Below are 225,911 nucleotides of genomic sequence, written 5' to 3'. Positions count from 1 at the left end.
GCGCCGGTGGAGACCACGTCCGCGATCACATCGGCCACGCCGAGCTTGATGGAGATTTCCACCGCGCCGTCGAGGCGGATGATCTGCGCGGGTGTGATGCCGCGCGCCGCCAGGTAATCCTCCACCAGGTGCGGGTAGGAGGTGGCGATGCGCTTGCCCTCGAGCGCCTCCACGGTCCAGGACTCGCCCTGCGGCGCCGCGAAACGGAAGGTGGAGCCGCCGAAGCCCAGGTCGAGCACCTCGTCCACCTCCGCTCGCGAGTCCGCGGCCAGATCGCGGCCCGTGATGCCGAGCTCGAGGTGGCCCTGCGCGACGTAGATGGCGATGTCCTTGGGCCGCAGGAAGAAGAACTCCACCCCGTTGGCCTCGTCCACCACGTTGAGCGCCTTGGTGGCGCCGCGGCTCTTGTACCCGGCCTCCTTCAAAATGGCCGCCGCCTGCTCCGAGAGGGAGCCCTTGTTCGGTACCGCGATCCTAATCGTGGGCATTGCTTTTCGACGCTCCTAGAGGTACTTGTAAATGTCTTCCGGGCGCAGACCGCGCTTGACCATCATCACCTGGGTCCAGTAGATGAGCTGGCTCATTTCCTCCGCCAGCTCCGCGTCGGACTGGTACTCGGCGGCGATCCACACCTCGCCGGCTTCCTCGATGATCTTCTTGCCGATGAAGTGCTCGCCGCTGTCCAGCGCCTCCACCGTGCCGGAGCCGGCGGGGCGGTCGGTGGCCTTCAAGGTCAGTTCGGCGAAGAGGTCATCGAAATTTTTCACGGTGACACAGCTTAGCCCAGCGCGGGCCCGGGCAGGCGGGTTTCATACGCGGGCCGTGCGGGCGGCGCGGGCTGTGCGGGCGGCGCGCTCGAACCAGCGGTCAACGTCACCGGCGCCCGCGCCCGCGAACTGGGCGGGATCGAAGCGCAGGACGCCCGCCGGCACCTCGTCGGCCAGGCCGAGCACGGCGCAGCCGGCGCCGGCGGCGGCGCTCATCCCGGCCCACGAGTCCTCGACAACCAGGCAGCGCGCCGGGGCGGCGCCCACGCGACGGGCCGCCTCCACGTACATGTCGGTCGCCGGCTTGGGCCGCGCAACCTCGTCGCCGGTGATCGTGTCGGCGAAGAAGCGGCGCCCGATCGCATCGATGCACGTGTCCGCCAGCGCGCGCTCCGTGTTGGTGGTGACCAGCATCGGCGTGCCCCGGTCCGCGAGGGACTCGAGGAGGCCGCCGATGCCGGGGTTGAGCTCGATGCCGCCGGCGAGCAGCTCCCCCATGCGGGCGTACATCCAGGCGCGGTAGCGGTCCTCGTCGCCGGGCACCAGCTCGCGGCCGGCCCACTCGGCGAGAATGCGCAGCGTGCTGCCGAAGCTGCCGCCCACTGTGCGCTCCCGCACCTCGGGCACGAGGGGGCGGCCGAGGAGCTCACCGAGCTGGTAGGTTGCCTCGCCCCACAGCGGCTCGGTGTCGATGAGGGTGCCGTCCATGTCCCAGAACACGGCGGCGGGGCCGGCCGCGCTACTCAAGCTCGGGCAGCTCACGCAGCGCCTCGTCGGTGGCACCGGTGGCCGCGGCGGCGCGGAAGACCAGGGACTCGATGTCTGCCTTCTCCTCCGGCTCGAGCACTGCGTCGGCGTAGGACTGGTTGAACTCGTCCAGCTGCGCGAAGAAGGGCTTCGCCACGGCGGCGAGCTGCTCGCCCTCCGGGTCGTCCCCCAGGGCGTCGAGCGCGTCGAGGAAACGCTCGAGGAGGGTCTTCAGCTGCGGCAGCGCGGCCGGGTCGAAGGGCTCGTCCCAGAGGTCCTTGTCCTCGTCGGAGAGGTAGGAGCCGGTGGCGAACGTCTCCAGGTCTTCGATGAACTCGTCGACGTCGGGCTGGAACTGGGCGCGGATGGAGTTCTCCGGTGCGGTCATGCTGCCCATCTTCCCCGATCTTTACGCGACACGCACGCCGAGCAGGCCCTCGATGGCGGCCGCGAGCAGGCCGTTGTGGTCGCCCTCGGATGCGTCGATAAGCGAAAGCGCGGACGGCGTATCCAGGTCGTTCGCGAGCGCCCGGCGGAGCCGGTCCACGTCCGAGCGCACGCGCTCCTCCCCCGCTTCCCGGGCGAGGTTCAAGCGCCAGGCGGCGAGACGCTGCTCGGCGCGCTCGAGGGCGGCGTCGGAGAAGTCCCGGTCCTGGCGGTAGTGGCCCTCGAAGACGGCGAGGCGGATGGCCGAGGGCTCGTGGCCGGCCTCGGTGAGCTTGTGCACGAAGACGAGGTTGCCGAGGGATTTGGACATCTTCACCCCGTCGAGCGCAATCATGCCGGTGTGCACGTAGTGGCCCGCCATGCGCTCGATGCCGTGGGCGGCCTCGGCGTGCGCGGCCGAGAACTCGTGGTGCGGGAACGCCAGGTCGGAGCCGCCGCCCTGGATGGCGAAGCGGGTGCCCAGGCGGTTGGTGGCGATGGCGGAGCACTCCACGTGCCAGCCCGGCCGGCCCGGGCCCAAGGGGGAATCCCAGGCCGGCTCGCCCTCGCGGTGCCCGCGCCACAGCAGCGCGTCCAGCGGGTCGCGCTTGCCGGGGCGCTCCGGGTCGCCGCCGCGCTCAGCGAAAAAGGCCTCCATGGTGGCGCGGTCCAGGTTCGACTCGTAGCCGAAATGGCGGGTGGCCTCGATGGAGGCGTAGATGTCGCCATGGTCTAGGCGGTAGGCGGCGCCCGCGTCGAGCAGCTGGCCGACCATCTCCACGATCTCGTCCACGGCCTCCATCGCGCCCACGTACTCGCGCGGCGGGATCACGGACAGCGCCTCCATGTCGGATCGGAACAGGTCGATCTGGCTGGTGCCCAGCTCCCGCCAGTCCACCCCGTCGCGCTCCGCGCGCTCGAACAGCGGGTCGTCCACGTCGGTGACGTTCTGCACGTAGTGCACCTGGTGGCCGTTGGCCAGCAGCTGCCGGTAGACGAGGTCGAAGGCGAGGTAGGTCGCGGCGTGGCCGAGGTGGGTCGAGTCGTACGGGGTGATGCCGCAGACGTACATGCCCACGCTGCCCTCCCCGCCTACTTCGCCCCCGCCGCCACGCAGCGAGGTGTCCACGGGCTTGACGGCCTGGTCAGCGGTGTCGTAAAGCGCGAGCGGAACCGGCGCCCCGGAGACGGCGGGAACGAAAGGGTGAGGCCAGGAATGCATGCGGGCCAGCCTAGTACGGCTGCATCACACCGGTGGCCAGCAGCAGCATGACCAGGATGCCCAGCGGGATGCGGTAGGCGGAGAACCACGCAAAGGAGTGGTTGGAGACGAACTTCAAAAGCCACGCGATGGAGATGTAGCCCAGCACGAAGGCGATGCCGGAGCCGACGAGCAGCTGGGCGCCGCTGGCGGCCTGGCCGGCCTGTGGGTCGAAGGCGTCGGGAAGCGAAAAGAGCCCCGACGCGAGCACCGCGGGGATCGCGAGCAGGAAGCTGAAGCGGGTGGCCACCTCGCGGTCGAGGTTGCGCAGCAGGCCGCCGGAGATGGTCCCGCCGGAGCGGGACACGCCCGGGATCAGCGCGAGGCACTGCCACAGGCCCATCACGATGGCGTCGCGCATGGTCAGCTCGTCGAAGCCGCGGGCTTTGGTGCCCCGGCGCTCCGCCGCGATGAAGACGAAGGAGAAAAGGATGAGCACGGCCGCGGTGATCCACAGGTTGCGGAAGTTCTCGCGGATCAGGTCCTTCAGCAGCACGCCCGCCAGGCCCACCGGGATCGTGCCGACGATGACCATCCAGCCCATCCGGTAGTCGAACCCGCGCTTGTGCTTATCGACGATCCCCGCGAACCACCCCGTAAGAATCCGCCAGATGTCCTTGGCAAAGAACACCAACACCGCCAGCTCCGTACCCAGCTGGATCACGGCGGTGAAGCTGGCGCCCGCGTCCTCGCCCCAGAACAGCTCGGAGACGATGCGCAGGTGGCCGGAGGAGGACACCGGCAGGAATTCCGTCAGGCCCTGCACGATGGACAGGACCACGACCTGCGCCCAGGTCATCGAGTTTGCGGCGGCGAGCGCTACTGCTTCATTCACGCCGAGCAACCCTACTCCGCGCGGCGCGGAGGCGGCAGGAGCCCCCGCTGCCCGCGCCGGTTACGTGGAGGCCGGTTACGTGGAGGCCGGTTACGTGGAGGCCGGTTGCTAGGGTTGGGGGCTGTGAAGAGTTCGATAGGTGCGAATCGCGCACGCAGGCACGGTGCGGCCGTCACTGCGCTGCTCACTACCATTGTTCTCACGGCTGGTCTCACGGCGTGCGGCAGCCCCCTCGAACAGGCGGATGAAGCGGCCCTGAACATGGGCAACGCCACCCCGGCGCCGTCCCCCTCCCAGGTGGACCCTGACGGGACGGTCTACCCCTTCGAGAACGTCCGCGACCTGGATACAACCGGGGACCTTATCGGCGTGCGCACCGAGAACGAGCTGTTTGTGGGGACGTTGGATCAGCTCGTGGCAGGCCAGGTCAAACCCCACTCGCTCCCCGGCGAGTGCGGCGATGCCTCCGCGAACGCCGGCGCATTCGTTGTGGCGTGCGGCACCAACGTCCGCATCTTCAGGGCCAACGGCGAGGAGTCGTTCAATACGGAGGCTCCCGTCGATGCCGCAACCATCACATCCAGCGGCGAAGTGGTCGCCGGCAGTGGCAGCGAACGCAAGGTGTGGGTGTACAAGGACAACCAGCTCGAGCGCACCTTCTCGGTGGCGCGCGAAACCGCCCAGATCCAGGCGGTTCCGGTCGAAGGCCAGCCTGATGCGGTGGTGCGCACAAGCAGCTTCGACACCACCATCCAGGACCTGAACTGGCGCGGCGGTAAGCAGGGCGGCACCCTGCGCGCCGGCCTTGGGGTGGGCAAGATCGCCGCGGGCGGAGACGGCCTGGTGCTGGCGGCGGATGCCACCGGCTCCCAGCTCCTCGTCTACACCTCGGACGACATCATCCGCCTCCACCAGATGGCGCCCGTTGAAGAAAGCCCGTGGGATGTGGCGTGGGACGGCCGCGACCGCCTCGCCTGGATCACCTCCACCGCCACCAACACCGCGACCGGTTACGACATATCGCGCGGGGTGCCGCTCGAGCGCGGCCGCCTGCGCACCGTCGCCGACGCGCAGAGCATTGCATCGCTTGCCGACGGCACCCTGGTCATCGCCTCCGCCACCGGCGGCGGCCTCCAAATCATCCGCGCGTCCGACAAGCACCTGCACGAGCTTCCCGAGGAGACGAAGTGACCCCGACCGAGCGGGCCTACCAGGCGGCCCTGAAACTCATGTTCCGCATCCCGCCGGAGCGCATCCACGGCGCGATGAGCGGGGCGCTGCACCTTCTGCACAGCGCCACCCCGGTGAACCGCCTCATGGAGCGCGTGGTGCGGGTCCACGACCCGGCGCTGGAGCAGGAGTGCTTCGGCGTGCGCTTCCCCGCCCCGCTGGGGCTCGCGGCCGGCTTTGATAAGAACGCGACCGCCGTGGACGCGTGGGGGGCGGTGGGCTTCGGCTACGCCGAGCTGGGCACCGTCACCCCGCGCCCGCAGCCCGGCAACCCCGCCCCCCGCCTGTTCCGCCTCCCCGCGGACAAGGCCATCTTGAACCGCATGGGTTTTAACAACGAGGGTGCCATCACCGTGGCGGAGCGCCTGGCCGAGCGAGGCGTCGCAAGCGAGCGACGGGTGGGCGCGTCGGCAGCGTCGGATGTGTATAGGAGACAGATCTTGAACCGCATGGGTTTTAACAACGAGGGTGCCATCACCGTGGCGGAGCGCCTGGCCAAGCGGAAGACCGGCGACATCGTGGGCATCAACATCGGCAAGAATAAGACCGCCGAGGACGCCGTGGCCGACTACCGCGCCGGCGCCACGGTGCTTGGCCCGCGAGCGGATTACCTAGTGGTCAACGTCTCCTCCCCCAACACCCCGGGCCTGCGCGACCTCCAGGCCGTGGAGGAGCTGCGGCCCATCCTGCAGGTGGTGAAGAACTCCGCGGACACGCCGGTACTGGTCAAGATCGCGCCGGACCTGAGCGACGAGGACGTGGACGCCGTGGCCGACCTGGCCGTGGAGCTCGGCCTAGCCGGCATCGTGGCCACCAACACCACCATCTCCCGGGAGGGCCTGCGCACCCCCGCCGACGAGGTGGCCGCGATGGGGGCCGGCGGCGTCTCCGGGGCGCCCGTGGCCAAGCGATCACTCGAGGTGCTCAAGCGCCTGCACGCCCGCGTCGGCGATGAGTTGGTGCTGGTGAGCGTTGGCGGCATCATGACGCCGGAGCAGGCGTGGGAACGCATCACCGCCGGTGCGAGCCTGCTGCAGGGCTACACGCCGTTCATCTACGGCGGGCCGGGCTGGGTGCGCCGCGTGCACGCCGGCATCGCCGCGCAGCTGCGCGCCCACGGCCTGGAGAACATCTCCGAGGCGGTGGGCAGCGGTTTGGAGTGGAAGCGGGTCTAGCTGGCCTGACTGGTCAGCCTAGCTCGCCGCCGAGCGACGGAGCACCGCGGCGCACAGGCCGGCGGTGAGCGCCCAGCCGAGCAGCCAGAACGGGGTGGTCACGGCCAGCTCGGTGGACGGCAGCACCACGCCCAGCCCGATCAGGGCCACCGCCGCCGCCAGCGCCCCCACCTGGCGACGGGATCCGGGCTGCGTTGTGTCGTAGGTGGCGAAGGCGCCCACCAGCACCACGGCGGCGAGCACCGTGAGCACCTGCGGGGTGATGGCAAAGGTGGTGTCGCCGCGCAGCAGGGCGATCACCGCGTACATGGCTAGCGCGAGGGCGACGCCGAGGAAGGCGCCGCCCACGCGGATCTGCACAGGAACCATTCGGCGAAGTGTAGCCGACGGCTGGGTGCCGCAGGCCAGTTCTCGGCAGGCTAGTTCTCGGGCGCGTTCTCGTACCAGCCCCACGTGATGGCGCGGCCGAGCGCGTGGAAGTAGAGGTTGAAGCCGAGCTGGGTGGGGTTGGCAATCTCGTCGGCCGGCAGCTCGGTGTCCACCGCGTGGACCGCGTAGAGGTAGCGGTGCGGGCCGTGGCCGGCCGGCGGGTTGGCGCCGTAGTAGCCCTTCACGCCGGAATCGCCCGCGAGCACAACCGCGCCCACGCCCAAGCCCTCCTCGGAGCCGGCGCCGGAGGGAAGCTCGGTCACGTCGGCCGGGATGTTGAAGGCCGACCAGTGCCAGAAGCCCGAAGCCGTGGGCGCGTCCGGGTCGAAACAGGTCACCGCGTACGTCTTCGTGCCCTCGGGTGCGCCGGACCAGGACAGCTGGGGGCTTACGGCGTTGTCTCCGGCGAGGGCGTCGTCAAGCTTTTGCCCCTCGACGATGTCCTCGGAGGTGAGCTCGAACGGGGGCACGTCCGCCAGCGGGGCGTAGGGGTCGGGGCCCGGGAAACGGTCGGAGACGTAATTCGCAGTCATGCCACATTCCTACCCGAGGCCCGCGCCCCGCCGCCACCGGATGCCGTACGTACGGCGCTGACCTGGCGATTTGGCGGGCACGGGGACCCGCCCTATAGTAACTCGAGTGCCCAGCCGGAAGGCTGAAACACCCAAAGCCCGGGTGGCGGAATGGCAGACGCGCTAGCTTGAGGTGCTAGTGTCCTATTAACGGACGTGGGGGTTCAAGTCCCCCCTCGGGCACAACTGTTCGGCCCCTGTTATCGCAGGGGCCTTTTTGCTTATCGACTTTGCTTATTGACGATCACCGGGGAGGCCGCGTGCCAAAACCAACGCTGCCGCGCCTCGCGGCCGTCGCCGCCGCCCTCGCGCTCGCCGCCGCTGCCTGGTACCTCCTCGATATCCCCCCGCTGTCCGTCCTGCGCGAGTGGTCCGAGCACACCGGCGCGTGGTTCCCCGTGGTGTTCTGGCTGCTCTACGTCGGGGTGACGCAGCTGCCGGTGCCGCGCACCGTGCTCACCGTCTCCGCCGGCATCCTGTTCGGCCCGTGGCGCGGCACCCTGATCGCCATCACCGCCACCACCGTCTCCGCCGTGGTGTCGCTGTGCATCGTGCGCGGGCTCCTGCGGGACTTCATCGAGCCGCGCCTGACCCACCCCGCGGTGGCCCGCGTGAACGCGCGCCTGGAGCAGCGGGGCTGGCTGGCGGTGGCGAGCCTGCGGATGATCGCCGCGGTGCCCTTCTCGGTGATGAACTACGCGTCGGCGCTCACCCGCGTCCCCGTCGCCCCCTTCGCGCTGGCTACGTTCGTGGGCTCGCTGCCGGGCACCGTGGTCACCGTATTCTTCGGCGACACGCTCACCGGTCAGGCGAGCCCCGCCGTCGTGGCTGCCGCGGTGGCGCTGGGCGTGGTGGGCGTGGCGGGCCTGGCCCTCGATACCGCGCTGCCGGTGCGTTCCGGCGAGCCTCAGTAAAGGCCACAGCGTAGACGGCTACACTCCCTGGGCATGATTGGCGTGCATGCGAGGTACCGGGGGCGGGGCAAGCGCCGTGCCGAGGTGGTGGCGCGCTCGGCGGAGGCGCTGGCCACACTGCCCGGGGTCTCCCCCTTCGAGATCCTTTCGGTGGAGGACATACGCACCGACGTGGACAGCCCCGAGCACGCACTCAACTTGGTCATGGCATTGCTTTCCGACGGCAACTGGGCCATCGGTCTCGGCATCGCCACCCACGGCCGCGGCATTTTCGCCGCCACCGATGCGGCCGGCACCCGGCCCGCGCAGGTGAGGGTGGCGGTGGACACCCGCAACCCCGGAACCGCCGCCGAGGACATCGCGGCCGCCTTCGCCTTGCTCGGTCACGTGCTGCACAAGCGCACCCTCGAGGGCAGGGAGGCCACCTCCCTGGTGCGGCGCGGCATGAACCAGAACGAGGCGGCGCGGGAGCTGGGCATTTCCAAACAGGCCATGAGCCAGCGCCTGCAGGCGGCCGGGTGGCAGGCGGAGCAGGCGGGCTGGAAGCTGGCCCTGAACCTGATCACGCGGGCGGAGTCTGACCGCGCCTAACCCGCGCCGAACCCGCGCCGAGGTCGCCCCCACGTCGCGGGCCGCCCCGACGCCTGTCCCTAGCGCTCGTCCGCCTCGAGCTCTAGGCGCCTGCTGGCCAGCTCCGGCTGCGCGGGCTGCGCGGCCTGCACGGGCTGTGCGGCCTGCGCGGCTGGCGGGGTTTGCGTGGGATCCGGCTCGTCAACGTGCTTGTTTGCCACTGCGCGCGCCTCGGCGAGCGCCTGGGCCAGCTCCGGATCGGTGGAGGTGTCGAACCACTTATCCGGGTCGCCCTCCTCGGCCATGTCGCGGGTCTCCTGGTCCACGCGCTGCGCCTCGTAGCGGAACACGCCGTCCTCGTCCTGCTTGGCGAAGGCCTTGGCAAACTGCTCCAGGGAGTCGCCGAACTGGGACGGGATCATCCACATGGTGGCGGCCTCGTTGCCCGCGATCTCCGGCAGCTTGTCCAGGTACTGGTACGCGAGCAGCTCCGGGGTGACGCCGGTGGACTTGATCGCCGCGTTGACCTTCTGAATGGCCCGGGCCTCACCTTGGGCCTCCAGGTACTTCGCGGCGCGCTCGCCCTCGGCCCGCAGGATGCGAGCTTGGCGCTCCGCCTCGGCCGCGAGGATGGCGGCGTGCTTCTCGCCCTCTGCGGAAAGGATGCGCGCCTGCTTCTCGCCCTCGGCGGTCTTGATGTCGGACTCGCGCTTACCCTCGGCGGTGAGGATCATGGCGCGCTTCTCGCGGTCCGCCTTCATCTGCATCTCCATGGACTGCTGGATGGACGGCGGCGGATCAATGGCCTTCAGCTCCACTCGGCTGATCCGTAGGCCCCACTTTGCGGTGGCAGCGTCGAGCTCGCCCCGCAGGCGGCGGTTGATGGTCTCGCGGGAAGTCAGCGTCTCCTCCAGGGTCATGCCGCCGACCACGTCGCGCAGCGTGGCCACGGATATCTGCTCCACGCCAACCAGGTAGTTGTCCACGCCGTAGATGGCTTTGGCCGGGTCATTGATCTGGAAGGTAACCACCGTGTCGATGGCCACCGTTAGGTTGTCCTGGGTGATCACGGCTTGCGGCGGGAAAGACACCACGCGCTCGCGGGTGTCCACGCGGGCGCGGATCCTGTCGATGAATGGGACAAGCAGGGTCAGGCCCCCGCTGGTGGTGCGGGTGTAGCGGCCGAGGCGCTCGATCACGGCGGCCTCGCCCTGCGGGATCATCTTCACCGAGGAGATGACCAGCGCCACCACGAGCGCGAGGATGATGAGGAGAAACACGGGTCAGTCCTTCCAGACGACCGCGACCGGGCCGTCGATATCGGAGACAGTGACGGTGCTGCCGGCCGGGATCACCTCGGCCGGGTCGAGGGCGCGGGCGGACCACAGGGAGCCGTCGAAACGCACCTGCCCCCCGGCCGGGGTGATGTCCTCCACCACCTGGGCGCGGGAGCCGACGAGGGCGCGCGGGGTTTCGTCGTAGACCATGGGCGAGTCCAGCCGGCGGCGCAGGTACGGCCGCAGGAAGAACCAGAAGGCGGCGGACGAGGCGGCGAAGACCGCCACCTCAACCCCCGCCGGCACCCCGGCCAGCGCCACGGCGCTGGTGGTCAGGGCGCCGGCGGCGAGCATGAGCAGCGTCATCTCACCCACCGCGAGCTCCAGGCACGCCAGCACCGCGGCCGCGGCAAACCACACAAGAGCACCCATGCGCCAAAGGGTACACGGGGCAGCCCACGCGGCTAGGGGCCCAGCAGGTCGGCCTTGCTCAGCTCAGGGGTGGTCACGAAATCCACCAGCCGCTCCACCGCGCCGATCAGGGTGGAATCCAGGTCGCGGAAGGTCTCCACCGCCGAGTAGACGCGGTGCCAGCCCTCCTTGGGGTCGGCCCCCCCCGCCCGGCGGCACACGCCCGTCTTCCAGTCCTCCCCGTACGGCACCTCCGGCCAGGCCGCAAGCCCCACGCGCTGCGGCTTTACGGCGGCCCAGATGTCGATGTAGGGGTGGCCGGTGACAAGCACGTGCTCGCCGACGTGCTCCACTAGGCGCGACTCCTTGGTGCCCTCGATCAGGTGGTCCGCCAGCACGCCGATGCGCCGTCCCGGCCCGGGCCCGAACTCGCGCAGCCGCGCCTCGAGGTTGTCCAGGCCCTCGAGGTACTCCACCACCACGCCCTCGACGCGCAGGTCGTGGCCCCACACCTTCTCCACGATCGCGGCGTCGTGGATGCCCTCCACCCAGATGCGCGAGGGCATGGCCACCTTCGCTGGGGCGTTTTCCACGCGGCGGGAACCGGAGTTGGAGTGGGTGGGCGTGCTCGGCACCGGCGCCGTGTAGCGGGTCAAGGGGACGCGCTGGCCCTCCACCAGGAACGCGCCGGGCAAGAGCTTGAACAGGCGCTGGGCGCCGCGGCGGTCCTCCAGGCGCACGAAGTCCCCGTCGTAGGTGCGCTCGAAGCCCACCACCGCGCCCACGAAGTCGTCCCCAACCACCTCCGCGACGATGCCGGGCTCGGCCGGCACCTGCGGGTAGGCGGGGCGCCGTGTGCGGGCGTGGCCCTTGAAGATGTCTCCCCCGTAGCGGTTGTCAAAGCTCATAGTGGGCCCGAGTGTATCGGCTACAATCCGGCCGGTGAGAACGCGCGCCGAAGTCTATTCACCCCTCCAGAACACCGCCGTCTGGCTCGCGGCGTGGCTCTACAACGTGGAGTCCACCGACGAGACGGTGCAGGCGCTCACCGACCTCGGAGGTCCCCACACCTACCAGGGGGAGCCGATCGCGCATTTGCTTCGCGACGTCCGCGTTGAAGCAGACCTCGAAACCCCCGAGCCCACCGTCCGGCTGATCCTCTGGGGCCCGGGCCAGGCGCCGGGGCTGCGCGCCGGCTCCCCCGCCATGGAGGCGCTCACCCCCGCCGGCGCCATCGTGGTCCGCGGCGCGGGTGCGACTTCGCACATCCTGGTGCCCGACTACGGCGAGCGCGGGGTGACGTGGCGCTGGTTCGAGGACGCGGAGCGGCTGCCGGAGCCCGAGTGGCTCTCGCCGGGTGAGGCGGACGCGGCCCTGTCCGCGGCCACGGAGCAGGCGGCGCTGCTGATCGAGGCGACCGGCGGCACCCGCGCCGACCTGCCCAACCCGCGCCTCGCGGTGGGCAGCCTGGCAGACTTCTACGACACCCCCGGCCTGCCCGCCGGCGTCACCCCGCGCGCCGCGAAGCTCTTCGCCCGCGCGGACCGGGTGGCCGCCACCATCGAGACCGTCACGGACCGCCTGGGCGACCATAGCTTCGACCCGCAGCTGTTCGCCCTATGGCGCCACATCCGCTCGGCGCGCATGGCCGGGGTCGCGGATGCGGTGGTGGATTATGGGCGGGAATGGGGGCGTCGATAAGCGAAGGCCCCCGCTTACCTGGCGCAGCACTGGGGCGCGCAGGGGGCGCCGTTGACCGTGCAGCCTTGGACGGTGACGGTGGAGAGCGTCTGGGGCTCGATGCCCTGGGCGACGCACTCGGCGATGTCCACCACCATGGCCGCGAACCGCGGATCGAGGCCAGCGGTGGGTACCCGGTCCAGGCTCACGCCTATCTCGTCGCAGGCCTGCTTGAGCTCGGTGTCCAGGTCCCAGACCACCTCCATGTGGTCCGTGATGAAACCGACGGGCACGCAGATGAGGTGCTCCATGCCGGCGTCGCGGTGCAGCTCGGTGGCGCGGTCCACCACGTCCGGCTCCAGCCACGGGGTGCGCGGGTTGCCGGAGCGGGACTGCCACACCAGCTCGTACTCGCCAACGCCCGCCCGGTCGGCGATGAGGCGCGCCGCCTCCGCCACCTGGCGGGAGTAGAGGTGCCCGTTGCCCGGGCCGCCCGCGGCCTCGTCGGCGGCGGTGGGCACGCTGTGGGCGGTGAAGAGCACCCGCGTGGTGCCCGCTGCGGCTCCCTCCGGGGCTCGGCGGACGGCGTCGGCGAGGCGGTCGGCCATGAGCTCCACAAAGACGGGGTTGCCGTAGAACTGCCACAGCTTGGTGTATTCCACCCCCGGGGTTACCTCGCGCAGGCGGGTGATGTCCTCGTCGTACTGGCGGCACGCAGAGTAGCCACCCCAGGCGCTGGTGGCGAAAACGAGCACGTTCGCGTGGCCGTCCTCGGCGATGCGGCGCGCCGCGTCCTCCGCGAAGGGGTGCCAGTTGCGGTTGCCGAAGTAGACGGGGAGCTCGTGTCCGCGCTGGGCGAGCTCGGCCTCGATGTTGGCGATTAGGTCGCGGTTCTGCTGGTTGATGGGGCTCACGCCGCCGAAGTGGAAGTAGTGCTCCCCCACCTTTGCCAACCGCTCGCGGGGGATGCCGCGGCCGCGGGTGACGTTCTCAAGAAATGGAATAACCTCGTCCTCGCCTTCGGGGCCGCCGAAGGAAAGGACGAGGAGGGCATCGTAGTCAGCTAGGGCCATAGCCCAAGCTTAAAGCAGGCCCAAGCAGGCGGCCTAAAGCAGCCGCACCGCCTTGTCAGACATTCCCGCCCAGCGCACCGGCACCACGGAGACGTTCTGGCCGGCCTGCGGCGCCTCGATCATCATGCCGTCGCCGAGGTAGATGGCCACGTGCTGGCTGCCGCCCGGACCCCAGAAGAGGAGGTCACCGCGCTTCGCCTCGCTCGGATCAACCTGGGTGCCGCGCTGATACTGGTAGCCGGTGTAGTGCGGCAGCGAGATGCCCGCGGCCGAGTAGGCGTACAACACTAGGCCCGAGCAGTCGAAGCCGGAGAGGGATCCGCCGTTGACGCCGGTAGTGGGGCCGTTGGCGTCCCCGCCGCCCCACACGTACGGGGTACCCACCATGGACTGGGCGCGGGCGATCACGGCCTCGACCGACGCGCTGCCAGCCGCCTGCACCGTTTCCTGCACCGCCTCGGTGACGGTGTCCGGGGTGGAGACCTCCGGCAGCAGGCCAAGGAGCGTGTCGGAGATGTCGCCGACCGTGCTGGATGCCTGCGGAAGCGACTCGGCCGGAGAGCCCGCGGCCTCTGCGGCACCCGCGGCACCCGCGGCACCAAGGCCCAGGCCGGTCTGGAACCCGCCCACAAAGGCGCCGATGATCTCGCGGGCGTCGCCCTGGGACAGGCGCCCGCGCGCGGCGTAGGGGTCCGCGAAGGTTGCGTGGGGCGCCTGTGACTCGCCCACCAGCGCCGTTGCCGCGGCGATCGACGCGGCCTGATCCACCACCTCGTCGGTGAACTGGACCTGCGGTTCGGGCTGGGCGTCGGCTTCGGCCGCTTCCGACTGCGGGGCTGCGCCAGTCTGGGCCGTCTGAGCCGTCTGGGCAGTGGCGAGGGCCCGCGCAACCTCCTCGCGGCTCGGCGCCTCCGCTTCGGGGGCGAGCTGTTCCACCTGGCGCTGCACGCGCTCGATGTCCTCCGGATCCACCCGCTCGGGGTCGTAGGGGAGGGAGGGGCGGAGGGGGAGAAGGGTCGGGGGGTAGGCCGGCACGAAGGTGACAGCGGGTGAACGACGGGTCAGCAGGGCGGCGGCGTATGATGAGTATAAGAGCCTGGTCCAGCTGCGCCTTCGCCTCGCTCAGCTGGGCCTGGGCCGCCGCGAGCTCAGACTCGCGCCCGGCAAGCTCCGCTTGCCTGGATTCGAGCAGCTCCCGGGTGCGCTCCTCGGCCCGCTTTGCGTCCTCCTCGGACGCGCTGGCCAGCTGGCTCGCCTCGCGCGCCAGCGACTCCTCGTTCGCGGCCTCGGTACGCGCCCGCTCAACCGATTCAAGGGCCTCTCGCTTTTCGACGCTCCGCTGCCGCAGATAGCCCGCACGATCGAGCGCGTCCTTCTGGCCGTCCTCCCCTGCCAAAGCCCCAACCACGCCAGACTGGGCGGTGCCGCGGTACTGGGCGCGGGTGATGTCCTCGAGCGACTTGCGGGCCTCGGTGACCGCCTCCTCGGCTGCGGCGAGGCGCTCCGCGGCCTCCGAGGACGCGCGCCGGGCCTGTTCCGCCCGCGCCTGGGCGTCACGTAGGTCGACAAAGGCCTGGTTGACGCTCTCCTGCAGGTCGCCGATGCCCAGCTGCAGGGCATCCACGTCGGACTGCGCGTCCGCGACCGCGGAGACCAGGCGAGCCGCGGATCCCGCAGAGGACTGGGCGCCAGCCACCGGCGTGACGAGCGCCGAGGCGATGGTGATGGTGGTCGTGCAGGCGAACGCGCCGAGCCCGACGCGCGCCATGCGCGACCGGGCAGCGCGGGTGCCCTTGAACGGGTGAACCACGTGGGTGCTCCTCACACCGCGCACGCCGGCGACGCCTGCTGGCGGGGGGACGCGGGCGTGACGAATGCCCTCCACCGCCGGCAAGGATGCAGCCTTGATGCGCGGACGAATTGGTGACTACTGATGCGGGCCCGGCAGCCCGGCACCGACCCCGGATCCAACGGCACCGCGCTTCTTCCGGCGCCTGGCGTGCTTCCCCACATGCCCGTGCCGTCCGTGTGCGCGGCTTGACTAGAGCCGCGCTACCCGGTGCTGCTGTATTCCCTTGGGGTCAATGCCGACCCACGAGCCGACAGGGAGACCATACGTCACGTAATCAGTCTGTTGCACAACCTTTACCATCTGTAACACCAGTAAAGCCGCAAACGATGACAATAGATGCCACCCACCTGCGGTAATGACACGCCTCGAAGAAACGTGACGTTGATCACATGTCTTCCAGCACTGTCGTCGGACAAGTTGGAAGGCTTGACTTTAGGGTCTGCGGGCCGCGGCCACGGTGGCCGCCACAACGGCCGCGGCGGCGAGTACGGCGAGGATTCCGGCGAGGCCCCACGGCACGGAAAATCCGTCCGCGGCCACATAGAACTCGCGAACCCCCGCCGCGTAGTCGGGTTGGACCGCCATGGCCGCCTGCCCGCGCTCCACCTGCGCGCGGGTCAGCTCTTCGCTGACAGCGATGGCCAGGTCTGGGGTGCGGACGATCACCGTGTCGAGGCCGGTGGCCAGCTGCAGGTCCTGGGCGGCGTCGCGCAGCTGCGCCGGGCCCGCGGCTGTGGCGTCTACCACCACGACGCCGGCCGATGACCCACCCGGTGCCCGTGCAAGTGCTCCGGCGATATCCGCCTCGAGCGCCGGGTCCGCCGCGGCCGGGTCGCGGAACGCCACCCCGTCCCCGCGCAGCTGCTCGGCAAGGTTGGCCAAGTCGAGGATGGCTGGGTTTTGGGCTGGGGTCACGGTGCCCATGATCGTCGACAAGCAATGCAAAACCGGCGAGTGGCGCGCCGAAGCCAAAAACATTACGTGCGTACTGTTATTATCTGCGTGGAACTGTGGCTGGTCGCTTAGACTTGAGCACTGACCGCCATGGGTCAGTTACCCCAAGAATATTGGTACAACGACGAGAAATGGAGCTCACTATGGCTGAAAGCAAGAACTCCTTCAACGCCAAGAAGACACTCGAGGTCGGCGACAAGTCTTACGACTATTTCGCGCTCGACGCTGTTGAGGGCATGGAGAAGCTTCCCTACTCCCTGAAGGTGCTCGGCGAGAACCTGCTCCGCACCGAGGACGGCAAGAACGTCACCGCGGACCACATCAACGCCATCGCCAACTGGGACCCGTCCGCGGAGCCGTCCGTGGAGATCCAGTTCACCCCGGCCCGCGTCCTCATGCAGGACTTCACCGGCGTGCCCTGCGTGGTGGACCTCGCCACCATGCGCGAGGCCGTGAGCACCCTCGGCGGCAGCCCGGACCAGGTCAACCCGCTGAACCCGGCCGAGATGGTCATTGACCACTCGGTGATCATTGAGGCCTTCGGCTCCGAGAACGCCCTGGACAAGAACGTCGAGATCGAGTACCAGCGCAACGAGGAGCGCTACCAGTTCCTGCGCTGGGGCGCCGAGAACTTCTCCAACTTCCGCGTTGTGCCCCCGGGGACCGGCATCGTCCACCAGGTGAACATCGAGTACCTCTCCCGCGTCGTCTTCGACAACGAGGGCGTTGCCTACCCGGATACCTGCATCGGCACCGACTCCCACACCACCATGGAGAACGGCCTGGGCATCCTCGGCTGGGGCGTCGGCGGCATCGAGGCCGAGGCCGCCATGCTGGGCCAGCCGGTGTCCATGCTCATCCCGCGCGTGGTTGGCTTCAAGCTCACCGGCGAGATCCCGGCCGGCGTGACCGCCACCGACGTGGTGCTCACCATCACCGAGATGCTGCGCCAGCACGGCGTGGTGCAGAAGTTTGTGGAGTTCTACGGCAACGGTGTGAAGGAAATCCCGCTGGCCAACCGCGCCACCATCGGCAACATGAGCCCGGAGTTCGGCTCCACCTGCGCGATCTTCCCGATCGACGAGGAGACCATCAACTACCTCCACCTCACCGGCCGCTCCCAGGAGGACATCGACCGCGTGGAGGCCTACGCCAAGGCGCAGGGCATGTGGCTGGAGCAGGACGCCGCCGAGGCCGAGTACTCCGAGTACCTCGAGCTGGACCTGTCCACCGTGGTGCCGTCCATCGCCGGCCCGAAGCGCCCGCAGGACCGCATCTTGCTTTCCGACGCCAAGGAGACCTTCCGCAACCAGCTGCCGGACTACAACACCGCCGGCGAAGGCACCGCCGAGCCGGTTCGCGCCGACAAGGTTGAGGCCGTCTCCTACAACGAGTCCTGGCCGGCCAACGGCGAGTCTGCGGCCGAGGGCTCCGAGGGCCGCGCCTCCAAGCCGGTCATCGTCGAATCCCCGCAGGGCGGCGAGTACACCCTCGACCACGGCATGGTTGCCATCGCGGCCGTGACCTCCTGCACCAACACCTCCAACCCGTCCGTGATGGTCGGCGCCGCGCTGCTTGCGCGGAAGGCCGCCGAGAAGGGCCTGCGCGCCAAGCCGTGGGTGAAGACCATTATGGCGCCGGGTTCCCAGGTGGTGGACGGCTACTACGAGCGCGCCGACCTGTGGAAGGACCTGGAGGCCGTGGGCTTCTACCTCTCCGGCTTCGGCTGCGCGTCCTGCATCGGTAACTCCGGCCCGCTGCCGGCCGAGGTGTCCGAGGCCATCAACGAGTACGACCTCACCGCCACCGCAGTCCTCTCCGGCAACCGCAACTTCGAGGGCCGCATCTCCCCGGACGTGAAGATGAACTACCTCGCGTCCCCACTCCTGGTCATCGCCTACGCCATCACCGGCACCATGGACTTCGACTTCGAGACCCAGCCGCTGGGCCAGGACCAGGATGGCAACGACGTCTTCCTGAAGGACGTCTGGCCGTCCACCGAGGAGATCGAGGAGACCATCGCCTCCACCATCTCCCGCGAAATGTACGAAGCCGACTACGCCGACGTGTTCAAGGGCGACGAGCAGTGGCAGGGCCTGGACATCCCGCAGGGGCAGACCTTCGACTGGAACGAGGACTCCACCTACATCCGCAAGGCCCCGTACTTCGACGGCATGCCGGAGCAGCCGGAGGCAGTGGAGGACATTCAGGGCGCCCGCGTGCTGGCCAAGCTGGGCGACTCGGTGACCACCGACCACATCTCCCCCGCCTCCTCCATCAAGCCGGGCACCCCGGCGGCGGACTACCTTGACGCCCACGGTGTCGAGCGCCAGGACTACAACTCCTTCGGCTCCCGCCGCGGCAACCACGAGGTGATGGTGCGCGGCACCTTCGCCAACATCCGCCTGCGCAACGAGCTGGTGGACGAGCAGGGCGGCTACACCCGCGACTTCACCCAGGAGGGCGCACCGCAGGCCTTCATCTACGATGCCGCGATGAACTACCAGGAGGCGGGCATCCCGCTCGTGGTCATCGCCGGCAAGGAGTACGGCACCGGCTCGTCGCGCGACTGGGCAGCGAAGGGCACCAACCTGCTGGGCGTGCGCGCCGTGATCGCCGAGTCCTTCGAGCGCATCCACCGCTCGAACCTCATCGGCATGGGCGTGCTCCCGCTGCAGTTCCCGGAGGGTGAGTCCCACGCCTCCCTCGGCCTGGACGGTACGGAGACCTTCACCATCTCCGGCATCACCGACTTCAACGAGGGCGACTCCATCCCCAAGACGGTCCACGTCACCGCCTCCAAGGACGGCGCCGAGGACATCGAGTTCGACGCGGTAGTCCGCGTGGATACGCCGGGTGAGGCTGAGTACTACCGCCACGGCGGCATCCTGCAGTACGTGCTGCGCCAGATGGTGAAGAGCTAGCGCACCCGCGTAGCTCGCCACCTGCGGAGGGGCTGACCAGGGTTTCCACCCCGGGAGGCCCCTCCCCCCCGGGAGGCCCCTCCCCCTTTGTGCCCCGCATACATGCCGCATACCGCCCGCGCATTTCAGCCCGACCCGCCCCCGAGGAGGACACGCCATGCCGATCATCAGCTCCGCCGAACTGCAGCGGCGCCGCCAGGAGATCATTGACGCGGCCAGGCTCTGCTTCGCGCGCTACGGCTTCGAGGGCGCCACGGTGGCCCGGCTCGAGGAGGCCACGGGCAAGACCCGCGGCGCCATCTTCCACCACTTCGGGGACAAGGAGTCGCTGTTCCTGGCCATCGTCAGCGAGGACGCGCAGCGCCAGGCGGAGGTGGTGAGCCGCCAGGGCCTCGTGGAGGTCATGCGGGACATGCTCAATCACCGCGATGAGAACGACTGGTTCATCACCCGCGCGGAGATCATCCGCAAACTGCGCACCGACCCGGAGTTCGAGGAGCGGTGGCGCATGCACCAAGAGGTTTTGGACCAGGCGGTGCTCGAGCGCCTGCGTTCCAACACCGCGCTGCGCGACGACGTCCCCCTCGAGGTGCTGCACACCTACCTGGAAACGGTGCTGGAGGGCTTCATCATGAAGCTCGCGGCCGGGGAGCCGGCGGACCGCCTGGACCGGATGCTGGTGCTGGTGGAGGAGACGATCCGCAAGGGGGCGTCGGCAAGCAAGCTCGAAGGCTCCGGGCAGGCGGATTCTGAAAAATAGACCAAGCGGTATAGAATCTCGCGCATGCCTCAACTGCTCTTCCTCTCCCTCCGCGACGGCGAGATCGGCCCCGCGGTCGCCCGCGCCGAGTACCACGACGTGCTTCAATCGGCGGGGCTGGAGGAGGGCGAGGGGGTGCACCGCATCATCGACGGCCCCCCCGCCGCGATTGGGCCGCTGGACGGCATCGCCGGCGGGATCGCGGGCGGCAGCTCCCTGAACGTCCCCGCCGAGGGCGGGTACAGCGCCTACCAGAAGCACGTGCACGCGCTGCTCGCCGACCTGGTGGAGCGCGACCTGCCGGTATTCTTCGTGTGCTTCGGCCTGTCCTGGCTGGTGCACTACGCCGGCGGTGAGGGCGGCCGCAGCCACCCGGAGGACTCCGGGCCCACCACGGTGTGCGTGACCGAAGAGGGGCGAGCGGATGTCCTGCTCGGCCCAGCGCCCGACACCTTCACGGCGTTAACGGGCCACACCGAGAACCCGGAGACCGTGCCGGGGGCGCTGCAGCTGCTCGCCACCACGCCGGACGGTGCGGTGCAGATCGTGCGCTACCGGGACCGGGTGTGGGCGACGCAGTTCCACGCAGAGATGGACGCCGCGGCCATGCAGACGCGCATGGACTTCTACCACGACTACGGCTACTTCCCAGCCGAGGAGTACGCGCGCATCGTGGCCGACCTGCCCAACCACGACGTTGCCGCCGCGAACGGGCTGGTCCAGTCATTCGCCCGCTACTGCTTCGCGGAGCAGACGAGGCCCGCGTCCCCGGCAGCCTCGAACTGAGCGCCTAGCTGATCTCAGATACCGCCTGCGGCCCCGCCTCGAACTCGAAGGGATTGGCGGCGAAGGGCTCGCCGCGCTCCACAGCCTCCACAATCACGTCGGCTACCAGTTCCCGCGGGGTCTCCGAGCCCTCGCTCGCCCCGCCCTCGAGCTGGCGCAGCCCCTCGGCGGGGTCGTCGGTGAGCATCGTCGGGCCCAGGATCTGGTGGCGCAGCTCCGAGCCCAGCAGGCGGCGGTCCACCGCCTTTTTCGCCTCCACGTACGCGTACCACGACGACCCGTCGTCCTCCACGGAGGCGTCCTTCGCGCCCGCGTAGGAGACGTTGACCAAGAACGGCGCGTACTCGCCCAGCTCCTCCAGCGCGTCGATCATCGCCAGCGCCGCGTCGCGGTCCACCGCGTAGGTCTTCTCTGCGCTGCCGCCGCCCGCGCCCGCGGACCACACCACCACGTCGAAGGGGGTGAGCAGCCGCGCCCAACCCTCCTGGTCCAGCTCGGTCAGGTCCTGAACGATCACGGTCGCCCCCGCCTCGGCGAGCCGCGCCGCGTGCTCGGGGTTGTGCACCAGGGCGCTGACTGCATGATCGCCGCGGAGGAGCTTCGGCACCGTGTGCCGGGAGACGTTCCCGCCCGCGCCGAGTACCAGTACATATGCCATTAACACCATCTCCTTCCGGGAGCATTCGCTTGTCGACGCCCCCTTCCAACGCCACACTACCCATCCACGCCGACACGGCGCCGCGGCGCTAAAGTGCTTTGCTATGCACGCAATCATCACCACCACTGGACACGACCGCGTGGGCATCATCGCCGGCGTGGCCAACGCCGCCGCCGAGCGCGGGCTCAACATCGTCGACGTCTCCCAGACGCTGATGGACGAGTACTTCACCATGATCATGCGCGTCGAACTGCCCAGCGGCCAGGACGGCGGGGTGGACATGGGCGCCCTGCAGGACCACCTCGCGTCGGCGGGCGAGGCGCTGGGCGTGGTGGTGCGGATCCAGTCCGAGGACCTGTTCACCGCGATGAACGAGATCTAGGGGCGCGCAGCATGGCTAAGGAATTCGACGTGCGCTCCCGCAGCATCCTCGACGTGATCCACATGATCGAGGACTACCGCCTGGACATCCGCACGGTGACCATGGGCATCTCCCTGATCGGCTGCACGCGCGCCACGATGGAGGCCACAGCCCAGGCGGTGTACGACCGCGTTACCACCCGAGCCGCGCGGCTGGTGCCGGTGTGCGAGGGCATCGAGCGCGAGCTGGGCATCCCGATCGTGAACAAGCGCATCTCAGTCTCCCCCATCTCGCTCGTCGCGGCGGGGGTGGAGGGCAGCCCGGTGGAGATCGCCCGCGCGCTGGACCGCGCCGCCGCTGAGCTGGGCGTGAACTTCGTGGGCGGCTACTCAGCGCTGGTGGAGAAGGGCGCCACCGAGGCGGACTCCCGCCTCATCGCCTCCATCCCCGAGGCGCTGTCAGTAACGGGCAACGTGTGCGGCTCGGTGAACGTGGCCACCTCGCGCGCCGGCATCAACATGGACGCGGTGGCGCAAATGGGCCGCGTGATCAAGGAGGCCGCGGAGCTCACTGCCGAGGAGTCCTCCATCGCCTGCGCCAAGCTGGTGGTCTTTGCCAACGCCGTGGGCGACAACCCGTTCATGGCCGGCGCGTTCCACGGCATCGAGGAGCCGGACACCGTGGTCTCCGTAGGCGTCTCCGGGCCCGGCGTGGTGGACAACGCCATCGGCTCCCTCGAGGGAGCATCCCTGAACGATGTGGCCGAGGAGATTAAGAAGGCCGCGTTCAAGATCACCCGCGCGGGCCAGCTGGTGGGCACGATGGCCTCCGAGCGGCTCGGGGTGCCCTTCGGCATCGTGGACCTCTCGCTGGCACCTACCGCGGAGATGGGCGACTCGGTGGCGCACATCCTCGAGCGCATGGGCTTGGACCAAGTGGGCACGCACGGCACCACCGCCGCCCTCGCCCTGCTCAACGACGCGGTGAAGAAGGGCGGCATGATGGCCTGCTCCCGCGTCGGCGGCCTGAGCGGCTCCTTCATCCCCGTCTCCGAGGACCAGGGCATGATCGACGCGGTGCGCGCCGGCTCCATCACCATGGACAAGCTGGAGGCGATGACCTCGATCTGCTCCGTAGGCTTCGACATGATCGCCATCCCGGGCGACACCTCCGCCGAGCTGATCGCCGGCATGATCGCGGACGAGGCCGCGATCGGCGTGATGAACCACAAGACCACCGCGGCCCGCCTGATCCCAGTGCCCGGCACCAAGCCCGGCGACGAGGTCAACTTCGGCGGCCTCCTCGGCTACGCCCCCGTGATCCCCGTCAGCGAGGTGGGCAACGCCACCTTCATCCGGCGCGGCGGGTTCATCCCAGCGCCGGTGCACGGGTTCCGCAACTAGCGCTTCTTGCCCACCAGGAAGTAGGCAGCCCAGCCGAACGTGTTCACCGCGCCGATGACCGGTGCCCACAGGAACTTCGGGCCGCGCAGCCGGCGGGAGTCCGTGCGGGCGAGGTCGCGCAGCGCGAAGGCTTTGCCGGCGGCGTCGACGGCGGCAAGGCCGCCCACGAGCTTCTTCTGCCCCTTGTTCAGGGCCTTCCAGCCGTCCTTGAGGGTGCGGGAGAGGGACGAGTTCTTCGAGTTTTTGGACATGGTGCGAGTGTACAGGGGCGTCGACAAGCAGAGGGCAAACAAATGCCCCGAAGCGCGGGGGCACGCTGTACCGTTAAACGAATGACCGCAAAGCGCCCCTTCCTGCTGCTCAGCACACGCCCCGAGGATGCCGCCGCTACCGAGGAGCACAGCTCATTCTGCTCCAAAATGCGCGTGCCGCTCGAGGCCATGGAACAGCGCCGCCTCGAGCAGGGGCCGTTGGGCGAGGTGGACCTGGATAGGTACTCGGGCGTGATCCTCGGCGGAAGCCCGTTCAACAACACCGACGCGGTGAAGAGCGAGCTGCAGCTGCGCGTGGAGCGCGAGATTGGCACGCTGGTGGCGGAGGTCATCGACCGCGACTTCCCCATGATGGGCGCCTGCTACGGCATCGGTGCCGTGGGGACGGCGATCGGGGCGCGCCTGGGCAGCGAGTACGCGGAGGAGGCGGGCATGATCGAGGTGATGCTCACCCCAGATGGGGCCGCCGACCCTCTCCTGCGCGGCCTGCCGGAGTCCTTCCCCACCCTCGTGGGCCACAAGGAGGCGGTGAGCGAGCTGCCCGATAGCGCGACCCTGCTGGTCACGGGCACCGTCTGCCCAACACAGATGTTCCGCGTAAAACAGAACGTGTACGCCACGCAATTCCACCCAGAGCTCACAGCGCAGACCCTCGAGGCCCGCCTGCGTTTGTACTCGCACCTGGGCTACTTCAACCTGGACGTGTTCGAGGACATCCTCGCCACCGCGTACGCCCACGACTACGCCTACAGCAATTCGATTCTGCGCAACTTCGCAGAGCGCTACGCGCAGTTCTAAGTTTGCCGGGGCACTACCACCCCGGCCTGTGCATTTCAGTGCGCATCCGCGCTGCTGCATCTTCCGCCCGCCACTCTTTTCGCGTTACATCATCGCTACCGGCTTTCGAACCATTCGTAGTACGGCCGGAACTAACGCGAAAGGACACCGATGAGCGAGGAATACTCCGACTACCACGGCAGCTACGGCCCCCATGACTATGGTGAGTACGAGTCCGGTTATGCCGTAAACGAAGTGGACGTCATTTTCGAACGCGCGGAAGACGGCATGGAACTCGGGCTTACCGTCCGGGGCCCCGATTACGGCCCCTCCGCAATCTCGCGAATCCTCGAGGCGATCGCGATCCACGACATCAACACCGTCGACCCGCTCCAAGGTATGAAGGAAGTGCTGGAGCAGCACGCAAAATTCGACGATATCCGAGTCTTCCACGGAAACTCCGAAGAACTAACCGGCCTACCTGTCTTCGCTCCCGACGACCACGGGCGCACGCTGCCCCTCACAGGGGAGATCACAGACCGAGTGTGGCACCTCCGAATCGACTACCCCGGCAAGGAGATTGCGATCAAGCATCCCGACGGGCCAGCGGTGCTGCGCGGGCCTTTCGATGCACCCAACGCAAAAGAACTGAGCACCACGTTCTTCACCCGGTTGACACAAGCGCTAGATCGCTTCGCGCCCACAGCTTCGGCCGGAAATGCCTTCATCATCTTCGAACGCGACGGCGCCTCAGCGTCAGGAGTGCGCGTGCACATGCCGCACAACGGGCCGGATGCGCTCAGCTGCGTGATGTCCTGGCTGCGGGACACGGACCGCTCTATCGTTAACAAGCCGGAGCTGGCCACAACCGGGATCATCAAGGCGTGTAACGGCATCGACCCAGTCGTTGTTCCGTTCGAAACCTGTGGCGCACTACTCAACGTTGAGCAGTCTTGCTTCTCCAACGATTGCCCCATCATCGTTGTTGACTGCCCCGGGGGCATGCTGCGTTTGGAGGGGGCCGACGCTTCCGTCCTCGCCGAAGAGAAACTGCACAAAAGCGGAGCGGGCCGCATCCGCAAGGAACTGCACCAGATCTTCCGGGAAAGAGGAATTTCAATGGCCCCCGACTACCACAACCGCTACGGGTGGAAGCGAGGCTACGCGGGCATCAGGCCCGCGCCGTTCTAGGCGGCTCAGGGACGCGTCCCGGAGGATCCCCGGCATCACGCCAGCTCGACGATCTCCATGTACTCGTCGCTCCAGAGATCCTCGTCGCCCTCCGGCATGATGATGACCCGCTCCGGCTCGAGCGCGCGGACCGCGCCCGGATCGTGCGTGACGAGGACGACGGCTCCGGTGTAGGTCTTGAGCGCGTCGAGGACCTGCTCGCGGGACTGCGGGTCGAGGTTGTTGGTGGGTTCGTCGAGAAGCAGCACGTTCGCGCGCGAGGAGACGAGCGTGGCCAGGGCGAGGCGGGTCTTCTCGCCGCCGGAGAGCGTGCCCGCCGGCTGGTCGAGCTTGTCGCCGGAGAACATGAACGCGCCCAGCAGGCCGCGCAGGTCCTGCTGCCCGGCGTCGGGGCACGCCTCGATGGTGTTCTCCCAGACCGTCTTGTCGCCGTCAATGGTGTCGTGCTCCTGGGCGAAGTAACCGATCTTGAGGCCGTGGCCGGTGACCAAGCCGCCCTCCCCGTCGGTGCGCTCCACCCCGGCAAGGAGCTTCAACAGGGTGGTCTTGCCCGCGCCGTTGGTACCCAGCACCACCACGCGCGAGCCCTTGTCGATGGCCAGGTCAACCCCCGCGAACACCTCGAGTGAGCCGTACATCTTGGTCAGCCCCTTGCCGTGGAGCGGGGTCTTGCCGCAGGGCGCGGGCTCCGGGAAGGAGATGGAGGCGAACTTGTCGGCGACGCGCACCTCGTCCAGCTCGCCCATCATGCGTTCGGCGCGGGCCAGCATCTGCTTCGCTGCTGCGGCCTTCGTCGCCTTCGCCCCCAGCTTGGCCGCCTGCTTCTGCAGCGCGGAGGCCTTCTTCTCGGCGTTAGCGCGCTCGCGACGGCGGCGCGCCTCGTCCTCTGCGCGCGCCTTCTGGTAGGTGGTGAAGCCCATGTTGTACACGTCCGCCTCAGCGCGGACGGCGTCGAGGAACCAGACCTTGTTGCACACCGCGTCGAGGAGCTCCACGTCGTGGGAGATCATAAGCAGGCCGCCCTCGTGCTTGGACAGGAAGGTGCGCAGCCACGCGATGGAGTCCGCGTCGAGGTGGTTGGTGGGCTCGTCTAGGAGCAGCGTCGTGGCGGACTTGCCCGAGCCGGAGCGGGAGGCGAAGAGGATCTGGGCCAGCTCCACGCGGCGGCGCTGGCCGCCGGAAAGCGTCTTCAACTGCTGGTCGAGGACGCGCTCGGGCAGGCCCAGGTTGTCGCAGATCTGGGCCGCCTCGGCGTTGGCCTCGTAGCCGCCGAGCGCCTGGTAGCGCTCCTCGAGGCGGGAGTACTTGCGAATGGCCTTGTCGCGCTCCGCGCCGTCGGTGGTCTCCATGATCCGCTGCTGCTTCGCCATAGAGCGCTGGATCTCGTCGAGGCCGCGCGCGGAAAGCACGCGGTCCCGGGCGGTCTGCTCGATGTCGCCCTCCTTGGAGTCCTGCGGGAGGTAGCCGATGTCGCCCGACCGGGCCACCGAACCGCCGTAGGGCTCCGTCTCCCCCGCCAGGATCCGCATCGTGGTGGTTTTGCCCGCGCCGTTGCGGCCTACCAGCCCGATGCGGTCGCCCGGCTGGACCCGGAGGTGCTGCCCGGGGGCGTCGAGAAGCGTGCGTGCACCGACGCGAACCTCGAGATCATTGGTGACAATCACGGGTAGATACCTTACAAGCGAGGTCAAATGGCCTGCGTACTAGCAGGGATCGATGTACTCCGCCACGTTGCCGAGGATCCGGCCGTTACCGCCGTAGGTTGCCTTGGCGCGGCACATCGCCTCGACGTCGCTGCCGTAGTCGATGTAGATGGGGTAGATATTCGCCCCGTCCACCTGTGCCCGCAGCGACGGGCACGCACCCGGCACCGTGAAGTGGACCGGCTTCCCGCTCGGGTGCGCCGCGAGCACCTGCCGGGCAATGTCGGGCATCGCGGCGCCGTTGTTGCCCTCGTCCACCACCGAGTCGAGGATCAGGATCGCCCGCCCGTCGCAAGCGGGGTACGACGCCTCCTCGCCGGCCTCCCCCAGCCCGGCGACCGTGATGACGCCGTCCAGTTGGGCCGCGGCAACGCTAGGAGCTGCGGCCGCAGAAGCCGACGCGGATGCGGTCTCCGAAACCGTCTCGGTCACGGTCTGCGGCGAAGGCGAAGGCGAAGGCGAAGGCGCAGAAGACGCAGAAGGCGCAGAAGACGGCGAGGAGGAAATCGGTGTCGCGCGCACCGGGGGTTCCTCTATTTCGGCCGGGCCGCAGGCGGCTAGAGAAACGGCGCACGCGAGCGTAGCCGCGGTTCCGGCGCAACGTGGGGGAAAGCGCATGGCCTCAGCCTAGCGCTACACCGCAAACCCGAGGGCGCGGAGCTGCTCCCGGCCCTCCTCGGTGATCAGGTGCGGGCCCCACGGCGGCATCCACACCCAGTTGATCTCCACCGCGTCCACCGCCGTGTTCGGCACGACCGCCTGAACGGCCTGGTCCTCGATCACGTCGGTCAGCGGGCAAGCCGGCGACGTCAGGGTCATGTTGACCACGGCCGTCTGCGCGCCGGACTCGGCCTTTTCGATCCAGATGTCGTAGACCAGGCCGAGATCCACCACGTTGATGCCCAGCTCGGGGTCGATCACGTCGTGCAGGTACTCCTCCACGTCGCCGACCAGCTTGAGCTGTTCCTCCGTCTGGGTCGGCCGCGCCGGCTGCTCCGGCTGCGGCGGCCCACCGATTCCTGCTTCGGTCATTTACTTCTCCTTCTCCCTAGAACTCGCGGCGTCCGCAGCCTCCGCGGTGGCGGCCTCGAACGCCTTCCACCCCAGCAGGGCGCACTTCACGCGCGCGGGGAATTTGGCCACGCCGGCGAACGCCACGCCGTCGCCGATTTGCTCCGCGTCGCCTTCGAGCTGGCCGCGCGACGTGACCATCTCCTCGAAGGCCTGCAGCTTCTTGTAGGCGGCGCCCACGGATTGCCCGATTAGCTCCTCCGCCATCACGGAGGTGGATGCCTGGGAAATCGAGCAGCCCTCGGCCGCGTAGGACACGTCCTCGACGGTCTCGCCGTCCTCCGAGAGGTGCACGCGCAGCGTGATCTCGTCTCCGCACGACGGGTTCACGTGGTGCACCTCGGCCTCGTACGGCTCGCGCAGCCCCGCGTGCTGCGGGTTTTTGTAGTGGTCCAGGATCACTTCCTGGTACATCGCTTCAAGGTTCATCGCGCGAAAAACTCCTTCGCTTTGCTTATCGACGCAACCAGAGCATCAACCTCGTCCATCGTGTTGTAAAGGTAGAAGCTGGCCCGCGACGTGGCCTGGAGGTCGAGCCCTCGGTGGGCGGGCCAAGCGCAGTGGTGGCCGGTGCGAATGGCTACGCCCTCGCTGTCCAGCACCTGCCCGAGGTCATGCGGGTGCACGCCCTCGACCGTGAACGCGATCGCCCCGCCGCGGCGCTCGGCCGTGAGCGGGCCCGCGATGCGCAGGCCCTCGATCTCCTGCATCCGCTCGAGCGCGTAGGCGGTGAGGCGCTGCTCGTGGGCCTGCACGTTGTCCATCCCGATCTCGCGCAGGAGCCCCACCGCGGCGCCCAGGCCAACCACCTGGGAGGTCATCTGGGTGCCCGCCTCGAAGCGCTGCGGCGCCGGAGCGTAGGTGGAGTGGTCCATGTGCACCACCTCGATCATGGAGCCGCCGGTGAGGAACGGAGGCAGCTGGTCCAGGTGCTTGGAGTACACGGCACCGACGCCGGAGGGGCCGCACATCTTGTGGCCGGAGAACGCGGCGAAGTCCACGTCCAACGCCCCGAAATCCACCGGCATGTGCGGCACCGACTGGCAGGCGTCGAGCACGGTGACCGCGCCCACCGCCTTCGCCCGGCGGACCATCTCCTCCACGTCGGCGTGCGCGCCGGTGACGTTGGACTGGTGGGTGAAGGCGACCACCTTCACCGTCTCGTCCAGCTCGAGGGAATCGAGGTCGATGCGACCGTCGGAGGTCATCGCGTACCACTTCAGGGTCGCGCCGGTGCGGCGGGCCAGCTCCTGCCACGGCACCAGGTTCGCGTGGTGCTCCAGCTCGGTGACCACGATAGTGTCGCCCTCGCGCACCCGCAGGTCGCCCGCGCGATCATCGCCGAGCACGTAGGCCACCAGGTTCAGCGCCTCGGTGGCGTTTTTGGTGAAGGCGATTTGGTCGCCCCGCGCGCCGACGAACGCAGCGATGGTGTCGCGGGCCGTCTCGTAGGCGTCGGTCGCCTCCTCCGCCAGCTGGTAGGAGCCGCGGTGCACGGGCGCGAAGGTGTTCAGCACGAAGTCGCGCTCCGCGTCCCACACCCGCTGCGGGCGCTGGGAGGTTGCGCCCGAGTCCAGGTAGACCAAAGGCTTGCCCCCGCGCACGGTGCGCGAGAGGATCGGGAACTCGGCGCGGATCGCGTCGGTGTCCAGGGTGCCGTCGGAAAGCAAATAGCTCATTAGACGAACTTCTCGTAACCCTCAGCCTCGAGCTGGTCCGCGAGCTCCGCCCCGCCGGTGGTGACAATCTGGCCGTTGGCAAAGACGTGGACGAAGTCCGGGTGCACGTAGTTGAGGATGCGCTTGTAGTGGGTGATCATCAGCACGCCGCCGCCGGTCTCCTCCTGGTAGCGGTTGATGCCCTCAGAGACGATGCGCAGCGCGTCGACGTCGAGGCCGGAGTCGGTCTCGTCCATCACGGCAAACTTCGGCTTCAACAGCGCGAGCTGCATGACCTCGTGGCGCTTCTTCTCCCCGCCCGAGAAGCCCTCGTTGACGGAGCGCTCGGAGAAGGAGGCGTCCATCTGCAGCTGCTCGCGGGCCGCGTTGAGTTCGCCGACCCACTCGCGCAGCTTCGGGGCCTCGCCGCGAACGGAGGTCACGGCGGAGCGCATGAAGTTGGACGAGGACACACCCGGCACCTCGACGGGGTACTGCATGGCCAAGAAGAGGCCCGCGCGGGCGCGCTCGTCGATGTCCATCTCGAGCACGTTCTCGCCGTCGAGCAGCACCTCGCCCTCGGTCACCTCGTAGCGCGGGTGGCCGGCCAGGGTGTAGGCGAGCGTGGACTTGCCGGAGCCGTTCGGGCCCATGATGGCGTGGGTCTCGCCGCCGTTGATGGTGAGGTTGACGCCCTTGAGAATGGGCTTGGCCTCCTGGCCCTCCTCGGTGGGCAGGACGTTGGCGTGCAGGTTCTTGATTTCCAAAGTAGACATTGCGCAGGTTCTTTCTTAGTTGTTGGACAGCTCGAGCTCGCCGGCGACGCGCGCGATCAGCTCGTCGCGCACAGACTCGACCGGGATCTGGTTCAGGACTTCGTTGAAGAAGCCGCGGATGATCAGCCGCGTCGCCTCCCGCTCGGGGATGCCGCGTGACTGGAGGTAGAACAGCTGGTCATCGTCGAAGCGGCCCACCGTCGCGGCGTGGCCGGCCCCGGAAATTTCGCCGGTCTCGATCTCCAAGTTCGGCACTGCGTCCGCCCGGGCGCCGTCCGTGAGCACCAGGTTGCGGTTGGTCTCGTAGGTGTCGGTGCCCTTCGCGTTTGCGCGGATCAACACGTCTCCCACCCAGCAGGTGCGGGCCTCGGGCAGCTCGGAGCCGCGGTCGCCCTGCAGCGCGCCCTTGTACAGCACGTTGGAGCGGCAGTTGGGCACCGAGTGGTCCACCAGCATGCGGTTCTCGATGTACTGCCCGGCGTCGGCGAAGTACACGCCGTCCAGCTCCACGTCCGCGCCCGGCTCGGTGAACGTCACGCGCGGGGTGATGCGCACAACCTCGCCGCCGAACGCGGCCACGGTGTGGTGCAGGCGCGAGTCGCGGTTCACCTTGATGGATTGCTGTCCCAGGTGCACGGCGTCGCGCTCCCACTGGGTGTCAACCACGGCGTTGACGTGGGAGCCCTCGCCGATGTGCCAGTTCAGGTTGTCGGCGTGGGTGCCGGAACCCTCGTAGCGCACCAGCACGGTGGCCTCGGAGTGGCGCCCCGTCTCCACCAGGATGGTGGCGAAGGTGGTCGCGTCGAGGCCCGCACCGGTGATGGTGATGGTGATGGGCTCCTCCAGCACGACATCTGCCGGCACGGAGATGATCGTGGCCGTCTCAGCGGCGCTCCACGCCTGGGCGGCGACGCGGTCCACCGGGCCGCCTGCGACGCGGAGGCGATCGTCGGAAGGCGCCACCTGCTCCACTTCTACCGCCTCGGGGGCGTCGACACGCACCTGCACCTCGGCGACCGGGGCGAACGTGCCATCGTGCAGCCCGCGGAGGCGGCGGAGCGGGATGAAGCGCCAGACCTCGTCGCGGCCGCCCGGAACCGGGAAGTCCGAAACGTCGAAGGACTGGAACACATCGCCCTTGTTGTTGTGGGGCGTGGCGTTGCGTACGGGGTTCACAGTTTCAGTCATCGGTTAGCCCACCGATCCTTCCATTTGCAGTTCGATGAGGCGGTTGAGCTCGAGGGCGTACTCCATCGGCAGCTCCTTGGCAATGGGCTCGACGAAGCCGCGCACGATCATCGCCATGGCCTCCTCCTCCGGGATGCCGCGGGACATGAGGTAGAACAGCTGCTCCTCACTCACCTTGGACACCTTCGCCTCGTGGCCGAGCGTGACCCGGTCATTGCGGATGTCGTTGTACGGGTAGGTGTCGGAGCGGGAGATGTCGTCCACCAACAGCGCGTCGCACTCCACGTTGGACACGGAGTGGTGCGCGTTCGGGTTGACCTGGATCAGGCCGCGGTACGCGGAGCGGCCGCCGCCGCGGGCGACGGACTTGGACACCACCGTGGACGAGGTGTGCGGGGCCAGGTGCACCATCTTCGCGCCGGTGTCCTGGAACTGGCCCTCGCCGGCGAAGGCCACGGAGAGGACCTCGCCGCGGGCGTGCTCGCCGGTCATCCACACGGCCGGGTACTTCATGGTCACCTTGGAACCGATGTTGCCGTCCACCCACTCCATGGTGGCGCCCTCCTCGGCCTTGGCGCGCTTGGTCACCAGGTTGTAGACGTTGTTCGACCAGTTCTGGATGGTGGTGTAGCGGCAGCGGCCGCCCTTCTTCACAATGATCTCCACCACGGCGGAGTGCAGCGAATCCGACTTGTAAATCGGCGCGGTGCAGCCCTCCACGTAGTGCACGTAGGCGTCCTCGTCGACGATGATCAGGGTGCGCTCGAACTGGCCCATGTTCTCGGTGTTGATGCGGAAGTAGGCCTGCAGCGGGATGTCCACGTGCACGCCCTTGGGCACGTAGATGAAGGAGCCGCCGGACCACACGGCAGAGTTCAGGGCGGAGAACTTGTTGTCCCCCGCCGGGATGACGGTGCCGAAGTACTCCTTGAACAGCTCCTCGTGCTCACGCAGCGCAGTGTCGGTGTCGACAAAGATGACGCCCTTGGCCTCGAGGTCCTCGCGGATCTGGTGGTAGACCACCTCGGACTCGTACTGGGCCGCCACGCCGGCCACCAGGCGCTGCTTCTCCGCCTCGGGGATGCCCAGCTTGTCGTACGTGTTCTTAATGTCCTCCGGCAGGTCCTCCCAGCTGGCGGCCTGCTGCTCGGTGGAGCGCACGTAGTACTTGATGTTCTGGAAATCGATGCCGGAAAGGTCCGCGCCCCAGGTGGGCATCGGCTTCTTGTCAAAGATGTCCAGAGCCTTCAGGCGCTGGTTCAGCATCCACTCCGGCTCGCCTTTCTTGGCCGAGATGTCCTTGACCACGTCCTGGTTCAGGCCGCGGCGCGCAGAGGCGCCCGCCGCGTCCGAGTCGTGCCAGCCGTAGTTGTACGCGCCAATGGACTCGATGATCTGGTCATCGTTCATCGGCGTCTCTAGGCCGGGCGCGGGAGTTGCCTTCGTCATAGTCTTTTTCCGCTCCTTTTGGTTTTTGCGTGTGTGTGGAGGTTGTAGTGCTCATCATCCGGGGTGCTCACCGGGCGAAGCCCGCGGCGGGAGCGGGATGTTGGTGGTGCAGACCCCGTGGCCGTCCGCGATCAGCGCGAGCGGCTGCACGTGGCGCCCCACCAGCGCCGAGATGGCCTCGTGCTCCGCCTCGCACAGCTCGGGGTTGGCGGCCGCGGCCGAGGAGATGGGGCAATGGTGCTGGCAGATCTGCACGCCGCCGCCGGCGCTGTCCAGCGTTACGGCGTAGCCGTTTCGCTCCAGCGCCGCGGCCACATCGCGCACCACGTCCTCGGGGGCCCGCTCGGCTCCGTCGTTCACACCGGGGATACCCCCCAGCATCGCCTCGACGCGCTGCCGTGCGAACTCGCCCACCGCGTCGCTGCCGCCCAGCCGACGCACCATGTCGAGCGCGCCCACCGCGATGTCCTCGTAGCTCTCACCGAACTGGCTGCGCCCGAGGTCCGTGAGGCGGTAGTGCTTGGCGGGGCGTCCCCGCGATGCCTCCTCGCCCGCAACCTGGTTGGGCCGGCAAGTTTCCACCAGGGATTCCTCGAGGAGGATGTCCAGGTGGCGGCGCACCCCGGCGGGGGAAATTCCCAGCTCCTCGGCGATATCGGCCGCGGCGACCGGTCCGCGCTTGAGCATCTGCGCCATCACCGCGTGCCGGGTGTCCCCGCCGACGCTGCGTTTGCGTTCCGCCATCGCTTCACCTCCAACCGGGCTCGGATTCTCCGCTCGCCTTTTCACAACACTAGTGTGCGTTAATTCATTTCGCCCCTCAGGGTCACCTTGCCTCGGGGCTGGAGCTTTTGCTTGCCGACGCCCCCGTACACTGTGATCCCGTGAGAATCGGGCAGAGCCGGCGGAGCGCGCGCCTGGTGCGCGCGAAGGCGACGCTGCACTCGTGGCGCGGGGCGCTGCGCACCCTCGGCGCGCCTCACGCCGTCCCCTACGCCGTGCCCTACTCCTGGCTGCGCTGGCTCGGCGCGGTCGGCCCCGTGCTCATCGGGGTCGGCGGCCTCGGCGCCGGCGCCCTGCCGGTGGTGAGCAACCCGTGGTTCGCGTTCCCGGGCGGGGCGCTGATGGGCAGGATGCTGCAGACCTCCACCGCCGTGGTGTTTGTGGGCGTGGGCATGCTGGTGGCCGCCTGGCTGCTGATGGCCCCGCATGTGGGGGCGTTCGGGGGGCGGGCGTCGATAAGCAAACGCTCCCTCATGCGCACCTACCTGGTGTGGATCGCACCGATCGTGTGCACCGCGCCGATGTTCACCCAGGACATCTACTCCTACTTCGCGCAAGGCTCGATCCTGCGCCAGGGCATGGACCCGTACGCGGCCGGGCCGGTGGAGATCCTGGGGCCGGACCACCCGCTGGCGCGCTCCGTGCCGTTTATCTGGGCGCACTCCCCCAGCCCGTACGGGCCCGTCGCGCTGGGCGTGAACGCCGCAATCTCCGGGCTGACGGGCGACGCGGTACTGCCCGGCGTGATCGCCCACCGCCTATTGGGCATTGCGGCGCTGCTCGCGGGCGCGTGGGCCACCACCCGCCTCGCGCGGCGCTGCCGGGTGGAGCCGGTGACCGCGCTGTGGATGGGCGTTGTCAACCCGCTGGCCATCCTGCATCTGGTGGCCGGGATCCACAACGAGGCGCTGATGCTGGGTCTGATCCTCGTGGGCATGGAACTTGGCATGCGCGGCGTGGACCACGTGACCGGCTCCCGACGTGGCGCGGCGTGGGCGCTGCTGGCCGCCTCGGGTGTGCTGCTGTCCTGCGCCGGGCTGGTGAAGGTGACGGGCTTCGTGGCACTCGGCTTCACGGGCATGGCGCTGGCGCGGGCGTGGCAGCCGCGGCTGGGCCACGTCACGTCGATCCTGGCGGCCGGCGCGGTGCAGTCCGCGCTGCTGGCGGCCACCACGGTGGCGGCATCCGTGGCCAGCGGTGCCGGCTTCGGCTGGCTACACAGCCAGGGCGGCGCCGCGCAGATCCGCAGCATCTACTCGCTGACCACCAACGTGGGCGTGGCCGCCGGCTGGGCCGGCATGCGCCTCGGCATCGGCGACCACACCGACGCCATGCTGTCCGTCACCCGCGGGGCCGGCGTGGCGGTGGCGTTCGTGTTCATCGTGCGGATGCTGTGGGAAACGTACGCCGGCAACATCCACCCGGTTGGCGGCCTCGGTGTGGCCTCGATGGTGCTGGTGGTGCTCTTCCCCGTGATCCAGCCGTGGTACTGCCTCTGGGCCATCCTGCCGCTGGCCGCATGGATACGCCGCCGTCCCATGCGCACCGCCGTGGTTGCCATCTCAGCGCTGTTCTCCTTCGTGGTACTGCCCCGCGGGCTGGCGCTGCCGTCGGAGACGGTGGCCAGCATCTACACCTCCGCGCTGCTCGCGCTCGCGGTGTTGGCGCTGGTGGCGTGGGCGGGATTCCGCTCGCGGGCGCGCAGGATTACACTACCCAGCCATGGATAAAGCGCTGGTTGTTGATTCCGTGGTGAAGCGGTTCGGCACCACCACCGCGGTGGACGGAATGACGTTCAGCGCCGAGCGCGGCGAGATCCTCGCGCTCCTCGGCCCCAACGGCGCGGGCAAGTCGACCACGCTGGACATGTGCGAGGGCTTCCAGCGGCCCACCTCCGGGTCGATCCGCGTCCTCGGCATCGACCCCGCCACCCGGCCCCAGCAGGTGCGCGACCGCATCGGCATCATGCTGCAGGGGGGCGGCTCGTACTCGGGCGTCTCCGTGCGGGAGATGCTGCGCCTCGCCGCCTCCTATAACGTCAACCCGCACGACCCGGACTGGCTGATCGAGCTGCTCGGCCTCGAGGGGGTCGCTTCCACCAGGTATCGGAGGCTCTCCGGCGGCCAGCAGCAGCGCCTCTCCCTCGCGCTCGCGCTGATCGGCCGCCCCGAGCTGGTGTTTCTTGACGAGCCGACGGCCGGCCTGGACACCCAGTCACGCAACGCGGTGTGGGACATCGTCAACGCCCTGCGCAGCGACGGCGTGACCGTGATTCTTACTACCCACCTGATGGACGAGGCGGAGACGCTGGCGGACAAGGTGGTCATTGTGGACCGCGGCCGCGTGATCCGCCAGGGCACGCCCGCCGAGTTGACGGAGCACGATGATTTCCCGGCCATCACCGTGGACACCGCCTCCCGCTTCGAGCCGGAGGCGCTTGCACGGGCATTGTCGCTTTTCGACGTCACCGTTGAAGAAACCCGCCCCGACCACTACCGCATCACCGGAAGCGCCACCCCCGAGGTGATCGCCGCCCTGGCCGCCGAGGCCGCCCGCCAGGACGTGTCCATCCGCGAGCTCAGCGTGGCGCACCGCACGCTTGAGGACGTGTTCCTCGACACCACCGGCCGACACCTAAGGAGCTGATCCCGAGTGCACACGCATCGGCAATTCGAGCCGGGCCTGTTCGAACCCGCGCCGCAGCGGGCGCCGTTTTCCCGCATGGCCGCCGCCCAGGGCCGCATCGAGGCGAAACTAATGCTGCGGCACGGCGAGCAGCTACTGGTCAACCTCGTGGTTCCCGCGGCCCTCTTGATTGCCGCCGCGGTGGTGCCCGTCTTCGGAGACCTCGGCTTCAACGAGCTCGTGCCCATGGTCTTCGCCGTGGCTGCCGCCTCCGCCGGGTTCACCGGCCAGGCCATCGCGCTGGCCTTCGACCGCCGCTACGGCGCGCTGAAGCGCACCGGCGCCTCCGGCGTGCCGGCGTGGGTAATCATCGCCGGCAAGATCATCGGCGTGCTGGCCATGGTGGCGGTGCAGGTGGTGGTACTGGGCGCCCTCGCGGCCTTCCTGGGCTGGCGCGTGAGCCTCAGCGGCGCGCTTCTGGGTCTCATCACCCTGCTGGTGGGCGTGGCCGTGTTCACATCGCTCGGCCTGCTCATGGGCGGGACACTGTCCTCGGAGATGGTGCTGGCGCTGGCGAACCTGCTGTGGCTGGTGCTGATGGGCGTGGTGGGCTGGGTGGCCTACTCGGGTGATATTGCCCACGCCGGGTGGTTCAACGCTGTGCCCACGGTTGCGCTCGCCGGCGCGCTCACCCAGGCCATGCAGGGCGGTTTCGACGCGCCCGCATGGATCTCGCTACTCGCCTGGGCGGCGGCCGGGGTGGCGGCAGCCGCGCGCTGGTTCCGTTTCGACGGCTAGGGCGGATACACTACCGCACAGCTAAAGACCGCAACCGGATAAGGAACCGCCGTGAGCACGACTTCCGTCGACGCCGCACCCGCACCCCGCCCCGCCGAGGGCGGCAACCGCTTCACCCGGCCGTGGCGCGACCCGTCCATCTCCTTCCAGCGCGCCCTCGCGCTAGTCCTGCTGATCTGCCAGGGCGGCATCACCGTCACCGGCGCCATCGTGCGCGTCACCGGCTCCGGCCTGGGCTGCGACACTTGGCCGCTGTGCCACGAGGGTTCGCTGGTGCCCGTGCAGGGCGTCACGCCGTGGGTGCACCAGCTCATCGAGTTCGGCAACCGCCTCCTCGCATTCGTTGTTGCCGCCGCGGCCGCCGCCGTGCTGGTGGCCGTCATCCGCGCCCGCCGCTCCCCCGGCATCAAGACGCTCGCCTGGATTTCCCTGCTCGGCGTGGTGCTGCAGGCGGTGATCGGCGGTATCTCCGTGCGCCTGGACCTGCAGTGGTGGTCCGTGGCCATCCACTTCCTGCCGTCCATGGTTCTGGTCTGGGTTGCCGGCGTGCTGTACATGCGCATCGCGGAGACGGACGGCGCGGAGCCCACCGAGCGCTACGCCGCGTCCATCCGCGCCATGGTGGTGGCAGCCGCCGTGGCCCTGTGCTTCGTGCTGGTCACCGGCACCATGGTCACGGGCTCCGGCCCCCACTCCGGCGACTCCGGCGTGGGCATGGACGGCCGCCTGAACATGGACACGGAGATGCTGGCCTACGTCCACGCCGCGTGCATGTACGTGTACCTCATCTGCACCCTGGTGGCCGTCTACCAGCTGCGGCGCACCAACGCCCCGAAGGACGCGTACAAGACGGGCCTGACGCTCATCGCCCTCATTGTCATCCAGTGGGCCATCGGCGTGACCCAGTTCCGCCTCGGCGTGCCGCGCTGGACCATCCCCGCCCATATCGCCATGAGCTCGGCCGTGGTGGCCTTCTCCGCCATCCTCTACGCGCACGGGAAGCGCAGGTTGCCTACGCTGAAGTGACATGAAGGCAATAATCGTCGCCGAGCACGGCGGTCCCGAGGTTCTGCAGTTCACCGACACTCCGGCGCCGGAGCCCTCGAAGGAGCAGTTGCTTATCGACGTCTCCTTTGCCGGCGTCAACTTCATCGACACCTACTACCGCTCCGGCGCCTACCCCGTCAACCTCCCCTACATCCCAGGCTCGGAGGGCTGCGGCCGCGTCGCGCACGATCCGCAGGGCCTCATCGCCGAGGGCACCCTCGTGGCCTGGCACGACGCGCCCGGCTCGTACGCCGAACAGGTCGTGGTGGACCGCAACCGGGTGGTGTCCGTCCCGGAGGGCGTGGACGAGCGCGCCGCCGCCTCCATGCTGCTCCAAGGCATGACCGCCCACTACCTCACCGAGTCCGTGCACCCCGTCACCGCCGACACCTCGCTGGTGGTCACCGCGGGCGCCGGCGGCGTGGGGCTGATGCTCACCCAGATGGCCGCCGCCAAGGGCGCGCGCATCTACTCCCTGGTTTCCACGGAAGACAAGGCGGCGCTAGCACGCGAGGCCGGCGCCACCGAGGCGTTCATCTACGGCGGCGATGCCGGCGAGCTCGCCCAGCGGATCCGCGACGCCAACGGCGGCGCCGGCGTGGACGTGGTCTACGACGGCGTGGGGCGCGACACCTTCGACCTGGCGCTCTCCGTCTGCCGCCCCCGCGGCCTGGTGTGCTCCTTCGGCTCGGCTTCGGGCGACGTGACAGGCGTGGACCTGCAGCGCCTGAACCGGGCGGGCTCGCTCTATGTCACGCGGCCGAAGCTCAACGACTACGTCGCCACCGACGACGAGTTCCGCCTCCGCGCCCAGGCCGTCGCCCGCGCGGTAGAGGACGGCACCCTGCGCATCGACGTCTCGCGCGTGTACCCCCTGGCCGACGCGGCGCAGGCGCACGCCGACCTGCAGTCCCGTGCGACGACGGGCTCCGTGGTCCTCGGCATCGCGTAGAGGCCGTGGCGCGGCGCAGAGAACCGGGCATGCTCGACCCCGGAACCAGAACTCGAAAGTAGCAGCTCGTTATTTCCCCCCAGAGCGGCCTTAACGAGCCGCTACTTTCGAGTTCTGGAGAAGTGGCGGGGTTGCTCAGAACACGGTGGGCAGCCCCAGCACCGCGTCCACCGACAGCCCGAGGAAGAGCGCGGCCAGGTAGTTGTTGGAGAGGATGAACAGCTTCAGCGGCTTCACGTCCGCGCCGGCCTTGATGCCGTTGTGCAACCGGGTGGCCATGACCAGGAAGACAGCGCCGGAGGCGAGCGCCACCACCAGGTAAATCCAGGACGCAGCGGGAACGAGCAGCAGCGAGGTGGCCACCGTGAGCCAGGAGTAGATGAGGATCTGGCGGGTGGTCTCGGAGGCACTCGCCACCACCGGCAGCATCGGTACGTTCGCGCGGGCGTAGTCGTCCTTGTACTTCATGGCCAGCGCCCAGGTGTGCGGGGGCGTCCAGAAGAAGATGATCATGAACATCACGATCGCCTGCCACCAATTGCCCGCGGATCCGTCTGCGGCGTTGTCGCGGATGACGGCCCAGCCCACCAGCACCGGCATGCAGCCCGCAGCCCCGCCCCAGATGACGTTCTGCCAGGTGCGGCGCTTCAGCCACTTGGTGTAGACGAAGATGTAGAAGAAGTTGGTCAGGACGATGAAGCCGGCGGCCAGCCACGAGTTGCACAGCAGGCCGAGCCAGAGCACGGACGCCACCAACAGAATCCAGGCGAACACGGCCGCCTTCTGCTTGGTCACGCGGTGACGGACCAGGGGGCGGGCGCGGGTGCGGCCCATCTTCTGGTCAATGTCGTAGTCCGCCACCATGTTGAAGGTGTTCGCGGCGCCCGCGCCCATCCAGCCGCCGAACAGCGTGGCCAGGATCAGCCAGAGATGCACCTCGCCGCGGTCCGCTTGGAGCATCGCGGGGATCGCGGCGACGAGAAGCAGCTCGATGACCCTCGGCTTCGTCAACGCGAAATACGCCTTGATGGTCTCCAACACGTCTCCTTCTCAGTAGCTCCCCCACTGGCGCCGGCATCATTCCTAAGTTTGATACCTCCGCACGATGTTAGCCCCGCACCCGTCCTTGGCCGAATCGGGCGCGCCGAGCGGACGGCCCGCGTTGTGCGGGGGCAGTGCACCCGTCCCCCGCGTCGACCCGCCACTGTAAGCTTTTGCGGGTACGCACGCGGGCGCCCGCGCACCTGCCGGCGCCGCTCTTCAGACGCGAAGTGAGGTAACCCGTGACCCAGCCGACGCTGCCCCCTGAACTCGAGGCGATGACCGTCCGCAACTACCCGGACGATTGGACCGAGACCGACACGCGGGCCGTAGACACCGCCCGCGTGCTGGCCGCGGATGCCGTGGAGAACTGCGGCTCGGGCCACCCGGGCACCGCGATGTCGCTCGCGCCCCTGGCCTACACCCTCTTCCAGCGCGTGATGGATGTGGACCCAAACGATAAGGACTGGGTGGGCCGAGACCGTTTCGTACTTTCGAACGGCCACTCCTCCCTGACCCAGTACGTGCAGCTCTACCTTGGCGGCTTTGGTTTGGAGATGGAGGACCTGAAGCAGCTGCGCACCTGGGCCTCCAAGACCCCGGGCCACCCGGAGTACAACCACACGGACCACATCGAGATCCCCCCCGGCCCGCTCGGCCAGGGGCTCGCGTCCGCGGTGGGCATGGCCATGGCGGCCCGCCGCGAGCGCGGCCTGTTCGACCCGGAGACCCCGGCCGGCGAGAGCCCGTTTGACCACTACATTTACGTCGTCGCCGGCGACGGCTGCCTGCAGGAGGGCGTGACCTCCGAGGCATCCTCCCTGGCCGGCACCCAGCGCCTGGGCAACCTCATCCTCTTCTGGGACGACAACCGCATCTCCATCGAGGACGACACCCAGATCGCCTTCACCGAGGACGTGCTGGCCCGCTACGAGGCCTACGGCTGGCAGACTTTGACCGTTGAGTCGGGCGAGGACGTCGCCGCCATCGAGGCGGCCGTTGAGCAGGCGAAGGCGGAGACCGCGAAGCCGACCATCATCCGCGTGAAGACCGTGATCGGCTACCCGGCCCCCACCATGATGAACACCGGCGCCGTGCACGGTGCGGCCCTCGGCGCGGAGGAGATCGCCCGGGTGAAGGAGGTGCTCGGCTTCGACACCGCCACCGCCTTCCCGATGGAGGACGAGGTGATCGCCCACACTAGGAAGCTGGCGGAGCGCGGCGCGGCAAAGCACGCGGCGTGGGACACCAAGTTCGACGCGTGGGCGGAAGCCAACCCGGAACGCAAGGCGCTGTTCGACCGCCTCGCCGGCCGCGAGCTGCCCGAGGGGTGGGGCGGGGGTGAGTTGGCGTTCCCCACCTGGGAGCCGGACGCGAAGGGCATCGCCACCCGCAAGGCCTCGGAGGCGGCAATTCAGGTGGCGGCCAAGGCGCTGCCGGAGCTGTGGGGCGGCTCGGCTGACCTTGCGGGCTCCAATAACACCCTGATCAAGGGCGCCGAGTCTTTTGGCCCGGCCGAAATCTCCACCGGCATGTTCACGGCCAACCCCTACGGCCGCAACCTGCACTTCGGCATCCGCGAGCACGCCATGGGCTCCATCATGAACGGCATCGCCCTGCACGGCCCTACCCGCGTCTACGGCGGCACCTTCCTCATCTTCTCCGAGTACCTCTACCCGGCCATCCGCGTCGCGGCGCTGTCCGGCATCGACGGCTACTACGTGTTCACGCACGACTCGATCGGCCTCGGCGAGGACGGCCCCACCCACCAGCCGGTGGAGACGCTGACCGCGCTGCGCGCCATCCCGGATCTAGCCATCCTGCGCCCGGCGGACGCGAACGAGACGTCCGCAGCGTGGAAGGCCGCTCTCGAGGCCAAGGAGCAGCCCAAGGCGCTTGCCCTGTCCCGCCAGAACCTGCCGGTGCTCGAGGGCACCAAGGAAAAGGCTTTTGAGGGCGTGGCCCGCGGCGCCTACGTGTTGGTGGAGGAGTCAGGCGAAGCGCCGGAGCTGATCATCATGGCCACCGGTTCCGAGGTGCAGTACGCGGTCGAGGCCGCCGCCGAGCTCGAGCGCGACGGCGTGTCCACCCGCGTTGTCTCCGTGCCGTGCATGGAGTGGTTCATGGAGCAGGACGACGCCTACATCGACGCGGTCCTGCCGCGCGAGGTCCGCGCGCGCGTCTCGGTCGAGGCCGGCGTGTCCATGCCGTGGTTCCGCTTCCTCGGCGAGCACGGCCGCGCCGTGTCGCTGGAGCACTTCGGTGCCTCCGCGCCGGGTTCGGAGCTCTTCGAGCGCTTCGGCTTCACCACGGCTAACGTGCTGCGGGCAGCCCGCGAGTCCCTCGCGGCGGCCCGCGACAACCGCCCCGCCAGCATCAGCGAGCGCATCGGCGACACCGAAGCTGAGCCGACCCGCGGCGACGGCCGCTAACCCCCACCCCTTACACCTTGAAGGAAAGAGACACTCAAGTGACCGCCATCGATGACCTCCGCGCAGCCGGCACCTCCACGTGGCTCGACGACCTCTCCCGGGACCGGATCACCACCGGCAACCTCGAGGAGGTCAAGGCCGCGAAGTCGATTGTCGGCGTCACCACCAACCCCGCCATCTTTGCCAACGCCATGTCCGCCGGCGTGGCGTACGACGAGCAGCTGACCGAGCTGCGCGCGGCCAGCTCCGCGGCTGATGCCGCGGTCTACGCCATGAGCGTGAAAGATGTCCAGGACGCGTGCGACCTCTTCGCCGACACCTTCCGCGATTCGGACGGGGCCGACGGCCGCGTCTCCATCGAGGTGGATCCCCGCTTCGCCGCCGACGAGGACAAGACCGTCGCGCAGGCCGCCGAGCTGCACAAGCTGGTGGACCGCGAGAACGTGATGATTAAGATCCCGGCCACCGACGAGTCCCTGCCCGCCATCACCGCGTCGCTGGCCGAGGGCATCTCCGTCAACGTCACGCTGATCTTCTCAGTGGATCGCTACCGCCAGGTGATCGAGGCGTACAAGGAGGGCATCCGCCAGGCGGCGGGGCGCGGCAAGGACGTGTCCCGCATCCACTCGGTGGCCTCCTTCTTCGTTTCTCGCATGGATACGGAGGTGGACAACCGTCTCCAAGCAATCGGTTCCGACGAGGCGCTGAGGCTGCGTGGCAAGGCCGGCATCGCCAACGCCCGGCTGGCCTACCAGCTGTTCCTGGACGAGTTCGCGGATATGAGCGACCTGCCGGCCGGCGCGCGCAAGCAGCACCCCCTGTGGGCGTCCACGGGCGTGAAGAACCCGGACTACCCGGCCACCATGTACGTCACCGAGCTCGCGGGCCCCGACACGGTCAACACCATGCCCGAGGCTACGATCGACGCCGTGCTCGACCAGGGCGGGGTGCGCGGCGACACGCTGACCGGCACCGCCGAAGAGTCGCAGCGTGTGTTCGACGAGCTCGAGGCGGTGGGCATCGACATCGCCGACGTGGTCGCGGTACTGGAGCGCGAGGGCGTGGAGAAGTTCGTGGATGCCTGGCAGGAGCTGCTCGACTCCATGGCTGCTAAGCTCGCCACACGTGACTGACCTGCGCGAGCAGCGCGCGAACCCGCTGCGCACCCCCGAAGACAAGCGGCTGCCCCAGATCGCCGGCCCCTCCGGCATGGTGATCTTCGGCGTCACCGGAGACCTCGCGCGCAAGAAGCTGCTGCCCGCGGTCTACGACCTCGCGAACCGGGGCCTGCTGCCGGGCGGGTTTACCCTCGTCGGGTTTGGGCGCCGCGACTGGTCCAAGTCGGACTTCCAGGCCTACGTGCGCAAGGCCGTCGACGAGGGCTCGCGCACCCCGTTCCACGATAACGTGTGGGAGCGCCTGGCTGAGGGCCTGGAATTCGTGCGCGGCAACTTCGACGACGACGCGGCGTTTGACACCCTCGCGGACACCCTGCGCCGCGCCGACCGTGAGCGCGGCACCGACGGCAACTGGGCTTATTACCTTTCCGTGCCACCGGAGCACTTCTCCAGCGTGGTTCACCAGCTCGACCGCAGCGGCATGGCCTCGCCTGGCGACGCATCCCAGTGGCGCCGCGTGATCATCGAAAAACCGTTTGGGCACGATCTCGAGTCCGCGCGCGAGCTCAACGAGGTGGTGGGCGCCGTTTTCGACGAGCGCTCCGTCTTCCGCATCGACCACTACCTGGGCAAGGAAACGGTACAAAACATCCTCGCCCTGCGGTTTTCCAACCAGATGTTCGAGCCGGTGTGGAACTCCCACTACATCGACCACGTGCAGATCACCATGGCCGAGGACATCGGCCTCGGCGGTCGCGCCAGCTACTACGACGGCATCGGCGCGGCCCGGGACGTGATCCAGAACCACCTGATCCAGCTGCTCGCGCTGGTGGCCATGGAGGAGCCCACCTCCTTCTCCCCCGCCCAGTTGCGGGCGGAGAAGCTAAAGGTGCTGCGGGCGACCTCCGCCGTGGGGCCCTTCGGCAAAACCACGGCCCGCGGCCAGTACACGGCCGGCTGGCAGGGCTCCCGCGAGGTGGTGGGGCTGCGCGAGGAGGAGGGCTTTGACCCGGAGTCCACCACCGAGACGTTCGCGGCCTGCACCCTGCAGATCGAGTCGCGCCGCTGGGCGGGCGTGCCGTTCTACCTGCGCACCGGCAAGCGCCTGGGCCGCCGAGTGACGGAGATCGCGCTGGTGTTCAAAGAACCGCCCTACCAGCCCTTCTCCAAGGGCCAGACCGACCTTTTGACCAACAACGCCGTGGTGATCCGCGTGCAGCCCGACGAGGGAGTGCTGATGCGCTTCGGCTCCAAGGTGCCCGGCGCCGGCATGGAGCTGCGCGACGTGAACATGGACTTCCACTACTCTGAGGCGTTCACGGAGCAGTCGCCGGAGGCGTACGAGCGCCTCATCCTCGACGCGCTGCTGGACGAGTCGAGCCTGTTCCCCACCAACTCCGAGGTGGAGCGCAGCTGGCAGATCCTCGATCCGGTGCTCAACTACTGGGCCGGCCAGGGCAAGCCGGAGGACTACCCGGCCGGCACGTGGGGCCCGCCGTCGGCGGACCGCATGCTCTCCAAGGACGGCCGCGCGTGGCGGCGCCCGTAGCTACCCCGCCGTAGACATACCGCGAGAAAGGTTCCCCGCGTGATCATCGACCTCCCCAACACGAACACCTCGGCCGTCGCCCGGGCGCTCGCCTCCGCCCGCGAGAACTACTCGCTGGCCACCGGGCGCGTGCTCACTCTCCTCGTCGCGGTGGACGGCGAGGACGAGGGCAGCATCGACGCCACCCTGTCCACGCTGCGCAGCGCCTCCTTCGAGCACCCCGCCCGCGTGCTGGTGCTCATCTCGGGCGACCCGCAGGCGGAGGCGCGCCTGGACGCGGAGCTGCTGGTGGCGGCGGATGCCGGGGCCTCCGAGGTGGTGGTCATGCGCCTGCGGGGACCGCTGACCGCCAACCTGGATTCGGTGGTCACCCCGCTCCTGCTGCCGGACACGCCGGTGGTGGCCTGCTGGCCGCAGCTCGCGCCCGCCCACCCGGCCCGCGAGCAGCTCGGCCGCATCGCCCAGCGCCGCATCACCAACGCCCGCCGCGACCCGGCGGCTCCCCCGCTGAGTGAGCTGGGCTACGAGCCCGGCGACTCGGACATGATGTGGTCCCTCATCACCCCGTGGCGCGGGATCGTCGCCTCCGCCCTGGACCGCTACCCCGGCCGGACCGTCACTGGCGCCGAAATCTCCGGTGCGGCGGGCGATGCAAGCGTGGACCTCGCAGCCGGCTGGCTCGCCTCCAGCCTCGGCGTGGACGTCGCGCGCGGCACCGCCGCGGCCGCGGCGGGCTTCCCCATCGCCCACCTCGCCCTCCACTGCGACGGGGGCGACATCGAGGTGTCTGTCCAGGGCGGCCACACCGTAAAGATCTCGGTGCCGGGGCGCGCCGACTCGTTCGTGGCCATGGGCGAGCGCTCCGATGCCGAGTGCCTCGCCGAGGACCTGCGCCACCTCGGCCCCGACGCCACGTACGGGCGAGCCCTCGCCGGCCTCGCCCGCGTCCACCAGAAGGAGCAGTAGAATGCGCATCGAACGGTTTGCAGAGCTCGATTTGCTTATCGACGCCTCCGCAACACTCCTCACCGAACACCTCGCGGCAATCCACCGGGACCCCGCCGGCGGGGCGCACGGCGACGGCGTAGCCCGCATCGTGCTCACCGGTGGCACCGCCGGCATCGCGCTGCTGCGGGCCCTCGCGGACCGGCCGATCGATTGGGCCCGCACCCACGTCTTCTTCGGCGACGAGCGCAACGTGGAAGTCTCCCACCCCGACTCCAACGAGGGCCAGGCGCGCGAGGCGCTGCTTGACCGCGTGGAGATCCCGGAGGCGAACATCCACGGCTACGGCCTCGACGGCGGCGACATGGCCGCCGCGTGCGTCGCCTACGAGGACGCCCTTGTCCGCCACGCGCCGCGCGGCTTCGACGTGCACCTGCTGGGCATGGGCGGCGAAGGCCACATCAACTCGCTGTTTCCGCACACCCCCGCCCTGGCTGAGCGTGAGCGCCTCGTAGTGCCCGTGGAGGACTCGCCGAAGCCGCCGCCGCAGCGCGCCACGCTGACGCTGCCGGCGGTTGCGCTCGCGGCGGAGGTGTGGTTCCTCGTCTCCGGCGCGGAGAAGGCCGAGGCCGCGGCCCACCTCGTCGCCGGGGCCGACGCGGGCGAGTGGCCCGCCGCGGGCGCCCGGGGCGCGCGCGAGACGGTGCTCTTCGTCACGGAGGATGCGGCGTCGCGGCTCTAGGGAGCGTCGAAAAGCCGCGCCCCCTCGCCGAGGGAGCGCGGCTTACTTTCTGCGGGTGCCTAGGCGGCCGGCGCGAAGGACTGCATTAGGTTCAGGCCGATGATGCAGGCGACCCAGATCACGGCCAGGATCACCGTGACGCGGTCGAGGTTCTTCTCCACCGTGGTCGAGCCGGAGAGGTTGGCCTGCACGCCGCCGCCGAAGAGGCTGGACAGGCCGCCGCCCTTGCCCTTGTGCAGGAGGACGAAGATCACCATCAGGATCGACGTGATCACGAGGATGATCTCGAGCGCGAGCTGCATAAAGCAGAACCTTCTTTCTCAGGCGGGCGTTGCTAACCCGCCAAATATTACACCATGGGCGCCGGCGCGCGGGCACCGGCGCGTCCGGCTACCGAACCGCGTTGGCGGCCGCCGCAGCCAGTTTGGCAAACTCCTGGCCGTCCAGCGAGGCGCCGCCGACCAGGCCGCCGTCCACGTCCGGCTCGGTGATTATCTCCGCCACCGTCTCGGTCTTCACGGAGCCGCCGTAGAGGATCCGGATCGCGTCCGCCGTCTCTTCCCCGGCGAGCTCACGGACCAGGCCGCGGATAGCGTGGCACACCTCCTGCGCGTCCGCCGCCGAGGCCACCTTGCCGGTGCCAATCGCCCACACCGGCTCGTAGGCGATTACGGTGCGGCCGAGCTCGTCGGCGCTCAGCCCCGCCAGCGACTCGCGGGTCTGCTCCACCACGTAGTCGACGTGGGTGCCGGCCTCGCGCACGTCGAGCGGCTCGCCGACGCACACGATCGGGCTGATGCCGTGCGCGAGCGCCTGCTTCGCCTTCGCCGCCACCAACTCGTTGGTCTCACCGTGGTACTCGCGTCGCTCCGAGTGGCCCACAACCACCCAGGTGCAGCCCAGCTTCTCTAGCATGGCCGCGGAGATCTCGCCGGTGTATGCACCGTTGTCGTGCGCGGAGACGTCCTGCGCGCCGTAGGTGATGGAGAGCTTATCGCCCTCCACCAGGGTTTGGACGGACCGGAGGTCGGTGAACGGCACGGTGAGGGCGATGTCCACGTACTCGTAGCCGTCCTTGGGAAAGGCGAAGGCCAGCCTCTGGGCCTGGGAAATCGCCTCGAGGTGGTCGAGGTTCATCTTCCAGTTACCCGCAATCAGCGGGGTTCGCGGGGTGCGTGCCATGGGTGCATCCACTCCTTTATGCTCGGGTGCTCGGTTGCTGGGGTGCTCGGGTATGTGCTTGGCAAGTGCGGTCCGCGCCTAGGCGGTGAGGACCGTTACGCCCGGTAGGTCCTTGCCCTCGATGAGTTCGAGGGAGGCGCCACCGCCGGTGGAGATGTGGGAGAAGCCGCCCTCATCCAGGCCGAGGGTGCGCACCGCCGCCGCGGAGTCGCCGCCGCCCACCACGGTGAAGGAGCCGTTGTCCGCGGTCGCGGCGATCATCGCCTCGGCGACCGCCTTGGTGCCGTCGGCGAAGTTCGGGAACTCGAACACGCCCATCGGTCCGTTCCAGAAGACGGTCTTGGAGTCCGCGATGGCCGACGCGTACTGCTTGGAGGTCTCCGGCCCGATGTCCAGGCCCATCCATCCCTCGGGGATCTCGTCTAGGCCCACCACCCGCTTCTCCGCGTCCTTGTCAAACTCCGGCGCGGCCGCGATGTCCACCGGCAAGAGCAGCTTGTCCCCGAAGCGCTCGATGAGCTCCTTGCAGGTGTCCACCATGTCCTCCTGCAGGAGGGACTTCTGCACGTTGTGGCCCTGGGCGGCGAGGAAGGTGAAGCACATGCCGCCGCCGATGATCACGCGATCGGCCTTCTCCGCCAGCGCCTCGATCACGCCCAGCTTGTCGGAAACCTTGGAACCGCCCAGCACCACCACGTACGGGTGCTCGGGCGCGTCCTTGACCTTGCCCAGGGTCTCCACCTCTTTCTCCACCAGGTAGCCGGCGTAGGCGGGCAGCTGCTTCGCCACGTCGTACACGGACGCCTGCGCGCGGTGGACCACACCGAAGCCGTCGGACACAAACGCGCCGTCGTCGGCGGCCAGGGCGGCGAGCTCGGCCGCGAACTCGGCGCGCGCTGCCTCGTCCTTTGAGGTCTCACGGGCGTCGAAGCGCACATTCTCCACCAGCATGATCTCGCCCTCGGTTAGGCCGTTGGCCCGCTCGTGCGCATCCTCGCCGGAAACGTCGCCCGCGAGCGCCACGAACTGGCCGAGGCGCTCGGACAGGGCCTCCGCCACCGGGGCCAGCGAGTACTTGCTGTTCACCTCGCCCTTTGGGCGCCCGAGGTGGGCCATGACGATCACCTTGGCGCCGCCGTCGATAAGCGCTTGCAACGTGGGCAGGGACGCGTCGATGCGCCCGGCGTCGGTGATGTTGCCGTCATCGTCCAACGGCACGTTGAAATCGGAACGGACGAGGATGTGGCGGCCGTCCACGCCCTCGTCGAGCAGCTGCTGCAGGGTCTTCGTTGCCATGGCGTCTCCTTCGCGTTTGGAAACGGGCCCGCGGCAGCGGCGCCGCGGGCCCGGGGTATGGGTTGGGTTAGAGGTTATCCGCAACGTGCTTGGTCATGCGCACGTACTGGGAGGTGTAGGACCACTCGTTGTCGTACCACGAGATGACCTTGACCAGGTTGCCGTCGATCACGCGGGTCATGCCGGCGTCGAAGATCGCGCCGTGGGAGTTGCCGATGATGTCGGAGGAGACGATCGGGTCCTCGGTGTACTCCAGCGCGGTGCCCAGGACCTCGTCCTGCACGGCGTTCTTCACGGCGGCGTTGACCTCGTCCACGGTCACGTCCTTGTTCAGCTCAACCGTCAGGTCGGTGGCGGAACCGGTGATCGTGGGCACGCGCATGGCAAAGCCGTCGAGCTTGCCCTCGAGCTGCGGCAGCACCAGCGACACGGCCTTCGCCGCGCCGGTAGTGGTGGGCACGATGTTCTGGGCGGCGGCGCGGGCGCGGCGCAGGTCCTTGTGCGGGGCGTCCTGGAGGCGCTGGTCGCCGGTGTAGGCGTGGATGGTGGTCATCAGGCCCGACTTGATACCGAAAGCCTCGTCCAGCACCTTGGCCACCGGGGCCAGCGAGTTGGTGGTGCAGGACGCGGCGGAAATGACGTTCTCGCTGCCCGTGTAGTCGAGGTGGTTCACGCCCCACACGTAGGTACCGTCCACGTGCTTGCCCGGTGCGGAGATGATGACCTTCTTCGCGCCCGCGTCCAAGTGCGCCTTCGCGTCGTTGCCGTCGGTGAAGCGGCCGGTGCAGTCGAGCACGATGTCCACGCCCGCGTCACCCCACGCGAGGTTGGCGGGGTCCTTCTCCTCGGTGACCTCGATGCGGCGGCCGTCCACGGAGATGGAGGTCTCGTCGGAGGTCACCTCGTGACCGAGCTGGCCGTACGCGGTGTCGTACTTCAGCAGGTGGGCAAGCGTTTCGTTGTCGGTGAGGTCATTGATTTTCACAACCTCGAGCTCACCCTGGTACTCCTCCAGGATGATGCGGAATGCCGAGCGACCGATGCGTCCAAATCCGTTGATGCCGATGCGGGTAGTCACGTCTAGTCTCCTTCTCGTCTACTGGTGCTTTCGGGGCCCAGTGTAGCGAGGCAGCCCACACAGCGCAGAGGCCGTTTTCGTGGAGCTCCCCACCTCACTCCTGCCCGTCCCCGCCTTCCGCGAGGGCGGCGTGGGTGTCCTCGATGCCGAGCTCCGCGGCGCGCTTGTCCGCCAGCGAGAGGAGGCGGCGGATCCGGCCCGCCACCGCGTCCTTGGTCATCTGCGGGTCCGCCAGCCTGCCCAGCTCCTCCAGCGAGGCGTGGCGGTGCTCAACGCGCAGGAACCCGGCCTCCGCCAGGTGCTCGGGCACCTCGTCGCCAAGGATCTCCAGCGCCCGCTCCACCCGCAGCGCGGCGCTGGCCGCCGCCTGGGCGGACCGTCGCGTGTTGGCGTCGTCGAACGTGGCCAGGCGCTGCCCCGGCTTCGCCCCGTACTGCTTGGACTCGCGCTTCTCGTCCCACTCGATGCGGGCGCGCGGCGCACCCATGCGGGAAAGCAGGATGCCAACTGTCTCCCCGTCGCGGATATACACCCGCTCGGTCCCGCGCGTCTCGCGGGTCTTCGCGGCCACACTCAGGCGGCGCGCAAGGCCAACCAGGGCCAGGGCGGCCTCCTCGCCGGGGCACGCGACCTCCAGCGAGGCGGTGCGGCTCGGCTCCGTGAGGCTGCCGCGGGCGAGGAAGGCGCCGCGCCACGCCGCTTCCACCACGGCCGCCGGGCCCGAGATGACCTGGCGGGGCATCCCCACCACGGCGTGGCCGGACGGGGTGACCAACCTCAGCTTGCGGATGACATCTTCCGCACCCTTGGCCACGACCACCTGGTAGCGCGTCTCCCGGCTCGCGCTGCCCGGCTCGATCACCTGGAGCGACGGGGGCACGTGGGTGATCTCCTCCACGAGCTCGACTAGCCATTCGGCCACCCTCCGCTCTGCGAAGTCGCAGGTGATGGTCACGCCCCGCGGGGTCGGCTCGATGACGCCGGCGAAGCGGATCATGGCGGTCGCCTCGGCCGCCCGCGCTTCCGCGCTCGGGCGCCGCGCGTCAAGCAACTCGTCCTTCACCTTCGCCGTCAGCGCCACCCTCGGTCCTTCCTTCGCGCACGATCCGTGTCCCGGGGCTGCGGCCGCCGGTTTGGGAGACAGTTTATCGTGAGCGTCGAAAAGCAAGCAGCGCGGCCGCAAGCTTCTCCGGGGAGTGCAGGTTCGACCCGCCGTCCGGGGACGTGGCGCGCACGTCAGCGAACTCGACGGTGGCGCCTACGCCCGCCGCGGCGCGCTCGAGGTTGCGGCGCTCGCCGTCGGTGATGCGGCGCGAGTTATCCGCCAGGAAGTAGTCCACGCGCAGCTCCGGGGCGTGCTGGCCCAGCACGTGGATGTGGCGCTCGGTGGTGAACCCGTGCGTCTCCCCCGTCTCCGGGGAGAGGTTGAGAATCACGGCGACCTGCGCCGGCGTCTCGTTGAGCGCGGCAACGATCTCGGGCATGAGCACGTGTGGGATCACCGAGGAGAACCACGAGCCCGGGCCGATGGTGACCAGGTCAGCCCCCAGGATGGCGGCCACGGCCTCGCCCGAGACCTCAGGCTCCCCGGGAAGCAGGCGCACGCGCCGCACCTCGCCCGGCGTCGTTGCCACCGCCACCTGCCCGCGCACGGAGCGCAGCACGCGCGGGTCATCGTCCAGGCCCGCTACGTCCGCCTCGATCTCCAACGGCTGCGGGCTGACCGGGATCACGCGGCCCACCGAGCCCGTCCAGCGCGCAACCGTGTCGAGCGCGCCCTGCATGTCCCCGCTCTCCTCAGCCAGGCCCGCCAGCAGCAGGTTTCCCACCGCATGCCCCGCCATCGCGCCGTTGCCGCCGAAGCGGTGCTGCAGGGTGGTCCGCCACAGCTCGCCCTCCGGAGAGTCCGCGGTGAGCGAGGCAAGCGCCATGCGCAGGTCCCCCGGGGGAACGATGTCGAGCTCGCGGCGCAGGCGCCCGGAGGAGCCGCCGTCATCGGCGACGGTGACCACCGCGTTGATAAAGCTGGCGCCCGCGACGCGCGCCGCCTGCAGCGTCTGGTAGAGGCCGTGGCCCCCGCCGAGGCTGGTCACAACGGGGCCGGTGGGTGTGGTGGGCTCGGTACGGCTCACGGGAAACCGCCTTTCTCATGCTGGGTGCGCGCCGCCGAGGCGCGAGGGGTGTTAGGAGCGCTCCAGGTCGCGGTGCAGGACGGTCACCTCGATGTTGCCTGGCTCGCGCAGGCGGCGGCCCAGCTCCTCCGCGATCGCCACCGAGCGATGGTGCCCGCCCGTGCAGCCGATGCCCACGGTGATGAAGTCCTTGCCCTCGTGGCGGTAGCCGCCGAGCGTGCCGCCTAAGAGGTTGACCACGTTGTCCACGAACTGCTCCGCCCCCGGCCGCGAGAGCACGTAATCAGACACGGGGCGGTCCACGCCCCGGAAGTCGCGCAGCTCCTCCACCCAGTACGGGTTCGGCAGGAAACGCACGTCGAGCACGAGATCCGCGTCGCGCGGTGAGCCGTGTTTGAATCCGAAGGACTCGATGGTGACGTGCTGGCGGTTGGCCGGCAGCTCGCCCACGGAGGCCTCCACCGCGCGGCGCAGGTCGTGCACCGACAGGTTCGACGTGTCGATGATCACGTCCGCCGTCATGCGCACCGGCTGCAGCTCTTCGCGCTCGCGTAAGATGCCGTCGGCAAGCGTCTGCGTACTCTGCAGCGGATGGGTCCTGCGCACGGAGTCGAAGCGGCGGATGAGCACGTCGTCGCGCGCCTCGAGGTAGAGGATGAACGGGTCGATGCCGCTGGCGCGGATCTGCTCCAGCACATCCGGCAGGGACGCGTTGAAGGCGTGGGCAGCGCGCACATCCGTGACCACGGCGAGTCGGTCTACCGGGCAGTCCTCCGCCGCCGCCATCTCCACCAGCTCGAGCGCGAGCCGCGGCGGCAGGTTCTGGGAGACGAAGTAGCCCTTGTCCTCGAACACCTTCGCGGCCGTGGACAGCCCGCCGCCGGAAAGGCCGGTGATGATGACGGGCCGGATCGTGCCGGGGGCGCCGGCGGCGTGGTCCAGTGGTTGCGCGTGCATGTGCGTCATCCTAACGAACCGCGCGCGGCGGCGGCACCCCCTCGCGCCGCCCTAATCTTCGGCGTGCAGGTGGTCGTACACCGTCTGCGCGAGCTTCGGGCCAACGCCCTTGACCTCCTGGATCTCCTCCACCGAGGCGGCCTTGATCTTCTTCACGCTGCCGAAGTGCTTCACTAGGTCGGTGCGGCGGGCGGGGCCGAGCCCGGGCACCGAGTCCAGCGCCGAGGCCCGCATCCGCTTTGAGCGCTGCTGGCGGTGGTAGGTGATGGCGAAGCGGTGCGCCTCGTCGCGGATCTGCTGCAGGAGGTACATGCCCTCCGAGTTGCGCGGGAGGATCACCGGCTCGTCGTCATCCGGCACCCACACCTCCTCGAGCCGCTTGGCCAGGCCTATGAGCTGCACGTCCACAATGCCGAGCTCGTCGAACACCGCCTGGGCTGCCGTGACCTGCGGCTTGCCGCCGTCCACGATGAACAGCTGCGGCGGGTACGCGAAGCGCTTGTTGCCGGTGGTTTCCACGTCCGCGGCTTCGTCGGCGAACATCATCTCGTCCGCCTCCTCGTCCGGGTTGGCCAGCTTGTCCTCGTTGTAGCGCTTGAAGCGCCGGCGCGTGATCTCGGCGATCGAGCCCACGTCGTCGGAACGGCCGTCGCCGGCGGCCTCCTTGACGCGGTAGCGGCGGTAGTCGTTCTTCTTGGGCAGGCCGTCCTCGAAGACCACCAGCGACGCCACCACATCGGTGCCCTGGATGTGGGAGATGTCGGTGCATTCGATGCGCAGCGGCGCCTCGTCCATGCCGAGGGCGTCCTGGATATCCTGCAGCGCCTGGGAGCGGGCGGTGAGGTCGCCCACCCGCTTGAGCTTGTGCTGGTGCAGCGCCTCCTTGGCGTTTTTGCTCACCGTCTCCATCAGCGCGCGCTTGTCGCCGCGCTGCGGCACGCGTATGTCCACCTGCGCCCCCTTGAGCTGGGTGAGCAGCTCGGTGACGTCGGAAAGCTCTGCGGGCAGCGTCTCCACGAGGATCTCGCGCGGCACCGGCACCGCCGGGCGCACCCGCGCGCGGGACTCCTGGTCCACGCCGCGGCGACGCACCTTGGATTCCCGCAGCCGGGCGTCCTCCTGCTCCTCCTGCTGCACGCGCTCCACGGCGTCGGAGTAGTACTGCACCAGGAAGTTCTGCATGAGCGTCGGCAGGGCGGGATCAGCCTGGCCCTCCTCCAAGCGCTCGGCGCTGCCCGGTTCGTCACCTGTCTTCTCCACCACCCAGCCGCGCTGGGAGCGGATGCGCCCATCGCGAACGTTGAAGATCTGCACGGCGGCCTCGAGCTCGTCGGTGGCGAAGGCGATCACGTCCGCGTCGGTGTCGGATGCCAGCACTACCGTCTGGCGTTCCATCACCTTGTTCACTGCGCCGAGGTCGTCGCGCAGCCGGGCCGCCTTTTCAAACTCGAGGTTATCGGCGGCCTCGTTCATCTGCTGCGTGATGCCGCGCACCAGCGGGTCGGAGCGCCCGGACATGAAGCCCATGAAGCCCTCCACGATCTCGTCGTACTCGCTCTCCGTGACCCGGCCGATGCAGGGGGCGGAGCACTTGTCTATGTAGCCGAGGAGGCAGGGGCGGCCGAGCTGCTCGTGGCGGTTGAACACGCCGTTTGAGCAGGTGCGGATGGGGAACACCCGGGTAAGCAGGTCGAGGGTCTCGCGCACCGCCCACGCGTGGGAGTACGGGCCGAAGTAGCGAACGCCCTTGCGCTTCGGGCCGCGGTAGAAGAAGGCGCGCGGGTACCGCTCCTTCACGCTCACCGCGAGCATCGGGTACGTCTTGTCGTCCCGGTACATCACGTTGAACCAGGGGTCGAAGCGCTTGATCCACGTGTACTCGAGCTGCAGCGCCTCCACCTCGCTGGAGACCACCGTCCACTCCACCGACGCGGCGGTGAACACCATCTGGCGGGTGCGCGGGTGCAGCGTGGCCGGCGGCTGGAAGTAGTTGTTCAGGCGGGCACGCAGGTTCTTCGCCTTGCCCACGTAGACGACGCGGCCGTTCGGGTCGCGGAACTTGTAGACGCCCGGCTCCGTGGGGATGGTGCCGGGCGCCGGGCGGTAATCCTTGGGGTTAGCCACGGGGTGCTGTGAGCTCCTAGCTGGGTTGGGGGATCCTAATCCTCGGGCATGTACTTCGCCTCGAGGTCGCGGAACTGGTCCACGGCCTCAAGGGCCCGCTCCTTGTCGCCGACGTGGATGGCCCACAGCGGCACGTACTCGAACTCCGGGAGCTCCAGGCGGGCGGTGCGGGAACCCTTGGGAAAGCTCAGGCCGTAGATGAGCACCCACGGGTAAAAGCGGGTGCCAATGAAGTTGGTCACCTGCACCCCGTCCTCGTTCGCGCGCACCCGCGGGCGGGTCAGCATCACCCAGGACACCGCGGAGATGAGCAGGCCCACGCCGATGAAGGCGAATTTGTCGATGCCGGTGATGGTCACGCCGGTGAACTCCACGTCCACCACGGCGGCCATGAAGATGTGCACCGCCATAACCACGGCGATCCAGATGAGCGCCACCCGCTTGAGGTGGGGCGAGCGGGCCTCGAACTCCCACGGCTTGGCGGAGGTGGCCGCGAACGGGTCGAGGGCGGTGAGGTAGGCCACCTCGCGGTCGGTGACCTTCCCCCCGGCCGCCCGGTTGTCCTGGTTCTGGTTTTCGCTCACGGTGGGCAAATCCTAGTCCTTCACCGGCAGTGACCGGACCTTGCGCAGCTCAGCGGCGGCGCTCAGGGCCGCGCGGGTGGCGGCGGCGCCCTTGTCTTCCTTCGCGTCCTCGCCGCCTGCGCGCTCGTAGGCCTGGTCCTCCTCCTCAACCGTGAGTACGCCGTTGCCCACCGGGGTCTCCTCGTCCAGGGCGATGCGGGTGAGACCGGCCGTCACCGAGTCGCAGACGTAGTCGAAGTGTGCGGTCTCCCCGCGGATCACGCAGCCGAGGGCCACCACCGCGTCGTAGCGCCTGGCGCAGGACTGGACCACCACCGGCAGCTCCAGCGCGCCGTCGACGTGGTAGATGTCTACCTTCGCGCCGAGCTCCTTCGCGGTGGCCGCGGCGCGCTCGGTGAGCGAGCCGACCACCGGTGCATTCCATCGCGTCGCCACAATGGCGAGCGTCAGCCCTTCGGCCCGTATCGGGTACTCCTCGGGGGCGCCGGTGGAGCTCATTCGATCATCCTCTTTCTGGTTCGGGTGCGCCCGGGCAAGCGGGGCACCGGGCGGATGGTCCCCCTAGTTTAATGGCTTAGTGGCCCGCCCCGGTGTGGCGGTCGTCCCACTCCCCCACCTGCCGCAAGTCATGGCCCATCCGGTCGCGCTTGGTGCGCAGGTACGCGATGTTGTCGTGGGAGGGCACCACCTCCACCCTGGCGCGGCCGAGGACCTGCGGGCCATAGCCGCCCAACGCCTCAACCTTGTGCGGGTTGTTGGACAGCACGGTGAAGGACGCGATGCCCAGGTCGGCGAGGATCTGTCCGGCTACGGAGTACTCGCGGGCGTCGATAGGCAACCCCTGCTCCAAGTTCGCGTCCACGGTGTCGCGGCCCTCGTCCTGGAGGCGGTAGGCCTCGAGCTTGGCAAGCAGGCCGATGCCGCGGCCCTCGTGGCCGCGGATGTAGACCACCACGCCGCGGCCGGCCTCCTGCACGCGGCGCATGGACTCGTGGAGCTGCGGGCCGCAATCGCAGCGACGCGACGCGAACACGTCGCCGGTCAGGCACTCGGAGTGGACACGCACGAGCACGTCCTCGCCGTCCGTCACGTCCCCCACCACAAGGGCGACGTGCTCGGAGCCGTCGACGTCGTTGCGGTAGCCCACCGCGCGGAACTCCCCGTACTCGGTGGGCAGGCGGGTCTCGGTGGCGCGGGTGACCACGCGACGCACCCGACGCAGGTGGTTGACCAGCTGCTCGATGGAGATCATGGGCAGCCCGTGCGCGTCGGCGAAGCGGCGCAGCTCATCAAAGCGCGCCATGTCAGTCGGGTCCTCCTCCGAGACGATCTCGCACAGCGCGCCAACCGGCCGCAGCCCCGCCAGCGCGGCCAGGTCCACGGCAGCCTCGGTGTGGCCGTTGCGGGCCAACACTCCGCCGAGGCGGGCGCGCAGCGGCACCACGTGGCCGGGGCGAGTGAAGTCCGCGGGCGCGGCCTCCGGGTCGGCGAGGCGCCGTATCGTCTCGGCGCGGGAGCGCGCAGAGATGCCCGTGGTGCCGGTGGCGGCGTCGACGGTCACCGCGTAGGCGGTGCCCCGGGCGTCCTCGTTGCGGGCCACCATTGGCGGCAGCTGGAGGCGGGTCGCGTCCCCGTCGCCCATGGACACGCAGATGTAGCCGGAGGTGTGGCGCACCATGAAGGCCACGAGCTCCGGCGTGGCCAGTTCGGCGGCGAAGATCAGGTCGCCCTCGTTCTCGCGGTCCTCGTCGTCGACCACCACCACGGCCCCGCCGCGGGCGATGGCGGCAACCGCATCCTCGACAGAATCCAGGCGCGAGAAATCATCCATGGGCGCCTACCTTAGCCCTGCACCATGTTCTCGACGTACTTGGCCACGATGTCCACCTCGAGGTTCACTACCTCCCCCGGCTCGAGTCGCCCCGCGGTGGTTTCGCGCAGGGTGGTGGGGATAAGCGAGACCTCGAACCAGTCTCCGCCCACCGCGGAGACGGTCAAGGAGGTGCCGTTGACCGCTATGGACCCCTTCTCCACCACGTAGCGCCGGAGCGTGCCGGGCAGGGTGAAGCGGAAGACCTCCCAGTGCTCGGACGGCGTGCGGGAGGAAAGCTCCGCCACCGCGTCCACGTGGCCCTGCACAATGTGCCCGCCGAGGCGCACGCCCGCGGCCAGGGCGCGCTCGAGGTTCACCCGCGTTCCCGCAGCGTACGAGGCGACGCGGGAGCGGTCGATGGTCTCGCGCATCACGTCCGCGGTGAACTCGCCGCCCCCCACCTCGACAACGGTCAGGCACACGCCGTCCACCGCGATGGAGTCGCCGGGCCGCGCGTCGGATGTCACCAGCGGGGCGCGCACGGTGAGCCGGAGGGCGTCTTCGAGGGGCTCAAGCTTGACGACGCTCCCCTGCTCCTCAACCAACCCAGTAAACACCGCACATCACGCCTTCCGTCTCATCTCAAACAACACGTCTTCACCCACCAGCTCCACGCGCGCCGGCGCGAAGCGGCGGGCGTCTGCAATGGTGCCCGCCACCGCCCCGGCGAGCACGCCCCGCCCCGCACCAAGGAACGCCGGAGCGGTGTAGGCCTGCACGAAATCCACCAGGTCCGCCTCCAAAAAGGAGCGCGCGAGCTCGGCACCGCCCTCCACGAGCACGTCGCGCGCGCCGGTGTCCCACAGCTCCCGCAGCGCGGTCTGGGGGTCCGGGTACTGTTCGTAGCCCAGCTCCGCGAGGTTACCGGGCGGCACGGGGCGCGAGCCGATCACCACGCGCCGCGGCTGCGTTGGGTAGGGCGAACCGTCGGGCCGCCGCGCGGTGAGCGAGGGGTTGTCGGCGATCGCGGTGCCGGTGCCCACGATGATCGCGTCGCGCCTCGCGCGGTCCCGGTGCACCCGCTCGCGGGCCACGGGGCCGGTGATCCACTGGCTGGTGCCGTCCGCGGCGGCGGTGAAGCCGTCTGCGGTGGCGGCGTACTTCCAGGTCACCGCTGGGCGGCCTAGGCGCACCGCCGCCAGCCACGGCTCGAGCGCCGCTACTGGCGCAGCGAGGTGGCGTACCGCCACGCCGCGCCCGCGCAGGTATTCGGCGCCGCCCGCGGCCACCGGGTTGGGATCCGCGGCGAGGTACACCACCTCCGCCACGCCCGCGCGCGCGAGCGCCTCGGCGCAGGGGCCGGTGCGGCCGGTGTGGTTGCAGGGCTCGAGCGTCACCACCGCTGTCGCACCGCGGGCCCTCTCGCCCGCGACGGCGAGCGCGGCCGCTTCGGCGTGCGGCCCGCCGGCCGGGTGGGTGCCGGCGGAAGCAATCAGCTCCCCGCCGGGCCCGACAATGGCGCAGCCCACCGGCGGGTTCGGCGAGGTGGTGCCGCGCACCCGCTCGCCTTCTGCGACGGCCGTCCTCAGGGCGTCGACAAGCAAGTGCTCACTGATCCCCCGCTGCCTCCCGCGCGAGCGCGCGCAGGCGCTCCACGGCCTCGGCCGGGTTGGAGGCGCCGAAAACGGCGCTGCCGGCCACGAAAGCGTCCACGCCCGCCTCGGCCGCCTGGGCGATGGTGGCTTCGGCGATGCCGCCGTCGATGCCGATCACGGTGCTCGTGCCCTGCTCGCGGATCGCGTCGCGCAGCCGCATGACCTTCCCCAGCACCTCCGGCATGAACTTCTGGCCGCCAAAGCCCGGCTCCACGCTCATCACCAGCACCTCGTCGAAGTGCTCGAGGTGGTCCAGGTAGGGCTCCACCGCGGTGGCGGGTTTGATGGCGATGCCGGACTGCACGCCCAGCTCGCGGCACCGCTTCGCCGCCGCCACCGGGTCCGCCACGGCCTCAGCGTGGAACACGAGGCGGTCCCCGCCGGCGAGCGCGTACGTCTCAAACCAGCGCTCGGGCTCCTCGATCATCAGGTGCATGTCCAGGAACTGCTCCGTCACGCCGTTGACGGCGCTGGTCACGTCCGGGCCGAACGAGAGGTTAGGCACAAAGTGGCCGTCCATGATGTCCACGTGCAATAGGTCCGCGTTGCCCACCTTCCGCACGTCCTCGCCCAGGGCGGCGTAGTTGGCGGCGAGGATGGACGGCGCAATTTGAATCATGGTGCCCAACCCTAGCTCGCCGGCAGCTTGCGGAGCACGGCGAAGAACATCGCGTCGGTGCCGTGGCGGTGCGGCCACATCTGCACGCTGGGGCCCGCGCCCACGTCCGCCATTGCGCCGACGTACTCGCGCGCGTCGAGCTCCTCGACGCCCCCAAGCGCCTTTTGCTTATCGACGATCCCCCTTGTCTCCCGCACATCCGGACTGCATGTGGAGTACACCACCACCCCGCCTGGGCGGGCGAGCCGCACGGCGGAATCCAGCAGCTCGGCCTGCAGCTGGTTGAGCTCGGCGATGTCCCCCTCGCGCTTCACCCACCGAGCCTCGGGTCGGCGGCGCAGCGCGCCCAGGCCGGAGCACGGCGCGTCCACCAGCACGCGGTCGAAGCTGGCCTCCGGGAAGCCGGGATCGCGCCCGTCCGCCACCTTCACCCGCACCGGCAGGTCGCGGACCGCCCCCCGGATCAGCTCGGCGCGGTGCGGCGCGACCTCCACGGCGTCCACGGTCGCGCCGTCGATGGCGGCCAGGGAGCCCAGCAGGGCAGCCTTACCGCCCGGACCGGCGCACAGGTCCAGCCAGCGGCCTTGATCCGCCTCGACGGGGACCTCGGCGAGCGCGCGGGCGATGAGCTGCGAGCCCTCGTCCTGCACCCCGGCCAGGCCGTCGCGGACCTCCTGCAGCTGGCCCGGGTCGCCCTCCTGGAGGTACACCGCGTACGGGGAGTAGGCGCCCTCCTCCCCGCCGGTGGTCAGGGCCAGCTCCTCCGCGGTGATCTCGCCCGGGCGCGCAACCAGGTGCACGATCGGGCGGGCCGAATCCGCCTCCAGCGCCGCCTCGAGCTCCGCCTCCGCCCGCTCGCCGAGCGCCGCCGCAAAGCTCGCGGCGATCCACTCCGGGTGGGCGTGGCGGAACGCGAGCGCGCCGAGCTCGGTAGGCGGCGCGAGGCGCTCGATCCACGCCTCCGCCGGCGTGCGGGAGATGGATCGCAGCACACCGTTGGCAAAGCCCTTCGCGCGCTCCTGACCCGCCGCCTCCACGAGGCGCACCGACGTGTCCACTGCCGCGTGGTCCTCCACCCGGGTGTAGAGCAGCTGGTACGCGCCGAGGCGCAGCGCAGCGAGCACCTCCGGGGCGATCTGGTCTAGCGGGCGCGACGAGTTCTCGGCGATGACCGCGTCCAGCACGCCGAGGCTGCGCAGCGTGCCGTAGGTCAGCTCGGTGGCGAACGCCGCGTCGCGGCCCTTGATACGCCGCTCCTTCAGGAGACCCGGCAGGGTGAGGTTGGCAAAGGCGCCGTCGCGGCCCACCCGCAGCACCACCTCGAAGGCGGCCTCGCGGGGGGCGTCGCCGATGGACGCCGGGCGGCCCTTCACGCTGTAGCGGCGCTGGGATTTCGGGGCGTTCGAAGCGCTCTGCTGCCCGCTCTGCTGCCCGCGGGGCTGCTCGCGCGGCTGCTCACGCCGGCCCTGCGCCCTGGATCTGAATCCGCCGCTCACTCGAACACCACCCCGTTGACCGTCTTCTCTGCACTATTCTCTTCAGTCTCCGCCGGCTTTAGCCCGCGCGCCCAATCGGCCGCATCCATCTGCTTCTTGCCGGGGGGCTGGATGCGCCCCAGGATCACATCGCCCGAGCCGGTGCCCACGCGCACCTCGCGCTTGCCGGCGCGCACCTCGCCCGGCGCGAGCGGTTCCCCGTCCGGTTCGGCGGGGCTGACTGGGCCGAGCTTGACCCGCTCGCCGCCAAGGGTGGTCCACGCGCCGGGCGCGGGGGTGTAGGCGCGGATGGCGCGGTCGATCTCTACCGCGGGCGCGTCCCAGCGCACCCGCGCCTCCTCGGGCGTGATCTTGGGTGCGTAGGAGCCGTCCTCCGGCTGCGGCTCGGGCTGCGCGCTGCCAGTTTCAAGGTCGTCCATGGTCTCCGCCAAGAGGTCCGCGCCCCGGTGGGCAAGGCGGGTGAGCAGGTCGTCGGCCGTGTCCGCTGGCCCGATCTCCTCGGTGATGCGACCCAGGACGTCGCCGGTGTCCAGGCCCTTGTCGATGCGGAAGGTGGTCGCGCCCGTCACCGTGTCGCCGGCGCGGATGGCCGCCTGCACCGGCGCCGCGCCGCGCCACTGCGGCAGCAGCGAGAAGTGGAGGTTGACCCAGCCGTGGGCGGGGATGCCCAGCATCGACTCGGGTACGAGGTTGCCGTACGCCACCACCGGGATACAGTCGGGCGCGAGTTCGGTGAGGCGCTGCGCGGCGGCGTCGTCAAGCGAAAGGCGCTCTGGCGCGAGCACCTCGATGCCGTGCTCGAGGGCGACCTCTTTCACCGGGGACGGGTGCAGGGTGCGCCCGCGGCCCTTGCGGGCGTCGGGGCGGGTGAGCACCGCCACCACCTCGTGCTCCGATTCGATGAGGCGCCGCAACGCTACGGCGGCGGGTTCGGGCGTGCCGGCGAACACTAGTCGCACAGTAATTCTCTCCTTCACTGTCGGGCGCCTACGGGCGCTGGAACCAGTCCGCGGCGCGGATCGCGGCCATGGCCGCCTTGCGGTCCTGCGGTTCCATCCGTGCAAGGAACAGTACCCCGTCCACGTGGTCGGTTTCGTGCTGGATGCACCGCGCGAGCAGGCCGCTGGCGCGGATCGTCACCGCCCTGCCGTCCGCGTCAGCGCCGCTGGCCAGCACGTCGGCGTGGCGGGGCACCGGGGCGCGGACCCCGGGGATGGACAGGCAGCCCTCCGCGCCGGTCTGTGTTGCCTGGCCCAGCGGGCGCCACACGGGGTTAACCAGCGCGCCGCGCATACCCTGGCAGTCGAAGACGAAGACGCGCCGGGCCACGCCGATCTGGTTGGCCGCTAGCCCCACGCCGCCGGCGGCGGCCATCGTGTCGAACATGTCGCGCACCAGCGACGCAAGCTGGGTATCGAAGCGCGCCACCGGGGCGGCGGCGGAGTTGAGGATCGGGTCTCCGAAATAGCGGAGGGGACGCGTGGCCATGCCGGCCAAGTGTAGTGGGCCGCCTGTGGGCAGCCGGAGTGCTACCCGGCGCTACCCCACGTCCACGGGGTTGACCTGCACCCGTAGCGGGAGCTCCTGCTTGCGCGCTCCGCGCCGCACCAACCCGGCGCGCAGCGCGGCGCCGAGCTGGCTGCGCCCGGCCAGGGGCGAGCGCACCAGCATGCGCTGGGCGGGGCCGAAGCGTGCGCGGTCCCACTCCCCTGGCAAGGCGGCGCCGGGGGGCAGGTCGACCGGACCGAGCAGCTCGGCGTGCTCGGGGAGGTCGGTGTGGGCGAAGAAGTCGTCGAGGGCGGCGCGGGGTGCGTCAACAAGCGCGAGGTGCACAGCGGGCGGGAAGTGCGCATCGCGGCGCTGTTCCAGCTCCAGCGCGGCGAACCCGGGCACGTCCCAGCGGATAAGGTGCTGCACCGCGGGGATGGCCGGGTCCGCGACCACCACCACGTCCCCGCCCGCGCTCATCGGTGCCACGAGGGTCGCCGCGGCCAACCAAGCGGCAAAGGTGTCCTCCACCGCGCGCAAGTCGGGCCGCTGCAGCAGCGCCCACGTGTCCAGCAGGACCGCCGCGCCGTACGCGCCGCCGTGAACCGCGGGCTCGGCGCCGGGCGTGGCCACCACGATGGCCGGCGCGGCGGGCACGGTATCTCGCACCCGCTCGCCCCAGGAGGTGACCACCCGGTGCTTCGGAAACGCCCGCCCCAACTCCTCGGCGGTGCGCTCGGTGCCGAGCACCACCGCCCGGATGCGGTGCGAGCCGCACACGGGGCACACGTGCTTAGGGTCCATCCGCCCGCACCAGCGGCAGGTGGGCGCGGCCGCGTCCCCGCCCGCCGGCAGCCCTAGCGGGCCGTTGCACCAGCGGCACCGGGCCGGCGCCCGGCAATTGCCGCACGCCAGCGCCTGCACGTAGCCGGTGCGGGGCACCTGGAACAGCACCGGCGAGCCCGCCTCCAGCGCTCTAGTCGCCGCGGCGAACGCCGCCGACGGGATACGCGCCTGGCGGGCTCGGGGATCGCGCTCCAGCTCGAAGTCGGAGTCACCCGCGGCGTGGATGTGCGGGGCGCGGGCGCGCAACGCCTCCCGCGGCGCCGTGAGGCTGTGCATCCACCCGGACTCGACCAGTAGCTGAGTCTCGGCGGTGCGCGCGTGGCCGCCGATGATCAGGGAGGCGTGCTCGATCGCAGAGCGGGTGGTGCACACCTCGCGCGCATGGAAGTACGGCGCACGGGGGTCCACCAGGCTGTCGTCCCCGTCGTGCATCACCACCACCAGCCGCAGGTCCCGCAGCGGGGCGAACGCCGCGGAGCGGGTGCCCACCACGATGCGGGCCTGGCCGTGCAGCACTGACAAGTAGCGGGAGTAGCGCGCCTGGGGTCCCTGCGACGCGGTAAGCGTGACCACCTGCTTCGCGGCCACGTGCTCGCGCAGCGCCGCCTCCATCCGGTCCACGTCGCGCTGGTCCGGCACCACGATCAGCGCCGAGGACCCGCCGAGCGCCACCTTCACCGCCAACGCCGCCAGCGCCGCCGCCCAGTCGTCCCCCGGAGCGACCTGCCACGCCGCCCTCGCCAGCTTGCCCGCCAGCACCGCGTCCACGAAGGATTCCCCGTGCTGGTAGGCGCTCCACGCGGAAAGGTCCGGCTCGGCCACCTCGCCCAGCTCCGGCCAGGCGGTTGTGGTGTCCGACTCCTCGGCCTTTGCGTGGCGCGCCGGGATCGCGGCTTTGTAGAGGTCCGGTCTGGATCCGGCGTAGCGCTGCGCGAGTGCGTCGACAAGCAGGCGGAGCTGCTCCGGCGCAACCACCTCCGGTGAGATAACGCGCTCGATATAGCGCAGCTTGCCCCCGTGGGCGGACTCCGAGACGCGCTCGAGCACGATCGCGTCCACCAACCGCCCGGCGAAGCGGACACGCACGCGCACCCCGGGTTGCGCCGCCTCCGAGTCCGCCTCGGTGACCAGGTAGTCAAACGGCCGGTCCAGGTGCGCCGGGCCCAGCATCGGCAGCACGCGGACAACCGGGAGCGCGGCGGCCTGGGCGTTGGACATGGCCGTGGATTCTAGCCCAGCCGCCCCACACGGCCGGGCGGGAGCCGCACGGGTAGCATAGTTTGACGGAAAAGCGCATACTGCCTGCGGACGATCGCGGCATTGCAGCCCACCGCCGCCCACCGCCGACCCTGCGAGGAGCCCCCATGAACCGTGTCGCCGCCGCTACCGCAGCGCTGCTGTGCTCTCTCGTCCTCGCCGCAGGCACCGCCGCGCCCGCCGGTGCCGCGGTGCCTGCGCTGCCCGAGATCCCCGGCGTGGGCGCCAGCTCCAAGCAGGTGCAGCAGTACACCCAGATGAGCTCCGACGCGGCGAACGATGCGTGGCGTCGCGGCTACACCGCGCTGCCGCAGCCGGTGCGCGACGCCGTGCCCCGCGAGATCCGCCCCGCCGAGCCGACCACGGCGCCGCTGCCGCCCGCCGCGCCCCAGCAGCAGCGGGCCTTCGAGCCCACCCCCGCGCCGGACACGTGCGCGAACTGCGTGGCTCTCACCTTCGACGACGGCCCGGTGGGCGACACCTCCCGCCTCTTGGACATCCTCGACCGCATGCACGCCCGCGCCACGTTCTTCGTGGTGGGCACCAACGTCAACGCCAACCCCGCCACGCTGCGCCGCATGCAGGCCGCGGGCCACACCATTGGCAACCACACCTTTAACCACCCGCGCCTGCCGCTGCTTACCGAGGGCGGGATTGGGGCCCAGCTTGACGACGCATCCGGGGCCATCACGCAAGCCACCGGCACCGCCCCGCGCTGGATGCGCCCTCCCTACGGCGAGTACGACGGCCGCGTGGCGGCCGCCGCGGGCGCCCGCGGCATGTCCGTGGCGATCTGGGACGTGGACACCGAGGACTGGCGCTACCGCGACGCGCAGCGTACCTGCCGGGTAGCCGTCGACCAGGCGCGAGCCGGGTCCGTGGTGTTGATGCACGACATCCACCCCGCCACCGTCGACGCCGTGCCCTGCATCATCGACGGCCTCCGCGCGAAGGGCCTGCGCCCAGCCAGCCTCGACGAGCTGATCAAGCAGCCCGCCGCCGGGCACGTTTACACTCGGCGCCCATGAGCGACACGGACCTAGACCGATCCCCGGAACCAGCCCCGGAACCAGCCACCGACCCGGGCGAAGGCAGGGCGCGGGAAGTGCGCGGCGGCTGGCGGCGGGCGACGCCCTACGTGATGCTCGCCGTCTACATCCTCGCGCCGGCTGCGGTCATCCCGCTCGCCGGCGCGCACGCGGTGCCCGCCTCGATCGCCCTCGTCTTCGGCGCGGGCGCGCTGTTCGGGCTTGTCGACGGCCTCACCTTCCGCTTCACCTGGTCCCTGCCGCTGCTGGCCGGTCTCGGCTTCTTCATTGCCAAGCTGCTGTACTTCAATGACGACGCGACCATCTACACCCTCGGCTGCATTCTCGTGGCAGCCGTGGCCGCCTGGGCGGGGAGCGCGATCTCCGGCCGCGGCTCGCGCGGCTTCCCGGAGGTGTAGCCCGTGGAAACGTGGAACCTCACGCACCCCAGCTACGGCCTGATCGAGGTCCGCACCGGCTTCGACCGCGAGTTTCTCGCCGAGGACGGCGAAGGCCCTGCCTGGCCGGGCACGGTGCCGGAGCGGTTTGCCGAGCGCCCCGGCGCGGGTGCGCACCCGGCCGCTGACGCCCCGCTTGTCGCGCGCGCGAAGAGCCGCTGGTCGAACCCGCCGGTGCGCGCCGAAGTGCGCGTGGGCGGCGAGGTGCAGAACCGGTACATGGACCTGGAAAGCGGGCGCATCCCGTTGTTCGGCCCGGGCCCGAAGCCGGAGCTGAAGCCCATGGTGAGCATCGGGGTGGACCGGGCGAAGCCCCACCTGAAACTCACCGTCAGCCCGTTCCGGGAGCTCGTCCACCTGGAGCTGCGGGAGGGCCCCAGCGTGGTGGAGTTCGACCCGCCGGCCGGCTCCCGCGGCGCGAAGCGGCGCGACGTGATGGAATCCAGCGACCTCAGGCGAACCCTCATCCCCATCGCGGAGGGGGTGGGCAAGGGCGGCTGGGCGCTGGCCATCCTCGTGCTCGGGCCGCTGGTTGGGCGCCTGCTCGGCTGGCTGGCAGGTTTCCTCCCGGACTGGCAGCTGCCCGAGTGGCGCCCGCCGCGCGTGGACCTGCCCGTGCCCCAGCTGCCGCACGCGGACCTGCCGCTGCCTACAATTGCCCTGCCCGAGATCCCCGAGTGGGTGGCGCTGCTAGCGGAATACTCAAAGATCTGGGTCCCCGTGGTGGTGGGCATCGCGGCGGGCGTCATCGCGCTGCGCAACCACCGCAAATCCGAGGCTGCGAAGTCTCAGTGGCAGCAGGGCGGCCAGGGTCCGGACCCTAACGATCGGGGCGCCTAGACGCCAGCGGCGGCGCGCAGGTCTTCGACCTTGTTCAGCTGCTCCCAGGGCAGGTCGAGGTCGGTGCGGCCGAAGTGGCCGTAGGTGGCGGTCTGCGCGTAGATCGGGCGCAGCAGGTCCAGCTCGCGGATGATCGCGTCCGGGCGAAGGTCGAAGACCTTCTGCACGGCCTGCTGGATGGACTCGTTGGTCTGGCCCTCGGCCGCGGTGCCGAAGGTCTCCACGTACAGGCCCACCGGGTTGGCGCGGCCGATGGCGTACGCCACCTGCACCTCAACGCGGTCCGCCAGGCCCGCGGCGACGATGTTCTTGGCCACCCAGCGCATGGCGTAGGCCGCGGAACGGTCCACCTTCGACGGGTCCTTGCCGGAGAACGCGCCGCCGCCGTGGCGGGCCATGCCACCGTAGGTGTCCACGATGATCTTGCGGCCGGTGAGCCCGGCGTCGCCCATCGGGCCGCCCACGGTGAAGGAGCCGGACGGGTTGACCAGCAGCTTGGTGGATTCGTTGTAGAGCGCCTCCAGGCCCGCGTCCTCGATCACCCACTCCAGCACGTGCTCGCGCATGGCCGCCTCGAGCGGCTCTCCGGTGAAATGCTCGTCGTGCTGTGTGGAGATCACCACGGTGTCCAGGTGCACCGGGGTCTCGCCGTCGTAGGCGAAGGTGACCTGGGTCTTGCCGTCCGGGCGCAGGCCCTCCACGATGCGCTCGTGGCGCACCTGGGACAGGCGGCGCGAGAGGCGGTGGGCGGTGGCGATGGGCAGCGGCATGTACTCGGGCGTCTCGTTGCTGGCGTAGCCGAACATCAGGCCCTGGTCGCCGGCGCCGGACTGGTCGAGCTCCTCCACCGAGTCGTGCTCGCGCGCCTCCTGCGAGGTGGTCACGCCGGCCGCGATCTCCTCGGACTGCTCGCCGATGGCCACGTTCACGCCGCAGGTCTCGCCGTCGAACCCGACCTGAGAGGAGGTGAACCCAATCTCCACGAGGCGGTCGCGCACGATCTTGGCAATGTTGGAGTACGCCTCGGTGCGCACCTCACCAACAACGTGCACCTGGCCGGTGGTCACCAGCGTCTCCACCGCCACGCGGGACTTCGGGTCCTGGCGCAGCATGTCGTCGAGGATCGCGTCCGAAATCGAGTCGCAGATCTTGTCGGGGTGACCCTCGGTCACGGATTCGCTGGTGAAAAGGCGGTGGAAGGAACCGGTCGATGCCTCAGACGGCTGGATAGCAGACAATGCAGTCTCACACTTTCAACGTGGTGTCGTATTTACTTGAAGTGGCGTCACCGAGGCCTCGGGCGCGTGATCGTCAACTACCGTAGACCAAGCTGTCTAATTTGGCAACGAGCGGCCCAACACACCCTCAGCCGCGTCGAGGATCTGCGCCGCGACCGCGAGCTTGGAGCCGTCCGCCACCTCGGTCTCGGACCCGTCTCGGCCCAGGATCCACCCGCTATTGCGTCGCTCGCCGAACACCCTGCCACCGGCCACGGAGTTCACCATCAGCAGGTCCGCGCCCTTGCGCGCGAGCTTCGCGCGCCCGTACTCAAGCGGGTTGTCCGTCTCCGCGGCGAAGCCGGCGATCACCGCCCGCGTCTGCTGGGCATTGCGCTTTTCGACGACACCTTTGAGAATGTCCGGGTTCTCCACCAGCCGCAGCGTCGAAAGATTCGCGTCGGCCTCGCCCTTCTTCAGCTTCGCGGTGGCCTCCTTCTCCGGCCGGTAGTCCGCCACCGCGGCCGCCATAACTACAATGTCCGCGCTCCCCAGGCGCGCGTCGATCTCCCGCTGCATCTCGCGGGCCGAGCGCACCCGCACGATCTCCGCACCCGCCGGGGTGGGCAGCGCATCCGTGTCCCCCGCGACGATGCTCACGTCCGCGCCGCGCTGCGCCGCGATCTCGCCGAGGGCGAAGCCTTGGCGTCCCGACGAGCGGTTGCCGATATAGCGCACCGGATCGATGTTCTCCTGCGTCCCACCCGCGCTGATCAGCACCCTGCGGCCCTCGAGGCTGCGCCGAATCGGGCCGGTCTCGAGCACCGTGCGGGCGAGATCCGCGATCTGGTCCGGCTCGAGCAGCCGGCCGGGGCCGCTGTCCGCGCCGGTGAGTCGGCCGCTCGCCGGTTCAAGCACCGTGATGCCGCGCGAGCGCAGCGCGGCAACGTTGGCCTGGGTGGCGGGGTTGCGCCACATTTCGGTGTGCATGGCCGGCGCGACAACCACCGGGCAGGTGGCCACCAGCACGGTGGCGGTGAGCAGGTCGTCGGCCCGGCCCACGGCGAGCCGGGCCAGAAGGTCCGCGGTGGCCGGCGCGATGACCACCAGGTCCGCCTCCTGGCCCACGCGCACGTGCTGCACCTCGTCCACGCGGGTGAACACGCCGGTGTCCACCGGGTTGCCGGACAGGGCCTCGAACGTGGCGGCGCCGACGAACTCCAGCGCGTTCGGCGTGGGAACCACCCGCACGTTGGCGCCCGATTCGGTGAAGTTGCGCACCAGGTGGCACGCCTTGTACGCGGCGATGCCGCCGGCGACGCCCACCACGACGTTCAAAGCAGTCATGGTGGCAGAGTCTACGCGCCGCCTGCGCGCCCAACAGGAAACGGCACCGCAGGCCCGCTGGGAGGGCGGGGCTTGAGGTGCCGTCGACAAGCAGAAGCTCCTTACTGGCCTTCCTCGTGCTCGAGGAGGCCGGCCTGGATCTCGCGCAGGGCGATGGAGAGGGGCTTCTCGCCCGGCTCCGGGTTCACCAGCGGGCCGATGAACTCGAAGACACCCTCGTCGGAGTTCTGATAGAAGCTGTTGATCTGGCGAGCGCGCTTGGCCGCGAAGATGACCAGGGCGTACTTGGACGAAACCTTGGTCAGCAGCTCGTCGATCGGGGGCGCGGTGATGCCCTCGGGTGCGTCGTACACCCGCTCCTGCTCGGAGGCGGGGGCATCTGCGCTGGTCTGCGACATATCTTCGGTTACGTTGCTCACTTCAACCTACTCATTTAGAAATTGGTGTTGGATGTACCGGTGAGGATCGCCGCGATGGCGGATACCGCCTGATCAACGTCCTCGTTGACCACCACGGTGTCGAACTCGCTCTGGGCGTCGAGCTCCTCGCGCGCGGTGAGGAGACGGCGCTCGATCACGTCCTGGGTCTCCGTGCCGCGCCCCGTAAGGCGCTCCACGAGCACCTCCCAGGACGGCGGAGCGAGGAAGACGGTGGCTGCCTCCGGCATCAGGCGCTTGATGGCGCGGGCGCCGGCGAGGTCGACCTCCGCCAGCACGGGACGGCCGGCATCCAGCGCCTCGCGCACCGGTCCCGCCGGCGTGCCGGAGCGCTGCAGACCTCCGTGGATGTCGGCCCACTCCAGCATTTCCCCCGCGTCGATGCGCTCCTGGAACGCCTCCGGGGAAACGAAGAAGTAATCCTTCCCCTCCACTTCACCGGGCCGCGGGGCCCGAGTGGTCATGGACACCGAGAAGTACAGGTCGGGGACGCCGGTGACAAGTTTGCGCACCACGGTCGACTTCCCCACCGCAGACGGGCCGGCGAGAACCACCAACCGCCCGCGCGTCGCGCCCTCTGCCACGGGATTAATCCTCGGAAAAGCCGAAGCGCTCCAGCAGAGCGCGACGCTGACGCTCGCCCAGGCCGCGCAGGCGGCGGGTCTGAGCAATCTCGAGCTCGTCCATGATCTCGCGGGCCTTCACCTTGCCGACCTTCGGCATGGCCTCGAGGAGCGCGGAAACCTTGGTCTTGCCCACAATCTCGTCGGTGTCAGCCTTGTCAAGGACGTCCTTCAGGGTCGTCTCGCCGCGCTTGAGCGACGCCTTCAGCTCGGCGCGCTGCTTGCGCGCCTCGGCCGCCTTCTCCAGTGCTGCCTTGCGCTGCTCATCGGTCAACTGTGGAAGTGCCACGGTGTCCTCCAAATGTTTCGATCTACGTTGTTCTGTTCAGTCTCTTCGACCGTCCCCAGCTTGATGCCGCGGCGCTCAGAAAACGCCTGCGGGCATAATTCCACCGCTGCAACTCGCTAGTTTCGGCCAAGTGTAGCACCGCGTCGGCGCTGCCACGCCCGGGCGGCCGCTATTTGGCCACGTCAACGGGACGACGCACCTAAAGTACCAGGGTTTTTCGCGGCCTTGAAATAACCCCCGGCTAATTCCGCTGTTCCCGCAGGTCGCGTAGCCGTTTCCGCAGGTCACTGGCGTCCGGCCCGGCGCTGAGTACGGAGCGGGAGACGCTGGGAATGACGAGGGCGGGCTCGAGCGCCGCGACGCGGTCCGCGTCGGCGAAGGTCGCGCCCTGCGCACCGACGCCCGGCATCAACACCGCGGCGTTGAGCCCGGTGAGCACCGGCGGGTGGGCCACCGTGGCTCCGACCACCACTCCAACGTTGCCCACCTCGCCGAGCGCCGCCGACGCGGCGTTGCGGGCGGCGCACTCGTCCACCATGAACTGCGCGACGCTTCGCTCCCCGTCCCGGCCAAGCGGCGCGGACTGGAACTCCTCGGCCTCCGGGTTCGAGTTCGCGGCCATCACAAACACGCCCTTGCCGTGCGCGGAGGCGAGCTCGATGGCCGGGTCCAGGGAGCCGACGCCGAGGTACGGCGTGACGGTCACGGCGTCCGCCTCCAGCGGGGAGCCGGGCTCGAGCCACGCCTGGGCATACCCGGCCATGGTGGAGCCGATGTCGCCGCGCTTTGCGTCCGCCACGGTTAACGTCCCCGCCTCGCGCAGGGCCGCCAGCACGTCCTCCAGCACGGCGAACCCGCGCGAGCCGAACCGCTCGAAGAACGCCACCTGCGGCTTCACCAGCGCTGCGTCCTCCGCGAACGCCTCCACGCAGGTCATGGCGAAAGTGCGCAGCCCGTCCGCGGTGTCCGGCAGCCCCCACTGCGCAAGCAGGGACGCGTGCGGGTCGATGCCCACGCACAGCCTGCCGCGGGCGCGGCCCGCAGCGACCAGCCTGTCGCCGAAGCCCGCGCGGGGGTAGTTCTGGGAGTTCTGCCCGCCAAGGGTGTGTGCCTGCTTCACCCCGCCCACGTTACCGCCTGCCCGCGCGGAGCCCGGCATACGTAGGCTCGGGGCATCCCGCACACCGCAACCGAGGAGTCCCCCATGAGCGCCACCGGCTTTACCGCATCCCACACCCTGCCCTTTGACCGCGAGCGCGTGTGGCAGTGGCACTCCCGCCCGGGCGCGGTAGTGCGGCTGACCCCGCCCTTCCTGCCGATGCGCCCCGTCTCCCAGGCGCGGTCCCTGCGCGGTGGCACCACCGTGTTCTCCCTGCCGGCCGGCCAGCAGTGGGTGGCCAACCACCAGGTGGACGGCTACGCCCCCGGCGAGCGCTTCGTGGACGAGGCTGCGAACCAGCCGGTGCGGGCCGCGACGAGGTGGCGCCACACCCACACCTTCGAAGACGCGACCTCCGGCGACCAGCCCGCCACCCGCATCACCGACGAGGTGGCCACCACCATCCCCGCCTTCGCGCTGCACCCGGCGTTCGCCTACCGCCAGCACCAGCTGCTCGAAGACCTGCGCTTTATCGCCTCCCTGCCGGAAACCGAGCCCCTCACCATCGCCGTCACCGGCGCCAGCGGCCTGGTGGGCACCCACCTGTGCGCGCAGCTGACCACCGCCGGGCACAACGTCATCGGGCTCACGCGCGGTACGCCGGGCCCGGGCGAGCGCCGGTGGGACCCGGAGGACCCGGCCGCGGACCTCCTCGAGGGCGTGGACGCGGTGGCGCACCTCGCCGGCGAGTCCATCATGGGCCGCTTCACCGACGAGAAGAAGCACAAGATCCGCGATTCCCGCATTGGTCCCACCCGCAAGCTCGCCCGCCTCGCCGCCGAATCCGGGGTGGAGACCTTCGTCTGCGCCTCCGCCGTGGGCTTCTACGGCACCGACGCCGGTGAGCGCCCGCACACCGAGGCGGACGGCCCGGGCGAGGGCTTCCTCGCCGAGGTGTGCGCCGAGTGGGAGGACGCCTCCCGGGCGGAGGGCCTGCGCACCGTGAACATCCGCACCGGCCTCGCGCTCTCGGGCGCCGGCGGCCTGCTGCCCGTCCTGGAGGCCTCCGTCCGCGCGGGCCTCGGCGCCCGCTTCGGCAGCGGCGACTTCTGGATGTCCTGGGTGGCCTTGGATGACTTGACGGATCTGTACGCGCGCTCGCTTATCGACGCATCCGTGAGCGGGCCGATCAACGCCACCGCGCCCAACCCGGTGACCAATGCCGAGATGTCCTCCACCCTCGCCGCCATGCTGCACCGCCCCGACTTCCTGCCCATCCCCACCTTCGGGCCGAAGCTCCTCCTCGGCGCCGAGGGCGCGGAGGAATTGGCACTGGCGGACCAGCGCGTAGTCCCGGCCGAGGCCGAGCACCACGGATGGCGCTTCCGCTACCCCACACTCGAGGCAGCACTGGCCCACGAGCTGGGCAAGGAACAACTGCTGGCAGACCGGTAGGCTTTGAGGGCGTGAGTGAACCAACAACCCAACCCGACGCCGTGGCCCCGGTGACGCCCGAGCGGATCGCCGAGATCTTCACGGAAGAGCAGCTGGAATACCGCCTCGAGGCGGAGACCGGTCTGGTGCGCTCCGGCTTCGTCAACGCCGCGATCGTGGTGCTGACCGACGGCCCGCGCCTCGTCTTCGAGGCCATCTGGCGCGGCGACGTGCCGGCGGAGATGGCCTCGCACCTCCTGTTCGCGGTCAACGAGCACAACCAGACAAACTTCACGCCGACGCTGCGCATGTTCGAGTCGGAGGAGCGCACGCTGGCCGTTTCCGCCATCCGCACCCTCGATGTGGCCAACGGGGCCTCCTTCAACCAGCTCGGCGCGTTCATCGTCAACGCGATCGGCGCCACGCTGCGCGCCTTCGAGTACCTCGAGGTCACCTTCCCCACCCTCGTCACCTGGGAGGACCCGCACGATGAGCACTAACCCCCTGTCCACCGACTCCGCTGGCTCCACCCCGCAGCTGGTCACCGTCGACCGCGTCACGGCCGCGCTCGCGGAGCTGGGTATCGAGGCCGAGGCTGACCGCTCCGGTCGCGCTGCGGCCGCCGAGCTCAGCGGCTTCTCGCTGCTCTTCGTCCTGCTGGACACCGTGCTCATCGCGCGCACCGACACGGAAACCGACCTGCCGGCGGACTCCACCGACGCCGCCATCTACCTGGCCGCCAACCAGGTGAACTCCTCCTACCTCGACGCGCACGCCGTGGTGGTCAACCGCGGCGAGCACCTCGTGGTGCGCACCGAGGCGGAGATCTCGGTGCCCGCCGGTCTCACCGACGAGCAGCTGTCCGCGTCGCTGAAGGCGGCCGTTGACGGCATCGTCGAGTGCCAGGCGGCCATGCGCGCGCTGACCGAACAGCTCGACGAGCTGCGGGAGGATTAGGCCCCGCTACCCGCGCCGCAACTCGTGGCTCAGCGTTTCAAGCTCCGCCCCGCCGGCCATCTCGCGCGTCAGCTCGTCGAGGGTGATCGCGGAGCGTGGGGCGTCGAGCTCTTGGCGCCCGAGCTTCAGGATGGTGAAGTGGTCTCCCACGAGGTATGCGTGGTGCGGGTTGTGGGTGACAAAGACCACCGCCACGCCGCGGTCGCGCGCGGCCGCGATGAAGCGCAGGACCACGCCGGACTGCTTCACACCCAGCGCCGCGGTCGGCTCGTCGAGGATGACCACGCGCGCGCCGAAGTAGACGGCGCGGGCGATGGCAACCACCTGGCGCTGGCCGCCGGAGAGGTTGCCGGCCTCCACCTCAACGTCCGGGATGTCGATGCCCATCTGGGTCAGCTGCTCGGAACAGATGCGCCGCATCTCCGCCCGCTTCAGCACCCCGAAGGCCCCAGTGAGCTCTTGGCCGAGGAAGAAGTTGCGCCACACGCTCAGCTCGTCGACGATAGCGAGGGTCTGGTACACCGTGGCGATCCCCGCGTCGAGGGCGTCGCGGGGGGATGAGAGGGTGGCTTCGGTGCCGTCGATAAGCAACTGCCCCCCGGACGGCGTGTGCAAACCGGCGAGGATCTTGATCAGCGTGGACTTGCCCGCGCCGTTATCCCCGAGCACGCACGTGCACTCGCCCGGGTTGATGGCTAGGTCCACGCCGCGCAGCGCGTCGAAGCCGCCGTAGGACTTGGTCACGCCGCGCAACTGGATAATCGGCTGGGGTGTGGGTTGGGTCATGTCAGCGCCCCTTGGTGAAGTTGGCGAAGGAGGTGTTGGTGAACACCGCGAACAGCAGCATCGCGCCGAGGAAGAACTTGAACCAGTCCGGGTTCCATCCCGCGTAGACGATGCCCTGGTTGGTCATGCCGAAAATCAGCGCGCCGATGGCGGTGCCGACCGCCGTGCCGCGGCCGCCGTTCATGGCGCAGCCGCCGATGACCGCCGCGATGATGTAGAGAAACTCGTTGCCCACGCCTTGGCCCGCCTGGATCGAATCGAAGGCGAAGAGCGTGTGCATGCCCACGAACCAGGCGGCGAAGCCGACCGTCATGAACAGGGCGACCTTGACCCGCCGGACGGGCACGCCCACGGCGCGGGCGGCATCCTCGTCGCCGCCGACCGCGGTGATCCAGTTGCCCCACTTGGTGCGGAAGAGTACGAAGGACGCGGCCGCCACGAAGAGGATCCACCACAGGACCGTCACGCTGATGCGCACCCCGCCGAGCGTGAAAGAGCCGGCGAAGAAGGCGCGCGCCGAGGCGAAGCCCTCCATGTCCGCGATCGACGGCGTGGCCACCTGCCCGGTGACCAGCTTGGTCACCGCCAGGTTCAGGCCCTGCAGCATAAGGAACGCGGCCAGGGTGATGAGGAAGCTGTCGATGCCCGTGCGCGAAACCAGGATGCCGTTGAGCGCGCCGATCCCCAGCGCGATGCCTAAGGAGAGCAGCGCGCCCACCCACGAGTTGAGGTGCAGGTTGTAGTTGAGCATGGTGGCCGCGAGCGCAGCGGTGGTCACCGCCACGCCGGAGGAGAGGTCGAACTCCCCGCCGATCATGAGCAGGCCCACCGCCAGCGCCACGATGCCCAGCGTGGAGCTGGCGTAGAGGATGGTGGCAAAGGCCTCGAAGGAGCGGAAGGCCGGGGCCACCGCGAGGAAGAGCGCGAGGATGGCCAGGAAACCGAGGAGGCTGGCCAGCTCTGGGCGCCTGATCAGCCTGGCCAGGCCGGTGCGGGCGCGGAGGCGGTCGTCGCGTGCGGGTACCACCGCGCTCATCGCAGCCCCGCCTTCGCAGCGTCCTCGATGCGTTCCACGTTGGAGGCGTCGACGAAGCTGGGCCCGGTGTACACGGGCTGGCCGCCGCCGAGGGTCCCGCCGTTGCGCTTGGCCAGCCAGAGCGAGTCCACTGCGAGGTAGCCCTGCAGGTACGGCTGCTGGTCCACCGCCCAGGCCACCCGGCCGTCCGCGATGGCGCCCACCAGCTCCGCGTTCGTGTCGAAGGTGACCACCTCCGCGGCCGCGCCGGACTGCCCCGCGGCCTCCACGGCGCGCATGGCCACTGGCGCCTGGAGCGCGAACACCGTGTCCACGCCCGCGTCCTGCGAGAGCTTCGAGGAGATGGTGGACTGCACCGACGTGAGGTCCTGGCCGTTGACGTACAGCAGCTCCACCGGCCGGCCGAGGCCCTGCTCCACCCCGCGGCAGCGCGCCTCCTGGGAGGAGTTGCCCTGCTCGTGGATCACGCACAGCACCTTCTGCCTGCTCTCCGCCCGCAGGCGCTCCCCCGCGGCCTTGCCGGCCAGCGCCTCGTCCTGGCCGAAGAACCCGGTGAGGCCGTAGTCCGCGTAGCGCGACATGCCGGCGTTCAGCCCAACAACGGGGATGCCCGCGTCGACGGCGCGCTGCGCCGCGGGCCCGACGGCATCCGCGTTGGGCAGGGTCACGGCGATGCCGTCCACACCCGCGTCGACCGCGGAGCGCACCAAGTTGGCCTGGTTGGGCGCCTGCGGGTCCGAGGAGTAGCGCAGCTCGATGTTGTCCTTCTTCGCCGCGTCCTCGGCGCCCTTTCGCACGAGGTCCCAGTAGGTGTCGCCCGGGGCGCCGTGGGTGACCATGGCCACCGTGTAGCGCGGCGTGTCCACCCCATCGCCGCCGGTTTGCCCGCTGCTGTCAGTCCTGGGCGCGCCGCCGGTTGCTGAGCAGCCGGCCAGGAAGGCCACGGCCGCCAGCGCGGACGCTGTGAGAGATCGGGAGAATTTCAGCACCCGTCGAGTGTGCCCCACCCCGGCCCGACCTCGGCCATCGGCGCGTCGCTGTACCGATTAAGTACCGATCCAGTTACGAGTTGGCGATGCGCTCCAGCTCGACCTCCGGGTCAAAGTCCGCCTCCGGCCAGGACAGCCCGAGGGACTCGAGCGCGTCCGCCAGCAGCGTCTTCACCACCGTGCGGCAGTACTTCTTGTTGTCCGACGGCACGCAGTACCACGGCGCCTCGTCCGTGGATGTGCGCGTCATGGCGATCTGGTAGGCGGCCATATACTGGGACCACAGCTTGCGGTCATCCACGTCGGAGGGGTTGTACTTCCAGTGCTTCGCGGGGTTTTCCACGCGCTCCCGTAGGTTCTCGGCCTGGAACTCGCGGGAGATGTGCGGCATGACCTTGATGATCTTGGTGCCGCGCGCCGCGAGCACCGCCTCGAACTCGACGATCGCTCCGTAGCGCCGCTCGATCTCCTCCGGCGGCGCCATCTGCTTCACCCGCTGCACCAGCACGTCCTCGTAGTGCGAGCGGTCGAACACGGCCACCTGCCCGGGCTTGGGCAGGTGCGGCTCGAAGCGCCAGAGGAAGTCGTGCGCCGCCTCCTCCTCAGTCGGCCGGCCGAAGGCCTGCACGTGCACGCCCTGCAGGTCCATGGTCTCGCCGACCACGTGGCGAACAATGCCGCCCTTGCCCGCAGTGTCCATCCCCTGCAGCACCAACAGCACCGAGCCCGCGTCCGCGTTGCCCGCGCGGCCGTTGGCGTACAGCTTCTCCTGGAGCTCGCTCAGCGTGGCATCGAAGTCGTGGTACGCGCCGTCCACGTCCCCGGACAGGCCGGGGGTGGAGGCCGGGTCCACGTCCGCCAACTGGAAGTTCGGCCCCACGCGCAGGGCGCGGGCCTCCGCCACCGTCAGCTTCGCCATCTAGGCGTCCCCGTGGGGCATGTCGCTTGTCGACGCCCCCTCCCCAGCCGCGTCCCCCGGAGCGTCCGGCGACTGCGCTTGAGTGATGCCGTCGAGCATCGCGTGGATATACGGCGGAGCCTGGTTGCCCGAGTACTCGGTTGCCATCTCGAGGGCGTTCGCGATGGCGATGGCCGGGGGTACCTCGTCGTTGAAGAGGATCTCCCAGGTGGCCAGGCGTAGGATCTGCCGGTCCACCGCGGGCAGGCGGTGGAGCTCCCAGTCGCGGTCGAGGAACCGCTCGATGTTGTCGTCGAGGTCGTCCAGCGTCTCCGCCACGCCCTGGATGATCTCCCGGGTGTAGTCGGCAATGGGCGCGACCGCGTTCTGCGGGTCGCGCGCCAGCTCGGCGCGGTCCTCCACGATGGCTACGGGGTCGATGTCCCGCGTCTCCGCCTCAAACAGGATGTCCACAGCGCGGCGGCGCGCACGGTAGCGCGCCCCGTGGCGTTTGTAGTCCGGCATTAGTTGTTCACGCGGGAGAGGTACTCGCCCGTGCGGGTGTCCACCTTGACCACGTTGCCGGTCTCGAGGAACAGCGGTACCTGGATCTCGGCGCCGGTCTCGAGGGTGGCGGGCTTGGTGCCGCCGGTGGAACGGTCGCCCTGCAGGCCCGGTTCGGTGTGCTCGACCCGCAGGTCCACGGAGATCGGCAGCTCGGCGAACAGGGCCTCGCCCTCGTGGAAGGAGACCTGCACGCGCATGTTCTCCAGCAGGAAGCGGCCAGCGTCGCCGAACGCGGCCGGCGGCAGCTCGTACTGCTCGAAGGTCTTGTCGTCCATCACGACGTAGTTGGTGCCGTCGTTGTAGAGGTAGGTCATGTCGCGGCGGTCAACCGTGGCGGTCTCCACCTTCACGCCGGCGTTCCAGGTCTTGTCCACGGTCTTGCCGGAGACGACATCCTTGAGCTTGGTGCGCACGAACGCGGGGCCCTTGCCCGGCTTCACGTGCTGGAACTCGATGATCTGCTGGAGTTTGCCGTCAACCTTCAGCACCAGACCGTTCTTGAAATCGGCGGTAGTTGCCACGGGGGATTCCTTCCCTTGTCAGCTCGGATCTCGCTTGCGCGACTGGACGCGACCGCCCCAGCCCGGGCCCACCCAGGCCGGAGAAGCGATCAAACACGACAATGCTACAGCACAATAAGGTCCTTGGGGAACCGCGTGATCACCCTTGGCGCGCCGGCGGTGATAATCAGCGTGTCCTCGATGCGCACCCCGCCCCGGCCCGGCACGTAGATGCCCGGCTCGATGGTCAGGGTCATGCCCTCGGCCAGCTCGCCGGTCCCGGTTTTGGCCGCGTAGGGCGCCTCGTGCACGTCCAGGCCGATGCCGTGGCCGGTGGAGTGGACGAAGTACTCGCCGAAGCCGGCTTCGGCGATGATGTCGCGGCAGGCCCGGTCGACGTCGACAAGCAATTGCCCCGCGGTGGCTGCCTCGATACCCGCGAGCTGGGCGCGCAGCGTTGCGTCGTAGATTTCGCGCAGGAACTCCTCCGGCTCCCCAATGGCGAACGTGCGGGTCATGTCCGAGTTGAAGCCGAGGCGGTGCATGCCGAAGTCGATGGTGACCAAGTCGCCGCGCTGAAGCACCCGATCCCCCGCCGAGTGGTGCGGCATGGCCGAATTGGGCCCGGAGGCGACGATGGTGTCGAAGCTGGGCCGCTCGGCGCCGAGCACGCGCATCCGGTACTCCAGGTCCGCGGCGATCTCGCGCTCCGTGCGGCCGGCGCGCACCCCGTCCGCCTCCAGCAGCTGCTCGAGCGCCTGCACCGTCAGAGAGGCCGCCTCGGCAAGACGATCCAGCTCCAAGCGGTCCTTGCGCAGGCGGATCTCCTCCACCGCACCGGAGATCGGCACCAGGGTCACGCCCTCCGGGCACGCCGCCTCGAGCTTGGCCAGCTGCGCCACGCTGACGAAGTCCGCCTCGAAGCCCACGCGGTGGCCCTCCGCCACCCGCGAGAGCAGGCCCGTGGCCACCGCACGGGTGATCGAGGCCTCGATGTCCGGAACCTCGGCCGCGATCTGGGTGGTGTAGCGGCCGTCGGTGGCGATCGCCGCGCTGCGGTCCTTCGACACCATAAGCGCACCGTTCGAGCCGGTGAAGCCGGAGAAGTACCGCACGTGGGTGAGGTGGGTCAGCAGCATGTCGTCGATGCGCTGCGCGGCGAGCTCGGAAGCGAGCGTGCGGCGGCGCGTCTCAAAACGGGTGTCAGCGAGCGACATCTGTTCCCCCCTCACTGCGGGCAAAGTGTTCCAGGGCCAAAAGGTAGCCGTCCACGCCCAGGCCGGCGATTACCCCGCGGGCGATCGGCGAGAGGTAGGAGTGAGCCCGAAACGGCTCGCGGGCGTGCACGTTGGAAATGTGAACCTCGATGAAGCCGGCGCCGTCCGCCACCTCGGCAAGGGCGTCGCGCAGGGCCACGGAGGTGTGGGTGAACCCGCCCGGGTTGATGATCACGGGCCAGCCGGCGTCCGCCGCCTCGTGCACCCACTCGATCAGCTCGCCCTCGTGGTTGGACTGGCGAAGCACAACTTCCGCGCCGAGCTCGGCGGCGCGTTCGCGCACCATCTGCTCCACATCGGCGAGGGTGGTGGTGCCGTACACCTCAGGCTGGCGCTTGCCCAGCCGGTTCAGGTTGGGGCCGTTGAGTATCAGAACCTTCACCGCGCGATCTCCTCGTAGGCCGCGCGCATCTCCTCCACCGTCGCGTCCTCCAGCCGCGTGCACGAGCCCAGCCCGTCGAGCACCACGAAACGGATGCGGCCGTCGCGGTTCTTCTTGTCCAGGGTCATGGATTGGTGCAGCTCGTCGAATGCGCCGGCCTCGTACGTGGTGGGCAGCCCCACCGAGGTGAGGATCTCGTGGTGGAGCGCGAGCAGGGAGTCGTCGATAAGCCCGCGCCCCCTGGCCAAGTTGGCGGCGAACATCATGCCGACGGCGACGGCGTTGCCGTGGCGCCACTCGTAGCGCTCGCGGCGCTCGATGGCGTGGCCCAGGGTGTGGCCGTAGTTGAGGATCTCCCGCAGCCCGGCCTCCTTCAGATCCTGGCTGACCACCGACGCCTTGACCGCCACCGAGCGCTCGATGAGCTCCGCCCAGTGCTTGTCCGCCCCGTCGCGGTAAAGCTCCAAGATGCGGGGGTCGGCGATGAAACCGGTCTTGATCAGCTCGGCCGAGCCGGAGACGAGCTCCTCCTCCGGCAGGGTGTACACGCGCTCCAAGTCGATGAACACGGCCGCCGGCTCGTGGAACGCGCCTACCAGGTTCTTGCCGGCTGCGGTGTTGATGCCGGTCTTGCCGCCCACCGCGGCGTCCACCATGGCCAGCAGCGTGGTGGGCACCTGCACCACCTTGATGCCGCGCATCCACGTGGCGGCGACGAAGCCGGCCAAATCCGTCACCGCGCCGCCCCCGAGGCCAATAACCAGGTCTTGGCGGGAGAAGCCGGCGGCACCGAGCTGGTCCCACAGCTGCTCAGCCACGCCGAGGGCCTTGCCGTCCTCGGCGTCCGGCACCACCATGGCGTGCGGCTCGAGCCCGAGTGCCGTCAGGTCCGCCGCGATGCTGCGCGCCACCGCGCCGAGCGGGGGCTGGTGGACGATGGCCACCTTGCGGGCCCCCGTGGACTTGACAAAGCCAGCGACGTCCGAGGTGGCGTCCTGTCCAATGTGGATGGTGTACGGGCTCGGCCCGGTGACTTCGATCGCTGCCATGGGGCTCCTTCCTCAGCTGAGTATCGGGGTGGGAAGCGGGTTTAGGAATCGATAAAGCTGAGCACCTGCGCCACCACTCCCTGCGGCGGGCGGGAGTCGGTGCGCACGCGGTGCTTAGCCACCTCGCGGTAGAACGGCTCTCGCGCGGCGAGCAGGTCCCGGTAGTGCTGCTCCGGGTCCTCGGCGTTGAGCACCGGGCGGGTGGTGTCCCCTGCGGTGCGGCGGATGCCCTCCTCCGGGCTGACATCGATCCACACCACAGTGTGGTTCTGCAGGAGCTTGCGGGTGGACTCGGTCAGCACCGCACCCCCGCCCAGGCTCACCACGCCCCCGGTGGCCAGCGCGCGCGCCACGTACCCGGCCTCGAGCTCGCGGAAACGCTCCTCCCCCAGCTCGGTGTAGATCTCGCCGCAGGGCTTGCCCTCGCCCTGCTCCATCAGCGTGTCCGAGTCCACCAACGGCAGGTTCAGCGCGCTGGCGAGCCGGCGTCCTATCGTGCTCTTCCCGGCGCCGGGCGGTCCTACCAGCACCACCCGCGGCGACGAGCTCACCATCGGGGCCGCATCAGACATCAGCCTCACCCTCTCCTGCCCCGCCGAATGCGAGCCGCTCAGCCACGTACTCGTTGTAGGACGCGATGTTGCGCTTGACCTCTTCCAGGCTGTCGCCGCCGAACTTCTCTGTTACGGCGCGCGCGAGCACGAGCGCAACCATTGCCTCGGCCACCACGCCGCCCGCCGGCACCGCGCACACGTCAGAGCGCTGGTGGATGCCGGTGGCAGCCGCGCCGGAGGCCATATCCACGGTCTGCAACGCGCGGGGCACGGTGGAGATGGGCTTCATCGCGGCGCGAACGCGCAGCTGTTCGCCGTTGGTCATGCCGCCCTCGAGCCCGCCCGCGCGGTTGCTCAGGCGACGCAGGCCGTGCTCGTCCCGCACCATCTCGTCGTGCGCCTCCGAGCCGCGGCGGCGCGCCTCCTCGAAGCCATCGCCCACCTCGACGCCCTTGACGGACTGGATGCCCATGAGCGCCGCGGCCAGCTGCGCGTCAAGGCGGTGCTCGCCGGAGATGTGGGAGCCGAGCCCGATGGGCAGGCCATCCACGATCACCTCGACGACGCCGCCGAGCGTGTCGCCGTCCTTCTTGGCGGCCTCGATCACGCCGATCATCTCCGCCTCAGCGTCCTTGCCGTAGGCGCGCACCGGGGAAGCGTCAATCGCCTCGATGTCCGCGAAACCGGGCAGCGGCCCGGCGTAGGGGGCGGACTCGCCGATGGAGACGACGTGGGAGAAGACTTCCACGCCGAGCGTCTCGCGCAGGAACGAGCGGGCCACCGAGGCGGCGGCCACCCGTGCCGCAGTCTCGCGCGCCGAAGAGCGCTCGAGCACCGGGCGGGCGGAATCGAAGCCGTACTTGACCATGCCGGCGAAGTCCGCGTGCCCCGGACGAGGGCGCGTCAGCTTGGCGCCGCGGCCCGATCCCATCGCCTTGGCCACCTCCGGGTCCTCCATGTCCACGGCCTCCGGGGACATGATGGTGGTCCACTTCGGCCACTCGGTGTTGCCGATCATGATGGCGATCGGACCGCCGATGGTTAGGCCGTGGATCACACCGGAAAGGATGGTCAGCTCGTCCGCCTCGAACTTCATGCGCGCGCCGCGGCCGTAGCCGAGGCGGCGGCGGGCCAGCTGGTGGGCAATCTCGTCCTTGCTCACCGGCACGCCGGCGGGCATGTTCTCAATCAGCGCTACAAGTGCCTGCCCATGGGATTCCCCGGCAGTGGTCCAACGAAGCATGCCAGCATTGTCTCACACCGCGCGCGTGCGTCAGGCCCAGAGGTGCCAAAGCGCCGGCACCATCCACGCGGCGGCGATCATCGCTGGCCCGTGCGCCACCCGCGGTACCCGCAGCAGTAACCCGGCGACGGCGGTAAGCAGGCCGGACAGGGCCACGGCGGCGAGCACCCCGGGCAGCCCGGCGAGGGCGCAGACGGCCACGCCCAGCGGGGCCGCGAGCTTGATGTCCCCGCCGCCGATGCCGCGCCCCAGCAGCAGGTAGCCGGCGGGCCAGACAAGGCCCCACGCGAGCTGCGGGTGGACCGCGCACGCAACCACGGCGCACAGGGCAGCCGGCACGGTGAGGGGGTTGGGAAGGCGGTGGGTGGTGGCGTCGACAAGCGAAAGCCCCACGCTCCACGCGGCGGCGAGCGCCACTCCCCCGATCCCCATGCGGGGAAGCCTAGCGCTGCGCCTCCGCCTCCGCGCGGCGGGCGGCCACGTGCGCGAACAGCGCCGCGCGCATCTCCGCACGGGGTGCCTCCACACCGGTGAACTGCTCGAACTGCGAGTAGGACTGGCCGGCGAGCATGACCAGCCCACCCACGGTGCGGTACCCGTGGGACGCGGCGCGCACCGCGAGCGGGGTGGGCCACGGGTCGTAAATCACGTCCAGCACCGGGGCGTGGGCGAGCGCATTGACGTGCTCCGCGAGCGCCGCCGAGGGCACGGTGGAGATCACCGCGTCCGCCTCGGCGGTGAAGCCCGCAAGGTCAGCGCTGAAGTCCGCGAAGCGCACGTCCACGCCCTCGGTGAGCTCGGCCAGCTCGCCCGAGCGGTCAGAGCGGTTGATCACGGTGACCTGCTCCGCGCCCAGTTCGCGCAGCGCCCAGAGCGCGGGGCGGGCGGTGCCTCCGGCGCCCACCACCACCGCGCGACGCACCGGCTCGCCGCGGGTGAGCTCTGCGAGCGCGGCCTGGAGGCCCTCGCAGTCGGTGTTGTCCGCGCGCCACCCCTGCGCGGTGCGCACCAGGGTGTTCGCGGAGCCGATGGCGCGGGCTCGCCCGGTGGCCTCATCCGCGAACTCGAGCGCCGCGAACTTACAGGGCATGGTCACCGAGAAGCCGCGGAATTCCGGGGCGGCCTCCCCTACCACGCGGGGCAGCTCCTCGGCGGTGCACTCGATGCGGGTGTAGTTCCAGCCGCCCAAACCAGCCGCGGCGTAGCCCGCGTTGTGCAGGACCGGGGAGAGCGAGTGGGCGATCGGCGATCCGAGCACGGCCGCCCGGCCGGTGGCGGGGCTAGCGCTGGGAGTCGAGGATGCCGGAGTCATACGCGCGCTGGGTGTCTTCGAGGTGCTGCTCGAAGGTGTCGTTGAAGACGGTGGTGCCGTCCTTGTTGATGGTGACGAAGAACAGCCAGTTGCCGTCCGCCGGGTGCTCCATCGCCTCGATCGCCTCGAGCGAGGGCGACGCGATCGGCGTCTGCGGCAGGCCGTCCATGGCGTAGGTGTTCCACGGCGTGACCCGCTCGCGGTCCGTCTTGGTGGTGGCCACCTCAACCTGCGGCAGGCCGTAGTTCACGGTGGAGTCGAACTCGAGGCGCATCGGCGCCGCCAGGCGGTTCAGGATCACGCGGGCGACCTTGTCAAACTCGCCCGCCGGAGCCTCGCGCTCCACCAGGGATGCCGCGACCAGCAGCTCGTATGGCGACAGGCCCACGTCCTTGGCGCGGTCCACAATGCCCGTGTCGTTGTACACCTTCGCAGACTTGGTAATCAGGTCGGTGAGGATCTCCTCGGCGCTGGAACCCGGGTCGATGATGTACTCACCCGGCACGATGAGCCCCTCGAGGCGCTTCGCGTCGCCCGCGCGCGCCGCCACCACCTGCTGCGCCCAATCGGGCACCCCGAGCGAGGCCGGATCCGCGTCGGCCGCGATCTTGCTCAGCTTCTCCACGTCCACGCAGTTCGCCGTGTTACTACCCGCGCAGGTGACCTCCTGGATCATGCTGAAGATGCCGGGGCGACCCGGGCCGCCAATGACGTTGACATCCATCAGCGTCGCGCCGCCGTACACCTGCAGCGGGGTGATCTTGTTCGCCGGGTCGAGCAGCGCCGCCACGGCGGACTCGGCGCTCATCTCCCCCTGGAGACGGTAGAAGCCCGGGTGGACGCTGTCAGAGTCCGGGTTGTTGGCCGCCGCGGTCTGGAACGCGCCGTCCGTGGCCACAATGCCGCGCTTCTCCAGCTCGGGGCCGAGCTGGGAGAGCGACGAGCCCTCCGGGATCTCCACGATCTGCTCCTCGCCGTTGCCGGCGCCGGCGAAGTCCGCCGCGGAGTTGTTGCGAGCGATCGCGATCCATGCGATGAGCCCAATGATGAGCAAGATCGAGGCGATCAACACGGCGAGTCGGCGGGTGCGCCCCCGTGCGCTGCGCTGGGTGGTCACGATTCGTTCTCCTTGAGGTCTCTCAGGTGCGTGGTGCGGCCGTCCAACCATGATTGCAGGATCTCCACCGCCGCCGCCTGGTCGATGAACCGGCGGCCGGCGCGCTCACTGGTGCCGGCGGCGCGCATGGCGTTGGCGGCCACAACCGTGGTCAGCCGCTCGTCCGCCATCCGCACGGGCAGGCCGGTGCGGCGGCGGATGCGGAACGCGATCTCTTTGGCGTGCTTGACGCTGGCGGAGCCGTTGCCCTGCAGGTCTCGGGGCAGGCCCACCACCACTTCCACCGCCTCGTACAGCTCGCAGAGCTCCACCAGGCGGTCAATGTCGGCACCGTCCCGGTCCTTGAACCCGGTGACGCGCTTGACGGTTTCCAGCGGCGTGGCCAGCACGGCGTCGCGGTCGGACACAGACACACCGATGCGCACGGTGCCCACGTCGACGCCGATGCGCCTACCGGGCCCCGGGTCCGAAACCCCGGGCGTGTCTGGCTGTACCTTCATGCTCCCCGCTTCTACGGTTGGTGTTCAGGCAGCGGGAGGCTGCCGCACACGTAACGCTATAGCTTGTCGACGCACCCTCGCACCCGAACCCCGGCGTGTCACGTAACCAATTCGTTATGCGACCCGCCCGGGCAGCGCGTGCGGCGGGGGCTAGGGGGCCACGGTGGCGCTGGCTAGGATGTCGCGGATAGCCCCGAGACCTGCGTCGATGCCCTGCGGGTTCGCGCCCGAGCCCTGCGCCAGGTCCGGCTTGCCGCCGCCCTTGCCGTCCACGTACTGGCCGAGCGCCTTGACCAGCTCGCCGGCCTTCACGCCCGCCTGCACCGCCTGCTTGGTGGCGGCCACCGCGAACGCGGCCTTGCCGTTGTCCTCGGAGGCGAGCACCACCACGGCGTTTTGCCCGCCGAGTTTGCCGCGCACGTCGCTAGCCATGGTGCGCAGGTCGCCGGTGCCGATACCGGCAGGCAGGTGCTCCGCCACCAGGGTGAACTCACCGGCCGGCTGCGCCTTGGCCGCCAAGTCCCCCGTCTGGGACAACAGCTGCTGGCGGTGGAGGGTCTCAATCTCCTTCTCCGCGCTGCGCAGGCGCTCGGTCAGCTGCGCGATGCGCTCCGGCAGCTGCTCGGACGGGGTCTTCAGCTCCGTAGCCAGGCCGGATGCAAGCGCCGCCTCCTTGGAGAAGTAGCGGAAGGACTCCATACCCGAGTACGCCTCGATGCGGCGGGCGCCGGAGCCCACGGAGGACTCGCCCAGCACGGCCACCGGGCCGATCTGGGAGGAGTGCGCAACGTGGGTGCCGCCGCACAGCTCGATGGAGAACGGCCCGCCGATCTCCACCACGCGCACTCGGTCCCCGTAGTTCTCGCCGAACAGCGCCATCGCGCCCATCGCCTTCGCCTCCTCCAGGGAGGTCTCGATGGTGTGCACCGCGAAGTCCGCATCCACCGCCTGGTTGGTGATGGTGGCGATCTCCTCCAGCTGCTGCTCCGAGAGCGGTTCGGTGTAGTTGAAGTCGAAGCGCAGGTAGCCGGGCTTGTTCAGGGAGCCGGCCTGCACGGCGGTGGGGCCGAGCACCTGGCGCAGCGCGGCGTGGATGAGGTGGGTGGCGGTGTGCGCCTGGCGGGCGCCGTGACGCCACGCCTCGTCCACCTCGGCCGTGACGGTGGAGCCCAAATCCAGCCCACCGTTTTGCACCGTGGCCTTGTGTACCCACAGCTTCTTGCCGATACGCTGCACGTCGCCCACGTTGAGCACGGTCTCGCCCATAACCAGGCGGCCGCGGTCCGCCATCTGGCCGCCGGCCTCCGCGTACATCGGGGTGACGTCGAGGATGACCTCCACCTCGTCGCCCGCCTTCACCTCGGAGACCTTCTCGCCGCCGCGCACAAGCCCAATCACGGTCGCGTCGTGCTCCAGCTGGTCATAGCCCACGAACTCGGTGGGCTGGTTGTCCACCCACTCTCGGTAGAGGGACTCGTCCCGGTTGCCGATCTTCTTCGCCTTGTTGTCCGCCTTCGCGCGGTTGCGCTGCTCGTCCATCGCGGCGTTGAAGGCATCCATGTCCACGTCCAGGCCCGCCTCCCGCGCCATCTCGAGGGTGAGGTCGATGGGGAAGCCGTACGTGTCGTGCAGCTCAAAGGCTTGATCGCCGGTGATGGTGGTCGCGCCTGTGGCGCGCAGAGTGTCGGCTGTCTCGTCGAAGCGGTGCGTGCCGGACTCCAGGGTGCGGGAGAATGCGCGCTCCTCCGCCAGGGCGACGCGCAGGATGCGGTCGCGGTTGTCGGCGATCTCCGGGAAGGACGGCGTCATCGAGTCCATGATGGTGTTCATCAGCGGCTCCATCACCTCGCCCTGCGCGCCGAGGAGGCGGGCCGAGCGGATGATGCGGCGCAACAGGCGGCGCAGGATGTAGCCGCGGCCCTCGTTGGACGGGGTCACGCCGTCCAGGATGATCATCATCGCGGTGCGGGAGTGGTCCGCAATGACGCGGAAGCGCACGTCATCCGCCGGGTTGCCCGCGTCGTACTGGGTACCGGTAAGCTGCGCGGCCACGTCGATCACGGGTCGCAGCAGATCCGTCTCGTACACGTTGTCCACGCCCTGGAGGATGCAGGCCACGCGCTCCACGCCCAGGCCGGTATCGATGTTCTTGTGCGGCAGTTCGCCGAGGATCTCAAAGCCGCCCTTCTTGTCGCCGGCACCGCGGATGGACTCCATGAACACCAGGTTCCAGATCTCCATGTAACGGTTGTCGTCCGCCAGCGGGCCACCCTCGGCGCCATACTCCGGGCCGCGGTCGTAGTAGATCTCGGAGCAGGGCCCGCAGGGGCCGGGGATGCCCATGGACCAGAAGTTGTCCTCCATCCCCATGCGCTGAATGCGCTCGGCCGGCACACCGATCTCCTGCTCCCAGATCTGCGCCGCCTCGTCGTCCTCGGTGTACACCGTCACCCAGAGGCGCTCCGGGTCGAGGCCCAGGCCGCCGTCCTCCACCGCGCCGGTGAGCAGGGACCACGCGTGCTCGATGGCGCCCTGCTTGAAGTACTGGCCGAAGGAGAAGTTGCCCGCCATCTGGAAGAAGGTGTTGTGGCGGGTGGTGATGCCCACCTCCTCAATGTCCAGGGTGCGCACGCACTTCTGAATGGAGGTGGCCGTGCCGTTCTCGAACGGGGGGGTCTGCTGCCCCAGGAAGTAGGGCTTAAACGGCACCATGCCAGCGTTGACAAACAGCAGCGTCGGGTCATCGAGGATCAGCGACGCGCTCGGCACCTCGGTGTGCCCGGCGGCGACGAAGTGGTTGGTAAAGCGCTCCCGGATCTCATGAGTCTGCACGGTGTCTACGGTCCTTTCACTGGCGATTGCAATCCGTGCACACTTTACCCCCCACGCGCTACGCGCCCCGCACCATCCGCCGCAGCCTGCCCAGGTACTCCTTGATGCGTTTCTCCGCGCCGTGGCCGGTGGGCTGGTAGTAGACGCGGTCCTCCATCCCCTCCGGGATGTAGCGCTGCTCCACCACGCCCCGCGGGTCGTCGTGCGGGTACTTGTAGCCCACCGCATGGCCGAGCTGCTTCGCGCCTTCGTAGTGGCCGTCTCGCAGGTGCGCGGGCACTGGCCCGGCGAAGCCCTCGCGCACGTCCGCCAGCGCCGAGTCGATCGCCTTGATCACCGAGGGCGACTTCGGCGCGGTGGCCAGGTGGATCGTGGCCTGCGCCAGCGGCAGGCGCCCCTCCGGCATACCGATGAACTGCACCGCCTGCGCCGCCGCGGAGGCCGTCTGCAGCGCGGTTGGGTCCGCCATACCGATGTCCTCGGAGGCGTGGATCACCAGCCGCCTAGCAATGAAGCGCGGGTCCTCGCCCGCCTCGATCATCCGCGCCAGGTAGTGCAGCGCCGCGTCCACGTCGGAACCCCGGATGGATTTGATAAAGGCGCTGGTCACGTCGTAGTGCTGGTCCCCGTCGCGGTCGTAGCGCACCACCGCGCGGTTGACGTTGTCGCGCACCGTCTCCAAGGTCACAGTCCCGCCGGCCGGCACCGCCTCCGCGGCCGCCTCCAGGTAGGTCAGCGCCCGCCGTGCGTCGCCGCCGGCGAGGAGGACGAGTTGGTTCAGGGCGTCGTCGGCAAGCGAAATGCTCCCCTTCAGCCCGCGCTCATCCTCCACCGCGCGCTGGAGTACGCCGCGCACGTCGTCCTCGCTGAGCGGCTCGAGCTTGAGCAGCAGCGAGCGCGACAGCAGCGGCGCAACCACGCTGAAGGAGGGGTTTTCCGTGGTCGCAGCCACGAGCAGCACCGTGCGGTTCTCCACCGCGGCCAAAAGCGCATCCTGCTGAGTTTTGGAGAAGCGGTGCACCTCGTCGATGAACAGGACGGTCTTCTCCCCGCGCACCAGGTCGCGCCGCGCGTCGTCGATCACCTGCCGCACCTCTTTTACCCCAGAGCTCAGCGCGGACAGGCCCACAAAGTTCTGCCCCATGGCCTTGGCAATAAGGCTCGCGATGGTGGTCTTGCCCGTGCCGGGCGGACCGTAGAGGATCACGCTCGCCGCGCCGGAACCCTCCACCAGCCGCCGCAGCGGCTTGCCGTCGCTGAGCAGGTGGCGCTGCCCAGCAATCTCGTCCAAACTGCGAGGGCGCATCCTCGCCGCCAGCGGCGCGTCCGCCCCAACGTCGAAGAAGCTCGCACCGCGAGCCGGGGTTTGGGCCTTTTTGCTTGCCGACGCCCCCTCCAAACCATCCCCCGAAAACAAACCTCCCTGCGTCATCGCGCCACCGCTACCCCAGCCGCCCCGCCACGTGCCTGGCGAAATCGGCGATGACCAGATACGCCGGGTCGCTGCCCGTCCCCGCGTACCCCGCCAGCGCGTTGAACGTCTCGCGCAGGTCCTGGCGCACCACGGCCTCCTCCGGCGTGAACGGCCCCTCGCTCGCCGGGCGCAGCACGTCGCCCACCGCCTCGAATTCGGCGTCCTCCACGTCCTCCTCGATGTCCACGCCCGCCGACGCGAACTCGGCAGCCAGGTCTGCGTCGGCGGCCGCGAGCTCGGCAAGTGCGACGGTGTTGAGCACCGACAGGCTGGACAGCGCCCAGCCGATCAGCGCGCCCGTGATCCGCGCATGCAGCGTGTCCTCGTTGTTCAACGCAGGCCACGTCCCGCGCACCTCGCGCAGCCAGGCATCGATGAACGCCTGCGCCGCCACGTCGTTGTACGGACGGGGCGAAATATAGAGCGGGAACCCCGCCACCACAAAGGCGACGTCGAAAGACGCGTCGCGGAAACCCGCCCACTCGTAATCGAGGAACTGCAGCCCCTCAGTGGTGTGGATGACATTGTCCGGCGAGAGGTCAAACGGCGTGAACGCGCGCAATCCGCCGCGTAGCAACCGGTTCTGGATGTTCCCCGCCGTCACCCGCACCTCGTTGGGCACGTCGAGGCCGGCCCGGCTCAGCATCGCTAACCCCAGCCGGATACGGTGCGCAAGGAGCCGGTCCCGCAGCTGCTGCACCTGCTCTGCGCCGGTGCTTTCGCTTGCTTTTTCGCGCGTCAACCGGCGAAAAAGGACCTCGAACTGAGCCTCCTTGCCCGCGGTGCCGGCGTGCATCCGGCCCAGCGCGGTGCCGAGGCTGCGCAGGATCTGCGTGTGTTGGTCCTCGTCCGCTTGTTCCAGCAGCGTAGCCAGCGTGCCGCCGTCGCCCGAGTCCGAGATGATAATGGTGCGGGCCTGAAGGTCGTAGCCCAGCAGCACCGGGCCCGGCCTAATTTCGCTCTGGAGCGACGTGGTGAATTGGTAGGACACCACCTCCCGCAGGAACGCCGCATCCTCGAGCGCGTAGCCGGTCTCGGGCGAGTGTTTGACCACCACGGTTCGGTGTTGCAGGAAGGGGTTGGTGGTCACTCGGGCGCGGTACACCCCGGCGAGCCCGGATCCGCTTAAGCGCGTGGCATCCGTCAGTTTCTGCGACCCGCCGTAGCGGCGGGTGAGGATGTCCTCCGCCGCGGCCAACACCGCGTCCTGCTCCATCAACTCGCTCCTTCGTCGCGCCCTTGCCACATCCCCGCGCCGGGCTGGACGGTGGGCCGGCGGCACCGCTTCAGCCGCCGTCGCCGTAGTTATTGCTCGTTTATTGCTGGGTTATTGCTGGGCCGCGCCGGCCGCTTCCGCCTCGTTGTCCTTCGCCCCGTTGTCGAGGGTGACCTCGTTGCGGCGCGCGCCGTCGGCCTGCTTCTTCGGCTTGAAGTCCACGCCGGTCTCCGCACGCTGCGCCGCCGGGATCGGGGCAGGCGCGTCCGTCAGCGGGTCCACGCCGCCGCCGGACTTCGGGAACGCGATGACGTCGCGGATCGAATCAAAACCGCCGAGCAGGGATACGATGCGGTCCCAGCCGAACGCGATGCCGCCGTGCGGGGGCGCACCGTACTGGAAGGCGTCAAGCAGGAACCCGAACTTCTCCTCGGCTTCCTCGTCAGTGATGCCCATGACCTCGAACACGCGCTTTTGCACGTCGTGCTGGTGGATACGGATGGAGCCGCCGCCGATCTCGTTGCCGTTGCACACGATGTCGTACGCGTACGCCAGCGCCTCGCCCGGGTTCTCCTCGAAGTTGTCCAGGTACTCCGGCTTCGGCGAGGTGAAGGCGTGGTGCACGGCCGTCCACTTGGAGTGGCCCAACGCAACGTCGCCCGAGGCGGTGGCGTCGGCCGCTGGCTCGAAGAGCGGCGCGTCAACAACCCAGGTGAATGCCCAGTCCCCCTCCTTGATCAGGTCCAGCTTGCGGGCAATCTCGCCGCGGGCAGCGCCCAGCAGCGCACGGGACGCCTTGGTCTCGCCCGCCGCGAAGAAGATACAGTCGCCCGGCTCCGCGCCGACGTGCTCAGCGATGCCCGCCTTCTCTTCTTCCGTGATGTTCTTGGCCACGGGGCCGGCCAGCTCGCCGTCTTCCTGCACCAGGATGTAGGCGAGACCCTTTGCACCGCGCTGCTTCGCCCACTCCTGCCAAGCGTCCAGCTGACGACGCGGCTGCGAGGCCCCGCCCTTCATCACCACTGCACCGACGTACTCCGCCTGGAACACGCGGAAGGTGGTGTCCTTGAAATATTCGGTGCATTCCACCAGAGGGATGTCGAAGCGCAGATCCGGCTTATCGGAACCGTACTTCTCCATGGCCTCGCGGTAGGTCATGCGCGGGATCGGCGTGGTGATCTCGTACCCGATCAGCTTCCACAGCGCTACCAGGATCTCCTCGGCGAGCTGGATGATGTCGTCCTGATCCACAAAGGAGGCCTCGACATCCAGCTGGGTGAACTCAGGCTGGCGGTCCGCGCGGAAGTCTTCGTCGCGGTAGCAGCGGGCGATCTGGTAGTAGCGCTCCATGCCAGCCACCATGAGCAGCTGCTTGAACAGCTGGGGGGACTGCGGAAGGGCGTACCAGGAGCCGGGCTTCAAGCGCGCCGGCACGAGGAAGTCTCGAGCACCCTCAGGGGTGGAGCGGGTCAGCGTCGGCGTCTCGATCTCCACAAAATCGTGGTTGTCCAGCACCCGGCGCGCCGCCTGGTTGGCTGCCGCACGCAACCGCATCGCTTGCGCCTGTCGCTCACGGCGCAGGTCCAGATAGCGGTACTTGAGGCGCGTCTCTTCACCGACCTCGCTGGAGGACGCATCCTCGATCTGGAACGGCAGCGCCGCCGCCTTGTTGAGCACCTTGAGATCAGTGGCGTTGACCTCGATCTCACCGGACGCGAGGTTGGGGTTCGCAGAACCCTCCGGGCGGGGCTCGACTACGCCGGTGACCTGCACTACGTACTCGCTGCGGAGGTCGTGGGCGGCCTCAGCCACCTCAGACTCGCGGAACACCACCTGAGCCAGTCCGGAGCGGTCCCGCAGGTCGATGAAGATAACACCACCGTGATCACGCCGGCGGGCGACCCACCCGGTGAGCGTCACGGTCTGTCCGTCGAGTTCTTTGCGGAGATCGCCCGCAAGATGTGTGCGCAGCACGGTAATTCCACGTCCTTCCACGTGAGGGCAAAGTAACGGCCAAAGTCTACCGCGCGCTCCCCACACGTACCCTGGCGGGGCGCTGTGCCTTGACTGCCACGCGCGTATTTCAATCGCGTGTTTCAATACCGCCCGCGCAATCCTCGAGGCATTATGCCGGGCATAGCCTCGGCATCTCTGTACGCGGCATAGTCGCCGCAGCTCTACGCGGGGCGCAGTTGCGGCGCAATGCGCGGCATAATCCTTACGCTATGCGGGGCATAGTCACCGCCGACTCTATGCGCGGCATAGGCACCGCAGCTGTATGCGAGGCAGAGTCGCCGCGGACTCTATGCGAGGCATAGTCGCCGCAGCTGTATGCGAGGCATAGACCTTTCGCTATGCGTGGCATAGACCCCGCGTTATACAGGAGAGTGTCCGATTGTTTGTGTGCGGGGGCTTAGTTTACAAGTAGTCCGCGAATCGGTCGGGGTATGCCACGGCTAGTTGGTTGATGGCTTGTTTCCACCCGGTGGCTTTCGCCCCTTCAATATAGCCGTTGGATTCGGTTACCCGTTTCGCTTTCTTCGCCCGCTGGGCGGCGCGCTTGTCTTCGATGTTGCAAATCATCAACCACAACGTCTTCAACGCCGCGGTATCGTTCGGGAACTGGCCCCGGTTCCGGGTGGCTTTGCGCAACTCAGCATTAAGCGACTCGATCGAGTTCGTGGTGTAGAGCACCCGGCGGGCCGCCGGAGGGAACTGCAGAAACGGCACGAACCGGTCCCACGCGTCGCGCCACACCTTCACCGATTGCGGGTAGCGGCGCCCAAGCTCAGATGCCTCGAACGCGTCTAGGGCGGCACGGGCGGTGTCCTCATTCGGTGCGGTGTAGACCTTCCGCAGCGCTCGGGAGACGGGTTTGCGGTCCTGGTAGGACACCCACCTATTCGCCGCCCGGATCAGGTGCACGATGCAGGTTTGCACCATGGAATTCGGCCACGTCGCTTCGACCGCCTCGGGCAGGCCTTTGAGTCCGTCGCAGCAGACGATGAACACGTCTTGCACCCCACGGTTGGCAAGGTCAGCGCATACGGATGCCCAAAATGCGGCACCTTCGGTATCAGCGATCCACAACCCCAAGATGTGTTTGATGCCGTCCATGTCCACGCCAACGGCCATGTAGCAGGACTTGTTGACCACGCGGTGGCCGTCGCGGATCTTGACTCTAAGTGCGTCGAGGAAGATCACCGGGTAGAACTCATCTAGCTGGCGGTTCTGCCACAGCATCACCTCATCGAGCACCGCGTCGGTGATCGTGCTGATGGTATCCGGGCTCATGTCCACCCCAAGGGTGGTTGCAAGGTGGTGCTGGATGTCGCGCACGGTCATCCCACCCGCGTACAGGGAGATGATCATGTCATCAAGCTCGGTGAGCCTGCGGACACCTTTGGGCACCATCTGCGGGCGAAACGTCCCCGCCCGATCCCTGGGCACGGTCACTTCCAGCGGGCCATAGCCAGAATCCACGGTTTTGGTGTAGGACCCGTTGCGGTGGTTACCACCATCACCGGTATCTACCTGGGCTTTGGCTTTGCGGTCGGAGTGCTCGTAGCCCAAATGGGCGTCCATCTCCGCCTGCAGGCCAGCGTTGATCGATGCCTGCAAAAGCCCCTTCACCAGCTCACTGGCGTCGTCGGTGGAGGTGGAGAGCTCCCCGATGAGCTTTGCGAGCTCGGGGTTATCCATCAGCTTCTCGCTGATCGCGTTGACCCTCGACGGGTCATAGCCTTTCTTCGGTGACACCGTAGTCATTATCGGTGAAACTCCTTTCAGATCAGAGCCTCACACACAAACTTCCTGACACTCTCTTATACAGCGCATAGCCCCCACCGCCCCTATGCGTGGCATAGTCGCCGCAGTTTTACGCGGGGCGCAGTCCCGGCGCTATGCGCGGCATAGCCCCGTCTTTATGCGCGGCATAATCCTTACGTTATGCGCGGCATAATCCCCGCCGTCTCTTTGCGCGGCATAGCCCCGACTCTATGCCGGGCATAATCCCCGCGTTTATACAGCGCGTAGCCCCCACCGTCCCTATGCGCGGCATAGTCGCCGCAGCTTTACGCAGGGCGCAGGCCCGGCGCTATGCGCGGCATAATCCTTACGCTATGCGGGGCATAAACGCCGCAGCTCTACGCGGGGCGCAGTCCTGTCGCTATGCGCGGCATAGCCCCTTCTCTATGCGGGGCATACTCGCCGAAGCTCTACGCGGGGCACAGTCCTGTCGCTATGCGCGGGATAATCCCCGCCAACTCTATGCCGGGCATAAACCCGCCGCCTCAATGCGCGGCATAGCTCCTTCTCTATGCGCGGCATAGCCCCGTCCCTATCCGCGGCATAATCCCCGCCACTACGATGCCGGACCTAGCGTCCAACCGTCCCTATGCGCGGCATAGCCCCGGCGCTATGCGCGGCATAATCCCCGCCGTCCCTATGCCGGGCATAATCCCCGGCGCTATGCGCGGCATAATCCCCGCCAACCCTATGCGCGGCATAATCCCCGCCATCCGCACACAACGCCCGCCGTCAGCAGGCACTGCCCCCACCGCCCACACAAAGCGCGGCACCCCGCACGCACATCAATTCCCTCCGCACACCTGCACCACCCCGCCTAGCCCACACACCGCAGCGCATGTCTCAGACACGGCTGGCAGATGTTTGGCAAAATACCGGGCATGACGTTCAAGGGTAATTACGGCCAAGGCGCGGGCAGGTCCGTGCAAACCAGCTCGGGCGCGGGCGGCGGGGGCGGCGGCTTGGCGCGCGGCGCCGGTGTTGCGCTACCCATCCTCCTGAGTGGCGGCGGCTTCGGCACCGTGCTCGTGGTGCTGGTGCTGCTGTGGCTGTTCGGCGGCCTCGGGGGAGGCGGGCAGCAGCCGGCACCGAACCAGGGCCAGCACCAGACGCAGTCGCAGGGCGGCTACAACCTAGAACACTGTGACCAGGCGGGCGCGCAGAACGAGTACGCGGACTGCCGCGCGGCCGCTACCTTCGAGTCGGTGCACGATATTTGGTCCCACGTTCTGCCGGAGCAGGCGGGTCTGGAGTACCGAGAGCCGAACATGCACTTGTTCCAAAACAGCGTCACCACGGGCTGCGGCCATGCATCCTCCGACACGGGCCCGTTCTACTGCCCGCGCGACGAGACGGCGTACCTGGATGTTTCCTTCTTCGACCAGCTCACCCAGCTGGGCGGCAGCGCGGGCCCGCTGGCCCAAGAGTATGCCACCGCGCACGAGATGGGTCACCACATCCAGAACATCGAGGGCACCCTCGGCTTGAGCGATTACAAGAACCCGGGCGAGGATTCCGCCGCTGTCGCCATCGAGCTGCAGGCGGACTGCTACGCCGGCATTTGGGCGAACTATGCGCAGCGTCAGGACATCCTGGAGCCGGTGACCGACCAGCAGCTCAACGAGGCGATCCAGACCGCCCGCGCGATCGGCGACGACAACATCCAGCGCCGCTCCGGCGGCGACGTGGACCCGGACGCCTGGACCCACGGCTCCTCCGAGGAGCGGAGCCGCGCCTTCATGTCGGGCTACCAAACCGGGAAGATGTCCGCGTGCGACACCTTGAACCGCGGCGTGTACCGGGATTAGAGCATCGCTTGTCGACGCACCCTTGGAAATGAACCACCCCACCCCCACCCGCGCAGTCGAGTTCCTCGCCGCCTTCAACACCATCGAGGCGTTCCTGCGCGAGCAGCTCGGCGCGAAGAAGTCCGATTCCTTTAAGTGGATGACCACCCAGGCGGCTCACCGCGGCATCCTGAGCCGAGAGCAAGCCGACGACCTGAAGGAGTATGCGGAGCTGCGCAACGCGATCAGCCACAGCGAGTACCGGGATTTCAAGCCGATCGCGGAACCGCTGCGGGAGACGGTTGATAACATCGCGCACCTGCGTGACTCGCTGCTGCGGCCGACGCTCGCGCTCGAGGTGGTGGGCCAGGGTGGCAAGGTGGTCACCTTCTCCCCCGATGACCGCGTCCGCGACGCGCTCGCGGCCATCCGCGAGACCGGCCACACCCAGTTCCCTATTTATGAAGGCGGGGCCTGCGTGGGCCTGCTCACCGCCAACTCCATCGTCCGGTGGGTGGCGGAGGGCGACACCGTGGGCACCACCACTATTGACGCAGCCCTCGAGCTGTCGGGCCGCCACGACCAAGCCGTCTTCCTGCCCCGCACTGCCACGGCGGCCGCCGCGGTCGACGCGCTGAGCACCCCGTTCGAAAGCGGCGCGCGGCCGCGGCTGGTCATCATTACCGAGCACGGGAGGGCGGACCAGCGGCCGATCGCCGTGCTCGGCCCCACCGACATCCCCGCGCTCACGCAGGCGATCTAACGCTCCGCGGCGGCCGGGGACCAGCGTGGGGGACCCGCGGTATCATGCGCCCATGCCTCAAAACACGGTGAGCGTCATCGACCTGTTCAGCATCGGCATCGGGCCGTCGTCCTCGCACACGGTCGGCCCCATGCGCGCGGCGCAGGCCCTAATCGAGCGGCTGCCCACGCGCCCGACCACCGTCGCCGTCGAGCTGCGTGGATCGCTCGCGGCCACAGGGGTCGGCCACGGCACGGACAGGGCAGTGCTCCTTGGCCTCGTCGGTTACACGCCTACCACCACCACCGCGGACATCGACCCGAAGCCGGGCGCCCCCATCCCCGCCGAAGGCATCATCAGCGGCCCGGACGGCGAGGTAGCCTACCGGGTCTCCTTCAACCCCGCTCCGGTCTCGGAGCACCCCAACTGCCTCATCTTCGATGCCTGGGACGAGCACGGCAACCAGCTCGCGGAGCACCTGGAGTTCTTCTCGGTGGGCGGCGGCTTCATCCTGGACCGCGAGGGAATGGAGCTACACCGCCACGAGGCGGGTGTGGCCACGGTGCGAGAGGTGGCTAGCGTGCCCTTGCCGTTCGATGACGGCGCGGAGCTCATGCAGCGCTGCGAGGAAACTGGCCTCACTGTCGCGGAGGTGATGCGCGTCAACGAGGAGGCAATTCACGGCGGCGAGCGCCTAGATGCGCACCTGGACGCGGTGTGGGACGTGATGCAGGAGTGCGTCGCGCACGGGCTGAAGACGGAGGGCGTGCTGCCGGGCGGGCTGAACGTGAAGCGCCGCGCAAACCGCCTCCACCGCCTGCTCACAGCGGAGTACGAGGCCTCCACCGCCCGCGGCCTCGATGCCATGGAATGGGTCAACCTCTTCGCGCTCGCCGTGAACGAGGAGAACGCCGCGCACGGCCAGGTGGTCACCGCCCCCACCAACGGCGCTGCCGGCATCATCCCCGCAGTTATGCACTACTGCCGCGACTTCACCGACGGGTTCGACACCTCGCGCGCCCGCGAGTTCCTGCTCACGGCGGGGGCAATCGGGGCCATTATTAAGAACAACGCCTCCATCTCGGGGGCGGAGGTGGGCTGCCAGGGCGAGGTGGGGTCCGCGTCCGCGATGGCGGCGGCGGGCATGTGCGCGATCCTCGGCGGCAGCCCGCAGCAGGTGGAGAACGCCGCCGAGATCGCCCTCGAGCACAACCTCGGGCTCACGTGCGACCCGGTGGGCGGCCTCGTCCAGGTCCCGTGCATCGAGCGCAATGCTATCGGCGCGGTCAAGGCGATCAACGCGGCGCGCTTGGCCAAGTTGGGCGATGGCACGAACATTGTCTCGTTGGACGACGTGATCGAGACCATGGCCTCGACCGGCCGCGACATGATGACCAAGTACAAGGAGACGTCCATGGGCGGCCTCGCGGTGCAGCTCGGCCTGCCCGTGAACATCACGGAGTGCTAGGCGCCCCGCCAGCTACTGCGCCGCAATCGCATCGATCACCGCGGCGGCGTCGAGGGCGACGGCGACCTGGGAGTGGTCAGCGAGGTTCTTCAGCTGCAGCTCCCCGTCCGCCAGTTCGCGCTCGCCGAGCACCAGGGCGAAGCGGGCGCCGGCGCGGTCGGCGCCCTTCATTGCGCCCTTGAGGCCGCGGCCGCCGTACGCCATGTCGGCGGAGACGCCGGCTGCCCGGAGGGCGTCGATAAGCAATGCCATCCGAGCCTGGGCCTCGTCGCCGATGGCCACACCGAAGACGTCGACGCGGGAATCGACCCCGTCGAGGGTGACGCCCTCGGCCTCGAGCGCGAGGACGGTGCGGTCCACACCCAGGCCGAAGCCAATGCCGGAGAGGTCCTGGCCGCCGATCTGCGCCATGAGCCCGTCGTACCGGCCGCCGCCGCCGATGCCGGACTGCGCGCCGAGGCCGTCGTGGACGAACTCGAAGGTGGTCTTGGTGTAGTAGTCCAGGCCGCGCACCATCCGCGGGTTGATCTCGTATGGCACGCCCATCGCGTCGAGGGCGGAGGTGACCTTGTCAAAGTGCGCGCGGCACCCGTCGCAGAGGTGGTCGAGCATGAGCGGCGCGTCGGCGGTCATGGCGCGCACCTCCTCGCGCTTGTCGTCGAGGACGCGCAGCGGGTTAATCTCGGCGCGGCGGCGTGTGTCGCTGTCAAGCGGCAGCGCGAACAGAAATTCCTGGAGCTTCTCGCGGTAGGCCGGGCGGCAGTGCGAATCGCCCAAGCTGGTCAACTCGAGGCGGAAGCCCGTCAGGCCCACCGAGCGGTAGCAGCGATCCGCGAGCGCGATGACCTCGGCGTCCAAGTACGGGTCGTCCACGCCGATGGCCTCCACGCCAACCTGCTGCAGCTGGCGGTAGCGGCCGGCTTGCGGGCGCTCGTAGCGGAAGAACGGGCCATAGTAGTTGAGCTTCACCGGCAGGTACCCGCGGTCCAGGTTGTGCTCGATCACGGCCCGCATCACGCCGGCGGTGCCCTCGGGGCGCAGCGTGACGGAGCGGTCCCCGCGGTCCGCGAAGGTGTACATCTCCTTACTCACCACATCGGTGGACTCGCCCACGCCACGTGCGAAGAGGGCAGTGTCCTCGAACACCGGCAACTCGATGTGCTGGTAGCCGGCGAGGCGTGCCTGGCGGGCAAACTCGTCGCGCACGCGGATAAAGGTGGCCGAGGCCGGCGGCACGTAGTCGGGTACGCCCTTCGGCGCGGACAGCGCCTGAAACTTCTCCGGAAACTTTTCTGGGGCGGGTGCGTCGTGCTGGTTCTTCTGCTCGCTCACAGGGCACGAGTCTAGCGGGCGCGCCGGGGCGCACGTGGCACCGGCTGCTAGGATTTCAGCGTCATAAAACACTGGCACTCGCGCCCCGCGAGAGAAAGAGGTTCGGACCCGGTGGCTACTAACGAGCAGCGCGGCAAAGAAGCACTGTCCAACTTGGAAAAGGAGCTCGCGGCCCGCGACCGCAAGCAGAAGCAGCGCCCGTGGGTCACGGCCGCGGCATCCTTGGCCGTGCTCGGCGCGTTGGGCGGCGGCATCTACTTCGCCGCCAACCAGGGCTCGGACGAGGATGTCACCGCCTCCGAGTCCACGGCGGAGACTTCCGCCCCGGAGACCTCCACCTTCGACGCGGCCGCGTACGAGGCTGTCGCCACCACGCGCGCCACCGCCCTGCCGGCGTCCGTGAGCTGCACCTACAACGAGGACGGCCAGAAGGACCACTTCAAGGGCCTGCCGCCCGCCGAGAACGTCCCCGCCGAGGGCACCGTGGACGTGGAGCTTGCCACCACCGCCGGCCCAATCGGCATGACGCTGGACCGCGCGGTGTCGCCCTGCACCGTCAACGCCATCGAGTTCTTGGCCAAGGACGGCTACTTCAACAACACCGTCTGCCACCGTCTCACCATCTCGGACGGCCTGAAGGTGCTGCAGTGCGGTGACCCGTCGGGCACCGGCTCGGGCGGCCCCGGGTTCCAGTTCCCCAACGAGTTCCCCACCGACGAGGCGCTGGAGAAGGTGGACACCTCCCAGATCCCCGAGGGCGTCAGCGAGGAGGAAAAGGCCATGTACGCCGGCTCGCTCCTGCAGCAGGACCCGAAGCGCTACGAGCGCGGCACCATCGCGATGGCAAACGCCGGCCTGGACACCAACGGGTCGCAGTTCTTCCTTAACTACGGCGATTCGGTCCTGCCCCCGCTGTACACCTACTTCGGCCAGATCAACGAGGAGGGCCTAGCCACCCTGGACAAGATCGCCGACAAGGGCGTCGAGGGAGGCGCCACCGACGGCGCGCCCGCCGAGGAAGTCAAGATTGAGTCTGCGACGGTGGCCTAAGCCGCTAGCAAACCTATTGCGCCCGGCTATGAAGCGCGTTATGCTCGCCTGCGTCAGCGCACGTATTTGAAAAGTTAGGAATTCGCATGCAGTTCCGCAAGGGCCTCATCTCCGCAGCCACCGCAGCTGCCGTCCTCACCTCCGGCGTCTCCGTCGCAACCGCAGACCAGGACAAGCCCACGGTGCGGGCCGAGACCAAGGCCGTCGCCACCAAGGAAGGCTCCTCCGTCAAGGACCTCTCCCCGAAGGAGATTCAGGACTGGATCGCCGTCGTCACCGCCGTGATCGGCCTCATCGGCACCATGTTCGCCTTCGGCCAGAAGTACCTGAAGCCGTAAACCAGATACGCAAAACCGCCCGGGCTCAGCCAGGGCGGTTTTTTGCATGCGCTTATCGACGCCCCCCTCAGCGGCCACTCCCCCCTGCAAGCAGCGGCCCTACTGGGCTTCCACCTAGCGGCTGGAACCCAGGTACGCGAGGGGGCCGAGGATCGCGTGCAGCTGGGGGCCGAAGACGATGGCCAGGATGCTGCCCAGCCCAACCAGGCTCAGGATGCCCAGCACCGCGGCCGCCCCGGCGGAGATCTTCGGCGAAGCGCCACCGCCCTGGCTGGCCGGGCGCTCCTTGCCGCCCTCGATCGCAACCGGCATGGAGATCTCGGTGTCCGCGTTGGTGGTGATGGTGAGCGTCTCGTCCTTGTACACGTCCGCCGGCAGCTCGATGGTGACGGTTGCGCGGCCCTGCTCGCCGTAACCCTTATCCGCGGCGGTAACAGCGTTGTCCACGTCCGCGGTGACGGTGGTGCCGCCAATCTTCACGGTCACGGTCGTCGCCTGCGGCTCGCCCGCGGAGGAGTAGGACAGGGAGCTGAGCTGGATCTCGTTCTTCGCGCCTGCCTTCAGGCCGCCCTCCGGCAGCACCACGCCGACGTCCTTTTGGCCCTTGCGCACCTCAGCCTTGCCGGACTCGAGGTAATCAATGAACGCCTGCAGATCGTTGTAGCCCACGTCGTTGCGGTCGCGGAACTTGCTCTTGTCCAGGAAGTTGTCGCCGCCGTCGAAGAGGAAGGTCGAGCCGGCGACGGTGTAGTCCTTATCCGGGTCGACTTCCTCGCCGTTGATGGTGATGCTGAGGATCCTCTCCCCGCGCGGGGCATCCGGGTTGTAGACGTAGGACACGTTATCGGATAGACCCAGGTCGAGGCGCGGGCGACCTGACGCGGCCGCCTGCTCGTCAGTCTGCCACTGGTTCTCAAGCATGTCCTTGATAGCTGCGCCGGACACCGTTGCCACTGCGATGTTGTTGCCGAACGGCTGTACGGAGAAGGCCTGCTTGTAGGTGACCTCGCCGGCCTCGAGATCATCGCGAACGCCGCCGGCGTTCATGATGCCGAAATCGATCTTCTGGTCCAGGAAGTTCGCGAGCGCGGCCACCGCAGACTGTGCGATCATGTTGTTGGCGGTTGATTCGGTTCCGCGGTTGGTGCCCGGAGCTTCACCCGGATTCGAGCCACGCTTGAAGTCGGCGTTTAGCGTAGCCACCACCTCCTGACCAAGCACATCCGATTCCGCCTTGGCTTGGCGGACAATGTCGGCGACCCGGGCGTCGGGCTCAATTCCGAGCTCCTTAACATCCAGGATGTCGAACTGCTTGGCCTTTAGGTCGACGATTTCACGAGTCTGCTTGTCGTAGGTGAAATCGATGTCCGTCACCACTTTGCCGTACTCGTACGACTGCGCGTAAAACGGCCGAGCAGCTTGGTCCAGATCCCTAATGTGGGAGTCCCCGCCGAACACGAAATCGACGTACTCTCGATCCACCTTGGCCGCGCTTTCTGCCGCGGGATCGTGGATCAGGGCGATGACAACGTCGGCCTCGCCGGACTTCTTGAGCCGCTCCGCCTCCGTGTTGACCTGGTTTGCAGAATCCGTGAAAACGAGGCCCTCAACGTGTGCCGGGCTCGACTTGCTCACCGTGAGGTTGGAGGTCGTACCTACCAGCGCCACCTTGACACCGTCCACCTCAACGATTTCGTACGCCTTCAGCTCACGGGTTTTCTTGTCAGCAAGGAACACGTTTGCCCCAAGCTGCTTATCGTTCGTCCCCGGGACAATCCGGTCCTTCAGGTCCGAGTAACCCTTATCAAACTCGTGGTTGCCCACAGCCGAGCCGGCGGTGCCGATCGCGTTGAGAAACTCCATCGTGTATTTATCTTTGGAGATCGCGGAGATAAACGCGGAACCACCCTGGTTATCACCGGAGGAAGTGACGATGGTGTTGGGATTCTGCCCGCGGAGGTAATTCATAATGCCGGCAATATTTGCGGCACCCATCTCACTCTTCTTCGGATCCGCCTTGCCGGTCTTCTTATCCGCCTGGACGTTCGCCTCCAGGCGGCCGTGGAAGTCGGTGATGTTGGCAACGGAGATCTTCACCTGGTCGGCCTCGGCCGCGCCCGCGAAAGGCACGCCGGTAAGCACGACGGCGGTAGTGGTGGTGGCGGCAATCAGGCTGCCGGCGCGGCGGAACGAGAACATGGTGCGGGCTCCTTCAATAAGGGGGACGGATCACCCTTGTTTGTAACCCGATTCCACGGTGTTTGGCAGGGCGTGTTCCGCACGCACCAATCGCGAACAGCCCCGATAACGCCGTAGCCAATAAAAATTCACCTCCCGTCCACCTTGCGGTCCACGGGAGGTTACCTAACAGGGGCATCCCAGCAGTACCCCAGGGTTTAGGCGGTGACGCGGTAGATGTCAAAGACCCCTTCCACGTTGCGGATCTGGTTCATGATGGATCCGAGCTGCTTGATGTCGGAAACCTCCACGGTTAGGCGCACGGTGGCGATCTGGTCATCGCTCGCCTGGGATGAGAGGGCCAGGATGGGCAGCTTCTGGTCGGAGAGCACGCCGCACATCTCGGCTAGCAGGCCGTGGCGGTCCAGCGCCTCCACCTGGAGGGTCGCGATGGAGGCGCTCCCGTGGCCGGAGGCGTTGGCCCAGGCGACGTCGATAAGCCGCTCCGGCTCATCCCGCAGCTTCGCCGCGTTGGTGCAATCAGCGCGGTGGACGGAGACTCCCCCACCGCGGGTGACAAAGCCGAAAATCTCGTCGCCGGGCACGGGCTGGCAGCACTTGGCCAGCTTGGCCATCACGTCCGGGGAGCCCTGGACGAGGACGCCGGGGCCGTCGTTACGCGATGCGCGGTGCACCAGCTCGGCGATGGGCGCGCGGGATGCCAGCGCATCGACCGCGTCGTCCTCGCTGCCAAACATCTCCACCAGCAGCTTCGACACGTGCTGGGCCGAGACGTTACCCGCGCCAATGGCGGTGTAGAGCGCATCCACGTCCGGGTAGTGCAGCTGGGTGGCCACCCGGCGCATGGACTCGGCGGTGAACAGCCGGTGCATGGGCAGGCCGCCGCGCTGCACCTCTGCGGCCAAAGCGTCGCGGCCGGCCTCCAGGTGCTCCTCGCGGCGCTCCTTGGCAAACCACTGGCGGATCTTCGCTTTCGCGCGCGGCGAGACCACAAAGTCCTGCCAGTCCCGCGACGGCCCGGCGTTCTGGTCCTTGGAGGTGAAGATCTCCACGCGGTCGCCTGATTTCAGCTCGGACTCGAGGGCGACTAGCTTGCCGTTCACCTTCGCGCCGATGCAGCGGTGCCCCACCTCGGTGTGCACGGTGTAGGCGAAGTCCACCGGCGTCGAACCGGCAGGCAGGTTGACCACGTCGCCCTTGGGGGTGAAGACGAAGATCTGCTGGCTGGTCAGGTCGTAGCGCAGGGAGTCAAGGAACTCGTTCGGGTCCGCCGCCTCCTTCTGCCAGTCCAGCAGCTGGCGCATCCACGCCATCTGGTCCACCTCGGCCTGGTCACCCTTGTGGGAGCCCTTGGTCTCCTTGTAGCGCCAGTGCGCCGCCACCCCGAACTCGGCGTTGTAGTGCATCTCGTGCGTGCGCACCTGCACCTCAAGGGGGCGGCCGGTGTCCGTCATCACGGTGGTGTGCAGGGACTGGTACACGCCGAAGCGGGGGTTGGAGATGTAGTCCTTGAACCGCCCCGGCATGGCGGAGTAGATCGCGTGCACAACGCCGATCGCCGCGTAGCAGTCGTGCACCGTGTCCACGAGGACGCGGATGCCCACGAGGTCGAAGATCTCGTCGAACTCGTGGCCGCGCACCACCATCTTCTGGTAGATGGACCAGTAGTGCTTCGGCCGCCCCATCACCTCGGCCTCGATGCCGTTGGCGCGCAGCTCGGCCTTCAGCGTGCCGGTGATCTCGTTCAGCGCGCGGTCGCGCGACGGCGCCCTGTCCGCCACCAGGCGCACGATCTCCTCGTACTTCTTGGGGTACAGGATGGCAAAGGCTAGGTCCTCGAGCTCCCACTTCACGCTGGCCATGCCCAGGCGGTGCGCGAGCGGCGCGATGACGTCGAGGGTTTCGCGAGCCTTCTTCGCCTGTTTCTCCGGCGGCAGGAAGCGCATGGTGCGCATGTTGTGCAGGCGGTCGCCCACCTTGATCACCAGCACGCGCGGGTCCTCGGCCATGGCCACGATCATCTTGCGGATGGTCTCGGCCTCGGCGGCGGCGCCCAGGTCCACCTTCTCCAGCTTGGTCACGCCGTTGACTAAGCGCGCCACCTCGGGCCCGAAGTCCGCCTCAAGCTGCTCCAGGCTGTAATCGGTGTCCTCCACCGTGTCGTGCAACAGCGCCGCCACCACGGTGGTCGTGTCCATGCCCAGCTCGCCGCAGATGGTGGCCACCGCCAGCGGGTGGGTGATGTATGGGTCCCCGGACTTGCGGTAGACGCCCTCGTGGAGCCGCTCCGCCGTTTCGTACGCCCGGTTGAGCAGCTCCACGTCCGCCTTGGGGTGGTACTTGCGGTGGATGGACAGCAGCGGGTCGAGGACGGGGTTGGTCCGTGGCCGCCCGCCGCCGGTCAGTGACCGGGCGAGGCGCGCGGAGACGCTGCGGACGGAGGGCTTGACCGGCTTGTCGTGGGTCATCTGGCGGCGCCTGGTCTAGGACTGGTTCTGGTCGAGTACGACCAGCTTGCCGTCGCCGAGCCTCCCGCGGCCGCCGAGGCCCGGAACCTCGAGCACCACCACGTAGCCCACTACCTCGCCACCGGCGCGCTCAATCAGGTCCGTGGCGGCCACCAGGGTGCCGCCCGTGGCCAGCACGTCGTCCACCAGCACAACCTTCTTGCCCTTGAGGTCGATGCCATTGGCTGGGATCTCCAGCGCCGCGCTGCTGTACTCGGTGGTGTACTCCTGCGTAATCACCGGGGGCGGCAGCTTGCCCTTCTTGCGGATGGCAAGGATGCCCAGCCCCATCTCGTACGCCACCGCGGAGCCCAGGAGGAAGCCGCGCGCGTCGAGGCCGCCGATGATGTCCGCGCCGAGCTCGCGGCTGGCGTCGGCCATCTCCACGATCACCCTGTGCAGCGCCTCCGGGTCCGCCAGTACGGGCGTGAGGTCCTCGAACAGGACCCCCTTCTCCGGAAAGTCCGGCACCCGGCGGATCTTGTCGGCGAGGGCTTCCTTGGCGGTGCTGTACTTGTTCTCGTTCAGGGGCATGGCAGTGCGCATCCTTAGCGTCTCGCAGTTAGGGTTTCTCACCACCGCTGAGCTGCCAGCGGTTCATGTTCCAGCCGATGCCGGACAAACCCGTGTATGGCACTACGTTACCCACGTTGCGGTCAATCGCGAACGTCACGGGTTGCGCCGCGAGCGGCAGGCTCGGCAGGGCATCCCACAAGAACGCCTCTTGGCCCTGCAACGTGCGGAAATCCTGCGACCGGTTGGCGGCGGCCGGGTACTCCACCGATGGGTCCACCGGGCGGAGGACGGCGTCAACGGTGCCGTCGACAAGCACTTGCTCCCCCCACTCGCCGATGGTAGCCCGCGGCAGGTCCGCGAGCGTTGTGCCGCTTGCCGACGCATCCGTCACACGAACACCCGCCGGCTCGCAGCTCACCCGCATGGCCTGAACCATCGCGGCGTAGCGCTCGCTGGGGTGCGAGTAGCCCACGCGCAGCTCCGCGCCGGCGATGGCGCGCGCCGCGTCGATGTCCACGTCGAGCTGGTGCTGCGCCCCGGGTGCGAGGCGCGCCGCCAGCGGGTCCTCGTGCTGCAGCACGTGGAAGGGCGCGGTGGGCACCTCCACCCCGGCGACGCGGGAGGACGCGGCCGCCACTGCGCGCGGGTCGATGCAGCGCGACAGGGCCTTGCGGTGCTCCTCCACCGACCAGAATCCGGTCTCGGGGAACGTGAGCGCCTCGGTGAGCGAGCCCACCACCGTCTGCACGTCCAGGCGGTTGCCCTCGGCATCCGGGTCGAACCAGTCGGGCGTGGTGTCGCGCAGGTCCCCCACCTTCAGCGCGCCGCTGCGGGCGAGCTCGGCGGTGTCGGCGGAACCGGGCCACACCGTCAACTCCGGCTCGCGCGGGGCGTCGCCGTAGTAGTACTCGTTGGCCACCAGCTTCACCTCGCCGTCCGGGCCGACGCTGTCGATCTGGTAGGGCCCGAATGACACCTGCAGGTCCGTGTCCAGCTCGCCCAGGTCAAAGCCGTGGCGCCACACGTCCGCGATGGGGCGCATGAGCGCGGCGTCCTGTGACTGCAGGTTCTGATCGAGCTCCTCGACCGGCATGCCCAGCTTCGCCGCCACTGCGTGCGCCGGCAGCACAGTGCCCGCCTCGAACAGGCCGCGCCAGCGCGCGCCCCTGCCTTGCTTGAAGACGACGGTGAACTCCTTCGCGCCGGGGGTGCACGTGAGGTCCGCGGCGTCGTCGAACAGCGGCTCGTGCGCGCCGAACAGCTCCGGGTTGGTGCCGGCGGTGAAGGCGAGCAGGTAGTCGGAGCACGTGACCGGGGTGCCGTCGGAGAACACCGCCTGGTCCGAGAGCGTGTAGATCACGCGGCGCTCGGTGCCGGGGATCTCCTGCGTCTTCACCAAATCGGTGTTGGGGATGAACTGGCCGTTGGGGCCGGGCACGTACACGCCCGGGTAGAGGGCGCTCGAGAGCGCCTGTGCCTGGGTGGACGCGCCCTCCAGCGAGCCGGCGTTGGTGGTGAGAAGGTCCTGCGACACCTGGTAGACGAACGTGTCCGCGGCGTCCTGCCCCTCCCCGGGGCCAGATTCCGCGGCGCACCCGGAAAGCGCGAGGGCGCCCCCAATTGCGAGGGCGCCCGCCAGCCGTAGCTCTGAGGCCATCTACGGCCTCCATGTGGTCGAGCCGGAGCGGCCCGCGTGCTCCGGACTGACCGGGCGGGATACCGGCCGTGACACAGGGGCGGTGACGGTGCGCTTTGCCCCGACAGCACCCTCCGCTTCTTCTGTGTCCGCCGAGCCGGACTGGGCCTCCGCCCGGTACTGCGCCACCTCCTCGTTGTGGCGCTTGTACTTGCCCTTGCGCTCCACCAGCGACACCAGGAGCGGCGTGGCCAAGAACAGCGAGGAAAACACGCCCTCGATCACGCCGATCAGCTGGATCAGCGCCAAGTCCCGCAGCGTGCCCACGCCCAGCATCCACACGGCAACCACCATCAGCGCGATGATCGGCAGCGCGGAAATCACCGACGTGGAGATGGAGCGCACCACGGTCTGGTTCAGCGCCAAGTTGGCCTCCTCCGCGTAGGTGGAGCGGCGCGAATCCAGCACGCCGGAGGTATTCTCCTTGACCTTGTCAAACACAATCACCGTGTCGTAGATGGAGAAGGTCAGCACGGTGAGCAGGCCGATGATCATCGCCGGGGTGATCTCCAGGCCGAACAGCGCGTAGATACCCATGATCACCACGCCGTCCACCAGCAGGGCGATCATCGCCGCCAGCGCCATCTCGCGCTGCAGGCGCAGCGCGACGTAGATGGCCGCCGCGATGAGGAAGGCGCCCATAGCCAGCAGCATGCGCTTGGTGATGGTGTCGCCCCAAGACTCTGACACCGTCGAGTCACCGATCGCGTCCGCGCTCGGATTCCCCTCGGCGTCCTCGGGCTGGTACTTCTCAAAGATCGCCTGCCGCGCCTGGTCGATCTGCTCCTGCGTCAAGTGCTCGGAGTTGATCTCCAGCGTGCGCGCGTCGCCCGCACCCACGATCTGCGTCAGCTCCGGCGTGACCCCCGTCGCCTCGGTGAAGGTCTCCTCCACTTCTTGGGCCACCAGGTCGCCCGCGGGCATGGCGATCTTGGTGCCGCCCTCGAAGTCGATGCCGAGGTTGAACCCGCGCAGCAGCATCGCCAGCACGGCGGCAACAACCAGACCGGCCGTGATCCCGTACCAGGTCTTGCGCCGGCCCATGAAGTCGATCGCGCCCTCGCGCGAGTAGATGCGCTCGAAGTCAGCCATGTTTACTTCTCCTCCTCGAGTACGGGAGCGTGTTGCTTGTCGACGCTCCCCTGCACGCGCCGGTTCCCCTCACCGACCCGCATCGCCTTGCCCATGCCGTTGACCGCGGGCCTAGACCAGAAGGGCCTCCGCGACGCCAGGATGAGCAGCGGCGCGGTGACCAGGAAGGTGACCAGCAGGTCGAACACGGTGGTCAGGCCCATGGTGAAAGCGAAGCCCTTCACGTCGCCCACCGCCAGGAAGTAGATGATCACGGCGCCGATGAGCGTGACCATGTTGCCCGTGACCACCGTCTCCTTGGCACGGTCCCAGCCCGAGATGGTGGCGGAGCGGAACGTCTTGCCCTTGCGCACCTCGTCCTTGATGCGCTCGTAGATCACCACGAAGGAGTCCGCGGTGGTGCCGATGCCGATAACCAGGCCGGCGATGCCGGACAGATCCAGCGAGTAGCCGATCCACCGGCCGAGCAGCACCAGCGAGCCGTAAACCAGTACACCGGCCGCGGCGAGGGTGAGCAGGGACACGAAGCCGAGCAGGCGGTAGTACGCCAGGACGAAGATGGCCACTAGTACCAGGCCCACCAGGCCCGCGTAGATGCCCGCCTGCATGGACGCGAGGCCGAGCGACGGTGGCACCGTGGTCGCCGTGCCGCCCGGCTCGCCGTTCTCGCCGGCGAAGGACAGCGGCAGCGCGCCGTAGCGCAGGTTGTTGGCCAGGCTCTCGGCCTCCTCCTGCGTGAACTGGCCGGTGATCGAGGTGGCGGAGCCCACCGGGGTCGAGCCCTGGATCACCGGCGCGGAGATCACCTGCGAGTCCAGCGTGATGGCGATCTGCTGGCCAATCATGGCGCTGGTCAGCTGGGCCCAGGTTTGCGAGCCGTTGTGCTCCCCCGCCTGGCTGAATGCGAAGCTGATTTCCATCTGGCTGGTCTGCACGTTGGGACCGCCGGTGATGGGCCGGCTGGTGTCGATCTGCTCGCCGGTCAGACGCGGGCCCTCCGGGTCGGTGACGCCGGCTAGGAGGGGCACTTCGCTGAGCAGCAGTGCCTGGCCTGTGGACGGGTCGCAGGCGACCAGCGGCAGCTTTTCATCGTCGGAGCCTGCCAGCGGGTCCGTCGGCTGGCCGAGACAACGGCCGCTTAGTAGCGCCATGGCGGCAAACTGCTGGGTCGGGTCCGCGGACTGGCGCGTCTCGCGCAGCATCTCGGTGACCTCCTGGCGGCGCTCCGACGCCTCGACCGGGCCGTTGGCCTCGGGCAGCGGCTCCGCGGCAACCTTCGGCGCCTCAATCTTCGGCGCGTTCTCCTCGCCCTCCTGGGGCGCGAAGATCTGGTCGAGCGCGGCCTGCGCCTCGTCCTTGGACACCACGCCGTACTCCACCCACGAGTTCGCCGTGTCCAGCAACACCTGCCCGGCGGCCGCCGGGTCCGCACTCGGCGGCGGCAGCACCGGGCGGAAAAGCAGCTGGGAGGTCTGGCCGATGTTACGCACCTCGGAGGTGTCCTCGCCCGCCGCGGTGATGACGAGGGTGTTGCCGTCCACCACCACGGAGGCGCCGGAGACACCCATGCCGTTTACGCGGTTCTCCAAAATGTTGCGCGCGTCCTGCAGCTGCTCGCGCGTGGGCTCCTCGCCCTGCGGTACAAGGGTGACGCGGGTGCCACCCTGCAGGTCGATGCCCAGCTTCGGCGTCGGGGACTTGTCCCCGGTGAAGAAGACGAGCGAATAGACGCCGACCACGATGAGCGCGAACACCGCGAGCGCCTGGAGCGGCCACCTGCGCGATGCCTTGCTAGATCGCCGAGTGTTGGATGACACCGAGCTTTCTCCTCTATCTCTGCGGATTTACACCGGAACATGCTACGGCATGGCCGCGACATCCCCGCAGCGCGCCCGCCGCTAGGCCTCCAGCGTTTTATCCACCCGCATCACGCCGGGGGCGATCTCCGCGGCGTGCACCCCGCGGGCCGTCCTAAAAGAGCTGGCCCGGCGCCTCCGGCGGCGGTGTCATCCCCAGGTGCTGCCACGCGCTGGCGGTGGCCACACGCCCCCGGCCCGTGCGGGCCATCAAGCCCGCCCGCACCAGGTACGGCTCGCACACCTCCTCCACCGTGCCGGGCTCCTCCCCGACGGCAATGGCGAGCGTGTTCACGCCAACCGGGCCGCCGCCGTGCCCGCGGATGAGCGAATCCAGCACCGCCCGGTCCAGTCGGTCCAAGCCGAGCTCGTCAACGTCGAAAACCGCGAGTGCAGCCCGCGCCGCCGCGAGATCCACGTGGCCGTCGCCGTTCACGTCGGCCCAGTCCCGCACCCGGCGGAGCAGGCGGTTGGCAATGCGGGGCGTGCCGCGCGACCGGGACGCGATCTCCACCGCGGCATCGCTGTCGATGCGCACACCGAGGATTCGCGCGGCGCGGGCCACCACCTTTGTCAGGTCCGCCACGTCGTAGAACTCCATCTGCGCCGTGAAGCCGAAGCGGTCACGCAGCGGGCCGGTGAGCATGCCGGCGCGGGTGGTCGCGCCAACCAGGGTGAAGGGCGGAATCTCCAGCGGAATGGAGGTCGCACCCGGGCCCTTGCCCACAATCACGTCAATGCGGAAATCCTCCATTGCCATGTAGAGCATTTCCTCCGCAGGGCGCGCGATGCGGTGGATCTCGTCGATGAAGAGGACGTCGCCCTCCATCAAATTGGACAGCATGGCGGCCAGATCCCCCGCGCGCTCCAGCGCCGGGCCGGAGGTCATGCGTAGGGATGTACCCAGCTCCTGGGCGATGATCATCGCCATGGTGGTCTTGCCTAGGCCGGGCGGGCCGGAGAGCAGGATGTGATCCGGGGTCACGCCGCGGCGCTTCGCCCCGGCGAGGACTAAGTTGAGCTGCTCGCGCACCTTCGGCTGCCCGATGAACTCGTCGATGGATTTCGGGCGCAGCGTCTTCTCCACGTCGCGCTCTTCCGCCTGCGCTTCGACGCTCACGGCGGAACGCTCCCGGTCATAGCCCGCCGGCAGGGTGAACTCGGTTTTCTCAACGTCGGACACGGCTGCCTACTTCTTCCCCAGCTGGGTCAGCGCGGCGCGCAGGAGCGCGGAGGTGGCCATGTCGGGCGACTCGGCCGCCAGCGCGTCCACCACTGGGCGCGCCACCCGCTCACCGAATCCCAGACCAACGAGCGCCTCCACCACCTGCTCCACCGCGTACGAGCCGCCGGAGGCGGGCGCGGGTGCCGTCTCGGCAGCGCCGGCGGGTGCCGCGGCCAGGCCCTCGAGCTTGTCCTTCAGCTCGAGCACGATGCGGTCCGCCATCTTCTTGCCCACCCCTGGGATAGTCTGCACCGCCTTCGCGTCCCCGGCGGAGATGCGGCTGGCCAACTCCCCCGGATCGAACACCGCCAGCGCCGCCAGCGCGAGCTTCGGCCCCAGCCCGGTCACCGTCTGCAGCTTGTGAAACATGGTGCGCGCGTCGGCGTCGGCGAAGCCGTACAGCGTCACCCCGTCGTCCTTCATCACCATCGAGGTGAGCACCCGCTGCTGCTGGCCGCGGGACAGCCTGCCCAGGGTCGGCGGGGTGGCCAGAAAGCGGTAGCCCACCCCGCCGCACTCGATCACGGCATGGTCTAGGCCGATGGAGATTACCTCGCCGTTCAAGGAGTCGATCATGGTTGGCGTCCTTTCCTATCCCCATGCCCCGGCGTGGGCCGCGGTTTGCGAACGGGCGATCAGCGGCGCGCGCCAGCAGTGGCACACGGCGATAGCAAGCGCGTCCGCCGCGTCAGCTGGCTTCGGAGCTTCGCTCAGGCCCAAGATGCGGGTGATCATGTTGGTCATCTGCTTCTTGTCGGCCCGCCCGTTGCCGGACACCGCCTTCTTCACCTCGGACGGGGTGTACTGGTACACGGGAATCCCCCGCTCGGCGGCGGCGAGCACCATCACGCCGACGGCGTGGGCGGTGTGCATGACCGTGGACACGTTGCCGCGCTCGAAAATTCGCTCCATGGCAACCATGTCCGGGCGGTACTCGTCCATCCAGTCCCCCACCGCCCGCGAGATCCGCTGGAGCCGCTCGGGCAACTCGGCGCTTGACGGGGTGCGCACCACCCCGACCGCCACCGGCAGAATCTGCCTGCCGCGGCCGGCCTGCACCACAGAAAGCCCGCACCGGGTCAGCCCCGGGTCGATGCCCATCACCCGCAAGCCCTCGAGATTCACGCCGCCTCCTTGCACCGTTCTTAACACATATGTTCTACCACATGTGGCCGAGAAGGGGCGTGCGCCGCTAGTCCTCCAGCTGCGCTGCGACCTCGTCCGAGATGCTCATGTTGGTGTACACATTCTGTACGTCGTCGGACTCCTCGAGGGCGTCGATCAGGCGCATCATCTTCTTGGCACCCTCCACGTCCAGCTCTACCTGCACGTCCGCGCGGAACTCCTGCTCCGAGTCCTCCACCTCGATGCCCTCCTCGCCGAGTGCGGAGCGCACCGCAGGCAGGTCGGTGGGCTTGCAGATGATCTCGAACTCCTCGCCCAAGTCGTTCACCTCGTCCGCGCCCGCGTCCAGCACGGCCATTAGCACGTCATCCTCGGTGAGCTCGCCCTTCTGGATGGTCACCACGCCGGTGCGCTCGAACATGTAGCCGACGGAGCCGGACTCGCCCAGGTTGCCGCCATTTTTGGTCATCGCGGTGCGGACTTCAGTCGCGGCACGGTTGCGATTGTCGGTGAGGCACTCGATGAGCACGGCCACGCCGTTGTTCCCGTAGCCCTCGTACATCACCGTCTCCCAGTTGGCACCACCCGCGATCTCTCCCGAGCCGCGCTTGCGGGCGCGCTCGATGTTGTCGCCGGGGACGGAGGCCTTCTTAGCCTTCTTAATCATGTCGTCCAGCGTTGGGTTACCCGCCGGGTCGCCGCCGCCGGTGCGCGCCGCCACCTCAATATCCTTGATCAACTTCGCCCACAGCTTCGAACGCTTCGCGTCGTTCGCGGCCTTCTTGTGCTTGGTGGTAGCCCATTTTGAGTGGCCGGACATCGAGCACCCCTTTCGCTTCTACGACATGTAACAGCACGTCAGTATACGCGGGCCACCAAATTGCCCGCGTTTGCGGTAAAGGGGGCGTCGATAGGCAACTAGCTCCTCATCGGCACCTGCGTCGCGCCCTCGCGCAACTGGCGGGCAAGCCCCTCCTGCACCACGAGCGCGACGAGGGCACCCGAGGCGTCGAAGATGCGGCCCTGCGTCAACGCCCGGCCCGCACCCGCCGACGGCGACGACTGGCGGTAGAGCAACCACCCGTCCACGCGCACCGGGCGGAAGAACCAGATCGCGTGGTCGAGCGAGGCAAGTTGCGCGCCGTAGCCGGGGTGCGCCTCGAGCGAGGAGAACAGCAGCGTCATGTCCGACATGTACGTCAGCGCGGTGGCGTGCAGCGCGTCCGAATCCGGCAACCCACCGCGGAAACGGAACCAGACCGAACGCCCGCTCACCGTCGCCGGCTCGCGGTCGTTCTCGTTTGCGGGCACCACCCGGATGTCCCACTCGCGGAAGTCCTGCTCCGCGCCCGGCACCCCGCTGGGAATCGGGCCGTCGGCTGGGAGCCCCCCGGGCGCGGGGACCGCCGGAAGGACCTCGGCGTGCTCGGGACCCTTGTCGAGGTCGTGGTGAAAGCTCGCCGTCATGGTGTAAAGGAGCGTGTCACCCTGGTGCGCCTCTACCGCGCGGGTGCAAAAGCTACGGCCGTCGCGGATGCGCCGCACCGTGTAGGTGGTGTCCTGCTCCGCGTCGCCGCCCGCCAAGAAATAGCTGTGTAGGGAGTGCACTTGCTTGTCGACGCCCACCGTCCGCGCCGCCGCCGCCAGCGCCTGCGCAGCCAGGTGGCCGCCGAAGGTGCGGACGAACACCTCGGTGTCCATCGCGGGGCCGAGGAAGATGTCTGGCTCCTGGCGGCTTCCGAGCGGTTGGACGTCCAGCACGCGGAGGAGCTCGTAATCCTGCATAGGCCCGCAGGATAGCAACCAGGCGGGGGCGCTACCCGCCAATTGGCAGCTGGCCCAGCGCCGCGAACTCCGGCAGGGCGGCGGTGCCGCCGAGGTGCAGGGTGCGCACGCTGGGGCGCAGCCGCAGGGCGCGGGTGTCGCCCACCGCGTCGTTGTAGAAGCGCAGGGCAAGCATGACGCGGGTGTCGGCGTCGTGAAGCTCGCGCAGCGCGACGGGCGAGGGCGAACCGGCGGCGCCGGCGGCACCGGCGATGAGCGGCGCGAGCCTGGCGCCGAGCTCGGCCTCACGGTCGAGCCGGGAGGCGAGGTCGATGGGGCTCAGGCGCACCTCCTCGGTGGCGCGCGCTAGCGGCGCGAGCTGCGGCACAGTCGCGGCGATCACGGCGCAGCGCCGGTCGAGGGCGGACTGCAGGGCGTCGCGGGAGCGATCGAGCCGGATGTGCAAGCGGTCCAGCCGCCGCGCGGTGTAGAACGCCCAGGTGGCGATGATGGTGAGGCCCACCGCCAGGATCACCCACGCAGCTGTCGGCGCGCTCACTTGGCCACCCGCACCTTCTCGCCGGTGGCCACCGTCTCGTACACCGCGAGGATCTCGGCGGCCACGTTTGACCAGTCGTAGCGGGCGGCCCGGGCGTTGCCGGCTGCGGCGAGGGCTGCGCGGAGGTCGGGGGCGTCGATAAGCAACTGCAACACCTCGGCGAGCGCGGCGCTGTCCCCGGCGGGAAAGAGCATGCCGGCGGGGGTGTCGCTGCCGGCGTCGCACACGGCGGCGAAGGCCTCGAGGTCGCTGGCCACCACCGCGCAGCCGGCGGCCATGGCCTCCACCAGCACGATGCCGAAGGACTCCCCGCCCAGGTTCGGCGCGACGTAGATGTCCGCCCGGCCGAGGATCTGCGCCTTCTCCTCCTCGCTCACGCGGCCCGCGAACTCCACTCCTGGCACGTCTCGCGGGGTTCCCCCACCCATCACGGTCACCTTCGCCGGCCGAGCTAGCTTCTCGACGGCACCCAGCAGCACGTCCAACCCCTTGCGCGGCTCGTCCAACCGGCCGAGGAACACGATCTCCACCTCGCCGCCAGGCTTTAGACCCGCGGCCCGGCGCGCGGCGACGAAGCGGCTGGTGTCGACGCCGTTGGGGATCACCACCGGGTCCGTGCCCACCTGCTCGACCTGCCAGCGGCGGGCGAGCTCGGACACCGCGATGCCGCCGCGGATCTTCTCCAGGTTCACGCGCAGGGCGGGCAGCGCCGCCTTCAGCGCCATGGACGAGGTCGCGGAGGCGTGGTAGGTGGCCACGATCGGGCCCTCGGCGAGGCGGATCGCGGCGAGGGAGTAGCTCGGCGAGTTCGGCTCGTGGACGTGAAGCACGTCGAAGTCGCCCTCCTCGATGAAGGCCCGGGTGATGCGCCGCACCTGCGGGCCGATGGACAAGCGCGCCACGGAGCCGTTGTAGGGCACCGGCACGGCGGCGCCGCCGCGCACGACGTAGCTGGGCAGCGGCGTGTCGGCGGAGGCCGGTCCGAGGACGCGGACCTCGTGCCCTTGGGCGCGCAGCACCTCCGCTAAGTCAAGGATGTGGGCCTGCACCCCGCCCGGCTGGTCGAAGGAGTACGGGCACACCATGCCAATCCGCACGCAGCTCACCCCCGCGCCGCCCCGCGCCGGGGGCGCGCCGGGAAGTCCGCGGGCCATAGGGGCTGCAGCATGTGCCAGTCCGCGGGGTGCGCCGCGATGTTGGTGGCAAACGCGTCCGCCACCCGCTGCACCGTGGGCTGGAGCTCGTCCACCGTAAGCGGCTCGCCCACCTTCAGCCCCCAGCTGGCGCCTTCCGGGCCGCCGGGGTACCACGAGTGGGCCACGATCAGGGCGGCCCCGGTGTCCATGGCCAGCTTGGCGGGGCCGGCCGGGAAGCTGGTCTCCTCGCCGAAGAACGACACCGGCACGCCGTGGTGGCCGAGGTCTCGCTCCCCCAAAAGACACACGATGCCGCCCGCCTCAAGGACCTCCTTCAGCCGCGGGTAGGGCGCGGGCGCTCCCCCGCCGAGCGGCAGCACCTCGAAGCCGAGGGACTGGCGGAACTCCACGAAGGCCTCGTAGAGCACCTCTGGCTTCAGGCGCTCGGCCACCGTGGTGAAGCCGCCGAAGTGATCCACCAGCCACAGGCCCGCGAAGTCCCAATTGCCGGTGTGCGGCAGAGTCAGGACCACGCCCTTGCCTTCGGCCACCGCCGCCTCGAGGTGCTCCACGCCCTCGACCTCGGTGTCCATCTGGGCCCGCAGGGCGTCGGCGTCCGCGACGATGCGCGGCAGGCGGAACGCCTCAAGCCAGTAGCGGGCGTACGAGCGCATCGCGTCGCGCACGAGTGCCCGGGTCACGTTCTCGGCGCCCACCACACGGGTGAGGTTGCGCCGCAGCATTTCCATCCCCGCGCCCCGGCCGGACACGCGGTCCGCGCCCGCGCGGAAGATCGGCCAGGCCACCCGCCACGGCAGGGCGCCAACCACGTTCCAGCCGGCCAGGTAGCCGTACGCGGTCAGCGTCTCCTTCACCGTCTCCTTGCGCACGCCCGCACCTTACCCGCTAGGCCCCCGCCGGGGGCGGCAGGGTGGTGCCGGCACCGGCGTCGCGGGCGGCGAAGCGCAGTCGCTGGACCACGGTGAACAGCGAGCCGAACAGGAGCAGCCAGATAGCCACCTCTACGGCGTGCGGCACGCCGAAGCCCTCTAGGCCCAAGCCCACCAGGGCGATGATGAGACGCTCAGGGCGCTCCACCAGGCCGCCGACCACCTTCAGGCCGCCAGCCTCGGCGCGGGCCTTGATGTAGCTGATCACCTGCGAGAGCACCAGCACCGTCAGGCACGCCGCCACGTGGGCGGGTGCGGCGTCGTCGACGTAGATCAGCCACATGGTGATCGCGCCGAACAGGGCACCGTCGGTGATGCGGTCGCAGCTGGCGTCCAGCGTCGCTCCAAAGGCGGTGCCGCCGCCGCGCAGGCGCGCCATGGTGCCGTCAACCATGTCGAAGGCGCAAAACACGCCGGTGAGTACCGCGGCCGCCACCAGGTGGTCGGCCGGGATGAGCACCACCGCGATCAGGATGGACGCGGCGGTGCCGATCAGCGTGGTCGCGTTGGGTGTCAGACCCGCCTTCAGCAGCGCGCCCGCCACCGGCTCCACGAAGCGGCGCACGGGCTTTCTGCCGTGGACGCTAAGCATCTGCCTCACTCCCCTCCACCTCGCGCCAGCCCTCGGCGAGCAGCGCCCGGGTGTCGCGCAGCAGCTGGGGCAGCACCTTCGTCCCGCCGATCACGGTCATGAAATTCGAGTCCCCCGCCCAGCGCGGCACCACGTGCAGGTGCAGGTGTTCGCTCACGGAGCCGCCGGCGGCCTTACCCAAGTTGAGCCCAACGTTGATGGCCTCGGGCCGCGAGACGCGCTTCAGCGTCCGCACGGCGCGCTTGGCAAACACCATCAGCTCGGCGGTCTCGGCCTCGGTCAGCGCCTCAAGCTCCGCCACCTTGCGGTACGGCACCACCATCAGGTGCCCCGCGTTGTACGGGTACAGGTTGCACACCGCGTACACCGTCTCACCGCGCGCGATCACCAACCCGTCCTCGTCGTCCAGCTTCGGAATCTCGAGGAAGGGGTCGGAGCTTTCGCCGCTTGTCGACGCCGCCTTTGCCACGTACCTGCTCCGGTACGGCGCCCACAGGCGCTGCAGGCGGTCCTCGGTGCCGGCGCCTTGGTCGACGTAGGGCGCGCCTCCGCTAGCGTCGGGAAGCAATTGCTTCCTCGCTCGGCTGCGTGTTGTTCTTCTCGGCGATCCAGGCGGAGATGAGCTCCACGGCCTCGTCCACCGGCACGCCGTTGACCTGGGTGCCGTCGAGGAAGCGGAAGCTCACCGCGTCCCCCTCCACATCGCGGGCGCCGGCAAGCAGCATGAAGGGGACCTTGCCGGTGGTGTGGGTGCGGATCTTCTTCTGCATGCGGTCGTCCGAGTGATCCACCTCGGCGCGGATGCCGCGGGCGCGCAACTTGGCAATCACCGCGTCCAGGTGCGGGGCAAAGTCGTCCGCGACCGGGATGCCCACCACCTGGTGCGGAGCGAGCCACGCCGGGAACGCGCCCGCATAGTGCTCGAGCAGCACGCCGAAGAAGCGCTCGATGGAGCCGAAGAGTGCGCGGTGGATCATCACCGGGCGCTGCTTCGTGCCGTCCGGCGAGGTGTACTGCAGATCGAAGCGCTCGGGCAGGTTGAAGTCCAGCTGCACCGTGGACATCTGCCACGTGCGGCCGATCGCGTCGCGCGCCTGCACCGAGATCTTCGGGCCGTAGAACGCGGCGCCCGCCGGGTCCGGCACCAACTCCAGGCCGGACTTCTCAGCCACGGACTGCAGGATGTTGGTGGAGCGCTCCCAAATTTCGTCGTCGCCGATGTACTTCTCCGGGTCCTTGGTGGAAAGCTCCAGGTAGAAGTCGTCCAGCCCGTAGTCCTGGAGCAGGGAGATGATGAACTCCAGCACGCTGGTCAGCTCCTCCTCGAGCTGGTCTTCGGTGCAGTAGATGTGCGCGTCGTCCTGGGTGAAGCCGCGGGCGCGGGTCAGGCCGTGCACCACGCCGGATTTCTCGTAGCGGTACACCGTGCCGAACTCGAAGAGGCGCAGCGGCAGCTCGCGGTAGGAGCGGCCGCGGGAGTCGAAGATGAGGTTGTGCATCGGGCAGTTCATCGGCTTGACGTAGTAGTCCACCGGCTGCTTGGTCACGTTGCCCTCGTCGTCGACCTCCCCGTCCAGCTTCATGGGCGGGAACATGCCTTCCGCGTACCAGTCCAGGTGTCCAGACTTCTTGAACAGGTCGCCCTTGGTCACGTGCGGGGTGTTCACAAACGAGTAGCCCGCGGCCACGTGGCGCTCGCGGGAGTGCTGCTCCATCACCATGCGCACGATGCCGCCGTCCGGGTGGAAGACCGGCAGGCCGGAGCCGACCTCGTCGGGGAAGGAGAAGAGGTCCATCTCGTTGCCCAGGCGGCGGTGATCGCGCTTCTCCGCCTCCTCGAGCATGGTCATGTACTCGTCCAGCTTCTCCTGGGACTCCCAGGCGGTGCCGTAGATGCGCTGCAGGCCGGCGTTGTTCTGGTCGCCGCGCCAGTACGCCGCCGAGGAGCGAGTGAGCGCGAACGCCGGGATGTACTTGGTGGTGGGGATGTGGGGGCCGCGGCAGAGATCGAACCACTCCACCTCGCCCGAGCGCGGGTTGAGGTTGTCGTAGTAGGTCAGCTCGCCCGCGCCCACCTCGGCGGCCTCGTCGGAGTTCGGGTCCACGTTGCCCTTGTCCTGGATGAGCTCGAGCTTGTACGGCTCGTCCGCGAGGCGCTCCGCAGCTTCTTCTTGGGAGGCGAAGACCCCGCGGGAGAACTTCTGGCCCTGTTTGATGATCTTCTTCATGCGCTTCTCCAGCGCGCGCAGGTCCTCGGGGGTGAACGGCTCGGCCACGTCGAAGTCGTAGTAGAAGCCGTCCGTAATCGCCGGGCCGATACCGAGCTTCGTGCCGGGGAACTCGGCCTGCACCGCCTGGGCCAGCACGTGGGCGCAGGAGTGGCGGATCACCGAGCGGCCGAGCTCGGTGTTCGCTGCCACGGGCATAAACGTGGCCGTCTCCGCCGGCACGTGCGAGAGGTCCTTGAGCTGGCCCTCGGCGTCCTGGACGGCCACCACGGCCTGCTCGCCCTTGTTGGGCAGGTTCAACTCCCGCATGGCGGCGCCGACGGGGGTGCCGGCGGCCACCTCGAAGGGCTCGAACTGCACGGCCTCGGGGCTGGCTACGGATGCTTCAGGGGACATGTGCGCTCCTTTGCGCGTTCGGGGTGCGTCATACCTGGACGCACCCGGACTGACGTGTGCATCGTGCGCCCCGCCGGAATCCGGGGGCGCAACACAGTTGGCGATCCTACCCCTGCCGAATCAGGCCAGCGCGGTCTGCGCCCAGTAGGCGTCGCGCCCCGCGCCGGTGCCGGGCGGCACCCAGTACACCGCCGAGCCGATGTGCGTGGTCCACTCATTGAGCCGGTCCGCCTCGTCTAGGCGACGCTGCACGGGGGTGAACTGTGCATCCGGATCCCTCTGGTACGCGATGAAGATCAGTCCGGCGTTGGACAGCTCCCCCGCCGCCGGATCCGGAGGCAGGTTGTAGTTGTAGGGTCGGCGCTTGAACTTCTGCTCCGGGTGCCCGGCCGGCGCGGCCGCGCGGGCCATGTGCGAGTTGGGGTCGATCACAGGCAGCCCGTACTTATCCGTCGCCCCGAGATCCGCGGGCGTGAACTCGTCGCCGCCGCTTAGGGGGGAGCCGTCGGCAAGCGAACGCCCCACGGACGCCTCCCGGGTGGCACGGTCGAGCTTCTCCCACTCGTCTAAGTGCATTGCTATCCTGCGCACCACTAGCGATGTCGACCCGTCCTCCGCGAACACCTGCTCGCCGTACTCCTCCTCCGAATACGGGTTCACCGTGCCGTCCACCTGGCCGAACAGGTTGCGCGGCGTCTGCCCGGTGGGGATCGCGCCGTAGGCGTTCATGAACCCCTGCTGCACCCACGCCGTATCCACGTAATCCGCGCCGGCGCGCGTCATGTGGCGCATGGCCCAGGCGCACATCACCGGGTCATCGGCGCACATCTGCAGCGCGATGTCGGTTTGCCCCCACTCCGGGCGCAGCTGGTCGCGGCTCATTTCGGGGATCGGGTGCAGCCAAGCCGGCTTGCGCGCGGGCGCAGCCAGCTCGAACACCCGCTCGCCGAGGCCGAGCGTGAAGGTGAGGTTGGCGGGCCACTGGTTCATCTCAGGCTCGAGGCTGCCCACCGGAGGCCGGCCGGCCGCCAGCTCGCGCGCGTCCTCCGTCCACAGGCGCAGCAGGCGGTGCAGGCCCGCCTTGTCCACGCCCTCGCGCAGGTTGAAGCCCACTAGGTTCAGGCTGGCCTGCGTCGGCGTAACAATACCCGCCTGATGCGGCCCGTCGAAAGGGACCACCGCGCCGCGCAGCGGCTGGCTGTCCGGCTCCGAGTTGGAGGGCACACCCGCCGGCGCGTCCGGGTCGCGCCTGCCGCACGCTTGGAGCATGCTTGCCGACGCCACCAAACCCCCCGCCATAAAACCCCGCCGCGTCACCGCCATCGCGCCGGACCGCCTCCCTTCTCTAGTGGTTGTGGTCTGCGTGGTCTGCGTGGTCTGCGTAATCCTCATCGCCCGCGCCCACGGTGCGCACCGACAGGCCGGGGATCTCGATGCGCTCGCCGTCGTCCGTTTCCAGCGTCAGATCCAGCGACGAACCGGCCGGGATTTCCGGCGCGTAGTCCATGATCATCAAGTGGTCGCCCCCGGGCGCCAGCTCGTGCTCGCCGCCCGCGGGAATGGTGATGCCGCCCTCCTTGCGGCGCATCTTCCCGTCGGCCGTCTCGTGGATCTCGTAGCTCGGGTCCCCGTCGAGGCTGTTGAGCGAGGTGGAAAACCCGGTAACGGTGATATCGTGATCGGTCCTGTTGCGCAGCGTGCCGAAGATGGCGGTCATCGAACTGCCCGAGTCGCCGCCCTCGGCGGGCTTCGCCCGCACGTAGCCAAGGGAGAGACGGATGTCGCCCTCGCCCAAGTCCCCGTCGGAACCCGAGCCGGCGTCGGCCGCCGTGGTGGAGTACGCCGGGCTGCCGTCTCCCTCCCGCTCGGAGCAGGCGGTGAGCGCGGCGGGCAGGAGCGAAACTGCCAGGGTGGCGGCGGCGAGGCGGCGCATCTGGGTGGAATGCATGATGTCGGTTCTCCTTACTTGACGGACTTGACCTACTTGACAGGCTTGTCTGGCCCGGCGGCGGGGATCTCGCCCCGGTTCTCCACGTCGCGCAGGCGGCGGTACTTGGCCAGCGCTCCGATGCCCGCGCCGGCCACCACCAGGACACCGAGGACGGAGAGCACGAGCGTCCACGGCGAGGACGTCCCCTCGGTCTCAGACTCCTCCCCCGCCGCCGGGGTTGCGGAGCTGGCTCCGGCGCTGGCCGTGGCCGTTGCAGCCTCGCCCTCCGCGGCCTTGCCGCCCGCGGGCTCGTAGGTGAAGGTGGTCATGCCCTTGGTGGCGTGCCCGTCGGAGGACACGATCTGGAACCCCACGTGGTACTCCCCCGGCTGCGCGTCCAGGTCGGCGGGCAGATCGAGGGTGATGGTGCGGCCGGCAACCTCCGGCTCGCCGGTGTACAGCACCTCGGACTGGCCGCCGTCGCCCACGCGAGACAGCGCCATGGTGTTGAAGCCCTCGCCCGGCTGGCCAGAGAAGTCCAGCTGGAGCTCGGCCGGGAAATCGGCCACGGTGGCGCCGTCCGCGGGGTTGCCGCCCACTACCGCGTCGTGCGCGAGGGCGACGGGGGCAAACGGGGCGGCCGCGATCATAGCGGCGCCGGCAGCGGTGATGAGGCGTGTCCTCGGTGGCGTCTTCAAGCAATGCTCCTTACTCGGCGGCGAAACTCGTTCCCGTAAGCGGTCGGTATCCAAGCGAGAATAGTTCCCGCACCCGCGGAACTGTCCCGGGACAACGCGAAGGCCCCGCCGGCTGGGTGCCAACGGGGCCTGGGTGTGGTGGTCCTAGCTGGGATCGAACCAGCGACCTTTCCGGTGTGAACGGAACGCTCTTCCACTGAGCCATAGGACCGAACAGGGAAGTACTTTACACACCACCCCGGGAAGCGACGAATCGCCAGGTCAGTACCTACAAAGCCGCAGGGCGGCGCGCGCCGGCGCCCACCGAATCACACCGCTGACATTCGCAAGCCACAAACACGCGCATCCCCGGGCTCGAGCGGGTGCCGCACGCTGGCGATTTGGTGTCCATGCGGCGCACAGGTTAATGTTCTTACTCGCACAACGCAGACCGCGCACAGCGCGAGTTTGCGGAGAGCGTGCGGATGTAGCGCAGTTGGTAGCGCATCACCTTGCCAAGGTGAGGGTCGCGAGTTCGAGTCTCGTCATCCGCTCAAAGCCTTGAGACGGCTTCACACCCGCGCGATTAGCTCAGCGGGAGAGCGCTTCCCTGACACGGAAGAGGTCACTGGTTCAATCCCAGTATCGCGCACCGCAAACACGAGTTTGCAACGCGGATGTAGCGCAGTTGGTAGCGCATCACCTTGCCAAGGTGAGGGTCGCGAGTTCGAGTCTCGTCATCCGCTCCAAGTACTTTCCACGTACTTACGGAGTACCGCTCCACGGTGGATTGGTCGAGTGGTTAGGCAACGGTCTGCAAAACCGTGTACACGGGTTCGATTCCCGTATCCACCTCAACTTCATTCCCCTACCGGCATTCCTTTACCGGCGCGATTAGCTCAGCGGGAGAGCGCTTCCCTGACACGGAAGAGGTCACTGGTTCAATCCCAGTATCGCGCACCGCAAACGCGAGTTTGCAACGCGGATGTAGCGCAGTTGGTAGCGCATCACCTTGCCAAGGTGAGGGTCGCGAGTTCGAGTCTCGTCATCCGCTCAACGTGAGCCCACCCCCGGACCGCCAACGAAACGGCGGCCCGGGGATATCCTTTTGCAATGCCTACCAGCGTCGACGCCCTCATCGGCCCCCTCGCCTCCCCCGACACCCCCGAGCTGCGCGCCGTGGCCGTGAACACGCTGTTCGGCGCGTTCGCCCGCCGCGGCACCTCCGCCAGCCTGGGCAACCGCACCGACAGCGCCCTGCTCGCCGGCCTGCGCGAGTGGGCCGACGTGATCCTCGTCGGCGCCGGCACCGTCCATGCCGAGGACTACGGCCCCGCCGCCACCCCCATGGCGGTAGTGAGCCGCTCGCTCGAGGTGGACACCTCGCTCGGCATCTTCGAGGGTGCGCGTGCGCTCATCCTCGCCCCGGAGCTTTCGCTTGCCGACGCCTCCCTGCTCCCGCGCACCCGCACCCTCACCGCCGCCGGCGCCGAGCTGCACGCCACCGGAGGCGGCGAGCCGGAAGAGATCGTGGCCACGCTGCGCAGCCTCGGCTTCAACCGCATCCTCTGCGAGGGCGGCCCGAGCCTCTACGCCGCCATGCTGGGCGCCGGGCTTGTCGACGTCCTGCACCTCACCGTGGACCCGTCCGTGGGGCCTGAGGACGGCCCCTTCGGCCTCGAGCTGGACGCCGACTGCACCCGCCGCTTCGCCCTCGAGAACGCGACGGTCGACGAGGATTCCATGCTCTTCTGCCGCTACCGGCGCGCGCCTGACGGGCGGTGAGCGCCCCGCCGGTACGGTTGATCAGGTGACAGAGCGGGTGACGCAGCGGGCAACAGTGCGGGCAGAGAACCGAAACGAGCGGGCGGCGTGGGGCAACGCGTTCGCGTGGCCCGTCGCCGTCCTCCTGATCGTCCACCGCCTCGCCGTGCTCGCCCGCGCCGGCTCGGTCACCGACGACTTCACCACGGTCTGGTCGGCAGCCCGCAGGTTCGTCGACCGCGTGCCCGTGTACAACGAGGTCTACCACCACGTGGACCCGCACTACCTCTACAACCCAGGCGCCACCCTGCTGCTCTCCCCCTTGGGCTTCCTGCCCAGCGTCGAGGCGGCCCGCCCCTGGTTCATCCTGGCCAATGCGGTGGCCATCATCGCCGCCGTAGCATGGTTGACACGCCTCAGCGGCCGGGAGCTCCGCGAGCCAGCCTTCCCCCTCGCCTTGGCGCTGGCGTTTGCTACCGAGGCGGTAACCAACACCCTGGTGTTTTCCAACATCAACGGGGTGCTGCTCCTGGCGCTCACGGCGTTTATCGCGCTGAGCGTGCATGGGCGAGATCTCGGAGCGGGTTTCGTGCTGGGCCTGGCTATCGTGGTCAAGCCGATGTTCGCGCCGCTGCTCGTGCTGCCCATGATGCGGCGCCGGTGGGCCGCGGTGGCGGCTGGGGTAGCGGTGCCGGTGTCGCTCAACGCGCTAGCGTGGCCGCTCACCCCCGGAGCCGGGGATTACCTGACCAAGCTGGTGCCGTACTTGAAGATCACCCGGGACTACGCCAACTCCTCCCTGTCCGGCCTGGCCGTGTACTTCGGCATGCCCCAGTGGCTCCACGGGGTGCTCTTCGCGCTGTTCGGGGCGGCGGTCGCCGTCGCGGTGCTGGGGCTGGCCGCGTGGCGCGAGCGCGACCCGCTGCTGTGGCTCTCCATGAGCAGCGGGGTGCTGATGGCGGGCGTATGCCTGCTCTCCTCACTCGGTCAGGCGTATTACTCCATGATGCTCTTCCCCGCCCTCTTCACCGCGCTGCGCCCCGCTAGCCCCATGCACACCTGGACAGCGTGGCTCGGCGCAGCCCTGTGTCTTTCGCCGCTGGAGTGGACCACCCCGCAGCACCGCCTCGAGGGACAGTGGCTCACCACCTTCCTCCCAACCGCCGGATGGGCGGTCTTTATCACCGCGGCCGCGTCGTGGGTAGCCTGGACGCTTATCACCGACGTAAAAGAAAGGACGCGGCCATGACCGAGCCGAACACCCCCAGCACCAACACCCCGGGCGCTGACATCGACTTCCGCACCTGGACCGAGGACCAGTGGCGCGAGAAACTGTCCCCCGAGGAGTTTTACGTCCTGCGCCAAGCGGGCACCGAGCCCCCGGGCGTTGGCGAGTACACCGACACCACCACCGAGGGCGTCTACCGCTGCCGGGCCTGCGGGGCGGAGCTGTTCCGCTCAACCGAGAAGTTCGACTCCCACTGCGGCTGGCCGTCCTTCTACACCCCGCTGGCGGGCGATGCCGTGATCGAGCGTGAGGACCGCTCGCACGGCATGGTCCGTACCGAGGTGCTGTGCGCAAACTGCGGCTCCCACCTCGGGCACGTGTTTGCCGGCGAGGGCTACAACACCCCCACCGACCTGCGCTACTGCATCAACTCCATCTCGATGACCCTGGAGCCGGCCGAGCAGTAGCCCCGGCTCGAGACCCGGCTACGGCAGGACGCGGATGATCTCGCCGATGTCCGCCACGCGGCGGCCCGTCTGGAACGGGATCTCCTCGCGCACGTGCAGGCGGGCCTCGGTGTAGCGCATCTTGTGCATGAGCTCCTCCACGCGCGCGAGCGTGGGGGCCTCAAAGGCGAGCATCCACTCGTAGTCGCCCAGCGTGAACGCCTCCACCGTGTTGGCGCGCACGTCCGCGAAATCCCGGGCCGCCATGCCGTGCTCGGCGAGGATGCGGCGGCGCTCCTGCGGCTCCAGCAGGTACCAGTCGTAGGAGCGCACGAACGGGTAGACGGTGATCCAGTCCCCCGGCTCCTCGCCCATGATGAAGCTGGGCAGGTGGGATTTGTTGAACTCGGCCGGGCGGTGCAGGCCGTTGCCGATCCAGCTCAGCTCCACCAGCTGGCCGAAGGCGGTGGTGCGGCGGAAATCCGCGAGCGCCTTCTGGATCTGCTCGAACTCCTCGGCATGCCACCAGATCATGAAGTCCGCGTCCGCCCGGATACCGGTGTTGTCGTAGAAGCCGCGCACCACCACGTCACCCTCGTCGGCGAGGCGGTCGAAGAACGCCTTCGCCTCGGCGATGATCTCGTCGCGCTGGGTGCCCAGCGCCCCCGGGATGGCGCGGAACACCGCGAACTGCAGGTAGCGCTGCACGGAGTTCAGCGCCTCGAAGTCGAGCTTGGCCATGGGAAGAGACCGCCTTTCTCGGAGTCGGGTAGAACGTCGGAAACATCAACCGAAAGTCGGATCCGATTCTACTCCCACCGCCCCGCCCCCGGCACCGGAGTAGCGGACGGCGCGCCTCCCACCCTTGCCGCCCGGCGCTCGATAGCTTGTGAACCTGTGAAGCACTCGGAAACCTCCCCCGCAACGGCCGCGGACCTCGCCGGCGGCACGCCCGGGGACACCACCTCCGCCACGCCCGCCGAGTTCGCGGCCGCGGTGGAGTCGATGCACGCCGCGCGGTTGCGCCCGGAAATCACCCTGGGCACCATCCGCCCGCCGCAGCGCCCGGCACCGTTCAGCCACGCGGTGGGCTTGGAGGTCACGCGCGACGAGGAGGAGCAGACCATCCCGGCGATGGACTCCGAGGGCGACGCGTTTGGCCGCCTCATCCTCCTGCACTCCCCCGACGCGGAGGAGGCCTGGGAAGGATCGATGCGTCTGGTGGCCTACATCCAGGCGGACATGGACGATGCCGTGGCGTCAGACCCGCTGCTGCCGGACGTTGCGTGGCAGTGGCTCAACGAGTCACTGGCGGAGACCGGCGCCGGGTTCACCAACCTGGGCGGCACCGTCACCTCCACCGCATCCGTCCGCTTCGGCGAGATCGGCGGCCCGCCGCGGGCCTACCAGCTGGAGATGCGCGCGTCATGGACCGCGGAGGGCCTCGACCTCGCCCCGCACGTGGAGGCGTTTTCCCAGGTGCTCGCCCTCGTTGCTGGCCTGCCGCCGGAGGGCGTGGCGCAGCTCAAGCGGAGCTGACAACCGCCTGTAAGCTAGTGCCCCGTGCATGAGGACGTGGCGTACGAGCTGGTAGACACCCCCGAGGGATTCGCCCGGGTGGCCGAGGCGCTCGCCGCGGGCAGGGGTCCGCTCGCCATCGACACCGAGCGCGCGTCCGCGTACCGCTACGATGACCGCGCCTTCCTCGTCCAGATCCACCGCCGCGGCGCCGGCACGTTCCTCGTCGCCCCGGAGGGCCACCGGGGGGCCGCGCGCGAGGCGCTCGCGCCCGTGGTCAACGGGGCAGACTGGATCCTCCACGCCGCGAGCGAGGACCTCGCCGCCCTCGCCCTGCTCGGCCTCCACCCGGGCCGGCTCTTCGACACCGAGCTCGCCGCCCGCCTCGCAGGCTTCGAGCGCCCCAATCTCGGCGCGATGGTGGAGCACTTCACCGGCGTGCAGCTGGAGAAGGGCCACGGGCAGGAGGACTGGTCCCTGACCCCGCTGCCGGCGGAGTGGTTGGAGTACGCCGCGCTCGACGTGATCTACCTCAACGACCTTGCCGAAGCGCTCGCGGAGGTGCTCGCCGGGCAGGGGCTTCTCGACGCCGCCGAGGAGGAATTCGCCCACCTCGTGGCGACGCGCAGCGACGCCGCGCCCGCGCAGAAAACGTGGCGGGATGTCAAGGGCATCGCCTCGATCCGCACGCGTGCCGGCCTGCAGCTGGCCCGGGAACTCTGGCAGGCGAGGGACGAGCAGGCGCGCCGGCGCGATGTGTCCCCCAGCCGCGTCCTGCCCACCAGCACGCTTGTGGAGGTGGCCAAGGCGGCCCCGGGCTCGCCGCGGGAGCTGGCCAAGGTGCGCGGCTTCCCCGCCCGCAGGCGAGGCGCGACCGAGGAGTGGTTCGCGCTCATCCAGCGCGCCCTCGCCGCGCCGCAGCGCACCTGGCCGGAGCCCCAGCGCCGGGACCCGGCGGCCCCGCCGAAGAAGTCGGCGTGGGAACGCATGCACCCCGAATCCTGGGCAGTGCTCACGCGCTGCCGGGAGCTCGTCGCCGAGGCGGCCCGCGGGATGGGTGTGCGCCCGGAGGACCTGCTCTCCCCCGCGCTGCTGCGCGAGGAGGTGTGGCGGGCGGCCGGGGAGCTTGACACGGCGGTGTCACCGAGGTGGGGGCACGCGCCCCGGGATACCGACTTCGTGGCGCGCCGCCTCAGCGCCGCCGGGGCGCGGCCGTGGCAGGTGGGCATCGCCGCCCCGCTGATCGCGCGGGCTTATTGGGAGGCGGCGGAAGGGTGATCGTCGGCAAGCGCAAAAGCCCACTGGCGCACCTGCTGCGCGGCTGAGACGGCATCGAGGCCGTACTCCGCCAGGAGCTGCCCGCGCGAGGCGTGGACCGGAAAGATGTCCGGAAAGGCGAGGTGGCGCACCGGCGTGTCTAGGGCGGCGGCGGCGAGCGCCTCGGACACGGCGGAACCGACACCGCCGCGCACCACCCCGTCCTCGTACACCACCACCATGTCCGTCTCCGCGGCTAGGTCGATGATGTCCGGGGACACCGGGATCACCCAGCGCGGGTCCACGACGGTGACGCGGATGCCGTCCGCGGCCACGTCCTCGGCGAGCTCGAGCGCGTACTCGGCGAACGTGCCCACGGCCACCATGAGCACGTCAATGCCCTCGTCGCCCTCCACAGGCTGGGCCTTGCGCAGCACGTCGAGGCCGCGCGCGGTGCGGCCAACCGCCTCGATACCTTCGGAGACCCCGCCCTTGGGGAAGCGCACCACGGTCGGTCCGTCCTCGACAGCGATGGCCTCGCGGAAGAGTTCGCGCAGGCGCTGCGCGTCGCGCGGGGCGGCGATGCGGATGCCTGGGACGATCGAGGAGATCGCCATGTCCCACACGCCGTTGTGGCTGGCACCGTCGGTGCCGGTCACGCCGGCGCGGTCCAGCACCAGGGTGACGGGCTGGCCGATCAGCCCAACGTCCATGAGCAGCTGGTCGAAGGCGCGGTTGAGGAAGGTGGAGTAGATCGCCACCACCGGGTGCAGCCCGCCGAGCGCCAGCCCCGCGGCGGAGGCCACCGCGTGCTGCTCCGCGATACCCACGTCGAAGAAGCGGTCGGGGAACTGCTCGGCGAACGGGGCCAGCCCCGTGGGCCCCGCCATAGCGGCGGTGATAGCGACGATGTCCTCGCGCTCATGGCCCGCCCGCAGCAGCTCCTCGGTGAACACGGATGTCCACCCGGGCGAGGATTTGGCCAGGGCCTCGCCCGTGACCGGGTCGATCGCACCAGTGGAGTGCATCTGGTCCGCCTCGTTGTTCACCGCCGGGGCAAAGCCGTGGCCCTTTTCCGTGGCCACGTGGATGATCAGCGGGCCGGAGTAGCCCTTGGCGTAGGTGAAGGCGTTGAGCAGTGCCTTCATGTCGTGGCCGTCAACGGGGCCGACGTACTTCATGCCCAGCTCGGAGAACATCTCGTTGGGCACCACCTGGTAGCGCACCCCGGCCTTGATGGCGTGGAGCGCCTCGAAGGTGCGCTCGCCCACCCACCCCATGGACTTCAGGGTCTTCTTGCCGGACTCCATCACCTCGTCGTAGACCGGCTGGATGCGGATCTGCGCCAGCTGGTCGCGCAGGCGGGTGAGGTTTTTGGCAAAGCCGCCGATGGTGGGCGAGTACGAGCGGCCGTTGTCATTGACCACGATCACCACGTTGCGGTCCCCCGCCGCGATGTTATTCAGCGCCTCCCAGCACATCCCGCCGGTCAGCGCGCCGTCACCCACCACGGCCACCACGTGGTCATCGCCCTGGCCGCGCAGCTGCTTCGCCTTGGCCAGCCCGTCCGCGTAGGACAGCGAGGCGCTGGCGTGGGATGACTCCGTCCAGTCGTGCGGGGACTCCGCCCGCGAGGTGTAGCCGGACAGGCCACCGCGCTGGCGCAGGGTGTCAAACTGCCCGGCGCGCCCCGTGAGGATCTTGTGCACGTAGGACTGGTGCGAGGTGTCGAAGATGAATGGGTCTTTTGGTGAGTCGAACACCCGGTGGAGCGCCACGGTCAGCTCGACCACGCCGAGGTTGGGGCCGAGGTGGCCGCCCGTTGCGGAGACCTTCTCAATGAGCAGCGCGCGGATCTCGTCCGCGAGTTGCACCAGTTCGTCCTGCGACAGCCGTTTGAGGTCCTCCGGCGAAGCTACGGTGTCTAGCAGTCTCACGGTTGCGTTGCGCTCCTTGGAAAAAGGTTTCGTGCTTCCGGTTAATCTTACACGTGGGGGGCTGCGCCCCGGCCGGCCACCGCTGCGCGGGTTCAGGCGCGGGTGAGTTCGACGATGGTTTCGAAGTGGTGCGTGGCCGGGAATGCGTCGATAAGCAGCATGCGCCCCACGTGGTACCCCTCCCCGCCCCACGCACCCAGGTCGCGCGAGAGCGTGGCTGGGTCGCAGCCGATGTGGATGACGCGCTCGGGGGCGGCGGCCGCAACCGCGCGTACCACTGCCTCGCCCGCGCCGGCGCGCGGCGGGGCCAGCACCACGAGGCCGGGGGCTTCAAGCTTGTCGACGCTCCCTTCAACACGCCCCTGAACCATCTCAACGTCCCAGCCGGCAAGACCCGGCTGCGCGGCCGCGCTCGCCGCCGGGGAGTAGTCCACCGAGATGACGCGCGCGCCGTGCGTGGCCGCCCGGATCGCGGGCACGAAGGCCCCAACCCCGCCGTAGAGGTCCCACGCGGCGCCGCGGGCGTAGTCTCCTGCGCCCCAGCTGGCAATGATGTCGGAGTACACCTGCGGCGCCTGCGCGTGCGCCTGCCAGAACGCGGTGGCGGGGAAGGTGAACTCGTGCTCCCCTTCGGGCCCCGCGATGCGCTCGGTGACGTCGCCGCCGCCCTCGATGGCGGTGGTGATGGTCTCCGCGCGCCGGCCGCGCTGCACGCGGGCCGTCTCCACCACGTGCCGGGTGCCATCCGCGTCCATCACCGCCACTACCTCGCTGCCCGGCGTGAAGCGGGCCTCGCCCACCAGCCCGTCGAGCAGGCCAGCGACCGGCTGGGTGCAGTGCTCGGAGGCTACGACCTCCGCCGAGCGGGCGTGGCGGACCCCGGCGCGTCCGTTCGCGTCGACGCCGAGGCGCACGCGGGTGCGCCAGCCGGTGTGCGGCGCGAGCGAGCGCAGCTCGAGGTCGGTCGCGGGATCGAAGCCGCCGAGCACCCCGGAGCGGCGCGCCAGCGCCCCCAGCTGGCCCACCAGCACGTCTCGCTTGAACCCGAGCTGGGCGGCGGGGTCGATGTGGCTGTAGTCGCAGCAGCCGGCGCCGGCGGCGGCCGCCGGGCAGGCGGTGGGCACGCGCATCGGCGAGGCTTCGAGCACCTCGACCAGCTCCGCGCGGGCCCACCGACGCTTGACCTTCACGGCACGGGCCGCCACGGTGTCGCCGGGGACGGCACCGCGCACGAACACCACGCGGCCGTCCGGGGCGTGGCCGATGCCCTCGCCGCCGTGCGCCATCGCTGTAATGGTGAGGCGCAGCGCGTCGCCCGCCTCGAGCGCGCCCGCACCCTCCAGGTTCTCGGGCACCACTACTTGGTGCCCGCAGAGCCGGGGTTGTTCATCTCCATGATTTGACGCAGGGCGTCGCTCAGGGCGTTCGGGTTGCCCGGTGCCGGGGCGGAGCCCTGCACCTGCTGCCCCTGCTGCTGCGCAGCGCGGGCGGCGACCGCCTGCTGCACCTGCAGTGCCAACTGCTCCGGCAGCGTCACCGGAAGGGAGTTGCCGGCCAACACAGGGTCCTCGCCGCGGTACACGAAGGAGCGGGCTATGGTTTCGCGCCCCAGCTGGGCCATCGCGTCCTCGCGGCCGGTCGGCGCAGCCAGGGTGACGCGGAAGAGCCAGCGTGGACCCTCCACACCAATGATGCGGATCACACCGTTGGTTCCGGTGCCCACGATTTCCTTGCCCCACGGGCCCTGCTCGAAGCGCACGGGCATGCCCTCGCTGCGCATCCCCTCGGCGATCTCCGCCGCGGACTCCTCCCAGAGCCCGCCAGTGCGCGGCGCCGCGAAGGCGACCGGCGTAAAGCGGCCCGACGGGGTGACGATGTGCACCATCTTCGGGCCCTCGTCCCCCATTTCCACCTGGACCTGGGTGCCCTTGGGCATGGGGATGCGCATGGAGCCGAGGTTCAGCGTGGCGTCGGAGAAATCGGTGAAGTCGAAGTCCTCGATCTCCACGCTGTCGCCGTCGAACGGCCCCGTGGTGCCGCCGACCGGGTCGTAGTTGGCAATCGGCTCGGTGCCCGGCGCCGCCGCGACATCCTGCGGCTGCTCCTCCGTGTACACGGGCACCTCCGCGGGCGCCGCCTCGACCGGCTGCGCGTCCTCCACCGGCTCCACCGGTGCGGCCGGTGCTACCGGCGCTTCCGGCTCAGCCTTCTTCTTGTTCCTGCCAAACGGCCACAGTGCCATCGCTCATCTCCTTTTCGGGGCTTCCCCAACGACCTTACTCACCCACCCCACACGCGCACTGGCACGCGGTGAGCTGCGCCGGAAACTCCGGAAACTAGTGCGTGCCGGTAGAGCCGTAACCGCCCGCGCCCCGGGCGGTGTCGTCGAGCTCGTCCACTTCGGCGAACTCCACCAGCTCCACGCGCTGGACCACCAGCTGGGCGATGCGCATGCCGCGGGTGATCTCGACGGGTTCGCGCAGGTCGGTGTTGAGCAGGCACACCTTCAGCTCGCCGCGGTACTCGGCATCCACGGTGCCCGGCGCGTTCACCACCGTCAGGCCGTGCTTGGCCGCCAGGCCGGAGCGAGGGTGGATCAGGCCCACGGTGCCGATGGGCAGAGCGATGGCGATGCCTGTTCCCACCAGCGCGCGCTCGCCGGGCTGGAGCGTCACGCCCTCGGCGGCGTAGAGGTCGGCCCCGGCGTCGCCCGTGTGGGCACGCATGGGCAGGGGCAGGCCCGGGTCGAGGCGCTTGACGCGGATGGGCGGGCACGGTGGCTGGTTCATCGCTTCTTCGGCATTGCTCACCCGCCCCACACTACGGCAGAAGGGCTCAACTAAAGTTTGAGCGGTGACCGACAAACACGTTTCCTCCCCGGAGCCGGGCGCCGGTGCCCCGCGGGTGCTGTATTCGGAGCGGCAGTGGGTCCCGTGGTACTGGTGGGCGGCCGGCCTTGGCCTGGTCCTGCTCCTGTCCGCCCAGTTCGCCCTGAACCGAAATCAGTGGTGGTTTATCATCCCGTTCATCGTGGTGGGCGCGCTCGTGGCGTGGTTTTTGGTGTGGCTGTCGCGCACGGTGGTGCGCGTGGAGCTAGACCCGGACGGCACCCGCTGGCTGGCCGTAGAGGGCGCGAACCTACCCAACTACGTGGTGTCGCGCTCGATGGTGGTGCCGGCGTCGGCGCGGCAGAACGCGCTCGGCCGCCAGCTTGACCCGGCGGCGTACCTGGTCTCGCACTCGTGGGTGCAGGAGCACGTGCTGCTCGTGCTCGATGATCCGCAGGACCCCACTCCGTACTGGATGGTCTCCTCGCGCAACCCCGAGGCGCTCCTCGAGGCCTTCGTGCCCGGCCAGACGGACCCGGGCGGACAGGTGTAGCGGGCGCAAACGGCGGGCCCCGGGGGGGTTCACCCCCCCCGGGGCCCGCCGCGTCTCGTACGCCCGGCTTGGGTCAGGCGCTACTCGCAGTCCTGGCAGATCATGGAGCCGTCCGGCTCGACGTGCGCGAGGCGGGAGCGCTTCTGCACGAGGAAGCAGGAGGCGCAGGTGAACTCGTCATCCTGGCGCGGCTTTACCTCAACGTTGAGCTCCTCGCCGGACAGGTCCTGGCTGGGCAGCTCGAACGGCTCCACAATTTCGCCGTCATCGTCCATGCTGCTGCCAGCAACCTCCGCTGCCTTCAGGCCCTCCAGAGAATCGGTCTCGATGTCGTCGTCCATGCGGCGGCGCGGCGCATCGTAGTCGGTAGCCATGGTGCTTCCTCCAGCCTTCGAAATACCTGTTCAGCGTTCTTTCAGCACGCTGCTGAAGCGGAATACTAAAACACCGGATAGCTCCTGTCATCCTCGCAGCTCACCCCGGCAAACGGGGGTGGATTGCTACCCCTGTGAAACGGGCAAATCCCCCCAGGCTCCGCAGGCCGAAAGCAGCCCGGAAAACGGCTCCCACAACCGCGGCGCCGCGGCAGCCACGAGCGCCCCCTCCCCGCCCCTGTCCGTGAGCCCCGGGTGGTGGACAACGGCGCCGGCCTCGGCCGCGATCACCGCGCCCGCCGCGTAGTCCCACGGGTGGGGGCCGTGCTCGTAGTATGCGTCAACCCTGCCCTCCGCCAGGTGGCACAGGTCGAGCGAGGCCGAGCCGTAGCGCCGGATGTCGCGCACCCGCGGCAGCACCCGGGGGAGGATGTCGGCCTGGGCGGCGCGCCACCCGGCGTCGTAGGCGAATCCGGTGGCCACGAGCGCGGTCGCGGGGTCGTCGGCACGCGATCCGCGCAGCCGCGTCTCCGCGCCGCTCCGGCGCACCCACGCGCCCTCGCCCGCCGCGGCGAAGTACACGTCCCCCGCGGCGACGTTGGCCACCGCCCCCGCCACCAACTCCCCGTCCACGGCGGCACCGACGGACACGGCGTACATGGGCAGGCCGTAGAGGAAGTTCACGGTCCCGTCGATCGGGTCCACCACCCAGGTCACCCCAGTCGTGCCCGCCCGATCGGCACCCTCCTCCCCCATCACCGCGTCGCCGGGGCGCAGCTCGCGCAGCCGGTCCACCACCCGCGCCTCCGCCGCCTTGTCCACCGCGGTGACGGGGTCAACCGGGGAGGATTTGGTTGACGTCACCTGCGCTATCGAGCCGTGCCGCGCAAGGAAGTCGCGCTGCTTGAGCACGAGTGCGGCGGCGTCGTCGACGAGCGCCACCGCGATCTCGCACAGCTGAGCCGGGCCGGGGGCTACGTTCCGGGTATCCATGGAGCCCATGCTGCCCGCTCTGTAGACTTTGCGCCATGCACAGCGCTGCCACGGCTGCCACGGCTGCCACGGAAACCTCCCCCGCCCTCCCCGCCTCCGCTCCCGGCCCACGCCTCGGCGTTGGGATCGACGTCGGCGGTTCCGGCATCAAGGGCGCGGTGGTGAACCTGGACACCGGCGAATTCCACTCCGAGCGCGTGAAAATCCCCACCCCGCAGCCGGCCACGCCCGAGGCCGTCGGCGAGGTGGTGGCGGAGGTGGTGCGCCAGCTCAAGTGGGACGGCCCCGTGGGCGTCGCGCTGCCGTCGGTGATCAAGCACCAGGTCGCCGTCACGGCGGCCAACATCGACGACGCCTGGATCGGCACCGACGTGCACGAGCTCCTCACCCGCCACTTGGACCGCCGCCCGATCTCCGTACTGAACGACGCGGACGCCGCCGGCCTCGCCGAGGTTGCCTTCGGCGAGGTAGAGGCTAAGGACGGCGCCGTCATCTTCCTCACCTTCGGCACGGGCATCGGCTCCGCGTTCTTCGCGGACGGCGCCTTGTTCCCCAACACCGAGCTCGGGCACTTGCTTATCGACGGCACGGAGTGCGAGCACCTCGCATCCTCCGCCGTGAAAGACGGCCTCGACCTCAGCTACAAGGAGTGGGCGCAGCGCGTCGACGTCGTGCTGCAGGAGTACAACCGCCTGTTCAACCCGGCCGCCTTTATCGTGGGCGGCGGCATTTCGCGCAAGGCCGAGAAGTGGGTGCCGCGCCTGACCGTGGATGTGCCGGTGATCCCCGCCAAGCTGCGCAACCGGGCCGGCATCGTCGGCGCCGCCATGGCCGCCCGGGAGCACGTGGCTCCGTAGGGAAAGGGCGGGTCGGGTGCGTCGATAAGCAACTGCCCCCAAACAACGCGCTACGGTGGGGCGCGGAATGTAAATGTCTCGCACCTTGTTACTATGGGCGTTCCGCAATGGGGAGACATGAAACACAAGGCGAAAGGGCGTACGTGGTAGCCAGCGAAGCATCAGGCAAGAACACCGTCAACGACGCGGACGCGTCCGGCGGCGCCTCCAGCGACGCCACCGGCGGCACCGCCGCGGAAACAACCACCGCCAAAAAGACTGCCAAGAAAGCGGTGAAGAAAACCGCCAAGAAGGCAGCGAAGAAAACGGCGAAAAAGACCGCGAAGAAAACCGCCAAGACGACGGCGAAGAAAACGGTGAAGAAGACCGCCAAGAAGACGGCGAAGAAGACCACCCGCAAGGCCACGGCTGACACCACCCCGCTAGAGGCGAACCAACCGCAGGAAGACACCGCGCTGCTCGACGGTCTCGAGGCGGCGGACGCCGCCGACGAACGCCCGGAGCTCGAGGACGGCGCCGATCTGGAATACGACCCGGAGCTCATCGAGGAAGAGGACGACTCGTTCGACGATGAGCTGGGAGATGACCTCGGCGAAGACGAGGAAGACGGCGGGGTTGACGAGCTCGGAGCCGACTCGGACGATGCCGAGGGTGTCGAGGGCGCCGAGGATTCGGACGAGGAAGACGAGGAGGACGAGGGCGCCTCGGTGTGGGACATCGAGGAGTCCGCGGCGCTGCGCCAGGCCCGCAAGGACGCCCAGCTGACCGCCTCGGCCGACTCGGTGCGCGCGTACCTGAAGCAGATCGGTAAGGTGGCACTGCTCGACGCCGAGCAGGAAGTCTCCCTAGCCAAGCGCATCGAGGCCGGTCTCTACGCGCAGTACCGCCTCGACGAGATGGAGCGCGCGGCCAAGGAGGGCGACAAGGAGGCCAAGCTCTCCCCCACCGTCAAGCGGGACCTGCGCGCGGTGGCCCGTGACGGCCGGAAGGCCAAGAACCACCTGCTGGAGGCCAACCTCCGCCTGGTGGTCTCCCTGGCCAAGCGCTACACCGGCCGCGGCATGGCGTTTTTGGACCTCATCCAGGAGGGCAACCTCGGCCTGATCCGCGCCGTGGAGAAGTTCGACTACTCCAAGGGCTACAAGTTCTCCACCTACGCCACCTGGTGGATCCGCCAGGCCATCACCCGCGCAATGGCGGACCAGGCCCGCACAATCCGTATTCCGGTGCACATGGTCGAGGTGATCAACAAGCTCGGCCGCATCCAGCGCGAGCTGCTGCAGGACCTCGGCCGCGAGCCGACGCCGCTCGAGCTGGCAAAGGAAATGGACATCACCGAGGAGAAGGTCCTCGAGATCCAGCAGTACGCCCGCGAGCCGATCTCGCTCGACCAGACCATCGGCGACGAGGGCGACAGCCAGCTGGGAGACTTCATCGAGGACTCCGAGGCTGTGGTCGCGGTGGATGCCGTGTCCTTCACGCTCCTCCAGGACCAGCTGCAGGACGTGCTGCACACCCTCTCCGAGCGCGAGGCCGGCGTGGTGCGCCTGCGCTTCGGGCTCACAGACGGCATGCCGCGCACCCTGGACGAGATCGGCCAGGTGTACGGCGTGACGCGCGAGCGCATCCGCCAGATCGAGTCGAAGACCATGTCCAAGCTGCGCCACCCCTCACGCTCCCAGGTGCTGCGGGACTACCTGGACTAGCCGGGACTCGCCGGGGCCGGCAAATGGTTTACGGCTTCGGCTACCAGTCGCGCAGGTACGCGATGCGGTCGCGCAGCTGCTCCGCGTTACACAGCGCGGTGGGCGGGCCGCCGCAGGCGTTTCGCGCCTCGGTGTGGATCGCGCCGTGCGGGCGGCCGGTTTTGCCGGCCACGATTGCCACGCGGGCGTTGAGCTCTTTGCGCAGCTGCGGGATCTCGTCCGACGCCACCGCGTCGGCGCCGCTGCCCGCCCGCTGCTCCCGAACCTGCGGCGCCGGGCCAGGCTCGCCGGTGAGTTTCGCGCGCTCGCGGGCTTCCCGCTCCGCTGCCTTGCGCGCCCGCTCCTCCGCCTCGCGCGCGTCGAGCTGGTCGCTCTGGCGTTTGCGCAGCAGCGTCTTCACCTGCTCGGCATCGAGGAGCCCCGGCAGACCCAGGAAGTCCTGCTCTTCCGCCGAGCCGGCGACGGTGGGCGTGCCGTACGTGGAGCCGTCGAAGATGAGCGAATCCAGCTCAGCGGAGGCGCCGATGGCCTCGTAGGTCGGTGGCTCGTCCGGCTCGCTCTCGGTGCGGTTGGCCTGCTCGAGCAGCTCGTCGGACCAGCCGGGCTCGCGGTGGGGCTTGCCCAGGACGTGGTCGCGGGAGACCTCCATCTCCTCCGCGAGCTGCAGCAGCACCGGCACCGAGGGCAGGAATACGGACGCGGACTCGCCCGGTAGGCGGGAGCGTACGAAACGGCCGATGGCCTGCGCGAAGAACAGCGGTGTGGACGCGGAGGTGGCGTAGACGCCCACGGCCAAGCGCGGCACGTCCACGCCCTCGGAGACCATGCGCACGGCCACGAGCCATTCGCTGGTGGAGTTGGAGAACTCGGCGATGCGCTCGGAGGACCCGGGCTCGTCCGAGAGGACCAGCGTGACGGGGGTCGAGCTGATTCGCTCGAGGATCTTGGCGTAGGCGCGGGCGGTGGTGGTGTTGGTGGCGATGACCAGCCCGCCGGCGTCCGGCATGTTCGCGCGGACCTTCATGAGCCGGGTGTGCGCAGCCGTGAGCACCGCGGCCACCCAGTCCCCCTTCGGGTCCAGGGCTGTGCGCCAGGCCTTGGCGGTCTGCTCGGCGTTGAGCGGCTCCCCGAGGCGGGCGGAGTACTCCTCCCCCGCCGAGTCGCGCCACTGCGCCTCGCCCGAGTAGGCGAGGAACACCACCGGGCGCACCACGCCGTCGCGCAGCGCCTCCGAGTAGCCGTAGGTGTAGTCCGCCTCCGAGATGAGGTGGCCCTCCCCGTCCTCCACGTACCGCACGAACGGGATCTGGGAGTTGTCCGAGCGAAACGGCGTGCCGGTCAGTGCGAGGCGGTGCTCCACGTCGTTGTAGGCCTCGTACACGCCGTCGCCCCAGCTCTTCGCGTCGCCGGCGTGGTGGATCTCGTCCAGGATCACCATTGTTTTGCGCGCGCTGGCCACCGCGTGGTGCTTGAACGGGTGCATACCCACCTGGGCGTAGGTGACCACCACGCCGTCGTAGGACGGGTTCACGGCGGAGGAGTTGGTGAACTCGGGGTCGAGGGCGAGGCCGAAGCGCTTCGCGGCGTCGGACCACTGGCGCTTCAGGTGCTCGGTCGGCACCACCACGATGAGGCGCTGCGCAGCGCGGGTTTCGATGAGCCGGCTGGCCAACGTCAGCGCGAACGTGGTCTTGCCCGCGCCCGGCGTCGCCACCGCTAGGAAGTCGCGCGGCATCGTCCGCAGAAACAAGTCGAGGGCCTCCTGCTGCCATGCGCGCAGCTGGGGCCCTTTGCTTGACGACGTCACTTTCGGCGCAGCCCCTTGTAGATCCTCTCGCACTCGGCGCAGACGGGGGAGCCGGGCTTGGCCTGCTTCTTCACGGGGAACGTCTCCCCGCACAGTGCGACGACCATCTTGCCCGAGATCGCGGAGTCCACGATCTGGTCCTTCTTCACGTAGTGGAAAAACTTCGGGGTGCCGTCGTCCGTCGTTGACGATGTGTCTTCCCGCAGGTCGGTGCGTTCAAGCGTCTTCGTCAGAGTTTTCACGCCCCCCATCATGCCCCAGATTCCGCCGGATCTTAAGCCGGAGGGCTACCCTCGGACGCTATGAGCGCACCCGGCAACGCCCCCGACCACGGCCCTGACCACGGCACGGTCGACGGCACGGTCGACGTTCAGGCCGAGGAGGCGCACACCCGGGGCTTGCGCGGCCAGGCGCGCCGCCGCGCGACGCGCGCCCTGATCACGGATGCGATCCGCTCCCCGGAGCAGAATCGCCGCAGCCGCGAGAAGCGCTACCTGCTGCTGCAGGGGGTGCGCCTGCCGTTGATCGTGCTGTGCCTGGTGGCCGCGTTTGTGTGGCAGAACTGGTTGCTCGCGGCGATCTTTTTCACCGTCTCGGTGCCGCTGCCGTGGATCTCGGTGATGGTGGCCAACGGCGGCGGCGAGGTGCGCGAGAAGCGCGAACGCAACGTGTACAAGCCGGCGGTGGCCAGGGCGCAGCTCGAAGCTGAGCGCCAGGCGCAGCTCGGCCCCGCGGGTGGCGGCACGCCCGGCAACGCGCCCACTATCATCGACCACGAGAATCCAGACGCCCCGGCGGCCGGCTAAGGGGGCGTCGGCAAGCACAAGCCCCGAAGGAGGCCACCTGCCCATGCTTGAACCTGCGCTCGTGCGCGAACTCGCGGATGTCCTCGCCGCGGCCTCGTTCACCGCCGACGGAATCGCCGCCCACCTCGGCCCGGACGCGACGGACGCGCTCTACCGCGGCGAGCCCGGCGCGGTGCTTGTGGCCACCCGCGCAGGCGGCCAGCTGGACGGGCTGATCCGGACGTTGCTTGTGCGCCGCCCGGCCACCGGCGAGGAGCTGGCGGATCTCTTCGGGCCGCGTCTCGCGCTTTCGCTTATCGACGCATCCTTTTTCACCACCACCCCCAGCGGCCACCTAGAGGTCGCCTTCGACGTGCGCCCCCACGTGCTGTGCGGGCGCGAGCGGCTCGTGCTGTCGGACCGCGACGCGTCGATGACCGAGCTCGTGCCGGGCCGCGACCACGTGCTCGGTGTCGGCGCGGCGTCCCTGTCGCTGCTCTCCGCCTCCCCGGTCACCCCCGTGGACCGCGTGCTGGACCTCGGCACCGGCTCCGGCGTGCAGGCCTTGGCGCAGTCGACGGTGGCGCGCGAGGTGGTGGCAACCGACGTGCACCCGCGCGCCCTCGAGCTGGCGGAGGCGACGCTTTCGGCCAACGGCGTGGACAACGTCGAGCTGCGACGCGGCCCCTGGTTTGAGCCCGTGGCCGGAGAACGCTTCGACCGCATCGTGGCCAACCCGCCATTTGTGGTGGGCCTGCCTGAGGTGGGTCATGTGTACCGCGACTCCGGCCTGGGGCTCGACGGCGCGACGCAGCTGGTGGTCGAGCAGGCCGCCGCGCACCTCGAGGCGAACGGCACGGCCTGCATCCTGGGTGCCTGGGTGCACGCGCTGGACGAGAGCTGGCAGCAGCGCGTGGCGTCCTGGGTGCCCGGCACGGGCGTGAGCGCGTGGGTGCTGCAGCGCGACGTGGTCGACCCGGCGCTGTACGTCTCCACCTGGCTCAAGGATGAGTCGCTCGACCCGCGCTCCCGCGAGGCGGTCGAGCGGACGGAGGCGTGGCTGGACTACTTCGACGCCAACCACGTGCACGCGATCGGCTTCGGGTGGGTGTTCCTGCGCCGCATCGGGGACTCCGAGGCCTCCGAGATCACCGCCGAGGAGCTGCGCCAGCCGTTCACCGACCCGCTGGGGCCCGAGGTGGAGGAGTACTTCCTGCGGGCGCAGTGGCTGCGCGGGGCGTCGCGCGACCAGGTGCTCGACGCAGCCTACCTGGTCCGTCCCTCTGTGGCGCTCGAGGAGGTGAGCCTGGCCGACGCGGACGCCGGCATCGGCTTCGCGCCCGAGGTTGCGCGCGTGACCCGCACCGACGGCCCGCGCTTCAGCCACGAGGTGGACCGCGGCGGGCAATCGGTGCTGGCCGGCCTGCACCCGCAGGGCCTTGCGCTGCGCGACGTGGTGGGGCTTCTCGCCGCCTCCCGCGGCATCGACGACCCGGCGCGGCTTGGGGAGCTGGAGGACGGTGCGGCCGGCGCGGTGGTGGACCTGGTGCGCCACGGCCTGGTCATCCCCGCGGAGCTCGCGGAGATCGTGCGGTGAGGGCGGTGCTGATGCGCGTCACCAGCGCGTCGGTGACGGTCGACGATGAGGTGGTCGGCGCCATCGACTGCCCGGACACCGGCGGCATCCTCGCCCTGGTGGGTGTGGGGCGTGAGGACAGCGAGGGGGCCTGGGAGGTGGTGGCCCGCAAGATCGCGGAACTGCGCATCCTCGACGGCGAGCGCTCCGTCACCGACGCCGGGGCACCCGTGCTGTTGGTCAGCCAGTTCACCCTGATGGGCCGCACCGCGAAGGGGCGGCGCCCGTCCTGGGCCGACGCAGCACCCGGGGATGTGGCGGAGCCGGTGATTGAGCGCATCGCCGACGAGCTGCGCGGGCGCGGCATCACGGTGGAAACGGGCCGCTTCGGGGCGATGATGCAGGTGGCGAGCGTCAATGACGGGCCGTTTACCGTAGTCGTCGAAGCGTAGGGGAAGCGGCGGCCGAGGGCGCGGTTGCAGGCGCGGCTGCCGGCGCGGTTGCCCCCGCTTACCCCCGCGGGGGCCGGACGCCGGCGGTGGGGAACAAAACCGCGCGCACGGCCGTTGAGTTCAGTGGATTGAGCAAGCTTGTCACCGAGGAGGCCGCACCACATGACTCAGCCGGATCGTGCCGATGCCCCAGAGCAGGAAGAAGTCGACCGCGGTAGCCGCCGGAACCAAACCAACGACAACCCCTCAGCCGACCTAGTCCGCGTATACCTGAACGGCATCGGCAAGACGGCGCTGCTCGACGCCGCTGAGGAGGTGGAGCTGGCCCAGCAGATCGAGGTCGGGCTCTACGCGCAGCACCTGCTGGATGACCCGGACGCCCACCTCACCCGCGCGATGAAGCGCGACCTGAAGATCTTGGCCAAGGAGGGCCGGAAGGCGCGCGCCCACCTCCTCGAGGCGAACCTCCGCCTGGTGGTCTCCCTGGCCAAGCGCTACACCGGGCGCGGCATGCCGCTGCTGGATCTTATCCAGGAGGGCAACCTGGGTCTCATCCGCGCGATGGAGAAGTTCGACTACACCAAGGGCTTCAAGTTCTCCACCTACGCCACTTGGTGGATCCGCCAGGCCATCACCCGCGGCATGGCCGACCAGTCCCGCACCATCCGCCTCCCAGTCCACCTGGTTGAGCAGGTGAACAAGCTCTCCCGCATCCGCCGCGAAATGTACCAGTCCCTCGGCCGCGAGCCGACGAACGAGGAGCTGGCGGAGGAATCCGGCATCCCGGAGTCGAAGATCGAGATGCTGCTCCGCCAGTCGCGCGATCCGGTCAGCCTTGATATGCCGGTCGGCGCCGACGAGGAGGCCCCGCTGGGGGACTTCATCGAGGATGCCGAGGCCACCGACGCGGAGGACGCGGTGGTCTCTGCCCTACGCCATGACGATATCGAGGACATCATCAACGGCCTCGAGCAGCGCGAGCAGGACGTGATCCGCCTGCGTTACGGCCTGACCGACGGTGTGCCGCGTACCCTCGACCAGATCGGCCGCCAGTTCGGGCTCTCGCGCGAGCGCGTGCGCCAGATCGAGCGCGAAGTGATGGCCAAGCTCCGCGCCGGCGAGCGCGCCGACCGCCTGCGCGATTACGCCCTCTAGGGATTTTTCGGGCCCGGTGCGAAACCGCACCGGGCCATTTTTCTCCGGCTTGCCCCGCCGGGCTCGACTACAGTAGGCGCTATTCGAGTGTCCCCGGGTTGCCGGGGGCACTCTGCGCACGAACGGGAAGGGAAACAATCATGCGTGACCTCGTGGACACCACCGAGATGTACCTGCGCACGGTCTACGAGCTCGAGGAGGAGGGCATCACGCCCCTGCGCGCCCGCATCGCCGAGCGCCTCGAGCAATCGGGCCCGACCGTGTCCCAAACCGTTGCCCGCATGGAGCGCGACGGGCTGATCGTGGTGGAACGGGACCGTTCCCTGTCCCTCACGCCCGAGGGCCGCCGCCTCGCCACCGCTGTCATGCGCAAGCACCGGCTTGCCGAGCGTTTGCTTACCGACGTTCTCGGGATGGACATCGCCGAAGTCCACGACGAAGCGTGCCGTTGGGAGCACGTGATGAGCGACGCGGTGGAGCGCCGCGTGGTGGCGGTGCTCGAGGATCCGAGCCGCTCCCCCTTCGGCAACCCCATCCCCTCCCTTGACGAGGTCGGCGACGCCGCCCCGGCCACCACCGGCCAGGAGGGGGTGCGGGCCGTGGACCTGAACCTGACTGGCCCGACCCCGGTCACGGTGTTGCAGATCAACGAGATCCTGCAGCAAGGCACCGAGACGCAGTCCGCGCTCGTGTCGCTGGGCAGCCTGGTTGGCGCCGACGTGGAGCTCTCTCCGCTGGACAACGGCGGCGTGCTGCTGACCACCCCGGACGGCCACGAGGTGGCGCTGGCCCCCGAGTTCGCCCACGCGCTGCGCGTGGAAACCGTGGCCTAGGGGGTAGGCGTGAAACTCCTGGTTACAGGTGGCGCCGGTTACGTGGGGAGCGTCTGTGCCGAAACCCTGTTGGACGCCGGCCACGAGGTCACGGTCGTCGACGACTTCAGCACCGGCAACCGCGGCGCCGTGCCGCCGCGGGCGCGGCTGGTGGAGGGCACCATTACCGACGTTGTGGACGATGTGCTGGCCGAGGGCGGCTTCGACGGCGTGTTGCATTTCGCCGCCCGCTCGCTGGTGGGCGAGTCCGTGGCCGAGCCCGCCGACTACTGGCGCGGTAACGTGGGTGTCTCTCTCGACCTGCTCGACGCGATGCGCCGCCACGGCGTGGGCTCGTTGGTGTTCTCCTCCACCGCCGCCACCTACGGCGAGCCGGAATCGGTGCCGATCACCGAGGACGCGCCGACGCGCCCGACCAACCCGTACGGCGCCACCAAGCTGGCCATCGACTACGCCATCACCTCCTACTGCAACGCCTACGGCATGGCCGCGACCAGCCTGCGCTACTTCAACGTCGCCGGCGCCCACGGCTCGATCGGGGAGAACCACAAGACGGAAACGCACCTCATCCCGCTCGTGCTGCAGGTGGCGATGGGGTACCGGGACCAGATCCTCATCTTCGGGGACGACTGGCCCACAAAGGACGGCACCTGTGTGCGCGACTACATCCACGTCCGCGACTTGGCAGACGCGCATTACCTCGCCCTTGAGACCAACGCCCCGGGCGAGCACCGCATCTACAACCTCGGCTCGGGCGACGGGTATTCGGTGCTCGAGGTCATCGAGATGTGCCGGGAGGTCACCGGCCACCCGATCCCGGCGGAGGTAGCGCCGCGGCGCGCGGGCGATCCGGCCGTGCTGATCGCATCCTCGGCAAAGATCAAGCGCGAGCTCGGCTGGGACCCGTCCCGCACGCGGCTGCGCCGCATCGTCGAGGACGCGTGGGCGTTTACCCAGCAGCTAGGAGCGGATTCGCACGCGGCACCGCGCCGCGGCGGCAACCGCTAGGAGTCCCCGAGCTCCGCCCACATCTGCGCGCAGCCGAGCTCGGCGCAGCGGACGAGGCCCTCGTACTCCCCCGCGCGCAGCAACTTGGCCACAATGACGGACATGGAATGGCCCGGCACCTCCTCCAGCGCGCGCTCAACCGCCGCCCACGCCCACGGCGAGAGCGACAGGTGCACCGCGAGCACGGCCCACAGGCTCAGCGCGTTCGCGCGGACCACGCCGCCGAAGGTGCGGGCAATGGCGAGGAAGAGCGCGGCCGCGCCCCGCGGGTTCTCCAGCGCGCTGCCCAGCAGGCAGTCGCGAACCCTAGAATCCGTCAGCGCCGCCGCGACCAGCTCCATCTCCCCGCGGCAGGTGAACAGCGCATCCAGCGGGGGCGCCGCATCCCCGCCCACCATCGGCAGTTCCGGCGCCGCGAGGAGCACGCCGCACGCCTCGGAGATGGTGGCGCGCGCGGCGCGCGGGTCGGCATCTAACTGGGCGGCGAGCGCCCGGCCGCGCCGGTGCACCCGCGCCTCGCTGGCCGAATCCCCGGGCCACCGCTGGTCCTGCACCGCGTCGAAGAGGCTGCGGGCGTCGCCGCGCTCCAGCTCGGGCAGGGCGCCCTCCGCGATCAGCGGGGCCATGGCGGCCTGCGTCATCACCGAGGACACCGTCCCGGAGACCCACTGCGCCGGCATGCCGCAGCGCCCCATCTCCTCCACCGAGGGGCCGAACATGAGCGTGTACGGCGTGCCGGTGGCGATCTCGGAGACGTGCCAGCAGGCGTCCACCAACGGCTCGCCGTCAATGTCGGTGGCGGCGTAGAGCGCGTCGGCGGCGTCGCGGACCAACGCGGAGTTGGGGATGCGGCTGACGATGACGGCGAGGTGGCCGCACACGCCCTGGGCGGGTAGCTCGTGGAGCACGGAGGCGAGCTTCTCGGCGTGGGCGAGGTCGGCGCGCAGGACGGGACCGAGGAGTGCGCCCCCGGATGCGTCGTCAAGCAAGCTCACAACTACCGCCGACTCCTGCGGGTAGTAACCGAGGATGCCGGGGATGGAAGCGATCATGTCGCCGAGCTCGGAGATGGACAGGTCTGGGGTGTTGTGCCGGTAGGGCTGCGGTGTGAACGTCATGGATATTGGACGTTGCGGCGGGGCGCGGGGTTCCATCCGCTTGGCGCGGTTGTCCACAGGCGGCGCCGCGAAAGGTAGCCCTTTATCGCGCCTGTGGAATACCGGCACCGCGGCCGCTGGCGACGGGCTCCGCGCACGGGCATAATGGACGGTTCGATCGCTAGCCGGGCGCGCGGGAATGCTCGCGGCCGGGGCGGCGTTGACCACAGTGTTGACCACACTGCTGATGTGGCACAATTCGCCGGAAGGCCGCGCGCAACCGCGGGCACCGGGCGCCGCACACCCACCGCCAAACCGCACAGGAGGAATACCATGACGGATGACCACCGCATGTACGAGCTTGAGTATCCCTCGCCCGCCGTCGGCGAGGGGGCGCCTGCGGGGCCGACCCTCGTCATTGCCATGCAGGGTTACGCCGACGCCGGCCACGCCGTGGAGGGCGCCGCGGACCACCTGAAGGCGGCGCTGGAATCGCGCACCGTGGCCACCTTCAACAACGACGAGCTGATTGATTACCGCTCCCGCCGGCCGGTGGTGACCTTGAACCAGCACGAGATTTCGGACATCGAGGACCTCGAGCTGGACATGCGCGTGCTGCGCGACACGGCCGGCACCCCCTTCCTCCTCCTCTCCGGCCCGGAGCCGGACCTTCGCTGGGAAGCGTTCAGCGAGGCGGTGGGCGACTTGGTGGAGCGCTTCGACGTGTCGGAGACGATTTGCCTCTACGCTGCGCCGATGGGCACGCCGCACACCCGCCCCCTGGTGGTTTCCGCACACGGCAACGACTCGGAGCTGGTGGGATCCATGTTTACTTTCGACGGCATGGTCACCATCCCCGGTTCCGCCTCGATCCTCATCGAGCGCGAGCTGCACAAGCGCGGCCGCACCGTGGCCGGGTTCACCGCGCACGTGCCGCACTACGTCGCGTCCTCGCCGTACCCGCACGCGATGCTGCAGCTCCTGCGTTCGGTTGAAGATGCGGCCGAGCTGACGTTCCCGCTGCGCTCGCTGGAGCAGGATATGGAAAAGGTCGCGCGCCAGTTGGCGGAGCAGACGGCGGCGTCGGAGGAGATTGCGGGCGTGGTGCAGGCGCTCGAGCAGCACTACGACGCGGAGATGGAGGATTACCGCAAGCGCAACCCGCAGGCCATGATGCCGGGCGAGGCGCAAGTGCCCTCCGGCGAGGAGATCAGCGAGGCGTTCGAGAACTTCCTCGCCGCGATCGAGGACCGCGACCGCCCGCAGCAGGAGCTTCCGCTTGACGACGGTCACTGGCAGCGCCTCGGCGATCACTACCTGATCGACCCCGACGCCGACGACGCCGCAGACAGCGACGACGACGCCAGCGACGACGAATAGCCGCGCCGCCGGCCCCGGGCGCGCCGTGGGCTAGGTTGGGAGACGTGATGCTTTCAGATATGCTCCCGGACCTCGCAGACGTTCCCGAGTCCCTGTTCGAGGACGCGGTCTGGGAATCCTTCACCCGCTGGACCGCCGGGCGGGGCATCTCGCTCTACCCGGCGCAGGAGGAGGCGTCCCTGGCGCTTTTGGCCGGTGACAACGTTATCCTGGCCACCCCGACCGGCTCCGGCAAGTCTATGGTGGCCAACGCCGCGCACTTCATCGCCATGGCACGGGGTCAGCGCACCTTCTACACCGCCCCGATCAAGGCGCTGGTGAGCGAGAAGTTCTTCGCCCTGTGCGAGATCTTCGGGCCCGAGAACGTGGGCATGATGACCGGGGATGCCACCGTGAACGGCCAGGCCCCCATCATCGCCGCCACCGCCGAGATCGTGGCCAATATCGCGCTGCGCGAGGGCGCAAACGCGCGCATCGACCAGGTGGTGATGGACGAGTTCCACTACTACTCCGACCCCGAGCGCGGGTGGGCGTGGCAGGTGCCGCTGCTCGAGCTGCCGCGCGCGCAGTTCCTGCTCATGTCCGCCACGCTCGGCGACACGGCGTGGCTCGAGGATGACCTGACGCGCCGCACCGGCCGTCGGACCACCTACGTTGGCGGTTCCGAGCGCCCAGTGCCGCTCGACTTCCACTACGTGTTCACGCCGATCCACGAGACTATCGAGGAGCTGCTCGCGGAGGGCAAGGCCCCGATCTACGTGGTGCACTTCTCCCAGCGTGAGGCCACCGAGCGCGCCCAGGCGCTCACCAGCATGAACATCATCAGCGCGGAGGAGAAAGCGCGCATCGCGGAGGAGATTGGGAGCTTTCGCTTTACGACGTCATTCGGCCGCACGCTATCCAAACTCCTGCGCCGCGGCATCGGCATCCACCACGCGGGCATGCTGCCCAAGTACCGCCGCCTGGTGGAGCGCCTCTCCCAGACCGGGCTGCTGAAGGTGATTTGCGGTACGGACACGCTCGGCGTGGGCATCAACGTGCCGATCCGCACCGTTGTGATGACAGGCCTGGCCAAGTACGACGGCACCCGGCAGCGCATCCTCAAGTCCCGCGAGTTTCACCAGATCGCGGGGCGCGCGGGCCGCGCCGGCTTCGACACGGAGGGCACCGTGGTGGTGGAGGCGCCCGAGCACGAGATCGAGAACGTGCGGCTGCGCAGGAAGGCGGGCGACGACCCGAAGAAGCTGAAAAAGATCCGCAAAAAGTCGGCGCGCGAGGGCGAGGTGTCATGGTCCGAGAACACCTTCGAGCGCCTCACCACCGCCGAGCCGGAGGAGCTCACCAGCCAGTTCAAGGTGTCCAACTCGATGCTGCTGAACGTGGTGGCACGCCCGGGCGACGGCTACGAGCACATGCGCCACCTGCTGCGCACGAACCACGACACGCGCCCGAAGCAGAACCGCGACATCCTCACCGCCGTGGACCTGTTCCGAGGCCTCATCGACGCTGGGGTGGTGGAACGCACCCCCGACTCCCCCGCCTTCCGCCCTTACACGCTCACGCGCGAACTGGACCGTGACTTCGCGCTCAACCAGCCGCTGTCCCCCTTCGCGCTCGCGTTCCTCACGCTGTTGGACCCTGAGTCCGAGACGTACGCGCTGGACGTCGTCTCCACCTTCGAGGCGATCCTGGATGACCCGCGCCAGCTGCTGCAGGCCCAGCAGACGGCGGCGCGCGGCGAGGAGATCGCGGCCCTGAAGGCCGAGGGTGTCGACTACACCGACCGTATGGCGATCATCGAGGACGTCACGTACCCCCAGCCGCTCCGCGACGAGCTGGAGGAAGCGTTCGAGACGTTTGCGGAGGGCAACCCCTGGGCGAAGGATTTCCACCTTTCCCCGAAGTCCGTGGTGCGGGACATGATTGAGCACGCGATGACGTTCTCGGACCTGATCGCCACCTACGGGCTCGCCCGGTCCGAAGGTGTGGTGCTGCGCTACCTCACCGACGCCTGGCGCACCCTGTCCCACTCCGTGCCCGAGGCGTACATGACCGAGGAGCTGGAAGACATCGTGGTGTGGCTGGGCGAGCTGATTCGGCAGGTCGACTCCTCGCTCATCGACGAGTGGGCGCACATGGCGGACGAAGACAGCCCCATCTCACAGGAGACGCTGGACCGCGAGCTCGCGTTCGGCGTGGAGGACCCGAACGCGCTCACCGCCAACCGCCGCGCATTCACCATCATGGTGCGCAACTACTTCTTCCGCATCGTCGAGCTCTTCGCCTTTGAGAAGGAGGAGCAGCTGGCGGACATGCTGGACTACCTCGACGCTGGCGACGCCGAGAACACGGTGGACTGGCCGGCCGCGATGGACGACTACTTCGACGAGTACGACGACATAGACACAGGCCCCGAGGCCCGCGGCGCCGAGTACTTCCGCATGGGCGACCAGACCGGCCGCTTGTGGGAGGTCACGCAGATCCTGAAGGATCCGGAGGGCGACAATTCGTTCCAGCTCCACGGCGTGGTCGACCTCGACGCCTCCGACGAGGCCGGCGAGGTTCGCCTGCGCAGCCTGCGCCTCGAGCAACGCTAAGCGCCGCCGCTCCCTGTGGGGCAGCGGCGGCGCTTCGAAGGGTGCGTCGATAAGCGGGCGCTTACCGGGCGTCCTCCACGGTGAGTGCCTGGGCCACTGCCTGCACCACGGCGGCGACCTTCACGGCCTCCCACGCCTGCTCCTTGGACAGGCCGCCCTCGCGGACCTCCTGTGCGTGGGCGACGGCGCAGTGCTCGCAGCCGTTGATGGTGGACACGGCGAGGGACCAGAGGTCAAAATCGACCTTTTCCACGCCGGGCTTGGAGATGATGTTCATGCGCAGGCCGAACTTGACCTGTGCGAAGTCATCGCCGAGCCAGTTCTTCGCGCGGTAGGCCACGTTGTTCATCGCCATGACGGTGGCGGCGCCGTACGCGGCCTCAACGGCCTCCGCGGAGAGGTGCTCCCCGGCCTCCTCGGCGATCTCCGCGATCACCTTCGCGTTGCGGGTTGCCGCCGCCGACGCGAGAAGCGTGCCCCAGAGCTGCTGCTCGCTGAGCTCGGTGGAGCGGGTGAGCGAGCCGAGATTCAGCTTCTGGTCCTTGGCGTATTCCGGCAGAGCGGAGCGCAGGTTTTCAATCGACATGTTACTTCAGCGACTCCTGCACCACGGCCATCTTGTCGATGTTCTTGGTCGGGTCGTTCTTCTGCCAGTCGCAGGCGCAGACCTCCTCGGACTGCAGCGCGTCGAGCACGCGCAGCACCTCGTCCACGTTGCGGCCCACGGCGTCCGGGGTGACGGACACGAACTGGATCACGCCATCCGGGTCGATGATGAAGGTGGCGCGGTCACACACACCGTCGGCGTTCTCGACACCGAGGGCACGGATCAGGTCGTGGCGGACGTCAGCGAACATCGGGAACGGGATGTCCAGCAGGTCCTCGTGCGTCGCGCGCCAGTTGAAGTGGGCGTACTCGTTGTCGGTGGAGCCGCCGAGCACCTGGGTGTCGCGGTCCTCGAACTCCTCGTTCAGCTTGCCAAACGCGGCAATCTCGGTCGGGCAGACGAAGGTGAAATCCTTCGGGTAGAAGAAGACGATCTTCCACTTGCCCTCGTACTTGTCCAGCGAGACGTTCTCAAAGTAGTCGTCCGGGGAGGAGGCGTTGGCCTCCTTCAGGTTTCCGCCCTTCAGCGCGACAAGGTCGAACTCCGGGAAGCGTTCCCCAACGGTCATGATCGGCATTGCTGTTCCTCCATAGTGTGGACTCGGTTACGTACTTGGTTACAACAAAAGTGTGCCACAGAAGACAGCCCAATTCAACACCCAAACCTATTGGGCCCGTGTAAAGTCATAGGCATGCCCAATAAGGAGTACAAGCCCACGCTTGCGCAGCTGCGCACCTTCGTCACCATCGCGGAGCACAAGCACTTCGGCACCGCGGCGGCCAAACTCAACATCTCCCAACCCTCGCTCTCCCAGGCTCTCGTCGCACTGGAGGCGGGCTTGGGCGTGCAGCTCATCGAGCGCTCCACACGCAAGGTGATTGTCACGCCGAAGGGCGAGGCGGTACTGCCGTACGCCAAGGCGGCGCTCGATGCGGCGGAGGCGTTCGTGGCACACGCCCGCGGCTCCGAGGGCACGCTCGGCGGCCCGCTGACCATCGGCATCATCCCCACCGTCGCGCCGTACCTGCTCCCCCACCTCCTGCGCGAGATGCACGAGCAGTACCCCGGGGCCACGCCGCGCTTCATCGAGGACCAGACGGACAACCTCCTGACCAAACTTCGCGAGGGCACGATCGACGTGGCCATCCTCGCCACGCCAGTGGAGGCGCCGGGGGTGAAGACGGTGGACCTCTACCGTGAGCCGTTCGTGGCCATTACGCCCGCCGGCCACTCGCTCGCCGGCAAAGAGAAGCTCTCGCTCGAGGACCTCTCGCAATTGGAGCTTTTGCTGCTTGACGACGGCCACTGCCTCCGCGACCAAATCATCGACCTGTGCAAGCTGGCCGGCGCGTACGAGGCGGCCGCCGCCCAATCCGTGACGCGGGCCGCCTCCCTGACCACCGTGGTGCAACTCGTGGTGGCGGAGATGGGCTCCACCCTGCTGCCGCAGTCGGCGGTGGCGGCGGAGTGCTCCCGGCCAGGTCTGGCGGTGGTGCCGTTCGACGACCAGTCGGGGGCTGAGCGGTCCATCGGGCTCGCGTTCCGCGCCTCCGCCGCGCGCGACGAGGACTTCGAGGCCCTGGGCCAGCTGGTCACCAGCGCCTACGCGTCTGCGGTGGAAACCGCGTAAGGCGCTAGACTCTGGCCCTAGCTATGAGTGAGGGCAAACAGAAAAACGAGCTGTACCGCGAGCTTTCGGGCGTAACCCTGGCGGATGAGCGCCGGTTGCGCAGGCGGCTGTCCAAGTCGTCCGGCGAGGAGGCCTTGGCCGCGATCCAGCGGGACGTGGAGGCATCGGCGGCCGTTGTCGCGGCTCGCGACGGCGCGGTGCCGGAGATCACCTACCCCGAGCAGCTTCCGGTCTCCGCGCGCCGCGGCGACATCATGGAGCTGGTGCGCGACAACCAGGTGGTGATCATCGCCGGCGAGACGGGCTCGGGCAAGACAACCCAGATTCCGAAGATGCTGCTGGAGCTGGGCCGCGGCAGGCGCGGCATGATCGGGCACACCCAGCCGCGCAGGCTGGCGGCGCGCACCGTGGCAGAGCGCATCGCAGACGAGCTGGGCCAAGACATCGGCGAGAGTGTTGGCTACGCCATCCGCTTCGACGACAAGGTCAGCCGCAGCACGTCGGTGAAGCTGATGACCGACGGCATCCTGCTCGCCGAGATGCAGCGCGACCGCTTCCTCAACGCCTACGACACGATCATCATCGACGAGGCGCACGAGCGCTCCCTCAACATCGACTTCCTGTTGGGCTACCTCAAGCGGCTCCTGCCGAGGCGCCCGGACCTGAAGGTGATCATCACCTCCGCCACCATCGACCCGGAGCGCTTCGCCGCGCACTTCGCCGACGCCGAGGGCAACCCCGCCCCGATCATCGAGGTCTCCGGCCGCACCTACCCGGTGGAGATCCGCTACCGCCCCCTGGTTGAGCAGGTGGAGACCAAGGGCGGCGTCAAAGAGATCGACACCGACATGATCGACGGCGTGGTCGACGCCTGCGCCGAGCTCATGCGCGAGGGCGACGGCGATATCCTGTGCTTCTTGGCATCGGAGCGGGACATCCGCGATTGCATGGAGGCCATAGAGAAGCAACATTGGCGCGGTGTCGAGGTTGTGCCCCTCTTCGGCCGCCTCTCCAACGCGGAGCAGCACCGCGTGTTCGCTCCCCACTCGGGCCGGCGCATCGTGCTCTCCACCAACATCGCGGAAACGTCGCTGACGGTCCCCGGCATCCACTACGTGGTGGACACGGGCCTGGCGCGCATCTCCCGCTACTCCACCCGAACCAAGGTGCAGCGCCTGCCGATCGAGGAGATCTCCCAAGCCAGCGCAAACCAGCGCTCGGGACGCTCTGGCCGCGTGGCGGACGGCATCGCCATCCGCCTGTACTCGGAGGAAAACTTCAACGCGCGGCCCGAGTTCACCGACCCGGAAATCCTGCGCACCAACCTCGCCAGCGTCATCCTCCAGATGATTTCGCTGCGCCTCGGCGACATCTCCGAGTTCCCCTTCATCCAGGCACCCGACCCGAAGGCGATCCGCGACGGCCTCGCCCTGCTGCACGAGCTAGGCGCCATCGGCGACAAAGAGCGCGGCGGCGCGCCCGTGCTCACCGCGGTGGGCCGCGACCTCGCCCGCATCCCCGTCGACCCGAAGATGGCGCGCATGCTCGTCGAGGCCAACCGCCTCGGCGTGCTCGAAGACGTCACCGTGATCGTGGCAAACATGACCATCCAGGACGTGCGGGAGCGCCCCCTGGAATTCCAGGCGCAGGCCGACCAGGCGCACGCGCGTTTCAAGGACAAGGAATCCGACTTCCTTTCCGCCCTCAAACTCTGGGACTACATCAACGATTCGCGCGACGAGCTGACCGGCAACGCCTTCCGCAAGCGGATGAAGCGCGAGTTCCTGCACTACATGCGCATCCGCGAGTGGTACGACCTGGTGCGCCAGCTGCGCGACGTTCAGCGGCAGCTCGGGTGGTCGCGCGCCGAGGACGTGGCGGGCGAGCGCGACGCCGACGCCATCCACAAGTCTCTGCTCACCGGGCTGCTTTCCAACATCGGGGCGCGAGATGGGAATTCGAAGGAGTTCAACGGCGCGCGGGGGACGCGGTTTATGGTGTTCCCGGGGTCGTCGCTAAGCAAAAAGCCCCCCGAATTCGTGATGGCGGCCGAGCTCGTGGAAACTTCGCGGCTGTGGGCGCGCGACGTGGCCAAGATCGAGCCCGCGTGGGTGGAGCGCGCAGCCGGAGACCTGCTGCGCCGCAGCTACTCCGAACCGGTGTGGTCCCGCAAGCGCTCCGCCGCGATGGTGCACGAGAAGACCATGCTCTACGGCGTCCCCATCGTGCGCGACCGTTTAGTGCCGTACCACCGCGTGGACGCCGAGGGCGCGCGCAACATGTTCATCCGCAACGCGCTGATCGGCGGGGACTGGAACCGGCACCACCTCTTCATCGACCACAACGACGCACTGCTGCGCGAGGCCGCAGAGGTGGAGGAGAAGCTGCGCCGCCGTGGGCTGGTGGTCGACGAGGACGCGCTGTTCGACTTCTACGACGCCAAGCTCCCCGCCGACGTCACCACCGCGCGCCACTTCGACTCGTGGTGGAAGAAGAAGCGCCACGAGGACGAGCACTACCTGGACTTCGACCCGGCGGCACTGCTGCAGGACGCCGGCACCGACACCTCCGAGGCCGCGTTCCCCAGCACCATCCGCCACGGCAGTATCGACTACGCGGTGCATTACAAATTCGAGCCCGGGGACCCGTTCGACGGCGTGACGGTCGAGGTGCCCGTGCCCCTTCTCGCCGGGCTCGACGAGGCCGGCTTCGACTGGATGGTGCCCGGTCTGCGCCTCGAGCTGCTCACCGAGCTCATCCGCACCCTGCCGAAGACGCTGCGCAAATCCGTCGTGCCCGCACCCGACTTCGCCGCGCGGGCCCTGCCACTCGTCGGGGAGCGGGCGTCGGAAAAGCAGGAGCTTTCGCTTGCCGACGCCCTCTCCGAAGCGATCAAAGCCCTCGGCACCAGCGGCATCGACCCGGTGGACTTCTCCCCCGCCGCCCTGCCGGCCCACCTCAAGGTGACGTACGCGGCGATCGACCGCCACGGCAAGGTGATCGACCACGACAAGGACCTCGCGCAGCTCAAAGCGCGGCAGGCCGGCAAGATCAAATCGTCGGTGTCTAAGCGGGCCCGCGGCAGTGAAAGCAAGGCCGTCTCCGAGTGGACACGCGAAACGCTCGGCGAAGTGCCGGAGACAGTGACAACCACCATCGACGGTAACGAGGTGGACGCTTACCCCGCCCTCGAGGCCACGCCCGACGGCGTGAAGGTGACGGTGCACCCCACGAAGGCCGCCGCGGACGCCTCCATGACCACCGCGACCCTGACCATGCTGCTGCGCCGCATCTCCGTATCAACACAGCAGATGACGAAGGGCCTGCCCCTGCGCCACAAGGTAGCCGTCGACCACTACCCGCACGGTGGCGCCGACGGCTTGGTGGAGGACGCGCGGGTGGCGGTGATCCGCGACCTCATGCTCGCCCACGGCGGGCCCGTGCGCTCACCCGAAGAGTTCGAAGCTCTAATTCAGGAGATCAAGCCGGAGGTGCCGGTAGAGGTGCGCCGCATCGTGGTCGGGCTCGCCCCTGCACTCGTGGAGTACGCGAACATGCGCGCGGAGCTTCAGAAGTGGGACGGTCCCGCGATCGACGACATGCGCGCGCAGCTTGATTTCTTCCTCCCCCGCCACGCCGTGACCGTCCACGGGGCGGCGCACCTGCAGCACCTGCCGCGCTACATCGAGGCGATGCGCATCCGGCTCGAGGACATGCGCCTCGACCCCGACCGCGACGCGCAGCGGCAGGCCACCGTCGACGCAGCGAAACACTACCTCGCTGCCAAGATGGCGACCCTGCCCGCCAACCGCCGCAAATCCCGCGCGTACAAGGACATCCTCTGGCGCATCGAGGAGCTGCGTGTGAGCCTGTTTGCCCAGCGCCTGGGTACGCCACAGCCGGTGAGCCAGCGGCGCATCGAGAAATTGGTGGACAAGCTGGCCTAGAAGTCCTCCTTGTCGCGGCGGCGCATGAGGCGGATCTCTGACACAAAGTCGTCCGCGCTCTCGAACGACTTGTACACCGACGCAAAACGGAGGTACGCCACCTCGTCGAGCGCGCGGAGTGGCTCCAGCACCGCGAGGCCGATCTGGTTGGCCGGCACCTGCGAGCTGCCCTGGGCGCGCACTGTCTCCTCCACCTGCTGCGCGAGCCGCTTCAGCGCATCGTCCGACACGTCCCGCCCCTGGCACGCGCGGCGCACGCCCACGATCAACTTGTCCCTGTCGAACGGCTCGCTCACCCCGTTGCGCTTTACCACCGTCAGCACGGCCTTCTCCACCGTGGTGAAGCGCCCCCCGCACTGCGTGCACTCGCGACGACGCCGGATCGCGGCCCCGTCTTCCACCGTGCGTGAATCCGTCACCCTCGACTGCTCGTTGTGACAAAACGGGCAATGCATCGGCGCGCCCTCCCCTTGCTGCTCGGTCTGCTGCTCGATGGTGTCTTACCGGGCGTAGTGTACCGCGGCACCCTGGACCGACGGCGCCGGCTGCGACGCGGCATCGGTACCCGCCGGCGAGAACGCGCCCCCGAAGATGGAGCCCACCAAGAGCGCAGCCGCCATCATGGCACCCAGGGCGAGGTTGTCCCGCTTCTCGCGCCGCCCCTGGCCGCGGCGGCCATCCCCGCGGCCCGGTTCGAACGCCCGGCCGGCAGCCGGCTCCCCGTGAAGCGCGGCGGCGCCGGGACGAACCAGCGTTCGATGCTCGGGGGCCAGCGTTCGAACCGCGGCACCCCCAGCGCCGGCGCCAGCCGGTTCAAGGTCCCACACTTGTGAAGGGGCTGCCGGAGGCAGGCCGCCGTTCTCCTGCACCAGAAAGTCGACGTTAGTACGGGTCATGATGGTCATCGGATACTCCTCTCGCGTGTTCGGGTCCAATCCTAGGCACGAGCCCCACACGCTGTTCGACAAAAGCGCTCACACGTTCGAAACGATTACGTGTTCGATTTATAGCACCCCGCCCGACACGTGTCCAGACCTTGGCCGAAATCATCGAACACATTTGCCTAACGTGGTACGTTTAAAAGCGACACCGCGCCCCGCATCGAAGGAGCACAGATGGCACGAAAAAAAGTCGATCCCAACAGCCTCGACATGAGTACCCTTACCGAGCGGCAGCGCCGCATCCTCCAAGTGATCCAGGACGCGGTGGTGCTGCGGGGATATCCGCCGAGCATCCGCGAGATCGGTGACGCGGCCGGGCTGCAGTCCACGTCGTCCGTGGCCTACCAGCTCAAGGAGCTGGAGAAGAAGGGCTTCCTGCGCCGGGATCCGAACAAGCCGAGGGCAGTTGACTTGCGGCATTTGCCGGATGCTCCGAAGGGGGCGTCGAAAAGCAAGCAAAAGGCTCCCGACGAGGCCTCGAACCCGCGCTTCATCCCCGTCGTGGGCCAAATCGCGGCGGGGGCGCCAATTCTCGCCGAGGAGAATGTGGACACCTACTATCCGCTGCCGGAGGAGCTGCTTGGCGACGGCGACTTGTTCATGCTGAAGGTGGTGGGTGACTCCATGACCGGAGCCGCGATCCTCGACGGGGACTGGCTGGTGGTCCGCTCCCAGCCGGTCGCCGAGGAAGGGCAGATTGTGGCGGCGCTCATCGACGGCGAGGCGACCGCGAAGGTCTTCCACAAAGACTCCTCCGGCGTGTGGCTGCTGCCCCGCAACGACGCTTTCTCCCCCATCAAGGGCGACGAGGCGGAGATCATGGGGCTGGTGGTCTCCGTGTTTCGCTCGCTGTAGCGCGGCGGGCAACGCGGTAGACATGTCGGTAAACATGAAGGCATGTACGCAGAGGAACGCCGTCGCCAGATCGCCGCGCTGACCGCCGTGGAGGGACGCGTGAGCGTCACCGAGCTGGCCGGGAAATTCGGCGTAACTGCCGAGACCATCCGCCGCGACCTGGCTGGGTTGGATGCGGAGGGGGTGGTGCACCGGGTCCACGGCGGCGCGGTGGCGAGCCAGGCTTACCTCACCGCCGAGCAGCCGCTGGACAACCGGCTGCGCTCCGCCGTCGGCGCGAAGCATGCCATAGCGCGCGCGGCCCTTGAGTACCTGCCGGACGCGGACGGCGGGATCTTTCTCGACTCCGGGTCCACCATCAATGCGCTGGCGCAGATGATCGCGGAGCAACCGGGCGCGGAGACGTGGAGTATCGTGACGAACTCGCTGCCGACCGCGCTCGATCTCTCGTCCGCGGGTGTGAGCGGCGTGCAACTGTTGGGTGGGACGGTGCGTTCGATTGCGCAGGCGGTGGTGGGTGACACGGCGCTTCGCACGCTGGCGCTCATGCGCGCGGACGTCGCCTTCGTGGGCACCAACGCGCTGACCGTGGACCACGGCCTTTCCACCGCGGACGCGCAGGAGGCGGCGGTGAAGTCAGCGATGGTCACCAACGCGCGCAAGGTGGTGGTGTTGTGCGATTCTACGAAGCTGGGCAACGACTACATGGTCAGCTTTGCCCCGCTGAGCAGTGTGGACGTCGTGATTACGGATGCCGCGGCGCCGGACCTGCTCGTGGCTGAGCTCGACGACGCGGGCGTTGAAGTGGTGCTGGTAGAGCAAGGTTAAGCGCCTAGACTGTTCGTAGCCGCGTATTCGACTCGAAAGGACAAAGCTATGGCTTCCAAGACCGTGAAGGTCGGCTCCACCGTAGGCTTGCACGCTCGTCCGGCGACCCTGATCGCCGACGCGGCCGGCGAGTACGACGACGAGATCATCCTCACACTCGTCGGCGGCGACGACGATGAGACGGACGCGGCGTCATCGCTGATGATCATGGCGATGGGCGCGGAGTTCGGCGACGAGGTTACCGTCACCTCCGACAATCTCGAGGCGGTTGAGGCGATCGCCGCCCTCATCGAGCGAAAGCTTGACTAGCGGAACTGGCCTTCGCCGATAGTGTCGTACACCCACCGCATGAACGGGTAGATCACGATGATGCCCACGGAGCCGAGCGCAATGCCTTCGAGCGTCACCGCGCCGACGGTGAGCGTGAGGTTGCCGATGCCGACGATCAGGGCCACCGCAGCGGCCGTCAGGTTGACTGGATCGGTGAAATCGACACGGTTGTCCTGCCAAATGCGCACGCCCAGCATGCCGATCAGACCATAGAGCACCAAGCACGCGCCGCCGAGCACGCCGGCCGGGATGGTGAAGATGATGGCACCGAACTTGGGGATGAACGCCAGCACAATCGCGAAGATCGACGCCACCCAGTACGCGGCGGTGGAATAGACCTTGGTGGCGGCCATGACGCCGATGTTTTCGGCGTAGGTGGTTGTGCCCGAGCCGCCGAACCCGCCGGCGAGCGTCGTGGCGATACCGTCGCCGATCAGCGCACGCCCCTGCAGGTGGTCCAGATCGCGCTGCGTCATCTCGGACACCGCCTTGACGTGGCCGACGTTCTCAGCGATCAGCACCACGAGCACGGGCAGCGTGACCAGGATGGCCGAGAGGTGGAACTCCGAGGTGTGGAACTGCGGGAGGCCGATCCACGGCGCGTTGCCGATGGTCTCGAGTGCGCCGTCTGCGAGACCGCCCGTGAGCGCCGCAAAGACCCAGCCCACGACGACGCCGATGAGGATACTCAACCGCGATGCCATACCCCGCGTGGCGATCGTGACCAGCACAATGGTGGCGAGCGTGACACCGGCGACACCGGGCTGCGTCTGCACGTTAGAGACCGCTGTGGGTGCGAGGTTGAATCCGATGAGCGCCACGATGGCACCGGTAACCACGGGTGGCATCACGGCGTCGATAACCCGCTTGCCGGCGAGCTGCACCACGAAACCGACGGCGATCAGCGCCAAGCCGGTGACTAGGACGCCTCCGAGCTGCGCTCCAATGCCGTACTGCTGCGACGCCGTCAGCGGCGCGATGAACGCGAACGATGAGCCGAGATAGCTAGGGAGCTTGTTGCGGGTGAGGAGCAGAAAAATGATCGTACCGAGGCCCGAAAACAGCAGCGTCGTGTTTACCGGGAAGCCGGTGAGCGTGGGCACGAGCAGCGTCGCGCCGAACATGGCCACGACGTGCTGCATGCCGATGCCGATGGTGCGCGGCCAGGAGAGCCGTTCGTCGGGGGCGACGACCGCCCCCGGCTGCACACGCCGCCCGTCCCCGTGGATGCTCCAGCCCATGGAGCGGTGTTCTGTGGCCCTTGTGGTAGCGCTTGTGGTAGCCCTAGTGTCCTCGCCTGGTTTCGTCACAGAAGCTCATTATCATCCAAGGGTCGGCGGGGAGAAAAATCCGGTCCGCTCCGCGTCATAGTCAAGGGTGCCGGGAAGTTTGTGTGTGAGGCTCTGATCTGAAAGGAGTTTCACCGATAATGACTACGGTGTCACCGAAGAAAGGCTATGACCCGTCGAGGGTCAACGCGATCAGCGAGAAGCTGATGGATAACCCCGAGCTCGCCAAGCTCATCGGGGAGCTCTCCACCTCCACCGACGACGCCAGTGAGCTGGTGAAGGGGCTTTTGCAGGCATCGATCAACGCTGGCCTGCAGGCGGAGATGGACGCCCATTTGGGCTACGAGCACTCCGACCGCAAAGCCAAAGCCCAGGTAGATACCGGTGATGGTGGTAACCACCGCAACGGGTCCTACACCAAAACCGTGGATTCTGGCTATGGCCCGCTGGAAGTGACCGTGCCCAGGGATCGGGCGGGGACGTTTCGCCCGCAGATGGTGCCCAAAGGTGTCCGCAGGCTCACCGAGCTTGATGACATGATCATCTCCCTGTACGCGGGTGGGATGACCGTGCGCGACATCCAGCACCACCTTGCAACCACCCTTGGGGTGGACATGAGCCCGGATACCATCAGCACGATCACCGACGCGGTGCTCGATGAGGTGATGCTGTGGCAGAACCGCCAGCTAGATGAGTTCTACCCGGTGATCTTCCTCGACGCGCTGAAGGTGAAGATCCGCGACGGCCACCGCGTGGTCAACAAGTCCTGCTACATGGCCGTCGGTGTAGACATGGACGGCATCAAACATATCCTCGGGTTGTGGATCGCTGATACCGAAGGCGCCGCATTTTGGGCATCCGTATGCGCTGACCTTGCCAACCGCGGGGTGCAAGACGTGTTCATCGTCTGCTGCGACGGACTCAAAGGCCTACCCGAAGCCGTGGAGGCGACGTGGCCGAATTCCATGGTGCAAACCTGCATCGTGCACCTGATCCGGGCGGCGAACCGGTGGGTGTCCTACCAGGACCGCAAACCCGTCTCCAGCGCGCTGCGGAAGGTCTACACCGCACCGAACGAGGACACCGCCCGTGCCTCCCTGGACGCGTTCGAGGCATCTGAGCTTGGGCGCCGCTACCCGCAATCGGTGAAGGTGTGGCGCGACGCGTGGGAGCGGTTCGTGCCGTTTCTGCAGTTCCCTCCAGCAGCCCGCCGGGTGCTCTACACCACCAATTCGATCGAATCCCTGAATGCTGAGCTGCGCAAAGCAACCCGGAACCGGGGCCAATTCCCGAACGACACCGCGGCGTTGAAAACGTTGTGGCTGATGATCTGCAACATCGAAGACAAGCGCGCCGCCCAGCGTGCAAAGAAGGCGAAACGGGTAACCGAATCCAACGGCTATATTGAAGGGGCGAAAGCCACCGGGTGGAAACAAGCCATCAACCAACTCGCCGTGGCATACCCCGACCGATTCGCGGACTACTTGTAAACCAAGCCCCCGCACACAAACAATCGGACACTCTCGGCTTAGTCGGGCGGTGGGTCTGTGCCGAACAGTTGTTCCATGGCGCCGTAGTGGGCGTGGTGGGGGTTCTTCGCGGGGTAGCCGCGCGGTGAGACCCAGGTGGGCCGCCCGTGGGCGGTGTCGATGCGGCCGCGGCCGTTGCTGCGGCCGGTGATCGGCTGGTCGTCGTCGTTGATACGGTTGTGGTAGCGACACACCGGCACCAGGTTGGCAAGGTTCGTCTGCCCACCGTGCTTCCACGCCTGGATGTGGTGGATCTCGCACGCCTCGGCCCCGTGCCTGCACCCCGGCACCGGGCACACAGGCGTCACCGCCCGCGCAAGGTCGCGCTGCTTCTGGTTGGCAAACCGGGCCGTGCGGTACAGGTTCACCGCCCCCTCCTGCGGGTGAAACAGCGCCGCTTCCAACTCGAACGCACCGGTTGCCACAACCTGGTTGAGAAACTCCGCCCCGGTCATGGTGGTGGCATCCGAAAGCCCCAGCACCGTGTCGTCGCCCTCGCCGCGCATGATGCGCACCCAACTGGCAAGCGGGATCAACAGCAACGGCCGCGGCACCGCCGCCGCCACCCCACCCGCACCCGCGCCAGCACCAGCACCAGCATCAGCATCAGCATCACCGGCGGGGTCGAGCAGTTCCCACAGCGCGTCGTACATCTCCTCACCCGCCGGGCCCACCCCTGGGGCGCGGCCCATCAACGCGTGCTCCAGATCCGCCATGCGACGCTGCGAACCGACCACCGTCAGCGAACGCTTACCGCCCCGGGTGCGTGAAAACCGCACCCGGTCCGGGCCCGCCGGCCGCTCAGGCGCGGGCGCGGCCTGCTGGGCCGCGCGGCGAAGCGCCGCGGGCGGCCCGCGCACCGAAAGCAGCTCGCGGCGCACCCGCCACCGCGCAGCGGCGTCGTCGATGTTCGCCATGTAGCGCTCGATGAGCACCAGCTTGTCCAAACTGTGCCCACCGGAGCGCGCCGCCTCCACCCCCAGGCGCTGCTGCGCACGAAACCGGGTGGGCCCGAAGTACACCTCGTGCACCCCGGCCAACGCCCGCACCCGTGCCGGGTCCACCCCGGCCGCGATCAACGCGTCACGGTCGAACCCGGCCAGGGCATCAACACCCAGGGCGCGGACCGCGTCGAGAAGATCAGCAAACGTCATGACCGAAACGCTAACCCGCCCGCCCACACAACGAAACCCCCCACCACCCACCTGTGGACAACCCCGCACACCCACACCCCGCAACCAACACAGTTATCCACAACCACCACCCAACCCCTTGACCCGTCTCTTATACACATCCCCGAGCCCACGAGACGGACTCCTATCTCGTATGCCACCCCGCACACCCACACCCCGCAACCAACACAGTTATCCACAACCACCACCCAACCCCTTGACCGCCCACCCCCAAGGCGGCACACTGGGCGGGTTTAGCTCACCACGAATTCGCGGTTCTGCTCGGCGATGACGCGGGGCAGGCGAACGTCGATAAGCGTGCCCTCCGCCTGGTACTCCTCCGAGCGCACGGTCCCGTGCTCGTGGAGCTGGGAGACGACATCGCCGCGGGTAAACGGCACGAGCATGGTCACGTGCTCGTCGAGGGTGTTGAGGAACATCTCGATCTTCGACTCGAGCTCGCCGATCCCCTCGCCGGTCAGCGCGGAGACGAACACAACGTCCCGGCCAGCGTGGTCGAAGGCGTGGCGCAGCTCGGCCAGCACGATCGGGTCGGCCTCGTCGATCTTGTTCACTACCACGATCTCAGGCGGCAGCGTCTCGCCGCTCTCGCGCGTGATTTCCGCCAGCACCTCGTTGACGGCCTCGATCTGCTTGAGCGGGAACGCGTCGGAGCCGTCGACCACGTGCAGTAGCAGGTCGGCGCCGGAAACCTCCTCGAGCGTGGATTTGAACGCTTCCACCAGCTGCGTGGGCAGGTGCCGGACGAAGCCGACAGTGTCGGTGAGTACCACGCTGCGCCCGTCCGCGAGCTGCGCTTTGCGTGTCGACGGATCCAGCGTGGCAAACAGGGCGTCCTCCACCAGCACACCCGCGTCCGTCATCGCGTTGATCAGGGAGCTCTTGCCGGCGTTGGTGTAGCCCGCGATGGCGATCTTCGGCGTGGTGGAGCGCGCCCGCTGCGCCCGCTTGACCTCGCGGGCCGTCTGCATGTCGCGCAACTGGTGGCGCAGCTTGGCCATCTCGCTGCGCAGGCGGCGGCGGTCCGCCTCGATGCGCGTCTCACCGGGCCCGCGCAGACCCACGCCGCCGTTGGAGCCGGCGCGGCCGCCCGCCTGGCGCGACAGGTTGCCGCCCCAGCCGCGCGTGCGGGTGTAAAGGTACTCCATCTGCGCGAGCGCCACCTGCGCCTTGCCTTCTTTGCTCTTCGCGTGCTGCGCGAAGATGTCCAGGATCAGCATGGTCCGGTCGATGACCTTGACCTTCAGCGCTTCCTCCAGCGCGACCATCTGGCCGGGCGAGAGCTCGCCGTCGAACACCACGGTGTCCGCGCCCGTGGCCTGCACGATCTCGCCGAGCTCCTTGACCTTGCCCGAGCCGATGTAGGTGCCCGGGTCCGGCTTGTCGCGCTTCTGGTAGAACATGTCGAGCACCTCGGCGCCGGCGGTCTCCGCGAGGGCGGCCAGCTCGAGCATGTTCGCCTCCATCTCGGCGGTGGTGCCCTCCGTCCATGCCCCCACAAGGATGACCTGCTCGAGGCGCAGCTTGCGGTACTCAACCTCGTAGCCGTCCTCGATCTCCTCCGCGCGCACCTCAGTCTCGATGCGGCGCAGCGCGTTGCGGTCCTCTAGGTCGAGCGAACCGGTGGTGGGCTCGCCGGGCTGCGGCGCGTTGTGGCGGAATGCCCGAGCGAGCAGCTCGTCGTGCAGTTGGTCTTCTTTACTCATTCAGTCCTTTTGCAAATTGCTTATCGACGCTCCCCTTCACATCTAACACCAGAGCGGGCAGTTTCTTCCCTTCGCGCGGCGGGTAAGATGCCCAACCATGAGTGCAACCCTCACCACAGATCTGTCCGCGATCGGCCTCGGCTTCAACCGCTGGCAGGACGCCGTGGAGGCCGCGATCGCCTCCAACCGCCTCGCCGTGACGGGCGAGGTGCGCGGCGGGCAGCTGATTCAGTACTCGGATGCGTCGGGAAGCCAGCTCAACATCCTGGCCGTGGAGCCCTTCGCCACCTTCGCGGGCTTCGACTCCACCACGCGCGCGTACGCGCACATCACGCCGCTGAATGACGTGGTTGCGCTGGCGGAGATCGTCGACCCGCACGGCAACCCGATGACGTCCGCGACGCTGAACCTCGCGCAGGGCCCGCTGATCGCCGACGAGCCGACGCTGCAGTGGCAGGAGCTGGGCGTCACCGCCCTGGTGGTCAGCCACGACACCTACCCCTCCACCGACGCCTACCTGCAGGCGCACCCCGGCGAGGTAGTGGGCGAGCTACGCTCCCCCGGCGCCGAGGCCGTTGCCGCCGGCGAGCCGAAGGCCCCCGACGCGAGCGTCACGTTCACCGCGCGCGTCCTCGGCGCGGAGTACCGCACGTCCGAGCTAACGGGCCAGCGCTTCATCCACGTCTCGCTCGACGCCGCGTTCCCCTTCGACGCGTGCCTGCCCGACGGCGAACTGCCCGAGCGCGGCACCGTCATCGCCGCCACCGCCGTCCTCGTCGGCTCCATCCCCGCGCCCACCGGCGGCTGCGGGGGCTGCGGCGGCTCCTGCGGCTGCGGGGGCCACTAGCGGGAAAGCGGTGGGGAAATGGGATCCAGCGAACGGGCTTTCTCCCTGGCCATCGCGGGCGCACTAGTGCTCGCTGCGGTGGTTCTGCTCGTTGTACTCCTGCGCGTTCCCGGCCTGATTCTTTCCCTGATCCTGGTGGCCGCCGTGCTGATGTTCGAGCGGCGGCACCAAACCAACCCGGAAGTCGCGGCCATGGAAGCATCCCTGCGACTGACCCGCGACGACATCTGCGAGGTCCTCGACGCCTACGACCAGCTGCAAAACGGCGCATCCGCGGCCGACATCGCGGACCGCACCCTGCACTTCGCCGCGCTGGCCAACCCGGACAACACAGTCCCGGAGGTCAACGAGTTCATCCTGCGCGCATCCTCCGCGCGGCGCTTCCTCGCGCGTATCGACGCCCACCTGGAAAGACCCGACCTAGACAAAGCACAGCTCGAGCGCCTGCTGGCTATTGCCGACGAGCGCGCCTTCGAACTCCAAACCGCCTGGGACGACGCGCGCCGAGCTGCACGCCAGCTCGGTCCGGGGTAGATTGGTTTTAATTCACAGGAGTGCCGGCGAATGATAAACCGGTCACCCTTGATGACAAGGTGCGAATGCCCGCCGACGGCCTCACCGGCACCGTCACCGACAAAAACCACAAGCCGATCACCGGGGCGAAAGTCATCGTTGATCCCACCACCGGCGCAATCAAGGTCAGCGTGCCCGAAGGCACCCCCCCGAAGGCGAAGCAAAGGTTCAGATCACTGACAAGGACAGAAACCCCATCGGCCATCCAATCGACATCAACATCGTCGGTGCGAGCACCCCGACAACGTCTGTCGATGTCAGCGGTACATCGGAACAAGTACCAGCGAAGGCTCAACTGATCTCAACGGCAAGGGCATCGCCACCCTCGTGGGCTGGTCATTGCCGCTGCTGGCGCTGATCCCGGTTGGTATCGTGCTCAACGCGGGTATTCCGGTGGTCGAGGAGGCCATGCGCCCGGTCAACGAGCAGCTCGCGGCGTGGAACGCACAGGCACAGCAGCAGCTGGGCTTGTTCAACCCGCAGCTGGCTGAGATGGCCAACCGCTACAACTAGGAGATCCAGATGGCCGCAACCGGCCTTGGGGTCGCCGCGGTTGCAATCGGCCTGATCGCAAGCATCGCCACCACCTGTGGCGGCGCAGGCAGCTCCAACGGATCCTCCCGCTAACAGCGCTTACGTCTTGAGGGATTGCTAAACCCGTACTAAAACCTCCCCTGACCAATGCGGTGCATTCAGCGTTGAATTTAAATAAACCCCCAGTGGTACAGATGTGACTGAAATGCACTACTGAAACCAACCAAAGTGTCTAATGGGTAAACTTTTTGGGAACACTTGACGCCACAAGCTAATACGCCTGATCACAGTCAGTACACAGAATGCGATCAGCTAACAGAAATGTTAGAACCTTTCCAACGACTCGGCGCACCACCCCGCGATCGAGTCACCCCGTATTTCTTTTCCCGAAAGGTTTGTCGATCGTGCGCAAACACTCCCCAATCCGCTACGCCATCGCGGGCTTAACCGCCATCAGCCTCGTGGCTGCCCCGATTTCTCCAGTCCCAGGTATCAAAACTGTCGCTCAAGCCCAAACCTCGGTAACACCGATTCCTGTTCAAAAATATATTGAGGTTTATGAGGGTGGCGTTGGATACCCCGACCCTGCTGAGGCCATCACAAACGCGGACGATTTTCCAGCCGGCACCCGTTTCACATGGACGAAGAAGCCAGGCGTCAACTATGACCGCGATAATCCCAAAACTGATATTGCGTGGGTCTCCGTGAGCGTCCCTGACGGTAAGGGCGGATATGATTACCGCACTGTCGATGTTCCGGTTTATGTCAGGTGGACCAGAAACGTTTATTTGAGCGAAAACCACGTTTTCGATGCAGATAAATACGAGCCAATTAGCGCTTTTACTCAACAGGGTAATTATCTTGTAACAGGGCCAGCGGGGCTCGCGTATCCCGACCCGGCTCTAGCGGTTGCAAATAGGCTAGATCTTCCTGCAGGCACGACCTACGAGTGGGTTCGGATGGGGACTACCGACGGTGGTGACACCGCGATGGTTTCAATCAACTACCCTGACGGATCCCGCGATGAGATCGAGGTTACCGTCATTGGAGAAGCCGACCAGGATCAGGTCGAAGCAGCCACCTGGCTGACGAACGAGACTAACGGGTATGATCCAGTCGTCGATGCGGACCGATACGTGCCGCGAGCGAAGCGATCCGAACCGGCCGTTTGGTATAGCGAACTTGACGCTTCGGACTACATCGATCAGACCAATCTTCCAGAAGGCACAAAGTTCACGTTCGTACCTCGCCCTCAAGAGATTCAAACCGGAAAGCACCCTGAAACTGTAGTGGTGACCTATCCGGACGGTTCTTCGGAGAAGGTGAGCGTCACGACGCATATCCAGGAAACCCAGAACAACCTCAACGATCCGAAACCCGTTACTACACCGATTGAGGTGAAAGAAGGCGGCGTAGGCTACCCTCCGGCTCGCGATGCAATCACGAACGCCGACGAAATGCCCTCCGGTGCCGTCACCATCGCAGGCAGCGAAAAATTCCGTCAAGATGAGACGGAATACGTATGGGTCCTGAAGCCAGCAGATGTGGGCGACAACCAAGTCGCCCAGGTCTCCGTCAACTACCCAGACGGATCCTACGAACTCGTTAACGTGCCGGTGAATGTCAAACCTGTGCCTAAGAAGGGCACACAGGGACAACAGTACGCTGACAAATTCGAGCCTAAAACAGTCGAAGCCATCAAGATCAATGAAGGCGCTCGCAACTACCCGGATCCCGCCGCCGTAATCACCAACAAAAATGATCTCCCTGCAGGAACCACCTACGAGTGGATCGAAAAACCCACGGCCGATGGCGGAGACCGCGCACTTATCAGCGTGAACTATCCCGACGGAACCCGGGACATCGTTGAAGTTGGCGTCAATGGCATGGAGTTCATCGTCCCCGAAACCCCAGCTCGCGTCACAGCAGACGACTATGCCCCAAAGGCAAAAAACGTGCAGCCGGTCGAGAAGAACTCGACTCCAAAGCCAGAAGACTTTGTCGACACAACTGGCTTGCCCGATGGCACCAGGTACAACTTCGCACCTGGATTCAGCGCTCCAGAAGACACCGCTACTGGCGGCAAGAAGTCCGCTACGGTGGTAGTCACCTACCCAGACGGGTCTGTTGATCAGGTAGAGGTTGTAATTCCGGTTAAGGACGACTCGGATTCCTACAACCCGACGCCCAAGCCGGCTGATCAGGTCGCACCGATCGAGAGTGTCCGATTGTTTGTGTGCGGGGGCTTAGTTTACAAGTAGTCCGCGAATCGGTCGGGGTATGCCACGGCTAGTTGGTTGATGGCTTGTTTCCACCCGGTGGCTTTCGCCCCTTCAATATAGCCGTTGGATTCGGTTACCCGTTTCGCTTTCTTCGCCCGCTGGGCGGCGCGCTTGTCTTCGATGTTGCAAATCATCAACCACAACGTCTTCAACGCCGCGGTATCGTTCGGGAACTGGCCCCGGTTCCGGGTGGCTTTGCGCAACTCAGCATTAAGCGACTCGATCGAGTTCGTGGTGTAGAGCACCCGGCGGGCCGCCGGAGGGAACTGCAGAAACGGCACGAACCGGTCCCACGCGTCGCGCCACACCTTCACCGATTGCGGGTAGCGGCGCCCAAGCTCAGATGCCTCGAACGCGTCTAGGGCGGCACGGGCGGTGTCCTCATTCGGTGCGGTGTAGACCTTCCGCAGCGCTCGGGAGACGGGTTTGCGGTCCTGGTAGGACACCCACCTATTCGCCGCCCGGATCAGGTGCACGATGCAGGTTTGCACCATGGAATTCGGCCACGTCGCTTCGACCGCCTCGGGCAGGCCTTTGAGTCCGTCGCAGCAGACGATGAACACGTCTTGCACCCCACGGTTGGCAAGGTCAGCGCATACGGATGCCCAAAATGCGGCACCTTCGGTATCAGCGATCCACAACCCCAAGATGTGTTTGATGCCGTCCATGTCCACGCCAACGGCCATGTAGCAGGACTTGTTGACCACGCGGTGGCCGTCGCGGATCTTGACTCTAAGTGCGTCGAGGAAGATCACCGGGTAGAACTCATCTAGCTGGCGGTTCTGCCACAGCATCACCTCATCGAGCACCGCGTCGGTGATCGTGCTGATGGTATCCGGGCTCATGTCCACCCCAAGGGTGGTTGCAAGGTGGTGCTGGATGTCGCGCACGGTCATCCCACCCGCGTACAGGGAGATGATCATGTCATCAAGCTCGGTGAGCCTGCGGACACCTTTGGGCACCATCTGCGGGCGAAACGTCCCCGCCCGATCCCTGGGCACGGTCACTTCCAGCGGGCCATAGCCAGAATCCACGGTTTTGGTGTAGGACCCGTTGCGGTGGTTACCACCATCACCGGTATCTACCTGGGCTTTGGCTTTGCGGTCGGAGTGCTCGTAGCCCAAATGGGCGTCCATCTCCGCCTGCAGGCCAGCGTTGATCGATGCCTGCAAAAGCCCCTTCACCAGCTCACTGGCGTCGTCGGTGGAGGTGGAGAGCTCCCCGATGAGCTTTGCGAGCTCGGGGTTATCCATCAGCTTCTCGCTGATCGCGTTGACCCTCGACGGGTCATAGCCTTTCTTCGGTGACACCGTAGTCATTATCGGTGAAACTCCTTTCAGATCAGAGCCTCACACACAAACTTCCTGACACTCTCCACCGATCCAGGTCAACGACACACCGAACCCGCAGGACTACATCACCCTGCCCACCGACGTGCCCGCTGGCACCAAGGTCACCTTCAAAGACCCGCAGCCTGACACCTCCACCGACGGTAAGAAGGACGCCACCGTCGTCGTGACCTACCCCGACGGCACCACCGACGAAGTCCCCGTCACCATCACCGTCAAACCTGCACCCGAAAACACCAAGTACGACCCGCAGCCCAAGCCGGCTGATCAGGTCGCACCGATCCAGGTCAACGACACACCGAACCCGCAGGACTACATCACCCTGCCCACCGACGTGCCCGCTGGCACCAAGGTCACCTTCAAAGACCCGCAGCCTGACACCTCCACCGACGGTAAGAAGGACGCCACCGTCGTCGTGACCTACCCCGACGGCACCACCGACGAAGTCCCCGTCACCATCACCGTCAAACCTGCACCCGAAAACACCAAGTACGACCCGCAGCCCAAGCCGGCTGATCAGGTCGCACCGATCCAGGTCAACGACACACCGAACCCGCAGGACTACATCACCCTGCCCACCGACGTGCCCGCTGGCACCAAGGTCACCTTCAAAGACCCGCAGCCTGACACCTCCACCGACGGTAAGAAGGACGCCACCGTCGTCGTGACCTACCCCGACGGCACCACCGACGAAGTCCCCGTCACCATCACCGTCAAACCTGGTGCGAGTGCTGGGACGGGCGACACCGGCAACGCGAAGGCAACCAGCAGCGTTGATGGCAAGTGCATCGCCACCCTCGTGGGCTGGTCGCTGCCGCTGCTGGCACTGATTCCGGTTGGTATTGCCCTCAACGCGGGTATCCCCGTAGTTGAGGAGGCCATGCGCCCGGTCAACGAGCAGCTCGCGGCGTGGAACGTCCAAGCACAGCAGCAGCTGGGCCTGTTCAACCCGCAGCTGGCTGAGATGGCTAACCGCTACAATCAGGAGATCCAGATGGCCGCAACTGGCCTCGGGGTCGCCGCGGTTGCGATCGGCCTGATCGCAAGCATCGCCACCACCTGTGGCGGCGCAGGAAGCTCCAACGGCTCCTCCCGCTAACAGCCGATAGACGCTGAAGCCCCTTTCCTTCATTACGGAGGAGAGGGGCTTCAGTCGTGAGTGCGCTTCTCGGTGCGTTTCGCAGACGCAGCGCGAGGAATCCGGCTACGCCAGGAACCCGCGGGCCACGATGGTGGAGGGGCCCGTCATGGTGGCGTGGGTGGTGCCGGCGTCCTCGGCCAGCTCCACGTCGATCACACCGCCAGGGACGTGGACGCTCACGGACCCAGCTTCGAGGCCGGCGTCGGCGAGCGCAGCCTGCGCAGCCGCCACCGTGCCGGTGCCGCAGGAGCGGGTCTCGCCCACGCCGCGCTCCCACACGCGCATGTGCATGTTGCCGTCGGCGAGCTCCGTGAGCACCTCCACGTTCACGCCCTCGGGGAAGAAACCGCGGTCGAAGACGGGCTGGGAGAACTCCAGCTCCGCCAGCGCCGAAGGTGTCAGGCCGGGGATGACGCAGGCTAGGTGCGGGTTTCCCACGTCCACGCCCAGGCCCGCGAACTCGAAATCCCCCATGGATGCGGTGGACACGCCGGTGACCTCTACCGGCCCCATGTCCACGGACACGCGCGCGGAGGTCGGCGTCGCTTCCAGCACCCGGATGGTCTTCACGCCGGCGCGGGTGTCCACCTCGAACTCGTCGCGCTCCTCTAAGCCCTCCGCGGCCAGAACGTGGGCGAAGGCGCGGATGCCGTTGCCGCACATCTCGGCGATCGAGCCGTCCGCGTTGCGGTAGTCCATAAACCAGCGGCCCGTCTCGGCGGGGCGCACCACGCGCAGGAGGCCGTCGCCGCCGATGCCGGCGCGGCGGTCGCACAGCCGCGCCACGAATTCGGGCGACAGCGTCAGCTCGTCGCTCACGTCGATGATCACCACGAAGTCATTTTCGGTGGCGTGGGCTTTGATGAAGGGCAGCTGCGAGAAATTCTGCGAGGTATTCACTCACGCGAGTCTAGTGCCGCGAGCGCCGCCCCCGGCACGTCCGCCCCGGCCGCGTCGAGCCACGCCACGCGCGGGTCGCGGTTGAACCAGGAGCGCTGGCGGCGCACGTAGCGCCGCGTGCCGGTGATCGTTTGCTCGCGAGCGTCGACAAGCGAAAGCTCCCCCTCGAGCAGCGACAGCACCTGCGCGTACCCGATCGCGCGCCCCGCGGTGGAGTCGCGCGTGAGACCGACATCCAGCAGACCGCGGACCTCGTCCACCAGCCCCTGCTCGAACATCTGGTGCGTGCGCAGCTCGATGCGCGGGTTGAGCCACGCCGCCTCCGCACGCAGCCCCAGGATGCGGGTGCCCCAGCGCGGCGGCGCGTCCTTCGGCGGCTGCGAGGCCTGGAACGGCTTGCCCGTCAGCTCGATCACCTCGAGGGCGCGCACGGTGCGGCGCGGGTCCTTGTCCTCGATCACGCGGGCGGCGTCGGGGTCCACCGCGGCGAGCTCCGCGTGCAGCGCGTCCACCCCGACCTCCGCCAGCCGCGCCTCCCAGCGGGCTCGCACCTGCGGGTCGGTTGGCGGGAAGGACCAGGCGTCGATAAGCGACTGCACGTACAACATCGAGCCGCCCACCAGCACCGGCACCTTCCCGCGCGCGAGGACCTCCTCCACTTTCGCCACCGCGAGCGCCTGGTACTCGGCCACGGACGCGGTGCGGGTGACGTCCCAGATGTCCAGCAGGTGGTGCTCGATGCCGCCGCGCTCGGACGGCGCGAGTTTGGCAGTGCCGATGTCCATGCTGCGGTAGAGCTGCATCGAGTCCACGTTGACCACCTCGCCGCCCAGCTCCTGCGCCAGCGCGATGCCCAGCGCGGATTTGCCGGACGCGGTGGGCCCCACGACCGCGATCGGCCTCACAGCGCCACCTCCCACGCCCCCACGTAGCGCCCCACGCCGAGGGTGTCGTCAGAGGCGATGAGGTGGGCCCGGGTGACGTCGAGAAGCGAAAGCTCCTCCCAGAGCATGCGCTTGTCGACGCCCCCTCGAACAAACCCCCGCCCCGTGGCCACGAACCGGCGCAGCGCCTCGTGGGCCGCGGGGGCACCGGGCACGAGCGCGAGCGGGGCGCGGGCCGTGAGCCCGGCGGGGCCGTCCGCGACCACCACCGTCAAGGCGGACGGGTCGAGCGGGGCGACGTGCGCGCGGGCGGGGCGGTACTCGCGCGGGCCGAGCAGGTAGCGGACCACGAGCTCGCCGAGGTGGCTGCCGCCTCCGACGTCCACCTGGGGCGCGCCCCACGCGGCGAAGGTGCCGGTGCGGGCGGTGTAGGTATCCGGGCCCATGTCGCAGACGATGTCCACAGGGCGGGTGTCCCCGACGGCGGCTGCCCGCGCGGCGCGCTCGAGCTCGCGACTCGCCGCATCGCCCCGGCCCAGCTCCGCAACCAGCGCGGGCGAGCCCGGCACAATGAGGACGGAGGCGGTGCGGGTCACCCGCCCCACTTTAGCCGAGCGCCGCGGGGACCATTCCAGCCCGGGGCGGGGCAAAGCGCGGTAAAATCGGAGACCATTCGCGCCGTCCGGCGGCTAGTGCCGGGCCGCGTGGACGAGCAGGGCACCGTCTACGTCACCCACGGCGGCGCGGAGCGCGAGATCGGTTCCTGGCAGGCGGGTGCGCCGGAGGAGGGCCTCGCCCACTTCGGGCAGCGGTTCGACGACATCGTGACTGAGGTCGAGCTCATCGAGAACCGCCTGCGCGCCCACCCGGAGGACGCCGCCAACCTGCGCGCCAACGCGCAGACCATCAAGGATTCCCTGCCCACTGCGGCGGCCATCGGCGACTTCGCGGCGTTGGAATCCCGCTTGGAGTCCCTCATCTCGCGTACCGACGAGGCCGGGGAGCGCGCGAAGGAGGCCAAGGCGCAGCGCCGCGCCGAGGCCATCGCCCGCAAGGAGGCGCTCGCGGCCGAGGCCGAGGAGCTGGCCGAGCACTCCACGGACTGGAAGGCGGCGGGTGACCGCATCCGCGACATCCTGGAAGAGTGGCGCACCATCCGCGGCATCGACCGCAAGACGGACGACGCGCTGTGGAAGCGCTACTCCCGCGCCCGCGACTCGTTCAACCGCCGCCGCGGCTCCCACTTCGCCGAGCTGGACCGCGGTCGCGCGAGTGCGAAAAAGGCCAAGGAGGACCTAGTGGTGCGCGCTGAGGCGCTCAAGGACTCCACCGATTGGAACGAAACGGCCCGCGCCTTCCGCGACTTGATGCAGGAGTGGAAGGCCGCCGGCCGCGCCCCGCGCGACGTGGACGACAAGCTGTGGGCGCAGTTCCGCGCTGCCCAGGACCACTTCTTCGACGCCCGCAACGCCGTCAACGCCGAGCGCGACCGCGAGTTCGAGGCCAACGCCGAGGCGAAGGATGCGCTGCTGGCGGAGTACGACGCGCTGGTGGACCCGGCCAAGGGCCTCGGCGCGGCGAAGGCGAAGCTGCGCGAGCTGCAGGACAAGTGGGAGGAGATCGGCTTCGTGCCGCGCGGCAAGGTGCGCGAGTACGAGGACAAGATCGCCGCGATCGAACGCCGCGTGACCGACGCCGAGGAGTCCCGCTGGCGCCGCTCCGACCCGGCCGCCCAGGACAAGGTGAACCAGTTCCAGGTCAAGGCGGACGACTTCGCCGCGCAGGCGGACGCCGCCGAGGCGAAGGGCAACGCCAAGCAGGCGACGGAGCTGCGCGAGCAGGCCAAGCAGTGGCAGGAGTTCGCGGACGTGGCGGCCAAGGCGGCGAACGACCGCTAGTGCTCACCGCCGTCCAGTTCGTCCCCCGCCCCGGCTCCGAGCTTTCGGAGTACGCGGTCGGGGGATACGCGTTCTCCGCCACCCTCGCCATCCAGGACATCACCGGCATGGCCACCTCGGGCGTGACCGCGTCGCACATCGCCAAGCGCCTCGAACCCTCGGCCGAATCCGAGGCATACCTCTTCGCGCTTACGGAGAACGACGCGCTGCGCCCGGTCACCGAGCTCGGCTTCCCCGAGCTCACCGCCTCGGACCTCGACGCCGTACACGCCTGGGTGTTCGTCTCCGTGCCGCTGCTCGAGGACCGCGAGGTGCTGGAGGCCAACGTCACCCTCGATGCCGAGCTCACCCCGCTGCCCGGCGACACCGCTCCGGAGGAGCCGTGGATCGGGGCCCTTTCGCTTATCGACGCCCTCTCAGAGAAGCTGCACCGCCCCATCCGGCAGCTCTGGGTCACGCACGCCCCGGGGATGCAGGCGCCGCCCGGCGTGCGCGACGCGGGCTACGCGGAGGCGTTCCGGGAGGATCAGGCGGTGTTCTCGCTGGGGAGCGTCGACAAGCGAAATGCCCCGTGCGAGATCGCGGTGGTGGAGGGCCCCGGCTTCGGCGGGCGGCGGCGCGCCGCGCCCGGCGAGCTGGAGCAGTTTTCGCACCTGCTCACCCAAGCCTCGCGCGACTACCCGCGCGGCGAGCTGCGCCTCGAGCCGATCGAGTGGGACCTGGGGCGCATCGTGGACGCCGGCGCGCGCCTGAGCGACCGCGGGGGTGCGCAGCTGACCGGCATCGCGTACGTGCAAGGCGCAATCGCCGGCATGTGCGAGGTGGTGCACTACCACTCCGACGACAAGCGGGTGTGCGAGCTCGGCCTCGTCTACGTGCTGCCCGAGCACCGAGGGCGCGGTATCGGCAGCGCGCTGGTGGCGGAGACGCTCGCGGCCGCCGCGACGGCGTGGGACGGGCTGGAGACGGTGTACTGCTCCTACCCCGCCGGCTCCGCGCCCGCCGGGGCGATGATGCGCCGCGTCGGGGCGGCGGTGGTCTCCTCGACCACGGCCTGGCAGAAGCTCTAGCCGCTACCGGCGGCGGCGCTCTGCGGCGCGGGCGCGTCGGTCGTCGACGAGCAGCGGGTTGGGCTCGTGCGCGTGCTCGGCCGCGGCGCGCTGCGCGAGCGCGACCTCGTCGGTGCCCTGGGCCGCGGCGCGCTCCACCGCGATGGCCTCCTGCTCGCCGCCGCGGCGCGTGATCACCGGCACGTAGGCGAACACCGCCGCCAGCACCGCGGCCATGGCCAGGTAGATGCCGGCGCCGTGGCCCGGCATGTCCGCGGTCGCCGAGCTTCGCCGCAGCCACACGGACATCAGCGCGAAGACCACGGCCATACCCGTGAGCACCCAACCCACCGCAGCCAGCCGGTAGCGCCGCAGCGCCGCCGCGAGGGTGCCGCACACGCCCAGCCCCACCAGCGAGAACCACGTGAACAGGTACTCGGCGATGCTGGCCTTGGCGCCGCGCGAGGCCTCGGTTGGCACGAGGAAGCGCCACCCCGCGGCGCCGCCGGCGAACGGGAGCAGCAGGGACACCAGCATGAGCGCCGCGCAGGCGAGTAGCACCCAGCGGGCGGGGGTGTCGGCGATTGAGTTGCTCGCGCGCCGCTCGGCCTCGGCCAGGGACTCGGCGCTTGTTGGGAGATTCGTTTCGGCGGCCATGTCCCCTACCCTAGCCCTGGCGCGGCTTGGAAAACGTCGGCAAGCCTAAGCCCACTCCCACCGGGGCCGTCGTGGGAACCTGGCCCGCGGCCCAGTTGTCGCCGGCCTTGGTCCGGCGGTGGCGTGTGATGCCGGAGTCCGCGATGAGGAAGTGCGGCTTGGAATCGGTGACGGTCACATGGACGATGTCGCCGGGGCGGACCTCGCCGTCGATCGCGCCACCGACGGCACCCTCGACGGCGAAGTGCACCAGGCGGCCGTCGCGGGCGCGCCCCGACATGCGCTGGGTGCGGTCGTTCTTCCGGCCACCCCCGTCCTGAACCAGGAGTTCCACGTCCGCGCCCACCAGCTTCGCGTTCTCCTCCGCCGAGATGCGCTCCTGCAGCGCGACCAGGCGCTCGAAGCGCTCCTGCACCACGGCCTTGGGCAGCTGGTCCGCCATCTCCGCCGCGGGCGTGCCCGGGCGCGGCGAGTACTGGAAGGTAAAGGCCGAGGTGAAGCGGGCCTTCTCCACCACGTCGAGGGTGGCCTGGAAGTCCTCCTCCGTCTCGCCGGGGAAACCCACGATGATGTCGGTGGTGATCGAGGCGTGCGGCAACTTCTCGCGCACCTCGTCCAGGATGGCCAGGAATTTCTGGGAGCGGTAGGAGCGGCGCATGTCCTTGAGCACCTTGTCCGAACCGGACTGCAGGGGCATGTGCAGCTGCGGGCACACGTTGGGCGTCTCCGCCATCGCGTCGATGACGTCGGAGGTGAACTCCGCCGGGTGCGGCGAGGTGAAGCGGACGCGCTCCAGGCCTTCGATGTTCCCGCACGCGCGCAGCAGCTTCGAGAATGCCGAGCGGTCGCGCCCCATGTCCGGGTCCGCGAAGTTCACGCCATAGGCGTTCACGTTCTGGCCCAGCAGGGTGATCTCGGAAACGCCCTGGTCCGCCAACGCCTGCACCTCCGCGAGGATGTCGCCGGGGCGGCGGTCGATCTCCTTGCCTCGCAAGCTGGGCACGATGCAGAACGTGCACGTGTTGTTGCAGCCCACCGACACCGACACCCAGCCTGCGTAGGCGGACTCGCGCTTGGCGGGCAGCACGGACGGGAACGCTTCGAGCGCCTCGGCGATCTCCACCTGCGCCTCGTCCTCCACCCGGGCGCGCTCGAGCAGCGTCGGCAGGGCGGACAGGTTGTGAGTGCCGAAGACGGCGTCCACCCACGGCGCGCGGTCGATCACCGCGTCCTTGTCCTTCTGCGCGAGGCAGCCGCCGACCGCGATCTGCATCCCCGGGTGGGTGTCCTTGGTGTGCTTGAGCTGCCCGAGCGTGCCGTAGAGTCGCTGGTCCGCGTTGTCGCGCACGGCGCAGGTGTTGAACACCACCAGGTCCGGCGTCTGCCCCTCCGGCGCGGCCACGTAGCCGGCGTCTTCGAGCATGCCGGATAGGCGCTCGGAGTCGTGCACGTTCATCTGGCAGCCGAAGGTGCGCACCTCGTAGGTGCGCGGGTGGGTCGTGGGGGTGGTGCTCGCCGTAGTCACGGCGAGACAGTCTAACGCCGAGGAAGTGCAGGGAAAAACGCCGTGCGAGCCGCGCCCCGGTGCGGGCGGGGGTAACCCGATTAGTGAGACCTTAAGCAAAATTGCGCAATTTTGTAGTTTCGCTCACTTGCGTGGCGTAAATGTATTGCGCATGACACAGATGCCTACTCAGCCGATGATTCGGATTTCCGGCGTGAACAAGTACTTCGGCGATTTCCACGCGTTGAAGAACATCAACCTTGAAGTCCCTCGCGGCCAAGTAATCGTGGTGCTCGGGCCGTCTGGCTCTGGTAAGTCCACGCTGTGTCGTACGATCAACCGCCTCGAGACCATCGACGAGGGAACGATCGAAATCGAAGGCCGCGTCCTACCCGAGGAGGGCAAGGACCTGGCCAAGCTGCGCTCCGAAGTGGGCATGGTGTTCCAGCAGTTCAACCTGTTCCCGCACCTGACCATCCGTGACAACGTCACCCTCGGGCCCACAAAGGTGCGCGGCACGAAGAAGGCCGACGCCGTCCGCCGAGCCGATGAGCTCCTCGAGCGCGTGGGCATCGGTGCGCAGGCGGAGAAATACCCCGCCCAGCTTTCCGGCGGTCAGCAGCAGCGCGTGGCTATCGCCCGCGCGCTTGCAATGGAGCCGAAGGTCATGCTTTTCGACGAGCCAACCTCCGCCCTAGACCCTGAAATGGTGGGAGAAGTCCTCGATGTCATGACCGAGCTCGCAGCCTCCGGCATGACCATGCTGGTGGTCACCCACGAGATGGGCTTCGCCCGCAAGGTGGCTGACCGCATCATCTTCATGGCGGACGGCGAGATCGTGGAAGACACCGATCCCGAGTCCTTCTTCACCAATCCACAGTCGGACCGCGCCCGGGACTTCCTGGGCAAGATCCTGCACTAGCCCCGTAAGCATTCCCCCAACTCGATGACAAGGAGTTTTCTCATGAACCGGACCGTTCGCATCACCGCCGCTGCTTCCGCAGCAATCCTGGGCCTTACTCTGACCGCCTGCGGCGGCAGCTCCGACGGCGACGCAGCCGGCGAAGGCCTCCTCGCCCACATCGAGTCGGGCAGCGTCACCCTCGGCACCAAGTTTGACCAGCCGGGCCTTGGCCTCCGCGAGGCTGACGGCTCCATGTCCGGCCTGGACGTGGACGTGGCCACCTACGTGGTGAACTCTATTGCAAAGGACAACGGCTGGTCCGAGCCGACCATCTCTTGGCGCGAGACCCCGTCCGCGCAGCGCGAGACCCTGATCTCTAACGGCGAGGTGGACATGATCACCGCCACCTATTCCATCAACAAGTCCCGCGCGGAGTCCGTGAACTTCGGCGGCCCGTACTTGGTCACCCACCAGGGCCTCCTGGTACAGAGCGGCAACTCGGACATCAAGGGTCTTGAGGACCTTGACGGCAAGATCCTGTGCTCGGTGACCGGCTCCACCCCCGCCCAGAAGGTGAAGGACACCCTGCCGGGCGTGCAGCTGCAGGAGTATGACACCTATTCCTCCTGCGTTGAGGCACTGCGCCAGGGCAACGTCGACGCGCTGACCACCGACGCCACCATCCTCGGCGGCTACGCCGCACAGTCCCCCGGCACCTTCAAGCTGGTTGAGCTGAACAAGGACGGCAAGCCGTTCACCAACGAGCACTACGGCATCGGCCTGAAGAAAGACGACACCGAAGCCACCGAGGCCATCAACAAGGCGCTGAAGGCGATGTACGACGACGGCTCCTTTGACAAGTTCCTTGAGGAGAACATCGACGGCGGCGAGGGCGTTGAAAAGGCCACCCCGGGTGACCTCTCCTTCCTGAACTAGCCGTTCACGCGGGCGCGGACAAAGCGCCCGCCGCCCCATCCCTTCAATCGAGAGTTTCACCATGGATGCACTCTGGGCATTTTTGCTCCCTAAGCTCTGGCCTGCCTTTTGGACGACCATCAAGCTCACCGCGTTGTCAGCCATTGGCTCGCTCGTGCTGGGCACGATTTTGACCGCCATGCGCGTCTCCCCCGTGGGGATCTTGCGCTCGCTGTCGGCGTTTTACATCAACACCGTGCGCAACACCCCGTTGACGCTGGTGATCCTGTTCTGCTCCTTCGGCCTTTACCAGAACTTGGGCCTGCAACTGGCCAGCCGCGAGTCCAGCACCTTCCTGGCGGACCAAAACTTCCGCCTCGCCGTGCTCGGTTTCATCCTCTACACCTCCTGCTTTGTGGCGGAGAGCCTGCGAAGCGGCATCAACACCGTCCACTTCGGCCAGGCCGAGGCGGCGCGTTCGCTGGGGCTGAGTTTCGGGCAGACGTTTAGCAACATCGTCTTCCCCCAGGCGTGGCGCGCGGCGCTCGTGCCACTAGGCAACACACTGATCGCGCTGACCAAGAACACCACTATTGCCTCAGCGATCGGTGTTGCGGAGGCGTCCCTTTTGATGAAGTCCACCATTGAGATGCACGCCAGCGAGCTGTTCGTCATCTTTGGCGTTTTCGCACTCGGTTTCATCATCCTCACCCTGCCAATCGGCCTCATCTTTGGCCGCCTGGCTGAGCGAATGGCGGTGAAGAAGTAAATGGCAAATGAAGTGCGCGCTACGGTGCTTTATGACGCACCGGGCCCCAAAGCCCTAATGCGCAACCGCATCTACACTGCGGTCACCATCATTGTCCTAGTGGCGATCGCCTGGTGGGTTCTGTCCACCCTTGGTGAGAAGGGCCAGCTCGACCCCGCAAAATGGAAGCCGTTCACCCAGGCCAACACCTGGAAGACCTACATCCTGCCGGGCCTGCTCGGCACGCTGAAAGCGGCAGCGACCTCCATCGTTTTTGCCATCATCTTCGGCGTGATCTTCGGGCTTGGCCGCCTGTCCGAGTCGAAACTCATCCGCGGCGTCTCCGGCGTGGTCGTGGAGTTCTTCCGCGCCATCCCAGTGCTGCTTCTGATGATCTTCTCCTACCAGCTCTTTGCCCTATACAAGCTGGTGCCCCCAAGCAGCCTGGCTTTCTGGGCAGTCGTGGTGGCGCTGACCCTCTACAACGGCTCGGTAATTGCAGAGGTGCTGCGCGCAGGCATCAACTCCCTGCCGAAGGGCCAGACTGAGGCGGCCCGCGCGCTCGGCATGTCGCACCGCCAGACAATGTGGACCATCCTTCTGCCCCAGTCTGTGGCCGCGATGCTCCCGGCGCTCATCGCACAGATGGTCATTGCGCTTAAGGACACCGCGCTCGGCTACCAGATCGGCTACATCGAGGTTGTCCGCTCCGGTATCCAGTCCGCTTCCACTAACCAGAACTTCCTCGCCTCGCTGTTTGTGGTCGGCGTGATCATGATCCTGATCAACTACACCCTCACGCTGCTCGCCGAGCGAGTGGAGCGCCAGCTTCGTGCGGGCCGCGCTCGCCGCAACATCTTCGCCAGAGTGCCGGAAGCCGGCCCGAGCGTGGGCCTGGACACCAAGGACACAGTCAACGTGGACTGGCGCGCCCCCGGCTACGTGGAGCTGGAGAACCCGGACCAGGGTCACTAGCCCCCAAGCTCGTCGAGGCGCTCGTCGAGCGCCTCGCGGGCAATCCGCACTGACATACCCGAGCTGTAGCCGCGGCGGGCAAGCACACCGACGACGCGGCGCAGCGCCTTGTCGTATTCGGTGCGGTCCGCGGGCACCGCCTTGACGGCACGGGCCTTCTTCTCGGCGAGGGCGCGGGCCTGCGCCTCCTCGTCCTCCTCGCTGATCTGGGCCAGGGCGTCGGCGCGGATCGCCGCGGCCACGCCCTTGTCGCGCAGCTCCAAGTCGAGGGCCCGCGCCGACTTGCCACGCCGGGCGGCGCGCTGGCGGACCCATTCGTGCGCGAACGAGGAGTCGTCGATAAGCGATGCGCGCTCGAGCGAGTCCAGCACCTCGTCGACGAGATCGGGTGCGAACTCGGCGGCGATCAGGCGCTCTCGCAGCTCGTGGCGGGAGCGGGCCCGCTGGTCTAGGAGCCCGAGCGCGCGCTTACGCACGGGCGCCAAAGCCTCGTCGCGGCGCGCGTCAAAAAGGTCGCCCTCCTCGAACTCGTCGATCGCGCGCTGCAGGCGGGCAAGCTTCTCCGGATCGGGCTGCGGCACGGGCTACTGCTCGGCTACTGCTCGTCGGAGGCCAGGAGGTCCTCGTCATCGTCGTCGAAGTCGATGTTGGGGACCATGTCCACTGGATCGTCCGTCAGCTCGTCGTCCGCGGCGCTGGCGTTCGCGTACTTGCCCACGCCGAGGGCCTTGAAGATCTTGTCCTCGATCTCGTCCGCCAGCTCCGGGTTGTCCTTCAGGAACAGGCGGGCCTTCTCTTTGCCCTGGCCTAGCTGGTCCCCCTCGTAGGTGAACCAGGAGCCGGACTTCTTCACAATGCCGTTGTCCACGCCCATGTCGATGATCGAGGACTCGCGGGAAATGCCCTCGCCGTACATGATGTCGAACTCGGCGATCTTGAACGGCGGCGAGACCTTGTTCTTAACCACCTTCAGCTTGGTGCGGTTGCCGATGGAATCCTGGCCGTCCTTCAGCGTCTGGATACGGCGCACGTCGCAGCGGACGGAGGCGTAGAACTTCAGCGCCTTACCGCCGGTGGTGGTCTCGGGCGAGCCGAACATGACGCCGATCTTCTCGCGCAGCTGGTTGATGAAGATGGCGGTGGTGCCGGAGTTGTACAGCGCGCCCGTCATCTTGCGCAGCGCCTGCGACATGAGGCGGGCCTGGAGGCCGACGTGGCTGTCGCCCATCTCGCCCTCGATCTCGGCCTTCGGCGTCAGTGCCGCGACCGAGTCGATCACAATGATGTCGATGGCGCCGGAGCGCACCAGCATGTCCGCGATCTCGAGCGCCTGCTCGCCCGTGTCCGGCTGGGAAACCAGCAGGTTGTCGGTGTCCACGCCGAGCTTCTTGGCGTACTCGGGGTCGAGCGCGTGCTCCGCGTCGATGAACGCGGCGATGCCGCCTGCGCGCTGCGCCTGAGCGATGGCGTGCAGTGCAACGGTGGTCTTACCGGAAGACTCCGGCCCGTAAATCTCCACGATGCGCCCGCGGGGCCAGCCGCCGATGCCCAGCGCCACGTCGATGGCGGTGTTGCCGGAGGAGATGGACTGGATCGGCGGGCGCTCCTCGTCCCCCAGGCGCATAATCGCGCCCTTGCCGAAGTCCTTCTCGATCATCGCTAGCGCCGCGTCGAGCGCGTTCTGACGGTCGCTCCCCGCGGCGGCTGCGGTCTTCTTCTTGGTTGCCATGCGTGTGCTCTCCTCTTCGATGTGTGGCGGCGGCAGAAATGTAGCTGTTATGTATTAGACGCTCGCCGTTGCCTCCGGTTCCGTCCGGACCCGAACTTTTTCCAGCAGCGAAGAACGGCGAAGCTAGACCACACTGTAGAACCGGGATCCAACACGCCCGATCCTACACGCAAACATGTTCGATACCGCATCGCACACGCCGTGTGGGGGCAGCCGCCCTAAAAACCCGGGCGATCCACGCCCAGGCGGCGCTCCTCGGGAACGTCGAAGGCATCGCAGAGCCCCTGCCACACCTCGCGCGGATCGACACCGCTTTCGATCGCCTCCGCCGCGGTCTGGCCGGACTGCGGCAGGACCTGGGACCCGATGATCCACTGGGCGCGCTCCGGTCCGAACTCGTCACGGACAAGCTGCTCAAACTCAGTCAGGCGCATGGGCTACAAACTTACACGCCCAACTAAGCGCGCAATTGAACGGTGTTCAACTACACTTCCCGCCATGACCTCAGCTACCCCCGCCACACCGGCGCAGCCCCGCCCCCGCGGCAACGCAACCGCGCAGGACATCGCGCTCATCGCCGTCTTCGCCGCCATCATCATCGTCCTGGGCTTCGTGTCCATCCCCGTCGGAGCCGCCGGCGTGCCGATCGTGCTGCAGAACGCGGCCGTCATCCTCGCCGGCCTCGTTCTGGGCCGCCGCCGGGGGTTCCTCACCGCCGCGGTCTTCCTCCTGGTCGGCCTCGCCCTGCCAGTGCTAGCGGGCGGCCGCACCGTCATCGCCGCGCTCGGCGGCCCAACCGTGGGCTACCTGGTCGGCTACCTCGTCTCCGCCTACGTCGCAGGCGCGATCGCCTACCTCGCCCCGTTCAAGGCCAACCGCGGCGCAACCGTCGCGGTGATCGCGCTCGCAGGCGCGGTAGGCCTTTTCTTGCAGTACCTCTTCGGGGTCTTCGGCATGATGTGGCGCCTGGACATGACGTTCGGCGCCGCGTGGGCCGCGCAGGTGCCGTTCCTGCTGCCGGATGCGGGCAAGATCGCGTTGATGATCGCGGTCGCCGCGGCGGTGCACGGTGCGTTTCCGGACTTGCATCGGGAGCGTCGATAAGCACAATGCCCCTGATCGAATTCGAGGGCGCGTCCGTTTCCTACGACGGCACGCAGGTGCTCGCGCCGCTCACCGTGCGCCTCAACGAGCGGCGCATCGGCATCATCGGCTCGAACGGCTCCGGCAAGTCCACCACCGTGCGGCTGATCAACGGCTTAATTGAGCCGACTACGGGGCGCGTGCTTGTCGACGGCCAGTCCCCCAGCACCCACGGCAAAGAGATCCGCCGCCGGGTGGGGTTCGTGTTCTCCGATGCCGAGTCACAAATTGTCATGCCTCGCGTAGCCGACGACGTGGCGTTCTCCCTGCGCCGCTTCAAACTACCGCGCGACGAGGTGCGCGCCCGCACCGCCGCCGCGCTGGAGCGCTTCGGGCTCAGCGAGCTTGCCGAGAACTCCCCGCACACCCTCTCCGGCGGCGAAAAACAGCTGTTGGCGCTGGCATCCGTGCTGGTGACCGAGCCGGACACCGTGATCGCCGACGAGCCGACCACGCTGCTGGACCTGCGCAACCGCCGCCGCCTCATCCGCGAGCTGGAGGCCCTGGAGCAGCAGGTCATCGTGGTCACGCACGACCTCGAGATGCTGCGCGGCTTCGACCGCGTGCTGGTGATCGACGAGGCCCACCTGGTGTGCGACGCCGCGCCCGACGAGGCGATCGCCCACTACCTCGACCTCATGGAATCAAAGCCGTGATCCGCGAGCTGCCGCTGGGCGTGTACGTGCCCGGCAACACCGCGCTGCACCGCGCCCACCCCACCGTGAAGTTTGTTGCGCTGGTGGCGTTCATCATTGTCGCCACCGTCTGGCCCGCCGAGCCGTGGCAATCCATGGCGGTGCTAATCGCTGCGATGGCGCTCTACCCAGCCGCCCGCGTGCCCGCCGGGGTGGCATGGCGCCAGCTGGTGCCGCTGCTGCCCATCTTGGGGTTCCTCGGTGCGTTCTCCTGGTGGCAGAACGGCGCCGAGCGCGCCCTGACCATGCTGATCAGTCTGCTGGCCACCATCGCGGCGGCCAACCTACTCACGCTGACCACCACGGTGGAGGAGCTACTCGACGCCCTCGACGCCAGCCTGCGCCCCCTCAGCAGGCTGGGCGTGCGCACCGACCTGATCAGCCTCACCATCGCGCTGACCATCCGGCTCATCCCCCTCATGCTCGCCACGGCCAACGAGGTGCTCGACGCCCGCAAGGCGCGCGGCGCCGGGTTCTCGTTCGCCGCCTTCGGCATCCCCCTGGTGATCCGCTCCGTGCGCCGCGCCAAGATGATCGGCGAAGCGCTCATGGCGCGCGGCGCGGTGGACTAGGTCTCCGGCTACGCCCGGGTGGAGCTCAGCTGCTGCTGCACGGCAAGCGCCTGCGCCGCCAGCGCCGGGTTGAAGATGCCCAGGCGCAGCTGCAGCTCGAGGTTGGCCTGCGCCAGCGCGTCGCGGGCCGGGCCGTTCACGCCGACGAACGCGAGGAGGCCCAGGGGGAGCAGCAGGGCGAACGGCACCAGCACGGCCGCAGCGATCCAGCCCGGCGTGAGCGAGCTGGCGGAGCTGGCGGAGCTGCCGGAACCGTCGCCCGGCGCCGGTGCCGGTGCCGGTGCCGCCTCGCACTCAACCACGGCCACGGCGACCGCCCCGCGCAGCGCAATCCCGTTCGTTGCGTTGTCATCGGCCCAGAGGTAGCGGGTGGTGTCGGTGCGCGTACCTTGCTCGCACGTCCCCTCCTTGAAGTAGCGCGCGTAGCCCTCGTTGGCGAAGTTCTCGGTCATGCCCGCGGGGCGCGCCTGCACGTCGGACGCCTGCGCGAACTCGGTGCCGTTGTACGTGATCAGGATGGACTGGCCGTCGCACACCTCGTCGCACAGCGCGCGCAGCTGGCTGGCCTGGCGGTCATAATCCAGCGCCATCACGCCCTTGAACGGGGTCTTCAGCCGCTGCACCAGCGTGGACGCGCCGTTGTCGCCGAGGGAAACAAAGAGCACCTCGCCGGTCTCCTCCACGCCCACCGCGAACACGTTCTGCTCGGGGATGTACGCGATTGCCTCGAGGCCGCCGTTCGGCGCCACCGGGCCCACGTGCTCCGCTAGGTTCCACTCGCCGGTCGCGTTCAAAGTGCCTTCGCTTGCCGACGCAACCTCATACCGCAACACCGATGGCCGCGAGACCTTCTTGTTGGCGTTGTCGCGCTCCGTTGCCACGTACAGGGCGCCGTCGGGGCCCACCGTCACGCCCTCGGCGTCCGGGATCCCGGTGCCGTCGCCGTAGCGGAGCGTGAAGCGCCCGCCAACGGAGTAGGTTCCGGCCGCGTCGTCGTAATCCAGGGCCCAGAGCTCTGCCTTGCCGTTGTTGACCACCCACGCGCGGCCGTTCTGGTCGAAGTCAACGCCGGACATGTCCTTGGTGTTGAACTCCGCACCCAGGTCGATGTCGGTGATCTTCAGGCCGGCCACCGGCCACGCCACAGAGTCCAGCGGCTTGGTCTCTTCCTTGACCGGCGCCTCGTTCTTGGCGCCCGGGGTGGCCTTTGTGTCCGTGAACGCGCCGGTGCCGTCCGGTAGCCTTCCCCAGGTATCTGCCGCGTGCGCGGACCAGCCGGCCTCGTCCACCGCGGTGCCGTCGGCGGTGAAGAGGCGGACCTTGTCGTTGCCGCCTAGGCCGAAGCCCTCGCCGCCCCCGAGGGCCTGGGCGCCCTCGGTGTAGAAGCGGGCGAACGCGCCCGGCTTGAGCACCGTGCCCGCCGGGAACACCAGCGGGGTGTGCGAATCGTCGTTGTCCAGCACCGTCCATCTGGAGATGTCCGCGTCCGCGTCGCCGGCGTTGTAGAGCTCGAACCAGTCGGCCACCGGGTCGCCGTTCGATTCCACCTCGTTGATCACCACCTTCGGGATGGCAGCCGGCTCCTCGGGCACGTACGCCACGTTGGCCGCGCCGCGGGTCTTCTCGCCCGTCACGACGAACTCGCCCCGCATGTCCGGGATACGGCCGATCGAGGTCGCGCGGTCCGTCGGCAGCGCGGCGGGGCCGGTGTAGGAGTGCTCGTCGACCATCTTGCCGCTCGTGTCCGCGATGGTCACCGTGTCACCCGAGTTGCCCAGGCCGAAGCCCGTCGTTCCGTCGGGGGTGTTTTCCTTGCCGTCCGTGTAGAACGCGTAGTAGCCGCCGGCGGGGATCACGGTCCCCTCCGGGAACTTCAACGGCGCGTGGGCCGGATCATCGGCGACGGCGGTCCAGCCGCTGATGTCCACGTCCTGGCCAGTCGGGTTGGCCAGCTCCACCCAGTCCGCGGGCTCGCCCTGCGGGTCGATCTCGTTGATCACCACGCGGAGCCGCTCGTTGGCCTCGCCGCGGGTGGCGCGCAGGCTCTCGGCGAAGTCGCCGGTGCCGTCAGCGGTCCGCGCCCACGACGTCTTCGCGTGCGCGGCCCATGTGAAGGAATCCACCTCGGCGCCCGACGCGTCTCTAAGCGTGATGGAGTCTTCGTCGCCCAGCCCGAACCCTTTGGACTTATCGGGCGTGGATCCTTCCGTCTCGAAGGCGTAGAAGCCGCGGGCGGGCACGACCGTCCCCGCGGGGAACACGATGGGCGTTGATTTCTTGCCGCTGTCGATGGCGGTCCAGCCGGAGATATCGATCGCGGTTTCGGTGTTGTTGTAGAGCTCCACCCAGTCGGTGCCCTGGGTGACGACCTCATTGATGGCGATGCCGGACGGGGCGGCTACCGCCTCCGGCGCGTGCAGGGGCGCGAGCACCAGCGCCGTCGCCAGCGGCGCGGCGAGGATGTCTCGCAGGCGTGTGTTCAGCATGGGGGTCCTTTGCGTGTCGAGAGATGTGATCCCGCGCAAAAGACTATGTGCGTTTGGTTAACACGCCGTGAACGCGAGCGACGGCGGGTGCCGCGCTGGGCACCCGCCGTCGACAAGCAAAAAGCGCTTAGTTCTCCCCGCGCAGCTCGCGCATGCGCTGCGCAACCGCGTCGTCGCTCACCTCGGCGCCCGGGGTGGCGTTGCCCTGCTCGATCGCGGGCTTGGAACCGGAGGTCAGCTCGCCCGCCATCTCGGCGCGGATCTGCTCGAGGCGGCCGTGGCCGGCCATCTGGATGCCGGCCTGCTCCACCTCGGCCATGCGGCCTTGCACGGAGTTCTGCGCCAGCTCGGCTGCGCCCAGCGCGTTGGCGTAGCGGCGCTCGATCTTGTCGCGCACCTGGTCCAGGTTCGGGCCGCCGGCGGTGATGGAGTTCATCTGCTGCATGGTCTCGGAGACCTTCTCCTGCATCTTCGCCTGCTCGAGCTGGCTGAGCAGCTTGGAGCGCTCCGCCACCTGCTGCTGCAGCTGCGCGGCGTTGCGCTCCACGGCCTGCTTCGCGGCGCTAGCCTGCTGCAGCGCCTGGTCGTGCAGCTGCTTGGTGTCCTCCACGCCCTGCTCGGCGGTGACCAGCTGGGCCGCGAACGCCTCCGCGGCGTTCTCGTACTCCTGGGCCTTGCGCGCGTCGCCGTCGGCGCGGGCCTTGTCCGCCAGCTGCAGCGCCTGGCGGGTGTTGGCCTGGAGCTTCTCCACGTCCTCCAGGCGGCGGTTGAGCTGCATCTCGATCTGGCGCTGGTTGCCAATCACGGCGGCGGCCTGCTGGCTAAGCGCCTGGTGCTGGCGCTGCGCCTCGCTGATGGCCTGCTCGATCTGCACCTTCGGGTCCGCGTTCTCCTCGATCTTGTTATCGAAAAGCGCCATCAGGTAGTTCCAGAACTTGGTAAACGGGTTCGCCATGGGTCGGAGACCTTCCTTGTCTTCACCGGGTATAAACCGGAAATAATTTGCGTACGTTCCCGACCATCGTAGACGGGAAACGGGCGTTAGGCCTCCGCTGCCGCCGGCGCGGTGGCGGCGAGCTCCTCCGTGATGGAGGTCAGCGACATGTTCGCCACCGCCTCGAGCACCACCTCGGACACCGTGGTGTCCAGCGCCTCGCAGATCGACGCCAGCACTTCGGACGAGACCTCCTTGCGGCCGCGCTCCAGCTCCGACAGGTAGCCCGGCGACACCATGGCGTGGCCGGCCAGCTGGCGCAGGGACACGCCCTTGTCGGCGCGGAAGGCGCGCAAGGACATGCCCAGCGCCTCGCGCAGCAGCGGCTCGCGCACCCGCTTTGGGGCGCGCGGCGCCTCCACCGGCGCGGCGGGGGTCAGGTCTGGGATCAGCGTTGTGGTTACCATCACCGAGCTCAACGGCTGGGGCCGCTACTTTGTTCCCGCCATCTCCTGCTTGCCGCGTACCGCCTGAAGCGCGCCGCGCAGCGCCGCCTCGACGGCGGCGGAGCGGATCTGGTTGCGGTCCCCGGCCAGCAGGCGCACGGGCTCGGGTTCGCCCGGCACCAGCGCGTAGCGCCCCAGCGGCGCCGGTGCGAGCTCCGCCGCGGAGAAAGACGCCGTCCACCGCGGCCCGCTCACACCGATCCACACCTCGCCGGGTTGGTGGCCGTCCTGCGGGTCGGGCCCCGCCACGCCGGTCAGGGACACCGCCCAGTCCGAGCGGCACGCGGCCCGGCAGCCCCGCGCCATCTCCCGCGCCACCGCCGCGGACACCACGCCCTCGCGCTCCACCAGCGCCGCGTCGACGCCGGCAAGCCCCACCTTCAGGTCGGTGGCGTACGTGACCAGACCGCCGCGCAGTACGTCGGAGGCGCCGGGCACCTCGGCGAGCGTCGCCGCGGCCAGCCCCGCGGTGAGGGACTCGCAGAAGGAGATGGTTTGGTTTGTGCTCCGGAGAGCGTCGATAAGCAACAAGCTCGTGTCCACCTAATTCACCTTCCGTGCGTCGAGCAAGTACTGCACGCCCGTCACCACCGTGACTGCGGCGGCGAGCACCATGACCACCAGAGACGGCGTGTCCATCCACCCCGGCAGCGGGCAGAGGTACAGGCCCACGCCGAGGGTCTGCAGCGCCGTCTTGAGCTTGCCGCCCTTCGACGCCGGCACGACCTTGCCGCGGCGCAGCATCGCGAAGCGCCACACCGTGATGCCCAGCTCGCGCACCACGATCACCACCGTGATCCACACCGGCAGCGTGGCCGCGATGTTTAGCGTCACCAGCGCCGTGATCATCAGCGCCTTGTCCGCGATGGGGTCCGCGATCTTGCCAAAGTCGGTGATCAAGCCGCGGGCGCGCGCGATGTCGCCGTCCAGCTTGTCGGTGAGCATCAGCGCCACGAACAGCCCGAACGCCCACCACCAGTTCTCATCCAGCACCAGCCACGCCAGCACCGGCACGAAGAGGATCCGCAACGACGTCAGGATGTTGGGGAGGTTCCAGTTCGACGGCTGCGGCTGCGGCGGTGGCGGCGTAGCGGCGGGTTGTGTCACGTAAGCCACCCTACAGACCGCCCGCGAGCGCCTACACTCCTATCCCATGAAGTACTTCGCGTTCACGTACACCTACGGCGACGACACGCAGCTCGTCGAGGCCACCCGCCCCGCGCACCGCGAGTTCATCGCGTCCCAGCTCGCGCTCGGCAGGATCGTCGGCTCCGGGCCCTACGTGGACGGGAGCCAGGCGCTGATCATCATTCAGCTGCCCGACAGCGCATCGCTTGCCGACGCAACCGAGATCATGGACAAAGACCCCTACATCGACGCCGGCGCCCTGCAGGCGCGCGACGTCCACGAGTGGAACCCCGTGTCCAACATCTTCGCGCCCGAGCAGGCAGGGTAGCCCGGGATCTCACGCGCTACTTCTTGCCGCCGCGGGCCACGTGGAGGTGGTCCGTCTCCGTCGAGCCGGTGGCCGTGTGGTCGCCCTTGCCGGAGGTAGCCGGGTCATCGATCCACTCCACGTGGTGGCCGTGCTTGTCCACCTTGCGGCGGTTGCCGTGGTCGTCGAAGTCAATGTGGAACTGCTTTTCGCCCGGGTTCTTGCGGCCGGCCTTGATGTCGGCCCGGTCCTTGGCCAGCGAGGCCACGGCCGTGAGCACCAGCACGCCCACGATGACGCCGAGCGAGGTCACCGTGCCGATCTCCGGCACGTCCAGGCCCTCGCCGCCGTTGATGAACGGCAGGTTGTTCTCGTGGAGCGCGTGCAACAGCAGCTTCAGGCCGATGAAGCCCAGCACCACGGCGAGGCCGTACGGCAGGTACACCAGCTTGTCCAGCAGCCCGTTGAGCAGGAAGTAGAGCTGCCGCAGGCCGAGCAGCGCGAACGCGTTGGAGGTGAAGACGAGGAAGGACTCCTGGGTGATGCCGAAAATGGCGGGAATGGAGTCGAAGGCGAACATCACGTCGATGAAGCCGATGGACAGCAGCGCCACGAACAAGGGTGTGACGGCCTTCTTGCCCGCCTCGGTCTTCGAGACGAGCCTGTCGCCGTGGTAGGACTTGGTCACCGGAATGACCTTGCGCAGCGTCTTGACCACGAGCATGTCGTTCGGGTCGGTCTCGGGCTGATCCGTGGCTTCGTCGTACACGAGCTTGATGGCGGTGTAGATGAGGAACGCGGCGAAGAGGTAGAACACATCGGACCACGCCTCGATGATCACCGCGCCCAGCAGAATGAACAGCAGGCGGAAAACCAGCGCCATCACGATGCCGATGAGCAGCACTTTCTGCTGGTAGGCGCGCGGAATCTTGAACGCGCCCATGATCAGCGCGAAGACGAAGAGGTTGTCCACGGACAGGGACAGCTCGGTGATGTAGCCCGTGAAGAACTGCACGCCGTGCTCCGCGTCCCACAGCCACCACACGATGCCGCCGAAGATCGCGGCCATGCACATGTAGAACGCCGCCCAGCCGCCGGCCTCCTTCATGGACGGCTCGTGCGGCGTGCGGACGTGAGAGACGAAGTCAAAAACGAAAAATCCGAGGATCACCGCCGAGGTGATCAGCCAAATGTACAAGGGCACGTGCATGGTGCGTTCCTCCGGTCAAGGGTTGAGAAAGGGACCGGAGGTCTCCCCCGCCCGCGGCGGGCTGCGTGGACCGGGGCTTTCGCTTATCGACGGCACCGTGCTGACGATCCAACACAATTTCGGGGTACTCCCCTCTCAGCTCGCCCCACTCTACACAACGGCACGGCAGGTTATCCACAGGGACGCCATTCGCGCGCCCCGGTTATCCACAGTTTCGCTTCGGGTTCTTGCGTTTCGTTCAGCGCGCAATACGATGGGATCCGTGAACTTCGCCGAACTACTCGAATCGCTGGCGGGGCTCGGCGTTGACGTACTCGCCGGCTTCGATCGCGACGCCGCGCTGCGCGTCGGCCTGAACCCTGCACGGGTGCGCTCGTGGCAGCGGGTGCACGAGGTCTACTTCGGCGCGACGAAGTGGACAGCCCAGCAACGCCGGGCGCTTGAGCGGGCGCGCGGCGGCGGGCTGAGCCTGCACCAGCTGGAATACATCGAAACCCGGCTCTCCCGCATCGAGGACGCACGCGAGCGCTGGGAGCTGCGCCACCAGCTGTTGGCCGTGCGCGGGAACTTCAAAGCGCTGCAGGCTGCCGCCCGCCGCATCCTGCCGCCCGCCGCGCCGAAGCCGCCGCGCAAGAAGCTCAGCTTCACCGGCTCGCGCGACGGGATGCGCGGATTCACGGGCTGGGCGCCGGAGCGCCAGGTCGCTGACCTCGAGAGCGCCCTGCGCCGCGGCCTCGACCTGGACCAGCCGGAGGCGCCCCAGCTGATGGACGCCTTCCTCGCCCTGCTCGGCGGCACCCGCGCCAACGCCAGCGCGGTGGTGCCGCCCGCCGCGCCGCGGCCCATCGTGCTGGTGCCGCTAGACACCCACGTGGACATCCTCGGCGGCCGCGGCGACGATACGCTGCTTCGCCTCACTGACGGCACCACCATGACCGGCGCCGAGTACCTCGCCACGATCTTCGGCGAGGGGCCCGCACAGGTCCGCGCGGCCGGCGTCGGCGAGGCGGCGCTCTTCCACCCGCAGCGCGGAGCCGTGAACCTGTACCGCACGCAGCGCTACGCCAACGCGAAGCAGCGCGTGCTCGCAAGCCTCACCGCGCCCGGATGCCCCGTGCCCGGGTGCCGCCACGGCGCGGACAACTGCCAGATCCACCACATCACGGCGTGGCGGCACGGCGGTGAGACAAACCTGGCCAACCTCGCGCCGCTGTGCCGCTACCACAACCGAGCCAACGACGACGACCCCCGCGCAAGGAGCCGGGGGCGCGTCGAGATGGTCCGCGGCGCGCCGCGGTGGGTCTCGCCGGGCGGGAGGGCGGTGGCCAACCCCCGCCACGGCCCGGGCGCGATGGAGCTGCTCTTCGGCGGCTAGAAGGCGCCGCTGGTGGGGTTGTAGGTGGCGGAGGGGGCGTCGTCAAGCGATTGCTCCTCCTTCGGCGCATCGGCCGGATCCGCCCCCTTAATCATCCACAGGATGGTGTCGAGCTCCTCCGGCTTGACCAGCACCTCGCGCGCTTTCGAGCCCTCGGACGGGCCGACCACGCCGCGCGTCTCCATCAGGTCCATCAGGCGGCCCGCCTTGGCAAAACCGATGCGGAGCTTGCGCTGCAGCATCGACGTGGAGCCCAACTGCGAGGTGACCACGAGCTCGACGGCCTCGAGGAGGTCGTCCATGTCCTTGCCGATCTCCTCGTCAATCTGCTTCGCCTCGCCCGCCTTCTCCTCGGTCACGCCGTCGACGTAGTCCGGCTCGTCCTGCGCCTTCGCGGCCTCGACCACCGCCTGGATCTCCTCGTCGGTGACGAACGCGCCCTGCAGGCGCTGCGGCTTGCCCGCTCCCTGGGGGATGAACAGTCCGTCGCCCATGCCGATCAGCTTCTCGGCGCCGCCCTGGTCGAGGATCACGCGCGAATCCGTCAGCGATGACGTGGCGAACGCCAAGCGCGACGGCACGTTGGTCTTGATCAGGCCGGTCACCACGTCCACCGAGGGGCGCTGCGTGGCTAGCACCAGATGGATGCCGGCGGCGCGCGCCTTCTGCGTGATCCGCACGATGGAGTCCTCGATCTCCTTCGGCGCCGTCATCATCAGATCCGCCAACTCGTCCACCACGCACACGATGAACGGGTACGGCCGCATCTCGCGCTCCGAACCCGGGGGCGCGGTGATGTCGCCGGCGCGGACCTTGCGGTTGTAATCCTTGATGTGGCGCACGCGCGCGGACTTCATGTCCATGTAGCGCTGCTCCATCTCCTCCACCAACCACTGCAGCGCGGCGGCCGCCTTCTTCGGCTGCGTGATGATCGGCGTAATCAGGTGCGGGATGCCCTCGTACGGGGTCAGCTCGACCATCTTCGGGTCGATGAGGATCAGGCGCACCTCCTCCGGGGTTGCGCGGGTGAGTAGCGAGACCAGCATCGAGTTCACAAACGCGGACTTACCGGAGCCGGTGGAACCCGCGACCAGCAGGTGCGGCATCTTCTGGATCGAGCTGGCAATGAACTCGCCTTCGATGTCCTTGCCCAGCCCGATGAGCATCGGGTCGTCCTGCGCCGAAACTTTCGGGGCGTCGAGCACGTCGCGCAGCCGCACCATCTCGCGGTCCTGGTTCGGCACCTCGATGCCCACTGCGGACTTGCCGGGGATGGGGGTGAGCAGGCGCACGTTGTCGGTGGCGGCGGCGTAGGCGAGGTTGGACTGCAGGTTGGTGATCTTCGAGACCTTCACGCCCGGGCCCAGCTCCACCTCGTAGCGCGTGACTGTGGGGCCGCGCGAGAAGCCGGTCACGGTGGCGTCGACGCGGAACTCCTCGAAGACGTCCGTGATGGCCTCGATCATGCGGTCGTTGGCCTCGGTGCGGGTCTTCGGTGCGGTGCCGGGCACAAGCAGGTCCGTCGACGGCACCGCGTAGTCGGCGTTGCCGCGCTGGATGCGCTTGGCGGGGGCCTTCTCCAGTTCCGACTTGGGGGTGGTGGCGGGCACGGCTGCGGCGTCGATGCCGCTGCGGGCGATGATCGCCTCCCGCATCGCGTCGCGCGTGCCACTCACCGCGTCGGGGGCTTCGTTTGCTTCTCGACGCTCCCGTTCCAGCACCCGCGTCTCCCCCACCTGCGGCCGGCGCGCCGGCCGCAGGTGGGGGAGACGCGGGTGCTGGAACGGGAGCGTCGAGAAGCAAACGAAGCCCCCGACGCGGTGAGTGGCACGCGCGACGCGATGCGGGAGGCGATCATCGCCCGCAGCGGCATCGACGCCGCAGCCGTGCCCGCCACCACCCCCAAGTCGGAACTGGAGAAGGCCCCCGCCAAGCGCATCCAGCGCGGCAACGCCGACTACGCGGTGCCGTCGACGGACCTGCTTGTGCCCGGCACCGCACCGAAGACCCGCACCGAGGCCAACGACCGCATGATCGAGGCCATCACGGACGTCTTCGAGGAGTTCCGCGTCGACGCCACCGTGACCGGCTTCTCGCGCGGCCCCACAGTCACGCGCTACGAGGTGGAGCTGGGCCCGGGCGTGAAGGTCTCGAAGATCACCAACCTGCAGTCCAACCTCGCCTACGCCGCCGCCACCGACAACGTGCGCCTGCTCACCCCCATCCCCGGCAAGTCCGCAGTGGGCATCGAGGTGCCGAACCAGGACCGCGAGATGGTGCGGCTGCGCGACGTGCTCGACGCCCCGAAAGTTTCGGCGCAGGACGACCCGATGCTCATCGGGCTGGGCAAGGACATCGAAGGCGAGTTCATTGCCAGCTCGATCCAGAAGATGCCGCACCTGCTGGTCGCGGGTTCCACCGGCTCCGGTAAGTCCGCGTTTGTGAACTCGATGCTGGTCTCGCTACTCACCCGCGCAACCCCGGAGGAGGTGCGCCTGATCCTCATCGACCCGAAGATGGTCGAGCTGACCCCGTACGAGGGCATCCCGCACCTGATTACGCCGATCATCACGCAGCCGAAGAAGGCGGCCGCCGCGCTGCAGTGGTTGGTGGAGGAGATGGAGCAGCGCTACATGGACATGAAGTCCGCGCGCGTGCGCCACATCAAGGATTACAACCGCAAGGTCCGCGCCGGCGACATCACCGCGCCCCCGGGTTCGGAGCGCGAGATGCGGCCGTACCCGTTCATCGTGTGCGTGGTGGACGAGTTGGCGGATCTGATGATGACGGCGCCGAAGGAGATCGAGGACTCCATCGTGCGGATCACGCAGAAGGCGCGCGCCGCCGGCATCCATCTGGTGCTAGCCACGCAGCGCCCCTCGGTGGACGTGGTGACCGGCCTGATCAAGACCAACGTGCCGTCGCGCTTGGCGTTCGCCACGTCATCGCTGACGGATTCGCGCGTGATCCTCGACCAGGGCGGCGCCGAGAAGCTGATCGGCATGGGCGACGGACTGTTCATCCCCCAGGGAGCGGGCAAGCCGCAGCGCCTGCAGGGCGCGTTCGTCACCGACGAGGAGATCCAGGCGGTGGTCGAGGCCGCGAAGGCGCAGGACGAGCCGGACTACGTCGACGGCGTGACCGAGGAGAAGGCGGGCGAGGCGAAGCAGATTGACGAGGAGATCGGCAAGGACATGGACGACCTCCTCGAGGCCGTCGAGCTCGTGGTCACCTCGCAGTTGGGCTCCACGTCGATGCTGCAGCGCAAGCTCCGCATCGGTTTTGCCAAGGCGGGCCGCCTGATGGACCTGATGGAGACGCGCGGCGTGGTCGGCCCGTCCGAGGGCTCGAAAGCGCGCGAGGTGCTGGTCAAGCCGGAGGAGCTCGACACCATCCTGTGGATGATTAAGGGGGCGGATCCGGCCGATGCGCCGAAGGAGGAGCAATCGCTTGACGACGCCCCCTCCGCCACCTACAACCCCACCAGCGGCGCCTTCTAGCCGCCGAAGAGCAGCTCCATCGCGCCCGGGCCGTGGCGGGGGTTGGCCACCGCCCTCCCGCCCGGCGAGACCCACCGCGGCGCGCCGCGGACCATCTCGACGCGCCCCCGGCTCCTTGCGCGGGGGTCGTCGTCGTTGGCTCGGTTGTGGTAGCGGCACAGCGGCGCGAGGTTGGCCAGGTTTGTCTCACCGCCGTGCCGCCACGCCGTGATGTGGTGGATCTGGCAGTTGTCCGCGCCGTGGCGGCACCCGGGCACGGGGCATCCGGGCGCGGTGAGGCTTGCGAGCACGCGCTGCTTCGCGTTGGCGTAGCGCTGCGTGCGGTACAGGTTCACGGCTCCGCGCTGCGGGTGGAAGAGCGCCGCCTCGCCGACGCCGGCCGCGCGGACCTGTGCGGGCCCCTCGCCGAAGATCGTGGCGAGGTACTCGGCGCCGGTCATGGTGGTGCCGTCAGTGAGGCGAAGCAGCGTATCGTCGCCGCGGCCGCCGAGGATGTCCACGTGGGTGTCTAGCGGCACCAGCACGATGGGCCGCGGCGCGGCGGGCGGCACCACCGCGCTGGCGTTGGCGCGGGTGCCGCCGAGCAGGGCGAGGAAGGCGTCCATCAGCTGGGGCGCCTCCGGCTGGTCCAGGTCGAGGCCGCGGCGCAGGGCGCTCTCGAGGTCAGCGACCTGGCGCTCCGGCGCCCAGCCCGTGAATCCGCGCATCCCGTCGCGCGAGCCGGTGAAGCTGAGCTTCTTGCGCGGCGGCTTCGGCGCGGCGGGCGGCAGGATGCGGCGGGCGGCAGCCTGCAGCGCTTTGAAGTTCCCGCGCACGGCCAACAGCTGGTGGCGCAGCTCCCAGCGCTCGCGTGCGTCCTCGATGCGGGAGAGCCGGGTTTCGATGTATTCCAGCTGGTGCAGGCTCAGCCCGCCGCCGCGCGCCCGCTCAAGCGCCCGGCGTTGCTGGGCTGTCCACTTCGTCGCGCCGAAGTAGACCTCGTGCACCCGCTGCCACGAGCGCACCCGTGCAGGGTTCAGGCCGACGCGCAGCGCGGCGTCGCGATCGAAGCCGGCGAGTACGTCAACGCCGAGCCCCGCCAGCGATTCGAGTAGTTCGGCGAAGTTCACGGATCCCATCGTATTGCGCGCTGAACGAAACGCAAGAACCCGAAGCGAAACTGTGGATAACCGGGGCGCGCGAATGGCGTCCCTGTGGATAACCTGCCGTGCCGTTGTGTAGAGTGGGGCGAGCTGAGAGGGGAGTACCCCGAAATTGTGTTGGATCGTCAGCACGGTGCCGTCGATAAGCGAAAGCCCCGGTCCACGCAGCCCGCCGCGGGCGGGGGAGACCTCCGGTCCCTTTCTCAACCCTTGACCGGAGGAACGCACCATGCACGTGCCCTTGTACATTTGGCTGATCACCTCGGCGGTGATCCTCGGATTTTTCGTTTTTGACTTCGTCTCTCACGTCCGCACGCCGCACGAGCCGTCCATGAAGGAGGCCGGCGGCTGGGCGGCGTTCTACATGTGCATGGCCGCGATCTTCGGCGGCATCGTGTGGTGGCTGTGGGACGCGGAGCACGGCGTGCAGTTCTTCACGGGCTACATCACCGAGCTGTCCCTGTCCGTGGACAACCTCTTCGTCTTCGCGCTGATCATGGGCGCGTTCAAGATTCCGCGCGCCTACCAGCAGAAAGTGCTGCTCATCGGCATCGTGATGGCGCTGGTTTTCCGCCTGCTGTTCATTCTGCTGGGCGCGGTGATCATCGAGGCGTGGTCCGATGTGTTCTACCTCTTCGCCGCGTTCCTCATCTACACCGCCATCAAGCTCGTGTACGACGAAGCCACGGATCAGCCCGAGACCGACCCGAACGACATGCTCGTGGTCAAGACGCTGCGCAAGGTCATTCCGGTGACCAAGTCCTACCACGGCGACAGGCTCGTCTCGAAGACCGAGGCGGGCAAGAAGGCCGTCACACCCTTGTTCGTGGCGCTGCTGTCCATCGGCTTCATCGACGTGATGTTCGCCTTCGACTCCATTCCCGCCATTTTCGGCATCACCCAGGAGTCCTTCCTCGTCTTCACCTCCAACGCGTTCGCGCTGCTCGGCCTGCGGCAGCTCTACTTCCTGCTCAACGGGCTGCTGGACAAGCTGGTGTACCTGCCGTACGGCCTCGCCGTGGTGCTGGGCTTCATCGGCCTGAAGCTGCTGTTGCACGCGCTCCACGAGAACAACCTGCCGTTCATCAACGGCGGCGAGGGCCTGGACGTGCCGGAGATCGGCACGGTGACCTCGCTCGGCGTCATCGTGGGCGTGCTGGTGCTCACGGCCGTGGCCTCGCTGGCCAAGGACCGGGCCGACATCAAGGCCGGCCGCAAGAACCCGGGCGAAAAGCAGTTCCACATTGACTTCGACGACCACGGCAACCGCCGCAAGGTGGACAAGCACGGCCACCACGTGGAGTGGATCGATGACCCGGCTACCTCCGGCAAGGGCGACCACACGGCCACCGGCTCGACGGAGACGGACCACCTCCACGTGGCCCGCGGCGGCAAGAAGTAGCGCGTGAGATCCCGGGCTACCCTGCCTGCTCGGGCGCGAAGATGTTGGACACGGGGTTCCACTCGTGGACGTCGCGCGCCTGCAGGGCGCCGGCGTCGATGTAGGGGTCTTTGTCCATGATCTCGGTTGCGTCGGCAAGCGATGCGCTGTCGGGCAGCTGAATGATGATCAGCGCCTGGCTCCCGTCCACGTAGGGCCCGGAGCCGACGATCCTGCCGAGCGCGAGCTGGGACGCGATGAACTCGCGGTGCGCGGGGCGGGTGGCCTCGACGAGCTGCGTGTCGTCGCCGTAGGTGTACGTGAACGCGAAGTACTTCATGGGATAGGAGTGTAGGCGCTCGCGGGCGGTCTGTAGGGTGGCTTACGTGACACAACCCGCCGCTACGCCGCCACCGCCGCAGCCGCAGCCGTCGAACTGGAACCTCCCCAACATCCTGACGTCGTTGCGGATCCTCTTCGTGCCGGTGCTGGCGTGGCTGGTGCTGGATGAGAACTGGTGGTGGGCGTTCGGGCTGTTCGTGGCGCTGATGCTCACCGACAAGCTGGACGGCGACATCGCGCGCGCCCGCGGCTTGATCACCGACTTTGGCAAGATCGCGGACCCCATCGCGGACAAGGCGCTGATGATCACGGCGCTGGTGACGCTAAACATCGCGGCCACGCTGCCGGTGTGGATCACGGTGGTGATCGTGGTGCGCGAGCTGGGCATCACGGTGTGGCGCTTCGCGATGCTGCGCCGCGGCAAGGTCGTGCCGGCGTCGAAGGGCGGCAAGCTCAAGACGGCGCTGCAGACCCTCGGCGTGGGCCTGTACCTCTGCCCGCTGCCGGGGTGGATGGACACGCCGTCTCTGGTGGTCATGGTGCTCGCCGCCGCAGTCACGGTGGTGACGGGCGTGCAGTACTTGCTCGACGCACGGAAGGTGAATTAGGTGGACACGAGCTTGTTGCTTATCGACGCTCTCCGGAGCACAAACCAAACCATCTCCTTCTGCGAGTCCCTCACCGCGGGGCTGGCCGCGGCGACGCTCGCCGAGGTGCCCGGCGCCTCCGACGTACTGCGCGGCGGTCTGGTCACGTACGCCACCGACCTGAAGGTGGGGCTTGCCGGCGTCGACGCGGCGCTGGTGGAGCGCGAGGGCGTGGTGTCCGCGGCGGTGGCGCGGGAGATGGCGCGGGGCTGCCGGGCCGCGTGCCGCTCGGACTGGGCGGTGTCCCTGACCGGCGTGGCGGGGCCCGACCCGCAGGACGGCCACCAACCCGGCGAGGTGTGGATCGGTGTGAGCGGGCCGCGGTGGACGGCGTCTTTCTCCGCGGCGGAGCTCGCACCGGCGCCGCTGGGGCGCTACGCGCTGGTGCCGGGCGAACCCGAGCCCGTGCGCCTGCTGGCCGGGGACCGCAACCAGATCCGCTCCGCCGCCGTCGAGGCGGCGCTGCGCGGCGCGCTTCAGGCGGTACGCGGCAAGCAGGAGATGGCGGGAACAAAGTAGCGGCCCCAGCCGTTGAGCTCGGTGATGGTAACCACAACGCTGATCCCAGACCTGACCCCCGCCGCGCCGGTGGAGGCGCCGCGCGCCCCAAAGCGGGTGCGCGAGCCGCTGCTGCGCGAGGCGCTGGGCATGTCCTTGCGCGCCTTCCGCGCCGACAAGGGCGTGTCCCTGCGCCAGCTGGCCGGCCACGCCATGGTGTCGCCGGGCTACCTGTCGGAGCTGGAGCGCGGCCGCAAGGAGGTCTCGTCCGAAGTGCTGGCGTCGATCTGCGAGGCGCTGGACACCACGGTGTCCGAGGTGGTGCTCGAGGCGGTGGCGAACATGTCGCTGACCTCCATCACGGAGGAGCTCGCCGCCACCGCGCCGGCGGCAGCGGAGGCCTAACGCCCGTTTCCCGTCTACGATGGTCGGGAACGTACGCAAATTATTTCCGGTTTATACCCGGTGAAGACAAGGAAGGTCTCCGACCCATGGCGAACCCGTTTACCAAGTTCTGGAACTACCTGATGGCGCTTTTCGATAACAAGATCGAGGAGAACGCGGACCCGAAGGTGCAGATCGAGCAGGCCATCAGCGAGGCGCAGCGCCAGCACCAGGCGCTTAGCCAGCAGGCCGCCGCCGTGATTGGCAACCAGCGCCAGATCGAGATGCAGCTCAACCGCCGCCTGGAGGACGTGGAGAAGCTCCAGGCCAACACCCGCCAGGCGCTGCAGCTGGCGGACAAGGCCCGCGCCGACGGCGACGCGCGCAAGGCCCAGGAGTACGAGAACGCCGCGGAGGCGTTCGCGGCCCAGCTGGTCACCGCCGAGCAGGGCGTGGAGGACACCAAGCAGCTGCACGACCAGGCGCTGCAGCAGGCTAGCGCCGCGAAGCAGGCCGTGGAGCGCAACGCCGCGCAGCTGCAGCAGCAGGTGGCGGAGCGCTCCAAGCTGCTCAGCCAGCTCGAGCAGGCGAAGATGCAGGAGAAGGTCTCCGAGACCATGCAGCAGATGAACTCCATCACCGCCGGCGGCCCGAACCTGGACCAGGTGCGCGACAAGATCGAGCGCCGCTACGCCAACGCGCTGGGCGCAGCCGAGCTGGCGCAGAACTCCGTGCAAGGCCGCATGGCCGAGGTGGAGCAGGCCGGCATCCAGATGGCCGGCCACGGCCGCCTCGAGCAGATCCGCGCCGAGATGGCGGGCGAGCTGACCTCCGGTTCCAAGCCCGCGATCGAGCAGGGCAACGCCACCCCGGGCGCCGAGGTGAGCGACGACGCGGTTGCGCAGCGCATGCGCGAGCTGCGCGGGGAGAACTAAGCGCTTTTTGCTTGTCGACGGCGGGTGCCCAGCGCGGCACCCGCCGTCGCTCGCGTTCACGGCGTGTTAACCAAACGCACATAGTCTTTTGCGCGGGATCACATCTCTCGACACGCAAAGGACCCCCATGCTGAACACACGCCTGCGAGACATCCTCGCCGCGCCGCTGGCGACGGCGCTGGTGCTCGCGCCCCTGCACGCGCCGGAGGCGGTAGCCGCCCCGTCCGGCATCGCCATCAATGAGGTCGTCACCCAGGGCACCGACTGGGTGGAGCTCTACAACAACACCGAAACCGCGATCGATATCTCCGGCTGGACCGCCATCGACAGCGGCAAGAAATCAACGCCCATCGTGTTCCCCGCGGGGACGGTCGTGCCCGCCCGCGGCTTCTACGCCTTCGAGACGGAAGGATCCACGCCCGATAAGTCCAAAGGGTTCGGGCTGGGCGACGAAGACTCCATCACGCTTAGAGACGCGTCGGGCGCCGAGGTGGATTCCTTCACATGGGCCGCGCACGCGAAGACGTCGTGGGCGCGGACCGCTGACGGCACCGGCGACTTCGCCGAGAGCCTGCGCGCCACCCGCGGCGAGGCCAACGAGCGGCTCCGCGTGGTGATCAACGAGATCGACCCGCAGGGCGAGCCCGCGGACTGGGTGGAGCTGGCCAACCCGACTGGCCAGGACGTGGACATCAGCGGCTGGACCGCCGTCGCCGATGATCCGGCCCACGCGCCGTTGAAGTTCCCGGAGGGGACCGTGATCCCCGCCGGCGGCTACTACGCGTTCTACACGGACGGCAAGGAAAACACCCCCGACGGAACGACGGGCTTCGGCCTGGGCAACTCGGGTGACACGGTGACCATCGCGGACACGAGCGGCAAGATGGTCGACGAGCACTCCTACACCGGCCCCGCCGCGCTGCCGACGGACCGCGCGACCTCGATCGGCCGTATCCCGGACATGCGGGGCGAGTTCGTCGTGACGGGCGAGAAGACCCGCGGCGCGGCCAACGTGGCGTACGTGCCCGAGGAGCCGGCTGCCATCCCGAAGGTGGTGATCAACGAGGTGGAATCGAACGGCGACCCGGTGGCCGACTGGTTCGAGCTCTACAACGCCGGCGACGCGGACGCGGACATCTCCAGATGGACGGTGCTGGACAACGACGATTCGCACACCCCGCTGGTGTTCCCGGCGGGCACGGTGCTCAAGCCGGGCGCGTTCGCCCGCTTCTACACCGAGGGCGCCCAGGCCCTCGGGGGCGGCGAGGGCTTCGGCCTAGGCGGCAACGACAAGGTCCGCCTCTTCACCGCCGACGGCACCGCGGTGGACGAGGCCGGCTGGTCCGCGCACGCGGCAGATACCTGGGGAAGGCTACCGGACGGCACCGGCGCGTTCACGGACACAAAGGCCACCCCGGGCGCCAAGAACGAGGCGCCGGTCAAGGAAGAGACCAAGCCGCTGGACTCTGTGGCGTGGCCGGTGGCCGGCCTGAAGATCACCGACATCGACCTGGGTGCGGAGTTCAACACCAAGGACATGTCCGGCGTTGACTTCGACCAGAACGGCCGCGCGTGGGTGGTCAACAACGGCAAGGCAGAGCTCTGGGCCCTGGATTACGACGACGCGGCCGGAACCTACTCCGTTGGCGGGCGCTTCACGCTCCGCTACGGCGACGGCACCGGGATCCCGGACGCCGAGGGCGTGACGGTGGGCCCCGACGGCGCCCTGTACGTGGCAACGGAGCGCGACAACGCCAACAAGAAGGTCTCGCGGCCATCGGTGTTGCGGTATGAGGTTGCGTCGGCAAGCGAAGGCACTTTGAACGCGACCGGCGAGTGGAACCTAGCGGAGCACGTGGGCCCGGTGGCGCCGAACGGCGGCCTCGAGGCAATCGCGTACATCCCCGAGCAGAACGTGTTCGCGGTGGGCGTGGAGGAGACCGGCGAGGTGCTCTTTGTTTCCCTCGGCGACAACGGCGCGTCCACGCTGGTGCAGCGGCTGAAGACCCCGTTCAAGGGCGTGATGGCGCTGGATTATGACCGCCAGGCCAGCCAGCTGCGCGCGCTGTGCGACGAGGTGTGCGACGGCCAGTCCATCCTGATCACGTACAACGGCACCGAGTTCGCGCAGGCGTCCGACGTGCAGGCGCGCCCCGCGGGCATGACCGAGAACTTCGCCAACGAGGGCTACGCGCGCTACTTCAAGGAGGGGACGTGCGAGCAAGGTACGCGCACCGACACCACCCGCTACCTCTGGGCCGATGACAACGCAACGAACGGGATTGCGCTGCGCGGGGCGGTCGCCGTGGCCGTGGTTGAGTGCGAGGCGGCACCGGCACCGGCACCGGCGCCGGGCGACGGTTCCGGCAGCTCCGCCAGCTCCGCCAGCTCGCTCACGCCGGGCTGGATCGCTGCGGCCGTGCTGGTGCCGTTCGCCCTGCTGCTCCCCCTGGGCCTCCTCGCGTTCGTCGGCGTGAACGGCCCGGCCCGCGACGCGCTGGCGCAGGCCAACCTCGAGCTGCAGCTGCGCCTGGGCATCTTCAACCCGGCGCTGGCGGCGCAGGCGCTTGCCGTGCAGCAGCAGCTGAGCTCCACCCGGGCGTAGCCGGAGACCTAGTCCACCGCGCCGCGCGCCATGAGCGCTTCGCCGATCATCTTGGCGCGGCGCACGGAGCGGATCACCAGGGGGATGCCGAAGGCGGCGAACGAGAACCCGGCGCCGCGCGCCTTGCGGGCGTCGAGCACCTCGTTGGCCGTGGCGAGCATGAGGGGGATGAGCCGGATGGTCAGCGCGATGGTGAGGCTGATCAGGTCGGTGCGCACGCCCAGCCTGCTGAGGGGGCGCAGGCTGGCGTCGAGGGCGTCGAGTAGCTCCTCCACCGTGGTGGTCAGCGTGAGTAGGTTGGCCGCCGCGATGGTGGCCAGCAGACTGATCAGCATGGTCAGGGCGCGCTCGGCGCCGTTCTGCCACCAGGAGAACGCACCGAGGAACCCCAAGATGGGCAGCAGCGGCACCAGCTGGCGCCATGCCACCCCGGCGGGCACGCGGGCGGCTGGGTAGAGCGCCATCGCAGCGATTAGCACCGCCATGGATTGCCACGGCTCGGCGGGCCAGACGGTGGCGACAATGATGAACGCCACCAGCGCAACAAACTTCACGGTGGGGTGGGCGCGGTGCAGCGCGGTGTTGCCGGGCACGTACACGCCCAGCGGCAGCTCGCGGATCACGGCTTTGATTCCATGAGGTCGAGGTAGTGGGCGATCGCCTCGTCGGGCGCGGCGTCGCACACCAGGTGGGCCTCGTCGATCACCAGCACGCGGTCGAAGCCGCGCAGCATCTCGAGGTCGTGCGTGACCACGATGACCTGCTGCTCCAGGGCCTCCAGCTCGCGGATGAGGCGGCGGCGGTTGCGCAGGTCCAGCAGCGTGGTCGGCTCGTCGGCGATCACGGTGTCCGGCTCGGTCACCAGCACGGATGCCAGCGCCAACAGCTGTTTTTCGCCGCCGGAGAGGGTGTGCGGGGAGTTCTCGGCAAGCTCGCTGAGCCCGAAGCGCTCCAGCGCGGCGGCGGTGCGGGCGCGCACCTCGTCGCGCGGTAGTTTGAAGCGGCGCAGGGAGAACGCCACGTCGTCGGCTACGCGAGGCATGACAATTTGTGACTCGGCATCGGAGAACACGAACCCCACCCGGCGGCGGATCTCTTTGCCGTGGGTGCTGGGGGACTGGCCGTCGACAAGCACGCGCCCCGTAGTCGGCTCAATTAAGCCGTTGATCAGCCGCACGGTGGTGGACTTGCCGGAGCCGTTCGAGCCGATGATGCCGATGCGCCGCTCGTTGAGGCGCACGGTGAGCGGCGCGAGCACCTGCGTGCCGTCGTAGGAAACGGACGCGCCCTCGAATTCGATCAGGGGCATTGTGCTTATCGACGCTCCCGATGCAAGTCCGGAAACGCACCGTGCACCGCCGCGGCGACCGCGATCATCAACGCGATCTTGCCCGCATCCGGCAGCAGGAACGGCACCTGCGCGGCCCACGCGGCGCCGAACGTCATGTCCAGGCGCCACATCATGCCGAAGACCCCGAAGAGGTACTGCAAGAAAAGGCCTACCGCGCCTGCGAGCGCGATCACCGCGACGGTTGCGCCGCGGTTGGCCTTGAACGGGGCGAGGTAGGCGATCGCGCCTGCGACGTAGGCGGAGACGAGGTAGCCGACCAGGTAGCCCACGGTTGGGCCGCCGAGCGCGGCGATGACGGTGCGGCCGCCCGCTAGCACTGGCAGGGCGAGGCCGACCAGGAGGAAGACCGCGGCGGTGAGGAACCCCCGGCGGCGGCCCAGAACGAGGCCGGCGAGGATGACGGCCGCGTTCTGCAGCACGATCGGCACGCCGGCGGCTCCGACGGGGATGGACACGAAGCCCAGGACGATGATGATGGCGGCGAAGACGGCGATGAGCGCGATGTCCTGCGCGGTTGCGTTGCCGCGGGGGCGGGGCTGCGCCGGTGTGGCGGGGGTAGCTGAGGTCATGGCGGGAAGTGTAGTTGAACACCGTTCAATTGCGCGCTTAGTTGGGCGTGTAAGTTTGTAGCCCATGCGCCTGACTGAGTTTGAGCAGCTTGTCCGTGACGAGTTCGGACCGGAGCGCGCCCAGTGGATCATCGGGTCCCAGGTCCTGCCGCAGTCCGGCCAGACCGCGGCGGAGGCGATCGAAAGCGGTGTCGATCCGCGCGAGGTGTGGCAGGGGCTCTGCGATGCCTTCGACGTTCCCGAGGAGCGCCGCCTGGGCGTGGATCGCCCGGGTTTTTAGGGCGGCTGCCCCCACACGGCGTGTGCGATGCGGTATCGAACATGTTTGCGTGTAGGATCGGGCGTGTTGGATCCCGGTTCTACAGTGTGGTCTAGCTTCGCCGTTCTTCGCTGCTGGAAAAAGTTCGGGTCCGGACGGAACCGGAGGCAACGGCGAGCGTCTAATACATAACAGCTACATTTCTGCCGCCGCCACACATCGAAGAGGAGAGCACACGCATGGCAACCAAGAAGAAGACCGCAGCCGCCGCGGGGAGCGACCGTCAGAACGCGCTCGACGCGGCGCTAGCGATGATCGAGAAGGACTTCGGCAAGGGCGCGATTATGCGCCTGGGGGACGAGGAGCGCCCGCCGATCCAGTCCATCTCCTCCGGCAACACCGCCATCGACGTGGCGCTGGGCATCGGCGGCTGGCCCCGCGGGCGCATCGTGGAGATTTACGGGCCGGAGTCTTCCGGTAAGACCACCGTTGCACTGCACGCCATCGCTCAGGCGCAGCGCGCAGGCGGCATCGCCGCGTTCATCGACGCGGAGCACGCGCTCGACCCCGAGTACGCCAAGAAGCTCGGCGTGGACACCGACAACCTGCTGGTTTCCCAGCCGGACACGGGCGAGCAGGCGCTCGAGATCGCGGACATGCTGGTGCGCTCCGGCGCCATCGACATCATTGTGATCGACTCGGTCGCGGCACTGACGCCGAAGGCCGAGATCGAGGGCGAGATGGGCGACAGCCACGTCGGCCTCCAGGCCCGCCTCATGTCGCAGGCGCTGCGCAAGATGACGGGCGCGCTGTACAACTCCGGCACCACCGCCATCTTCATCAACCAGCTGCGCGAGAAGATCGGCGTCATGTTCGGCTCGCCCGAGACCACCACCGGCGGTAAGGCGCTGAAGTTCTACGCCTCCGTCCGCTGCGACGTGCGCCGTATCCAGACGCTGAAGGACGGCCAGGATTCCATCGGCAACCGCACCAAGCTGAAGGTGGTTAAGAACAAGGTCTCGCCGCCGTTCAAGATCGCCGAGTTCGACATCATGTACGGCGAGGGCATTTCCCGCGAGTCCTCGATCATCGACATGGGCGTGGACAACGGCATTGTGAAGAAGTCCGGCTCCTGGTTCACCTACGAGGGGGACCAGCTAGGCCAGGGCAAAGAGAAGGCCCGCCTGTTCCTGAAGGACAACCCGGAGCTGGCGGACGAGATCGAGGACAAGATCTTCAAGGCCCTCGGCGTGGGCAAGTACGCGAACGCCAGCGCCGCGGACGACGAGCTGACGGACGATCCAGTGGACATGGTCCCCAACATCGACTTCGACGACGATGACGAGGACCTCCTGGCCTCCGACGAGCAGTAGCCGAGCAGTAGCCCGTGCCGCAGCCCGATCCGGAGAAGCTTGCCCGCCTGCAGCGCGCGATCGACGAGTTCGAGGAGGGCGACCTTTTTGACGCGCGCCGCGACGAGGCTTTGGCGCCCGTGCGTAAGCGCGCGCTCGGGCTCCTAGACCAGCGGGCCCGCTCCCGCCACGAGCTGCGAGAGCGCCTGATCGCCGCCGAGTTCGCACCCGATCTCGTCGACGAGGTGCTGGACTCGCTCGAGCGCGCATCGCTTATCGACGACTCCTCGTTCGCGCACGAATGGGTCCGCCAGCGCGCCGCCCGGCGTGGCAAGTCGGCGCGGGCCCTCGACTTGGAGCTGCGCGACAAGGGCGTGGCCGCGGCGATCCGCGCCGACGCCCTGGCCCAGATCAGCGAGGAGGACGAGGAGGCGCAGGCCCGCGCCCTCGCCGAGAAGAAGGCCCGTGCCGTCAAGGCGGTGCCCGCGGACCGCACCGAATACGACAAGGCGCTGCGCCGCGTCGTCGGTGTGCTTGCCCGCCGCGGCTACAGCTCGGGTATGTCAGTGCGGATTGCCCGCGAGGCGCTCGACGAGCGCCTCGACGAGCTTGGGGGCTAGTGACCCTGGTCCGGGTTCTCCAGCTCCACGTAGCCGGGGGCGCGCCAGTCCACGTTGACTGTGTCCTTGGTGTCCAGGCCCACGCTCGGGCCGGCTTCCGGCACTCTGGCGAAGATGTTGCGGCGAGCGCGGCCCGCACGAAGCTGGCGCTCCACTCGCTCGGCGAGCAGCGTGAGGGTGTAGTTGATCAGGATCATGATCACGCCGACCACAAACAGCGAGGCGAGGAAGTTCTGGTTAGTGGAAGCGGACTGGATACCGGAGCGGACAACCTCGATGTAGCCGATCTGGTAGCCGAGCGCGGTGTCCTTAAGCGCAATGACCATCTGTGCGATGAGCGCCGGGAGCATCGCGGCCACAGACTGGGGCAGAAGGATGGTCCACATTGTCTGGCGGTGCGACATGCCGAGCGCGCGGGCCGCCTCAGTCTGGCCCTTCGGCAGGGAGTTGATGCCTGCGCGCAGCACCTCTGCAATTACCGAGCCGTTGTAGAGGGTCAGCGCCACCACGACTGCCCAGAAAGCCAGGCTGCTTGGGGGCACCAGCTTGTATAGGGCAAAGAGCTGGTAGGAGAAGATCATCAGAAGCAGCACTGGGATGGCGCGGAAGAACTCCACGACCACGCCGGAGACGCCGCGGATGAGTTTCGACTCGGACAGGCGGCCAAGCCCGAAGATCACGCCGAAGATGATGGCAAAAACGATGGAGGTCGCTGCCGCTTTCAGCGTGCCGAGCAGGCCCGGCAGGATGTAGGTCTTCCAGGTGTTGGCCTGGGTGAACGGCTTCCATTTTGCGGGGTCGAGCTGGCCCTTCTCACCAAGGGTGGACAGAACCCACCAGGCGATCGCCACTAGGACAATGATGGTGACCGCAGTGTAGATGCGGTTGCGCATTAGGGCTTTGGGGCCCGGTGCGTCATAAAGCACCGTAGCGCGCACTTCATTTGCCATTTACTTCTTCACCGCCATTCGCTCAGCCAGGCGGCCAAAGATGAGGCCGATTGGCAGGGTGAGGATGATGAAACCGAGTGCGAAAACGCCAAAGATGACGAACAGCTCGCTGGCGTGCATCTCAATGGTGGACTTCATCAAAAGGGACGCCTCCGCAACACCGATCGCTGAGGCAATAGTGGTGTTCTTGGTCAGCGCGATCAGTGTGTTGCCTAGTGGCACGAGCGCCGCGCGCCACGCCTGGGGGAAGACGATGTTGCTAAACGTCTGCCCGAAACTCAGCCCCAGCGAACGCGCCGCCTCGGCCTGGCCGAAGTGGACGGTGTTGATGCCGCTTCGCAGGCTCTCCGCCACAAAGCAGGAGGTGTAGAGGATGAAACCGAGCACGGCGAGGCGGAAGTTTTGGTCCGCCAGGAAGGTGCTGGACTCGCGGCTGGCCAGTTGCAGGCCCAAGTTCTGGTAAAGGCCGAAGGAGCAGAACAGGATCACCAGCGTCAACGGGGTGTTGCGCACGGTGTTGATGTAAAACGCCGACAGCGAGCGCAAGATCCCCACGGGGGAGACGCGCATGGCGGTCAAAATCGTGCCCAGCACGAGCGAGCCAATGGCTGACAACGCGGTGAGCTTGATGGTCGTCCAAAAGGCAGGCCAGAGCTTAGGGAGCAAAAATGCCCAGAGTGCATCCATGGTGAAACTCTCGATTGAAGGGATGGGGCGGCGGGCGCTTTGTCCGCGCCCGCGTGAACGGCTAGTTCAGGAAGGAGAGGTCACCCGGGGTGGCCTTTTCAACGCCCTCGCCGCCGTCGATGTTCTCCTCAAGGAACTTGTCAAAGGAGCCGTCGTCGTACATCGCCTTCAGCGCCTTGTTGATGGCCTCGGTGGCTTCGGTGTCGTCTTTCTTCAGGCCGATGCCGTAGTGCTCGTTGGTGAACGGCTTGCCGTCCTTGTTCAGCTCAACCAGCTTGAAGGTGCCGGGGGACTGTGCGGCGTAGCCGCCGAGGATGGTGGCGTCGGTGGTCAGCGCGTCGACGTTGCCCTGGCGCAGTGCCTCAACGCAGGAGGAATAGGTGTCATACTCCTGCAGCTGCACGCCCGGCAGGGTGTCCTTCACCTTCTGGGCGGGGGTGGAGCCGGTCACCGAGCACAGGATCTTGCCGTCAAGGTCCTCAAGACCCTTGATGTCCGAGTTGCCGCTCTGTACCAGGAGGCCCTGGTGGGTGACCAAGTACGGGCCGCCGAAGTTCACGGACTCCGCGCGGGACTTGTTGATGGAATAGGTGGCGGTGATCATGTCCACCTCGCCGTTAGAGATCAGGGTCTCGCGCTGCGCGGACGGGGTCTCGCGCCAAGAGATGGTCGGCTCGGACCAGCCGTTGTCCTTTGCAATAGAGTTCACCACGTAGGTGGCCACGTCCACGTCCAGGCCGGACATGGAGCCGTCAGCCTCGCGGAGGCCAAGGCCCGGCTGGTCAAACTTGGTGCCGAGGGTGACGCTGCCCGACTCGATGTGGGCGAGGAGGCCTTCGCCGGCTGCGTCGCCGTCGGAGCTGCCGCCGCAGGCGGTCAGAGTAAGGCCCAGGATTGCTGCGGAAGCAGCGGCGGTGATGCGAACGGTCCGGTTCATGAGAAAACTCCTTGTCATCGAGTTGGGGGAATGCTTACGGGGCTAGTGCAGGATCTTGCCCAGGAAGTCCCGGGCGCGGTCCGACTGTGGATTGGTGAAGAAGGACTCGGGATCGGTGTCTTCCACGATCTCGCCGTCCGCCATGAAGATGATGCGGTCAGCCACCTTGCGGGCGAAGCCCATCTCGTGGGTGACCACCAGCATGGTCATGCCGGAGGCTGCGAGCTCGGTCATGACATCGAGGACTTCTCCCACCATTTCAGGGTCTAGGGCGGAGGTTGGCTCGTCGAAAAGCATGACCTTCGGCTCCATTGCAAGCGCGCGGGCGATAGCCACGCGCTGCTGCTGACCGCCGGAAAGCTGGGCGGGGTATTTCTCCGCCTGCGCACCGATGCCCACGCGCTCGAGGAGCTCATCGGCTCGGCGGACGGCGTCGGCCTTCTTCGTGCCGCGCACCTTTGTGGGCCCGAGGGTGACGTTGTCACGGATGGTCAGGTGCGGGAACAGGTTGAACTGCTGGAACACCATGCCCACTTCGGAGCGCAGCTTGGCCAGGTCCTTGCCCTCCTCGGGTAGGACGCGGCCTTCGATTTCGATCGTTCCCTCGTCGATGGTCTCGAGGCGGTTGATCGTACGACACAGCGTGGACTTACCAGAGCCAGACGGCCCGAGCACCACGATTACTTGGCCGCGAGGGACTTCAAGGTTGATGTTCTTCAACGCGTGGAAATCGCCGAAGTACTTGTTCACGCCGGAAATCCGAATCATCGGCTGAGTAGGCATCTGTGTCATGCGCAATACATTTACGCCACGCAAGTGAGCGAAACTACAAAATTGCGCAATTTTGCTTAAGGTCTCACTAATCGGGTTACCCCCGCCCGCACCGGGGCGCGGCTCGCACGGCGTTTTTCCCTGCACTTCCTCGGCGTTAGACTGTCTCGCCGTGACTACGGCGAGCACCACCCCCACGACCCACCCGCGCACCTACGAGGTGCGCACCTTCGGCTGCCAGATGAACGTGCACGACTCCGAGCGCCTATCCGGCATGCTCGAAGACGCCGGCTACGTGGCCGCGCCGGAGGGGCAGACGCCGGACCTGGTGGTGTTCAACACCTGCGCCGTGCGCGACAACGCGGACCAGCGACTCTACGGCACGCTCGGGCAGCTCAAGCACACCAAGGACACCCACCCGGGGATGCAGATCGCGGTCGGCGGCTGCCTCGCGCAGAAGGACAAGGACGCGGTGATCGACCGCGCGCCGTGGGTGGACGCCGTCTTCGGCACTCACAACCTGTCCGCCCTGCCGACGCTGCTCGAGCGCGCCCGGGTGGAGGACGAGGCGCAGGTGGAGATCGCCGAGGCGCTCGAAGCGTTCCCGTCCGTGCTGCCCGCCAAGCGCGAGTCCGCCTACGCAGGCTGGGTGTCGGTGTCGGTGGGCTGCAACAACACGTGCACGTTCTGCATCGTGCCCAGCTTGCGAGGCAAGGAGATCGACCGCCGCCCCGGCGACATCCTCGCGGAGGTGCAGGCGTTGGCGGACCAGGGCGTTTCCGAGATCACCCTGCTGGGCCAGAACGTGAACGCCTATGGCGTGAACTTCGCGGACCCGGACATGGGGCGCGACCGCTCGGCATTCTCGAAGCTGCTGCGCGCGTGCGGGAACATCGAAGGCCTGGAGCGCGTCCGCTTCACCTCGCCGCACCCGGCGGAGTTCACCTCCGACGTCATCGACGCGATGGCGGAGACGCCCAACGTGTGCCCGCAGCTGCACATGCCCCTGCAGTCCGGTTCGGACAAGGTGCTCAAGGACATGCGCCGCTCCTACCGCTCCCAGAAATTCCTGGCCATCCTGGACGAGGTGCGCGAGAAGTTGCCGCACGCCTCGATCACCACCGACATCATCGTGGGTTTCCCCGGCGAGACGGAGGAGGACTTCCAGGCCACCCTCGACGTGGTGGAGAAGGCCCGCTTCACCTCGGCCTTTACCTTCCAGTACTCGCCGCGCCCGGGCACGCCCGCGGCGGAGATGGCGGACCAGCTGCCCAAGGCCGTGGTGCAGGAGCGCTTCGAGCGCCTGGTCGCGCTGCAGGAGCGCATCTCGGCGGAGGAGAACGCGAAGCTGGTGGGCGCGGACGTGGAACTCCTGGTTCAGGACGGGGGTGGCCGGAAGAACGACCGCACCCAGCGCATGTCGGGGCGCGCCCGCGACGGCCGCCTGGTGCACTTCGCCGTCGAGGGTGCCGTCGGTGGCGCGATCGACGGCGAGGTCCGCCCCGGCGACATCGTCCATGTGACCGTCACCGATTCCAAGCCGCACTTCCTCATCGCGGACTCCGGCATCACACGCCACCGCCGGACCAAGGCCGGCGACAACTGGGCCGCGGGCCAGGTTCCCACGACGGCCCCGGTGGGAGTGGGCTTAGGCTTGCCGACGTTTTCCAAGCCGCGCCAGGGCTAGGGTAGGGGACATGGCCGCCGAAACGAATCTCCCAACAAGCGCCGAGTCCCTGGCCGAGGCCGAGCGGCGCGCGAGCAACTCAATCGCCGACACCCCCGCCCGCTGGGTGCTACTCGCCTGCGCGGCGCTCATGCTGGTGTCCCTGCTGCTCCCGTTCGCCGGCGGCGCCGCGGGGTGGCGCTTCCTCGTGCCAACCGAGGCCTCGCGCGGCGCCAAGGCCAGCATCGCCGAGTACCTGTTCACGTGGTTCTCGCTGGTGGGGCTGGGCGTGTGCGGCACCCTCGCGGCGGCGCTGCGGCGCTACCGGCTGGCTGCGGTGGGTTGGGTGCTCACGGGTATGGCCGTGGTCTTCGCGCTGATGTCCGTGTGGCTGCGGCGAAGCTCGGCGACCGCGGACATGCCGGGCCACGGCGCCGGCATCTACCTGGCCATGGCCGCGGTGCTGGCGGCGGTGTTCGCCTACGTGCCGGTGATCACGCGCCGCGGCGGCGAGCAGGAGGCCATCGCGGTGGAGCGCGCCGCGGCCCAGGGCACCGACGAGGTCGCGCTCGCGCAGCGCGCCGCGGCCGAGCACGCGCACGAGCCCAACCCGCTGCTCGTCGACGACCGACGCGCCCGCGCCGCAGAGCGCCGCCGCCGGTAGCGGCTAGAGCTTCTGCCAGGCCGTGGTCGAGGAGACCACCGCCGCCCCGACGCGGCGCATCATCGCCCCGGCGGGCGCGGAGCCGGCGGGGTAGGAGCAGTACACCGTCTCCAGCCCGTCCCACGCCGTCGCGGCGGCCGCGAGCGTCTCCGCCACCAGCGCGCTGCCGATACCGCGCCCTCGGTGCTCGGGCAGCACGTAGACGAGGCCGAGCTCGCACACCCGCTTGTCGTCGGAGTGGTAGTGCACCACCTCGCACATGCCGGCGATTGCGCCTTGCACGTACGCGATGCCGGTCAGCTGCGCACCCCCGCGGTCGCTCAGGCGCGCGCCGGCGTCCACGATGCGCCCCAGGTCCCACTCGATCGGCTCGAGGCGCAGCTCGCCGCGCGGGTAGTCGCGCGAGGCTTGGGTGAGCAGGTGCGAAAACTGCTCCAGCTCGCCGGGCGCGGCGCGCCGCCGCCCGCCGAAGCCGGGGCCCTCCACCACCGCGATCTCGCACGGGGCATTTCGCTTGTCGACGCTCCCCAGCGAGAACACCGCCTGATCCTCCCGGAACGCCTCCGCGTAGCCCGCGTCGCGCACGCCGGGCGGCGCCTGCATCCCCGGGGCGTGCGTGACCCAGAGCTGCCGGATGGGGCGGTGCAGCTTCTCTGAGAGGGCGTCGATAAGCGAAAGGGCCCCGATCCACGGCTCCTCCGGAGCGGTGTCGCCGGGCAGCGGGGTGAGCTCGGCATCGAGGGTGACGTTGGCCTCCAGCACCTCGCGGTCCTCGAGCAGCGGCACGGAGACGAACACCCAGGCGTGTACGGCGTCGAGGTCCGAGGCGGTGAGCTCGGGGAAGCCGAGCTCGGTGACCGGGCGCAGCGCGTCGTTCTCCGTAAGCGCGAAGAGGTATGCCTCGGATTCGGCCGAGGGTTCGAGGCGCTTGGCGATGTGCGACGCGGTCACGCCCGAGGTGGCCATGCCGGTGATGTCCTGGATGGCGAGGGTGGCGGAGAACGCGTATCCCCCGACCGCGTACTCCGAAAGCTCGGAGCCGGGGCGGGGGACGAACTGGACGGCGGTGAGCACTAGCGGTCGTTCGCCGCCTTGGCCGCCACGTCCGCGAACTCCTGCCACTGCTTGGCCTGCTCGCGCAGCTCCGTCGCCTGCTTGGCGTTGCCCTTCGCCTCGGCGGCGTCCGCCTGCGCGGCGAAGTCGTCCGCCTTGACCTGGAACTGGTTCACCTTGTCCTGGGCGGCCGGGTCGGAGCGGCGCCAGCGGGACTCCTCGGCGTCGGTCACGCGGCGTTCGATCGCGGCGATCTTGTCCTCGTACTCGCGCACCTTGCCGCGCGGCACGAAGCCGATCTCCTCCCACTTGTCCTGCAGCTCGCGCAGCTTCGCCTTCGCCGCGCCGAGGCCCTTGGCCGGGTCCACCAGCGCGTCGTACTCCGCCAGCAGCGCATCCTTCGCCTCGGCGTTGGCCTCGAACTCGCGGTCGCGCTCGGCGTTGACGGCGTTGCGGGCGTCGAAGAAGTGGTCCTGGGCAGCGCGGAACTGCGCCCACAGCTTGTCGTCCACGTCGCGCGGGGCGCGGCCGGCGGCCTTCCACTCCTGCATCAAGTCGCGGAAGGCGCGGGCCGTTTCGTTCCAATCGGTGGAGTCCTTGAGCGCCTCAGCGCGCACCACTAGGTCCTCCTTGGCCTTTTTCGCACTCGCGCGACCGCGGTCCAGCTCGGCGAAGTGGGAGCCGCGGCGGCGGTTGAACGAGTCGCGGGCGCGGGAGTAGCGCTTCCACAGCGCGTCGTCCGTCTTGCGGTCGATGCCGCGGATGGTGCGCCACTCTTCCAGGATGTCGCGGATGCGGTCACCCGCCGCCTTCCAGTCCGTGGAGTGCTCGGCCAGCTCCTCGGCCTCGGCCGCGAGCGCCTCCTTGCGGGCGATGGCCTCGGCGCGGCGCTGCGCCTTGGCCTCCTTCGCGCGCTCCCCGGCCTCGTCGGTACGCGAGATGAGGGACTCCAAGCGGGATTCCAACGCCGCGAAGTCGCCGATGGCCGCCGCAGTGGGCAGGGAATCCTTGATGGTCTGCGCGTTGGCGCGCAGGTTGGCGGCGTCCTCCGGGTGGGCGCGCAGGCGGTTCTCGATGAGCTCGACCTCAGTCACGATGTCGTCGAACCGCTGCCCGAAGTGGGCGAGGCCCTCCTCCGGCGCACCCGCCTGCCAGGAACCGATCTCGCGCTCCGCGCCGCCGTGGGTGACGTAGACGGTGCCCTGCTCGTCCACGCGGCCCGGCACTAGCCGCCGGACGGCGCGAATGGTCTCCGATTTTACCGCGCTTTGCCCCGCCCCGGGCTGGAATGGTCCCCGCGGCGCTCGGCTAAAGTGGGGCGGGTGACCCGCACCGCCTCCGTCCTCATTGTGCCGGGCTCGCCCGCGCTGGTTGCGGAGCTGGGCCGGGGCGATGCGGCGAGTCGCGAGCTCGAGCGCGCCGCGCGGGCAGCCGCCGTCGGGGACACCCGCCCTGTGGACATCGTCTGCGACATGGGCCCGGATACCTACACCGCCCGCACCGGCACCTTCGCCGCGTGGGGCGCGCCCCAGGTGGACGTCGGAGGCGGCAGCCACCTCGGCGAGCTCGTGGTCCGCTACCTGCTCGGCCCGCGCGAGTACCGCCCCGCCCGCGCGCACGTCGCCCCGCTCGACCCGTCCGCCTTGACGGTGGTGGTCGCGGACGGCCCCGCCGGGCTCACGGCCCGCGCCCCGCTCGCGCTCGTGCCCGGTGCCCCCGCGGCCCACGAGGCGCTGCGCCGGTTCGTGGCCACGGGGCGGGGGTTTGTTCGAGGGGGCGTCGACAAGCGCATGCTCTGGGAGGAGCTTTCGCTTCTCGACGTCACCCGGGCCCACCTCATCGCCTCTGACGACACCCTCGGCGTGGGGCGCTACGTGGGGGCGTGGGAGGTGGCGCTGTGAGGCCGATCGCGGTCGTGGGGCCCACCGCGTCCGGCAAATCCGCGCTGGGCATCGCGCTGGCGCAGGAGCTGGGCGGCGAGGTGGTCAACGTGGACTCGATGCAGCTCTACCGCAGCATGGACATCGGCACTGCCAAACTCGCGCCGTCCGAGCGCGGCGGCATCGAGCACCACCTGCTGGACATCTGGGACGTCACCCGCACCGCGTCCGTGGCCGAGTACCAGGCGCTCGCGGTGGCGAAAGTGGAGGAGGTCCTCGCGCGCGGGAAGGTGCCGGTGCTGGTGGGCGGCTCGATGTTGTACGTGCAGTCGCTTATCGACGCCTGGTCCTTCCCGCCAACCGACCCGCAGGTGCGAGCCCGCTGGGAGGCGCGGCTGGCGGAGGTCGGGGTGGACGCGCTGCACGCGGAGCTCGCCGCGGTGGACCCCGACGCCGCCCGCGTGATCGAGGACAAGGACCCGCGCCGCACCGTGCGCGCCCTCGAGGTGATCGAGCTGACGGGCAAGCCGTTCCAGGCCTCGCAGCCGCCGAAGGACGCGCCGCCGCGCTGGGGCACCCGCATCCTGGGGCTGCGTGCGGAGGCGGCGTGGCTCAACCCGCGCATCGAGCTGCGCACGCACCAGATGTTCGAGCAGGGGCTGGTGGACGAGGTCCGCGGTCTGCTGGATGTCGGTCTCACGCGCGACTCCACCGCGGGGCGCGCGATCGGGTACGCGCAGGTGCTGTCGCTGCTCGAGGGGGAGCTTTCGCTTGTCGACGCTCGCGAGCAAACGATCACCGGCACGCGGCGCTACGTGCGCCGCCAGCGCTCCTGGTTCAACCGCGACCCGCGCGTGGCGTGGCTCGACGCGGCCGGGGCGGACGTGCCGGGGGCGGCGCTCGCGGCACTAGACTCGCGTGAGTGAATACCTCGCAGAATTTCTCGCAGCTGCCCTTCATCAAAGCCCACGCCACCGAAAATGACTTCGTGGTGATCATCGACGTGAGCGACGAGCTGACGCTGTCGCCCGAATTCGTGGCGCGGCTGTGCGACCGCCGCGCCGGCATCGGCGGCGACGGCCTCCTGCGCGTGGTGCGCCCCGCCGAGACGGGCCGCTGGTTTATGGACTACCGCAACGCGGACGGCTCGATCGCCGAGATGTGCGGCAACGGCATCCGCGCCTTCGCCCACGTTCTGGCCGCGGAGGGCTTAGAGGAGCGCGACGAGTTCGAGGTGGACACCCGCGCCGGCGTGAAGACCATCCGGGTGCTGGAAGCGACGCCGACCTCCGCGCGCGTGTCCGTGGACATGGGGCCGGTAGAGGTCACCGGCGTGTCCACCGCATCCATGGGGGATTTCGAGTTCGCGGGCCTGGGCGTGGACGTGGGAAACCCGCACCTAGCCTGCGTCATCCCCGGCCTGACACCTTCGGCGCTGGCGGAGCTGGAGTTCTCCCAGCCCGTCTTCGACCGCGGTTTCTTCCCCGAGGGCGTGAACGTGGAGGTGCTCACGGAGCTCGCCGACGGCAACATGCACATGCGCGTGTGGGAGCGCGGCGTGGGCGAGACCCGCTCCTGCGGCACCGGCACGGTGGCGGCTGCGCAGGCTGCGCTCGCCGACGCCGGCCTCGAAGCTGGGTCCGTGAGCGTCCACGTCCCTGGCGGTGTGATCGACGTGGAGCTGGCCGAGGACGCCGGCACCACCCACGCCACCATGACGGGCCCCTCCACCATCGTGGCCCGCGGGTTCCTGGCGTAGCCGGATTCCTCGCGCTGCGTCTGCGAAACGCACCGAGAAGCGCACTCACGACTGAAGCCCCTCTCCTCCGTAATGAAGGAAAGGGGCTTCAGCGTCTATCGGCTGTTAGCGGGAGGAGCCGTTGGAGCTTCCTGCGCCGCCACAGGTGGTGGCGATGCTTGCGATCAGGCCGATCGCAACCGCGGCGACCCCGAGGCCAGTTGCGGCCATCTGGATCTCCTGATTGTAGCGGTTAGCCATCTCAGCCAGCTGCGGGTTGAACAGGCCCAGCTGCTGCTGTGCTTGGACGTTCCACGCCGCGAGCTGCTCGTTGACCGGGCGCATGGCCTCCTCAACTACGGGGATACCCGCGTTGAGGGCAATACCAACCGGAATCAGTGCCAGCAGCGGCAGCGACCAGCCCACGAGGGTGGCGATGCACTTGCCATCAACGCTGCTGGTTGCCTTCGCGTTGCCGGTGTCGCCCGTCCCAGCACTCGCACCAGGTTTGACGGTGATGGTGACGGGGACTTCGTCGGTGGTGCCGTCGGGGTAGGTCACGACGACGGTGGCGTCCTTCTTACCGTCGGTGGAGGTGTCAGGCTGCGGGTCTTTGAAGGTGACCTTGGTGCCAGCGGGCACGTCGGTGGGCAGGGTGATGTAGTCCTGCGGGTTCGGTGTGTCGTTGACCTGGATCGGTGCGACCTGATCAGCCGGCTTGGGCTGCGGGTCGTACTTGGTGTTTTCGGGTGCAGGTTTGACGGTGATGGTGACGGGGACTTCGTCGGTGGTGCCGTCGGGGTAGGTCACGACGACGGTGGCGTCCTTCTTACCGTCGGTGGAGGTGTCGGGCTGCGGGTCTTTGAAGGTGACCTTGGTGCCAGCGGGCACGTCGGTGGGCAGGGTGATGTAGTCCTGCGGGTTCGGTGTGTCGTTGACCTGGATCGGTGGAGAGTGTCAGGAAGTTTGTGTGTGAGGCTCTGATCTGAAAGGAGTTTCACCGATAATGACTACGGTGTCACCGAAGAAAGGCTATGACCCGTCGAGGGTCAACGCGATCAGCGAGAAGCTGATGGATAACCCCGAGCTCGCAAAGCTCATCGGGGAGCTCTCCACCTCCACCGACGACGCCAGTGAGCTGGTGAAGGGGCTTTTGCAGGCATCGATCAACGCTGGCCTGCAGGCGGAGATGGACGCCCATTTGGGCTACGAGCACTCCGACCGCAAAGCCAAAGCCCAGGTAGATACCGGTGATGGTGGTAACCACCGCAACGGGTCCTACACCAAAACCGTGGATTCTGGCTATGGCCCGCTGGAAGTGACCGTGCCCAGGGATCGGGCGGGGACGTTTCGCCCGCAGATGGTGCCCAAAGGTGTCCGCAGGCTCACCGAGCTTGATGACATGATCATCTCCCTGTACGCGGGTGGGATGACCGTGCGCGACATCCAGCACCACCTTGCAACCACCCTTGGGGTGGACATGAGCCCGGATACCATCAGCACGATCACCGACGCGGTGCTCGATGAGGTGATGCTGTGGCAGAACCGCCAGCTAGATGAGTTCTACCCGGTGATCTTCCTCGACGC

Annotated in this window: 222 protein-coding genes, 8 tRNA genes and 3 pseudogenes (1 of these 233 running past the window's edge); 96 read left to right on the top strand and 137 right to left on the bottom strand. The window is 68.5% G+C overall.

Annotation, left to right across the window (positions count from 1 at the left end; all coding sequences use genetic code 11):
* The 6 genes in view from hisG to BN4252_RS03245 are tightly spaced (at most 42 nt apart) and all read right to left on the bottom strand, a layout consistent with a single transcriptional unit that may run on beyond the window.
* Positions 1-488 carry the 5' portion of an ATP phosphoribosyltransferase gene (gene hisG / locus BN4252_RS03270; RefSeq protein ID WP_066525563.1) on the bottom strand. 367 nt of this gene lie to the left of the window's left edge, so the window shows 488 of its 855 coding nt (coding positions 1-488); its start codon is at positions 486-488; its stop codon lies beyond the left edge, outside the window.
* A gap of 15 nt (positions 489-503) precedes the next feature.
* Positions 504-767 carry a phosphoribosyl-ATP diphosphatase gene (locus BN4252_RS03265; protein ID WP_066525556.1) on the bottom strand — a complete coding sequence of 88 codons (264 nt, stop codon included), beginning with the start codon at positions 765-767 and terminating at the stop codon, positions 504-506.
* A 42-nt stretch (positions 768-809) separates the two neighbouring features.
* Entirely contained in the window at positions 810-1,529 is a 720-nt protein-coding gene (locus tag BN4252_RS03260; protein WP_268258883.1) for an HAD family hydrolase, read from the bottom strand.
* Positions 1,507-1,911: a hypothetical protein gene (locus tag BN4252_RS03255; RefSeq protein ID WP_066525553.1), complete on the bottom strand. Its 405-nt coding sequence runs from the start codon at positions 1,909-1,911 to the stop codon at positions 1,507-1,509. Before BN4252_RS03255 ends, BN4252_RS03260 begins: the two co-directional genes overlap by 23 nt.
* A 12-nt stretch (positions 1,912-1,923) precedes the next feature.
* On the bottom strand, positions 1,924-3,162 hold the full coding sequence (gene mshC, locus BN4252_RS03250) for a cysteine--1-D-myo-inosityl 2-amino-2-deoxy-alpha-D-glucopyranoside ligase (RefSeq protein ID WP_066525551.1): 1,239 nt from the start codon (positions 3,160-3,162) through the stop codon (positions 1,924-1,926).
* Between the two features lie 10 nt (positions 3,163-3,172).
* Positions 3,173-4,000 (bottom strand): undecaprenyl-diphosphate phosphatase, encoded by an 828-nt coding sequence (locus tag BN4252_RS03245; RefSeq protein ID WP_066525548.1) that lies wholly within the window; start codon positions 3,998-4,000, stop codon positions 3,173-3,175.
* Between the two features lie 297 nt (positions 4,001-4,297).
* Between BN4252_RS03245 and BN4252_RS03240 the strand changes: the two genes are divergently transcribed.
* Entirely contained in the window at positions 4,298-5,227 is a 930-nt protein-coding gene (locus BN4252_RS03240) for an NHL repeat-containing protein (RefSeq protein ID WP_096877756.1), read from the top strand.
* 38 nt (positions 5,228-5,265) lie between these two features.
* Positions 5,266-6,441, top strand: coding sequence for a dihydroorotate dehydrogenase (quinone) (pyrD, locus tag BN4252_RS03235; protein WP_066525881.1), 1,176 nt, complete (start codon positions 5,266-5,268; stop codon positions 6,439-6,441).
* Between the two features lie 18 nt (positions 6,442-6,459).
* Here pyrD and BN4252_RS03230 read toward each other — a convergent pair whose 3' ends face one another.
* Together BN4252_RS03230 and BN4252_RS03225 are read right to left on the bottom strand one after the other, a co-directional pair.
* On the bottom strand, positions 6,460-6,810 hold the full coding sequence (locus BN4252_RS03230; RefSeq protein ID WP_066525542.1) for a hypothetical protein: 351 nt from the start codon (positions 6,808-6,810) through the stop codon (positions 6,460-6,462).
* 50 nt (positions 6,811-6,860) lie between these two features.
* Positions 6,861-7,403 carry a YbhB/YbcL family Raf kinase inhibitor-like protein gene (locus BN4252_RS03225; RefSeq protein WP_066525540.1) on the bottom strand — a complete coding sequence of 181 codons (543 nt, stop codon included), beginning with the start codon at positions 7,401-7,403 and terminating at the stop codon, positions 6,861-6,863.
* A 136-nt stretch (positions 7,404-7,539) separates the two neighbouring features.
* Here BN4252_RS03225 and BN4252_RS03220 point away from each other — a divergent pair.
* The 3 genes from BN4252_RS03220 to BN4252_RS03210 all read left to right on the top strand — a co-directional run bounded on the left by BN4252_RS03220 (position 7,540) and on the right by BN4252_RS03210 (position 8,947).
* Positions 7,540-7,625 (top strand) — tRNA-Leu (locus tag BN4252_RS03220).
* A gap of 77 nt (positions 7,626-7,702) precedes the next feature.
* Positions 7,703-8,356 (top strand): TVP38/TMEM64 family protein, encoded by a 654-nt coding sequence (locus BN4252_RS03215; RefSeq protein WP_078056739.1) that lies wholly within the window; start codon positions 7,703-7,705, stop codon positions 8,354-8,356.
* 33 nt (positions 8,357-8,389) lie between these two features.
* Positions 8,390-8,947, top strand: coding sequence for a DNA-binding protein (locus tag BN4252_RS03210; RefSeq protein ID WP_066525538.1), 558 nt, complete (start codon positions 8,390-8,392; stop codon positions 8,945-8,947).
* Positions 8,948-9,006: 59 nt separating this feature from the next.
* Here BN4252_RS03210 and BN4252_RS03205 read toward each other — a convergent pair whose 3' ends face one another.
* Genes BN4252_RS03205 through BN4252_RS03195 form a run of 3 tightly spaced genes read right to left on the bottom strand, consistent with a single transcriptional unit; the run spans position 9,007 to position 11,522 of the window.
* Entirely contained in the window at positions 9,007-10,149 is a 1,143-nt protein-coding gene (locus tag BN4252_RS03205) for an SPFH domain-containing protein (RefSeq protein ID WP_230208557.1), read from the bottom strand.
* A gap of 60 nt (positions 10,150-10,209) precedes the next feature.
* Positions 10,210-10,635 (bottom strand): NfeD family protein, encoded by a 426-nt coding sequence (locus BN4252_RS03200; RefSeq protein WP_066525532.1) that lies wholly within the window; start codon positions 10,633-10,635, stop codon positions 10,210-10,212.
* Positions 10,636-10,667: 32 nt separating this feature from the next.
* A complete protein-coding gene (locus BN4252_RS03195) occupies positions 10,668-11,522 on the bottom strand; it encodes a DUF3097 domain-containing protein (protein WP_066525525.1) in 855 nt (284 codons plus the stop codon).
* Between the two features lie 34 nt (positions 11,523-11,556).
* Between BN4252_RS03195 and BN4252_RS03190 the strand changes: the two genes are divergently transcribed.
* A complete protein-coding gene (locus tag BN4252_RS03190) occupies positions 11,557-12,315 on the top strand; it encodes a hypothetical protein (protein ID WP_066525518.1) in 759 nt (252 codons plus the stop codon).
* A 14-nt stretch (positions 12,316-12,329) separates the two neighbouring features.
* Here BN4252_RS03190 and BN4252_RS03185 read toward each other — a convergent pair whose 3' ends face one another.
* Both BN4252_RS03185 and BN4252_RS03180 read right to left on the bottom strand, forming a co-directional pair.
* Positions 12,330-13,367 carry a ferrochelatase gene (locus BN4252_RS03185; protein ID WP_066525516.1) on the bottom strand — a complete coding sequence of 346 codons (1,038 nt, stop codon included), beginning with the start codon at positions 13,365-13,367 and terminating at the stop codon, positions 12,330-12,332.
* Positions 13,368-13,400: 33 nt separating this feature from the next.
* A pseudogene (locus BN4252_RS03180) lies at positions 13,401-14,108 on the bottom strand (NlpC/P60 family protein); the annotation flags it as partial.
* 704 nt (positions 14,109-14,812) lie between these two features.
* On the opposite strand from BN4252_RS03180, the gene BN4252_RS11030 reads away from it, so the two are divergent.
* Positions 14,813-15,172: a hypothetical protein gene (locus BN4252_RS11030; RefSeq protein ID WP_143341156.1), complete on the top strand. Its 360-nt coding sequence runs from the start codon at positions 14,813-14,815 to the stop codon at positions 15,170-15,172.
* 479 nt (positions 15,173-15,651) lie between these two features.
* Here BN4252_RS11030 and BN4252_RS03165 read toward each other — a convergent pair whose 3' ends face one another.
* On the bottom strand, positions 15,652-16,134 hold the full coding sequence (locus BN4252_RS03165) for an Rv1476 family membrane protein (protein ID WP_143341155.1): 483 nt from the start codon (positions 16,132-16,134) through the stop codon (positions 15,652-15,654).
* Positions 16,135-16,316: 182 nt separating this feature from the next.
* Here BN4252_RS03165 and acnA point away from each other — a divergent pair, with 182 nt between their 5' ends.
* From acnA to BN4252_RS03150, 3 genes are all read left to right on the top strand, one after another.
* Positions 16,317-19,097 (top strand): aconitate hydratase AcnA, encoded by a 2,781-nt coding sequence (gene acnA / locus BN4252_RS03160; protein ID WP_187370913.1) that lies wholly within the window; start codon positions 16,317-16,319, stop codon positions 19,095-19,097.
* Positions 19,098-19,254: 157 nt separating this feature from the next.
* Complete coding sequence (locus BN4252_RS03155; RefSeq protein WP_066525481.1) at positions 19,255-19,857, top strand: TetR/AcrR family transcriptional regulator; 603 nt, start codon at positions 19,255-19,257, stop codon at positions 19,855-19,857.
* Between the two features lie 24 nt (positions 19,858-19,881).
* The gene (locus BN4252_RS03150) at positions 19,882-20,643 is read left to right on the top strand and encodes a glutamine amidotransferase-related protein (protein WP_066525476.1); all 762 of its coding nucleotides are present in this window, start codon (positions 19,882-19,884) and stop codon (positions 20,641-20,643) included.
* Positions 20,644-20,647: 4 nt separating this feature from the next.
* Here the strand turns inward: BN4252_RS03150 and BN4252_RS03145 are convergent, their stop codons facing one another.
* Complete coding sequence (locus BN4252_RS03145; protein ID WP_066525470.1) at positions 20,648-21,301, bottom strand: NAD(P)H-binding protein; 654 nt, start codon at positions 21,299-21,301, stop codon at positions 20,648-20,650.
* Positions 21,302-21,404: 103 nt separating this feature from the next.
* On the opposite strand from BN4252_RS03145, the gene BN4252_RS03140 reads away from it, so the two are divergent.
* Together BN4252_RS03140 and BN4252_RS03135 are read left to right on the top strand one after the other, a co-directional pair.
* Positions 21,405-21,683, top strand: a complete 279-nt coding sequence (locus BN4252_RS03140) for an ACT domain-containing protein (protein WP_066525466.1) — start codon at positions 21,405-21,407, stop codon at positions 21,681-21,683.
* Positions 21,684-21,694: 11 nt separating this feature from the next.
* Positions 21,695-23,065, top strand: a complete 1,371-nt coding sequence (locus BN4252_RS03135; protein WP_066525457.1) for a PFL family protein — start codon at positions 21,695-21,697, stop codon at positions 23,063-23,065.
* On the opposite strand, the gene BN4252_RS03130 is transcribed toward BN4252_RS03135, so the two are convergent.
* Complete coding sequence (locus BN4252_RS03130; RefSeq protein ID WP_066525453.1) at positions 23,062-23,316, bottom strand: PLDc N-terminal domain-containing protein; 255 nt, start codon at positions 23,314-23,316, stop codon at positions 23,062-23,064. The two genes, BN4252_RS03135 and BN4252_RS03130, sit on opposite strands and share 4 nt — an antisense overlap.
* Before the next feature lie 81 nt (positions 23,317-23,397).
* On the opposite strand from BN4252_RS03130, the gene BN4252_RS03125 reads away from it, so the two are divergent.
* Both BN4252_RS03125 and BN4252_RS03120 read left to right on the top strand, forming a co-directional pair.
* Positions 23,398-24,135, top strand: a complete 738-nt coding sequence (locus BN4252_RS03125) for a glutamine amidotransferase (RefSeq protein ID WP_066525449.1) — start codon at positions 23,398-23,400, stop codon at positions 24,133-24,135.
* A 150-nt stretch (positions 24,136-24,285) separates the two neighbouring features.
* A complete protein-coding gene (locus BN4252_RS03120; RefSeq protein WP_066525442.1) occupies positions 24,286-25,305 on the top strand; it encodes a hypothetical protein in 1,020 nt (339 codons plus the stop codon).
* A gap of 35 nt (positions 25,306-25,340) precedes the next feature.
* On the opposite strand, the gene BN4252_RS03115 is transcribed toward BN4252_RS03120, so the two are convergent.
* From BN4252_RS03115 to BN4252_RS03070, 9 genes are all read right to left on the bottom strand, one after another.
* Positions 25,341-26,969: an ABC-F family ATP-binding cassette domain-containing protein gene (locus tag BN4252_RS03115; RefSeq protein WP_066525440.1), complete on the bottom strand. Its 1,629-nt coding sequence runs from the start codon at positions 26,967-26,969 to the stop codon at positions 25,341-25,343.
* Between the two features lie 39 nt (positions 26,970-27,008).
* Entirely contained in the window at positions 27,009-27,440 is a 432-nt protein-coding gene (locus BN4252_RS11025; protein ID WP_066525439.1) for a hypothetical protein, read from the bottom strand.
* Between the two features lie 201 nt (positions 27,441-27,641).
* Positions 27,642-28,040, bottom strand: a complete 399-nt coding sequence (locus BN4252_RS03100; RefSeq protein WP_066525437.1) for a metal-sulfur cluster assembly factor — start codon at positions 28,038-28,040, stop codon at positions 27,642-27,644.
* On the bottom strand, positions 28,041-28,508 hold the full coding sequence (sufU, locus tag BN4252_RS03095; protein WP_066525435.1) for a Fe-S cluster assembly sulfur transfer protein SufU: 468 nt from the start codon (positions 28,506-28,508) through the stop codon (positions 28,041-28,043).
* Complete coding sequence (locus BN4252_RS03090; protein WP_066525432.1) at positions 28,505-29,758, bottom strand: cysteine desulfurase; 1,254 nt, start codon at positions 29,756-29,758, stop codon at positions 28,505-28,507. Before BN4252_RS03090 ends, sufU begins: the two co-directional genes overlap by 4 nt.
* The gene (gene sufC / locus BN4252_RS03085) at positions 29,758-30,513 is read right to left on the bottom strand and encodes a Fe-S cluster assembly ATPase SufC (protein WP_066525429.1); all 756 of its coding nucleotides are present in this window, start codon (positions 30,511-30,513) and stop codon (positions 29,758-29,760) included. The genes BN4252_RS03090 and sufC overlap by 1 nt, the downstream gene beginning before the upstream one ends.
* 15 nt (positions 30,514-30,528) lie before the next feature.
* Complete coding sequence (gene sufD, locus BN4252_RS03080) at positions 30,529-31,701, bottom strand: Fe-S cluster assembly protein SufD (RefSeq protein ID WP_066525427.1); 1,173 nt, start codon at positions 31,699-31,701, stop codon at positions 30,529-30,531.
* 3 nt (positions 31,702-31,704) lie between these two features.
* Positions 31,705-33,111, bottom strand: coding sequence for a Fe-S cluster assembly protein SufB (gene sufB / locus BN4252_RS03075; protein WP_407641807.1), 1,407 nt, complete (start codon positions 33,109-33,111; stop codon positions 31,705-31,707).
* A gap of 93 nt (positions 33,112-33,204) precedes the next feature.
* Positions 33,205-33,894, bottom strand: a complete 690-nt coding sequence (locus tag BN4252_RS03070; protein WP_066525418.1) for a helix-turn-helix transcriptional regulator — start codon at positions 33,892-33,894, stop codon at positions 33,205-33,207.
* 140 nt (positions 33,895-34,034) lie between these two features.
* Here BN4252_RS03070 and mptB point away from each other — a divergent pair, with 140 nt between their 5' ends.
* From mptB to BN4252_RS03045, 5 genes are all read left to right on the top strand, one after another.
* The gene (gene mptB / locus BN4252_RS03065) at positions 34,035-35,663 is read left to right on the top strand and encodes a polyprenol phosphomannose-dependent alpha 1,6 mannosyltransferase MptB (RefSeq protein ID WP_143341154.1); all 1,629 of its coding nucleotides are present in this window, start codon (positions 34,035-34,037) and stop codon (positions 35,661-35,663) included.
* The gene (locus BN4252_RS03060; protein WP_066525412.1) at positions 35,656-36,579 is read left to right on the top strand and encodes an ABC transporter ATP-binding protein; all 924 of its coding nucleotides are present in this window, start codon (positions 35,656-35,658) and stop codon (positions 36,577-36,579) included. Before mptB ends, BN4252_RS03060 begins: the two co-directional genes overlap by 8 nt.
* Before the next feature lie 75 nt (positions 36,580-36,654).
* Positions 36,655-37,356 (top strand): ABC transporter permease, encoded by a 702-nt coding sequence (locus BN4252_RS03055; protein WP_143341157.1) that lies wholly within the window; start codon positions 36,655-36,657, stop codon positions 37,354-37,356.
* 51 nt (positions 37,357-37,407) lie between these two features.
* Entirely contained in the window at positions 37,408-38,382 is a 975-nt protein-coding gene (locus tag BN4252_RS03050; protein WP_066525406.1) for a COX15/CtaA family protein, read from the top strand.
* A 1-nt stretch (position 38,383) separates the two neighbouring features.
* A complete protein-coding gene (locus BN4252_RS03045; RefSeq protein ID WP_066525403.1) occupies positions 38,384-39,355 on the top strand; it encodes a quinone oxidoreductase family protein in 972 nt (323 codons plus the stop codon).
* A 135-nt stretch (positions 39,356-39,490) separates the two neighbouring features.
* Here the strand turns inward: BN4252_RS03045 and BN4252_RS03040 are convergent, their stop codons facing one another.
* A complete protein-coding gene (locus BN4252_RS03040; protein WP_066525399.1) occupies positions 39,491-40,393 on the bottom strand; it encodes a heme o synthase in 903 nt (300 codons plus the stop codon).
* A 281-nt stretch (positions 40,394-40,674) separates the two neighbouring features.
* Here BN4252_RS03040 and tkt point away from each other — a divergent pair, with 281 nt between their 5' ends.
* From tkt to pgl, 5 genes are read left to right on the top strand one after another with little or no spacing between them, the layout of a single operon-like run.
* Positions 40,675-42,828: a transketolase gene (gene tkt, locus BN4252_RS03035; RefSeq protein ID WP_096877759.1), complete on the top strand. Its 2,154-nt coding sequence runs from the start codon at positions 40,675-40,677 to the stop codon at positions 42,826-42,828.
* Between the two features lie 38 nt (positions 42,829-42,866).
* Positions 42,867-43,961, top strand: coding sequence for a transaldolase (gene tal / locus BN4252_RS03030; RefSeq protein ID WP_066525385.1), 1,095 nt, complete (start codon positions 42,867-42,869; stop codon positions 43,959-43,961).
* On the top strand, positions 43,954-45,495 hold the full coding sequence (zwf, locus tag BN4252_RS03025) for a glucose-6-phosphate dehydrogenase (RefSeq protein ID WP_230208549.1): 1,542 nt from the start codon (positions 43,954-43,956) through the stop codon (positions 45,493-45,495). The genes tal and zwf overlap by 8 nt, the downstream gene beginning before the upstream one ends.
* Before the next feature lie 39 nt (positions 45,496-45,534).
* Positions 45,535-46,461 (top strand): glucose-6-phosphate dehydrogenase assembly protein OpcA, encoded by a 927-nt coding sequence (locus tag BN4252_RS03020; protein ID WP_066525378.1) that lies wholly within the window; start codon positions 45,535-45,537, stop codon positions 46,459-46,461.
* Position 46,462: 1 nt separating this feature from the next.
* A complete protein-coding gene (pgl, locus tag BN4252_RS03015; protein WP_066525375.1) occupies positions 46,463-47,182 on the top strand; it encodes a 6-phosphogluconolactonase in 720 nt (239 codons plus the stop codon).
* Positions 47,183-47,241: 59 nt separating this feature from the next.
* Here the strand turns inward: pgl and secG are convergent, their stop codons facing one another.
* The 18 genes from secG to BN4252_RS02925 all read right to left on the bottom strand — a co-directional run bounded on the left by secG (position 47,242) and on the right by BN4252_RS02925 (position 65,670).
* The gene (gene secG / locus BN4252_RS03010; RefSeq protein ID WP_066525370.1) at positions 47,242-47,484 is read right to left on the bottom strand and encodes a preprotein translocase subunit SecG; all 243 of its coding nucleotides are present in this window, start codon (positions 47,482-47,484) and stop codon (positions 47,242-47,244) included.
* Positions 47,485-47,572: 88 nt separating this feature from the next.
* On the bottom strand, positions 47,573-48,364 hold the full coding sequence (gene tpiA / locus BN4252_RS03005; RefSeq protein ID WP_066525369.1) for a triose-phosphate isomerase: 792 nt from the start codon (positions 48,362-48,364) through the stop codon (positions 47,573-47,575).
* A 78-nt stretch (positions 48,365-48,442) separates the two neighbouring features.
* The gene (locus BN4252_RS03000; RefSeq protein WP_066525362.1) at positions 48,443-49,660 is read right to left on the bottom strand and encodes a phosphoglycerate kinase; all 1,218 of its coding nucleotides are present in this window, start codon (positions 49,658-49,660) and stop codon (positions 48,443-48,445) included.
* A gap of 67 nt (positions 49,661-49,727) precedes the next feature.
* Positions 49,728-50,738: a type I glyceraldehyde-3-phosphate dehydrogenase gene (gene gap / locus BN4252_RS02995; protein WP_066525360.1), complete on the bottom strand. Its 1,011-nt coding sequence runs from the start codon at positions 50,736-50,738 to the stop codon at positions 49,728-49,730.
* A gap of 94 nt (positions 50,739-50,832) precedes the next feature.
* Entirely contained in the window at positions 50,833-51,819 is a 987-nt protein-coding gene (whiA, locus tag BN4252_RS02990; RefSeq protein WP_066525356.1) for a DNA-binding protein WhiA, read from the bottom strand.
* 64 nt (positions 51,820-51,883) lie between these two features.
* Positions 51,884-52,870, bottom strand: a complete 987-nt coding sequence (locus BN4252_RS02985; protein WP_066525350.1) for a gluconeogenesis factor YvcK family protein — start codon at positions 52,868-52,870, stop codon at positions 51,884-51,886.
* A gap of 51 nt (positions 52,871-52,921) precedes the next feature.
* Positions 52,922-53,836: an RNase adapter RapZ gene (gene rapZ / locus BN4252_RS02980; protein WP_078056735.1), complete on the bottom strand. Its 915-nt coding sequence runs from the start codon at positions 53,834-53,836 to the stop codon at positions 52,922-52,924.
* Between the two features lie 42 nt (positions 53,837-53,878).
* Positions 53,879-55,951, bottom strand: coding sequence for an excinuclease ABC subunit UvrC (gene uvrC, locus BN4252_RS02975; protein ID WP_066525336.1), 2,073 nt, complete (start codon positions 55,949-55,951; stop codon positions 53,879-53,881).
* A gap of 35 nt (positions 55,952-55,986) precedes the next feature.
* Positions 55,987-56,535: a PH domain-containing protein gene (locus BN4252_RS02970; protein WP_066525330.1), complete on the bottom strand. Its 549-nt coding sequence runs from the start codon at positions 56,533-56,535 to the stop codon at positions 55,987-55,989.
* Positions 56,536-56,547: 12 nt separating this feature from the next.
* The gene (gene ribH, locus BN4252_RS02965; protein ID WP_066525324.1) at positions 56,548-57,033 is read right to left on the bottom strand and encodes a 6,7-dimethyl-8-ribityllumazine synthase; all 486 of its coding nucleotides are present in this window, start codon (positions 57,031-57,033) and stop codon (positions 56,548-56,550) included.
* Positions 57,034-57,109: 76 nt separating this feature from the next.
* Positions 57,110-58,366 (bottom strand): bifunctional 3,4-dihydroxy-2-butanone-4-phosphate synthase/GTP cyclohydrolase II, encoded by a 1,257-nt coding sequence (locus tag BN4252_RS02960; protein ID WP_066525321.1) that lies wholly within the window; start codon positions 58,364-58,366, stop codon positions 57,110-57,112.
* An 11-nt stretch (positions 58,367-58,377) separates the two neighbouring features.
* Positions 58,378-58,965, bottom strand: coding sequence for a riboflavin synthase (locus tag BN4252_RS02955; RefSeq protein ID WP_066525318.1), 588 nt, complete (start codon positions 58,963-58,965; stop codon positions 58,378-58,380).
* A 6-nt stretch (positions 58,966-58,971) separates the two neighbouring features.
* Positions 58,972-59,937 carry a bifunctional diaminohydroxyphosphoribosylaminopyrimidine deaminase/5-amino-6-(5-phosphoribosylamino)uracil reductase RibD gene (ribD, locus tag BN4252_RS02950; protein WP_096877758.1) on the bottom strand — a complete coding sequence of 322 codons (966 nt, stop codon included), beginning with the start codon at positions 59,935-59,937 and terminating at the stop codon, positions 58,972-58,974.
* Between the two features lie 19 nt (positions 59,938-59,956).
* Positions 59,957-60,622, bottom strand: coding sequence for a ribulose-phosphate 3-epimerase (rpe, locus tag BN4252_RS02945; RefSeq protein WP_066525303.1), 666 nt, complete (start codon positions 60,620-60,622; stop codon positions 59,957-59,959).
* An 11-nt stretch (positions 60,623-60,633) separates the two neighbouring features.
* Positions 60,634-62,118: an RsmB/NOP family class I SAM-dependent RNA methyltransferase gene (locus BN4252_RS02940; protein ID WP_066525292.1), complete on the bottom strand. Its 1,485-nt coding sequence runs from the start codon at positions 62,116-62,118 to the stop codon at positions 60,634-60,636.
* Positions 62,115-63,077 (bottom strand): methionyl-tRNA formyltransferase, encoded by a 963-nt coding sequence (gene fmt, locus BN4252_RS02935; protein ID WP_066525285.1) that lies wholly within the window; start codon positions 63,075-63,077, stop codon positions 62,115-62,117. Before fmt ends, BN4252_RS02940 begins: the two co-directional genes overlap by 4 nt.
* 28 nt (positions 63,078-63,105) lie before the next feature.
* Positions 63,106-63,606, bottom strand: coding sequence for a peptide deformylase (gene def / locus BN4252_RS02930; protein WP_066525284.1), 501 nt, complete (start codon positions 63,604-63,606; stop codon positions 63,106-63,108).
* Between the two features lie 51 nt (positions 63,607-63,657).
* Complete coding sequence (locus tag BN4252_RS02925; protein ID WP_066525275.1) at positions 63,658-65,670, bottom strand: primosomal protein N'; 2,013 nt, start codon at positions 65,668-65,670, stop codon at positions 63,658-63,660.
* Between the two features lie 146 nt (positions 65,671-65,816).
* On the opposite strand from BN4252_RS02925, the gene BN4252_RS02920 reads away from it, so the two are divergent.
* Genes BN4252_RS02920 through BN4252_RS02910 form a run of 3 tightly spaced genes read left to right on the top strand, consistent with a single transcriptional unit; the run spans position 65,817 to position 68,035 of the window.
* The gene (locus tag BN4252_RS02920; protein ID WP_066525271.1) at positions 65,817-66,737 is read left to right on the top strand and encodes a polysaccharide deacetylase family protein; all 921 of its coding nucleotides are present in this window, start codon (positions 65,817-65,819) and stop codon (positions 66,735-66,737) included.
* Positions 66,734-67,156 carry a hypothetical protein gene (locus tag BN4252_RS02915; protein WP_143341153.1) on the top strand — a complete coding sequence of 141 codons (423 nt, stop codon included), beginning with the start codon at positions 66,734-66,736 and terminating at the stop codon, positions 67,154-67,156. Before BN4252_RS02920 ends, BN4252_RS02915 begins: the two co-directional genes overlap by 4 nt.
* A gap of 3 nt (positions 67,157-67,159) precedes the next feature.
* The gene (locus BN4252_RS02910; protein ID WP_066525256.1) at positions 67,160-68,035 is read left to right on the top strand and encodes a hypothetical protein; all 876 of its coding nucleotides are present in this window, start codon (positions 67,160-67,162) and stop codon (positions 68,033-68,035) included.
* On the opposite strand, the gene metK is transcribed toward BN4252_RS02910, so the two are convergent.
* From metK to pyrF, 6 genes are all read right to left on the bottom strand, one after another.
* Entirely contained in the window at positions 68,032-69,273 is a 1,242-nt protein-coding gene (gene metK / locus BN4252_RS02905; RefSeq protein ID WP_230208547.1) for a methionine adenosyltransferase, read from the bottom strand. The two genes, BN4252_RS02910 and metK, sit on opposite strands and share 4 nt — an antisense overlap.
* 96 nt (positions 69,274-69,369) lie before the next feature.
* A complete protein-coding gene (coaBC, locus tag BN4252_RS02900) occupies positions 69,370-70,599 on the bottom strand; it encodes a bifunctional phosphopantothenoylcysteine decarboxylase/phosphopantothenate--cysteine ligase CoaBC (RefSeq protein ID WP_066525252.1) in 1,230 nt (409 codons plus the stop codon).
* Between the two features lie 101 nt (positions 70,600-70,700).
* A complete protein-coding gene (gene rpoZ, locus BN4252_RS02895; protein ID WP_096877752.1) occupies positions 70,701-70,997 on the bottom strand; it encodes a DNA-directed RNA polymerase subunit omega in 297 nt (98 codons plus the stop codon).
* A gap of 35 nt (positions 70,998-71,032) precedes the next feature.
* Positions 71,033-71,620, bottom strand: a complete 588-nt coding sequence (gmk, locus tag BN4252_RS02890) for a guanylate kinase (RefSeq protein WP_066525244.1) — start codon at positions 71,618-71,620, stop codon at positions 71,033-71,035.
* A 4-nt stretch (positions 71,621-71,624) separates the two neighbouring features.
* Positions 71,625-71,948 carry an integration host factor, actinobacterial type gene (gene mihF, locus BN4252_RS02885; RefSeq protein WP_066525867.1) on the bottom strand — a complete coding sequence of 108 codons (324 nt, stop codon included), beginning with the start codon at positions 71,946-71,948 and terminating at the stop codon, positions 71,625-71,627.
* 241 nt (positions 71,949-72,189) lie between these two features.
* Positions 72,190-73,068: an orotidine-5'-phosphate decarboxylase gene (gene pyrF / locus BN4252_RS02880; protein WP_066525242.1), complete on the bottom strand. Its 879-nt coding sequence runs from the start codon at positions 73,066-73,068 to the stop codon at positions 72,190-72,192.
* An 84-nt stretch (positions 73,069-73,152) separates the two neighbouring features.
* On the opposite strand from pyrF, the gene BN4252_RS02875 reads away from it, so the two are divergent.
* The 3 genes from BN4252_RS02875 to BN4252_RS02865 are packed head-to-tail and all read left to right on the top strand — an operon-like array spanning position 73,153 to position 75,438.
* Complete coding sequence (locus tag BN4252_RS02875) at positions 73,153-74,502, top strand: TIGR01777 family oxidoreductase (protein WP_066525233.1); 1,350 nt, start codon at positions 73,153-73,155, stop codon at positions 74,500-74,502.
* Between the two features lie 11 nt (positions 74,503-74,513).
* The gene (locus BN4252_RS02870) at positions 74,514-74,981 is read left to right on the top strand and encodes a type III secretion system chaperone family protein (protein ID WP_066525226.1); all 468 of its coding nucleotides are present in this window, start codon (positions 74,514-74,516) and stop codon (positions 74,979-74,981) included.
* Positions 74,971-75,438: a YbjN domain-containing protein gene (locus tag BN4252_RS02865; RefSeq protein ID WP_066525221.1), complete on the top strand. Its 468-nt coding sequence runs from the start codon at positions 74,971-74,973 to the stop codon at positions 75,436-75,438. Before BN4252_RS02870 ends, BN4252_RS02865 begins: the two co-directional genes overlap by 11 nt.
* Before the next feature lie 6 nt (positions 75,439-75,444).
* Here the strand turns inward: BN4252_RS02865 and BN4252_RS02860 are convergent, their stop codons facing one another.
* The 20 genes from BN4252_RS02860 to BN4252_RS02765 form a co-directional block, all read right to left on the bottom strand.
* Positions 75,445-76,224 carry an ATP-binding cassette domain-containing protein gene (locus tag BN4252_RS02860; RefSeq protein ID WP_066525218.1) on the bottom strand — a complete coding sequence of 260 codons (780 nt, stop codon included), beginning with the start codon at positions 76,222-76,224 and terminating at the stop codon, positions 75,445-75,447.
* Position 76,225: 1 nt separating this feature from the next.
* The gene (locus tag BN4252_RS02855) at positions 76,226-77,260 is read right to left on the bottom strand and encodes an ABC transporter permease (RefSeq protein ID WP_066525215.1); all 1,035 of its coding nucleotides are present in this window, start codon (positions 77,258-77,260) and stop codon (positions 76,226-76,228) included.
* Positions 77,257-78,246 carry a sugar ABC transporter substrate-binding protein gene (locus tag BN4252_RS02850; protein ID WP_066525856.1) on the bottom strand — a complete coding sequence of 330 codons (990 nt, stop codon included), beginning with the start codon at positions 78,244-78,246 and terminating at the stop codon, positions 77,257-77,259. Before BN4252_RS02850 ends, BN4252_RS02855 begins: the two co-directional genes overlap by 4 nt.
* A gap of 76 nt (positions 78,247-78,322) precedes the next feature.
* Complete coding sequence (locus tag BN4252_RS02845; protein WP_066525210.1) at positions 78,323-79,168, bottom strand: PPK2 family polyphosphate kinase; 846 nt, start codon at positions 79,166-79,168, stop codon at positions 78,323-78,325.
* Positions 79,169-79,672 carry a transcription antitermination factor NusB gene (gene nusB, locus BN4252_RS02840; protein WP_066525206.1) on the bottom strand — a complete coding sequence of 168 codons (504 nt, stop codon included), beginning with the start codon at positions 79,670-79,672 and terminating at the stop codon, positions 79,169-79,171. It lies immediately after the preceding gene.
* Complete coding sequence (gene efp / locus BN4252_RS02835) at positions 79,672-80,235, bottom strand: elongation factor P (RefSeq protein WP_066525204.1); 564 nt, start codon at positions 80,233-80,235, stop codon at positions 79,672-79,674. Before efp ends, nusB begins: the two co-directional genes overlap by 1 nt.
* 104 nt (positions 80,236-80,339) lie before the next feature.
* Positions 80,340-81,431, bottom strand: a complete 1,092-nt coding sequence (locus BN4252_RS02830) for an aminopeptidase P family protein (RefSeq protein WP_066525201.1) — start codon at positions 81,429-81,431, stop codon at positions 80,340-80,342.
* Entirely contained in the window at positions 81,418-81,873 is a 456-nt protein-coding gene (gene aroQ / locus BN4252_RS02825) for a type II 3-dehydroquinate dehydratase (protein ID WP_066525199.1), read from the bottom strand. Before aroQ ends, BN4252_RS02830 begins: the two co-directional genes overlap by 14 nt.
* Positions 81,870-82,922: a 3-dehydroquinate synthase gene (gene aroB, locus BN4252_RS02820; RefSeq protein WP_066525197.1), complete on the bottom strand. Its 1,053-nt coding sequence runs from the start codon at positions 82,920-82,922 to the stop codon at positions 81,870-81,872. The genes aroQ and aroB overlap by 4 nt, the downstream gene beginning before the upstream one ends.
* A 41-nt stretch (positions 82,923-82,963) precedes the next feature.
* On the bottom strand, positions 82,964-83,494 hold the full coding sequence (locus tag BN4252_RS02815) for a shikimate kinase (protein WP_066525195.1): 531 nt from the start codon (positions 83,492-83,494) through the stop codon (positions 82,964-82,966).
* The gene (gene aroC / locus BN4252_RS02810; RefSeq protein ID WP_066525185.1) at positions 83,487-84,719 is read right to left on the bottom strand and encodes a chorismate synthase; all 1,233 of its coding nucleotides are present in this window, start codon (positions 84,717-84,719) and stop codon (positions 83,487-83,489) included. The genes BN4252_RS02815 and aroC overlap by 8 nt, the downstream gene beginning before the upstream one ends.
* Positions 84,720-84,749: 30 nt before the next feature.
* Positions 84,750-85,151: a prepilin peptidase gene (locus BN4252_RS02805; protein ID WP_066525183.1), complete on the bottom strand. Its 402-nt coding sequence runs from the start codon at positions 85,149-85,151 to the stop codon at positions 84,750-84,752.
* Positions 85,152-85,161: 10 nt separating this feature from the next.
* Positions 85,162-86,031: a shikimate dehydrogenase gene (locus tag BN4252_RS02800; protein ID WP_066525178.1), complete on the bottom strand. Its 870-nt coding sequence runs from the start codon at positions 86,029-86,031 to the stop codon at positions 85,162-85,164.
* A complete protein-coding gene (mltG, locus tag BN4252_RS02795) occupies positions 86,000-87,148 on the bottom strand; it encodes an endolytic transglycosylase MltG (RefSeq protein ID WP_066525175.1) in 1,149 nt (382 codons plus the stop codon). Before mltG ends, BN4252_RS02800 begins: the two co-directional genes overlap by 32 nt.
* The gene (gene ruvX, locus BN4252_RS02790; protein WP_066525165.1) at positions 87,145-87,648 is read right to left on the bottom strand and encodes a Holliday junction resolvase RuvX; all 504 of its coding nucleotides are present in this window, start codon (positions 87,646-87,648) and stop codon (positions 87,145-87,147) included. Before ruvX ends, mltG begins: the two co-directional genes overlap by 4 nt.
* Before the next feature lie 150 nt (positions 87,649-87,798).
* On the bottom strand, positions 87,799-90,480 hold the full coding sequence (gene alaS / locus BN4252_RS02785; RefSeq protein ID WP_066525162.1) for an alanine--tRNA ligase: 2,682 nt from the start codon (positions 90,478-90,480) through the stop codon (positions 87,799-87,801).
* 58 nt (positions 90,481-90,538) lie between these two features.
* A complete protein-coding gene (locus BN4252_RS02780; protein ID WP_066525159.1) occupies positions 90,539-91,912 on the bottom strand; it encodes a replication-associated recombination protein A in 1,374 nt (457 codons plus the stop codon).
* A 10-nt stretch (positions 91,913-91,922) separates the two neighbouring features.
* A complete protein-coding gene (locus tag BN4252_RS02775) occupies positions 91,923-93,170 on the bottom strand; it encodes a phosphotransferase (protein ID WP_066525156.1) in 1,248 nt (415 codons plus the stop codon).
* 111 nt (positions 93,171-93,281) lie between these two features.
* The gene (gene aspS / locus BN4252_RS02770) at positions 93,282-95,144 is read right to left on the bottom strand and encodes an aspartate--tRNA ligase (RefSeq protein WP_066525154.1); all 1,863 of its coding nucleotides are present in this window, start codon (positions 95,142-95,144) and stop codon (positions 93,282-93,284) included.
* 444 nt (positions 95,145-95,588) lie between these two features.
* Positions 95,589-96,938 (bottom strand): IS256 family transposase, encoded by a 1,350-nt coding sequence (locus BN4252_RS02765; protein WP_066524898.1) that lies wholly within the window; start codon positions 96,936-96,938, stop codon positions 95,589-95,591.
* A gap of 920 nt (positions 96,939-97,858) precedes the next feature.
* On the opposite strand from BN4252_RS02765, the gene ypfJ reads away from it, so the two are divergent.
* From ypfJ to BN4252_RS02750, 3 genes are read left to right on the top strand one after another with little or no spacing between them, the layout of a single operon-like run.
* Entirely contained in the window at positions 97,859-98,785 is a 927-nt protein-coding gene (gene ypfJ, locus BN4252_RS02760; RefSeq protein ID WP_066525149.1) for a KPN_02809 family neutral zinc metallopeptidase, read from the top strand.
* Positions 98,786-98,813: 28 nt separating this feature from the next.
* Positions 98,814-99,527: a CBS domain-containing protein gene (locus BN4252_RS02755; RefSeq protein WP_066525147.1), complete on the top strand. Its 714-nt coding sequence runs from the start codon at positions 98,814-98,816 to the stop codon at positions 99,525-99,527.
* A gap of 52 nt (positions 99,528-99,579) precedes the next feature.
* Positions 99,580-100,974, top strand: a complete 1,395-nt coding sequence (locus BN4252_RS02750; RefSeq protein ID WP_066525145.1) for an L-serine ammonia-lyase — start codon at positions 99,580-99,582, stop codon at positions 100,972-100,974.
* A 12-nt stretch (positions 100,975-100,986) separates the two neighbouring features.
* Here BN4252_RS02750 and hisS read toward each other — a convergent pair whose 3' ends face one another.
* A complete protein-coding gene (gene hisS / locus BN4252_RS02745) occupies positions 100,987-102,306 on the bottom strand; it encodes a histidine--tRNA ligase (RefSeq protein ID WP_066525142.1) in 1,320 nt (439 codons plus the stop codon).
* A gap of 111 nt (positions 102,307-102,417) precedes the next feature.
* On the opposite strand from hisS, the gene BN4252_RS02740 reads away from it, so the two are divergent.
* Together BN4252_RS02740 and BN4252_RS02735 are read left to right on the top strand one after the other, a co-directional pair.
* Positions 102,418-103,356, top strand: coding sequence for a peptidylprolyl isomerase (locus tag BN4252_RS02740; protein WP_066525139.1), 939 nt, complete (start codon positions 102,418-102,420; stop codon positions 103,354-103,356).
* Between the two features lie 86 nt (positions 103,357-103,442).
* A complete protein-coding gene (locus BN4252_RS02735) occupies positions 103,443-103,694 on the top strand; it encodes a hypothetical protein (RefSeq protein WP_066525137.1) in 252 nt (83 codons plus the stop codon).
* Positions 103,695-103,808: 114 nt separating this feature from the next.
* Here BN4252_RS02735 and BN4252_RS02730 read toward each other — a convergent pair whose 3' ends face one another.
* The 21 genes from BN4252_RS02730 to BN4252_RS02630 form a co-directional block, all read right to left on the bottom strand.
* Positions 103,809-105,893 (bottom strand): bifunctional metallophosphatase/5'-nucleotidase, encoded by a 2,085-nt coding sequence (locus BN4252_RS02730; protein WP_066525133.1) that lies wholly within the window; start codon positions 105,891-105,893, stop codon positions 103,809-103,811.
* Between the two features lie 197 nt (positions 105,894-106,090).
* Positions 106,091-108,361 (bottom strand): RelA/SpoT family protein, encoded by a 2,271-nt coding sequence (locus BN4252_RS02725; RefSeq protein WP_066525128.1) that lies wholly within the window; start codon positions 108,359-108,361, stop codon positions 106,091-106,093.
* A 15-nt stretch (positions 108,362-108,376) separates the two neighbouring features.
* Entirely contained in the window at positions 108,377-108,934 is a 558-nt protein-coding gene (locus BN4252_RS02720; protein ID WP_066525124.1) for an adenine phosphoribosyltransferase, read from the bottom strand.
* A gap of 28 nt (positions 108,935-108,962) precedes the next feature.
* Positions 108,963-110,573: an ABC transporter substrate-binding protein gene (locus tag BN4252_RS02715; RefSeq protein WP_066525121.1), complete on the bottom strand. Its 1,611-nt coding sequence runs from the start codon at positions 110,571-110,573 to the stop codon at positions 108,963-108,965.
* Positions 110,574-111,704, bottom strand: a complete 1,131-nt coding sequence (gene secF, locus BN4252_RS02710; protein WP_066525113.1) for a protein translocase subunit SecF — start codon at positions 111,702-111,704, stop codon at positions 110,574-110,576.
* A 2-nt stretch (positions 111,705-111,706) separates the two neighbouring features.
* Complete coding sequence (gene secD, locus BN4252_RS02705) at positions 111,707-113,521, bottom strand: protein translocase subunit SecD (RefSeq protein WP_078056731.1); 1,815 nt, start codon at positions 113,519-113,521, stop codon at positions 111,707-111,709.
* A 154-nt stretch (positions 113,522-113,675) separates the two neighbouring features.
* Complete coding sequence (ruvB, locus tag BN4252_RS02700; RefSeq protein WP_066525108.1) at positions 113,676-114,743, bottom strand: Holliday junction branch migration DNA helicase RuvB; 1,068 nt, start codon at positions 114,741-114,743, stop codon at positions 113,676-113,678.
* Between the two features lie 6 nt (positions 114,744-114,749).
* Positions 114,750-115,361 carry a Holliday junction branch migration protein RuvA gene (gene ruvA, locus BN4252_RS02695; RefSeq protein ID WP_066525104.1) on the bottom strand — a complete coding sequence of 204 codons (612 nt, stop codon included), beginning with the start codon at positions 115,359-115,361 and terminating at the stop codon, positions 114,750-114,752.
* A 15-nt stretch (positions 115,362-115,376) separates the two neighbouring features.
* Positions 115,377-115,910 carry a crossover junction endodeoxyribonuclease RuvC gene (gene ruvC / locus BN4252_RS02690; RefSeq protein WP_066525100.1) on the bottom strand — a complete coding sequence of 178 codons (534 nt, stop codon included), beginning with the start codon at positions 115,908-115,910 and terminating at the stop codon, positions 115,377-115,379.
* 67 nt (positions 115,911-115,977) lie between these two features.
* Positions 115,978-116,730 carry a YebC/PmpR family DNA-binding transcriptional regulator gene (locus BN4252_RS02685; protein WP_066525096.1) on the bottom strand — a complete coding sequence of 251 codons (753 nt, stop codon included), beginning with the start codon at positions 116,728-116,730 and terminating at the stop codon, positions 115,978-115,980.
* 98 nt (positions 116,731-116,828) lie between these two features.
* Entirely contained in the window at positions 116,829-117,695 is an 867-nt protein-coding gene (locus tag BN4252_RS02680; protein ID WP_066525093.1) for an acyl-CoA thioesterase, read from the bottom strand.
* Positions 117,696-117,726: 31 nt separating this feature from the next.
* The gene (locus BN4252_RS02675) at positions 117,727-118,233 is read right to left on the bottom strand and encodes a hypothetical protein (protein WP_066525089.1); all 507 of its coding nucleotides are present in this window, start codon (positions 118,231-118,233) and stop codon (positions 117,727-117,729) included.
* Positions 118,230-119,330, bottom strand: a complete 1,101-nt coding sequence (locus tag BN4252_RS02670; protein WP_066525853.1) for a glycosyltransferase family 4 protein — start codon at positions 119,328-119,330, stop codon at positions 118,230-118,232. Before BN4252_RS02670 ends, BN4252_RS02675 begins: the two co-directional genes overlap by 4 nt.
* A gap of 5 nt (positions 119,331-119,335) precedes the next feature.
* Positions 119,336-120,259: a phosphatidylinositol mannoside acyltransferase gene (locus tag BN4252_RS02665; protein WP_066525085.1), complete on the bottom strand. Its 924-nt coding sequence runs from the start codon at positions 120,257-120,259 to the stop codon at positions 119,336-119,338.
* Between the two features lie 16 nt (positions 120,260-120,275).
* The gene (gene pgsA, locus BN4252_RS02660; RefSeq protein ID WP_066525083.1) at positions 120,276-120,911 is read right to left on the bottom strand and encodes a phosphatidylinositol phosphate synthase; all 636 of its coding nucleotides are present in this window, start codon (positions 120,909-120,911) and stop codon (positions 120,276-120,278) included.
* Entirely contained in the window at positions 120,904-121,479 is a 576-nt protein-coding gene (locus BN4252_RS02655) for an HIT family protein (protein WP_066525080.1), read from the bottom strand. The genes pgsA (BN4252_RS02660) and BN4252_RS02655 overlap by 8 nt, the downstream gene beginning before the upstream one ends.
* On the bottom strand, positions 121,463-123,535 hold the full coding sequence (thrS, locus tag BN4252_RS02650) for a threonine--tRNA ligase (protein ID WP_066525077.1): 2,073 nt from the start codon (positions 123,533-123,535) through the stop codon (positions 121,463-121,465). The genes BN4252_RS02655 and thrS overlap by 17 nt, the downstream gene beginning before the upstream one ends.
* 120 nt (positions 123,536-123,655) lie before the next feature.
* Positions 123,656-124,804, bottom strand: a complete 1,149-nt coding sequence (locus BN4252_RS02645; RefSeq protein WP_392389918.1) for a Dyp-type peroxidase — start codon at positions 124,802-124,804, stop codon at positions 123,656-123,658.
* Between the two features lie 76 nt (positions 124,805-124,880).
* Positions 124,881-125,483, bottom strand: coding sequence for a copper chaperone PCu(A)C (locus BN4252_RS02640; protein WP_066525073.1), 603 nt, complete (start codon positions 125,481-125,483; stop codon positions 124,881-124,883).
* A 32-nt stretch (positions 125,484-125,515) separates the two neighbouring features.
* A complete protein-coding gene (locus BN4252_RS02635; protein WP_143341151.1) occupies positions 125,516-126,163 on the bottom strand; it encodes a copper resistance CopC family protein in 648 nt (215 codons plus the stop codon).
* A gap of 136 nt (positions 126,164-126,299) precedes the next feature.
* Positions 126,300-126,374, bottom strand: a tRNA-Val gene (locus BN4252_RS02630).
* A gap of 249 nt (positions 126,375-126,623) precedes the next feature.
* Here BN4252_RS02630 and BN4252_RS02625 point away from each other — a divergent pair.
* The 9 genes from BN4252_RS02625 (at position 126,624) to msrB (ending at position 129,601) form a co-directional block, all read left to right on the top strand.
* A tRNA-Gly gene (locus BN4252_RS02625) sits at positions 126,624-126,696 on the top strand.
* 26 nt (positions 126,697-126,722) lie between these two features.
* A tRNA-Val gene (locus BN4252_RS02620) sits at positions 126,723-126,794 on the top strand.
* Between the two features lie 21 nt (positions 126,795-126,815).
* Positions 126,816-126,891 (top strand) — tRNA-Gly (locus tag BN4252_RS02615).
* 35 nt (positions 126,892-126,926) lie between these two features.
* A tRNA-Cys gene (locus BN4252_RS02610) sits at positions 126,927-126,997 on the top strand.
* A gap of 33 nt (positions 126,998-127,030) precedes the next feature.
* Positions 127,031-127,102, top strand: a tRNA-Val gene (locus BN4252_RS02605).
* A 21-nt stretch (positions 127,103-127,123) separates the two neighbouring features.
* A tRNA-Gly gene (locus BN4252_RS02600) sits at positions 127,124-127,196 on the top strand.
* Positions 127,197-127,255: 59 nt separating this feature from the next.
* The gene (locus BN4252_RS02595; protein WP_066525062.1) at positions 127,256-127,927 is read left to right on the top strand and encodes a dihydrofolate reductase family protein; all 672 of its coding nucleotides are present in this window, start codon (positions 127,256-127,258) and stop codon (positions 127,925-127,927) included.
* A 25-nt stretch (positions 127,928-127,952) separates the two neighbouring features.
* Positions 127,953-129,155 (top strand): glycosyltransferase family 87 protein, encoded by a 1,203-nt coding sequence (locus BN4252_RS02590; RefSeq protein ID WP_143341150.1) that lies wholly within the window; start codon positions 127,953-127,955, stop codon positions 129,153-129,155.
* The gene (gene msrB, locus BN4252_RS02585; RefSeq protein ID WP_066525056.1) at positions 129,152-129,601 is read left to right on the top strand and encodes a peptide-methionine (R)-S-oxide reductase MsrB; all 450 of its coding nucleotides are present in this window, start codon (positions 129,152-129,154) and stop codon (positions 129,599-129,601) included. The genes BN4252_RS02590 and msrB overlap by 4 nt, the downstream gene beginning before the upstream one ends.
* A gap of 18 nt (positions 129,602-129,619) precedes the next feature.
* Here the strand turns inward: msrB and hemQ are convergent, their stop codons facing one another.
* Complete coding sequence (gene hemQ, locus BN4252_RS02580; protein ID WP_066525052.1) at positions 129,620-130,321, bottom strand: hydrogen peroxide-dependent heme synthase; 702 nt, start codon at positions 130,319-130,321, stop codon at positions 129,620-129,622.
* 156 nt (positions 130,322-130,477) lie between these two features.
* On the opposite strand from hemQ, the gene BN4252_RS02575 reads away from it, so the two are divergent.
* Together BN4252_RS02575 and BN4252_RS02570 are read left to right on the top strand one after the other, a co-directional pair.
* On the top strand, positions 130,478-131,119 hold the full coding sequence (locus BN4252_RS02575) for a DUF3000 domain-containing protein (RefSeq protein ID WP_066525048.1): 642 nt from the start codon (positions 130,478-130,480) through the stop codon (positions 131,117-131,119).
* 24 nt (positions 131,120-131,143) lie between these two features.
* Positions 131,144-132,376 (top strand): HRDC domain-containing protein, encoded by a 1,233-nt coding sequence (locus BN4252_RS02570; RefSeq protein WP_230208546.1) that lies wholly within the window; start codon positions 131,144-131,146, stop codon positions 132,374-132,376.
* Here the strand turns inward: BN4252_RS02570 and dxs are convergent.
* The 4 genes from dxs to dut form a co-directional block, all read right to left on the bottom strand.
* On the bottom strand, positions 132,352-134,292 hold the full coding sequence (dxs, locus tag BN4252_RS02565; protein ID WP_066525045.1) for a 1-deoxy-D-xylulose-5-phosphate synthase: 1,941 nt from the start codon (positions 134,290-134,292) through the stop codon (positions 132,352-132,354). The two genes, BN4252_RS02570 and dxs, sit on opposite strands and share 25 nt — an antisense overlap.
* Before the next feature lie 92 nt (positions 134,293-134,384).
* Entirely contained in the window at positions 134,385-135,647 is a 1,263-nt protein-coding gene (locus BN4252_RS02560) for a class I SAM-dependent RNA methyltransferase (protein WP_262360143.1), read from the bottom strand.
* A 2-nt stretch (positions 135,648-135,649) separates the two neighbouring features.
* Positions 135,650-136,534: a DUF3710 domain-containing protein gene (locus BN4252_RS02555; protein WP_066525041.1), complete on the bottom strand. Its 885-nt coding sequence runs from the start codon at positions 136,532-136,534 to the stop codon at positions 135,650-135,652.
* Positions 136,535-136,628: 94 nt separating this feature from the next.
* Complete coding sequence (gene dut, locus BN4252_RS02550) at positions 136,629-137,081, bottom strand: dUTP diphosphatase (RefSeq protein ID WP_066525038.1); 453 nt, start codon at positions 137,079-137,081, stop codon at positions 136,629-136,631.
* 64 nt (positions 137,082-137,145) lie between these two features.
* Here dut and BN4252_RS02545 point away from each other — a divergent pair, with 64 nt between their 5' ends.
* The gene (locus tag BN4252_RS02545; protein WP_066525035.1) at positions 137,146-137,673 is read left to right on the top strand and encodes a DUF3093 domain-containing protein; all 528 of its coding nucleotides are present in this window, start codon (positions 137,146-137,148) and stop codon (positions 137,671-137,673) included.
* Positions 137,674-137,753: 80 nt separating this feature from the next.
* Here BN4252_RS02545 and BN4252_RS02540 read toward each other — a convergent pair whose 3' ends face one another.
* A complete protein-coding gene (locus tag BN4252_RS02540) occupies positions 137,754-138,047 on the bottom strand; it encodes a DUF4193 domain-containing protein (protein WP_066525031.1) in 294 nt (97 codons plus the stop codon).
* Between the two features lie 126 nt (positions 138,048-138,173).
* Entirely contained in the window at positions 138,174-139,040 is an 867-nt protein-coding gene (locus tag BN4252_RS02535; protein ID WP_078056746.1) for an inositol monophosphatase family protein, read from the bottom strand.
* A 35-nt stretch (positions 139,041-139,075) separates the two neighbouring features.
* On the opposite strand from BN4252_RS02535, the gene ppgK reads away from it, so the two are divergent.
* The gene (ppgK, locus tag BN4252_RS02530; protein ID WP_078056730.1) at positions 139,076-139,897 is read left to right on the top strand and encodes a polyphosphate--glucose phosphotransferase; all 822 of its coding nucleotides are present in this window, start codon (positions 139,076-139,078) and stop codon (positions 139,895-139,897) included.
* Between the two features lie 107 nt (positions 139,898-140,004).
* Positions 140,005-141,603 carry an RNA polymerase sigma factor gene (locus BN4252_RS02525; protein ID WP_066525023.1) on the top strand — a complete coding sequence of 533 codons (1,599 nt, stop codon included), beginning with the start codon at positions 140,005-140,007 and terminating at the stop codon, positions 141,601-141,603.
* Positions 141,604-141,643: 40 nt separating this feature from the next.
* Here BN4252_RS02525 and BN4252_RS02520 read toward each other — a convergent pair whose 3' ends face one another.
* On the bottom strand, positions 141,644-143,338 hold the full coding sequence (locus BN4252_RS02520) for a DEAD/DEAH box helicase (protein ID WP_066525020.1): 1,695 nt from the start codon (positions 143,336-143,338) through the stop codon (positions 141,644-141,646).
* Positions 143,339-143,406: 68 nt separating this feature from the next.
* Positions 143,407-143,664, bottom strand: coding sequence for a DUF3039 domain-containing protein (locus tag BN4252_RS02515; protein ID WP_066525017.1), 258 nt, complete (start codon positions 143,662-143,664; stop codon positions 143,407-143,409).
* A 48-nt stretch (positions 143,665-143,712) separates the two neighbouring features.
* On the opposite strand from BN4252_RS02515, the gene BN4252_RS02510 reads away from it, so the two are divergent.
* The 6 genes from BN4252_RS02510 (at position 143,713) to galE (ending at position 149,219) form a co-directional block, all read left to right on the top strand.
* Positions 143,713-144,216 (top strand): DUF3099 domain-containing protein, encoded by a 504-nt coding sequence (locus BN4252_RS02510; protein WP_066525015.1) that lies wholly within the window; start codon positions 143,713-143,715, stop codon positions 144,214-144,216.
* Between the two features lie 43 nt (positions 144,217-144,259).
* On the top strand, positions 144,260-145,792 hold the full coding sequence (locus tag BN4252_RS02505) for a DUF7782 domain-containing protein (protein WP_066525011.1): 1,533 nt from the start codon (positions 144,260-144,262) through the stop codon (positions 145,790-145,792).
* Entirely contained in the window at positions 145,789-146,223 is a 435-nt protein-coding gene (gene dtd, locus BN4252_RS02500) for a D-aminoacyl-tRNA deacylase (RefSeq protein ID WP_066525010.1), read from the top strand. The genes BN4252_RS02505 and dtd overlap by 4 nt, the downstream gene beginning before the upstream one ends.
* Positions 146,224-146,385: 162 nt before the next feature.
* The gene (locus BN4252_RS02495) at positions 146,386-147,378 is read left to right on the top strand and encodes a sigma-70 family RNA polymerase sigma factor (protein WP_066525008.1); all 993 of its coding nucleotides are present in this window, start codon (positions 146,386-146,388) and stop codon (positions 147,376-147,378) included.
* 140 nt (positions 147,379-147,518) lie between these two features.
* Positions 147,519-148,211, top strand: a complete 693-nt coding sequence (locus BN4252_RS02490; RefSeq protein WP_066525000.1) for a metal-dependent transcriptional regulator — start codon at positions 147,519-147,521, stop codon at positions 148,209-148,211.
* Positions 148,212-148,220: 9 nt separating this feature from the next.
* Positions 148,221-149,219, top strand: coding sequence for a UDP-glucose 4-epimerase GalE (gene galE / locus BN4252_RS02485; protein ID WP_066524999.1), 999 nt, complete (start codon positions 148,221-148,223; stop codon positions 149,217-149,219).
* Here the strand turns inward: galE and BN4252_RS02480 are convergent.
* Entirely contained in the window at positions 149,216-150,337 is a 1,122-nt protein-coding gene (locus BN4252_RS02480) for a DUF4192 domain-containing protein (protein ID WP_066524998.1), read from the bottom strand. The genes galE and BN4252_RS02480 overlap by 4 nt on opposite strands.
* A gap of 312 nt (positions 150,338-150,649) precedes the next feature.
* On the opposite strand from BN4252_RS02480, the gene BN4252_RS02475 reads away from it, so the two are divergent.
* Positions 150,650-151,696, top strand: coding sequence for a PAC2 family protein (locus tag BN4252_RS02475; protein ID WP_066524997.1), 1,047 nt, complete (start codon positions 150,650-150,652; stop codon positions 151,694-151,696).
* A gap of 47 nt (positions 151,697-151,743) precedes the next feature.
* Positions 151,744-154,293, top strand: coding sequence for a DEAD/DEAH box helicase (locus BN4252_RS02470; RefSeq protein ID WP_392389921.1), 2,550 nt, complete (start codon positions 151,744-151,746; stop codon positions 154,291-154,293).
* A gap of 61 nt (positions 154,294-154,354) precedes the next feature.
* Here BN4252_RS02470 and BN4252_RS02465 read toward each other — a convergent pair whose 3' ends face one another.
* Together BN4252_RS02465 and BN4252_RS02460 are read right to left on the bottom strand one after the other, a co-directional pair.
* A complete protein-coding gene (locus BN4252_RS02465) occupies positions 154,355-154,879 on the bottom strand; it encodes a carboxymuconolactone decarboxylase family protein (protein WP_066524975.1) in 525 nt (174 codons plus the stop codon).
* 1 nt (position 154,880) lies between these two features.
* Entirely contained in the window at positions 154,881-155,477 is a 597-nt protein-coding gene (locus tag BN4252_RS02460) for a peroxiredoxin (RefSeq protein ID WP_066524973.1), read from the bottom strand.
* A 114-nt stretch (positions 155,478-155,591) separates the two neighbouring features.
* Here BN4252_RS02460 and BN4252_RS02455 point away from each other — a divergent pair, with 114 nt between their 5' ends.
* Positions 155,592-156,530: a hydrogen peroxide-inducible genes activator gene (locus BN4252_RS02455; RefSeq protein WP_066524971.1), complete on the top strand. Its 939-nt coding sequence runs from the start codon at positions 155,592-155,594 to the stop codon at positions 156,528-156,530.
* Positions 156,531-156,553: 23 nt separating this feature from the next.
* Complete coding sequence (gene hrpA, locus BN4252_RS02450; RefSeq protein ID WP_066524968.1) at positions 156,554-160,477, top strand: ATP-dependent RNA helicase HrpA; 3,924 nt, start codon at positions 156,554-156,556, stop codon at positions 160,475-160,477.
* Here the strand turns inward: hrpA and nrdR are convergent.
* Positions 160,474-160,932: a transcriptional regulator NrdR gene (gene nrdR, locus BN4252_RS02445; protein WP_066524965.1), complete on the bottom strand. Its 459-nt coding sequence runs from the start codon at positions 160,930-160,932 to the stop codon at positions 160,474-160,476. The two genes, hrpA and nrdR, sit on opposite strands and share 4 nt — an antisense overlap.
* A gap of 45 nt (positions 160,933-160,977) precedes the next feature.
* The gene (locus BN4252_RS02440) at positions 160,978-161,373 is read right to left on the bottom strand and encodes a hypothetical protein (RefSeq protein ID WP_143341149.1); all 396 of its coding nucleotides are present in this window, start codon (positions 161,371-161,373) and stop codon (positions 160,978-160,980) included.
* A 219-nt stretch (positions 161,374-161,592) separates the two neighbouring features.
* Here BN4252_RS02440 and lexA point away from each other — a divergent pair, with 219 nt between their 5' ends.
* The 3 genes from lexA to BN4252_RS02425 are packed head-to-tail and all read left to right on the top strand — an operon-like array spanning position 161,593 to position 163,410.
* Positions 161,593-162,273: a transcriptional repressor LexA gene (gene lexA, locus BN4252_RS02435; RefSeq protein ID WP_066524959.1), complete on the top strand. Its 681-nt coding sequence runs from the start codon at positions 161,593-161,595 to the stop codon at positions 162,271-162,273.
* 42 nt (positions 162,274-162,315) lie between these two features.
* The gene (locus tag BN4252_RS02430) at positions 162,316-163,101 is read left to right on the top strand and encodes a DeoR/GlpR family DNA-binding transcription regulator (protein ID WP_066524951.1); all 786 of its coding nucleotides are present in this window, start codon (positions 162,316-162,318) and stop codon (positions 163,099-163,101) included.
* A gap of 48 nt (positions 163,102-163,149) precedes the next feature.
* Complete coding sequence (locus BN4252_RS02425) at positions 163,150-163,410, top strand: HPr family phosphocarrier protein (RefSeq protein ID WP_066524949.1); 261 nt, start codon at positions 163,150-163,152, stop codon at positions 163,408-163,410.
* On the opposite strand, the gene BN4252_RS02420 is transcribed toward BN4252_RS02425, so the two are convergent.
* Positions 163,407-164,672 (bottom strand): uracil-xanthine permease family protein, encoded by a 1,266-nt coding sequence (locus tag BN4252_RS02420; RefSeq protein ID WP_066524946.1) that lies wholly within the window; start codon positions 164,670-164,672, stop codon positions 163,407-163,409. The two genes, BN4252_RS02425 and BN4252_RS02420, sit on opposite strands and share 4 nt — an antisense overlap.
* Positions 164,673-164,860: 188 nt before the next feature.
* On the opposite strand from BN4252_RS02420, the gene BN4252_RS02415 reads away from it, so the two are divergent.
* Positions 164,861-166,210 (top strand): IS256 family transposase, encoded by a 1,350-nt coding sequence (locus tag BN4252_RS02415; protein ID WP_066524944.1) that lies wholly within the window; start codon positions 164,861-164,863, stop codon positions 166,208-166,210.
* 38 nt (positions 166,211-166,248) lie between these two features.
* On the opposite strand, the gene BN4252_RS02410 is transcribed toward BN4252_RS02415, so the two are convergent.
* The gene (locus BN4252_RS02410; protein WP_066524938.1) at positions 166,249-167,403 is read right to left on the bottom strand and encodes an HNH endonuclease signature motif containing protein; all 1,155 of its coding nucleotides are present in this window, start codon (positions 167,401-167,403) and stop codon (positions 166,249-166,251) included.
* 272 nt (positions 167,404-167,675) lie between these two features.
* Positions 167,676-169,148 carry a GTPase HflX gene (gene hflX, locus BN4252_RS02405; protein ID WP_066524921.1) on the bottom strand — a complete coding sequence of 491 codons (1,473 nt, stop codon included), beginning with the start codon at positions 169,146-169,148 and terminating at the stop codon, positions 167,676-167,678.
* A 97-nt stretch (positions 169,149-169,245) separates the two neighbouring features.
* Between hflX and BN4252_RS02400 the strand changes: the two genes are divergently transcribed.
* The 5 genes from BN4252_RS02400 (at position 169,246) to BN4252_RS02390 (ending at position 173,363) form a co-directional block, all read left to right on the top strand.
* Entirely contained in the window at positions 169,246-169,995 is a 750-nt protein-coding gene (locus BN4252_RS02400; protein WP_066524918.1) for a hypothetical protein, read from the top strand.
* Between the two features lie 18 nt (positions 169,996-170,013).
* On the top strand, positions 170,014-170,529 hold the full coding sequence (locus BN4252_RS02395; RefSeq protein WP_066524913.1) for a hypothetical protein: 516 nt from the start codon (positions 170,014-170,016) through the stop codon (positions 170,527-170,529).
* Positions 170,530-170,549: 20 nt separating this feature from the next.
* A complete protein-coding gene (locus BN4252_RS11020) occupies positions 170,550-170,867 on the top strand; it encodes a hypothetical protein (protein WP_143341148.1) in 318 nt (105 codons plus the stop codon).
* A 28-nt stretch (positions 170,868-170,895) separates the two neighbouring features.
* On the top strand, positions 170,896-171,081 hold the full coding sequence (locus tag BN4252_RS11015) for a hypothetical protein (RefSeq protein WP_143341147.1): 186 nt from the start codon (positions 170,896-170,898) through the stop codon (positions 171,079-171,081).
* Positions 171,082-171,506: 425 nt separating this feature from the next.
* Positions 171,507-173,363: a Rib/alpha-like domain-containing protein gene (locus BN4252_RS02390; protein ID WP_187370909.1), complete on the top strand. Its 1,857-nt coding sequence runs from the start codon at positions 171,507-171,509 to the stop codon at positions 173,361-173,363.
* Here the strand turns inward: BN4252_RS02390 and BN4252_RS02385 are convergent.
* Complete coding sequence (locus BN4252_RS02385) at positions 173,354-174,703, bottom strand: IS256 family transposase (protein WP_066524898.1); 1,350 nt, start codon at positions 174,701-174,703, stop codon at positions 173,354-173,356. The two genes, BN4252_RS02390 and BN4252_RS02385, sit on opposite strands and share 10 nt — an antisense overlap.
* A 61-nt stretch (positions 174,704-174,764) precedes the next feature.
* Between BN4252_RS02385 and BN4252_RS02380 the strand changes: the two genes are divergently transcribed.
* Complete coding sequence (locus tag BN4252_RS02380) at positions 174,765-175,832, top strand: Rib/alpha-like domain-containing protein (RefSeq protein ID WP_262360145.1); 1,068 nt, start codon at positions 174,765-174,767, stop codon at positions 175,830-175,832.
* A 105-nt stretch (positions 175,833-175,937) separates the two neighbouring features.
* Here the strand turns inward: BN4252_RS02380 and dapF (BN4252_RS02375) are convergent, their stop codons facing one another.
* The 3 genes from dapF (BN4252_RS02375) to BN4252_RS02365 are packed head-to-tail and all read right to left on the bottom strand — an operon-like array spanning position 175,938 to position 178,254.
* Positions 175,938-176,774: a diaminopimelate epimerase gene (gene dapF, locus BN4252_RS02375; RefSeq protein ID WP_066524812.1), complete on the bottom strand. Its 837-nt coding sequence runs from the start codon at positions 176,772-176,774 to the stop codon at positions 175,938-175,940.
* Positions 176,771-177,679, bottom strand: a complete 909-nt coding sequence (miaA, locus tag BN4252_RS02370; RefSeq protein WP_066524813.1) for a tRNA (adenosine(37)-N6)-dimethylallyltransferase MiaA — start codon at positions 177,677-177,679, stop codon at positions 176,771-176,773. Before miaA (BN4252_RS02370) ends, dapF (BN4252_RS02375) begins: the two co-directional genes overlap by 4 nt.
* On the bottom strand, positions 177,676-178,254 hold the full coding sequence (locus tag BN4252_RS02365; RefSeq protein ID WP_066525836.1) for a hypothetical protein: 579 nt from the start codon (positions 178,252-178,254) through the stop codon (positions 177,676-177,678). The genes miaA (BN4252_RS02370) and BN4252_RS02365 overlap by 4 nt, the downstream gene beginning before the upstream one ends.
* A 75-nt stretch (positions 178,255-178,329) precedes the next feature.
* Here BN4252_RS02365 and BN4252_RS02360 point away from each other — a divergent pair, with 75 nt between their 5' ends.
* On the top strand, positions 178,330-179,556 hold the full coding sequence (locus BN4252_RS02360) for a DUF349 domain-containing protein (protein ID WP_066525826.1): 1,227 nt from the start codon (positions 178,330-178,332) through the stop codon (positions 179,554-179,556).
* A complete protein-coding gene (locus BN4252_RS02355; protein WP_066524815.1) occupies positions 179,556-180,626 on the top strand; it encodes a GNAT family N-acetyltransferase in 1,071 nt (356 codons plus the stop codon). Before BN4252_RS02360 ends, BN4252_RS02355 begins: the two co-directional genes overlap by 1 nt.
* 3 nt (positions 180,627-180,629) lie before the next feature.
* Here BN4252_RS02355 and BN4252_RS02350 read toward each other — a convergent pair whose 3' ends face one another.
* Positions 180,630-181,262 (bottom strand): Rv2732c family membrane protein, encoded by a 633-nt coding sequence (locus tag BN4252_RS02350; protein WP_066524821.1) that lies wholly within the window; start codon positions 181,260-181,262, stop codon positions 180,630-180,632.
* A 10-nt stretch (positions 181,263-181,272) separates the two neighbouring features.
* On the bottom strand, positions 181,273-182,787 hold the full coding sequence (gene miaB, locus BN4252_RS02345; protein WP_066524827.1) for a tRNA (N6-isopentenyl adenosine(37)-C2)-methylthiotransferase MiaB: 1,515 nt from the start codon (positions 182,785-182,787) through the stop codon (positions 181,273-181,275).
* A 175-nt stretch (positions 182,788-182,962) separates the two neighbouring features.
* On the opposite strand from miaB (BN4252_RS02345), the gene BN4252_RS02340 reads away from it, so the two are divergent.
* The 4 genes from BN4252_RS02340 (at position 182,963) to BN4252_RS02325 (ending at position 186,308) form a co-directional block, all read left to right on the top strand.
* A complete protein-coding gene (locus BN4252_RS02340; protein ID WP_066524832.1) occupies positions 182,963-183,688 on the top strand; it encodes an amino acid ABC transporter ATP-binding protein in 726 nt (241 codons plus the stop codon).
* Positions 183,689-183,730: 42 nt separating this feature from the next.
* The gene (locus tag BN4252_RS02335; RefSeq protein ID WP_078056725.1) at positions 183,731-184,606 is read left to right on the top strand and encodes a glutamate ABC transporter substrate-binding protein; all 876 of its coding nucleotides are present in this window, start codon (positions 183,731-183,733) and stop codon (positions 184,604-184,606) included.
* Between the two features lie 61 nt (positions 184,607-184,667).
* On the top strand, positions 184,668-185,354 hold the full coding sequence (locus tag BN4252_RS02330; protein ID WP_066524839.1) for an amino acid ABC transporter permease: 687 nt from the start codon (positions 184,668-184,670) through the stop codon (positions 185,352-185,354).
* Positions 185,355-186,308, top strand: a complete 954-nt coding sequence (locus BN4252_RS02325) for an amino acid ABC transporter permease (RefSeq protein ID WP_066524842.1) — start codon at positions 185,355-185,357, stop codon at positions 186,306-186,308.
* On the opposite strand, the gene recX (BN4252_RS02320) is transcribed toward BN4252_RS02325, so the two are convergent.
* The 3 genes from recX (BN4252_RS02320) to BN4252_RS02310 form a co-directional block, all read right to left on the bottom strand.
* Positions 186,305-186,889 carry a recombination regulator RecX gene (recX, locus tag BN4252_RS02320; protein ID WP_066524844.1) on the bottom strand — a complete coding sequence of 195 codons (585 nt, stop codon included), beginning with the start codon at positions 186,887-186,889 and terminating at the stop codon, positions 186,305-186,307. The two genes, BN4252_RS02325 and recX (BN4252_RS02320), sit on opposite strands and share 4 nt — an antisense overlap.
* Before the next feature lie 14 nt (positions 186,890-186,903).
* Complete coding sequence (gene recA, locus BN4252_RS02315; protein ID WP_066524845.1) at positions 186,904-188,037, bottom strand: recombinase RecA; 1,134 nt, start codon at positions 188,035-188,037, stop codon at positions 186,904-186,906.
* Between the two features lie 218 nt (positions 188,038-188,255).
* Positions 188,256-188,471, bottom strand: coding sequence for a DUF3046 domain-containing protein (locus BN4252_RS02310; protein WP_066524847.1), 216 nt, complete (start codon positions 188,469-188,471; stop codon positions 188,256-188,258).
* A gap of 64 nt (positions 188,472-188,535) precedes the next feature.
* Here BN4252_RS02310 and BN4252_RS02305 point away from each other — a divergent pair, with 64 nt between their 5' ends.
* From BN4252_RS02305 to BN4252_RS02295, 3 genes are read left to right on the top strand one after another with little or no spacing between them, the layout of a single operon-like run.
* Positions 188,536-189,141 (top strand): biotin transporter BioY, encoded by a 606-nt coding sequence (locus BN4252_RS02305; RefSeq protein ID WP_066524857.1) that lies wholly within the window; start codon positions 188,536-188,538, stop codon positions 189,139-189,141.
* A 5-nt stretch (positions 189,142-189,146) separates the two neighbouring features.
* The gene (locus BN4252_RS02300) at positions 189,147-189,836 is read left to right on the top strand and encodes an energy-coupling factor ABC transporter ATP-binding protein (protein ID WP_066524862.1); all 690 of its coding nucleotides are present in this window, start codon (positions 189,147-189,149) and stop codon (positions 189,834-189,836) included.
* Complete coding sequence (locus BN4252_RS02295; RefSeq protein ID WP_066524866.1) at positions 189,833-190,447, top strand: energy-coupling factor transporter transmembrane component T family protein; 615 nt, start codon at positions 189,833-189,835, stop codon at positions 190,445-190,447. The genes BN4252_RS02300 and BN4252_RS02295 overlap by 4 nt, the downstream gene beginning before the upstream one ends.
* 8 nt (positions 190,448-190,455) lie before the next feature.
* On the opposite strand, the gene BN4252_RS02290 is transcribed toward BN4252_RS02295, so the two are convergent.
* From BN4252_RS02290 to pgsA (BN4252_RS02270), 5 genes are all read right to left on the bottom strand, one after another.
* Complete coding sequence (locus tag BN4252_RS02290; RefSeq protein WP_066524869.1) at positions 190,456-192,933, bottom strand: lamin tail domain-containing protein; 2,478 nt, start codon at positions 192,931-192,933, stop codon at positions 190,456-190,458.
* 127 nt (positions 192,934-193,060) lie between these two features.
* Positions 193,061-193,888, bottom strand: a complete 828-nt coding sequence (locus tag BN4252_RS02285) for a PspA/IM30 family protein (protein ID WP_066524872.1) — start codon at positions 193,886-193,888, stop codon at positions 193,061-193,063.
* An 86-nt stretch (positions 193,889-193,974) separates the two neighbouring features.
* Positions 193,975-194,334: a helix-turn-helix domain-containing protein gene (locus BN4252_RS02280; protein ID WP_066524875.1), complete on the bottom strand. Its 360-nt coding sequence runs from the start codon at positions 194,332-194,334 to the stop codon at positions 193,975-193,977.
* A gap of 24 nt (positions 194,335-194,358) precedes the next feature.
* A complete protein-coding gene (locus BN4252_RS02275) occupies positions 194,359-194,916 on the bottom strand; it encodes a CinA family protein (RefSeq protein WP_066524878.1) in 558 nt (185 codons plus the stop codon).
* Positions 194,917-195,489 (bottom strand): CDP-diacylglycerol--glycerol-3-phosphate 3-phosphatidyltransferase, encoded by a 573-nt coding sequence (gene pgsA, locus BN4252_RS02270; protein WP_392389917.1) that lies wholly within the window; start codon positions 195,487-195,489, stop codon positions 194,917-194,919.
* Between the two features lie 37 nt (positions 195,490-195,526).
* Between pgsA (BN4252_RS02270) and BN4252_RS02265 the strand changes: the two genes are divergently transcribed.
* On the top strand, positions 195,527-195,829 hold the full coding sequence (locus BN4252_RS02265) for a YciI family protein (RefSeq protein WP_066524882.1): 303 nt from the start codon (positions 195,527-195,529) through the stop codon (positions 195,827-195,829).
* Positions 195,830-195,845: 16 nt separating this feature from the next.
* Here the strand turns inward: BN4252_RS02265 and BN4252_RS02260 are convergent, their stop codons facing one another.
* Positions 195,846-197,018, bottom strand: coding sequence for a TerC family protein (locus BN4252_RS02260; protein WP_066524890.1), 1,173 nt, complete (start codon positions 197,016-197,018; stop codon positions 195,846-195,848).
* A gap of 262 nt (positions 197,019-197,280) precedes the next feature.
* On the opposite strand from BN4252_RS02260, the gene BN4252_RS02255 reads away from it, so the two are divergent.
* Entirely contained in the window at positions 197,281-198,393 is a 1,113-nt protein-coding gene (locus tag BN4252_RS02255) for an HNH endonuclease signature motif containing protein (protein WP_066524891.1), read from the top strand.
* On the opposite strand, the pseudogene BN4252_RS02250 reads toward BN4252_RS02255, so the two are convergent.
* Positions 198,390-200,039 (bottom strand): annotated as a pseudogene (locus tag BN4252_RS02250) (DNA translocase FtsK); the annotation flags it as partial. The gene BN4252_RS02255 and the pseudogene BN4252_RS02250 sit on opposite strands and share 4 nt — an antisense overlap.
* An 81-nt stretch (positions 200,040-200,120) precedes the next feature.
* Between BN4252_RS02250 and BN4252_RS02245 the strand changes: the two are divergent.
* A pseudogene (locus tag BN4252_RS02245) lies at positions 200,121-201,893 on the top strand (DNA translocase FtsK); the annotation flags it as partial.
* On the opposite strand, the gene BN4252_RS02240 reads toward BN4252_RS02245, so the two are convergent.
* On the bottom strand, positions 201,890-203,002 hold the full coding sequence (locus tag BN4252_RS02240; protein WP_066524891.1) for an HNH endonuclease signature motif containing protein: 1,113 nt from the start codon (positions 203,000-203,002) through the stop codon (positions 201,890-201,892). The pseudogene BN4252_RS02245 and the gene BN4252_RS02240 overlap by 4 nt on opposite strands.
* Positions 203,003-203,264: 262 nt before the next feature.
* On the opposite strand from BN4252_RS02240, the gene BN4252_RS02235 reads away from it, so the two are divergent.
* Positions 203,265-204,437 (top strand): TerC family protein, encoded by a 1,173-nt coding sequence (locus BN4252_RS02235; protein WP_066524890.1) that lies wholly within the window; start codon positions 203,265-203,267, stop codon positions 204,435-204,437.
* Between the two features lie 16 nt (positions 204,438-204,453).
* Here the strand turns inward: BN4252_RS02235 and BN4252_RS02230 are convergent, their stop codons facing one another.
* Entirely contained in the window at positions 204,454-204,756 is a 303-nt protein-coding gene (locus BN4252_RS02230) for a YciI family protein (protein WP_066524882.1), read from the bottom strand.
* Positions 204,757-204,793: 37 nt separating this feature from the next.
* Between BN4252_RS02230 and pgsA (BN4252_RS02225) the strand changes: the two genes are divergently transcribed.
* The 5 genes from pgsA (BN4252_RS02225) to BN4252_RS02205 all read left to right on the top strand — a co-directional run bounded on the left by pgsA (BN4252_RS02225) (position 204,794) and on the right by BN4252_RS02205 (position 209,827).
* A complete protein-coding gene (gene pgsA, locus BN4252_RS02225; protein ID WP_392389917.1) occupies positions 204,794-205,366 on the top strand; it encodes a CDP-diacylglycerol--glycerol-3-phosphate 3-phosphatidyltransferase in 573 nt (190 codons plus the stop codon).
* Entirely contained in the window at positions 205,367-205,924 is a 558-nt protein-coding gene (locus BN4252_RS02220) for a CinA family protein (RefSeq protein WP_066524878.1), read from the top strand.
* A 24-nt stretch (positions 205,925-205,948) separates the two neighbouring features.
* The gene (locus BN4252_RS02215; protein WP_066524875.1) at positions 205,949-206,308 is read left to right on the top strand and encodes a helix-turn-helix domain-containing protein; all 360 of its coding nucleotides are present in this window, start codon (positions 205,949-205,951) and stop codon (positions 206,306-206,308) included.
* A gap of 86 nt (positions 206,309-206,394) precedes the next feature.
* A complete protein-coding gene (locus tag BN4252_RS02210) occupies positions 206,395-207,222 on the top strand; it encodes a PspA/IM30 family protein (RefSeq protein WP_066524872.1) in 828 nt (275 codons plus the stop codon).
* Positions 207,223-207,349: 127 nt separating this feature from the next.
* Positions 207,350-209,827, top strand: coding sequence for a lamin tail domain-containing protein (locus BN4252_RS02205; RefSeq protein WP_066524869.1), 2,478 nt, complete (start codon positions 207,350-207,352; stop codon positions 209,825-209,827).
* Between the two features lie 8 nt (positions 209,828-209,835).
* Here the strand turns inward: BN4252_RS02205 and BN4252_RS02200 are convergent, their stop codons facing one another.
* The 3 genes from BN4252_RS02200 to BN4252_RS02190 are packed head-to-tail and all read right to left on the bottom strand — an operon-like array spanning position 209,836 to position 211,747.
* Positions 209,836-210,450: an energy-coupling factor transporter transmembrane component T family protein gene (locus BN4252_RS02200; protein WP_066524866.1), complete on the bottom strand. Its 615-nt coding sequence runs from the start codon at positions 210,448-210,450 to the stop codon at positions 209,836-209,838.
* Complete coding sequence (locus tag BN4252_RS02195) at positions 210,447-211,136, bottom strand: energy-coupling factor ABC transporter ATP-binding protein (protein WP_066524862.1); 690 nt, start codon at positions 211,134-211,136, stop codon at positions 210,447-210,449. The genes BN4252_RS02200 and BN4252_RS02195 overlap by 4 nt, the downstream gene beginning before the upstream one ends.
* 5 nt (positions 211,137-211,141) lie before the next feature.
* Positions 211,142-211,747, bottom strand: a complete 606-nt coding sequence (locus tag BN4252_RS02190) for a biotin transporter BioY (RefSeq protein WP_066524857.1) — start codon at positions 211,745-211,747, stop codon at positions 211,142-211,144.
* Positions 211,748-211,811: 64 nt separating this feature from the next.
* On the opposite strand from BN4252_RS02190, the gene BN4252_RS02185 reads away from it, so the two are divergent.
* The 3 genes from BN4252_RS02185 (at position 211,812) to recX (BN4252_RS02175) (ending at position 213,978) form a co-directional block, all read left to right on the top strand.
* The gene (locus BN4252_RS02185; protein WP_066524847.1) at positions 211,812-212,027 is read left to right on the top strand and encodes a DUF3046 domain-containing protein; all 216 of its coding nucleotides are present in this window, start codon (positions 211,812-211,814) and stop codon (positions 212,025-212,027) included.
* Positions 212,028-212,245: 218 nt separating this feature from the next.
* Positions 212,246-213,379: a recombinase RecA gene (gene recA / locus BN4252_RS02180; RefSeq protein ID WP_066524845.1), complete on the top strand. Its 1,134-nt coding sequence runs from the start codon at positions 212,246-212,248 to the stop codon at positions 213,377-213,379.
* Between the two features lie 14 nt (positions 213,380-213,393).
* On the top strand, positions 213,394-213,978 hold the full coding sequence (recX, locus tag BN4252_RS02175; protein WP_066524844.1) for a recombination regulator RecX: 585 nt from the start codon (positions 213,394-213,396) through the stop codon (positions 213,976-213,978).
* Here recX (BN4252_RS02175) and BN4252_RS02170 read toward each other — a convergent pair.
* The 4 genes from BN4252_RS02170 to BN4252_RS02155 form a co-directional block, all read right to left on the bottom strand.
* Positions 213,975-214,928, bottom strand: a complete 954-nt coding sequence (locus BN4252_RS02170; protein ID WP_066524842.1) for an amino acid ABC transporter permease — start codon at positions 214,926-214,928, stop codon at positions 213,975-213,977. The genes recX (BN4252_RS02175) and BN4252_RS02170 overlap by 4 nt on opposite strands.
* Entirely contained in the window at positions 214,929-215,615 is a 687-nt protein-coding gene (locus tag BN4252_RS02165) for an amino acid ABC transporter permease (protein WP_066524839.1), read from the bottom strand.
* Positions 215,616-215,676: 61 nt separating this feature from the next.
* Complete coding sequence (locus BN4252_RS02160) at positions 215,677-216,552, bottom strand: glutamate ABC transporter substrate-binding protein (RefSeq protein ID WP_078056725.1); 876 nt, start codon at positions 216,550-216,552, stop codon at positions 215,677-215,679.
* Positions 216,553-216,594: 42 nt separating this feature from the next.
* On the bottom strand, positions 216,595-217,320 hold the full coding sequence (locus tag BN4252_RS02155; protein WP_066524832.1) for an amino acid ABC transporter ATP-binding protein: 726 nt from the start codon (positions 217,318-217,320) through the stop codon (positions 216,595-216,597).
* 175 nt (positions 217,321-217,495) lie between these two features.
* Here BN4252_RS02155 and miaB (BN4252_RS02150) point away from each other — a divergent pair, with 175 nt between their 5' ends.
* Both miaB (BN4252_RS02150) and BN4252_RS02145 read left to right on the top strand, forming a co-directional pair.
* The gene (miaB, locus tag BN4252_RS02150) at positions 217,496-219,010 is read left to right on the top strand and encodes a tRNA (N6-isopentenyl adenosine(37)-C2)-methylthiotransferase MiaB (protein ID WP_066524827.1); all 1,515 of its coding nucleotides are present in this window, start codon (positions 217,496-217,498) and stop codon (positions 219,008-219,010) included.
* Positions 219,011-219,020: 10 nt separating this feature from the next.
* A complete protein-coding gene (locus BN4252_RS02145; protein WP_066524821.1) occupies positions 219,021-219,653 on the top strand; it encodes an Rv2732c family membrane protein in 633 nt (210 codons plus the stop codon).
* A 3-nt stretch (positions 219,654-219,656) separates the two neighbouring features.
* Here BN4252_RS02145 and BN4252_RS02140 read toward each other — a convergent pair whose 3' ends face one another.
* Complete coding sequence (locus BN4252_RS02140) at positions 219,657-220,727, bottom strand: GNAT family N-acetyltransferase (protein ID WP_066524815.1); 1,071 nt, start codon at positions 220,725-220,727, stop codon at positions 219,657-219,659.
* Entirely contained in the window at positions 220,727-221,953 is a 1,227-nt protein-coding gene (locus tag BN4252_RS02135; RefSeq protein WP_066525826.1) for a DUF349 domain-containing protein, read from the bottom strand. Before BN4252_RS02135 ends, BN4252_RS02140 begins: the two co-directional genes overlap by 1 nt.
* 75 nt (positions 221,954-222,028) lie before the next feature.
* On the opposite strand from BN4252_RS02135, the gene BN4252_RS02130 reads away from it, so the two are divergent.
* Genes BN4252_RS02130 through dapF (BN4252_RS02120) form a run of 3 tightly spaced genes read left to right on the top strand, consistent with a single transcriptional unit; the run spans position 222,029 to position 224,345 of the window.
* The gene (locus BN4252_RS02130) at positions 222,029-222,607 is read left to right on the top strand and encodes a hypothetical protein (protein ID WP_066525836.1); all 579 of its coding nucleotides are present in this window, start codon (positions 222,029-222,031) and stop codon (positions 222,605-222,607) included.
* Positions 222,604-223,512 (top strand): tRNA (adenosine(37)-N6)-dimethylallyltransferase MiaA, encoded by a 909-nt coding sequence (miaA, locus tag BN4252_RS02125; RefSeq protein ID WP_066524813.1) that lies wholly within the window; start codon positions 222,604-222,606, stop codon positions 223,510-223,512. Before BN4252_RS02130 ends, miaA (BN4252_RS02125) begins: the two co-directional genes overlap by 4 nt.
* Entirely contained in the window at positions 223,509-224,345 is an 837-nt protein-coding gene (gene dapF, locus BN4252_RS02120; protein WP_066524812.1) for a diaminopimelate epimerase, read from the top strand. The genes miaA (BN4252_RS02125) and dapF (BN4252_RS02120) overlap by 4 nt, the downstream gene beginning before the upstream one ends.
* Positions 224,346-224,450: 105 nt before the next feature.
* On the opposite strand, the gene BN4252_RS02115 is transcribed toward dapF (BN4252_RS02120), so the two are convergent.
* Positions 224,451-225,269, bottom strand: coding sequence for a Rib/alpha-like domain-containing protein (locus BN4252_RS02115; protein ID WP_096877749.1), 819 nt, complete (start codon positions 225,267-225,269; stop codon positions 224,451-224,453).
* Between the two features lie 61 nt (positions 225,270-225,330).
* On the opposite strand from BN4252_RS02115, the gene BN4252_RS02110 reads away from it, so the two are divergent.
* The coding region (locus BN4252_RS02110) for a transposase (protein WP_230208545.1) at positions 225,331-225,911 on the top strand (581 nt) is incomplete at its 3' end.

Origin of the sequence: Corynebacterium bouchesdurhonense, from assembly GCF_900078305.2 — a bacterium.
GTDB classification, from domain to species: domain Bacteria; phylum Actinomycetota; class Actinomycetes; order Mycobacteriales; family Mycobacteriaceae; genus Corynebacterium; species Corynebacterium bouchesdurhonense.
This window is presented reverse-complemented; position numbering and strand designations above follow the sequence as displayed.

Bases quoted from the DNA above. Each gene is read 5' to 3' on its own strand.
- BN4252_RS02170 (WP_066524842.1), bottom strand. From the start codon at position 214,928: ATGGCAAATGAAGTGCGCGCTACGGTGCTTTATGACGCACCGGGCCCC.
- lexA (WP_066524959.1), top strand. From the start codon at position 161,593: ATGGCACGAAAAAAAGTCGATCCCAACAGCCTCGACATGAGTACCCTT.
- BN4252_RS02720 (WP_066525124.1), bottom strand. From the start codon at position 108,934: ATGCCCCTGAACGAGAACAAGTACAGCACCGCCAAGGAAGCCCTCGCC.
- BN4252_RS02525 (WP_066525023.1), top strand. From the start codon at position 140,005: ATGGGGAGACATGAAACACAAGGCGAAAGGGCGTACGTGGTAGCCAGC.
- ruvA (WP_066525104.1), bottom strand. From the start codon at position 115,361: ATGATCGACTCCTTGAACGGCGAGGTAATCTCCATCGGCCTAGACCAT.
- BN4252_RS02715 (WP_066525121.1), bottom strand. From the start codon at position 110,573: ATGGCCTCAGAGCTACGGCTGGCGGGCGCCCTCGCAATTGGGGGCGCC.
- BN4252_RS02400 (WP_066524918.1), top strand. From the start codon at position 169,246: ATGAGTGCAACCCTCACCACAGATCTGTCCGCGATCGGCCTCGGCTTC.
- pyrD (WP_066525881.1), top strand. From the start codon at position 5,266: ATGTTCCGCATCCCGCCGGAGCGCATCCACGGCGCGATGAGCGGGGCG.
- mshC (WP_066525551.1), bottom strand. From the start codon at position 3,162: ATGCATTCCTGGCCTCACCCTTTCGTTCCCGCCGTCTCCGGGGCGCCG.
- BN4252_RS02640 (WP_066525073.1), bottom strand. From the start codon at position 125,483: ATGCATTCCACCCAGATGCGCCGCCTCGCCGCCGCCACCCTGGCAGTT.
- BN4252_RS03070 (WP_066525418.1), bottom strand. From the start codon at position 33,894: ATGGCGGAACGCAAACGCAGCGTCGGCGGGGACACCCGGCACGCGGTG.
- BN4252_RS02465 (WP_066524975.1), bottom strand. From the start codon at position 154,879: ATGTCGATTGAAAACCTGCGCTCCGCTCTGCCGGAATACGCCAAGGAC.
- def (WP_066525284.1), bottom strand. From the start codon at position 63,606: ATGGCCACGCGTCCCCTCCGCTATTTCGGAGACCCGATCCTCAACTCC.
- tkt (WP_096877759.1), top strand. From the start codon at position 40,675: ATGACCGTCCGCAACTACCCGGACGATTGGACCGAGACCGACACGCGG.
- BN4252_RS02520 (WP_066525020.1), bottom strand. From the start codon at position 143,338: ATGCCGCGCGACTTCCTAGCGGTGGCGACGCCGGGCGCGGGCAAGACC.
- BN4252_RS02680 (WP_066525093.1), bottom strand. From the start codon at position 117,695: ATGCAGGATTACGAGCTCCTCCGCGTGCTGGACGTCCAACCGCTCGGA.
- BN4252_RS03120 (WP_066525442.1), top strand. From the start codon at position 24,286: ATGAGCGAGGAATACTCCGACTACCACGGCAGCTACGGCCCCCATGAC.
- BN4252_RS02430 (WP_066524951.1), top strand. From the start codon at position 162,316: ATGTACGCAGAGGAACGCCGTCGCCAGATCGCCGCGCTGACCGCCGTG.
- rpe (WP_066525303.1), bottom strand. From the start codon at position 60,622: ATGATTCAAATTGCGCCGTCCATCCTCGCCGCCAACTACGCCGCCCTG.
- BN4252_RS03130 (WP_066525453.1), bottom strand. From the start codon at position 23,316: ATGTCCAAAAACTCGAAGAACTCGTCCCTCTCCCGCACCCTCAAGGAC.
- BN4252_RS02155 (WP_066524832.1), bottom strand. From the start codon at position 217,320: ATGATTCGGATTTCCGGCGTGAACAAGTACTTCGGCGATTTCCACGCG.
- BN4252_RS03255 (WP_066525553.1), bottom strand. From the start codon at position 1,911: ATGGGCAGCATGACCGCACCGGAGAACTCCATCCGCGCCCAGTTCCAG.
- BN4252_RS02190 (WP_066524857.1), bottom strand. From the start codon at position 211,747: ATGACCTCAGCTACCCCCGCCACACCGGCGCAGCCCCGCCCCCGCGGC.
- BN4252_RS02685 (WP_066525096.1), bottom strand. From the start codon at position 116,730: ATGTCCGGCCACTCAAAATGGGCTACCACCAAGCACAAGAAGGCCGCG.
- dut (WP_066525038.1), bottom strand. From the start codon at position 137,081: ATGAACCAGCCACCGTGCCCGCCCATCCGCGTCAAGCGCCTCGACCCG.
- BN4252_RS03245 (WP_066525548.1), bottom strand. From the start codon at position 4,000: ATGACCTGGGCGCAGGTCGTGGTCCTGTCCATCGTGCAGGGCCTGACG.
- BN4252_RS02440 (WP_143341149.1), bottom strand. From the start codon at position 161,373: ATGACCCGTACTAACGTCGACTTTCTGGTGCAGGAGAACGGCGGCCTG.
- BN4252_RS03090 (WP_066525432.1), bottom strand. From the start codon at position 29,758: ATGAGCTATTTGCTTTCCGACGGCACCCTGGACACCGACGCGATCCGC.
- BN4252_RS02480 (WP_066524998.1), bottom strand. From the start codon at position 150,337: ATGACGTTCACACCGCAGCCCTACCGGCACAACACCCCAGACCTGTCC.
- BN4252_RS02325 (WP_066524842.1), top strand. From the start codon at position 185,355: ATGGCAAATGAAGTGCGCGCTACGGTGCTTTATGACGCACCGGGCCCC.
- acnA (WP_187370913.1), top strand. From the start codon at position 16,317: ATGGCTGAAAGCAAGAACTCCTTCAACGCCAAGAAGACACTCGAGGTC.
- BN4252_RS02510 (WP_066525015.1), top strand. From the start codon at position 143,713: ATGAGCGCACCCGGCAACGCCCCCGACCACGGCCCTGACCACGGCACG.
- BN4252_RS02730 (WP_066525133.1), bottom strand. From the start codon at position 105,893: ATGTTCTCGTTCCGCCGCGCCGGCAGCCTGATTGCCGCCACCACCACT.
- BN4252_RS02805 (WP_066525183.1), bottom strand. From the start codon at position 85,151: ATGGGGATCGGGGGAGTGGCGCTCGCCGCCGCGTGGAGCGTGGGGCTT.
- BN4252_RS02205 (WP_066524869.1), top strand. From the start codon at position 207,350: ATGCTGAACACACGCCTGCGAGACATCCTCGCCGCGCCGCTGGCGACG.
- BN4252_RS02475 (WP_066524997.1), top strand. From the start codon at position 150,650: ATGACGGATGACCACCGCATGTACGAGCTTGAGTATCCCTCGCCCGCC.
- BN4252_RS02335 (WP_078056725.1), top strand. From the start codon at position 183,731: ATGAACCGGACCGTTCGCATCACCGCCGCTGCTTCCGCAGCAATCCTG.
- recA (WP_066524845.1), top strand. From the start codon at position 212,246: ATGGCAACCAAGAAGAAGACCGCAGCCGCCGCGGGGAGCGACCGTCAG.
- BN4252_RS03135 (WP_066525457.1), top strand. From the start codon at position 21,695: ATGGCTAAGGAATTCGACGTGCGCTCCCGCAGCATCCTCGACGTGATC.
- msrB (WP_066525056.1), top strand. From the start codon at position 129,152: ATGACCGAGCCGAACACCCCCAGCACCAACACCCCGGGCGCTGACATC.
- BN4252_RS03000 (WP_066525362.1), bottom strand. From the start codon at position 49,660: ATGGCAACGAAGACCCTGCAGCAGCTGCTCGACGAGGGCGTGGACGGC.
- BN4252_RS02185 (WP_066524847.1), top strand. From the start codon at position 211,812: ATGCGCCTGACTGAGTTTGAGCAGCTTGTCCGTGACGAGTTCGGACCG.
- recA (WP_066524845.1), bottom strand. From the start codon at position 188,037: ATGGCAACCAAGAAGAAGACCGCAGCCGCCGCGGGGAGCGACCGTCAG.
- BN4252_RS03230 (WP_066525542.1), bottom strand. From the start codon at position 6,810: ATGGTTCCTGTGCAGATCCGCGTGGGCGGCGCCTTCCTCGGCGTCGCC.
- BN4252_RS02235 (WP_066524890.1), top strand. From the start codon at position 203,265: ATGCACGTGCCCTTGTACATTTGGCTGATCACCTCGGCGGTGATCCTC.
- BN4252_RS02210 (WP_066524872.1), top strand. From the start codon at position 206,395: ATGGCGAACCCGTTTACCAAGTTCTGGAACTACCTGATGGCGCTTTTC.
- BN4252_RS02260 (WP_066524890.1), bottom strand. From the start codon at position 197,018: ATGCACGTGCCCTTGTACATTTGGCTGATCACCTCGGCGGTGATCCTC.
- BN4252_RS03140 (WP_066525466.1), top strand. From the start codon at position 21,405: ATGCACGCAATCATCACCACCACTGGACACGACCGCGTGGGCATCATC.
- BN4252_RS02215 (WP_066524875.1), top strand. From the start codon at position 205,949: ATGGTAACCACAACGCTGATCCCAGACCTGACCCCCGCCGCGCCGGTG.
- BN4252_RS02415 (WP_066524944.1), top strand. From the start codon at position 164,861: ATGACTACGGTGTCACCGAAGAAAGGCTATGACCCGTCGAGGGTCAAC.
- BN4252_RS02845 (WP_066525210.1), bottom strand. From the start codon at position 79,168: ATGGCGAAGCTGACGGTGGCGGAGGCCCGCGCCCTGCGCGTGGGGCCG.
- BN4252_RS03240 (WP_096877756.1), top strand. From the start codon at position 4,298: ATGGGCAACGCCACCCCGGCGCCGTCCCCCTCCCAGGTGGACCCTGAC.
- ppgK (WP_078056730.1), top strand. From the start codon at position 139,076: ATGCACAGCGCTGCCACGGCTGCCACGGCTGCCACGGAAACCTCCCCC.
- BN4252_RS02495 (WP_066525008.1), top strand. From the start codon at position 146,386: ATGACTCAGCCGGATCGTGCCGATGCCCCAGAGCAGGAAGAAGTCGAC.
- nusB (WP_066525206.1), bottom strand. From the start codon at position 79,672: ATGCCGGACTACAAACGCCACGGGGCGCGCTACCGTGCGCGCCGCCGC.
- BN4252_RS02455 (WP_066524971.1), top strand. From the start codon at position 155,592: ATGCCCAATAAGGAGTACAAGCCCACGCTTGCGCAGCTGCGCACCTTC.
- BN4252_RS02925 (WP_066525275.1), bottom strand. From the start codon at position 65,670: ATGTCCAACGCCCAGGCCGCCGCGCTCCCGGTTGTCCGCGTGCTGCCG.
- ypfJ (WP_066525149.1), top strand. From the start codon at position 97,859: ATGACGTTCAAGGGTAATTACGGCCAAGGCGCGGGCAGGTCCGTGCAA.
- rpoZ (WP_096877752.1), bottom strand. From the start codon at position 70,997: ATGTCGCAGACCAGCGCAGATGCCCCCGCCTCCGAGCAGGAGCGGGTG.
- BN4252_RS03125 (WP_066525449.1), top strand. From the start codon at position 23,398: ATGACCGCAAAGCGCCCCTTCCTGCTGCTCAGCACACGCCCCGAGGAT.
- BN4252_RS02960 (WP_066525321.1), bottom strand. From the start codon at position 58,366: ATGGATGATTTCTCGCGCCTGGATTCTGTCGAGGATGCGGTTGCCGCC.
- BN4252_RS02305 (WP_066524857.1), top strand. From the start codon at position 188,536: ATGACCTCAGCTACCCCCGCCACACCGGCGCAGCCCCGCCCCCGCGGC.
- BN4252_RS02395 (WP_066524913.1), top strand. From the start codon at position 170,014: ATGGGATCCAGCGAACGGGCTTTCTCCCTGGCCATCGCGGGCGCACTA.
- ribH (WP_066525324.1), bottom strand. From the start codon at position 57,033: ATGAGCTCCACCGGCGCCCCCGAGGAGTACCCGATACGGGCCGAAGGG.
- sufC (WP_066525429.1), bottom strand. From the start codon at position 30,513: ATGTCTACTTTGGAAATCAAGAACCTGCACGCCAACGTCCTGCCCACC.
- BN4252_RS02765 (WP_066524898.1), bottom strand. From the start codon at position 96,938: ATGACTACGGTGTCACCGAAGAAAGGCTATGACCCGTCGAGGGTCAAC.
- BN4252_RS03210 (WP_066525538.1), top strand. From the start codon at position 8,390: ATGATTGGCGTGCATGCGAGGTACCGGGGGCGGGGCAAGCGCCGTGCC.
- hrpA (WP_066524968.1), top strand. From the start codon at position 156,554: ATGAGTGAGGGCAAACAGAAAAACGAGCTGTACCGCGAGCTTTCGGGC.
- rapZ (WP_078056735.1), bottom strand. From the start codon at position 53,836: ATGACGCACATGCACGCGCAACCACTGGACCACGCCGCCGGCGCCCCC.
- BN4252_RS02265 (WP_066524882.1), top strand. From the start codon at position 195,527: ATGAAGTACTTCGCGTTCACGTACACCTACGGCGACGACACGCAGCTC.
- aroC (WP_066525185.1), bottom strand. From the start codon at position 84,719: ATGCTTCGTTGGACCACTGCCGGGGAATCCCATGGGCAGGCACTTGTA.
- BN4252_RS03060 (WP_066525412.1), top strand. From the start codon at position 35,656: ATGGATAAAGCGCTGGTTGTTGATTCCGTGGTGAAGCGGTTCGGCACC.
- BN4252_RS02540 (WP_066525031.1), bottom strand. From the start codon at position 138,047: ATGGCTACCGACTACGATGCGCCGCGCCGCCGCATGGACGACGACATC.
- BN4252_RS03150 (WP_066525476.1), top strand. From the start codon at position 19,882: ATGCCTCAACTGCTCTTCCTCTCCCTCCGCGACGGCGAGATCGGCCCC.
- BN4252_RS02800 (WP_066525178.1), bottom strand. From the start codon at position 86,031: ATGACTCCGGCATCCTCGACTCCCAGCGCTAGCCCCGCCACCGGCCGG.
- secF (WP_066525113.1), bottom strand. From the start codon at position 111,704: ATGGCTGACTTCGAGCGCATCTACTCGCGCGAGGGCGCGATCGACTTC.
- BN4252_RS03195 (WP_066525525.1), bottom strand. From the start codon at position 11,522: ATGAGCTTTGACAACCGCTACGGGGGAGACATCTTCAAGGGCCACGCC.
- thrS (WP_066525077.1), bottom strand. From the start codon at position 123,535: ATGTCCCCTGAAGCATCCGTAGCCAGCCCCGAGGCCGTGCAGTTCGAG.
- BN4252_RS02875 (WP_066525233.1), top strand. From the start codon at position 73,153: ATGAGCGCCACCGGCTTTACCGCATCCCACACCCTGCCCTTTGACCGC.
- BN4252_RS03055 (WP_143341157.1), top strand. From the start codon at position 36,655: ATGGCCGCCGCCCAGGGCCGCATCGAGGCGAAACTAATGCTGCGGCAC.
- BN4252_RS03225 (WP_066525540.1), bottom strand. From the start codon at position 7,403: ATGACTGCGAATTACGTCTCCGACCGTTTCCCGGGCCCCGACCCCTAC.
- BN4252_RS02920 (WP_066525271.1), top strand. From the start codon at position 65,817: ATGAACCGTGTCGCCGCCGCTACCGCAGCGCTGCTGTGCTCTCTCGTC.
- BN4252_RS02750 (WP_066525145.1), top strand. From the start codon at position 99,580: ATGCCTCAAAACACGGTGAGCGTCATCGACCTGTTCAGCATCGGCATC.
- BN4252_RS11030 (WP_143341156.1), top strand. From the start codon at position 14,813: ATGTCCTCGAGCGACTTGCGGGCCTCGGTGACCGCCTCCTCGGCTGCG.
- BN4252_RS02285 (WP_066524872.1), bottom strand. From the start codon at position 193,888: ATGGCGAACCCGTTTACCAAGTTCTGGAACTACCTGATGGCGCTTTTC.
- sufB (WP_407641807.1), bottom strand. From the start codon at position 33,111: ATGAACGATGACCAGATCATCGAGTCCATTGGCGCGTACAACTACGGC.
- BN4252_RS02310 (WP_066524847.1), bottom strand. From the start codon at position 188,471: ATGCGCCTGACTGAGTTTGAGCAGCTTGTCCGTGACGAGTTCGGACCG.
- BN4252_RS02300 (WP_066524862.1), top strand. From the start codon at position 189,147: ATGCCCCTGATCGAATTCGAGGGCGCGTCCGTTTCCTACGACGGCACG.
- BN4252_RS02280 (WP_066524875.1), bottom strand. From the start codon at position 194,334: ATGGTAACCACAACGCTGATCCCAGACCTGACCCCCGCCGCGCCGGTG.
- BN4252_RS02165 (WP_066524839.1), bottom strand. From the start codon at position 215,615: ATGGATGCACTCTGGGCATTTTTGCTCCCTAAGCTCTGGCCTGCCTTT.
- pgl (WP_066525375.1), top strand. From the start codon at position 46,463: ATGCGCATCGAACGGTTTGCAGAGCTCGATTTGCTTATCGACGCCTCC.
- BN4252_RS02330 (WP_066524839.1), top strand. From the start codon at position 184,668: ATGGATGCACTCTGGGCATTTTTGCTCCCTAAGCTCTGGCCTGCCTTT.
- aroB (WP_066525197.1), bottom strand. From the start codon at position 82,922: ATGGCAGCGATCGAAGTCACCGGGCCGAGCCCGTACACCATCCACATT.
- BN4252_RS03205 (WP_230208557.1), bottom strand. From the start codon at position 10,149: ATGATCCCGCAGGGCGAGGCCGCCGTGATCGAGCGCCTCGGCCGCTAC.
- BN4252_RS02865 (WP_066525221.1), top strand. From the start codon at position 74,971: ATGAGCACTAACCCCCTGTCCACCGACTCCGCTGGCTCCACCCCGCAG.
- tpiA (WP_066525369.1), bottom strand. From the start codon at position 48,364: ATGGCACGCACCCCGCGAACCCCGCTGATTGCGGGTAACTGGAAGATG.
- BN4252_RS02290 (WP_066524869.1), bottom strand. From the start codon at position 192,933: ATGCTGAACACACGCCTGCGAGACATCCTCGCCGCGCCGCTGGCGACG.
- BN4252_RS02860 (WP_066525218.1), bottom strand. From the start codon at position 76,224: ATGACCCAACCCACACCCCAGCCGATTATCCAGTTGCGCGGCGTGACC.
- hflX (WP_066524921.1), bottom strand. From the start codon at position 169,148: ATGAGTAAAGAAGACCAACTGCACGACGAGCTGCTCGCTCGGGCATTC.
- BN4252_RS02855 (WP_066525215.1), bottom strand. From the start codon at position 77,260: ATGAGCGCGGTGGTACCCGCACGCGACGACCGCCTCCGCGCCCGCACC.
- BN4252_RS02735 (WP_066525137.1), top strand. From the start codon at position 103,443: ATGCAGTTCCGCAAGGGCCTCATCTCCGCAGCCACCGCAGCTGCCGTC.
- coaBC (WP_066525252.1), bottom strand. From the start codon at position 70,599: ATGACTGCTTTGAACGTCGTGGTGGGCGTCGCCGGCGGCATCGCCGCG.
- BN4252_RS03045 (WP_066525403.1), top strand. From the start codon at position 38,384: ATGAAGGCAATAATCGTCGCCGAGCACGGCGGTCCCGAGGTTCTGCAG.
- BN4252_RS02420 (WP_066524946.1), bottom strand. From the start codon at position 164,672: ATGGGCTGGAGCATCCACGGGGACGGGCGGCGTGTGCAGCCGGGGGCG.
- BN4252_RS02780 (WP_066525159.1), bottom strand. From the start codon at position 91,912: ATGACGCAGGGAGGTTTGTTTTCGGGGGATGGTTTGGAGGGGGCGTCG.
- sufU (WP_066525435.1), bottom strand. From the start codon at position 28,508: ATGAACCTTGAAGCGATGTACCAGGAAGTGATCCTGGACCACTACAAA.
- sufD (WP_066525427.1), bottom strand. From the start codon at position 31,701: ATGACTGAAACTGTGAACCCCGTACGCAACGCCACGCCCCACAACAAC.
- BN4252_RS02350 (WP_066524821.1), bottom strand. From the start codon at position 181,262: ATGGCCGCCGAAACGAATCTCCCAACAAGCGCCGAGTCCCTGGCCGAG.
- BN4252_RS03100 (WP_066525437.1), bottom strand. From the start codon at position 28,040: ATGACCGAAGCAGGAATCGGTGGGCCGCCGCAGCCGGAGCAGCCGGCG.
- BN4252_RS02490 (WP_066525000.1), top strand. From the start codon at position 147,519: ATGCGTGACCTCGTGGACACCACCGAGATGTACCTGCGCACGGTCTAC.
- BN4252_RS03185 (WP_066525516.1), bottom strand. From the start codon at position 13,367: ATGGCCCTAGCTGACTACGATGCCCTCCTCGTCCTTTCCTTCGGCGGC.
- BN4252_RS02145 (WP_066524821.1), top strand. From the start codon at position 219,021: ATGGCCGCCGAAACGAATCTCCCAACAAGCGCCGAGTCCCTGGCCGAG.
- BN4252_RS03145 (WP_066525470.1), bottom strand. From the start codon at position 21,301: ATGGCATATGTACTGGTACTCGGCGCGGGCGGGAACGTCTCCCGGCAC.
- BN4252_RS02755 (WP_066525147.1), top strand. From the start codon at position 98,814: ATGAACCACCCCACCCCCACCCGCGCAGTCGAGTTCCTCGCCGCCTTC.
- nrdR (WP_066524965.1), bottom strand. From the start codon at position 160,932: ATGCATTGCCCGTTTTGTCACAACGAGCAGTCGAGGGTGACGGATTCA.
- BN4252_RS02195 (WP_066524862.1), bottom strand. From the start codon at position 211,136: ATGCCCCTGATCGAATTCGAGGGCGCGTCCGTTTCCTACGACGGCACG.
- BN4252_RS02160 (WP_078056725.1), bottom strand. From the start codon at position 216,552: ATGAACCGGACCGTTCGCATCACCGCCGCTGCTTCCGCAGCAATCCTG.
- hemQ (WP_066525052.1), bottom strand. From the start codon at position 130,321: ATGGCCAAGCTCGACTTCGAGGCGCTGAACTCCGTGCAGCGCTACCTG.
- BN4252_RS02535 (WP_078056746.1), bottom strand. From the start codon at position 139,040: ATGGATACCCGGAACGTAGCCCCCGGCCCGGCTCAGCTGTGCGAGATC.
- BN4252_RS02470 (WP_392389921.1), top strand. From the start codon at position 151,744: ATGCTTTCAGATATGCTCCCGGACCTCGCAGACGTTCCCGAGTCCCTG.
- BN4252_RS02645 (WP_392389918.1), bottom strand. From the start codon at position 124,804: ATGCTCCAAGCGTGCGGCAGGCGCGACCCGGACGCGCCGGCGGGTGTG.
- BN4252_RS02230 (WP_066524882.1), bottom strand. From the start codon at position 204,756: ATGAAGTACTTCGCGTTCACGTACACCTACGGCGACGACACGCAGCTC.
- BN4252_RS02385 (WP_066524898.1), bottom strand. From the start codon at position 174,703: ATGACTACGGTGTCACCGAAGAAAGGCTATGACCCGTCGAGGGTCAAC.
- ruvX (WP_066525165.1), bottom strand. From the start codon at position 87,648: ATGAAGGTACAGCCAGACACGCCCGGGGTTTCGGACCCGGGGCCCGGT.
- BN4252_RS02830 (WP_066525201.1), bottom strand. From the start codon at position 81,431: ATGTCGCTCGCTGACACCCGTTTTGAGACGCGCCGCCGCACGCTCGCT.
- BN4252_RS02505 (WP_066525011.1), top strand. From the start codon at position 144,260: ATGCTTGAACCTGCGCTCGTGCGCGAACTCGCGGATGTCCTCGCCGCG.
- BN4252_RS02775 (WP_066525156.1), bottom strand. From the start codon at position 93,170: ATGGAGCAGGACGCGGTGTTGGCCGCGGCGGAGGACATCCTCACCCGC.
- BN4252_RS02515 (WP_066525017.1), bottom strand. From the start codon at position 143,664: ATGATGGGGGGCGTGAAAACTCTGACGAAGACGCTTGAACGCACCGAC.
- BN4252_RS02425 (WP_066524949.1), top strand. From the start codon at position 163,150: ATGGCTTCCAAGACCGTGAAGGTCGGCTCCACCGTAGGCTTGCACGCT.
- BN4252_RS02410 (WP_066524938.1), bottom strand. From the start codon at position 167,403: ATGACGTTTGCTGATCTTCTCGACGCGGTCCGCGCCCTGGGTGTTGAT.
- BN4252_RS03200 (WP_066525532.1), bottom strand. From the start codon at position 10,635: ATGGGTGCTCTTGTGTGGTTTGCCGCGGCCGCGGTGCTGGCGTGCCTG.
- pgsA (WP_066525083.1), bottom strand. From the start codon at position 120,911: ATGCTTAGCGTCCACGGCAGAAAGCCCGTGCGCCGCTTCGTGGAGCCG.
- BN4252_RS02340 (WP_066524832.1), top strand. From the start codon at position 182,963: ATGATTCGGATTTCCGGCGTGAACAAGTACTTCGGCGATTTCCACGCG.
- BN4252_RS02725 (WP_066525128.1), bottom strand. From the start codon at position 108,361: ATGACCCACGACAAGCCGGTCAAGCCCTCCGTCCGCAGCGTCTCCGCG.
- BN4252_RS03155 (WP_066525481.1), top strand. From the start codon at position 19,255: ATGCCGATCATCAGCTCCGCCGAACTGCAGCGGCGCCGCCAGGAGATC.
- BN4252_RS02915 (WP_143341153.1), top strand. From the start codon at position 66,734: ATGAGCGACACGGACCTAGACCGATCCCCGGAACCAGCCCCGGAACCA.
- BN4252_RS02555 (WP_066525041.1), bottom strand. From the start codon at position 136,534: ATGGCACTGTGGCCGTTTGGCAGGAACAAGAAGAAGGCTGAGCCGGAA.
- BN4252_RS02815 (WP_066525195.1), bottom strand. From the start codon at position 83,494: ATGTCTGATGCGGCCCCGATGGTGAGCTCGTCGCCGCGGGTGGTGCTG.
- BN4252_RS02460 (WP_066524973.1), bottom strand. From the start codon at position 155,477: ATGCCGATCATGACCGTTGGGGAACGCTTCCCGGAGTTCGACCTTGTC.
- secG (WP_066525370.1), bottom strand. From the start codon at position 47,484: ATGCAGCTCGCGCTCGAGATCATCCTCGTGATCACGTCGATCCTGATG.
- BN4252_RS02595 (WP_066525062.1), top strand. From the start codon at position 127,256: ATGCCTACCAGCGTCGACGCCCTCATCGGCCCCCTCGCCTCCCCCGAC.